This window comes from uncultured Stenotrophomonas sp. (assembly GCF_963519125.1).
Taxonomy (GTDB): domain Bacteria; phylum Pseudomonadota; class Gammaproteobacteria; order Xanthomonadales; family Xanthomonadaceae; genus Stenotrophomonas.
Genome location: NZ_CAUQLJ010000004.1, coordinates 1 through 224,302 on the forward strand (window position 1 = coordinate 1; position 224,302 = coordinate 224,302).

The 224,302-nt window shown below is 66.5% G+C and carries 211 protein-coding genes, 1 tRNA gene and 2 riboswitches (1 of these 214 cut by a window edge); of the genes, 99 read left to right on the forward strand and 113 right to left on the reverse strand.

Going from position 1 to position 224,302, the window contains the following annotated elements; all coding sequences use genetic code 11:
- Positions 1–229: 229 nt before the first annotated feature.
- Positions 230–1,441 (reverse strand): tyrosine--tRNA ligase, encoded by a 1,212-nt coding sequence (gene tyrS, locus RYM47_RS04150; protein WP_315386294.1) that lies wholly within the window; start codon positions 1,439–1,441, stop codon positions 230–232.
- A 167-nt stretch (positions 1,442–1,608) separates the two neighbouring features.
- Here tyrS and RYM47_RS04155 point away from each other — a divergent pair, with 167 nt between their 5' ends.
- The gene (locus RYM47_RS04155; RefSeq protein WP_315386296.1) at positions 1,609–3,072 is read left to right on the forward strand and encodes a peptidoglycan DD-metalloendopeptidase family protein; all 1,464 of its coding nucleotides are present in this window, start codon (positions 1,609–1,611) and stop codon (positions 3,070–3,072) included.
- Between the two features lie 96 nt (positions 3,073–3,168).
- Positions 3,169–4,293, forward strand: a complete 1,125-nt coding sequence (locus RYM47_RS04160) for an anhydro-N-acetylmuramic acid kinase (RefSeq protein WP_315386297.1) — start codon at positions 3,169–3,171, stop codon at positions 4,291–4,293.
- Positions 4,294–4,405: 112 nt separating this feature from the next.
- On the opposite strand, the gene RYM47_RS04165 is transcribed toward RYM47_RS04160, so the two are convergent.
- The 3 genes from RYM47_RS04165 to RYM47_RS04175 all read right to left on the reverse strand — a co-directional run bounded on the left by RYM47_RS04165 (position 4,406) and on the right by RYM47_RS04175 (position 6,828).
- The gene (locus RYM47_RS04165) at positions 4,406–4,633 is read right to left on the reverse strand and encodes a hypothetical protein (protein WP_095362623.1); all 228 of its coding nucleotides are present in this window, start codon (positions 4,631–4,633) and stop codon (positions 4,406–4,408) included.
- 102 nt (positions 4,634–4,735) lie between these two features.
- Positions 4,736–6,031, reverse strand: coding sequence for an MFS transporter (locus RYM47_RS04170; protein WP_315386300.1), 1,296 nt, complete (start codon positions 6,029–6,031; stop codon positions 4,736–4,738).
- The gene (locus RYM47_RS04175; RefSeq protein ID WP_315386301.1) at positions 6,028–6,828 is read right to left on the reverse strand and encodes an exodeoxyribonuclease III; all 801 of its coding nucleotides are present in this window, start codon (positions 6,826–6,828) and stop codon (positions 6,028–6,030) included. Before RYM47_RS04175 ends, RYM47_RS04170 begins: the two co-directional genes overlap by 4 nt.
- A 165-nt stretch (positions 6,829–6,993) precedes the next feature.
- Between RYM47_RS04175 and pyrE the strand changes: the two genes are divergently transcribed.
- The 8 genes from pyrE to RYM47_RS04215 all read left to right on the forward strand — a co-directional run bounded on the left by pyrE (position 6,994) and on the right by RYM47_RS04215 (position 16,470).
- A complete protein-coding gene (gene pyrE, locus RYM47_RS04180) occupies positions 6,994–7,653 on the forward strand; it encodes an orotate phosphoribosyltransferase (protein ID WP_315386303.1) in 660 nt (219 codons plus the stop codon).
- 15 nt (positions 7,654–7,668) lie between these two features.
- Positions 7,669–8,337: a hypothetical protein gene (locus RYM47_RS04185; protein WP_315386304.1), complete on the forward strand. Its 669-nt coding sequence runs from the start codon at positions 7,669–7,671 to the stop codon at positions 8,335–8,337.
- 192 nt (positions 8,338–8,529) lie between these two features.
- Entirely contained in the window at positions 8,530–8,622 is a 93-nt protein-coding gene (locus RYM47_RS04190) for a potassium-transporting ATPase subunit F (protein ID WP_084739105.1), read from the forward strand.
- Between the two features lie 12 nt (positions 8,623–8,634).
- Positions 8,635–10,347: a potassium-transporting ATPase subunit KdpA gene (gene kdpA, locus RYM47_RS04195; protein ID WP_315386306.1), complete on the forward strand. Its 1,713-nt coding sequence runs from the start codon at positions 8,635–8,637 to the stop codon at positions 10,345–10,347.
- A gap of 11 nt (positions 10,348–10,358) precedes the next feature.
- The gene (kdpB, locus tag RYM47_RS04200; protein ID WP_315386308.1) at positions 10,359–12,410 is read left to right on the forward strand and encodes a potassium-transporting ATPase subunit KdpB; all 2,052 of its coding nucleotides are present in this window, start codon (positions 10,359–10,361) and stop codon (positions 12,408–12,410) included.
- Positions 12,407–13,072 carry a potassium-transporting ATPase subunit KdpC gene (gene kdpC, locus RYM47_RS04205; RefSeq protein WP_315386310.1) on the forward strand — a complete coding sequence of 222 codons (666 nt, stop codon included), beginning with the start codon at positions 12,407–12,409 and terminating at the stop codon, positions 13,070–13,072. The genes kdpB and kdpC overlap by 4 nt, the downstream gene beginning before the upstream one ends.
- Positions 13,073–13,109: 37 nt before the next feature.
- Entirely contained in the window at positions 13,110–15,770 is a 2,661-nt protein-coding gene (locus tag RYM47_RS04210) for a sensor histidine kinase KdpD (protein WP_315386312.1), read from the forward strand.
- Positions 15,751–16,470 carry a response regulator transcription factor gene (locus tag RYM47_RS04215; RefSeq protein WP_315386313.1) on the forward strand — a complete coding sequence of 240 codons (720 nt, stop codon included), beginning with the start codon at positions 15,751–15,753 and terminating at the stop codon, positions 16,468–16,470. Before RYM47_RS04210 ends, RYM47_RS04215 begins: the two co-directional genes overlap by 20 nt.
- A gap of 219 nt (positions 16,471–16,689) precedes the next feature.
- Here RYM47_RS04215 and RYM47_RS04220 read toward each other — a convergent pair whose 3' ends face one another.
- The 3 genes from RYM47_RS04220 to coaBC are packed head-to-tail and all read right to left on the reverse strand — an operon-like array spanning position 16,690 to position 20,771.
- Complete coding sequence (locus RYM47_RS04220) at positions 16,690–19,032, reverse strand: phosphomannomutase/phosphoglucomutase (RefSeq protein ID WP_315386315.1); 2,343 nt, start codon at positions 19,030–19,032, stop codon at positions 16,690–16,692.
- A 15-nt stretch (positions 19,033–19,047) separates the two neighbouring features.
- Positions 19,048–19,521 (reverse strand): dUTP diphosphatase, encoded by a 474-nt coding sequence (dut, locus tag RYM47_RS04225; RefSeq protein ID WP_311183590.1) that lies wholly within the window; start codon positions 19,519–19,521, stop codon positions 19,048–19,050.
- A complete protein-coding gene (coaBC, locus tag RYM47_RS04230; RefSeq protein ID WP_315386317.1) occupies positions 19,518–20,771 on the reverse strand; it encodes a bifunctional phosphopantothenoylcysteine decarboxylase/phosphopantothenate--cysteine ligase CoaBC in 1,254 nt (417 codons plus the stop codon). Before coaBC ends, dut begins: the two co-directional genes overlap by 4 nt.
- A 289-nt stretch (positions 20,772–21,060) precedes the next feature.
- On the opposite strand from coaBC, the gene RYM47_RS04235 reads away from it, so the two are divergent.
- The 8 genes from RYM47_RS04235 to RYM47_RS04270 all read left to right on the forward strand — a co-directional run bounded on the left by RYM47_RS04235 (position 21,061) and on the right by RYM47_RS04270 (position 29,180).
- On the forward strand, positions 21,061–21,951 hold the full coding sequence (locus RYM47_RS04235; RefSeq protein WP_315386318.1) for an aspartyl protease family protein: 891 nt from the start codon (positions 21,061–21,063) through the stop codon (positions 21,949–21,951).
- Between the two features lie 173 nt (positions 21,952–22,124).
- Positions 22,125–22,526: a hypothetical protein gene (locus tag RYM47_RS04240; protein WP_315386320.1), complete on the forward strand. Its 402-nt coding sequence runs from the start codon at positions 22,125–22,127 to the stop codon at positions 22,524–22,526.
- Positions 22,527–22,821: 295 nt separating this feature from the next.
- A complete protein-coding gene (locus RYM47_RS04245; protein WP_315386321.1) occupies positions 22,822–24,246 on the forward strand; it encodes a hypothetical protein in 1,425 nt (474 codons plus the stop codon).
- An 82-nt stretch (positions 24,247–24,328) separates the two neighbouring features.
- Positions 24,329–25,123, forward strand: coding sequence for a hypothetical protein (locus RYM47_RS04250; protein WP_315386322.1), 795 nt, complete (start codon positions 24,329–24,331; stop codon positions 25,121–25,123).
- 195 nt (positions 25,124–25,318) lie between these two features.
- On the forward strand, positions 25,319–26,017 hold the full coding sequence (gene radC / locus RYM47_RS04255) for a DNA repair protein RadC (RefSeq protein ID WP_315386323.1): 699 nt from the start codon (positions 25,319–25,321) through the stop codon (positions 26,015–26,017).
- Between the two features lie 149 nt (positions 26,018–26,166).
- Entirely contained in the window at positions 26,167–27,855 is a 1,689-nt protein-coding gene (gene argS / locus RYM47_RS04260; protein ID WP_315386324.1) for an arginine--tRNA ligase, read from the forward strand.
- 18 nt (positions 27,856–27,873) lie between these two features.
- Positions 27,874–28,737, forward strand: coding sequence for an SPOR domain-containing protein (locus RYM47_RS04265; RefSeq protein ID WP_315386325.1), 864 nt, complete (start codon positions 27,874–27,876; stop codon positions 28,735–28,737).
- Between the two features lie 83 nt (positions 28,738–28,820).
- Positions 28,821–29,180 (forward strand): VOC family protein, encoded by a 360-nt coding sequence (locus RYM47_RS04270; protein WP_315386326.1) that lies wholly within the window; start codon positions 28,821–28,823, stop codon positions 29,178–29,180.
- 39 nt (positions 29,181–29,219) lie between these two features.
- Here RYM47_RS04270 and RYM47_RS04275 read toward each other — a convergent pair whose 3' ends face one another.
- Entirely contained in the window at positions 29,220–29,969 is a 750-nt protein-coding gene (locus tag RYM47_RS04275; protein WP_315386327.1) for an SDR family NAD(P)-dependent oxidoreductase, read from the reverse strand.
- Between the two features lie 70 nt (positions 29,970–30,039).
- The gene (locus tag RYM47_RS04280) at positions 30,040–30,543 is read right to left on the reverse strand and encodes a hypothetical protein (RefSeq protein WP_315386328.1); all 504 of its coding nucleotides are present in this window, start codon (positions 30,541–30,543) and stop codon (positions 30,040–30,042) included.
- A 159-nt stretch (positions 30,544–30,702) separates the two neighbouring features.
- Here RYM47_RS04280 and RYM47_RS04285 point away from each other — a divergent pair, with 159 nt between their 5' ends.
- A complete protein-coding gene (locus tag RYM47_RS04285) occupies positions 30,703–31,173 on the forward strand; it encodes a DUF1456 family protein (RefSeq protein WP_315386329.1) in 471 nt (156 codons plus the stop codon).
- Between the two features lies 1 nt (position 31,174).
- Here RYM47_RS04285 and RYM47_RS04290 read toward each other — a convergent pair whose 3' ends face one another.
- Positions 31,175–31,840, reverse strand: a complete 666-nt coding sequence (locus RYM47_RS04290; protein ID WP_315386513.1) for a TorF family putative porin — start codon at positions 31,838–31,840, stop codon at positions 31,175–31,177.
- Between the two features lie 215 nt (positions 31,841–32,055).
- On the opposite strand from RYM47_RS04290, the gene RYM47_RS04295 reads away from it, so the two are divergent.
- Complete coding sequence (locus tag RYM47_RS04295) at positions 32,056–32,445, forward strand: DUF6165 family protein (RefSeq protein WP_315386330.1); 390 nt, start codon at positions 32,056–32,058, stop codon at positions 32,443–32,445.
- Here RYM47_RS04295 and RYM47_RS04300 read toward each other — a convergent pair whose 3' ends face one another.
- Positions 32,446–33,189, reverse strand: a complete 744-nt coding sequence (locus RYM47_RS04300) for a FadR/GntR family transcriptional regulator (RefSeq protein WP_315386331.1) — start codon at positions 33,187–33,189, stop codon at positions 32,446–32,448. It abuts the gene before it with no gap.
- A gap of 43 nt (positions 33,190–33,232) precedes the next feature.
- Positions 33,233–36,118 (reverse strand): TonB-dependent receptor, encoded by a 2,886-nt coding sequence (locus tag RYM47_RS04305; protein ID WP_315386332.1) that lies wholly within the window; start codon positions 36,116–36,118, stop codon positions 33,233–33,235.
- 454 nt (positions 36,119–36,572) lie between these two features.
- Between RYM47_RS04305 and RYM47_RS04310 the strand changes: the two genes are divergently transcribed.
- From RYM47_RS04310 to RYM47_RS04335, 6 genes are read left to right on the forward strand one after another with little or no spacing between them, the layout of a single operon-like run.
- Positions 36,573–38,690 carry a polysaccharide lyase 6 family protein gene (locus RYM47_RS04310; protein WP_315386333.1) on the forward strand — a complete coding sequence of 706 codons (2,118 nt, stop codon included), beginning with the start codon at positions 36,573–36,575 and terminating at the stop codon, positions 38,688–38,690.
- Positions 38,687–40,924, forward strand: a complete 2,238-nt coding sequence (locus RYM47_RS04315) for an oligoalginate lyase (RefSeq protein WP_315386334.1) — start codon at positions 38,687–38,689, stop codon at positions 40,922–40,924. Before RYM47_RS04310 ends, RYM47_RS04315 begins: the two co-directional genes overlap by 4 nt.
- Positions 40,921–42,210: an MFS transporter gene (locus RYM47_RS04320; protein WP_315386335.1), complete on the forward strand. Its 1,290-nt coding sequence runs from the start codon at positions 40,921–40,923 to the stop codon at positions 42,208–42,210. The genes RYM47_RS04315 and RYM47_RS04320 overlap by 4 nt, the downstream gene beginning before the upstream one ends.
- A gap of 39 nt (positions 42,211–42,249) precedes the next feature.
- Positions 42,250–43,005 (forward strand): glucose 1-dehydrogenase, encoded by a 756-nt coding sequence (locus RYM47_RS04325; protein WP_315386336.1) that lies wholly within the window; start codon positions 42,250–42,252, stop codon positions 43,003–43,005.
- A gap of 29 nt (positions 43,006–43,034) precedes the next feature.
- Entirely contained in the window at positions 43,035–44,216 is a 1,182-nt protein-coding gene (locus tag RYM47_RS04330) for a GDSL-type esterase/lipase family protein (protein WP_315386337.1), read from the forward strand.
- Entirely contained in the window at positions 44,213–45,316 is a 1,104-nt protein-coding gene (locus RYM47_RS04335) for a sugar kinase (RefSeq protein ID WP_315386338.1), read from the forward strand. The genes RYM47_RS04330 and RYM47_RS04335 overlap by 4 nt, the downstream gene beginning before the upstream one ends.
- 10 nt (positions 45,317–45,326) lie before the next feature.
- Here RYM47_RS04335 and RYM47_RS04340 read toward each other — a convergent pair whose 3' ends face one another.
- Positions 45,327–45,752 carry an NUDIX domain-containing protein gene (locus tag RYM47_RS04340; RefSeq protein ID WP_315386339.1) on the reverse strand — a complete coding sequence of 142 codons (426 nt, stop codon included), beginning with the start codon at positions 45,750–45,752 and terminating at the stop codon, positions 45,327–45,329.
- 118 nt (positions 45,753–45,870) lie between these two features.
- Complete coding sequence (locus RYM47_RS04345; protein ID WP_070208575.1) at positions 45,871–46,443, reverse strand: Ax21 family protein; 573 nt, start codon at positions 46,441–46,443, stop codon at positions 45,871–45,873.
- Positions 46,444–47,104: 661 nt separating this feature from the next.
- On the opposite strand from RYM47_RS04345, the gene RYM47_RS04350 reads away from it, so the two are divergent.
- Entirely contained in the window at positions 47,105–47,470 is a 366-nt protein-coding gene (locus tag RYM47_RS04350) for a DUF1428 domain-containing protein (RefSeq protein ID WP_315386340.1), read from the forward strand.
- A gap of 45 nt (positions 47,471–47,515) precedes the next feature.
- On the opposite strand, the gene RYM47_RS04355 is transcribed toward RYM47_RS04350, so the two are convergent.
- Both RYM47_RS04355 and RYM47_RS04360 read right to left on the reverse strand, forming a co-directional pair.
- Positions 47,516–48,202 carry a hypothetical protein gene (locus RYM47_RS04355; protein ID WP_315386341.1) on the reverse strand — a complete coding sequence of 229 codons (687 nt, stop codon included), beginning with the start codon at positions 48,200–48,202 and terminating at the stop codon, positions 47,516–47,518.
- Positions 48,203–48,328: 126 nt separating this feature from the next.
- Entirely contained in the window at positions 48,329–49,264 is a 936-nt protein-coding gene (locus RYM47_RS04360) for a histone (RefSeq protein ID WP_315386342.1), read from the reverse strand.
- Positions 49,265–49,855: 591 nt separating this feature from the next.
- Between RYM47_RS04360 and RYM47_RS04365 the strand changes: the two genes are divergently transcribed.
- The 9 genes from RYM47_RS04365 (at position 49,856) to RYM47_RS04405 (ending at position 57,945) form a co-directional block, all read left to right on the forward strand.
- The gene (locus RYM47_RS04365; protein WP_315386343.1) at positions 49,856–51,283 is read left to right on the forward strand and encodes a Do family serine endopeptidase; all 1,428 of its coding nucleotides are present in this window, start codon (positions 49,856–49,858) and stop codon (positions 51,281–51,283) included.
- 137 nt (positions 51,284–51,420) lie between these two features.
- Positions 51,421–51,786: a hypothetical protein gene (locus RYM47_RS04370; RefSeq protein WP_315386344.1), complete on the forward strand. Its 366-nt coding sequence runs from the start codon at positions 51,421–51,423 to the stop codon at positions 51,784–51,786.
- A 6-nt stretch (positions 51,787–51,792) separates the two neighbouring features.
- The gene (locus RYM47_RS04375; protein WP_312326953.1) at positions 51,793–52,299 is read left to right on the forward strand and encodes a phage holin family protein; all 507 of its coding nucleotides are present in this window, start codon (positions 51,793–51,795) and stop codon (positions 52,297–52,299) included.
- Positions 52,296–52,769, forward strand: a complete 474-nt coding sequence (locus RYM47_RS04380; RefSeq protein WP_315386345.1) for a protein sip-5 — start codon at positions 52,296–52,298, stop codon at positions 52,767–52,769. The genes RYM47_RS04375 and RYM47_RS04380 overlap by 4 nt, the downstream gene beginning before the upstream one ends.
- A gap of 110 nt (positions 52,770–52,879) precedes the next feature.
- The gene (locus tag RYM47_RS04385) at positions 52,880–53,989 is read left to right on the forward strand and encodes an AI-2E family transporter (protein WP_315386346.1); all 1,110 of its coding nucleotides are present in this window, start codon (positions 52,880–52,882) and stop codon (positions 53,987–53,989) included.
- 51 nt (positions 53,990–54,040) lie between these two features.
- A complete protein-coding gene (locus RYM47_RS04390; RefSeq protein WP_315386347.1) occupies positions 54,041–54,778 on the forward strand; it encodes an HAD family hydrolase in 738 nt (245 codons plus the stop codon).
- Entirely contained in the window at positions 54,775–56,142 is a 1,368-nt protein-coding gene (locus tag RYM47_RS04395; RefSeq protein WP_315386348.1) for a leucyl aminopeptidase family protein, read from the forward strand. Before RYM47_RS04390 ends, RYM47_RS04395 begins: the two co-directional genes overlap by 4 nt.
- A gap of 142 nt (positions 56,143–56,284) precedes the next feature.
- Positions 56,285–57,391: a catalase family peroxidase gene (locus RYM47_RS04400; protein WP_315386349.1), complete on the forward strand. Its 1,107-nt coding sequence runs from the start codon at positions 56,285–56,287 to the stop codon at positions 57,389–57,391.
- Positions 57,388–57,945, forward strand: coding sequence for a cytochrome b/b6 domain-containing protein (locus RYM47_RS04405; RefSeq protein ID WP_315386350.1), 558 nt, complete (start codon positions 57,388–57,390; stop codon positions 57,943–57,945). The genes RYM47_RS04400 and RYM47_RS04405 overlap by 4 nt, the downstream gene beginning before the upstream one ends.
- 22 nt (positions 57,946–57,967) lie before the next feature.
- Here RYM47_RS04405 and RYM47_RS04410 read toward each other — a convergent pair whose 3' ends face one another.
- Together RYM47_RS04410 and RYM47_RS04415 are read right to left on the reverse strand one after the other, a co-directional pair.
- Positions 57,968–58,570, reverse strand: a complete 603-nt coding sequence (locus RYM47_RS04410; RefSeq protein WP_315386351.1) for a response regulator transcription factor — start codon at positions 58,568–58,570, stop codon at positions 57,968–57,970.
- Entirely contained in the window at positions 58,567–59,871 is a 1,305-nt protein-coding gene (locus tag RYM47_RS04415; protein WP_315386352.1) for a sensor histidine kinase, read from the reverse strand. The genes RYM47_RS04410 and RYM47_RS04415 overlap by 4 nt, the downstream gene beginning before the upstream one ends.
- A gap of 184 nt (positions 59,872–60,055) precedes the next feature.
- On the opposite strand from RYM47_RS04415, the gene RYM47_RS04420 reads away from it, so the two are divergent.
- The 4 genes from RYM47_RS04420 to RYM47_RS04435 all read left to right on the forward strand — a co-directional run bounded on the left by RYM47_RS04420 (position 60,056) and on the right by RYM47_RS04435 (position 64,622).
- Entirely contained in the window at positions 60,056–61,303 is a 1,248-nt protein-coding gene (locus tag RYM47_RS04420; RefSeq protein WP_315386353.1) for an efflux RND transporter periplasmic adaptor subunit, read from the forward strand.
- A 121-nt stretch (positions 61,304–61,424) separates the two neighbouring features.
- Positions 61,425–62,114, forward strand: coding sequence for an ABC transporter ATP-binding protein (locus tag RYM47_RS04425; protein WP_315386354.1), 690 nt, complete (start codon positions 61,425–61,427; stop codon positions 62,112–62,114).
- 14 nt (positions 62,115–62,128) lie between these two features.
- A complete protein-coding gene (locus RYM47_RS04430) occupies positions 62,129–63,286 on the forward strand; it encodes an ABC transporter permease (RefSeq protein ID WP_197616236.1) in 1,158 nt (385 codons plus the stop codon).
- Positions 63,287–63,299: 13 nt separating this feature from the next.
- Complete coding sequence (locus RYM47_RS04435; protein WP_315386355.1) at positions 63,300–64,622, forward strand: ABC transporter permease; 1,323 nt, start codon at positions 63,300–63,302, stop codon at positions 64,620–64,622.
- Between the two features lie 42 nt (positions 64,623–64,664).
- Here RYM47_RS04435 and RYM47_RS04440 read toward each other — a convergent pair whose 3' ends face one another.
- From RYM47_RS04440 to yedA, 3 genes are all read right to left on the reverse strand, one after another.
- Entirely contained in the window at positions 64,665–65,519 is an 855-nt protein-coding gene (locus tag RYM47_RS04440; protein WP_315386356.1) for a hypothetical protein, read from the reverse strand.
- Positions 65,520–65,732: 213 nt separating this feature from the next.
- Positions 65,733–66,638 (reverse strand): EamA family transporter RarD, encoded by a 906-nt coding sequence (gene rarD, locus RYM47_RS04445; RefSeq protein WP_315386357.1) that lies wholly within the window; start codon positions 66,636–66,638, stop codon positions 65,733–65,735.
- A 5-nt stretch (positions 66,639–66,643) separates the two neighbouring features.
- Complete coding sequence (yedA, locus tag RYM47_RS04450; RefSeq protein WP_315386358.1) at positions 66,644–67,546, reverse strand: drug/metabolite exporter YedA; 903 nt, start codon at positions 67,544–67,546, stop codon at positions 66,644–66,646.
- 181 nt (positions 67,547–67,727) lie between these two features.
- Between yedA and RYM47_RS04455 the strand changes: the two genes are divergently transcribed.
- Positions 67,728–69,062 carry an MFS transporter gene (locus tag RYM47_RS04455; protein ID WP_315386359.1) on the forward strand — a complete coding sequence of 445 codons (1,335 nt, stop codon included), beginning with the start codon at positions 67,728–67,730 and terminating at the stop codon, positions 69,060–69,062.
- A gap of 63 nt (positions 69,063–69,125) precedes the next feature.
- Here RYM47_RS04455 and RYM47_RS04460 read toward each other — a convergent pair whose 3' ends face one another.
- The 4 genes from RYM47_RS04460 to RYM47_RS04475 all read right to left on the reverse strand — a co-directional run bounded on the left by RYM47_RS04460 (position 69,126) and on the right by RYM47_RS04475 (position 73,510).
- Positions 69,126–70,778, reverse strand: a complete 1,653-nt coding sequence (locus RYM47_RS04460) for a M28 family metallopeptidase (RefSeq protein WP_315386514.1) — start codon at positions 70,776–70,778, stop codon at positions 69,126–69,128.
- 98 nt (positions 70,779–70,876) lie between these two features.
- Positions 70,877–71,809, reverse strand: a complete 933-nt coding sequence (locus tag RYM47_RS04465) for an MBL fold metallo-hydrolase (protein WP_315386360.1) — start codon at positions 71,807–71,809, stop codon at positions 70,877–70,879.
- Between the two features lie 37 nt (positions 71,810–71,846).
- Complete coding sequence (locus tag RYM47_RS04470; protein WP_315386361.1) at positions 71,847–72,185, reverse strand: hypothetical protein; 339 nt, start codon at positions 72,183–72,185, stop codon at positions 71,847–71,849.
- A gap of 26 nt (positions 72,186–72,211) precedes the next feature.
- Positions 72,212–73,510 (reverse strand): tryptophan--tRNA ligase, encoded by a 1,299-nt coding sequence (locus RYM47_RS04475; protein ID WP_315386362.1) that lies wholly within the window; start codon positions 73,508–73,510, stop codon positions 72,212–72,214.
- 109 nt (positions 73,511–73,619) lie between these two features.
- Here RYM47_RS04475 and RYM47_RS04480 point away from each other — a divergent pair, with 109 nt between their 5' ends.
- On the forward strand, positions 73,620–74,444 hold the full coding sequence (locus RYM47_RS04480; protein ID WP_315386363.1) for a hypothetical protein: 825 nt from the start codon (positions 73,620–73,622) through the stop codon (positions 74,442–74,444).
- A gap of 96 nt (positions 74,445–74,540) precedes the next feature.
- Here RYM47_RS04480 and RYM47_RS04485 read toward each other — a convergent pair whose 3' ends face one another.
- The 3 genes from RYM47_RS04485 to rocF all read right to left on the reverse strand — a co-directional run bounded on the left by RYM47_RS04485 (position 74,541) and on the right by rocF (position 76,228).
- A complete protein-coding gene (locus RYM47_RS04485) occupies positions 74,541–74,762 on the reverse strand; it encodes a CsbD family protein (protein ID WP_070208476.1) in 222 nt (73 codons plus the stop codon).
- 205 nt (positions 74,763–74,967) lie between these two features.
- Positions 74,968–75,105 carry an entericidin A/B family lipoprotein gene (locus RYM47_RS04490; protein WP_068848583.1) on the reverse strand — a complete coding sequence of 46 codons (138 nt, stop codon included), beginning with the start codon at positions 75,103–75,105 and terminating at the stop codon, positions 74,968–74,970.
- Between the two features lie 199 nt (positions 75,106–75,304).
- On the reverse strand, positions 75,305–76,228 hold the full coding sequence (gene rocF / locus RYM47_RS04495) for an arginase (protein WP_315386364.1): 924 nt from the start codon (positions 76,226–76,228) through the stop codon (positions 75,305–75,307).
- A gap of 309 nt (positions 76,229–76,537) precedes the next feature.
- Between rocF and RYM47_RS04500 the strand changes: the two genes are divergently transcribed.
- From RYM47_RS04500 to RYM47_RS04515, 4 genes are all read left to right on the forward strand, one after another.
- A complete protein-coding gene (locus RYM47_RS04500; protein WP_315386365.1) occupies positions 76,538–76,990 on the forward strand; it encodes a roadblock/LC7 domain-containing protein in 453 nt (150 codons plus the stop codon).
- 76 nt (positions 76,991–77,066) lie between these two features.
- Positions 77,067–77,426 carry a hypothetical protein gene (locus RYM47_RS04505; protein ID WP_070208473.1) on the forward strand — a complete coding sequence of 120 codons (360 nt, stop codon included), beginning with the start codon at positions 77,067–77,069 and terminating at the stop codon, positions 77,424–77,426.
- A 55-nt stretch (positions 77,427–77,481) separates the two neighbouring features.
- Positions 77,482–78,432 (forward strand): hypothetical protein, encoded by a 951-nt coding sequence (locus tag RYM47_RS04510; RefSeq protein WP_315386366.1) that lies wholly within the window; start codon positions 77,482–77,484, stop codon positions 78,430–78,432.
- Positions 78,429–78,968, forward strand: a complete 540-nt coding sequence (locus RYM47_RS04515) for an ATP/GTP-binding protein (RefSeq protein WP_312326995.1) — start codon at positions 78,429–78,431, stop codon at positions 78,966–78,968. Before RYM47_RS04510 ends, RYM47_RS04515 begins: the two co-directional genes overlap by 4 nt.
- On the opposite strand, the gene RYM47_RS04520 is transcribed toward RYM47_RS04515, so the two are convergent.
- The 4 genes from RYM47_RS04520 to birA form a co-directional block, all read right to left on the reverse strand.
- Positions 78,969–79,044 (reverse strand) — tRNA-Thr (locus RYM47_RS04520).
- Between the two features lie 39 nt (positions 79,045–79,083).
- Positions 79,084–79,905 carry an SPOR domain-containing protein gene (locus tag RYM47_RS04525; protein ID WP_315386367.1) on the reverse strand — a complete coding sequence of 274 codons (822 nt, stop codon included), beginning with the start codon at positions 79,903–79,905 and terminating at the stop codon, positions 79,084–79,086.
- A 9-nt stretch (positions 79,906–79,914) separates the two neighbouring features.
- Positions 79,915–80,652, reverse strand: coding sequence for a type III pantothenate kinase (locus RYM47_RS04530; protein ID WP_315386368.1), 738 nt, complete (start codon positions 80,650–80,652; stop codon positions 79,915–79,917).
- Positions 80,649–81,614 carry a bifunctional biotin--[acetyl-CoA-carboxylase] ligase/biotin operon repressor BirA gene (birA, locus tag RYM47_RS04535; RefSeq protein ID WP_315386369.1) on the reverse strand — a complete coding sequence of 322 codons (966 nt, stop codon included), beginning with the start codon at positions 81,612–81,614 and terminating at the stop codon, positions 80,649–80,651. Before birA ends, RYM47_RS04530 begins: the two co-directional genes overlap by 4 nt.
- Before the next feature lie 136 nt (positions 81,615–81,750).
- Here birA and RYM47_RS04540 point away from each other — a divergent pair, with 136 nt between their 5' ends.
- Both RYM47_RS04540 and RYM47_RS04545 read left to right on the forward strand, forming a co-directional pair.
- On the forward strand, positions 81,751–82,023 hold the full coding sequence (locus RYM47_RS04540; RefSeq protein ID WP_315386370.1) for a hypothetical protein: 273 nt from the start codon (positions 81,751–81,753) through the stop codon (positions 82,021–82,023).
- Positions 81,990–82,772 carry a zinc-dependent peptidase gene (locus RYM47_RS04545; protein ID WP_315386371.1) on the forward strand — a complete coding sequence of 261 codons (783 nt, stop codon included), beginning with the start codon at positions 81,990–81,992 and terminating at the stop codon, positions 82,770–82,772. The genes RYM47_RS04540 and RYM47_RS04545 overlap by 34 nt, the downstream gene beginning before the upstream one ends.
- Positions 82,773–82,780: 8 nt before the next feature.
- On the opposite strand, the gene RYM47_RS04550 is transcribed toward RYM47_RS04545, so the two are convergent.
- The 4 genes from RYM47_RS04550 to dusA all read right to left on the reverse strand — a co-directional run bounded on the left by RYM47_RS04550 (position 82,781) and on the right by dusA (position 86,559).
- Entirely contained in the window at positions 82,781–84,205 is a 1,425-nt protein-coding gene (locus tag RYM47_RS04550) for a sensor histidine kinase (RefSeq protein WP_070208480.1), read from the reverse strand.
- Between the two features lie 23 nt (positions 84,206–84,228).
- A complete protein-coding gene (locus RYM47_RS04555) occupies positions 84,229–84,915 on the reverse strand; it encodes a response regulator transcription factor (protein WP_102947051.1) in 687 nt (228 codons plus the stop codon).
- Positions 84,916–84,987: 72 nt separating this feature from the next.
- Positions 84,988–85,356: a hypothetical protein gene (locus RYM47_RS04560; protein ID WP_315386372.1), complete on the reverse strand. Its 369-nt coding sequence runs from the start codon at positions 85,354–85,356 to the stop codon at positions 84,988–84,990.
- Positions 85,357–85,545: 189 nt separating this feature from the next.
- Positions 85,546–86,559, reverse strand: coding sequence for a tRNA dihydrouridine(20/20a) synthase DusA (dusA, locus tag RYM47_RS04565; protein WP_315386373.1), 1,014 nt, complete (start codon positions 86,557–86,559; stop codon positions 85,546–85,548).
- A gap of 218 nt (positions 86,560–86,777) precedes the next feature.
- Between dusA and RYM47_RS04570 the strand changes: the two genes are divergently transcribed.
- Entirely contained in the window at positions 86,778–87,734 is a 957-nt protein-coding gene (locus RYM47_RS04570) for a cation transporter (RefSeq protein WP_315386374.1), read from the forward strand.
- 778 nt (positions 87,735–88,512) lie between these two features.
- Here RYM47_RS04570 and RYM47_RS04575 read toward each other — a convergent pair.
- The 4 genes from RYM47_RS04575 to RYM47_RS04590 all read right to left on the reverse strand — a co-directional run bounded on the left by RYM47_RS04575 (position 88,513) and on the right by RYM47_RS04590 (position 91,769).
- Positions 88,513–89,574 carry a hypothetical protein gene (locus RYM47_RS04575; RefSeq protein ID WP_315386375.1) on the reverse strand — a complete coding sequence of 354 codons (1,062 nt, stop codon included), beginning with the start codon at positions 89,572–89,574 and terminating at the stop codon, positions 88,513–88,515.
- 2 nt (positions 89,575–89,576) lie between these two features.
- The gene (locus RYM47_RS04580) at positions 89,577–90,101 is read right to left on the reverse strand and encodes an ImmA/IrrE family metallo-endopeptidase (RefSeq protein WP_315386376.1); all 525 of its coding nucleotides are present in this window, start codon (positions 90,099–90,101) and stop codon (positions 89,577–89,579) included.
- A gap of 25 nt (positions 90,102–90,126) precedes the next feature.
- Positions 90,127–90,720: a hypothetical protein gene (locus RYM47_RS04585; protein ID WP_315386377.1), complete on the reverse strand. Its 594-nt coding sequence runs from the start codon at positions 90,718–90,720 to the stop codon at positions 90,127–90,129.
- Between the two features lie 215 nt (positions 90,721–90,935).
- Positions 90,936–91,769 (reverse strand): AraC family transcriptional regulator, encoded by an 834-nt coding sequence (locus tag RYM47_RS04590; RefSeq protein ID WP_315386378.1) that lies wholly within the window; start codon positions 91,767–91,769, stop codon positions 90,936–90,938.
- A gap of 110 nt (positions 91,770–91,879) precedes the next feature.
- Here RYM47_RS04590 and RYM47_RS04595 point away from each other — a divergent pair, with 110 nt between their 5' ends.
- On the forward strand, positions 91,880–92,305 hold the full coding sequence (locus tag RYM47_RS04595; RefSeq protein ID WP_102947057.1) for an organic hydroperoxide resistance protein: 426 nt from the start codon (positions 91,880–91,882) through the stop codon (positions 92,303–92,305).
- Between the two features lie 92 nt (positions 92,306–92,397).
- Here the strand turns inward: RYM47_RS04595 and mmsB are convergent, their stop codons facing one another.
- From mmsB to RYM47_RS04620, 5 genes are read right to left on the reverse strand one after another with little or no spacing between them, the layout of a single operon-like run.
- Positions 92,398–93,288, reverse strand: a complete 891-nt coding sequence (mmsB, locus tag RYM47_RS04600; protein WP_315386379.1) for a 3-hydroxyisobutyrate dehydrogenase — start codon at positions 93,286–93,288, stop codon at positions 92,398–92,400.
- Positions 93,285–94,460 (reverse strand): enoyl-CoA hydratase/isomerase family protein, encoded by a 1,176-nt coding sequence (locus RYM47_RS04605; RefSeq protein ID WP_315386380.1) that lies wholly within the window; start codon positions 94,458–94,460, stop codon positions 93,285–93,287. The genes mmsB and RYM47_RS04605 overlap by 4 nt, the downstream gene beginning before the upstream one ends.
- Positions 94,457–95,254 (reverse strand): enoyl-CoA hydratase, encoded by a 798-nt coding sequence (locus RYM47_RS04610; protein WP_054170730.1) that lies wholly within the window; start codon positions 95,252–95,254, stop codon positions 94,457–94,459. Before RYM47_RS04610 ends, RYM47_RS04605 begins: the two co-directional genes overlap by 4 nt.
- Complete coding sequence (locus RYM47_RS04615) at positions 95,251–96,417, reverse strand: acyl-CoA dehydrogenase family protein (protein ID WP_315386381.1); 1,167 nt, start codon at positions 96,415–96,417, stop codon at positions 95,251–95,253. Before RYM47_RS04615 ends, RYM47_RS04610 begins: the two co-directional genes overlap by 4 nt.
- Positions 96,418–96,431: 14 nt before the next feature.
- Positions 96,432–97,937 (reverse strand): CoA-acylating methylmalonate-semialdehyde dehydrogenase, encoded by a 1,506-nt coding sequence (locus tag RYM47_RS04620; RefSeq protein ID WP_315386382.1) that lies wholly within the window; start codon positions 97,935–97,937, stop codon positions 96,432–96,434.
- Positions 97,938–98,023: 86 nt separating this feature from the next.
- Between RYM47_RS04620 and RYM47_RS04625 the strand changes: the two genes are divergently transcribed.
- Complete coding sequence (locus tag RYM47_RS04625; protein ID WP_315386383.1) at positions 98,024–99,421, forward strand: short-chain fatty acyl-CoA regulator family protein; 1,398 nt, start codon at positions 98,024–98,026, stop codon at positions 99,419–99,421.
- Positions 99,422–99,445: 24 nt separating this feature from the next.
- On the opposite strand, the gene RYM47_RS04630 is transcribed toward RYM47_RS04625, so the two are convergent.
- From RYM47_RS04630 to RYM47_RS04685, 12 genes are all read right to left on the reverse strand, one after another.
- On the reverse strand, positions 99,446–101,329 hold the full coding sequence (locus RYM47_RS04630; protein ID WP_315386384.1) for a patatin-like phospholipase family protein: 1,884 nt from the start codon (positions 101,327–101,329) through the stop codon (positions 99,446–99,448).
- A 75-nt stretch (positions 101,330–101,404) separates the two neighbouring features.
- The gene (locus RYM47_RS04635) at positions 101,405–101,953 is read right to left on the reverse strand and encodes a lipocalin family protein (RefSeq protein WP_315386385.1); all 549 of its coding nucleotides are present in this window, start codon (positions 101,951–101,953) and stop codon (positions 101,405–101,407) included.
- 19 nt (positions 101,954–101,972) lie between these two features.
- Entirely contained in the window at positions 101,973–103,046 is a 1,074-nt protein-coding gene (locus RYM47_RS04640; protein ID WP_315386386.1) for a cyclopropane-fatty-acyl-phospholipid synthase family protein, read from the reverse strand.
- On the reverse strand, positions 103,043–103,816 hold the full coding sequence (locus tag RYM47_RS04645; RefSeq protein WP_315386387.1) for a DUF1295 domain-containing protein: 774 nt from the start codon (positions 103,814–103,816) through the stop codon (positions 103,043–103,045). The genes RYM47_RS04640 and RYM47_RS04645 overlap by 4 nt, the downstream gene beginning before the upstream one ends.
- Positions 103,813–104,367 (reverse strand): DUF2878 domain-containing protein, encoded by a 555-nt coding sequence (locus tag RYM47_RS04650; protein WP_315386388.1) that lies wholly within the window; start codon positions 104,365–104,367, stop codon positions 103,813–103,815. Before RYM47_RS04650 ends, RYM47_RS04645 begins: the two co-directional genes overlap by 4 nt.
- Position 104,368: 1 nt before the next feature.
- Complete coding sequence (locus RYM47_RS04655; protein WP_315386389.1) at positions 104,369–105,625, reverse strand: cyclopropane-fatty-acyl-phospholipid synthase family protein; 1,257 nt, start codon at positions 105,623–105,625, stop codon at positions 104,369–104,371.
- On the reverse strand, positions 105,622–106,389 hold the full coding sequence (locus RYM47_RS04660) for a DUF1365 domain-containing protein (protein ID WP_315386390.1): 768 nt from the start codon (positions 106,387–106,389) through the stop codon (positions 105,622–105,624). Before RYM47_RS04660 ends, RYM47_RS04655 begins: the two co-directional genes overlap by 4 nt.
- Entirely contained in the window at positions 106,386–107,666 is a 1,281-nt protein-coding gene (locus RYM47_RS04665) for an FAD-dependent oxidoreductase (RefSeq protein WP_315386391.1), read from the reverse strand. Before RYM47_RS04665 ends, RYM47_RS04660 begins: the two co-directional genes overlap by 4 nt.
- Position 107,667: 1 nt before the next feature.
- Positions 107,668–108,567 (reverse strand): acyl-CoA desaturase, encoded by a 900-nt coding sequence (locus RYM47_RS04670; RefSeq protein ID WP_315386515.1) that lies wholly within the window; start codon positions 108,565–108,567, stop codon positions 107,668–107,670.
- 152 nt (positions 108,568–108,719) lie between these two features.
- Entirely contained in the window at positions 108,720–109,493 is a 774-nt protein-coding gene (locus tag RYM47_RS04675) for an anti-sigma factor (protein WP_315386392.1), read from the reverse strand.
- Entirely contained in the window at positions 109,490–110,059 is a 570-nt protein-coding gene (locus tag RYM47_RS04680; protein WP_315386393.1) for a sigma-70 family RNA polymerase sigma factor, read from the reverse strand. The genes RYM47_RS04675 and RYM47_RS04680 overlap by 4 nt, the downstream gene beginning before the upstream one ends.
- A gap of 70 nt (positions 110,060–110,129) precedes the next feature.
- On the reverse strand, positions 110,130–110,909 hold the full coding sequence (locus RYM47_RS04685) for a hypothetical protein (RefSeq protein WP_315386394.1): 780 nt from the start codon (positions 110,907–110,909) through the stop codon (positions 110,130–110,132).
- Positions 110,910–111,100: 191 nt separating this feature from the next.
- Here RYM47_RS04685 and pnuC (RYM47_RS04690) point away from each other — a divergent pair, with 191 nt between their 5' ends.
- The 7 genes from pnuC (RYM47_RS04690) to RYM47_RS04720 all read left to right on the forward strand — a co-directional run bounded on the left by pnuC (RYM47_RS04690) (position 111,101) and on the right by RYM47_RS04720 (position 119,732).
- Entirely contained in the window at positions 111,101–111,694 is a 594-nt protein-coding gene (gene pnuC, locus RYM47_RS04690) for a nicotinamide riboside transporter PnuC (RefSeq protein ID WP_315386395.1), read from the forward strand.
- A complete protein-coding gene (locus tag RYM47_RS04695; protein ID WP_315386396.1) occupies positions 111,687–112,748 on the forward strand; it encodes an AAA family ATPase in 1,062 nt (353 codons plus the stop codon). Before pnuC (RYM47_RS04690) ends, RYM47_RS04695 begins: the two co-directional genes overlap by 8 nt.
- A gap of 91 nt (positions 112,749–112,839) precedes the next feature.
- On the forward strand, positions 112,840–113,895 hold the full coding sequence (locus tag RYM47_RS04700; protein WP_315386516.1) for a bifunctional nicotinamide-nucleotide adenylyltransferase/Nudix hydroxylase: 1,056 nt from the start codon (positions 112,840–112,842) through the stop codon (positions 113,893–113,895).
- Positions 113,896–113,960: 65 nt separating this feature from the next.
- Entirely contained in the window at positions 113,961–115,385 is a 1,425-nt protein-coding gene (locus RYM47_RS04705) for a nicotinate phosphoribosyltransferase (protein ID WP_315386397.1), read from the forward strand.
- A gap of 33 nt (positions 115,386–115,418) precedes the next feature.
- Positions 115,419–115,652: riboswitch (cobalamin riboswitch) on the forward strand.
- A gap of 210 nt (positions 115,653–115,862) precedes the next feature.
- Positions 115,863–118,160, forward strand: coding sequence for a 5-methyltetrahydropteroyltriglutamate--homocysteine S-methyltransferase (metE, locus tag RYM47_RS04710; RefSeq protein ID WP_315386398.1), 2,298 nt, complete (start codon positions 115,863–115,865; stop codon positions 118,158–118,160).
- A 62-nt stretch (positions 118,161–118,222) separates the two neighbouring features.
- Positions 118,223–118,849 (forward strand): nicotinamidase, encoded by a 627-nt coding sequence (locus tag RYM47_RS04715; RefSeq protein WP_315386399.1) that lies wholly within the window; start codon positions 118,223–118,225, stop codon positions 118,847–118,849.
- 559 nt (positions 118,850–119,408) lie between these two features.
- Positions 119,409–119,732: a hypothetical protein gene (locus RYM47_RS04720; protein WP_315386400.1), complete on the forward strand. Its 324-nt coding sequence runs from the start codon at positions 119,409–119,411 to the stop codon at positions 119,730–119,732.
- Positions 119,733–119,786: 54 nt separating this feature from the next.
- On the opposite strand, the gene RYM47_RS04725 is transcribed toward RYM47_RS04720, so the two are convergent.
- From RYM47_RS04725 to RYM47_RS04765, 9 genes are all read right to left on the reverse strand, one after another.
- Positions 119,787–120,422 carry a LysE family transporter gene (locus RYM47_RS04725; protein WP_315386401.1) on the reverse strand — a complete coding sequence of 212 codons (636 nt, stop codon included), beginning with the start codon at positions 120,420–120,422 and terminating at the stop codon, positions 119,787–119,789.
- 187 nt (positions 120,423–120,609) lie between these two features.
- On the reverse strand, positions 120,610–121,461 hold the full coding sequence (gene purU, locus RYM47_RS04730; protein ID WP_315386402.1) for a formyltetrahydrofolate deformylase: 852 nt from the start codon (positions 121,459–121,461) through the stop codon (positions 120,610–120,612).
- A 110-nt stretch (positions 121,462–121,571) separates the two neighbouring features.
- Entirely contained in the window at positions 121,572–122,678 is a 1,107-nt protein-coding gene (locus RYM47_RS04735) for an NADH:flavin oxidoreductase/NADH oxidase (RefSeq protein WP_315386403.1), read from the reverse strand.
- A 96-nt stretch (positions 122,679–122,774) separates the two neighbouring features.
- A complete protein-coding gene (locus tag RYM47_RS04740) occupies positions 122,775–123,590 on the reverse strand; it encodes an NAD-dependent protein deacetylase (RefSeq protein WP_315386404.1) in 816 nt (271 codons plus the stop codon).
- Between the two features lie 48 nt (positions 123,591–123,638).
- A complete protein-coding gene (locus tag RYM47_RS04745) occupies positions 123,639–124,052 on the reverse strand; it encodes an acyl-CoA thioesterase (RefSeq protein ID WP_315386405.1) in 414 nt (137 codons plus the stop codon).
- 118 nt (positions 124,053–124,170) lie between these two features.
- Positions 124,171–125,190: a ribonucleotide-diphosphate reductase subunit beta gene (locus RYM47_RS04750; RefSeq protein WP_315386406.1), complete on the reverse strand. Its 1,020-nt coding sequence runs from the start codon at positions 125,188–125,190 to the stop codon at positions 124,171–124,173.
- A 145-nt stretch (positions 125,191–125,335) separates the two neighbouring features.
- Positions 125,336–127,738 (reverse strand): ribonucleoside-diphosphate reductase subunit alpha, encoded by a 2,403-nt coding sequence (locus RYM47_RS04755; protein ID WP_315386407.1) that lies wholly within the window; start codon positions 127,736–127,738, stop codon positions 125,336–125,338.
- Positions 127,739–128,234: 496 nt separating this feature from the next.
- On the reverse strand, positions 128,235–129,335 hold the full coding sequence (zapE, locus tag RYM47_RS04760) for a cell division protein ZapE (protein WP_315386408.1): 1,101 nt from the start codon (positions 129,333–129,335) through the stop codon (positions 128,235–128,237).
- Positions 129,332–130,006: a CocE/NonD family hydrolase gene (locus RYM47_RS04765; protein ID WP_315386409.1), complete on the reverse strand. Its 675-nt coding sequence runs from the start codon at positions 130,004–130,006 to the stop codon at positions 129,332–129,334. Before RYM47_RS04765 ends, zapE begins: the two co-directional genes overlap by 4 nt.
- Before the next feature lie 55 nt (positions 130,007–130,061).
- Here RYM47_RS04765 and RYM47_RS04770 point away from each other — a divergent pair, with 55 nt between their 5' ends.
- Positions 130,062–130,919 (forward strand): EamA/RhaT family transporter, encoded by an 858-nt coding sequence (locus RYM47_RS04770; RefSeq protein ID WP_315386410.1) that lies wholly within the window; start codon positions 130,062–130,064, stop codon positions 130,917–130,919.
- Positions 130,920–130,961: 42 nt separating this feature from the next.
- On the opposite strand, the gene RYM47_RS04775 is transcribed toward RYM47_RS04770, so the two are convergent.
- From RYM47_RS04775 to RYM47_RS04785, 3 genes are all read right to left on the reverse strand, one after another.
- On the reverse strand, positions 130,962–132,410 hold the full coding sequence (locus RYM47_RS04775; protein ID WP_315386517.1) for an ExeM/NucH family extracellular endonuclease: 1,449 nt from the start codon (positions 132,408–132,410) through the stop codon (positions 130,962–130,964).
- 219 nt (positions 132,411–132,629) lie between these two features.
- Positions 132,630–133,148 carry a c-type cytochrome gene (locus RYM47_RS04780; protein WP_315386411.1) on the reverse strand — a complete coding sequence of 173 codons (519 nt, stop codon included), beginning with the start codon at positions 133,146–133,148 and terminating at the stop codon, positions 132,630–132,632.
- A gap of 105 nt (positions 133,149–133,253) precedes the next feature.
- Positions 133,254–133,859, reverse strand: a complete 606-nt coding sequence (locus RYM47_RS04785; RefSeq protein WP_315386412.1) for a TetR/AcrR family transcriptional regulator — start codon at positions 133,857–133,859, stop codon at positions 133,254–133,256.
- A 101-nt stretch (positions 133,860–133,960) separates the two neighbouring features.
- Here RYM47_RS04785 and RYM47_RS04790 point away from each other — a divergent pair, with 101 nt between their 5' ends.
- The 3 genes from RYM47_RS04790 to RYM47_RS04800 are packed head-to-tail and all read left to right on the forward strand — an operon-like array spanning position 133,961 to position 138,769.
- The gene (locus RYM47_RS04790; RefSeq protein ID WP_315386413.1) at positions 133,961–135,124 is read left to right on the forward strand and encodes an isovaleryl-CoA dehydrogenase; all 1,164 of its coding nucleotides are present in this window, start codon (positions 133,961–133,963) and stop codon (positions 135,122–135,124) included.
- Between the two features lie 10 nt (positions 135,125–135,134).
- The gene (locus RYM47_RS04795; RefSeq protein ID WP_315386414.1) at positions 135,135–136,745 is read left to right on the forward strand and encodes a carboxyl transferase domain-containing protein; all 1,611 of its coding nucleotides are present in this window, start codon (positions 135,135–135,137) and stop codon (positions 136,743–136,745) included.
- Between the two features lie 41 nt (positions 136,746–136,786).
- Positions 136,787–138,769 carry an acetyl/propionyl/methylcrotonyl-CoA carboxylase subunit alpha gene (locus RYM47_RS04800; RefSeq protein WP_315386415.1) on the forward strand — a complete coding sequence of 661 codons (1,983 nt, stop codon included), beginning with the start codon at positions 136,787–136,789 and terminating at the stop codon, positions 138,767–138,769.
- Between the two features lie 64 nt (positions 138,770–138,833).
- On the opposite strand, the gene RYM47_RS04805 is transcribed toward RYM47_RS04800, so the two are convergent.
- Together RYM47_RS04805 and RYM47_RS04810 are read right to left on the reverse strand one after the other, a co-directional pair.
- Positions 138,834–140,678, reverse strand: coding sequence for a putative peptide modification system cyclase (locus tag RYM47_RS04805; RefSeq protein ID WP_315386416.1), 1,845 nt, complete (start codon positions 140,676–140,678; stop codon positions 138,834–138,836).
- On the reverse strand, positions 140,678–141,841 hold the full coding sequence (locus RYM47_RS04810) for a putative peptide maturation dehydrogenase (protein WP_315386417.1): 1,164 nt from the start codon (positions 141,839–141,841) through the stop codon (positions 140,678–140,680). Before RYM47_RS04810 ends, RYM47_RS04805 begins: the two co-directional genes overlap by 1 nt.
- A 162-nt stretch (positions 141,842–142,003) precedes the next feature.
- On the opposite strand from RYM47_RS04810, the gene RYM47_RS04815 reads away from it, so the two are divergent.
- The gene (locus RYM47_RS04815; protein WP_315386418.1) at positions 142,004–142,306 is read left to right on the forward strand and encodes an NHLP-related RiPP peptide; all 303 of its coding nucleotides are present in this window, start codon (positions 142,004–142,006) and stop codon (positions 142,304–142,306) included.
- Between the two features lie 6 nt (positions 142,307–142,312).
- On the opposite strand, the gene RYM47_RS04820 is transcribed toward RYM47_RS04815, so the two are convergent.
- From RYM47_RS04820 to aceB, 4 genes are all read right to left on the reverse strand, one after another.
- The gene (locus RYM47_RS04820) at positions 142,313–144,808 is read right to left on the reverse strand and encodes a putative peptide modification system cyclase (protein ID WP_315386419.1); all 2,496 of its coding nucleotides are present in this window, start codon (positions 144,806–144,808) and stop codon (positions 142,313–142,315) included.
- Positions 144,809–144,820: 12 nt separating this feature from the next.
- Positions 144,821–145,864, reverse strand: coding sequence for a GGDEF domain-containing protein (locus tag RYM47_RS04825; RefSeq protein WP_315386420.1), 1,044 nt, complete (start codon positions 145,862–145,864; stop codon positions 144,821–144,823).
- Between the two features lie 259 nt (positions 145,865–146,123).
- A complete protein-coding gene (aceA, locus tag RYM47_RS04830) occupies positions 146,124–147,407 on the reverse strand; it encodes an isocitrate lyase (RefSeq protein ID WP_102947165.1) in 1,284 nt (427 codons plus the stop codon).
- A gap of 75 nt (positions 147,408–147,482) precedes the next feature.
- Positions 147,483–149,120 carry a malate synthase A gene (aceB, locus tag RYM47_RS04835; RefSeq protein ID WP_315386421.1) on the reverse strand — a complete coding sequence of 546 codons (1,638 nt, stop codon included), beginning with the start codon at positions 149,118–149,120 and terminating at the stop codon, positions 147,483–147,485.
- 110 nt (positions 149,121–149,230) lie between these two features.
- On the opposite strand from aceB, the gene RYM47_RS04840 reads away from it, so the two are divergent.
- On the forward strand, positions 149,231–150,199 hold the full coding sequence (locus RYM47_RS04840) for a LysR substrate-binding domain-containing protein (protein ID WP_315386422.1): 969 nt from the start codon (positions 149,231–149,233) through the stop codon (positions 150,197–150,199).
- A gap of 9 nt (positions 150,200–150,208) precedes the next feature.
- Entirely contained in the window at positions 150,209–151,114 is a 906-nt protein-coding gene (locus RYM47_RS04845) for a LysR substrate-binding domain-containing protein (RefSeq protein ID WP_070208700.1), read from the forward strand.
- Here the strand turns inward: RYM47_RS04845 and RYM47_RS04850 are convergent.
- Positions 151,104–152,375, reverse strand: coding sequence for an MFS transporter (locus RYM47_RS04850; protein WP_315386423.1), 1,272 nt, complete (start codon positions 152,373–152,375; stop codon positions 151,104–151,106). The genes RYM47_RS04845 and RYM47_RS04850 overlap by 11 nt on opposite strands.
- 178 nt (positions 152,376–152,553) lie before the next feature.
- Positions 152,554–153,183 (reverse strand): signal peptidase I, encoded by a 630-nt coding sequence (gene lepB, locus RYM47_RS04855; RefSeq protein ID WP_315386424.1) that lies wholly within the window; start codon positions 153,181–153,183, stop codon positions 152,554–152,556.
- A 169-nt stretch (positions 153,184–153,352) separates the two neighbouring features.
- Between lepB and RYM47_RS04860 the strand changes: the two genes are divergently transcribed.
- Positions 153,353–153,757: a hypothetical protein gene (locus RYM47_RS04860; RefSeq protein WP_315386425.1), complete on the forward strand. Its 405-nt coding sequence runs from the start codon at positions 153,353–153,355 to the stop codon at positions 153,755–153,757.
- Positions 153,758–153,760: 3 nt separating this feature from the next.
- Positions 153,761–154,204, forward strand: a complete 444-nt coding sequence (locus tag RYM47_RS04865; protein ID WP_315386426.1) for a 3-dehydroquinate dehydratase — start codon at positions 153,761–153,763, stop codon at positions 154,202–154,204.
- Between the two features lie 376 nt (positions 154,205–154,580).
- Here RYM47_RS04865 and dcp read toward each other — a convergent pair whose 3' ends face one another.
- From dcp to arfB, 3 genes are all read right to left on the reverse strand, one after another.
- Positions 154,581–156,737: a peptidyl-dipeptidase Dcp gene (gene dcp, locus RYM47_RS04870; protein WP_315386427.1), complete on the reverse strand. Its 2,157-nt coding sequence runs from the start codon at positions 156,735–156,737 to the stop codon at positions 154,581–154,583.
- A 100-nt stretch (positions 156,738–156,837) separates the two neighbouring features.
- Entirely contained in the window at positions 156,838–157,440 is a 603-nt protein-coding gene (locus tag RYM47_RS04875) for a lysophospholipid acyltransferase family protein (protein ID WP_315386428.1), read from the reverse strand.
- Positions 157,441–157,444: 4 nt separating this feature from the next.
- Positions 157,445–157,876: an alternative ribosome rescue aminoacyl-tRNA hydrolase ArfB gene (gene arfB, locus RYM47_RS04880; protein ID WP_315386429.1), complete on the reverse strand. Its 432-nt coding sequence runs from the start codon at positions 157,874–157,876 to the stop codon at positions 157,445–157,447.
- A gap of 200 nt (positions 157,877–158,076) precedes the next feature.
- Here arfB and RYM47_RS04885 point away from each other — a divergent pair, with 200 nt between their 5' ends.
- On the forward strand, positions 158,077–158,604 hold the full coding sequence (locus RYM47_RS04885; protein WP_315386430.1) for a DUF2059 domain-containing protein: 528 nt from the start codon (positions 158,077–158,079) through the stop codon (positions 158,602–158,604).
- Here RYM47_RS04885 and RYM47_RS04890 read toward each other — a convergent pair.
- From RYM47_RS04890 to oleC, 6 genes are all read right to left on the reverse strand, one after another.
- Entirely contained in the window at positions 158,590–159,315 is a 726-nt protein-coding gene (locus RYM47_RS04890; protein ID WP_315386431.1) for a pseudouridine synthase, read from the reverse strand. The two genes, RYM47_RS04885 and RYM47_RS04890, sit on opposite strands and share 15 nt — an antisense overlap.
- Positions 159,312–160,970 carry a ubiquinone biosynthesis regulatory protein kinase UbiB gene (gene ubiB, locus RYM47_RS04895; RefSeq protein WP_315386432.1) on the reverse strand — a complete coding sequence of 553 codons (1,659 nt, stop codon included), beginning with the start codon at positions 160,968–160,970 and terminating at the stop codon, positions 159,312–159,314. Before ubiB ends, RYM47_RS04890 begins: the two co-directional genes overlap by 4 nt.
- On the reverse strand, positions 160,967–161,608 hold the full coding sequence (locus tag RYM47_RS04900; protein ID WP_315386433.1) for an SCP2 sterol-binding domain-containing protein: 642 nt from the start codon (positions 161,606–161,608) through the stop codon (positions 160,967–160,969). Before RYM47_RS04900 ends, ubiB begins: the two co-directional genes overlap by 4 nt.
- 140 nt (positions 161,609–161,748) lie before the next feature.
- Positions 161,749–161,904: a DUF1328 domain-containing protein gene (locus RYM47_RS04905; RefSeq protein ID WP_070208703.1), complete on the reverse strand. Its 156-nt coding sequence runs from the start codon at positions 161,902–161,904 to the stop codon at positions 161,749–161,751.
- Between the two features lie 61 nt (positions 161,905–161,965).
- Positions 161,966–162,976, reverse strand: a complete 1,011-nt coding sequence (gene oleD, locus RYM47_RS04910) for a 2-alkyl-3-oxoalkanoate reductase (protein ID WP_315386434.1) — start codon at positions 162,974–162,976, stop codon at positions 161,966–161,968.
- Positions 162,973–164,628: an olefin beta-lactone synthetase gene (gene oleC, locus RYM47_RS04915; RefSeq protein WP_315386435.1), complete on the reverse strand. Its 1,656-nt coding sequence runs from the start codon at positions 164,626–164,628 to the stop codon at positions 162,973–162,975. Before oleC ends, oleD begins: the two co-directional genes overlap by 4 nt.
- Before the next feature lie 102 nt (positions 164,629–164,730).
- On the opposite strand from oleC, the gene RYM47_RS04920 reads away from it, so the two are divergent.
- Positions 164,731–165,099, forward strand: coding sequence for a YkgJ family cysteine cluster protein (locus RYM47_RS04920; protein WP_315386436.1), 369 nt, complete (start codon positions 164,731–164,733; stop codon positions 165,097–165,099).
- A gap of 45 nt (positions 165,100–165,144) precedes the next feature.
- On the opposite strand, the gene RYM47_RS04925 is transcribed toward RYM47_RS04920, so the two are convergent.
- The 4 genes from RYM47_RS04925 to RYM47_RS04940 form a co-directional block, all read right to left on the reverse strand.
- Positions 165,145–166,035, reverse strand: coding sequence for an alpha/beta fold hydrolase (locus tag RYM47_RS04925; RefSeq protein ID WP_315386437.1), 891 nt, complete (start codon positions 166,033–166,035; stop codon positions 165,145–165,147).
- 61 nt (positions 166,036–166,096) lie between these two features.
- On the reverse strand, positions 166,097–167,113 hold the full coding sequence (locus tag RYM47_RS04930) for a 3-oxoacyl-ACP synthase III (protein ID WP_315386438.1): 1,017 nt from the start codon (positions 167,111–167,113) through the stop codon (positions 166,097–166,099).
- Positions 167,114–167,227: 114 nt separating this feature from the next.
- Positions 167,228–167,545 (reverse strand): DUF4156 domain-containing protein, encoded by a 318-nt coding sequence (locus RYM47_RS04935; RefSeq protein WP_315386439.1) that lies wholly within the window; start codon positions 167,543–167,545, stop codon positions 167,228–167,230.
- 95 nt (positions 167,546–167,640) lie between these two features.
- Complete coding sequence (locus RYM47_RS04940; protein ID WP_315386440.1) at positions 167,641–170,484, reverse strand: pitrilysin family protein; 2,844 nt, start codon at positions 170,482–170,484, stop codon at positions 167,641–167,643.
- 407 nt (positions 170,485–170,891) lie between these two features.
- Here RYM47_RS04940 and RYM47_RS04945 point away from each other — a divergent pair, with 407 nt between their 5' ends.
- Positions 170,892–171,362, forward strand: coding sequence for a hypothetical protein (locus tag RYM47_RS04945; RefSeq protein WP_315386441.1), 471 nt, complete (start codon positions 170,892–170,894; stop codon positions 171,360–171,362).
- A gap of 28 nt (positions 171,363–171,390) precedes the next feature.
- Positions 171,391–171,870, forward strand: a complete 480-nt coding sequence (trmL, locus tag RYM47_RS04950; protein WP_315386442.1) for a tRNA (uridine(34)/cytosine(34)/5-carboxymethylaminomethyluridine(34)-2'-O)-methyltransferase TrmL — start codon at positions 171,391–171,393, stop codon at positions 171,868–171,870.
- A 4-nt stretch (positions 171,871–171,874) separates the two neighbouring features.
- On the opposite strand, the gene RYM47_RS04955 is transcribed toward trmL, so the two are convergent.
- A complete protein-coding gene (locus tag RYM47_RS04955) occupies positions 171,875–173,038 on the reverse strand; it encodes an acyl-CoA dehydrogenase family protein (protein ID WP_102947198.1) in 1,164 nt (387 codons plus the stop codon).
- Positions 173,039–173,159: 121 nt separating this feature from the next.
- Here RYM47_RS04955 and RYM47_RS04960 point away from each other — a divergent pair, with 121 nt between their 5' ends.
- The 3 genes from RYM47_RS04960 to RYM47_RS04970 all read left to right on the forward strand — a co-directional run bounded on the left by RYM47_RS04960 (position 173,160) and on the right by RYM47_RS04970 (position 175,889).
- On the forward strand, positions 173,160–173,654 hold the full coding sequence (locus tag RYM47_RS04960) for an N-acetyltransferase (RefSeq protein ID WP_315386518.1): 495 nt from the start codon (positions 173,160–173,162) through the stop codon (positions 173,652–173,654).
- A gap of 167 nt (positions 173,655–173,821) precedes the next feature.
- Positions 173,822–175,498: an electron transfer flavoprotein-ubiquinone oxidoreductase gene (locus RYM47_RS04965; protein ID WP_315386443.1), complete on the forward strand. Its 1,677-nt coding sequence runs from the start codon at positions 173,822–173,824 to the stop codon at positions 175,496–175,498.
- Positions 175,499–175,505: 7 nt separating this feature from the next.
- Positions 175,506–175,889 (forward strand): c-type cytochrome, encoded by a 384-nt coding sequence (locus tag RYM47_RS04970; RefSeq protein ID WP_315386444.1) that lies wholly within the window; start codon positions 175,506–175,508, stop codon positions 175,887–175,889.
- Between the two features lie 29 nt (positions 175,890–175,918).
- On the opposite strand, the gene RYM47_RS04975 is transcribed toward RYM47_RS04970, so the two are convergent.
- A complete protein-coding gene (locus tag RYM47_RS04975) occupies positions 175,919–176,947 on the reverse strand; it encodes a response regulator (RefSeq protein WP_315386445.1) in 1,029 nt (342 codons plus the stop codon).
- A gap of 2 nt (positions 176,948–176,949) precedes the next feature.
- Positions 176,950–179,493: a transporter substrate-binding domain-containing protein gene (locus RYM47_RS04980; RefSeq protein ID WP_315386446.1), complete on the reverse strand. Its 2,544-nt coding sequence runs from the start codon at positions 179,491–179,493 to the stop codon at positions 176,950–176,952.
- A 78-nt stretch (positions 179,494–179,571) separates the two neighbouring features.
- Here RYM47_RS04980 and RYM47_RS04985 point away from each other — a divergent pair, with 78 nt between their 5' ends.
- The 6 genes from RYM47_RS04985 to RYM47_RS05010 all read left to right on the forward strand — a co-directional run bounded on the left by RYM47_RS04985 (position 179,572) and on the right by RYM47_RS05010 (position 185,189).
- On the forward strand, positions 179,572–180,210 hold the full coding sequence (locus RYM47_RS04985; RefSeq protein WP_315386447.1) for a response regulator transcription factor: 639 nt from the start codon (positions 179,572–179,574) through the stop codon (positions 180,208–180,210).
- Between the two features lie 18 nt (positions 180,211–180,228).
- Positions 180,229–181,362, forward strand: coding sequence for a phosphotransferase (locus RYM47_RS04990; RefSeq protein WP_315386448.1), 1,134 nt, complete (start codon positions 180,229–180,231; stop codon positions 181,360–181,362).
- A gap of 41 nt (positions 181,363–181,403) precedes the next feature.
- Positions 181,404–181,499, forward strand: a riboswitch (TPP riboswitch).
- 67 nt (positions 181,500–181,566) lie between these two features.
- Positions 181,567–183,717 (forward strand): TonB-dependent siderophore receptor, encoded by a 2,151-nt coding sequence (locus RYM47_RS04995; RefSeq protein ID WP_315386449.1) that lies wholly within the window; start codon positions 181,567–181,569, stop codon positions 183,715–183,717.
- A complete protein-coding gene (gene pnuC, locus RYM47_RS05000; RefSeq protein WP_315386450.1) occupies positions 183,714–184,298 on the forward strand; it encodes a nicotinamide riboside transporter PnuC in 585 nt (194 codons plus the stop codon). The genes RYM47_RS04995 and pnuC (RYM47_RS05000) overlap by 4 nt, the downstream gene beginning before the upstream one ends.
- A 10-nt stretch (positions 184,299–184,308) precedes the next feature.
- A complete protein-coding gene (locus tag RYM47_RS05005; protein ID WP_315386451.1) occupies positions 184,309–184,782 on the forward strand; it encodes an AraC family transcriptional regulator in 474 nt (157 codons plus the stop codon).
- On the forward strand, positions 184,779–185,189 hold the full coding sequence (locus RYM47_RS05010; protein ID WP_315386452.1) for a VOC family protein: 411 nt from the start codon (positions 184,779–184,781) through the stop codon (positions 185,187–185,189). Before RYM47_RS05005 ends, RYM47_RS05010 begins: the two co-directional genes overlap by 4 nt.
- 298 nt (positions 185,190–185,487) lie before the next feature.
- Here RYM47_RS05010 and RYM47_RS05015 read toward each other — a convergent pair whose 3' ends face one another.
- From RYM47_RS05015 to RYM47_RS05025, 3 genes are read right to left on the reverse strand one after another with little or no spacing between them, the layout of a single operon-like run.
- Complete coding sequence (locus RYM47_RS05015) at positions 185,488–188,553, reverse strand: efflux RND transporter permease subunit (RefSeq protein ID WP_315386453.1); 3,066 nt, start codon at positions 188,551–188,553, stop codon at positions 185,488–185,490.
- Positions 188,550–189,647 carry an efflux RND transporter periplasmic adaptor subunit gene (locus RYM47_RS05020; protein ID WP_315386454.1) on the reverse strand — a complete coding sequence of 366 codons (1,098 nt, stop codon included), beginning with the start codon at positions 189,645–189,647 and terminating at the stop codon, positions 188,550–188,552. Before RYM47_RS05020 ends, RYM47_RS05015 begins: the two co-directional genes overlap by 4 nt.
- Before the next feature lie 42 nt (positions 189,648–189,689).
- Positions 189,690–190,322, reverse strand: a complete 633-nt coding sequence (locus RYM47_RS05025) for a TetR/AcrR family transcriptional regulator C-terminal domain-containing protein (protein ID WP_315386455.1) — start codon at positions 190,320–190,322, stop codon at positions 189,690–189,692.
- A gap of 186 nt (positions 190,323–190,508) precedes the next feature.
- Between RYM47_RS05025 and RYM47_RS05030 the strand changes: the two genes are divergently transcribed.
- The 4 genes from RYM47_RS05030 to RYM47_RS05045 all read left to right on the forward strand — a co-directional run bounded on the left by RYM47_RS05030 (position 190,509) and on the right by RYM47_RS05045 (position 194,793).
- Entirely contained in the window at positions 190,509–190,949 is a 441-nt protein-coding gene (locus tag RYM47_RS05030; RefSeq protein ID WP_315386456.1) for a hypothetical protein, read from the forward strand.
- A gap of 448 nt (positions 190,950–191,397) precedes the next feature.
- The gene (locus RYM47_RS05035) at positions 191,398–191,619 is read left to right on the forward strand and encodes a hypothetical protein (protein WP_315386457.1); all 222 of its coding nucleotides are present in this window, start codon (positions 191,398–191,400) and stop codon (positions 191,617–191,619) included.
- A 124-nt stretch (positions 191,620–191,743) separates the two neighbouring features.
- Positions 191,744–192,940 (forward strand): GAF domain-containing sensor histidine kinase, encoded by a 1,197-nt coding sequence (locus RYM47_RS05040; protein ID WP_315386458.1) that lies wholly within the window; start codon positions 191,744–191,746, stop codon positions 192,938–192,940.
- Positions 192,941–193,083: 143 nt separating this feature from the next.
- The gene (locus tag RYM47_RS05045) at positions 193,084–194,793 is read left to right on the forward strand and encodes an ATP-binding protein (protein ID WP_315386459.1); all 1,710 of its coding nucleotides are present in this window, start codon (positions 193,084–193,086) and stop codon (positions 194,791–194,793) included.
- Positions 194,794–194,885: 92 nt separating this feature from the next.
- Here RYM47_RS05045 and RYM47_RS05050 read toward each other — a convergent pair whose 3' ends face one another.
- Positions 194,886–195,632, reverse strand: a complete 747-nt coding sequence (locus RYM47_RS05050; protein ID WP_315386460.1) for a carbonic anhydrase family protein — start codon at positions 195,630–195,632, stop codon at positions 194,886–194,888.
- Positions 195,633–195,798: 166 nt separating this feature from the next.
- On the reverse strand, positions 195,799–198,456 hold the full coding sequence (locus RYM47_RS05055; RefSeq protein WP_315386461.1) for an autotransporter outer membrane beta-barrel domain-containing protein: 2,658 nt from the start codon (positions 198,454–198,456) through the stop codon (positions 195,799–195,801).
- A gap of 201 nt (positions 198,457–198,657) precedes the next feature.
- Between RYM47_RS05055 and RYM47_RS05060 the strand changes: the two genes are divergently transcribed.
- Complete coding sequence (locus RYM47_RS05060; RefSeq protein ID WP_315386462.1) at positions 198,658–199,632, forward strand: polysaccharide deacetylase family protein; 975 nt, start codon at positions 198,658–198,660, stop codon at positions 199,630–199,632.
- 87 nt (positions 199,633–199,719) lie between these two features.
- Here RYM47_RS05060 and RYM47_RS05065 read toward each other — a convergent pair whose 3' ends face one another.
- The 4 genes from RYM47_RS05065 to RYM47_RS05080 all read right to left on the reverse strand — a co-directional run bounded on the left by RYM47_RS05065 (position 199,720) and on the right by RYM47_RS05080 (position 202,467).
- Positions 199,720–200,190 carry a nuclear transport factor 2 family protein gene (locus RYM47_RS05065; RefSeq protein ID WP_315386463.1) on the reverse strand — a complete coding sequence of 157 codons (471 nt, stop codon included), beginning with the start codon at positions 200,188–200,190 and terminating at the stop codon, positions 199,720–199,722.
- Positions 200,191–200,201: 11 nt separating this feature from the next.
- The gene (locus RYM47_RS05070) at positions 200,202–201,197 is read right to left on the reverse strand and encodes a saccharopine dehydrogenase NADP-binding domain-containing protein (RefSeq protein ID WP_315386519.1); all 996 of its coding nucleotides are present in this window, start codon (positions 201,195–201,197) and stop codon (positions 200,202–200,204) included.
- 102 nt (positions 201,198–201,299) lie between these two features.
- The gene (locus tag RYM47_RS05075; RefSeq protein WP_315386464.1) at positions 201,300–201,704 is read right to left on the reverse strand and encodes a VOC family protein; all 405 of its coding nucleotides are present in this window, start codon (positions 201,702–201,704) and stop codon (positions 201,300–201,302) included.
- A 19-nt stretch (positions 201,705–201,723) separates the two neighbouring features.
- Positions 201,724–202,467: an SDR family oxidoreductase gene (locus RYM47_RS05080; RefSeq protein WP_315386465.1), complete on the reverse strand. Its 744-nt coding sequence runs from the start codon at positions 202,465–202,467 to the stop codon at positions 201,724–201,726.
- Positions 202,468–202,604: 137 nt separating this feature from the next.
- Between RYM47_RS05080 and RYM47_RS05085 the strand changes: the two genes are divergently transcribed.
- Positions 202,605–203,501, forward strand: a complete 897-nt coding sequence (locus tag RYM47_RS05085) for an AraC family transcriptional regulator (protein WP_315386466.1) — start codon at positions 202,605–202,607, stop codon at positions 203,499–203,501.
- Between the two features lie 134 nt (positions 203,502–203,635).
- Here RYM47_RS05085 and RYM47_RS05090 read toward each other — a convergent pair whose 3' ends face one another.
- On the reverse strand, positions 203,636–203,908 hold the full coding sequence (locus RYM47_RS05090; RefSeq protein WP_315386467.1) for a hypothetical protein: 273 nt from the start codon (positions 203,906–203,908) through the stop codon (positions 203,636–203,638).
- 199 nt (positions 203,909–204,107) lie between these two features.
- Here RYM47_RS05090 and RYM47_RS05095 point away from each other — a divergent pair, with 199 nt between their 5' ends.
- The 4 genes from RYM47_RS05095 (at position 204,108) to RYM47_RS05110 (ending at position 207,398) form a co-directional block, all read left to right on the forward strand.
- Positions 204,108–204,908, forward strand: a complete 801-nt coding sequence (locus RYM47_RS05095; RefSeq protein WP_315386468.1) for a tetratricopeptide repeat protein — start codon at positions 204,108–204,110, stop codon at positions 204,906–204,908.
- Between the two features lie 10 nt (positions 204,909–204,918).
- A complete protein-coding gene (locus tag RYM47_RS05100; RefSeq protein ID WP_315386469.1) occupies positions 204,919–205,353 on the forward strand; it encodes a hypothetical protein in 435 nt (144 codons plus the stop codon).
- Positions 205,354–205,479: 126 nt separating this feature from the next.
- On the forward strand, positions 205,480–206,337 hold the full coding sequence (locus RYM47_RS05105; RefSeq protein WP_315386470.1) for an OST-HTH/LOTUS domain-containing protein: 858 nt from the start codon (positions 205,480–205,482) through the stop codon (positions 206,335–206,337).
- 116 nt (positions 206,338–206,453) lie between these two features.
- Positions 206,454–207,398: a polysaccharide deacetylase family protein gene (locus tag RYM47_RS05110; protein ID WP_315386471.1), complete on the forward strand. Its 945-nt coding sequence runs from the start codon at positions 206,454–206,456 to the stop codon at positions 207,396–207,398.
- 85 nt (positions 207,399–207,483) lie between these two features.
- Here the strand turns inward: RYM47_RS05110 and RYM47_RS05115 are convergent, their stop codons facing one another.
- From RYM47_RS05115 to RYM47_RS05130, 4 genes are all read right to left on the reverse strand, one after another.
- A complete protein-coding gene (locus tag RYM47_RS05115) occupies positions 207,484–207,909 on the reverse strand; it encodes a hypothetical protein (protein WP_315386472.1) in 426 nt (141 codons plus the stop codon).
- Between the two features lie 258 nt (positions 207,910–208,167).
- Positions 208,168–208,647 (reverse strand): hypothetical protein, encoded by a 480-nt coding sequence (locus tag RYM47_RS05120; RefSeq protein ID WP_315386473.1) that lies wholly within the window; start codon positions 208,645–208,647, stop codon positions 208,168–208,170.
- A 214-nt stretch (positions 208,648–208,861) separates the two neighbouring features.
- A complete protein-coding gene (locus RYM47_RS05125) occupies positions 208,862–209,236 on the reverse strand; it encodes a hypothetical protein (RefSeq protein WP_315386474.1) in 375 nt (124 codons plus the stop codon).
- Positions 209,237–209,290: 54 nt separating this feature from the next.
- A complete protein-coding gene (locus RYM47_RS05130; RefSeq protein WP_315386475.1) occupies positions 209,291–209,773 on the reverse strand; it encodes a hypothetical protein in 483 nt (160 codons plus the stop codon).
- A 1,046-nt stretch (positions 209,774–210,819) separates the two neighbouring features.
- Here RYM47_RS05130 and RYM47_RS05135 point away from each other — a divergent pair.
- Positions 210,820–213,903 (forward strand): two-component regulator propeller domain-containing protein, encoded by a 3,084-nt coding sequence (locus RYM47_RS05135; protein WP_315386476.1) that lies wholly within the window; start codon positions 210,820–210,822, stop codon positions 213,901–213,903.
- A gap of 9 nt (positions 213,904–213,912) precedes the next feature.
- On the opposite strand, the gene RYM47_RS05140 is transcribed toward RYM47_RS05135, so the two are convergent.
- Positions 213,913–214,656: a hypothetical protein gene (locus RYM47_RS05140; protein WP_315386477.1), complete on the reverse strand. Its 744-nt coding sequence runs from the start codon at positions 214,654–214,656 to the stop codon at positions 213,913–213,915.
- A 13-nt stretch (positions 214,657–214,669) separates the two neighbouring features.
- Complete coding sequence (locus tag RYM47_RS05145; protein WP_315386478.1) at positions 214,670–215,311, reverse strand: isochorismatase family cysteine hydrolase; 642 nt, start codon at positions 215,309–215,311, stop codon at positions 214,670–214,672.
- A 163-nt stretch (positions 215,312–215,474) separates the two neighbouring features.
- Between RYM47_RS05145 and RYM47_RS05150 the strand changes: the two genes are divergently transcribed.
- A complete protein-coding gene (locus RYM47_RS05150) occupies positions 215,475–216,098 on the forward strand; it encodes a response regulator transcription factor (RefSeq protein ID WP_315386479.1) in 624 nt (207 codons plus the stop codon).
- Positions 216,099–216,108: 10 nt separating this feature from the next.
- On the opposite strand, the gene RYM47_RS05155 is transcribed toward RYM47_RS05150, so the two are convergent.
- On the reverse strand, positions 216,109–216,642 hold the full coding sequence (locus RYM47_RS05155) for a hypothetical protein (protein ID WP_315386480.1): 534 nt from the start codon (positions 216,640–216,642) through the stop codon (positions 216,109–216,111).
- Between the two features lie 222 nt (positions 216,643–216,864).
- On the opposite strand from RYM47_RS05155, the gene RYM47_RS05160 reads away from it, so the two are divergent.
- Positions 216,865–217,689: an alpha/beta hydrolase gene (locus tag RYM47_RS05160; RefSeq protein WP_315386481.1), complete on the forward strand. Its 825-nt coding sequence runs from the start codon at positions 216,865–216,867 to the stop codon at positions 217,687–217,689.
- Between the two features lie 31 nt (positions 217,690–217,720).
- Positions 217,721–218,641: a lysophospholipase gene (locus RYM47_RS05165; protein ID WP_315386482.1), complete on the forward strand. Its 921-nt coding sequence runs from the start codon at positions 217,721–217,723 to the stop codon at positions 218,639–218,641.
- Between the two features lie 27 nt (positions 218,642–218,668).
- Here the strand turns inward: RYM47_RS05165 and RYM47_RS05170 are convergent, their stop codons facing one another.
- Entirely contained in the window at positions 218,669–219,583 is a 915-nt protein-coding gene (locus tag RYM47_RS05170; RefSeq protein WP_315386483.1) for a LysR family transcriptional regulator, read from the reverse strand.
- Positions 219,584–219,687: 104 nt separating this feature from the next.
- Here RYM47_RS05170 and RYM47_RS05175 point away from each other — a divergent pair, with 104 nt between their 5' ends.
- Complete coding sequence (locus RYM47_RS05175; protein ID WP_315386484.1) at positions 219,688–220,437, forward strand: SDR family oxidoreductase; 750 nt, start codon at positions 219,688–219,690, stop codon at positions 220,435–220,437.
- A 25-nt stretch (positions 220,438–220,462) separates the two neighbouring features.
- Positions 220,463–221,392, forward strand: a complete 930-nt coding sequence (locus RYM47_RS05180; RefSeq protein WP_315386485.1) for an alpha/beta hydrolase — start codon at positions 220,463–220,465, stop codon at positions 221,390–221,392.
- Positions 221,393–221,398: 6 nt separating this feature from the next.
- Here the strand turns inward: RYM47_RS05180 and RYM47_RS05185 are convergent, their stop codons facing one another.
- Positions 221,399–222,274 carry an AraC family transcriptional regulator gene (locus tag RYM47_RS05185; RefSeq protein WP_315386520.1) on the reverse strand — a complete coding sequence of 292 codons (876 nt, stop codon included), beginning with the start codon at positions 222,272–222,274 and terminating at the stop codon, positions 221,399–221,401.
- Between the two features lie 92 nt (positions 222,275–222,366).
- Between RYM47_RS05185 and RYM47_RS05190 the strand changes: the two genes are divergently transcribed.
- The 3 genes from RYM47_RS05190 to RYM47_RS05200 all read left to right on the forward strand — a co-directional run bounded on the left by RYM47_RS05190 (position 222,367) and on the right by RYM47_RS05200 (position 223,233).
- Positions 222,367–222,747 (forward strand): carboxymuconolactone decarboxylase family protein, encoded by a 381-nt coding sequence (locus tag RYM47_RS05190; protein WP_315386486.1) that lies wholly within the window; start codon positions 222,367–222,369, stop codon positions 222,745–222,747.
- A gap of 15 nt (positions 222,748–222,762) precedes the next feature.
- The gene (locus RYM47_RS05195) at positions 222,763–222,903 is read left to right on the forward strand and encodes a hypothetical protein (protein ID WP_315386487.1); all 141 of its coding nucleotides are present in this window, start codon (positions 222,763–222,765) and stop codon (positions 222,901–222,903) included.
- A gap of 78 nt (positions 222,904–222,981) precedes the next feature.
- Positions 222,982–223,233, forward strand: coding sequence for a hypothetical protein (locus tag RYM47_RS05200; RefSeq protein ID WP_315386488.1), 252 nt, complete (start codon positions 222,982–222,984; stop codon positions 223,231–223,233).
- A 28-nt stretch (positions 223,234–223,261) separates the two neighbouring features.
- Here RYM47_RS05200 and RYM47_RS05205 read toward each other — a convergent pair whose 3' ends face one another.
- Positions 223,262–224,302, reverse strand: partial view of an arylsulfatase gene (locus RYM47_RS05205; RefSeq protein WP_315386489.1) — the 3' portion only. It continues 462 nt past the right edge of the window; the window shows 1,041 of its 1,503 coding nt (coding positions 463–1,503); its start codon lies beyond the right edge, outside the window — the gene reads right to left on this strand; its stop codon occupies positions 223,262–223,264.

Sequence of the window (224,302 nt, forward strand, 5' to 3'; positions counted from 1 at the left end):
AGCGAGCCGCCTATTATGTCAGGCTTTTCGTTTCCGTCAACACCTTCTTTCGAAGAAGTTGGCGTCCTGTTCCTTCGCGGTTGCCGCCTTGCGGTGGCCCCTGCGTCGGGGGAGGGAAAGTATGTCCCCAACCGACCCATTTGTGAAGGGGGTCAGCGACTTTTTTTCACGGAACTGTGCATTCATTCATGCCAGTCCCGCGCCCGGAGGCGCGGAACCCTTGTGGCGCTTAGGCGACCACCAACAGCACGCGCGCAAAGTTGCGCTTGCCCACCTGCAACAGGCCTTCGAAACCGGGCACGAACACCTGCTGGGCATCGCCCACGACCTCGCCGTCCACCTTCACCGCACCTTCCTTGAGCTTGCGCGACGCCTCGGAATTGCTGGGGGTGAGCCCCGCAGCGGTCAGCAACGCACCAATACGCAGGCCTTCGGCGGGAATGGCTACTTCCTGCAGCGGCAACAGGGTCACGTCGCCCTGCCCGGTCACGGCGGCGTTCCAGCCGGCGATGGCAAGTTCGGCGGCGTCGGCGTCATGGAAGCGGGTGGTCAGCTCACGGGCCAGGCGCAGCTTGACCTCACGCGGGTTGAGGCTGCCGGCGGCAACCTGTTCGCGCAGGCTCACGGCCTCCTGCTGGCTGATATCAAAGGACAGCAGCTCGATCCAGCGCCACATCAGGTCGTCGCCGATCTTCATGGTCTTGGTCACCATGTCGATGGCCGGCTCGCTGATGCCGATGTAGTTGTTGAGCGACTTGGACATCTTGGCCACGCCGTCCAGGCCTTCCAGCAGCGGCATGGTCAGCACGATCTGCGGCTTCTGGCCGTAGTGCTCCTGCAGGCCACGGCCCATCAGCAGGTTGAACTTCTGGTCGGTGCCGCCGAGTTCGACGTCCGCTTCCAGTGCCACCGAGTCGTAGCCCTGGACCAGCGGGTACAGGAACTCATGCAGCGCAATGGACTGCTGGGCGGCGTAACGCTTGGCGAAGTCGTCGCGCTCGAGCATGCGCGCCACGGTGTGCTGGCCGGCCAGGCGGATCATGTCCGCCGCGCCCATCTTGCCGAACCACTCCGAGTTGAAGCGGACTTCGGTACGGCTGCGGTCCAGCACCTTGAATACCTGCTCTTCATAGGTACGGGCGTTGGCCAGCACGTCCTCGCGGCTGAGCGGCTTGCGGGTGAGGCTCTTGCCGGACGGGTCGCCGATCATGCCGGTGAAGTCGCCGATCAGGAAAATGACCTGGTGGCCGAGGTCCTGGAACTGGCGCATCTTGTTCAGCAGCACCGTATGGCCCAGGTGCAGGTCGGGCGCGGTGGGGTCGAAGCCGGCCTTGATCCGCAGCGGACGGCCTTCCTGCAGGCGCGCACGCAGATCCTCAAGCTTGAGGATCTCGTCGGCACCGCGGCCGATCAGGGCAAGGGCTTCTTCAATCGAGGACACGTGACTACTCCCGGCAACGCCGATTCTTGTGTGGGGTGTTAAAGCAAAGTTAACCCGATTGGCTTCACAAAAGCCAATGGGCACAAGGGTTTGACGCGGTTTTCTCAGGTGTCTATGGTAACCGGCGATCAGGCCCGCGCTCCCGGGCTGCCAGGAAAAAACCGCCGATGCACAATTCCGAACAAGGGCGCGCACGCAAGCAGCGCTTCCAGGAACGCCTCCACGTCCTGCACGACAACGCCCTGCATCGGAAGCTCAGGCAACATCTTCCCGCCGCCTTCAATGAGCGCTGGACCCGCCGCCATTGGATGCATGCCAGCCTGTTCGCGACCATCGGCGCGCTGGTGGCAACGATCGTCCCAGGCTTCTCGCACACCATCGACGCCCCCTTTGCCGACAGCCATACCAGCCTGGCACTGCCGTTGCCACCGCTGACCATGGCCCGCCAGCAGCAGGTGCCCGGTGACAGCTGGCAGGTGCTGCGCGTGCAGCGCGGCCAGACCCTGAGCGACCTGTTCGACAAGGCTGGCATCCCGGCCACCACCCTGCACCGGGTACTGGACCACCCGGGCGCGCGTGAGGCGCTGACCAAGCTGCGCCCGGGTGCCGAGATCGCCTTCGACATGCCGCTGTCCGGTGACCTGCGCAGCATCCGCTTCGACCGCGATGCCGACAACCGGGTGGAACTGAGCCTGACCGGCGACGACATCAAGGAGAAGGTGACCCAGCGCGAGACCTCCACGCGCACCGTGGTCACCAGCGGCGAGATCACCAGTTCGCTGTATGCCGCGGCCCGCCGCGCCGGGCTGTCGCCGTCAGCGATCGCGACGATGACCGACGACATCTTCAAGTACGACATCGACTTCTCGAAGGACCTGCAGCCGGGCGACCGCTTCAGCGTGGTGATGGATGAAACCTGGCGCGAAGGCGAGAAGGTGGACACCAGCAAGATCCTGGCGGCAACCTTCACCACCGGTGGCAAGACCTATTCCGGTTTCCGCTTCGACCGCAACGGCAAGTCCGAGTACTACGACATCAACGGCCGTTCGCTGAAGAAGAGCTTCATCCGCATGCCGATTCCCTTCGCACGCTTGAGCTCGACCTTTGGCGCGCGCAAGCACCCGGTGCTGGGCAAGATGCGCATGCACAAGGGCGTGGACTACGCCGCGCGCACCGGCACCCCGATCATGGCCGCCGGCGATGCCCGCGTGCAGTTCGCCGGCGTGCAGCGCGGCTACGGCAACGTCGTGATCCTGGACCACGGCCGTGGCCACACCACCCTGTACGGGCACATGTCGCGCTTCGGCAAGATCAAGACCGGCCAGCGCGTGGGCCAGGGCACGGTGATCGGCTACGTCGGCTCGACCGGACTGGCCACCGGCCCGCACCTGCACTACGAATTCCGCGTCAATGGCGTGCACCGCAACCCGCTGTCGGTGACGATGCCGCCGCCGGAGCCGCTGCAGGGCAGCGAGCTGGTCGCCTTCCGTGCGCAGACCGCGCCGGCTCTGGTACGCATCCAGGGCATGGAGAAGCTGATCTACGCCGACGCCAGCCCGGCGCCGAAGGCCGACAAGGCTGCCACCACCACGGCCAGCACTGCCAAGCCGGCCAAGGGCAGCCGCGGCTGATCGCCTGCCGGGACAGCGCGCGCAGCTGCTGCGCGCGCATTGACGGCGGCAACGGGTTGCGCGGAAGCTGCACGCACCCTGTTGAACCGCCTGGCCATGACCGCACCTGATTCCACTACCCCGCTCTACCTGGGCCTGATGTCCGGCACCAGCGCCGATGGCATCGATGCCGCGCTGGTGCAGTTTCCTGCCGAAGGCGGCTGCCGATTCGTACAGGGCCTGACCCATGCCTGGGACCCGGCCCTCCGCGCCGAGCTGGTGGCGCTGGGCGAAGGCGGTGAGCTGGGCTCGCTGGATACGCTGGGGCGCATCGATGCGCAGATCGGGATTGCGTTTGCCGCAGCGGCCAATCGTCTGCTGCAGGACGCCGCACTCGACCCGACCCACGTACGGGCGATCGGTTCGCATGGACAGACCGTGCGGCACCGGCCACTGGCCGACCCGGCCTTTACCTGCCAGCTGGGCGATGCGAACCGGATTGCCGAGCTGACCGGGATCACCACGGTGGCCGACTTCCGTCGCCGGGATGTCGCCGCTGGCGGGCATGGCGCGCCGCTGATGCCGGCCTTCCACCTTGCCATGCTGGGCACCGCCAATGAAGATCGTGCGGTGTTGAACCTGGGCGGGATCGCCAACCTCACCCTGATTCCGCGCGAGGGAACCCCTCGCGGGTTCGATACCGGGCCGGCCAACGCGCTGATGGATGCTTGGTGCGAGCGGCATCGCGGCGCGCCGTTCGATGCGGACGGGGCGTTCGCGGCCAGCGGGCGGGTCGATGAGGAGGTGCTGGCGCAGTGGCGCTCCGAGCCGTGGTTCGCGCTGCCGCCGCCGAAGAGCACCGGGCGCGAGCAGTTCCACCTGGCGTGGGCCGAGGCGGCGCTGGAAGGGCGCGGGCTGGCGCCGGCCGATGTGCAGGCCACCCTGCTGGAATTGACGGCGGCCACGGTCGCCGATGCGCTGCTGGCGCACCTGCCGGAGGCGAAGCGCGTGCTGGTGTGTGGTGGCGGAGTGCGCAATCCGCAGCTGCTGCGGCGGCTCAGCGCGCGGTTGCCGGGGGTGGTGGTGGAGTCCAGCGCCGAGCACGGGTTGGACCCGGATTACCTGGAGGCGATGGGGTTTGCTTGGTTGGCGCACCGGACCTTGGAGGGGCTGCCGGGGAATCTGCCGAGTGTTACCGGGGCGCGTGGGCCGCGGATTTTGGGGGCCACTCACCTGGCGTGAGGCGGGTGAAGCGTGGGTTTCGATCCGGGGTCATGCCGTAATCGCATGTGGGGAGTGCGTCGGCGGTCGACTGGGGTGCGACCCTACCGAAGCAGCATGCGCAGCGGGGGAGTCAGAAGGCTTTGACGTCTGGGAGCGCCTGCAATGCCGCGATGGCGTCGGCCAGGGCGTTTACTTCGGGGTCGTGGAAGCCGCTGCGGACTTCGAGTTCGCTGGCGAACAGGCCCTGTTCGAGCAGCACCACGCAGGTGTGCTCGCGGGTCCAGCCGCGCGCGACGGCAACCCGGCGGATGCGCTCGTTGAGCAGCGGATCCAGGTCGCGCAGCACTAAATCAGCCATGTGTTTTCCCCTGTTGGCAACGCACCGCCCCCACGGCACCACGTGGTCGATCATGGCCCACGCGGCGGCGCGGGGCAACCACGGGCCCCGGCGCAGCCCAGGTCAGGCGCTGCTGCGGTCGCGGATGCGCGGCCACAGCCAGACCAGCAACAGCAGCGTCGGCAGCACCGTGGCCGAGCTGAGGATGAAGAAGGTGCTGTAGGAGGTGGCCTCCACGATGTAGCCGGAGGCGCCGCCCACGAACTTGCCGGGCAGGTTGGCCAGCGAGACCAGCAGCGCGTACTGGGTGGCGGTGAAATTGCGGTCGGTAAGCGAGGACATGAAGGCCACCAGCACCGTGCCCGCAAAGCCCTGGAACAGGTTGTCCGCGCTCAGTGCCGCGTAGAACGCCCACAGCTGCCCGGGGTTGTGCGCCATCAGCAGGAACGCCAGGTTGGACAATGCGACGCCGAGCGCGGCCACCAGCAACATGCGGCGGAAGCCGAACGCCGCCACGGCGATACCGCCGACAAAGGCGCCGCCGATGCCCATCCAGACACCGAACAGCTTGGACACCGTGGCGATGTCCGCCTTGGTGAAGCCGGAGTCCAGGTAGAACGGGCCGGCCATCACGCCGATGACCTGGTCGGGGAACTTGTACAGCCCGACGAAGGCGAGCAGCACCAAGGCCAGCACCACGCCGTTGGTGGTGAAGAAGCTGGCGATGGGCTGCCAGAACGCGCCGAAGAAATCGATGCGGCGCTGTATCCGCACTTCCGGCTGGGCCGGCTCGCGGCAGAACAGGGTGGTGGCGATCGGCAGCGCCATCAGCGAGGCCATGGCCAGGTAGGCCACGATCCAGCCTTCGAACTGGGCCAGGTACAGCGCGCCGGCGCCGGCCAGGATCAAGCCGACGCGGTAGCCCAGCGTGTAGGTGGCGGCGAGCGCGGCCTGGGCACTTTCCGGGGCGATTTCGATGCGGTAGGCGTCGACCACCGAATCCTGGGTGGCGCCCGCGAAGGAGGCCGCCAGTACCCACAGGACCAGCGGGGTCACGCCGAGTTCGGGACGCACGAACGCCAGCGCGAACAGGCCGCCGGTGACGCCGACCTGCGAAGCCAGCAACCAGGAGCGGCGACGACCAAGGAAGCCGATCAGCGGGAAAGCGTAGCGGTCGATCAGCGGCGCCCAGACGAACTTCAGCAGGTAGAAGAAGCTGGCCAGGCTGATCAGCCCGATGCTGCCCAGGTCCAGGCCGACGTCACGCAGACGGGTGGACAGGGTCTGCGAGGCGATCAGCAGGAACGGCAGGCCGCTGCCGAAGCCCAGGAACGCCATGGTCAGCGCCGACGGCGTGCCGAACGCGCGCTTGATGCCGGCCCAGCCCTTGTAGGACACCGGCGCCGCCGCTTCACTCATGGGGTGTAGTCCACCGTGAACGGCGCATGGTCGGAGAAGCGCTCGTCGCGGTAGATCGAGCAGCCGCGCAGGCGGTCACGCAGGCCGGGGCTGACGAACTGGTAGTCGATCCGCCAGCCCACGTTGTTGGCCCGGGCCGCGCCGCGGTTGCTCCACCAGGTGTAGTCCTCGCCGGTGGGGTGCAGCAGGCGGTAGGCGTCGGTCCAGCCCTGGCCGGCGCCGACGTCCAGCGCCTGGCCGGCGTCCACGCACTGGCCGTTGAGCCAGTCGCGCTCGGGCGGCAGGCAGCCGGAGTTCTTCTGGTTGGACTTCCAGTTCTTGATGTCCAGCGCCGAGCGCACGATGTTCCAGTCCCCGCACAGCACGTAGTCGCGGCCGCTGGCCAGCCATTCGGCCAGGATCGGGCGCAGCCATTCCATCACTTCGTACTTGAAGCCCTGGCGCAGGTCGCCCGAGCTGCCCGAGGGGATATAGAAGGAGACCACGCTGAGGTTGCCGTAGCGGGCCTCGATGTAGCGGCCTTCGTCGTCGAACGGGGCCCAGCCCAGCGAGGTGATGACCTGGTCGGGGTCACGCTTGCTGTAGATGGCCACGCCGCTGTAGCCCTTCTTGGTGATTGCGTCACGGTAGAAGCAGTGGTGGCCGTCCGGACGGAACATCGGGTCGGTCAGCTGGTCTTCCTGCGCCTTGGTCTCCTGGATGCACAGCACGTCGGCGTCCTGGGCACGGAACCACTCGAGAAAGCCCTTGGTGGCGGCGGAACGGATGCCATTGGCGTTGAAACTGATGATGCGCATGCTGACCCGGATACAAGAGCGGTAACCGACAAAGCATACCGGGTTGCCCGGCCCATCGGCTGGCCGGATCCGGCCATGGCAGGGGCCTGCCGCAAGGGGTCACGAGCCTGAATTGGCGGGGATGCATTAGCATCTGCGCTCCAAGAGAATTGAATAGAGCTTCAGATGAGCGACCACCGTTACCGTTTCCTGCAGCTGGCGCTGACCGCCGATGCGCTGCGTTTTGGCCAGTTCACCCTCAAGTCGGGCCGCCTGAGCCCGTACTTCTTCAATGCCGGCCGTTTCGATTCCGGCGCGAAGATGGCCCAGCTGGCCGCCTGCTACGCCGATGCGGTGGAAGCCACCGGCCTGAAGTTCGACGTGGTGTTCGGCCCGGCCTACAAGGGCATTCCGCTGGCCACCGCCACCGCCTGCGAGTTCGCCCAGCGCGGCCGCGACCTGCCGCTGAGCTTCAACCGCAAGGAAGCCAAGGCGCACGGCGAAGGCGGCAACCTGATCGGCGCGGACATGAATGGCAAGCGCGTGCTGATCGTGGACGACGTGATCACCGCCGGCACCGCCATCCGTGAGGCACTGGGCATCATCCAGCAGGCCGGTGGCACCCCGGCCGGCATCGTGGTAGCGCTGGACCGCCAGGAGATCGCCTCGGAGGACGACCGCCGGTCGGCGGCCCAGGCCGTGGCCGAAGAAGCCGGTACTCCGGTGGTGGCCGTGGCCACGCTGGGTGACCTGCTTGATTTTGCCTCCGGAAATCCGGAACTTGTCGGGTACCGGCAGCCGCTGGAGGACTATCGGTCCCGCTACGGCAGCCGTCCTACGCGTTGAGAGCAGGGGGCTCCCATGTCCAGGATTGCCACGTTCACCATGATCGGCCTGCTGCTGGCCGCGCCTGTGCTCAGCGCACAGGCGCAGACCAAGCGCAGCAGCACCGATGCCAAGGCCAAGAAGCTGTACTGCTGGAACAAGGGCAGTGAGCGGATCTGCAGCGATGCCCTGCCGCAGGACGCGGTGAACAGCGCGCGCGAGGAGTTCAGCGTCAGCAGCGGCCTGCGCAAGGGCGGCGTGGAGCGCACGCTGACCGAGGAAGAGCGTGCCGATGCCGCCGTTGCTGCCGCGCAGGCCCAGCTGGACCAGGCGGCGGAAGACACCCGCAAGCGCACCGAGCAGGCGATGCTTTCGACCTACCAGGACGAAGCCGACCTGCGCCGCGTGTTCGTGGAGCGCACCGGGATCCTGGACAACAACGTAAACACCGCCAACTACAACGTGGCCAGCCTGCGTGACGCGCTGGTGACATTGCTGGGCAGCGCGGGCGACCGCGAGCTGGCCGGCCAGCCGGTGCTGCCCAAGCAGGCCGAGGACATCCGCCTGCGCCATGCCGAACTGGTGACCCAGAGGCGCATGCAGGCCTCGTATCTGGACCAGCGCAGGGCGCTGGATGCGGAGATCGAGGAAACCCTGCAGCGGTATCGGTTGTTGAAGGGTGTGGAGACCGACCCGCGCGGGTAGGGTTGAACGAGCCGGGCAGAGCCCGGCTCTACTTTTTACGGCCTTTTTACGCTCATTCACGACCTTGGGCGTGGAGCGTTTACGCGGTCGAAGAACACCATGACGGCCTGACGTGGAGTGGTTCCACCTGGACGTCCCATGAGCCTGACCCTGCCTGTTGTTGCTGCCGCCGCCGCCGCGGCGAGCCCTACCCTGCCTGCCTGGCTTTCGCTGGTGTGCGGAGTGCTGGTGCTCGTTGCCGCCGCCTACCTGCTGTACGTCGTGCTTGCGCCCGAAAAGTTCTGACCGGAGCCGACCATGACCGAGATCCTGTTGATCCTGCTGGCCAGCATCGTGCTGGCCTTTCCGCTTGGGCTGTACCTGGCCCGGGTGATGCGCGGTGGGCCGATGCGCGGCGACGCGCTGTTCGCCTGGATTGAGAAGCCGCTGTACCGCGTGCTGGGTGTGAACCCGGTGCGCGGCATGTCCTGGCGCGGCTACGTGGGCGCGTTCCTGCTCAGCAACCTGGTGATTGCCGTGCTGGTGCAGGCGGTGTTCATGACCCAGGCCTGGCTGCCGTTCAACCCCGACCAGATCCCCAACATGCGCTGGGACACGGCGCTGCACACGATGGTGTCGTTCCTGACCAACACCAACCAGCAGCACTACTCCGGCCAGGCGCAGCTGTCGTACTTCTCGCAGATGACCGCCATCACCGGCCTGCAGGTGGTGACGCCGATGATGGGGCTGGCGCTGGTGGTGGCCACGCTGCGTGCGCTGTTCGGTGCCGCACCGGACGGCGAGCCCGCCGACCCTGCCCTGCCGGCCGACCGCCGCATCGACGTCGGCAACTACTACGCCGACGTGGTGCGTTCGTGCGTGCGCTTCATGCTGCCGCTGTGCCTGCTGTGGGCGGTGCTGCTGACCAGTCAGGGCGTGCCCTCCACGCTGGCCGGCGGCCCCACGGCCACCCCGATCGATGCACCCGCCGGCATGGACAGCCAGAAGCTGCCCCTGGGTCCGGTCGCCGCGATGGTCGCGGCCAAGCAGCTGGGCACCAATGGCGGTGGCTGGTACGGCCCCAACAGCAGCATGCCGCTGGAGAACCCCACGCCGCTGTCGAACGCGTTGGAACTGATCGGCATCCTGCTGATCCCGATCGCGGTGGTGTTCATGCTCGGCGCCTTCACCGGGCGCAAGCGGCTGGCCGGGCTGGTGTTCGGCTGCATGCTGGCGATGTCGAGCGTGTCGGTGGCGGCCACGGTGTGGCTGGAAGGCCATTCGGCCACCGCTGCCAGCCCTCTGCTGATGGAAGGCAAGGAGGTGCGATTCGGTGCTGATGGCACCGGGCTGTGGGCGGCGATCACCACCCAGGTGTCCAACGGTTCGGTCAACGGCATGCACGATTCGCTCAGCCCGCTGGCCGGTGCGGTGCCGATGGTGAACATGTTGATCAACGCGATCTGGGGCGGCATTGGCTGCGGCCTGCAGCAGTTCATCGTGTACCTGCTGCTGGGCGTGTTCCTGGCCGGGCTGATGACCGGGCGTACCCCGGAACTGCTGGGCCGCAAGCTGGAAACCCCGCAGGTGCGCCTGCTCGCGCTGCTGGTGCTGCTGCAGCCCATCACCATCCTGGCGTTCACCGCGATCACGCTGGCCATTCCCTCGATCACCGGCACCTCCAACCCCGCCTTCCACGGCGTCAGCCAGGTGTTCTACGAGTACGTGTCGGCATTCGCCAACAACGGCTCGGGCTTTGAAGGGCTGGGCGATGCGACGCCGTGGTGGAACCTGAGCTGCACCCTGGTGCTGCTGCTGGGTCGCTACCCGGTGCTGGTGATTCCGCTGATCGTCTGCGCCCAGCTGGCGGCCAAACGGCGTGCGCCGGAATCGGCCGGCACGCTGCAGATTGAAACCCCGACCTTCGCGCTGACCCTGATCGCGCTGATCGTCATCCTGACCGTATTGCAGTTCATGCCGGCGCTGGTGCTGGGCCCGGTTGCCGACCACCTGTCGCTGACGCTGCACTGAGACGCGAGACCATGAGTACCTATCCCGTGAATGCAACTTCCTCCCGCCGCCCGCGCCTGCTGGATGCAGCGGGCCTGCGCCGGGCACTGCGCGATGCGGTGGTCAAGCTTTCGCCGCGCCACCTGCTGCACAGCCCGGTGATGGCGGTGGTGATGGTGGGCACGCTGGTCAGCCTGCTGGTCACGCTCACCGGCAATGCACCGCTGGGCTTCGGCCTGGCGGTAACCGCGATCCTGCTGCTGACCGTTCTGTTCGGCAATTTCGCCGAAGCGGTGGCTGAAGCACGTGGCCGTGGCCAGGCCGCGTCGCTTCGCCGGGCGCGCCAGGACCTGAGCGCGCGCCGCCTCGCAGCCGCGCACGCCGGCGCCAGTGAAACCCAGGTACCCGCCGCCGAGCTGCGCCCGGGCGACCACGTGATCGTCAGTGCCGGCGAGCTGGTGCCGGCCGACGGCGAGATCGTGCAGGGCCTGGCCACCATCAACGAAGCGGCGGTGACCGGCGAATCGGCACCCGTGCTGCGCGAAGCCGGTACCGACCGCAGCGGCGTGATCGGCGGCACCAAGGTGCTGTCCGACCAGATCATCGTGAAGATCACCGCCGAGCCGGGGCACAGCTTCCTGGACCGCATGATCGCGCTGGTGGAAGGCGCCAACCGGCAGAAGACGCCGAACGAAGTGGCGCTGACCCTGCTGCTGGCGGCGATGACGCTGACGTTCCTGGTGGTGGTGGCCACGTTGCCGGCGATCGGTGCGTTCGTCGGAGTGAAGGTCGATCCGCTGCTGCTGATCGCATTGCTGGTGTGCCTCATTCCGACCACCATCGGCGGGTTGCTGCCGGCGATTGGCATCGCCGGCATGAACCGTGCGCTGGCCGCCAACATCCTGGCCAAGTCCGGCAAGGCGGTGGAAGTGGCCGGCGACGTGGACGTGCTGCTGCTCGACAAGACCGGCACCATCACCCACGGCGACCGCCAGGCCAGCCACTTCCATGCGCTGGCCGGGATCGAAGCGACCCAGCTGCGCGAAGCAGCGCTGCTGTCCTCGCTGGCCGACCCAACCCCGGAAGGCAAGTCGATCGTGCGCTTGGCGCGCGAGCAGGGGTGCACCACTTCCGAACCCGACCGCGCGGAGTACCTGGCCTTCAGCGCGCAGACCCGCATGTCCGGCGTGGACCTGGACGGCGGCCGCCGCATCCGCAAGGGCGCCGCCGATGCGATCACCGCATACGTGCGCGAACTGGGCGGCAACGTGCCGGCCGAGCTGGCCGGGCGGGTGGAACAGGTGGCGCGCAACGGCGCCACCCCGCTGGTGGTGTGCGAAGGCCGCCATGTGCTGGGCGTGATCGAGCTGAGCGACGTGGTCAAGCACGGCATGCGCGAGAAATTCGCGCAGCTGCGCGCGATGGGCATCCGCACGGTGATGATCACCGGCGACAACCCGCTCACTGCCGCGGCGATTGCGGCCGAAGCGGGCGTGGATGACTACATCGCCGAGGCGCGCCCGGAAGACAAGCTGGCCCGGATCCGCGCAGAGCAGGCCGGTGGACGGCTGGTGGCGATGGTCGGCGACGGCACCAACGATGCGCCCGCGCTGGCCCAGGCGGACATCGGCCTGGCGATGAACTCGGGCACCCAGGCGGCCAAGGAAGCCGGCAACATGGTGGACCTGGATTCGGACCCGACCAAGCTGCTGGCGGTGGTGGAAGTGGGCAAGCAGCAGCTGATCACGCGCGGTGCGCTGACCACGTTCTCGCTGGCCAACGACGTCTCCAAATACTTCGCGATCCTGCCGGCGTTGTTTGCGGCCACGTTGCCGGCGATGGCCACCTTGAACGTGATGCAGCTGTCCAGCCCGCGCAATGCGGTGCTGGCGGCGCTGATCTTCAACGCGCTGGTGATTCCAGCCCTGATTCCGCTGGCGCTGCGCGGCGTGCGCTTCCGTCCGGCCACGGCCACCGCGCTGCTGCGCCGGAACATGCTGGTGTATGGGCTGGGCGGCGTGCTGCTGCCGTTCGCAGCCATCAAGTTGATCGACCTCCTCCTCTTCTCGGTATTCGGCGCATGAACCGCTCTGCTGCTGCTTCGCTTTCCCGTCCGGCGCGCACCCGCGCCGCCCTTCCGGTGTCCCTGCAGCACCAGGGCGCGCTGCGCCCGGCCCTTGGGCTGGGCGTGGCCAGCCTGCTGGTGCTGGGCCTGGCGTACGCGCTGGGCACCACGGCGGTCAGCCGCACCCTGTTCCCCGCGCAGGCCGATGGCAGCCTCCTGGTTGTCGACGGACAGGTGCGCGGTTCGCGGTGGGTCGCGCAGCCGTTCGCCGGGGACGGTTACTTCCAGACCCGGCCGTCGGCGGCCGGCTACGACCCGATGGCGGCGGCGGGCAGCAATCTGGCGCGCAGCAACCCTGCCCTTCAGGAGCGCGTGCGGGAGGCGACGGCGGCCGTCGCGCAGCGCGAAGGCGTGCCGGCCAATGCGGTGCCCGGCGACCTGGTGACCCAGTCCGGTGCGGGTATGGATCCGGAGATTTCGCCGGCGGCGGCTGCGCTGCAGGTGGCGCGGGTGGCGCGTGCGAGGGGGATGGATGCCGCGCAGGTGGAAGGGCTGGTGGCGGCGCATACGGAGGGGCTGCAGTGGGGCGTGTTCGGGCAGCCTCGGGTGAATGTGATGGCGTTGAACGTGGCGTTGGACCGCGCCAACAGCAGCCGGGCAGCGCCTGGCGCTACGGAGTGATGTGCGGTTGGCGTGGAACGGCGCACACTCCGTACCCATGACTGATTCCCGTACCCGACAGGCCGATGCACTGGTGGAGAGCCTGCAGCGCGAGGCCGGTGGCAAGCTCACCGTGTTCCTGGGCGCCGCGCCCGGCGTGGGCAAGACCTACAGCATGCTCGGCCGCGCGCACGAGCAGCTGCGCCGGGGCGTGGACGTGGTGGTCGGGCTGGTGGAAACCCACGGCCGCGCGGACACCGCCGCGCTGCTGGACGGCCTGCCGCAGGTGCCGCTGCTGCAGCGCGCGTACCAGCAGCATGCGCTGCAGGAGATGGACCTGGACGCGGTGCTGGCGCGCCACCCGGCGCTGGTGCTGGTGGACGAACTGGCCCACCGCAATGTGCCGGGCAGCCGCCACGAGCGGCGCTGGCAGGACGTGATGGAACTGCTGGACGCCGGCATCGACGTCTGGACCACGATCAACATCCAGCACCTGGAAAGCCTCAACGACGTGGTGATGCGCATCACCGGGGTGCGGGTCAGCGAGACCGTGCCCGACGCGGTGCTGGACCGGCTGCACGATATCGTGCTGGTCGACCTGCCGCCGCGCGAGCTCATCGAGCGCCTGCAACAGGGCAAGGTGTACGTACCCGAGCAGGCCGCGCAGGCACTGCAGGCGTTCTTCTCGCCGGGCAACCTGACCGCACTGCGCGAGCTGGCGATGCAGGAAGCGGCCGACCGGGTGGACAACAGCCTGCGCGAAACCCGCGCCGCGCGTGGCGAAGGCAACCTGCCGCTGCGCCGGCGGGTGCTGGTGGCGATCGATGGCGGTGGCCAGAGCGAGTACCTGGTGCGGGTGGGCCGGCGCATCGCCGAGCGCCGCGATGCACCGTGGACGGTGGTGACCGTGCAGCGACGCCGCGAGGACGAAGGTACCCGCCGCGAGATCGACGCAGCATTCGCACTGGCGCGGCGGCTCGGCGGCGAGGCCGAGCTGCTGCACGGTCCGAGCATCGCCGACGCCCTGCTCGACCATGCCGCACACAACAGTGTGTCCACGCTGGTGCTGGGCCGTACCCGCGAGCGGCCGTTCGCGCGCATGCTCAACCGCACGCTTACGCAACAGCTGATCCAGCGCGGCGCGCATTACGAGATCACCATCATCGGTACCCCGCAGGCGCGCGCGCATGCGCGTCGGCACGGTCTTTCGATGCCGACCCTGAGTACCGGCCGCGATACGCTGCTTGCCCTGACCGCCACCGCACTGGCCTGCCTGGTGGCGCTGGTGGCGGAGCGCTGGGTGGGGCTGTATGACCTCTCCATGGTGTTCATCGTGGCGGTGGTGGTGGTGGCCGCGCGCAGCCGCACCAGCGCGGCAGTGATGGCGGCGGCGCTGTGCTTCCTGGCCTACAACTTCTTCTTCATCTCGCCGCGTTTTACCTTCGCGATCAGCGCGCGCCAGGGTGTGATCACCGTGTTCCTGTTCCTGGTGGCGGCACTGGTGGCCGGACGGCTGGCCTCGCGCCTGCGCATGCAGGTGGTGGCGCTGCGCGCGGCCAACCGCCATGCCAACGCACGCCAGGTGCTGGGTGGGCAACTGACCCGCGCGGCCAGCAACGAACAGGTGGCGCAGGCCGGACGCGAGGCGCTGGAGCAGGCGCTGGATGCACCGGCGTGGCTGCGTATCGGCGCAGACACCAGCACCAGCGGCAGCGCCGCGCCGGGCGATACCGACCTGGCCGCGGCCGACTGGGCGCAGCGCCACGGCCAGCCCAGCGGGCGCTTCACCGACACCCTGGCCGGTGCCGAATGGTGGTTCCTGCCGTTGCTCGACGGCGACGACCGGACCATCGGCGTGGTCGGCATCCGCTTCCCGCGCAGTGCGCCGCGCCTGACCCCGGAACAGCGCCAGCTGGCCGAGGCGATGGTGGACGACATCGCGCAGGCGGCGCTGCGCACGCGGCTGGTGGCCGACCTGGAAAAGGCGCACGTGAGCAACGAGACCGAGCGGCTGCGTTCGGCGCTGCTGTCGTCGGTGTCGCACGACCTGCGCTCGCCGCTGGCGGCGATGATCGGTTCGGCCGACAGCCTTTCGAGCTACGCCGATGCGATGGATGCCAAGGACCGGCGTGCGCTGCTGGACACGATCCTGGTGGAAGGCGAGCGGCTGGACCGCTACATCCAGAACCTGCTGGACATGACCCGGCTGGGCCACGAAGGACTGAAGATCAACCGCGACTGGATCGGGGTGGACGAGCTGGTGGGCTCGGCCGCACGCCGGCTGCAACGCTACCAGCCGGACGTGCGCCTGCAGCTGGACATTCCTGGCACGCTGGCGCCGATCTGGGTGCACCCGGCGCTGGTGGAGCAGGCGGTGTTCAACGTGATGGAGAACGCCGCCAAGTTCTCCCCGCCCGGCGCGGCAGTGGAGGTGCAGGCACGCTTGGTGGACGGCGAGCTGCGCATCGACGTGCTGGACGCCGGCCCGGGCATTCCCGATGACGAGCGCGCGCGCATCTTCGACATGTTCTACAGCGTGGAGCGCGGCGACCGCGGCCGCCATGGCACCGGGCTGGGGCTGACCATCACCCAGGGCATGATCGGCGCGCACGGCGGCAGCGTGCAGGCGCTGCCGGGCCGCGACGGACGCGGTACCCTGATCCGCATCACGCTCCCGCTGCTGCAACCGCACCCTGCCGATGACCACGACGAATCCTGACGCCTCCCACGGCGTGCCCCCGGCGCGCGTGCTGGTGATCGACGACGAAGCGCAGATCCGCCGTTTCCTGGAGATCAGCCTGCGCGCGCAGGGCTACCGCGTGCTGCAGGCGGCCACCGGGCAGGACGGGCTGGAGCAGCTGGTGGCCGAAGGCGCGGACCTGGTGATCCTGGATATCGGCCTGCCGGACATGGAAGGCCACCAGGTGCTGGCCGAGCTGCGCCAGTGGAGCCAGGTGCCGGTGATCATGCTGACCGTGCGTGCCAGCGAAACCGAGAAGGTGCTCGCGCTGGACAACGGCGCCAACGACTACGTGACCAAGCCGTTCGGCACCCAGGAACTGATGGCGCGGGTGCGTGCGCTGCTGCGCACGCGCACGGTGTCGGCCGACGGGGTGTTGCCGCAGTTCGACGACGGCCACCTGCATATCGACCTGGTCCGCCGCGAGGTGCACCTGGACGGCGCGCCGGTGGCGCTGACCCGCAAGGAGTACGCGTTGTTGTCGCTGCTGCTGCGCAACGCCGGCCGGGTGGTGACCCAGCCGCAGATCCTGGCCGAGATCTGGGGGCCGACCCACCAGCACGACACGCATTACCTGCGGATACTGGTGGGCAAGCTGCGCCACAAGCTGGGCGATTCCGCGCTGGATTCGAAGTATCTGTTTACGGAACCGGGCGTGGGTCTGCGGTTCAAGGGGTAATGCCTGACCGGGCGTGAACCGGTAGGGTCGGATCCCGATCGACCGCCGATATTGGTGATCGGCGCGGTAACGACGCGCACCCGACCGAAGCGCTTTTTTGGCCGAGGGTCATGCCAAGATCGAACGTTGCATCGTCCACGGCGGTCGATTGGGATGCGACCCTACCGGCCCGCGCCCAAGATGATCGGACGCCCCCGATCCGGGCGTCCGTCCGTTTGCTCAGAACCCCAGCTCAACCCCAGGCAACAACGGCTGCAGCTGCTCGCGGAACAGCGCCTTGATGCGCTCCAGCGCAGCTTCGTCATTCCCTTCGAAACGCAGCACCAGCACCGGAGTAGTGTTGGAGGCGCGCAGCAGGCCCCAGCCGTCCGGGAAGTCCGCACGCAGGCCATCGATAGTGGACAGACGCGCGCCGAAGAACGGTGAGTCGTCCGCCTGTGCGGCGGAGACGAACAGCGACACCAGTGCATGCGGGGTGCCGTTCTCCACCGGTACCTTCAATTCCGGGGTGGACACGCTGTCGGGCAGTTCATCCAGCACTTCCGACGGGGTCTCGTCGCGCTGGGCCAGGATTTCCAGCAGGCGCGAGGCGGCGTACAGACCGTCGTCGAAGCCGAACCAGCGTTCCTTGAAGAAGAAGTGGCCGCTCATCTCACCGGCCAGTTCGGCGTCGGTCTCGCGCATCTTCGCCTTGATCAGCGAGTGCCCGGTCTTCCACATCATCGGGCTGCCGCCATTGCGCAGCACGTAGTCGGAGAGCTTGCCGCTGCACTTCACGTCGTAGATGACCAGCGCGCCGGGATTACGCTGCAGCACGTCGGCGGCGAACAGCATCAACAGGCGGTCGGCGTAGATGATCCTGCCTTCCTTGGTCACCACGCCCAGGCGGTCGCCATCGCCGTCAAAGGCCAGGCCGATGTCCGCGTCGAAACGCTTCACGGTCTGGATCAGGTCTTCCAGGTTGTCCGGATCGCTCGGGTCGGGGTGATGGTTGGGGAAGGTACCGTCCACGTCGCAGTACAGCGGAATGACCTCGGCACCGATCGCCTCCAGCAGCGGCTGCGCCAGTTCACCGGCCACGCCGTTGCCGGCGTCGGCCACCACCTTGATCGGGCGGTCCAGCTGCACGTCGTCGGCGATGCGCTGGATGTAGTCGGCGTTGACGTCGCGCTGCTGCAGGCTGCCCGGCGTGGCGGCCACGTGCAGCTGGCCATCGCGGATGCGCTGGTACAGCTCGGTGATGGCATCACCGGAGAGGGTTTCGCCACCGACCACGATCTTGAAGCCGTTGTAGTCCGGCGGGTTGTGGCTGCCGGTCACCGCCACGCAGCTGCCCGCGCGCAGGTGATAGCTGGCGAAGTACACCACCGGGGTCGGCGCCAAGCCGATGTCGGTGACGTCGCAGCCGGCGCGGCGCAGGCCTTCGATCAGGCTGGCGCTGAGTTCCGGACCGGACAGGCGGCCGTCGCGGCCCACCACGATGTCGCGCAGCCCCTGCACCTGCAGCACCGAGCCGATGGCCTGGCCGATCAGCACCGCGACCTGCGGGGTCAGCTCGCGGCCGATCACGCCGCGGATGTCATAGGCGCGGAAGATGCCTTCGGCCACTTCGTTGCCCGGACCGCTGGGCAGCGGCGGCGGTGCACCGGTCGCACTGGCGGCAGGTGTCGCTTCCAGCACGGGGTCGAGTTCCAGGCTCTCGCGCAGGGTCGGGCCGTGTTCGCCTTCGGCCACCTCGGTGCGACGGCGCGGCAGCTTCACCTTGCCCTTGCCGAACTGCAGCATGCCGGCAATGGCCAAGAGCAGTGCAGCGACGATCAACGACGGGATCGCGCCCAGGCCCAGCGGGCCCGGCTCGATGTCCGGTACCGCTGCCGACAGACGCAGGCCGGTCTTGCCGATCGGCCGGGCCAGGCCTTCGGCGCCCTGCGACAGCGAGGTGTCGCCCTGTTCAATGATGTTGTGCCCGCCCTGGCGCAGGGCCAGGTAGCCGGCCGACGGCACCCGTACCTTGTCGAAGGTGTCGGTCAGGCGCAGCAGCGGCTGACGCACATAGATGACGGCAGGGCCCTGGGTGCCCAGCTGCACCGGCACGGCCAGGCCCAGGCGCTGGCCACCGGCGTCGCGCACCACGCGCGCGGTGACGGTGTCGCCGGCAATGGCCGCTTCGATCAGCGCCAGGCGCGCATAGCCGAAGGTCTTCGGGTCGGCATAGGCCTGGTCGAGGTCGGTGGTGAACACCTCCACTTCTTCGGTGCCCGGCCAGCCTTCCCGCACGGCCAGCGCGGTGGCGTCGGCATCGCCGGCGGCCAGCGCGGTGCTGACCCGCGCGCTCTTGACCAGGGTCCGCAGCTGCGTGGTCTGGCCGTTGAGCGCGTTCTGCACCCCCTGCACGATCTCGTCGCGGGACTGCTCCAGGGCGTGCCCTGTCGAGGCCTGTCGCCATTGGCGCACCCCGCTCCAGGCAAACCACACCGCCATCAGGACCAGAAGCCCCACCAGGATCAGCCCGTTACGCTTGCTTGTCAGTCGCGGCTGTCCTTCCGCCGTTGCCTTGCTCATCGGTGTTACCCCCTGTCAGCGCACCCCGGTATGGCCGAATCCACCCGTTCCCCTGGCGCTGTCGGTGAAAGTATCCACTACCTGCAGGTCCACGCGTGCAATCGGCAGCACGACCAACTGTGCAATACGGTCACCGGGCTGCAGCGTGAAGGCCTCGCGGCCGCGGTTCCAGGCGCTGATCAGCAGCGGGCCCTGGTAGTCGGCATCGATCAGGCCGGTGCCGTTGCCCAGCACGATGCCGTGCCGGTGCCCGAGCCCGGAGCGCGGCAACACCACCGCGCACAGGTTCGGGTCTTCGATATGGATGGCGATTCCGCTGGGAATCAGCGCGGTGTCCCCCGGCTGCAGGGTCAGTTCGGTTTCCAGCGCGGCGCGCAGGTCGAGGCCGGCGCTGGCTTCGGTGGCGTAGGCCGGCATGGGCCAGGTGTCGCCGAAGCGTGGATCGAGCAGCTTCACCTGCAGCGGCTGCAGGGACGGGGCTTGGGTCATGCGTGCAACCTCTGGGCAATCAGGGACAACAGTTGTTCGGCCAGCAACGCCTTGGTGGTGCCGGGGAAGACCTGCTCCCCGCCCTGCCAGTACGCCGTAGCAGCATTCTCGTCGCTTTCGAAGCCGCCGTTTGTGATGCCCACCTGATTGGCGATCACCAGGTCCAGCCGCTTGTCGACCAGCTTGCCGCGCGCGTACTTCTCCACGTCGTGGGTTTCAGCGGCAAACCCGACCACCAGCTTGAGCGCGTTGGTCTGCGCCGCCACCTCGGCCAGGATGTCGGCGGTGCGGACGAGTTCGAGCGTCAACGTCTGCGTACCTGCCGTCTTCTTCAGCTTCTGGGGTGCGATCTGGCGCGGGGTGTAGTCCGACACCGCGGCCGCCCCTATATAGATGTCTGCCGGCAGCGCGTCGAGCACGGCGCTGCGCATCTGCGCGGCCGAGCGTACGTCCACCCGCTGCACGCCAGCCGGGGTGGCCAGGTGCACCGGACCGCTGACCAGCACCACCTGGGCGCCCTGGCGCACGGCGGCTGCGGCGAGCGCAAAGCCCATCTTGCCGCTGCTGCGGTTGCCCACGTAGCGGACCGGGTCCAGGTCTTCATAGGTGGGACCGGCGCTGATCACCACGCGCAGACCCTTCAGTTCCTGGGCGACCTCGGGGGCGGCCGGGTCCTGCAGGCTGGCCAGCGCCGCCACGATGGCGTGCGGCTCGGTCAGCCGGCCGGGACCGGATTCGCCTTCGGCCAGCGGGCCGTCTTCCGGGCCGATCACCTGCGCGCCGCGCTCGCGCAGCAGGCTGATGTTGGCCTGGGTGGCCGGGTGCAGCCACATGCGGTGGTTCATGGCCGGGCACACGGTGAGCGGCGCGGTGGTGGCCAGGCACAGGGTGGTGACGAGGTCGTCGGCGTGGCCGTTGGCCAGGCGCGCCAGCAGATCCGCGGTGGCCGGAGCCACCACGATGCGGTCGGCCCAGCGGGCCAGCTCGATATGGCCCATGGCCTGCTCGGCGGCACTGTCCCACAGGGTGGTGCGGGTCGGCTGTCCGGACAGGGCCTGGAAGCTGAGCGGGGTCACGAACTGCTGGGCGCCGGCGGTCATCGCCACCTGCACCTGGGCCCCGGCGTCGCGCAGGCGTCGCACCAACTCCAGCGACTTGTAGGCCGCGATGCCGCCACCCACGCACAACAACAGCTTCTGGCCTGCCAGCGGGCGCGCCTGCGCCGGGGAAGCCTGGGGGGAGTCAGCCACCTGCGGAATTCCTGTCTATCTGAGGCGGGTAGCTTACCCGATGCTCTGTTGCGGCCCTGATGCGCCAGGGGCATGAGAACGGTGTTTTTTGTCATGAGCGCGCGGGGCGATGGCGTCGTGGAACTGCGCTGAAGTCGCCGGGGAGGGCCGGGATCTCGGGTTGTTCACTCCACATGGCCGGGGTCTGGTCGGTCGGATCGGGGGGTTCGTCGCAGACGGGATGCGGTTCGCACGGCACCGGCCGCAGGATGACGCTGACCGGAATCGTCCATCCCGCAAGGAACGCGCCATGCACCCAGCCCTGCCCAAGCTGCTTTCGATCCTTCTTTTCTTCCCCATCGCTGCAGCAATCGCCTCGCCCGCGACAACCGGGGACGATGCCTGCGGGCTCGCCCATCAGCCCGTTGCCGACGCCTTGGTGCAGATACCCTTCGAAAGCATCGACGGACGCATCTACGTGCAGGCACGGGTCAACGGCCAAGGCCCGTACCGGTTCGCGGTAGACACCGGCGCCAGCGGCATCGGCCGGGCGGACATGCGGCTGGTCGCCACGCTCAGCCTGCCGCTGCATGGGAAAACGACCACGTCGGACGGTGTGACCAAGGCCGGCGTGGACACCGTGCGGATCGATGCGCTGGAACTTGGCGGCGTGGTGCACCGGGACGTGGAAGTGATCGCCCGCGACTACAACGCACGCAATGCGCCCGAGGCCGCGTTCGATGGAATCCTCGCCCGCGACTTTTTTGCCGACGGACTACTGCGGACCGACTACCCGAACCGGACCTTGGCGTTCACTCGAGCGCTGAAGCTGGACCCGGCTGCCGCCAATGCCCTTGCCTATACACGTGCCTTCCGCATTCCGGTATCGGTAGGCACGCACACCTTCGTTGCCCAGCTCGACACCGGCGCCAACGTCGGCTTCGTGCTGCCACAGTCCGTTTACGAACAGGTTTCGGAGCAGCCGTTGGGCGAGGCGGTCCGTTCGCAGCTGACCAACGGCCAGCTGGAGAGCTGGCGCGGGACGGTGCAGCACCCGATCCAGGTGGGACAAACAAGCCATGCCGAGGCGGAAGTCCGTGTATCGCCGAAGTATCCGGAAGTGCTGGTGGGCGCGCGTGCGCTGCAGAACGCGGTGGCGTTGATCGACCAGAGAAGCCAAGTAGTGGCCGTGTGCCGGTGAGCGAAAGGTGCAGTTGTCGCTGATCGCGCGCTAGGCGACGCCAGTTCCGACACCTCTGTTTCCGGAGCAATAGATTTTTCCAATACTGCGACGGCTGTCCAGCGTCTGCCTGCAAACCGCTCGTAGACTTCGCCGCCGACCGATGAGCGGTCCTTCTGAGTCAGGCGTCGATGATGAAGACAATCAAAACACATTGGCTTGCTTACACGATCCTTGTTGGGCTGATTCCGGTCCTCTCGAGGTTCCTGATCTGGGCGGTGACAAAGGAGGGCAGCATCGAGCCCTTCTCTCCACAGGACTTCATCGCATTCGGACTGGTACTACATATCTCCAGCATCAACGAGATTGAGCGCTACATCCTCGCAGATGAGTCCTGGAAAACCATCCAGCACGCCGTTGCTGCGTTCTTCATTACCCTCTACGGCGCGCTCTTCTGCCTGACACTGATCGGTGGAGATGTGGTCGATCAACGGTCTATCATGATCTGCGTTGGCGTCGTGGCGCTGGGCTCGCTTTTCATCAGCTACTGCTTGTTCAACCGCATTTCAGAGCTCCAATCGATCCATGCGAAATGACGGATATTCGCCTGATCCCTCATCGATGAATCTTAGATGGACCTATTCATGAGCAGAAAGACCCTTTCAGTAGTGACAAGCGTATTGCTTGGCTTCGCCTTTGCGGCGCTTGCAACTGCGCTTGGCGCTTCCACCTCTCTATCCTTGTCGATATTCGTAGGATGCCTGTCTGGCGGTATAACAGTCGCCTACATGAAGACCTGACAGGGCCGCGGCCCGATCGGTTGACAACTTGTCCAGTGCCAGCCCCGCCACGATTGCTAACATTGGCCCACGTAATCAAGGACCGATGCCCGTGGCCACCTCGTCTTCGCCTGTTGTTCTGGATGCCTTCCCTACCTGCGAGGACGCCTTCGCTGAGATCGAGCGGCTCGTTCGCTCGGGCGTTCACCCCGACCGTATCCGGCTGCGCCACAACGAACGGGCGCTTTACTGGGTCTGCAACAACAGCATGCTGCACGGCGACGGCCCGGATAACGCCACGGTTGCGCGGCGCCTCGATGCGCATGTGGAACTGGTCTCCCTGCTACTGGAACACGGCGCAGACCCGAACAAGGCCGCCAGCCGCGGCGCCACCCCGCTTTCCACCACCTGCCGCGATTTCATCTTCGGCCCGACCGCACAGGCACTGGAGAAACTGCGCCTGTTGCTGGCCGCCGGTGCGAACCCGCGCCTGACCAAGGACTCCCCGATCTGCACCGCCATCGGCCTGCGCGAGATGCGCGGCGAGGTGTCCAACAGCGCATTCGAGCCGGACGCGGATCCGGCAGAAATGGAGCTCATCTTCCAGGCCGTCGACGCACTGCTGCAGGCCGGCGCCAGCATTGAAGCCATGGACCACCGGCAGATGTATACGCCGGTGCTGATGGCCGCCTACATGGGAAGTGCGCCCCTGCTACGCTTCCTTGCCGAGCGCGGCGCCAACGTGCATGTGGTCAATCCGGCCGGCTCCAACTCCCTGATGTACGCGGCCGGCGATGTGGACGGGCTCAAGGCCAGTCGTGGCGGCTTTTCCACCACCTGGCACCGGATGGGTGATCCGGTGGCTGCCAGCCGTCTGCTCCTCGAATGGGGCGTAGATCCCTCAGCTGCCAACGAGCGCGGCCGCACGCCACTGGCACTGGCCCTGAACGCAGGCAATGAAGACGTGGCGATGGTCCTGGCTGAGGCGCTCTCCGCGCAGGGCAAACTCCTGAAAGCCGACGTCCGCCGTTTCAAGGGAACGGCGTTCGAGGAACAGGCAGCCGCATTGGGCACGTCCGGACGCACCAGCAAGCCGCCGAAGAAGCAGCCCAAGCCCGACGGCGCCGCCCAGGCCGCTTCGTGGGCCCGCGCCCGCCAGGAGTTGAACCATCCGACAGCCTGGCAGCGACCGGCCTGGTTCTGCGAATACAACAAGGCGTTGTTCGAGTACCTGGCCAGCGACCCGCATCCGTCCATCCCCTCGCAGGGTCTCTATGCCGACTACACCGACGCACTGCGCACACTTCGCCTGTCGAAGACGAAGGACTGGATCAGCCGCAGCGGCGTGGTGACGGTGCAGCCGGATGTGTTGAACTGGCAATCCTTGCGGATCAGCTATTCGCAGCTGGATGGCGATGATCTGGCGTGCCGCGAAGAGATCTTCATGTCGATGTCCCAGGAACAGCAGCCGAGCAAGGAGGCGGTGGCGGACGTGGTGGGGCAGATGAGTGCGCGTTACTTCAAGTTTCCGGGCTGACCAGCCGCTGCTTGTCCCGGTCTCCGACTGGCCCTAGGATTCGACTGCCTGCAAGGGAGCAGGCGAATGACCTGGGACGGAGATGAGTCGCAAGCGCAGTGGTCGCCCTTGGCAGATCGGTGTCATTCTGCTGATCGCCGGCATCGCGAAGATCTTCAACGCACCTCGATCGGTCGACCATGTCGAGCATATCGATGTGCACTTCATCTCGGCAGCGCCTCAGTCAGGCGAAGAGCATTTCTCGATCCTGCCGGATGGTGAAGGTTTCGCCATGCGGCAGACGTACCCTGATAAAGGCACGCCAAGCGCAGTCAAGCCGTTTGCGAAGCACGAGATTCGGCAACTGGTGGAGGCACTGGAGGATGGTTCGGGTAGCCAGCTCATCGTTTCCGACGCCATCTACAGCCGGGTCGACCCCTACGAGCTCCGCAAAGCGATGGTCTCGCGCCCTGCCGGCTCACCGTGCAGTTCCGAGCAGTGGCAGGCCGGAGCAGCGGCTGAACTGGATCGGTCGGCCGCAGGCAGGACACTCTATCGGATGACGGCCTACGGCGTAGACCCAGCCCGCCCAAGCCCATGGCTCGAAGTCCAGCTGCATGAAACGGGAAAGCCCACCCAGGTCTGGTGGTCCGTATCTCCAAAGCCGCTGATGCAACCTTGGACCACCGGTATGGCTGCAGGCATCGTCGATCCTCGCCTACGCACTATCGCGGCTCCGCGTTGGTCGTTGGGCGCCAGCGACGCGCTGCGCACGATGCTGCCGGAGGGCAGTCTGACCGCACGTCAGCTGGGCTTGGGCAGCGCGTTCGATGATGTGCGGCAGCAGATCACCGAGAATGTGTCGGCCCGTTGCAGCAGTACCCGCCTTTCAACCTGACCCAATGAAAAGCCATTTCGTCGGTGCGATGCACGCGGCGGTTCTGCTCGTCCGCAACGGGATCGTCTGGTCCCCGCACTACCAGATGAAGCCGTGGGTGATCTTCGACTGACCGACCGGGCCGCGCTTGTCTCACCTGCTGGAATGGCAATTTCCCATGGCTGGCTGCCTGTCGGCGAAAGAATAATTTCTGCCATGGCAATCAAAGACTGGCCCGAGGACGACCGACCTCGCGAGAAGCTGCTGACGCGCGGTCCGCGCGCACTGTCTGAATCCGAACTGCTCGCGCTTTTCATCGGTAGCGGCAGCGGCGGGATGGATGCAGTGCAGAGCGCCCGGCGGCTGCTGGACGAACATGGTCCGTTGCGCAGACTGCTGGACCTGGATGCGGCTACGTTGATGAAGCTGCCGACCATGGGTCCCGCCCGAGCCTGCAAACTGGTCGCCGCACTTGAACTTGCCAGTCGCCACGTCATGTCCGACCTGGAGCGGGGCGACAGCTTCTGCGACCCGGACTCGGCCGCGCGCTTCTTCAAGTTGCGGCTGCGCCCGCGCCCGCAGGAGGTGTTCGCGGCGCTGTTCCTGGATACCCGGAACCGGACTCTGGCCTACGAAGAACTTTTCACCGGCACCGTGGACGAGGCGGCGGTCTACCCGCGCGAGGTGGTTCGCCGGGCCCTGCTGCACAACGCAGCGGCGGTGATCGTCAGCCATAACCACCCGTCCGGGCGGGCTGAACCCTCGGCGGCCGACCGTCAGATCACCCACCAGCTGTACCAGGCCCTGGCACTGGTGGGCATGCGGCTGGTGGACCATATCGTGGTGGGGGATGGCCCGGCGGTTTCCATGGCCCAGCGGGGGTGGCTGCGGGCGGGGCCGGCGCCACTGAGCTGAACGGCCCGGTCAGCCCCCTGCTCCAATACCGCCGGCAAACCCGCCCCCCCCCGGCCGTCCCGACCCCCGCTCTGCCCCGGTTCAATGGATCGGGGCGGCTTCTAGGCTAAAATTACCGATTCCGCCGCTCCAGTCCCAAAGCAGGCCTTGTGAAAAATCTCCTCCGCGCCCTGATCAGCCAGGGCATTGAAGCCTTGCGCGCCAACGGCACCTTGCCGGCCGATACCCTGACCCCGGAATTCGTGGTGGAACGCCCGAAGACCCGCGAGCACGGTGATTTCGCCACCAATGCCGCGATGCTGCTGGCCAAGCCGGCGCGCAGCAACCCGCGCGCCCTGGCCCAGGCGCTGCTCGATGCGCTGCCCAAGAGCGACGACGTGCTGCGCGTTGAAATCGCCGGCCCAGGCTTCATCAATTTCCACCTGGCCCCGAGCGCGTACCAGCGCGAAGCGACCAGCGTGCTGAAGGAAGGGGCCGAATACGGCCACAACCTCAGCGGCAACGGCCGCACCGTGGGCGTGGAATACGTGTCGGCCAACCCGACCGGTCCGCTGCATGTCGGCCATGGCCGCGCGGCGGCGATCGGCGACAGCCTGGCGCGCCTGCTGGAAGTAAACGGCTGGAACGCCAAGCGCGAGTTCTACTACAACGACGCCGGCGTGCAGATCGAGAACCTGGCCCTGTCCACCCAGGCGCGCGCGAAGGGCATCAAGCCCGACGAAGTGGGCTGGCCGGAAGCCGGCTACCGCGGCGACTACATCGAAGACGTCGCCAAGGCCTACCTGGCCGGCGCCACGGTGGAGCTGGAAGGCCATTCGGTGGTGGGCGAGCGCGACCCGGACAACCTGGACGCGATCCGCCGCTTCGCGGTGGCCTACCTGCGCAACGAGCAGAACCAGGACCTGGCCGCGTTCGGGGTGGATTTCGACATCTACTTCCTGGAAAGCTCGCTGTACAAGGACGGCAAGGTCGAAGAGACCGTGGCCCAGCTCAATGCGGCCGGCCATACCTATGAGGAAGGCGGCGCGCTGTGGCTGCGCTCGACCGACTTCGGTGACGACAAGGACCGCGTGATGCGCAAGTCCGATGGCACCTACACCTACTTCCTGCCGGACGTGGCCTACCACCTGAGCAAGTGGCAGCGCGGCTATGAGCGCGCGATCACCGAGCTGGGCGCGGACCACCACGGCTCACTGGCGCGCGTGCGTGCCGGCCTGCAGGCGCTGGACGTGGGCATTCCCAAGGGCTGGCCCGAGTACGTGCTGCACCAGATGGTGACGGTGATGCGCGGCGGCGAGGAAGTGAAGCTTTCCAAGCGTGCCGGCAGCTACCTGACCCTGCGCGACCTGATCGAAGAAGCAGGCCGCGACGCGACCCGCTGGTTCCTGATCGCGCGCAAGCCCGATTCGCAGCTGACCTTCGATATCGACCTGGCCCGCCAGCAGAGCAATGACAACCCGGTGTTCTACGTGCAGTATGCGCACGCCCGGGTCTGCAGCCTGCTGCGCCAGGCGCAGGAGAAGAAGCTGTCGTACACCCCGGCCGAAGGCCTGACCGGCTTGGCGTCGCTGACCGACGAACCGTCGCTGTGGCTGATGGTGGAAATGTCGCGCTTCCCGGAAGTGGTGGAAGCGGCCGGCATTGCACTGGAACCGCACCTGGTGGCGCAGTACCTGCGTGAATTGGCGCACGCCTTCCACACGTGGTATCACGGCACCCAGGTGCTGGTGGCTGACGACGCCGAGCGCAATGCCAAGCTCACGCTGGCCTGCGCGGCGCGCCAGGTGCTGGCCAATGGTCTGAACATCCTGGGCGTTTCCGCCCCGGAAAAAATGTAAGTAGTGGAGAAGCAGTAAATGGCAGCACGACGCGGCAAGACGCAGGCTCGACGCAACACCAGCCAAGGCACGCCCGGATGGGTATGGCTGGTGGCGGGCGTGGCGATTGCGGCCGTGGTGTTCCTGGCGGCACCGAACCTGTTCAAGAACGATGGCGACGGCTTCCTGCGGGTAGGCCCGCAGCCGGACCCGAACGCGCAGCCGGCCCCGGTCAGCGACGCCGACACCGACGTGGGCGCCGAGCTGCCCAAACCCGGTGCGGCCAAGCCTGCCGAACCGGCCAAGCCGGCGGCGACGCAGTACGACTTCTACACCCTGCTGCCCGGCAAGGAAGTGGAAATGTCCGACGCGGAGCTGGCCGCCAGCGCGCGCGCGGAAGACCAGCGCAAGGCCAAGGCTGAAGCGCAGCGCGCGCAGGCTGCGCTGGAAGGTCGCCCGGTTCCGGCGGCCGCTGCGGCAACCACTACTGCGGCCGCAACTGCATCCACCACCACCGCAGCACCGGCCCCGTTGCCGGCGCCGGTGGCCGAGCGCCCGGCTGCTGCTGCGGCGCCGAAGCCGGTTGCAGAGGCAGCGGCGCCCAAGCCGGAAGCGACGACCACGGCTGCAGCCACACCGGCAGCAGCAGCCGCCCAACCGGCGGCCAGCAACGTGCGTTACATCCTGCAGGCCGGTGCCTTTGGTGCGTCGGGTGATGCCGAAGCCACCAAGGCGAAGCTGGCGATGATCGGCCTGGCTGCACGTGTCGAATCTGCCCAGATCAACGGCAAGACGGTCTATCGCGTGCGCATGGGCCCGTATGGCAGTGCCGGCGAACTGGCCGAAGCGAAGCAGAAGCTGGACGGTACTGGTTTGCAGGCGATGGCGATCAAGGCGCAGTAACCTTGAACCACACGAAAAAGCCCCGCACTGCGGGGCTTTTTCTTTTGCGGCTATGCTGGCGCTCCACGTCATGGAGCGCGCACATGGGTACCTCGGAAGGCAACGACCGCCGCATCGACAACATCGAATTCAACGTGGGCGACATTGCCCGCAGCAAGGCGTTCTACGGCACGGTGTTTGGCTGGACCTTCACCGACTACGGCCCGGGCTATACCGAGTTCAACGACGGGCGGTTGCGCGGCGGATTCACCACCGATGGGCCGGTACGCAGCGGTGGGCCGCTGGTGATCCTGTATGCGGATGACCTGGAGGCGACCCAGGCGCGGGTGGAGGCGGCCGGCGCGAAGATTTCCACGCCGGCGTTCGATTTCCCGGGTGGGCGGCGCTTCCATTTCCTCGACCCGGATGGATACGAGTTGGCGGTGTGGAGCGCGGTCGGGTGAGCGAGGTGCCGGGCAGAGCCCGGCACTACGCCACGAAGGCTAGTCGCGCGCGACCTGGAAGCCGGCGAAGGACTGGCTGACCGGCATCACTTCGAGACGGTTGATGTTGAGGTGGGCCGGCAGATTGGCCACCCAGAGGATCTGCTCGGCGATGTCGTCGGCGGTCATCGGGTTGGCGCCGGTGTAGAGCGTGTCCGAGGCGGCCTGGTTGCCGTGGGTGCGGACCAGGGTGAATTCGGTTTCCGCCATGCCCGGTTCGATGGTGGTCACGCGGACGCCGGTGCCATGCAGGTCCGAGCGCAGGCCCAGCGAGAACTGGCTGACGAAGGCCTTGGTACCGCCGTAAGCGTTGCCGCCCGGGTACGGGTACACGCCGGCGACCGAGCTGATGTTGATGATCGCGCCCTTGCGCGCCACCAGTTGCGGCAGCAGGCGGTGGGTGAGCGTGACCAGGGCGGTGACGTTGGTGTCGATCATGGTGCGCCAGTCGTCCAGCGACGCGCTCTGTGCCGGGGCGGTGCCCTGGGCCAGGCCGGCGTTGTTGACCAGCAGGTCGATGTCGGCGAAACCGGCCGGCAGCGCAGCCAGGGCCGCTTCCATCGCGGCGGTGTCGCGGACGTCGAACACGGCGGCGTGCACACGCTCGGGGCCGTAGGCGTCGACCAGCGGCTGCAGCCGTTCGGCGCGGCGCCCGGTGGCAATGACCCGCCAGCCGGCCTGGGCGAAACGATGGACGGCGGCGGCGCCAAAGCCGGACGTGGCGCCAGTGATCAGAGCGGTACGGGTCATCGCGGGTCTCCGTGGGATTCCCGCCTATTTTCGCACCCTGCGCGCCGCCGTGTTGGCGCGCCGTGGCGGATCAGCGGATCCGGAACACGCGGGCCTTGGGCAGGTCTTCGTCGACCTGCAGGAACCAGCGTCCGGCGATGCCTGGCACCACCACGATGGCGGGGTTGGAACGGCTGGCCTTGAGCTTCATTTCACCCTTGAGCACCTGCCACTGCTGGCCGTTGTCCAGGGTGAACACGGTGCCCGGCTGCCAGCCGTCGACCTGGCCGGTCACGTTGGCATGGATGGGTCCGTCGTCCAAGCCGGGGAACATCGGGGCCGGGGTGGGCGCGCCAGGCTGCGGCGCCGACGCAGCCGCCGGGGCCATCGGGGCGGCCGCTACCGGGGCCGGGGCACGGGCTTCGGCCTCACGCAGCAGGCGGTTCAGGGTCTGCAGCTGGGCGGGGGTGAGCCCCACGTCAGCCAGCTGCTGCGGGTCCACGCGCTGTTCGATCGCCACATACGGGGCCTGCGCCGAGGCCGTCGCGGCCAGCCAGACCATGCCCACACCCGCCAGAACCTGCCACCTGCGCATTGCCTGCTCCACTGCCTGATCATGCTTGAGGAGCGCACTGTGCTTCACTTTCATGGCAGTCAGATGACAGCGGGCGACCCTGCTTCAGGGCCGGGCCGCTCCGGCGGGGTAAAATGGCCGCCAGCCACGCAGCCGCGGTGGCGGTATTGGACGTCCCCCATGATCAACAATGATGTACTGCGCAGCATCCGTTACATGCTCGATCTCAGCGACGGCAGGATTGCCGAGATCTGTGCCCTGGCCGACCCGGCCTTCGTGGTCGACAAGGCCAATGTGCCCGGGTGGCTGCGCAAGGAAGACGAGGAAGGCTTCGTGGCCTGCGACGACCGCACGCTGGCGCACTTCCTGGACGGGCTGATCGTGCTGAACCGCGGCCGTGACGAAAGCCAGCCGCTGCGCCCGGTAGAAAAGCGCATCACCAACAACCTGGTGCTGAAGAAGCTGCGCGTGGCCTTCGAATTGAAGGACGTGGACATGCACGCGATCTTCGAGAGCGCGGGCTTCCCGGTGTCGAAGCCGGAGTTGTCGGCGTTGTTCCGGCAGCCGGACCACAAGAACTTCCGTGCCTGTGGTGACCAGCTGCTCCGCAATTTCCTGAAGGGCCTGACCCTGCGCGTTCGCGGCGGTTGATTCAGAAGGAAGTCTGCACCGCGAACTCCACGCGCGAGCCGGCGTTGCTGCCGAACAGGCGTTTGGCGGCACCGTCGGTGTCATGCGCGGTGAGGCGCAGTTCCCACGGGCCGTGCACGGTCCAGATGGCGCTCACCTGGCCATGCAGGTAGTCGTCTGCGTAGGCGCTGTCGAGCCAGTACTGGCCCACCGCGCCTTCCAGGCGCCACGCATCATTCAGCGGCAATCGCGCACCCAGCTGGGCGTAGGTCCCGGTGCGGCCACTCGCCAGTGCATCGTCTGACACGCCCACGCTGACCCAATAGCGTTCTTTCCAGGTCAGGGTGCTGTTGAGCTCGGTCCAGTCCAGGTCCACGTCGGTGGACGGGTACAGGTAGTGGGTGAGATTCACGTCCAGCGCCCAGTCCGGCGCCAGTTCGCCGCTCCACCCGGCCACGAGGTCGAACTCGCTGCGCGCGCCGGCGTCCGGTTCGAACGATACGCCCGAACCCCACACCGAGGCGTACCAGCCCGATTCGCTGGCCAGCTTGATGCCGGCCTGCACTGCCGGGTCTTCCAGTGTCTGCGAACTGCCGCGCCACACGTAATCCGAGGTCAGCGTGGCGTTGCCGCTCACGCCGGCCAACGCCGAACCACTCAGGGCCAGGCCCACCACCAGCACACCCATGCGGCGCAGCGCGCGCCTTGAATCCAGTATTGCCACCACGTGTGTAACTCCAGAAACGGCCTCGCCGTTGAAGCGCACAGTGTGGTGAGGGGCGGCGTAAAGGCGCCATGCGGCGCGCCACGGGCGCGCGCAAATTCGTCGTAAAAGCTGCCTACCAGGCCTTCAGGCCGGCCGCGCTATCATGGCGGCCCTGACTGACCTGCAGCGAGAATGGCGTGGACGCGATCCTGACCCCGGTATCGATTGGCGAGCTGATCGACAAGATCACCATCCTGGAAATCAAGGCCGAGCGCATCACCGATGCGGGGAAGGCGGCCAACGTGCGCACCGAGCTCGACGGCCTGCTGCCGCTGTGGCAGGAGCAGGTCAGCGCGCAGCCCGGCCTGGCCGCGCTGAAGACGCAGTTGAAGGAGATCAACGAGCGCATGTGGGTGATCCAGGACCAGCTGCGCGACAAGGAAGCGGCGCAGGTGTTCGACGATCAGTTCATCCAGCTGGCGCGTGGCGTGTATGGCACCAATGGCGAGCGGGTGAAGGTCAAGAACGAGATCAACCGGATTGCGGGGTCGCATCTGGTGGAAGAAAAGCAGTATCAGGGCGAGTGATCACCGCGCAGTAGCCGCCAGGAACCGCTCACGGTCCTGCTGGGTGCGCCGGCGGATCTCCGCCAGCGCTTCATTCTCCGTCGCTTCCAGCATCGATTCGAACAGGCGCTGGAAGTGGTCCCGCATCGCCGCCCGCGCCGCACCCGGGTCGCGCCGGCGCAGGCCATCGAGGATGGCGGTGTGCTCGTCGTTGCGGGTGTCGTTGTCGTTGTGGCACACGTTGGCGTACACCTGGCGCACCCGCGGCAGTTCGTTGCGCATCCGCCAGATCAGCTGCACGCAGTGCTCCACCACCGGATTGCCGGCAATCCGCGCGATGGCCAGGTGGAACTGGCGGTCGGCCTCGCTGGCCGCCGCCTCGCCCGAGGCCGGGTCGGTCATCGCCGCAATCAGCCCTTCCAGCAGCTCCACCTCATCGTCGGTGATGCGGCTGGCCGCCATCGCCGCCGCCTCGGCTTCGATCACCGCCCGGGCGGCGGTGAGGTCGAAGGCCGAGACGTCCGGCAGCGCGCCCGGGACCGCCGACGGGCGTGCCTTCACATACACGCCCGAGCCGGTCTTGATGGTGATCAGGCCCTGCGCCTCCAGTGCGATCTCCGCCTCGCGCACGGTCACCCGGCTGACGCCCAGCCGTTCGGCCAGGTCGCGTTCGCCGGGCAGGCGCGAGCCGGGCGGGAATTCGCCCTTCTCGATCAGCGCGACGATTTCGGCGGCAATGGACTGGTAGAGGCGGGGTTCGGACATATCAGGGCCTGGCAGTACGGTGGCTGGGAACCGGCACGCGCGCTCAGAAGCGGTAGCGCACCCCGAGATAATACCGCCGCCCGTAGGTGGTGTACTCCCGGAAGCTGCCCAGGATGGGCATATCCGACACCCGCGGCTCGTCGGTGAGGTTGCTGGCCGACAACGATACCGACAGGTGCTTGTTCACCTTGTAGGTGGCGCGGAAGTCCAGCGAGCCATTGTCGCGGACGTAGCGGTTCTGGGCCGGGTCGCCGACGAATTGCTGGTAGTAGTCGGAGCGGTACTTGTAGATCGCCTGCAGGTCCAGCTTGCCCAGGCCCCAGTACACCTGCGCCGAGGCCACGTGCTTGGACAGGCCGAAGATGTTGGCCGGCTCCACGATGCCCGGGGTGACGATGCCGGTGGCCGGGTCGGTGGACTCGCCCAGGCGCAGGTCTTCGGTCTTGAAGTTGGAATGGGCGTAGTTGTAGCTGGCCTTCACGCCCAGCCCGGAGAAGATGCCCGGCAGGTAGGAGAAGGCGTGCGAGCCGGTCAGCTCGAAGCCGATCAGGTCGCTTTTCTGATCGCTGGTGGCCAGCTGCTCCACCGGCACGGTGACGTTCTCGCCGTCGATCTCGAAGCTTTCACCCACCACCACCGGTACCGAGCCGCCATTGAACTGCTTGTAGTAGATGGCGGTGGAGAGCATCGAGTCGGCGTTGGCGTACCACTCCAGGGAGACGTCGGCGTTCCACGACATCAGCGGGGTGGCGCGCGGGTTGCCGGTCGCGGTGATGCTGCGCAGGGCGTCGGCCACGCTGCCGAATTCGGTGTCGACCTCGTCCAGGTTGAAGCTGCGGCCATAGCCCAGTGCGGCCAGGTCCGGGCGCGACATCGCGCGATAGGCGGCCACGCGCAGCAGCAGGTCCGGGCGCAGTTCGAAGGCCGCGTTGAAGCTGGGCAGCCATTCGTTGTTGCTGGCCTTGAGCACCTGCTGGGTGAAGTCGCCGGTGGGCCGCAGGGTCACGGTGCCGTCGGGGTTGTTGGTCACGTCCAGCCCGCTGCGCAGGCCCATCGAACGCACGTCGGTATGCACCCAGCGTACGCCGATGTTGCCGGTGACCGGCAGCCCGAACCATTCGCTGCTGTACTCGCCCATCAGGTAGACGCTGGTCTTCTCGGTGACATCGTTGTTGGCCGGGTCGCGCAGGTCGGCACTGAGCCCGGTGTCGTCGGCGCCGGTGAAGGCCTTGAACAAGCAACGGCTGTCGAAGCTGGCCCACTGGTCGATGGTGTTGCCGCTGGCGTTGGCCAGGAAGTCGTCCTGCGGGAAGTCCTGGCGACAGGCGCGGTTGGCGGCGCGGATCGCAGCGACATTGGTGGTGGTGACATCCACCGTGTCGGTGAAGTCGGTGTAGGTCGCCTCCGAGCGGCGCAGGCCGCCCTTCAATGCGGTGAAGAATCCGCTTTCCGGCGTAAACGCGGCATCGAAGCGACCGGCACGAATGGTGTGTTCGCGGTCCTGCTGGCGGCGGCGGACCAGCGCCGAGTCGGTGAAGTTGTCCGGGTTGTTCACGTCGAATGCCGGATCCAGGTAGATGCTGGGCACGTCACCGCTGTAGTCGTAGGTGTAGTCGACGTAGCGGGTGTTCTTGATGCCGGCCACCGGATTGCCGTTGACGTCGGTACGCCCTGCACGCAGGCGGGTGGAGCGTTCGATCTGCGAACGCTGGGTGTTCGAATAGGACAGGTCGCCGGACAGCATCCATGCCGGGCTGGGCCGCACGATCAGGTTCAGGCCGCCGCCGGTGTATTCCTCGTTGCGCTCCAGGAAATTGCCGGTGGAGTCGATGGTGCTGCTGCCGGTGTGGCTGATCAGCGCACCGTCTTCGTTGACCACGCGGTTGTTGATGTTGCGCATCATCGAGGACAGCGACAGGTCTGAACGGTCTTCGGTGTAGTCGCGCTTGGAGTGCTGGTAGTCCAGGTTCACTTCCACCGCGTCGTTGGGCCGCCACTGCAGCGCGCCGAACTGCGAGTCGCGCTTGTCGTGTTCGATGAACTGGCGGTAGATGCGGCTGCTGGGCGCCAGGTAGTAAGGCACGCCGTTGGCCACGTCGTTGCCGTTGACCTGGCTGCAGTTTCGGGTGGCACCCACCACTTCGCGGCCGTCGCAGGCCACCCAGGTGGAACTGCTGGAGAACATTTCTTCCGGGTTGCTGCCTTCCAGCGCCTGCAGGCCAAGCGATACGCCGAGCTTGCCGCCGTTGTCGAACTCGAACTGGTCGATGTAGCTGGCGGTGCCACGCCAACCCACGCCGTCGCCGTCCTTGAGGCGGTCGTCGTATTCCTGCCAGGTGCCGCGCCCGTCGAGCTGGATGGTCTGCTTGCCGTATTCGAGCGGTTTGACGGTTTCCATGTTGACCGTACCGGCCACGCCGCCTTCGACGAAGTCGGCGCGCTGGGTCTTGTAGATCGCCACGGTGTTGATTAGTTCGGACGGGAACTGGTTGAAGTTCACCGAGCGGTCGCCGCTGCCGTTGGTGGCTTCGCGACCATTGAAGGTGGACGAACCCAGGAACGGGCCCAGGCCACGGATCGAGATTTCCGATGCACCGCCCTTTTCGCGGTGGGTGGAGGCGCCGGTGATGGTTTCGATGGCTTCGCCGATCGACAGCGCCGGCAGGTCGCCGATGTCTTCGGCCGACAGCACGTCGGAGACCACGGTCTCCTCGCGCTTCTTGTCGATCGAGGTCTGGATGGTGCCGCGGGTACCGGTGACCTGGACCTGGTCCAGGGTGGTGGCCTGCGCCGGCGCGGTGGCCGGGGTGGCGTCCTGTGCATGGGCCAGCGGCACGGCCGCGGTTGCGCAAAGGGCATAGAACAGTGCGCTGTGCAGCGCGGTGTGGCGAAGGCCTCGCGGTGAGGCCGTACGGCGGTCATGCAACATCGTGATCTCCCTCCCAGGATGGATCGTCCGACTACACGGATTCCGTCCGAAGATTCACGGTTGAAAGACCAATGTCAATGAATTGGTACTAAAGTCTACCCCGGCGATGCTCCTAGACCAGTTTGGCCGGACTTTATGTGCGGATGCAGCAGGGATATGCGCAAACCGCAGACCAGATGCTCCGAAAGTGGTATGCGATTGTGGTTGACTCGTGCGCTGGGGGAGCTGGTAGGATCAAGTTCGCGTTGGCGTCGATGGTGATCTGGGAGGGTTTCCTGTGACACGGCAAGATGGTTGTTCTGGTTGGGCCGTGAAAGGCCTGCTCCGGTTGGGGTCATGCGTTAATGGGGCGATCAGCCGTACGGGCGGTCGTCTGGGAACCGACCCTGCCAAACCCCTGCTTCTCTTTTTACTGGGGACGGTGCCGGGCGTTGCGTGGTCTGCGGAGTACCTGGTGCGTGACGCGGCTACCTATGCTGCCGCCTCGAAGTCGCTCAAGCCGGGCGATACGGTGGTGTTGGCGGATGGGGTGTGGCGGGATTTGGATCTGCTGCTCACCGGCACCGGCAAAATTGGTCAACCAATTCGATTGACGGCGCAGACACCCGGGAAGGTGATCCTGAGCGGGCAGTCGCAGCTGCGGTTGGCCGGGGCCTATCTGGAAGTCTCCAACCTGGTGTTCCGCGACGGCTGGGCGCCCGGCGGCGAGGTGGTGAGCTTCCGGCGGTCGTCCAAGGAGTGGGCCGAGCACAGCCGGGTCACCGGGATCGTCATCGACGGCTTCAACAAGCCCGACCGTGCCCAGTCCGATAACTGGGTGGCGATGTACGGCAAGTACAACCGCTTCGACCACAACCAGCTGGTGGGCAAGACCAATGCCGGCACCACGCTTGTGGTGGTGCGCAATACCACCAGCGGGTTGGACAACCGGCATCGCATCGACCACAACTGGTTCGGGCCGCGCCCCAACCTGGGCAGCAATGGCGGCGAGACGATTCGCGTCGGCACCAGCCACGATTCGCAGTCGGCCTCGAACACGGTGGTGGAGAACAACTGGTTCGAGCACTGCGACGGCGAGGTGGAGATCGTCTCCAACAAGTCCGGCGGCAATCTCTACCGTGGCAACGTGTTCAAGGAATCGCGCGGCTCGATGGTGCTGCGCCACGGCCACGGCAACGTGGTGGAGCGCAATGTGTTCCTCGGCAACGGCAAGCCGCACACCGGCGGGGTGCGCGTGATCAACCGCGACCAGATCATCCGCGACAACTACTTCGAAGGCGTAGCCGGCGATGGCTTCGCCTCGGCCCTGGCGGTGATGGCGGGCACCCGCGACGCCCAATTGAACCGCTACGAGCAGGTCGACAACGCGCGGATCAGCCACAACAGCTTCGTGCAGGTCCGCTATCTATTCCTGGGCGCCGGGCTGGATGAGGAACGCAACGCGATGCCGGTGCGCAGCGCGATCAGCGACAACCTGTTCGTGGGGACGGACGCTGGCGACGTGCTACGCAGCCAGGGCGACCTGTCGGGCGTCGGCTTCACCGGTAATGTGCAGAGCCCTGCCGCGTCGCCTGGTTTCCCGGGTGGCGTGGAAGGCCGCCCCCTCACCCTGCAGCGCGCGGCCAATGGCCTGCTGTATCCGCCGGCCGGTACCGAGGTGGGCGCTCCGCGCGACCTGTCGCCGATCCCGCGCGAGCAGGTAGGCGTGGACTGGTACCCCAAGCAGGTGCAGAACACCGCGCTGGACAGCGGCCGCGAGCACCGCGTTGCACCGGGGGAGGACACACTGGTAAACGCCGTGGCCGCCAGCGCCGCCGGCGATCGCCTGCAGCTGCAGGCGGGCGATTACCGCATCAACCAGGTACTGGCCATCGACCACCCGCTCAGCGTGGTCGGCCCGACCAAGGGCAGCGCCACGCTGCGCTTCTCGCGCCCTTCCCTGTTCGAGATCCGTGCCGGCGGCTCGCTGCGGCTGGCCGGGCTGGAGATCGACGGCAGCCTGGCGCCGGACGCGGCCGGCAATGCGGTGATCCGCGTGCCGCCAGGCAGCCAGGCCTTCGACTACACGCTGGAGATCGCTGACAGCCGCATCCAGGGGCTGACCAGCAACAAGGCATTCGATGTGATCAACACCGGCAAGGGCACCCTGGCCGATTCGATCCGCCTGAAGCACGTCACCGTCAGCGACGTCAGCGGCAGCGTGATTGCCGCGGCCGCCGAGACCGACGATCTGGGTACCTACAACGCCGAAACCGTGGAGATCGCCGACTCGGTATTCCAGCGCATCGGTGGCCCGCTGGTGAACCTGTACCGGGGCGGCACCGACGAAAGCACCTTCGGCCCCAGCTTCCAGCTGCACGGCGGCCGCCTGGAACAGGTCGGCAACGCAGGCGACACCAGCCTGCGCCTGCACGGCGTGCAACAGGCCAGCCTGCGGGACACCACCTGGCTGCGCAGCGGCCGGGTGCGCTTCACCCATCAGGTGGGCGAGCCGCACCTGCATGTCCAGGGCAACACCTTCACCGCCACGGCGGCGTTGCAGTCCGATACCTCCGCGGAGACCGTCCCATGACCCGTTCCACGCCCCTGATGCTGCTGCTGGCGGCCACTTTCAGCGCTGCTGCGCTGCCCGCCGCGCATGCCCAAGCGCCGAACGCGGCCACGCGTGGCACCGAGGCCGGCACCGCGCCGGTGCTGGTGACGCCCACGCAGTGGGAACAGATGCGCCGCGACGCGGCCAGCTATCCGGTATTCGCCAGGGAACAGGCGCGCGCCGAAAAGCTGGTGCGCGCGATGATGAAGGCCGGCATCGACGTGCCCGTCCCCAAGGACAAGGGCGGCGGCTACACCCACGAACAGCACAAGCGCAATTACCAGGCGATCCAGGCGGCTGGCGCGCTGTACCGGCTGACCGGCGACAAGGCGTATGCCACCTTCGCCCGCGACCTGCTGCTGGGCTACGCCAAGCTCTACCCCGGGCTCGGTGCGCACCCGCAGGGACGCGGACAGATCCCGGGACGGCTGTTCTGGCAGACCCTCAATGATTCGGTCTGGCTGGTCAACGCGATACAGGGCTACGACGCGATCCGCGACAGCCTCAGCGCCGAAGACCGCCGCACCATCGACGACAACGTGTTCCGCGCGATGGCGGACTTCCTCGCCGGTACGCCGGAGAACTTCGACAAGATCCACAACCACGCCACCTGGGCGGTGGCCGCCACCGGCATGACCGGTTACGTACTGCGCGACCCGGTGCTGGTGGAAAAGGCGCTGATGGGCAGCAAGCGCGATGGCAGCGCCGGCTTCCTCAAGCAGGTGGACCAGCTGTTCTCGCCGGACGGCTATTACGAGGAGGGCCCCTACTACCAGCGCTACGCGTTGGCGCCGTTCATCCTGTTCGCCAACGCGGTGCAGCGCAACGAGCCGCAGCGCGGGATCTTCAAGCGTCGCGACGGCGTGCTGCTGAAAGCCGTGGACGCGCTGGTACAGAGCAGCTACGACGGCTACTTCATTCCGATCAACGACGCGATACTGGACAAGGGCCTGGACACCGAAGAGCTGGTGGCGGGCATCGACATCGCCTACGCCAACACCGGCGATGCGCGGCTGCTCTCGGTGGCCAAGGCGCAGAAGCGCGTGCTGCTCTCGCCCGAAGGGCTGCAGGTGGCCCAGGCGCTGGCCGACGGCAAGGCCAGGCCCTTTGCGTTCGTCCCCACCCTGCTGCGCGACGGTCCCGATGGCAGCGAAGGCGCGCTGGCGATCCTTCGCATGGGCGGTGAAGACGGCCAGGCCCTGGTGATGAAGAACACCAAGCAGGGCATGGGCCACGGCCACTTCGACAAGCTCAACTGGCTGTTCTACGACAACGGGCAGCGCGTAGTCACCGACTACGGCGCCGCTCGCTTCCTCAACATCGAATCCAAGGCCGGCGGCATCTACCTGCCGGAGAACACCAGTTGGGCGCGGCAAACCCTGGCGCACAATACGCTGGTGGTGAACGAGCAGAGCCACTTCGGTGGCGACTGGAAGAAAGGCCAGCCGCTGGCCCCGACCCCGCTGCTGTTCGAGGTGACCGACACCACCCAGATCGTCTCCGCGCGCATGCAGGGCGCCTATGACGGGGTGACCTTCACCCGCACCCAGGCGTTGCTCTCGCACCCGTCGCTGGGCCAGCCGGTGGTGCTGGACCTGCTGCGCGTGGACGGCAACACGCCGGCGCGCTACGACCTGCCGCTGCACTTCAACGGCCACATCATGGACGTGGGCTTCAAGGCGCAGTCCGCCGTGGCCAACCGCCCGGTGCTGGGCAAGGCCAACGGTTACCAGCATGTGTGGGTGGATGCCTCCAGCGAGCCGGGCACCGACGCACGCAGCCTGACCTGGCTGCTGGACGGGCGCTTCTATACGTACCGCTTCGCCAGCACTTCGCCGTCGCGCGCGTTGATCGGCGAAAGCGGAGCGAATGATCCGCAGTTCAACCTGCGCCGCGAACCGCTGCTGCTGCAGCGTGTGGACGGCCAGGCCAGCACCACCTTCTACGGCGTGCTGGAACCGCACGGCCAATACGACGGCACTGCCGAAACGGTACGCGGCGCCAACAGCCGCATCGACCGGCTGGCGCACTACCGCGGCAAGGACGCCAGCGTGCTGGTGCTGGACCTGGCCGGTGGCCAGCGGCTGGCGCTGGGCATTGCCGATGACCCGTCGAAGGGCGGCAGCCATGCTGTGAGCGCAGACGGCCAGCACTGGAACTGGAGCGGCGGCTGGAAGCGCTTCGATACCGCCACCGGCAAGGACGGCAAATGAACGTGTCCACCCGCACCCGCAGCTATGTACGCTGGTTGATCGTGGCGTTGATCGCCATTGCCACGGTGATCAACTACATCGACCGCAACGCGCTGGCGGTGATGTGGCCGGAGATCTCCAAGGACGTCGGTGCGACCAAGGAAGACTACGCGCTGCTGGTCACCGTGTTCATGCTGTTCTACGCGGCCGGCCAGTTCGTGTTCGGCCGGTTGTTCGACATCATCGGCACCCGGCTGGGCTTTGCGCTGTCGATTGCGGTGTGGTCGATCTCGATCGCGCTGCACTCGGTGACCCATTCGATCCTGTCCTTCAGCATCGTGCGCGCCATGCTCGGCATCAGTGAGGCCGGTGCCTGGCCGGGCGCGGTGAAGGCCAATGCCGAGTGGTTCCCGGCACGCGAACGTGCGCTGGCGCAGGGCGTGTTCAATGCCGGCGCCTCGATAGGCGCGATTGTGTCCGCGCCGCTGATCGCGGTGCTGTTCCTGTGGCTGGGCTGGCGCGGCACCTTCATCCTGATCGGTGCGATCGGCTTCGTCTGGCTGCTGCCGTGGCTGATCATCTACCGCGCCGGGCCGGACAAGCATCCGTGGGTGAGCGCGGCCGAGCGCGCGTTGATCCTGGATGCACCGGCCGAACAACCTGCGGTGCCCAAGGCCGAATACGTGCCGAACGTGCGCCAGCTGCTGGGCCACCGGCAGACCTGGGGCATCCTGATCTCGCGCTTCTTCCTCGACCCGATCTGGTGGCTGTTCGTGTCCTGGCTGCCGATCTACCTGGCCGACACCTTCGGTTTCGACATCAAACAGATCGGCATCTTCGCCTGGGTGCCCTACGTGGGCGCGATGATCGGCAGCCTCGGCGGCGGCTGGTTGTCGGGCCGCCTGATCGGCGCCGGCTGGAGCGTGGACCGCGCGCGCAAATGGGTGATCACCCTCGGCGGCTTGATCATGGCCCCGGCCCTGCTCGGCGCGGTGATGGCCACCGACCCGATGTGGGCGGTGATCACCATTGCCTTCGTGCTGTTCGGCTTCCAGATCGCCATCGGCAACATCCAGACCCTGCCCGGCGACATCTTCAACGGCAAGTCGGTCGGCTCGCTGGCCGGGCTGGGCGGCATGGCCGCCGTGGCCGGCACGCTGATCACCACCTGGCTGGTGCCGGTGATGACCCGTGAGTCCTACGCACCGATTTTCATCCTGGTGGCGGCACTGGTACCCGCTTCCCTGCTCGCCCTGTGGCTGGTGACCGGACGCGTCGAAAAGGTCGACGCACCGTCGTCGCGCTGACCTTCCTCTTTTTTCCCCCTCGCATCACTGGAGTAGCAAATGAATCAGTTCAAGGACAAGGTGGCGATCGTCACCGGCGGCGGCCGCGACATCGGCCGTGAGATTTCGATCAAGCTGGCCGCGGCCGGCGCCAAGGTGTGCATCAACTACGCCAACGACGAAGCGGCCGCACAGGAGACCCTGCAGCAGGTACAGGCGGCCGGTGGCACCGCGTTCGTGCACCGCGCCGACGTGACCGATGCGCAGGCCGTGGCCGGCATGGTCGCCGCCACTCAGGCCGCATACGGCCCGCAGATCGACGTGCTGGTGAACGTGGCCGGTGGCATGGTGCAGCGCCGTCCGCTGGCCGAGATCGACCCGGCGTTCTTCCACAAGGTGATGGACCTCAACATGAGCTCGGTCTACCTGACCACCCACGCGGTGGTGCCGCACATGCGCGAAGGCGGTGCGATCGTGAACTTTGCCTCGCAGGCCGGCCGCGACGGCGGTGGCCCGGGCGCCTCGATCTATGCAACCGCCAAGGCCGCGGTGATGACCTTTACCCGGGCCATGGCCAAGGAACTGGGCCCGCGCGGGATCCGCGTCAATGCGCTGTGCTGCGGCATGATCGCCACCCGCTTCCACGACGAATTCACCAAGCCGGAAGTGCGCACCGCGGTGGCCGGCAACACTCCGCTGCGCCGCCAGGGCCGCCCGCAGGAAGCGGCCGACACGGCGGTGTACCTGGCCTCGGACGCGGCCGGCTTCATCACCGGTGCGAACGTCGACGTCAACGGCGGCACCTACTTCTCTTGATTCATTCCTGACCGCCTGGGAGGGCTGCCATGCTGCGCTGGACCACTGCACTGTCACTTGCACTTGCCACCAGCGCCGCGGCGCTGCCCACCCAGGCCCAGGTCTGGGTTCCGGCCTGGACCGCTTCGCCGGCCCCCGACCGCCAGGACGGCACCCCGGAGGCGCCGGTGCAGTTCGCCAACCAGACGGTGCGCCAGGACATGCGCCTGGCCAGTTCCGCCACGGCACTGCGCTTCCGCATCAGCAACGAGCTGGGCGCGGCGCCGCTGCATATCGGCGGGGCCAGCGCGCAGCGCACCGGCACGGCGACCCCGTCAAAATTGGTGACGTTCAATGGCCGCAGCGAAGTGGTGGTTCCGGTCGGCGCCGCCCTGCTCAGCGACCCGGTGCCGATGACGGTGCCGGCCCTGGCCGATGTTTCGCTGACCGTGTATTTCCCCGATGCCACCCAGCCGGCGGTTCGCCGCACCGCGCTGCGCATTGCCGATGGCCGCCAGGCCGAGGTAGGCGACAAGGTGAAGCTGGCCTACCGCCAGAACGTGGTGTCGGCCGTGCTGGCCGAGCGCAGCAGCGTGCCGGTGGTGGTGGTGGCACTGGGCGATTCGATCACCGAAGGGGCCACCGCAACCCGGGGCAGCAATGGCGACTGGCCGGCGCTGCTGGCCGCCCGCCTGCAGCAGGCCTGTCCGGACCAGGTGGTACTGGTCAACGCCGGCATCAGCGGCAACAAGGTGATGGACCATGGCCGCAGCCACAGCGCGCTGGCCCGGCTGGACCGGGACGTGATTGCGCAGCCGCACGTGAGCCGGGTGATCCTGTTCGAGGGCATCAACGATATCCGCCACGACGGTGGCACCCCGCCGGTCGCCGGCCGCAACGCCGACGACATGGTGCTGGGCTACCGCCAGGTCGCCGCGCGCCTGCACGACAACGGTATCCAGGCGATCGCCGCAACCATTACCCCGTTCGGCGGCTCGGACCGCTACGAGCCGGTCTCGGCCGGCACCCGCACCACGCTCAACACCTGGATGCGCAGCGGCCGCAGTGGCTTCGACGCGCTGATCGACTTCGACCAGATCCTGCGCGACCCGGCCAAGCCGGAGTTCCTGCCCGAGGCGATCACCCGCGATTTCCTGCACCCCAACGACGAAGGTTACCGGCGCATGGCCGAGGGTGTGGAGTTGGCCCTGCTCGGCTGCAAGGCACGATGAGCATGCAGCAGTTCCAGCTGGCGGCGCATGCCCATCCGCGCTGGCAGGCGATGGCACTCGGCGAGGTGATGCTGCGCTTCGATCCCGGCGAAGGGCGGGTGCGCAACGCGCGGCAGTTCCAGGTGTGGGAAGGCGGTGGCGAGTACAACGTGGCACGCGGGTTGAGCAGCACCTTCGGCCACACCAGCGCGGTGCTGACCGCGCTGCCGCGCAATGAGCTGGGCCTGCTGGCCCAGCAGTTGATCCAGGCTGGCGGCGTAGATACCAGTCAGATCGTCTGGCGCGAGTACGACGGCATTGGCCGCAACACGCGCATGGGCTTGAACTTCACCGAGCGCGGCTTCGGCGTACGCGCGCCGCTGGGCGTGAGCGACCGCGCGTACTCGGCCGCTTCGCAGCTGCAGCCACAGGAACTGGACTGGGAGGTGCTGTTCGGCCAGCACGGTGTGCGCTGGCTGCATACCGGCGGGATCTTCGCTGCCCTGTCCGAACACAGCGCGCAGACCGCCATAGCCGCCGTGCGCGCCGCGCGCCGGCATGGGGTGGCGGTGTCCTACGACCTCAACTACCGCGCCAGTCTGTGGAACAGCCACCCGGACCCGGATGCGGCGCGCCATGCCAACTGCGCGATCGCCGCCGAGTGCGACCTGCTGGTGGGCGACGAGTATTCGTTCGCGGCCTGCCTGGGCATGGACCTGGCCGACCTCGGGAAGCGCGCCACGCCGATGGACGTCGGGCCGGCCGACGCGGCCGCGCAGCGCGCGTTGCAGCGCTTCCCCAATCTGCAGGCGGTGGCGTTCACGCTGCGCGACGCGAGCAACGCGGCACGCAATGGCTGGGCCGGCGCGCTACGCAACCGTGAGGCGCTATACCTCTCCGCCGTGCGCGACGTGGACCTGCTCGACCGCGTGGGCGGCGGCGACGCATTCGTGGCCGGAGTGGTGCATGCGCTGCTGGAGGGTCTGGGTGAGCAGGCGGCCGTGGAGCTGGGCGCCGCGCATGGGGCGCTGGCGATGTCCACACCGGGCGATACCGCCTGCGCCAGCCGCGAGGAAGTGGAAGCCGTGGCGCGCGGCGAGGGCGCAGCGGCGCGGCGTTGAGAAACGCAGGTCAGCGCAGCGCTGAGAGCTGCGCCAGTCCTGCCGTAGCCGACCGCGTCAGCGGGGCGGGCAACGCATCGGGCTGGAACCAGTCCAGCGCGAGGATGGCCTCCGGCTCCAGGTGCAGGGCCTGCGCGTCGGCCGGTGCACGCACCAGGTAGACCGGGGCGACCCAGTGCTGGCCGAGCGTGGGCTCGAAATGGTCGACGACGCACAGCAGCCGTTCGACGCTGACCTGCAGGCCGGTTTCTTCCAGCACCTCGCGCACCATTGCGTCTTCGACCTTCTCCATCCAGTCGACCTTGCCGCCGGGCAGGCCCCAGTGACCCTGTTCGGGCTGACGCCCGCGCTGGACCAGCAGGATCGCGCCGTCGGCGCGCTGGATGACGGCACCGCAGCCGACACGGGGTTGCTGCGACGGGATGGACTCAGACATGGAGATCTCCGGAAGTCACCGCATTATCGCCCCAGCGCGCGCATAAAAAAGGCCCGGCAATCTGCCGGGCCCCTGCCGCTACGCCGGTACCGCGCGTAGCGAAGCGATCAGACGCCGCTTACCAGCTGAAGCGCGGGCCGACCGACCATTCCTTGTCACCGTGGCGATCCATCTTGATGTCGCCGTTGATGCCCCAGTTCTGGTTCAACTTGACCTGACCACCCAGGCGACCGTAGAAGGCGCCATCCGGGTTGATGCCGTGCTTCTTGCTGTAATCCTCGTAGCCGGCCATTGCATAGACTTCGGCGTGCTGGCCGAACGCGGTACGGATACCGGCTTCAGCGCTGTAGCCGTTGAAGTCCAGGCCTTCCTTCGGGTCGAACTTGTTGTAGGCAACGCGGCCCACGAAATCGGTGCTGGCAGCGATGGCCTGGTTGTAGCCCACGCCGACGCGCCACTGGTCGACCTTGAAGTCGCCGATGTCGGTCTTCTGCTGGTTGAACTCACCAAACGCATGGAAGTTCGGGTGGAACGCGTACGAACCCTTTACACCCCAACCGTCAGCCTTGCCACCGTCGGCATCGGTCTTGACGTAATCGCCTTCGGCGTAATTGTAGGAAAGGCCTTCAGCAGCGGAAGCGCCGAACGGCAGAGCGGCGGCCAGCGCCAGGGCAATCAGGGAAGTCTTCATGGGGGTACACCTTTTCTTGTTCGTTCGTGCAGTGGCGCAAGCGGCTTCTGCATCGGGAATGTAAATTCTCCGTTATTCGACACAACGCGCCCTGAAGTACGCCGCTTTCAACACCGTGGATTTTGGGCAACGGTTCAGTTGCGCTCTGGCATACGCGCGCGCTGCATTTTTCAGGTGTTTTGTGCGTGCACGCGCATGCATGAACGGCGCGTGGACATCGCGCTGGAAGAGGATTGACGCGAGGAGAAAGGGAAATCTGGTCACGACGATACCCTTGCGGGGCGTCGCGCGTTGGGGAAGCCGCTCTTGGGGAGTAGTCGGCTAACGCGCCCATTTTCCGTAGTGCACCGGCTGACGCAGCTGGGGCGTCACACCGCAGGTCTCTTGGGGAGCGTCCTGCCCGGCCGTTGAATAGTGGGCTGAATCGGCGCCTATTAACATCAGAATGTTCCCCACTGATGTTAGGGATTTTCTGACCCTTTCCGGCGGAAATGGGTCGATTCCGTCATGCAACTGCTTGATTCTTCGTGATGACACCGCGTGCACACGTGGTCGTCACCGAATCTGACGGCGCCAGGGCGCATTGTCGATTTCCCGCACTCCCCCGCGTCGTACCCATTGAAGGTGCCCATTCCGGCGCACCGGTTACCGGAGGCTGCAGATGTCCTATATCGACGGTTTCGTACTGGCCGTACCCACCGCCAATAAAGAGAAGTTCATCAAACACGCCAATGAAGGCGATTCGGTGTTCATCGAGTTTGGCGCCACCCGCGTCGTGGAATGCTGGGGCGACGATGTCACCCACGGCAAGCAGACCGACTTCTTCCGCGCCGTGGAAGCCAAGGACGATGAGACCATCGTGTTCTCCTGGATCGAATGGCCGGACAAGGCCACGCGCGATGCCGGCATGGAAAAGATGATGAAAGACCCGCGCATGGATCCGGCCAACAATCCGATGCCGTTCGACGGCAAGCGGATGATCTATGCCGGCTTCGTGCCGATCGTGGAATTGAACGGCAAGAAGTAACGCGCCGCCACGCAGCGACGACGACGCACGCAGCCACCGCCCCGGTCAGCGGGTGTGGCTGCTGTCGTCGTCCAGGCGGTGGGCCGCGCCCATGCCCATGCCCGCGCCACCACCGCCCATTCCACCCCCTCCACCGCCGCCACCTCCTCTTCCGCCGGCACGGTCGTCGCCGCCGGCCTTGCCGCGCGCACCACCCGGCGCGGGCCGGGCGGGTCCCTGGCTTGGAATGGTCACGCTTGTGGGAATCGGCGCGAGGTCCAGGGCTTCGCGGATGAAGTCGCGCAGTGAGACCACCAGTTCGGCGGTCGGCACGGCGCGGCCTTGGGCCAGTTCATTGGCGGCATGCGCGGCCAGGCGAACCTGCTCGTCGGTACCGAGCAGCACGATGTCGGAGAGGGCCGCCTCAACGGCATCGCGGATGCGGCGGGCGCGGTCGCTGCCGGCACTGACCGGCAGGTCCAGGCCTTCGTCGCTGTCTGCTTCCAGTTGGCGCAGGTCGCGGAGGTGGCGCGGGTCCACGTGCAAGGCGCCGGTGAATGACCCACCCAGGGTTTTATAGGCGGCAATGAGGGTCCGCAGCCGCTCGTTGATCTGGCGGTTCTCGCGCTCGCGGCGCTGCTGCAGGGTCTGCATGAATACCAGGCGGATACCCACGCCCATGAGCGTAATGACAGCCAGCCCGACGAGTGTCGAGAGCATGGCCTGCCAGGAGCTGAAATCCAGGTTGCGCATGGTGTGCAGACTCCCTGTCGTACCGGCGGGAAAGCCTCTGCGTTTTACCGGACACCGCGTCGCCGCGGCGTGTTGGCGCTGGAGCTCACGGCGCCTGCCCGAAGGCAGGCGCCGTGCTTGACGCTGTTACTTGCGGGCGACGCGCTTGGCCGGAGCCTTGCGGGCCACGGTCTTGGCGGCGCGCTTGGCCGGAGCGGCCTTGCGGGCGACCGACTTGCGGGCCACGGCAGTCTCCTTGCCAACGGCCTTCTTGGTGGCAGCCGACTTGCGGGCTACGGCCTTCTTGGCGGTGGCAACCTTCTTGCCGACGGTCTTCTTGGTAGCAGCCGACTTGCGGGCGACAGCCTTCTTGGCGGTGGCGACCTTCTTGCCGACGGTCTTGCGGGCGGTGGCGGTCTTCTTGCCCACGACCTTCTTGGCGGTGGCCGACTTCTTGGCAACAGCCTTCTTGGCGGTGGCGACCTTCTTGCCGACGACCTTCTTGGCGGCAACGGTCTTCTTGCCAGCGACCTTGCGGGCGGTGGCCGACTTCTTGGCGACAGTCTTCTTCGCGGTGGCGACCTTCTTGCCCGCGACCTTCTTGGCGGCGGCAGTCTTCTTGGTCACGGCCTTCTTGGCAGCGGCGGTTTTCTTGGTCACGGCCTTCTTGGCGGTGGCGACCTTCTTGCCGGCAACCTTCTTGGCGGCCTTGGTGGTCTTGGTCACAGCCTTTTCGGCGGCGGCCTTCTTCTTGGCGACCTTCTTGGTCAGCGCGGCCGCTTCGGCCTTGGCGTTGGACTTGGCCGCTTCCAGCTTCTTCTTGGCGCTGGCCAGGGTCTTGCCCACCGACTTGGCGGCCTTGTCAGCCTTCTTGGCGACAGTCTTCTCGGCCTTCTTGACGGCCTTCTTGACCTTGGCAACCTGGGTGGTGGCGGCCTTGCGGGCGCGCTTGGCGGTCTTCTTCACCGAGGCCACCACTTCTTCAGCGGTGTGGGCGATGGTTTCGCCAACGTTCTCGGCCGTCTCTTTTACGCTGTCGACGCCCTGCGACAGGGTCGCGGTCACACCATTTCCGTTGCTCATGTTGCCCTCCTGAGGGGCCTGGTCAGTGATTTCGCTGGCGATGCTATACCGGAGTTGTCCGTCGTGGAACGGTCTTGTCGCAGGTTTTGAGTCGCGGGTGTGGTGGGGAGGTGGGTGGTTGGGAACGCAGGTCGACAGGCAGTTTTCTGAAAAGTGCTTTAAAACAGCGGTGCGGTTGGTACGCGGATGCGTGGCGGCGGTTGCGTTCGGGTGCGGTGACGCGGTGGCGCGTGCGGCGCGATTGGTCGTTGTGTGCGATCGGTTTGTTGCCAATTTTTCTGCAAGTGCGCGGTTTTGAAGGTGCGTCGACGTTTGGTGGTAGAGCGTTTTTCGGTTTGGGGTCCATGCGTTAAAGCGCCGATCGGTGTTATCGGCGGTCGTTTGGGAACCGACCCTACCGATGCGCGCCGCCGCCGGCCGCGCGTTCGAAGCGGACGCGTGCAGGGCGACGGCGATCAGCGCATTCGCCAGCGCACCGTCGGTTGGTCGGGCCGCCACCACGAAACCGCTCACCCCAGTTTCAGGCGTGCCGAGACAGACTCATTCAGCTTGAATTACCGTATACCCGTCCCCCGCACCTACCGGACTCCCATGCGACCGCTTCCGACCCTGCTTACGCTTGCGCTTGCTGCCGCTTTCGGTGGCTTCGTCGCCTCCGCAATCAATGCCAACCTGGACAACCGTGCCGAGGCGGCGCCAGCGGCGCTGGCGATTCCGGCCACGGCCGCGCTGCCGGCTTCGGTCGCGGGCCAGCCGGTGCCGTCGCTGGCGCCCATGCTGGAACGGGTGATGCCGGCGGTGGTCAGCGTCAACACCAAGCAGGTGGTGCGGGTGCGCAACCCGTACTTCAACGACCCGTTCTTCCGCCGCCTGTTCCCCGAGGTGCCGCAGGAGCGGATCAACGAGTCGCTGGGCTCGGGGGTGATCATCGACGCGGCCGAAGGCCTGGTGCTGACCAACCACCACGTGATCGACAACGCCGACGACGTGCAGGTAACCCTGTCCGACGGGCGCACGGTCAAGGCCGAGTTCCTGGGTTCGGACCGCGACACCGACGTGGCGCTGATCCGCATTCCGGCCGACAAGCTCACCGCGCTGCCGCTGGGCGACAGCGCGCAGCTGCGCGTGGGCGACTTCGTGGTGGCGATCGGCAACCCGTTCGGTTTCAGCCAGACGGTGACCTCGGGCATCGTCTCGGCGGTGGGCCGTACCGGCATCCGCGGGCTGGGCTACCAGAACTTCATCCAGACCGACGCCTCGATCAACCCGGGCAACTCCGGCGGCGCGCTGGTCAACCTGCAGGGCCAGCTGGTCGGTATCAACACCGCCAGCTTCAACCCGCAGGGCAGCATGGCCGGCAACATCGGGCTGGGCCTGGCCATTCCCACCAACCTGGCGCGCGACGTGGTGGACCAGCTGGTCAAGCACGGCGTGGTGGTGCGCGGCACGCTCGGGATCGAGGCGCAGAACCTGACCCAGGCGCTGGCGCAGAACCTGGGCCTGAGCGAAGCGCGCGGCGCGCTGGTCACCCGCGTGCTGGCCGGATCGGGCGCGGCGGCAGCCGGACTGAAGCCGGGCGACGTCGTGGTGTCGGCCAACGGCCAGCGGGTCGACAGCGCGGTTGCGCTGCACAACGTGGAAGGCCTGCAGCCGGTCGGCAGCGCGTTGAACCTGGACGTTCGCCGCGACGGCAAGCCGCTGCAGCTCAAGGCGACGCTGAAGGAACAGGCGCGGGCGGTGGCCGGCGAAAGCCTGGACCCGCGCTTGGCCGGCGCCACGTTTGTCGACCTGCCCGAGACGCTGCGCCAGGCCGGCGACGGCGGCGTCATGGTCAGCGAGGTCAAGCGCGGCAGCCGCGCAGCCAACTCAGGGTTGGCCGCGGGCGACGTGATCATCCAGTCCAGCGTGGGCGAGTTCGCCGACCTGGCCAGCTGGCGCGCCAACTTCCAGAAGCCACCGCAGCAGCTGGTGCTGCGTATCGTGCGCGGCAACGCACGCGGCGACCTGGTGATGCGCTGAACCGCTCAGCCAGCCTTCGCGTGCGGATCACGCCAGCTGACACCCTCTACACCCGCTCGGTGCTATTACCTTGTGTTCGTTGCCGACGGGTTCATCCGCGGTCACCTTCCCCATCGATTACCTAACGGAGAGTCACGATGAGCCCCACCAACACCGAAAACCTCAAGGAACACCTGGGCGAAGCCGGTTCGCACCTGAAGTCGGCCGCCACCGCTGCCGGCGGTGCGATCAAGGGCGCCACCGGCGCTGCCGGTGATGAGCTGCGCATCGGCCGTGCCAACGTCAAGGCCGAGCTGTCCGACACCGCGCTTTCCGGGCTGGCCGCTGCTGAATTCGGCGGCGCCGCTGCCAAGGAGCAGGTCGACGCGCTGATGGACAAGGGCAAGGACCTGGTCGACAGCGCTGCCGAGCTGATCCGCGAGCGCCCGCTGGCTTCGTTCGGCGTGGCCTTCGCCGCCGGCTGGATCATCGCCAAGCTGGCCCGCAGCGGCGGCGACAAGTAAGTCGGCGTGAGCGATCAAGCACAGTCGACGCCCGACGGTGGAGCAACGCCTCCACCGGACGGCGATACGGGCGCGCGCGCCGCGCCGCGCCTGGATGAAAGCATCCGCGAGGTCGGCCAGGCCGGCCGAGCCACGGTCGATTCGGCAAAGCACACGCTGCGTTCGCTGCGGCGGCTGGCTTCGTTCGAGTTCGCCCTGGCCCGCAGTGCATTCGGCCGCGCCCTGGCGTGGAGCGGGGTGGCGATCGTATTCGGCGCCTCGGCCTGGTTGCTGCTGGCCGGCACGCTGATCGCACTGATGCAGCGCTGGGGCCTGTCCTGGTTCCATTCGCTGCTGATCACCTCGCTCGTCAGCCTGGCCATGACCGGCTATGCGATCTGGCGGGTGTCGTTCTTCTTCCGCCACACCGGCATGCATGCCACCCGGCGGCAGCTGGCGCGGCTGGGCCTGTTCGACGAGCCCACCGACGAGGATGCCGAAGGGCAGCCCGAACCGACGGAGCGTTCGCCATGAAGTTCGAAGCGTTGCGTCACCGGGTCAAACGCGCGGAAAAAGTCGTGTCGGTCCGGGTCGACGAAACCCAGTGCAGCTGGTTCACCCTCAGCCAGGCCTGGCGCGAAGGCTGGACCCCGCTGCGCATCATCAGCGTGGGCCTGGCCGGTGGCTTCCTGGCCGGCAAGCTGGAACCGGGCGGCGCCCGCTTCCATGGTGCGCGCTGGCTGCAGATGATCGGATCGGTGTCCAATCTGCTGGCCAGTGCACAGGCCGCGGTGGCCTCGATGCAGGCCAGCGACGCGGCTGAGACTGCCGAGCAGGCGGCCGACAAGGTCGACGAGGCCGTAGACCCCACCCCGGTCGCACCGGTGCGGACGCCGCAGGCGACGGTTGCGCCCGTGGCGACGCCGCGCGCGCAGGTCACCGCCACGCAGGAGGCGGCGCAGCCGCTGCCGGCGGAAGCGGCGACCGACTTGTCCGAACGTTAGTCGTTGTCATCGCCCTGCCAACGGCAGGGCGCGGGCACACCCATCGTTTTACACACGCCGTACCCCCGGGCGTGCCCAATAATGCGTGACCTACCCAGCGTGCGACCTGCATGAGCGTTCCTGTGACCTCCCCTGCTGCCGACCTCGACGTCGTCGCACCTCCGCCCCCGCCGCACGCACCGCGTCCACGTGGCCCGATGTCGCTGGTGATACTGGCCTTCCTCGCCGTCTGTTTCACCTTGTGGGCCGCGCAGGACATCATCCTGCCGATCCTGCTGGCGATGTTCTTCGCGCTGGTCGGCAACCCGATCCTGCGGTTGCTGGGCCGGATGTGGGTCCCACGTTTTCTCGCTGCGGTGCTGGTGATCGGGGTCGGGCTGAGCGGCGCTGCGGCCTTGGGCGTGCAGCTGGTCGGCCCGGCCATGGACTGGGCGCAGGAAGCGCCGCAGCAGCTGCGCAAGGTGGCGCGCCAGGTGCAGAACCTGACCAAGCCGGTGCAGCAGGCCAACCAGGCGGCGGAGAACTTCGCGCGCGTGGCAGGCGGCGAAAGCAGCCGGCGGGTGCAGGTGGTGCGCACCCAGCTCGACGATCCCTACAAGGTACTGACCCGGGCGCCGCGCCTTGCCGCCTCGGTGCTGGCGGTGGTGCTGCTGACCCTGTTCTTCATGATCTACGGGCAGAACCTGCAGAAACACGCCATCGCGCTGTTCCCCAGCCGCCAGCAGCAGCGGTTCACCGCCGACATCCTGCGTTCGATCGAGCGGGAAGTGTCGCGCTATGTGCTGACCATCACCGTGATCAATGCCCTGGTCGGGCTGATTTTCTCCGGGGTACTGCTGCTGCTCGGGATCAGCGTGCAGGAGGCCCTGCTGTGGGGCACCGTAGCGGCGCTGCTGAATTTCGCGCCGTACGTGGGGCCGTTCATCGGGGTCACCCTGATGCTGCTGATGGGCTTCGTGGAGTTCAGCGACCCGCTCCAGGCGCTGCTGCCGGCGGCCTGTTACCTCGCCCTGCACACCATCGAGGGCCAGGTGGTGACCCCGATCGTGCTGGGCCGGCGGATGGCGATCTCGCCGCTGATCCTGATCCTGGCGCTGATGGTGTTCGGCTGGCTGTGGGGCATGATCGGGCTGCTGCTGTCGGTGCCGCTGCTGGTCTGCATCAAGCTGGTGCTGGCGCGGCTGGAAGGCACTCAAGGCTGGGCCAAGCTGTTGGAATAACGGGTAGAGCCACGCCCTGCGTGGCTGCGCCCACAGGGGTAGAATGGCCGGGTGAATTTTCCAGTCCTAGCCATCACCCTCGACCTCGACGACACCCTGTGGCCGTTCGCCCCCATCGGCGCCCGCATCGATCAGGTGTTGTACGAGTGGATGCTCCAGCACAGCCCCGCCACCGCCACGATGTACCCGGTGGCGGCGATGCGCGAACTGCGTGAGCGCTCCTTCCGCGACAACCCGCACCTGCACTACGACCTCAGCGCGCTGCGCCGGTTGACCCTGCAGGAGGCACTGGAGAAGAGCGGAGCCGACCTGGCCCTGCTGGAACCGGCCTACGAGGCGTTCTATGCCGCCCGCAACCAGGTGGAGTGCTACCCGGACGCGATCGAGGCGCTGACCCGTATCGCCGCCCGCGTGCCGGTCGCCGCACTCAGCAACGGCAACGCCGACCTGGCCCGGATCGGGCTGGACCACCACTTCGCCTTCCAGCTCGGCTCGCGCGAACACGGCGCGGCCAAGCCGGCCGCCAGCATCTTCCACGCCGCCTGCGAACGCCTGGGCGTGGCCCCGGCCCACGTGCTGCACGTGGGCGACCACGTGGACATGGACGTGGTCGGCGCAATGCAGGCCGGCCTGCGCGGCTGCTGGATCAACCGCGTTGAACACACCTGGCACCATCCTTCGCTGCAGCCCGACCTGCAGTTCGACACCCTGACCGGGCTGGCCGACTGGCTCGATGCGAACGCATCGGCACAGGACGCCCGGCCACGAACGGAGCACGACCCCGCATGACCCAGATCACCGGTTTCACCACCGATTCCACCAATGCCCTGCCGCTGCACGTCATGGATCGCGAGCAGTTCGCGGCATGGCGCGCGCAGCAGGCGCCGGCGCTGGTTGCCTGGCTGGACGCGCAGCACTTCAACGGCAGCGGCTGCAGCGTGGTGCTGCTGCCGGGCGAGCACGGCCTGGCCGGTGCGATCATCGGCGTGGGCGACAGCGGCGATGCCTATGCCTACGCGCATGCCCCGTTCGCCCTGCCCGAAGGCACCGTGTGGCAGCTGGCCGATGCCCTGCCGGCGCCGATTGAAACGCTGCTGCACCTGGGCTGGGGCCTGGGCAGCTACCGCTTCGCGCGCTACCGCAAGCCCAACCGCGCCCCGGCGCAGCTGCTGGCCACGCCCGCTGCCGAAGTGCGCGATGTGATCACCGCCAGCCTGCGCGTGCGCGACTGGGTCAACACGCCCACCGAAGACATGGGCCCGCAGCAGCTGGAAGACGCCGCCCGTGAACTGGCCGCGGCGCATGGCGGGCAGGTGGAAGTGATCACCGGCGACGCACTGCTGGAGCAGAACTTCCCGGCCATCCACGCGGTGGGCCGCGCCTCGCACCGCGCGCCGCGCCTGATCGCGCTGCGCTGGGGCCAGGCCGGTCGCCCGCACGTGGCGCTGGTCGGCAAGGGCGTGTGCTTCGATACCGGCGGGCTGGACATCAAGCCGGCCGACGGCATGCGCAACATGAAGAAGGACATGGGCGGCGCCGCGCACGCGCTGGCCCTGGCCGGGCTGATCATGGCGCAGGAGCTGCCGGTGCAGCTGACCCTGCTGATTGCCGCGGTGGAAAATGCGATCGGGCCGGAAGCGTTCCGCCCGGGCGAAGTGATCGCCACCCGCAAGGGCCTGAGCATCGAGATCGACAATACCGACGCCGAAGGTCGGCTGGTGCTGTGCGACGCGCTGACCTACGCCAGCGAGCAGAAGCCGGAGATCGTGCTGGACTTCGCCACGCTCACCGGCGCGGCGCGCATTGCGCTGGGCCCGGACCTGCCGGCGCTGTTCAGCAACAACGACACGCTGGCCCAGCAGTGGCTGCAGGCCGGTGAAACCACGCGCGACCCGGTGTGGCGCATGCCGTTGTGGCGCCCGTACCTGCGTTACCTGCACAGCGGCATTGCCGACCTGGCCAACGCCGGTTCGCGCATGGCCGGTTCGGTCACTGCGGCGCTGTACCTGGAGCGCTTCATTGCCGAAGGCCAGGTCTGGGCGCATCTGGATGTGTACGCCTGGAACGATGGTGAACGACCGGGCCGTCCGGCCGGTGGCGAGGCGCTGGCGCTGCGCTCGGCGTGGACGATGTTGAAAGGCCGGTATCTGTAAGCGCCGGTCCTGGCACAGGTGAAAACCCAGATCCCCGCCTCGGCGGGGATCTGCCGTTAAAGGTTGTCGAAAATGTGAATACCACCCTGTCGGGGGTTCTGCGACCATGCGCTCGACCCACCTTGAAGGCAGGTAACGGCCCATGTCGCTCTTTCGATACACCCGCGCCGGCCGGGAGCCGGACGCCCCGCGTCCACCGCATTCGCCGCTGTTGTGGATCGGACTGATCGCGCTGATTGCAGGGGCGGTGGTGTTGGCCTTCGCCTGGCTGGCCGGCTGGATCGGGCGCGACCGCGTTACCGCGCAGACCTTTACCGACACCATTGAAGCGACTGGCGCCAAGCACGCCGGATTCCGCCGCGCGCACAGCAAGGGCGTGTGCGTAAGCGGCAGCTTCCAGGGCACGCCGGAGGGTGCCGCGCTGAGTTCGGCTCGGGTGTTCCGCCAGCAGCAGGTGCCAGTGCTGGGCCGCCTCTCGATTGGCGGCGGCGACCCGCATGGCGCCGATGCCAGCGCGCGGGTGCGCAGCATGGCGCTGCAGCTGGTAACCGACGACGGCCAGGAATGGCGCACGGCGATGAACAGCTTCCCGTTCTTTGCGGTACCCACCACCGAAGCGTTTCTGGAGCAGACCCGCGCCGGGATTCCCGATCCGGCAACCGGCAAACCGGACCCGGCCAGGCAGGCGGCCATTGCCGCGAAGTACCCTTCGGCGCGTGCGTTCGGGGCGTGGGCGAAGTCCGCGCCGTGGTCCACCAGCTGGGCCAACACCGACTACAACGGGGTGAACAGTTTCCGCTTCACCGCCGCCAACGGTACCGAACAGGCAGTGCGCTGGAGCATGGTGCCGCAAGCTGCGTTCGAGACGATGAGCCCCGAGCAGCGCGCGCAGGCGAGCGTGGATTACCTGGCTGACGAGTTCGCGCAGCGGCTGGCGCAGGGACCGGTGCGTTGGGACATGTGGATCACGTTGGCCGAACCGGGCGATGCGATCAACGACCCCTCCATCCCATGGCCGGACACCCGCCGCCGGGTCAAGGCTGGCACGCTCAGCCTGACCGCGATGCAGCCGCAGGCCGGAGGCGCCTGCAACAACGTGAATTTCGATCCGCTGATCCTGCCGAGCGGGATGGCCGGCACCGATGATCCGATCCTGGCCGCGCGTTCGGCGGTGTATTCCGAATCGTTCAATCGCCGCGAACGGGAAACCGCGAGTGGTGCGGCGCCGGCTTCCGGAGCACGTCGATGAAGACCTCCAACGGGCATTTCAACCTGACCGCACGCGTGCTGCACTGGCTGATGGCGGTGCTGATCCTGACCATGCTGTTCGTGGGGGTGACCATGGTCGCCTCGCTGCACTGGCGACCGATGCTGGTGGACCTGCACCGGCCGCTGGGGATCGCGATCCTGCTGCTGGCGCTGGTGCGGCTGGTGAACCGGCTGCGGCATCGGCCGCCGCCGCTGCCGGCGGACCTACCGGCGTGGCAGGTGTTCGCCGCGCATGCGTCGCACTGGGTGTTGTACGGGTTGATGCTGGCGATGCCGCTGGTGGGTTGGGCGATGTTGTCGGCCGGTGGCTACCCCATCCAGATGTGGAAGGGCGTGCTGCTGCCGCCGATCCTGCCGCACGACGTGGCGCTGTATGCGGCGTTGCGCGGCGCGCATAGTGTGCTGGCGTATGTGTTGTTCGCCACGGTGGTGCTGCATTTGAGTGCGGCGCTGTTCCACCTGTGGGTGCGGCGGGATGGCGTGTTCCAGGCGATGGCGAGGGGCAGCGACAGCAGGAAATCCACCGGGCGATGACCGGTAGGCGCATCGTGCAGGGTTACAACCAGCCCTTCTGCCGCGCCAGGCGATATGCCTCAATGCGGTTCGCCACGCCCAGCTTGCCGATGCATTCGGACAGGTAATTGCGCACCGTGCCGTGCGACAGGCCCAGCTGGGTGGCGATCTCGCTCGCCGAGCGGCCGTCGCCGGACAGCCGCAGCACCTGGCGTTCGCGGTCGTTGAGCGGGTCGGCCTGCGACCACGCGTCCAGCGCCAGCTGCGGGTCGATGGCGCGGCCGCCGTGCTGCACCTGGCGCAGCGCGTCGGCCAGCTTTTCGGCCGGCGCGTCCTTCAACAGATAACCGCACACGCCGGCATCCAGCGCGCGACGCAGGAATCCCGAGCGCGCGAAGGTGGTCACGATCACCACCTTGATCGGCAGGCCGTGGCGCGAAATGCGCTGCGCCAGTTCCAGCCCGGACAGCCCCGGCATCTCGATGTCGGTCACCAGGATGTCCGGCTTCAACTGCTGCAGCATGCGCCACGCCGCTTCACCGTCGGCGGCGGCGCCCAGCACTTCAATGTCCGGCTCCAGCCCGAGCAGCGCGGACAGCGCGCCGCGCACCATGGCCTGGTCTTCGGCAAGAACGATGCGGATCATGGAACCACCGTGCTGGCAGCTGTGCTGATCGACGGTGCCGCCGACAGCGATGGCTCGGCCTGCACCCGCGGCCCTTCGACCGGCGCCGGATCGGTGCTCGCCTTCTGGGAATCGGCTGCAGGCACCGCGCGCGTCGCCGCCGGCAGCGGTACCTGCACCGCCACCGTGGTGCCCTGCCCGCGCACCGACGTCACCAGCAAGGTGCCGCGCAACGCCGCCACCCGCTCACGCATGCCGGTCAGCCCATTGCCATCCACCTGCACGCCGCCCTGCCCGTCATCGCGAACCTGCATGGACAGCATGCGCCCGTCCTGCTCGAACGCCACCCAGGCCTGGTGCGCCTGCGCGTGGCGCACGATGTTGGTGGCTGCTTCGCGCAGCACCAGCGCCAACCCGCGTTCGATCTCCACGGGCATCGGCGGCGGCGACGGGTAGTCCAGGTGCACGTGCTGGCACTCCAGCAGCAGCCGCGCTGCCGCCAGTTCAGCAGCAAGGTCGCTGGCGCGGATCCCGGTGACCGCGCTGCGCACTTCGGCCAGCGCCTGCCGCGCGATGGCTTCGGCCTCGGTCACCTCGGCGCGGGCACGCTCCGGGTCGCGGTCGAACAGCTTGCGCGACAGCTCCAGCTTCAAGGTGATCAGCGACAGGGTATGCCCCAGCAGGTCGTGCAGGTCGCGTCCGATGCGTTCGCGCTCTGCGGTGGCGGCCAGCCTGCGTACCTCGTCCTGGGAGAGCTGCAGGGCGGCTTCCCGGTCCTTGTTGGTGCTTTCCACGTTGATGATGATGCCGATGATCATCGCCATGGCCGGAATCCACACCACCAGCTGCCAGTGGTAGCCCACCCACAGCGCGATGCCGACGAACAGGGCGTTGAGTGCCACCAGCTGGGCCAGGTAGCGCCACGCGCTGCCGCTGCGGCACACGCGCAGGGTGACGCAGCCGAAGATGAAGTAGCTGATGCCCGACGGGTACCACGGCAGCAGCGCCAGGCCCATCGCCACCATCGCCAGCGCAAAGCGCGGCGCGTACCGGCGCGGTGCCAGCAGCTGGCGGCCGTACAGTGCCAGGAACACCGGGTAGGTCAGCACGGTCAGCCACACCCACGTGGCGGTAAAGCCGCCGCCGAAGATCGGGGTCAGGAACACCCAGCCGGTCCACAGCAGGTGCACCGCGTCGGACCAGGCCGGTTTGCCGCTGCGCAGGTTGTCGGCCACGGCCGAGTCCGGTGCGGGTCGCAAACGCGAGGAGAGCCAGCTGGGCAGCACGGGAATGTCCTGGGCAAAGGGATCGGGAGCGATCATGGCATCCAGCTTCGCGTGTCGCCATCGGCCCGGCCAGTACCGCTGATCACCTCAAGCATGTGACAGCTGTCACTGCCCGCTGCCCTTGCCCGGCGGGCATCCTGTGCCCCACCCGGCACCCCGCCGGTTTGCCCGTAACGATGGTTGCGGTCACACTCGGCCCGATTCCACGTCCAGACTCACGATGAACGCATCCGCTGAACTGCTCAAGGAACTCCGCATCGACCGCAACAATGCCTCGGCGCCGCCGCCGTCGGGTTCGCCCCGCCGTGGCCTGTGGATCGGACTGGCCGTCGTCGCGCTGCTGGTGCTGGGCGGTATCGCCTGGTTCCTGTTCGGCCGCGAACGCCCGATCGAGGTCAGCACCGTACCGGTGGTGGCGATCCAGCAGGGCACTGCCAGCAGCTCGGTACTCGACGCCAGCGGCTACGTGGTGGCCCGGCGCATGGCCACGGTCTCGGCCAAGATCACCGGCAAGGTCCGCGAGGTGATGATCGAAGAAGGCATGCGGGTGGAAGAAGGCCAGGTCATGGCCACCCTCGACCCGATCGACGCCAACGCCCAACGCAGCCTCTCGGCCTCGCAGCTGGAAGCCGCGCGCAGCCAGCTGGCCGGGTTGAAGGCGCAGGTGGCGCAGGCCGACGCCGAAGCCGGACGCCTGCAGAAGCTGGTCGGCCAGCAACTGGTTTCGCGCTCGCAGTACGACCTCGCCATGGCCCAGCGCGACAGCCTGCGTGCCCAGCTCAAGACCGCCGAACGCAACACCCGCGTGGCCGGTGACGCGCTGGCCATCGCCGACCTCGGTGTGGACAACAACATCGTGCGCGCGCCGTTTTCCGGCGTGGTCACCGCCAAGGCCGCGCAGCCGGGCGAGATCGTCTCGCCGCTGTCGGCCGGTGGCGGCTTCACCCGCACCGGCATCGGCACCATCGTCGACATGGACTCGCTTGAGATCGAAGTTGAAGTGGGCGAGGCCTTCATCGGCCGCGTGCAGCCGAAGATGCCGGTGAAAGCCACCCTCAACGCCTACCCGGAATGGAAGATCCCGGCCGAGGTGATCGCCATCATTCCCACCGCCGACCGCGGCAAGGCCACGGTCAAGGTGCGCATCGCCTTGAAGGTGAAAGACCCGCGCATCGTGCCGGAAATGGGCGTGCGGGTGAGCTTCCTGGAAGCGGCCGCGCCGGCCCAGGCGGCGGCCCCCAAGGGCGTGCGCGTACCGGCCTCGGCGCTGGTCGAGCGCGACCAGAAGACCGTGGCCTTCGTGGTCGGCGACGACAAGCGCGTGCAGCAGGTGCCGGTCACGGTAGGCGTGGCCCTCAACAACGACCGCCAGGTCACCGCCGGCCTGAGCGCCGGCGAGCAGGTGGTCAACAACCCACCCCCGGAACTGCGCGACGGCAGTGCCGTAGTGGAAAAGCAACCGCAATAAGCAGGGCGGTGCCGCGACCCGGTCGCGAGCCGAGCTAGTGCGATTCCCGTGCCGTCCCGGCGCGCGCGTGGGCGGCTGCCCGCGATCTTTTTCCTTTTCATCGATTTACGGAGAACCACCCATGTCCACCCTGGTTTCGCTCCGCAACATCACCAAGACCTACCAGCGCGGCCCTGAGAAGGTGCAGGTCCTGCATGGCATCGACCTGGATATCCAGAAGGGCGACTTCGTCGCGCTGATGGGCCCCTCCGGCTCGGGCAAGACCACCCTGCTCAACCTGATCGGCGGGCTGGACACACCCAGCGGCGGCGAGATCGAGATCGAAGGCGAGCGCATCGACCGCATGTCCGGCGGCCAGCTGTCTACCTGGCGCAGCCACCATGTCGGCTTCGTGTTCCAGTTCTACAACCTGATGCCGATGCTCACCGCGCAGAAGAACGTCGAACTGCCGCTGCTGCTGACCCACCTGGGTGCGGCGCAGCGCAAGCGCAATGCCGAAATCGCGCTGACCCTGGTCGGCCTGGCCGACCGCCGCAGCCACCGCCCCAACGAGCTTTCGGGCGGCCAGCAGCAGCGCGTGGCGATCGCCCGCGCGATCGTCTCCGACCCGACCTTCCTGATCTGCGACGAACCGACCGGCGACCTCGACCGCCAGTCCGCCGAGGAGATCCTCGGCCTGCTGCAGCAGCTCAACCGCGAACACGGCAAGACCATCATCATGGTCACCCATGACCCGAAGGCTGCCGAGTACGCCACCCACACGGTGCACCTGGACAAGGGCGAGCTGGCCGACGCGCCGCTGGCCCACTGACGGAGGCCACAGCGATGAAATACTTCTCGTTGGTGTGGGCGCAGCTGTTCCGCAGCCGCACGCGCACCCTGCTGACCCTGCTGTCGGTGGTGGCCGCATTCCTGCTGTTCGGCATGCTCGACTCGGTGCGCGTGGCGTTCTCGTCCGGCGGCAGCGTGGAAGGCGCCAACCGCCTGGTGGTGGCCTCGCGGCTGTCGATCACCCAGTCACTGCCGATCCGCCTTGAAACCCAGATCCGCCAGGTGGCCGGTGTGCGCGACGTGGCCTATGGCATGTGGTTCGGCGGCATCTACCAGGACCCGAAGAACTTCTTCCCGAACTTCTCGGTGTCGCCCAACTACTTCGATGTCTACCGCGAACTGCAGATCGACCCGGCGCAGCTGGAAGACTGGAAGCAGACCCGCACCGGCGCCATCGTAGGCGAAACCCTGGCCAAACAGTTCGGCTGGAAGATCGGTGACACCATCCCGCTGCAGGCCACGATCTTCCCGCGCGGCGGCAGCAACGACTGGCCGCTGGAACTGAAGGGCATCTACCGTTCCAAGGACCGTGCTCTGGCGGCCAACGAAGAACGCCAGTTGATGATGAACTGGAAGTACTTCGACGAATCCAACGACTACATCAAGAACCAGGTGAGCTGGTACACGGTGACGCTGGACAACCCTGACCAGTCCTCACGAGTGGCGCAGGCGATCGATGCGATCTCGGCCAACTCCGACCACGAGACCAAGACCCAGACCGAATCGGCGTTCCAGCAGGCCTTCGTCAAGCAGTTCGCAGACATCGGCATGATCGTCACCTCGATCATGGGCGCGGTGTTCTTCACCCTGCTGCTGTTGACCGGCAACACCATGGCCCAGGCAGTGCGCGAGCGCGTGCCGGAACTGGCCACGCTGAAGACACTGGGCTTCAAGGACAGCACCGTGCTGACCCTGGTGATGGTGGAGTCGGTGCTGCTGATCGGCCTGGGCGGCCTGATCGGCATGGGCCTGGCCGCGCTGATCCTGCCGGCGATCGGCCCGAAGAGCATGGGCATGCTGCCGCCGCACGTACCGACGCCGACCTGGCTGATGGGGCTGGGCCTGATCGTGGTGATCGGCATCATCGTCGGCCTGCTGCCGGCGCTGCGTGCCAAGCGCCTGAAGATCGTCGACGCACTGGCCGGCCGCTGAGGAGGACACCGACATGTTCAAGAGCAAACTCAAGAAGTGGTCCGGCAACGCGCTCACGGTGCTGCTGCTGGTGATCGGGCTGGTACTGTGGATCAGCCTGCCGTGGGTTGGTGTGCTGGCCGTCGCAGTGCTGGTGGCGCTGTGGCTGCTGCTGACCCGCGGCGGACGGTTGGCACTGGCCGCCACCCGCATCGGCGTGGCCAGCCTGCCGCAGCGCTGGGGCGCGTCCTCGGTGGTGGTGGTGGGCATTGCCGGCGTGGTCGGGGTGCTGGTGGCGATGCTGGCGATGGGCCAGGGCTTCCAGGCCACCCTCAACAGCACCGGCGATGAGAGCACCGCGATCGTGCTGCGCGGCGGTTCGCAGGCGGAAACCAACTCGGTGATCACCCGCGACCAGGTGCCGCTGCTGTCCACGGTGCCGGGCGTGGCCAAGGACGCGCAGGGCAAGCCGATGATCTCCCCGGAGCTGTCGCAGGTGGTGAACCTGGTCTCCAAGGGCGACGGCACCGACGTCAACGCGCAGTTCCGTGGTGTCGGCGAGATGGCCTGGGCGGTGCACGACAAGGTCAAGATCACCGAAGGCCGACGCTTCAATCCCGGCCTGCGCGAGATCGTGGTCGGCAAGGGTGCGCAGGGTCAGTTCCGTGGGCTGGAGGTGGGCAAGTCGCTCACCCTGGGCAACCAGCAGTGGGAGGTGGTCGGGGTGTTCAACTCCGGTGACGCGCACGATTCGGAGCTGTGGACGGACGCCGAAACCCTGGCCAACACCTACCAGCGCAGCGCCTGGCAGTCGATCACGGTGCGTACCGACGGTGAAGCGGGCTTCAAGCAGTTCAAGGCCGGCGTTGCGGCCGACCCGCGCCTGAAGCTGGACGTGGAAACCACCAAGGCGTACTACGCCAAGCAGGGCGGTGGCCTGAACACGCTGATCAAGGTGCTGGGCACGGTAATCGGCGCGATCATGGCGGTGGGTGCGGTGTTCGGTGCGCTCAACACCATGTACGCGGCGGTCGCCACCCGTGCGCGTGAGATTGCCACGATGCGCGCCATCGGCTTCCGCGGCGTGCCGGTGGTCACCGCGATCATGCTGGAGACCATGCTGCTGGCGCTGATCGGTGGCCTGTTGGGCGGCCTGGTGGCCTGGGCCATCTTCAACGGCTACAGCGTCTCCACCATCGGCAGCAACTTCAGCCAGGTGGTGTTCCAGTTCAAGGTCTCACCCGAGCTGCTGTGGAGCGGCTTGAAGTGGGCGCTGGGGATCGGGCTGGTGGGCGGGCTGTTCCCGGCGCTGCGCGCGGCGCGGTTGCCGATTACTACGGCGTTGCGGGAAACCTGACGCACGGAACAACCGTGCCCCTGTCGGGGCACGGTTGGCTGCTCATTCGGCAAAGCACTGGATCTTGCCAGTGTTGCGCGCGCACACGTACGACACTTCGGGCGTGCCGAATAGCGGCGTCCCGCTCACCTGCACCCCGGCCCATTCCGCCCGCTGCAGGAAGTAGGGCATCAGCTCTCGCCGATAGACGTTCCTCCGCGTAGACCCGTCGGGCCACAGGAAATCATCCGCCTTTTCCTGGATCCACAAATTCCAATCCGCCGAGCGCAGGTATTCCCATCGGCGGGTGTCGTAGTCGAAGTAGAACTCGACGTAGCCGAGCACGGAAGTAAGAATGTTCAGGCGCGCAATCAATGGCGACGAGCCGTGAGACTGCGACTCGAAACGCAGGATGCGGCCATGTTCGGTGTCGGCCCTGAGAAAGTCGAACCGGAATGATCGCTCCAGCATGCGCCTGACGGTTTCCCGCGCCTCCATGCGCTGCGGGTGGAGGTCGCCGACATGGTGCCCCCACAGGATAGTGTCGCTCTGCACCTGTTCCTTCATTACATGCGGCGACCCCGGCGGCTGCAGGGACACCGTGCTCCACTCATCGACGAATTCACCTCGCGTCGCCTTGTACATTTTCATGAACGTGTTGTACTGCGATCGAATCCAGGGCGCCGGCACGAAGTGCGTTGCCACCAACCGGCCCCCTTCGTTGGTGACATGGAACCCCTGGATGTTGGTCTGGCTTGCAGCCTGGTAGACATAGTGCGAGCCGACACCGAGCGAGCGGGCCTTCGCGTACATCTCATCATCCGTGCACATGTAGCACGGGTGTGCAACAGGGTCTTCGACTGACGCTACTGCCGGATACGGCAGCGCGACCAGCAGCAACCACCACAACTTCTTCATCATCTGCTCCCTGATTGCCCGCACACGCGGGTACAGGCAGTTCAGCAGCGGGAGGAAGGGGTGCATATCGGAATGAGGCGAAACCCGACGCTTCGGATGCATCATCCGGAATCATGCACACGGTAGAGCCATCAGATTTTGAACGCGTCATGTGATGTCGCTTCCGGCGACAGTTCGAAAGCGGTCAATTACGGTGGAAACGTTAGTGCAGGATCATCCCCGGACCGGCGCCCGCGAGCGGTACACGCTGTCGGAGACGAACAGCAACAGCCCCAGCCAGATCGCAGCAAAACCAATCGCCTTGGCGCTGTCGAATGGTTCACGGAAGAAGAACACGCCCAGCAGCAGGCCCAGGCTGGGGGCGATGTACTGCAGGATGCCGACCAGCGAGAGCGGAATGCGCTTCACGCCATAGGCAAAGCCGATCAGCGGCAGGGCAGTGACGGCGCCGCCCAGGATCAGCAGCAGGTCGTTGCGCCAGCCCCAGCCGCCGAAGAAGCCGCCGCCGTGGCCGGCTTCGCTCCACAGGGCAAAGCCGATGGCCGGCAGGAACAGGTACAGGCTTTCGATGCCGAGCCCGGCGACCGGGTCCACCGAGATCATCTTGCGCAACAGGCCATACAGGCCGAACGAGCAGGCCAGCCCCAGCGCGATCCACGGCGGGGTGCCGGCATCGATGGTCAGCCAGGCCACGCCGAGTGCGGCGCAGGCCACGGCCAGCCACTGCAGGCCGCGCAGGCGCTCTTTCAGCACCACCACGCCGAGCACGACGCTGACCAGCGGGTTGATGAAGTAGCCCAGGCTGGTTTCGATCACGTGCCCGGCGTTGATCGCCCAGATGTACAGGCCCCAGTTGAAGGCGATGGCCAGGCTGCTCAGCGCCAGCGTCGGCAGCGCGCGCGGCTGCGCGGCGATCTGCTTCCACCAGCCGGTGCCGTTGCTGATCAGCAACCAGGCCACCACCAGCACGGTGCTCCAGATGATGCGGTGGGCAATGATCTGCTGCGAAGGCACCGCCTTGAGCAGGTGCCAGTACACCGGCACCAACCCCCACAGGGTAAAGGTGAAGGCAGTAATCGCCAGGCCACGGCGCTGTTCCTGCAGGAGCGTCCTTTCCACTGCGCTCACTTGCGGCGGGTCCGGGCGAGGGTCAGCACCAGCACGCCGGCCAGGATCACGCCCATGGCCAGCAGGTCGCGCGGGCCGAAGTGCTCATGGCCGATCAGCGCACCCAGCAGCACCGCGATCACCGGATTGACGTAGGCGTAGCTGGCAGCCAGCGCCGGGCGCACGTTCTGCAGCAGCCACACGTAGGCGGTGAAGGCCACGATGGAGCCGAACATGCACAGGTAGGCCACTGCCAGCAGCCCATTCATGCTGGGCCACGTGGTGGGGCGCTCGCCGGTGGCCAGGCCGAGGGCGACCAGCATCACGCCGCCGCACAGCATCTGTCCGGCGGCGGTCATGAACGGGCTGGGCAGGTCCAGGCCGCGCGCCCAGACCGAGCCGAATGCCCAGCCGATCGGGGCGATCAGCAGCAGGATCAGGCCCTGCGGTGAGGCGGTGAGGCTGCTGCCCGCATTCAGCCAGACCACGCCGAGGAAACCGATGGCGATGCCCAGCCACTCGCCGCGGGTCGCGTGCTGGCCGCGCATGGCACCGAACAGGGCCATCCACAGCGGTACCGACGCCACCGCAGTGGCAGCCAGGCCGGAGGAGACGGTGCGCTCGGCCAGCACCACCATGCCGTTGCCCAGCACCAGCATGGTCAGGCCCATGATCACCAGGTTGCGCCACTGCCTGCGGGTTGGCGCGGGCAGGCCGCGCCAGCGCAGCACGGCGTACATCAGGCTGCCCGCCACGATGAAACGCGCTCCGGAGACTGTCGTCAACGGCAGCGCGCCGCCCTCCAGGGCGAAGCGGATGCCCAGGTAGGTGGACCCCCAGACCACGTACACCAGCAGCAGGGCCAGGACGACCAGGCCGCTGCGGGGAGCGGCCTGCGGGGGTGCGGGGGTGGCGGCCATACGGGACCAGCGGGCGGGGGGAGAGGGGATTCTAGGCCTTTGCTGCAGGCGCGGCATGCCTTCTGGTGGCACGCTGTCGTGCCCGGACTAGTTACATGGTGCAATGCCCACCGGTCATGCACGTGGGGTAAGGTAAAAACTGCCTAGAACCACCGCTCCATCGTGAGGACCGTTTTCCAGCATGAGCATCTCCCCTACCCTTTCCGCGCCCGCCGATGACAAGGCCGCGCTGAAACGTTCGATCTCCAACACCCTGAAGGGCTCGGCCGGCAATCTGGTCGAGTGGTACGACGTCTACGTCTACTCGGTGTTCGCGGTCTACTTCGAATCCCAGTTCTTCTCGGCCGCCGACAAGAACTCCACCATCTATGTGTGGGCGATCTTCGCCGCCACCTTCCTGATGCGCCCGATCGGCGCCTGGTACTTCGGCCGCTTCGCCGACCGCTACGGCCGCCGACTGGCGCTGACCGTGTCGGTGACCATGATGGCCGCCTGTTCGTTCCTGATCGCGCTGACCCCCACCGCCGCCACCATTGGTGGCTGGGCTGCGTTGATCCTGCTGTTCGCGCGCCTGCTGCAGGGCTTCGCCACCGGTGGCGAGTACGGCACCAGCGCCACCTACATGTCCGAGGCGGCCATCCCGGGCCGTCGCGGCTTCCTGTCCTCGTTCCACTACGTCACCCTGGTCGGTGGCCATGTGCTGGCCCAGCTGACCCTGTTCACCATGCTGCTGTTCTGGGACAAGCCGGAAATCTCGGCCTGGGGCTGGCGCATCGCGTTCGGCATTGGTGGCCTGGCCGCCATCGTGGTGTTCTGGCTGCGTCGCACGATGGACGAGTCGCTGACCGAAGACTCCATCGAAGCCGCGCGCGAAGGCCGCGCCAAGGCGTCGGGCTCGATGTACGAGCTGTTCGTGCACCAGTGGCGTCCGCTGCTGCTGTGCTTCCTGATCACCGCCGGCGGCACCGTGGCCTTCTACACCTACTCGGTGAACGGCCCGAAGATGATCCAGACCGCGTTTGCCGGTACCGACGTGATGACCGGGACGCTGATCAACCTGGGCGTGCTGACCTTCCTGATGGTGCTGCAGCCGATTGGCGGCTGGCTGTCGGACATCGTGGGTCGCAAGAGCCTGCTGGTGTTCTTCGGCGTGGGCGGCGTGCTGTACAGCTGGTACCTGATCACCCAGCTGCCGAACCAGCACGACCCGCTGTGGGCGTTCCTGACCCTGGCCCTTGGCTTCGTGATCCTGACCGGCTATACCTCGATCAACGCGGTGGTGAAGGCCGAGCTGTTCCCGACCCACGTGCGTGCGCTGGGCGTGGGCTTCGGCTACGCGATGGCCAACTCACTGTTCGGTGGTACCGCGCCGCTGCTGTACCAGGGCGCGCTGAAGACCGACCGGGTGGGCGACTTCGCCATCTACGTCACGGCGATCATCGCGGTGTCGCTGGTGGTGTATGTGTTCTTCCTGAAGAACAAGGGGCCGAACTATCTGGATGGCACCAAGAAATAAATCCGGATCGGACTCATGAAAAAAGCCGGGGCATGCCCCGGCTTTTTTTTGTTTCGCGTTCCGTTACCGGCGGGCGGCTTCGGATTGTTCGCGGGTCTTGCGGAACTCCGAGCCCTCTTCCCAGTGTGGCCAGCGGCGGCTGTTGGCCAGCTCGGCGCCCAGGTCGTAGACCAGCAGGGTGTCGGCGGCGTGCCCGGCCGGATCCCAGCTGGGGGTCCAGGCGTCGCAGGCCTGGTGGTAGCAGTCGGCGAAGTACTTCTCGCGCAGTGCCTTGCCGGCATCGACGCCACCGTCCAGCTTGTCCAGGCCCGGGCCGATGGTGATCGCCGGCACGCCCAGGCGGGCGAAGGCGAAGTGGTCGGCGCGGTAGAAGAAGCCGGCTTCGAGGTTCGGATCCGGGCTGTAGCTGCGGCCACGGGCCTTGGCCACGCGCTCCAGGTCGCCTTCCAGCGAGACCCGACCCTTGCCCCACGAGGCGATGTCTCGCGTGGCGCCGTCCGGGCTGAACATCTCGATGTTGATCACTGCGGCGGTCTTGTCCAGCGGCGCCAGCGGGTGCGCGGCGTAGTAATTGGCGCCCAGCAGGCCCTTCTCTTCGGCGGTCAGCGCCACGAAGTACAGCGTGCGCTGCGGCTGCGGGCCGGCTGCGAACACGCGGCCCAGCTCCAGCACGGTGGCTACGCCGGTGGCGTTGTCGATCGCGCCGCGGCGGATCCGGTCGCCCTTGGCGTCGGGCTGGCCGATACCGAACGCGTCCCAGTGCGCGGAGAAGATCACGGTCTCGTCGGCGTGCGCGCCGCCCGGCAGTTTGGCCACCACGTTGCGGGTGACCACCTGCTCGCGCTTGAGCTTGAACTGCGCCGACAGCGCGGCGTCGCCCAGTACCACCGGCTGGAAGCCCGGAGTCATGGCCTTGCGCTTCTCGGCTTCGAAATCCAGCCCGGCGTCGCGGAACACCTGCTCGGCCACCGAGCGCTGCATCCAGCCACGCACCGGCACGTGCAGGGCCAGCGCCTGCTCCGGGGTGCGCTCGATGTCGAACAGCGGCGAGGTGCCGGAGCTCTTCACGGTGGCCCAGCCGTACGCCGCCGGGGCAGTTTCATGCACGATCAGCACGCCCTGCGCGCCACGCCGCGCCGCTTCCTCGAACTTGTAGGTCCAGCGGCCGTAGTAGGTAACCGCCTTGCCGTCGAAAGCACCGGGGCGCTCGGCCTCGAAATCGGCGTCGTTGATCAGCATCACCGCGATCTTGCCGTGCAGGTCCACGCCCTTGTAGTCATCCCACTGGCGCTCGGGCGCGTCGATGCCGTAGCCGACGAACACCAGCGGTGCATCTTTGATGTCCACCGACGCCTGCGGGCGCAGGCTCTGCAGGGTCACGTCCACGCCGTTTTCCAGCGTGCGGGCGGCGCCCTTCTGGCGCAGCTGCGCGCGTACCGGGCCATCGACCGAGGCGCGCACCATCGGCACCGGCTGCACCCAGCTGCCGTCCGGGCCACCCGGCTGCAGGCCGGATTTGCGGAACTCCTCGATCAGGTACTGCACGGTGCGCTCTTCGCCGGCCGACGCCGGGGCGCGCCCTTCGAATTCGTCCGAGGCCAGGATCCGCACGTGCCGCGACAGCGCTTCCGGGTCGATGCCGCCGCCCGGCAGGTCATTGGCCGCGTGGGCCAGCCCGCCGACGAACAGACAGGACGACAACAGCAGCATGCGCATCGGATTCACGGCAGACACCAGAAAAAAGAACGGAATGCCAAAGTGTAACGTGACACTTCAGTTACCGTGCACACCCTCTGCTCACCGCATGGACACGCTCAGCGCCGGTCGCGGTCCAGCCAACAGGCCAGGCCCTGTGCGTTGAGCTCGATATCCATTGCCAGCACCTGCGCCACGGCCGTGTCATCGAGCGGGCACCCGTGCGCCTGCGCGCGCTCCTGGTACAGCGCGGTGAGCGCGGCGACTAGGCAACGATGGCGGTCGGGGCGTTCGTCGCACTGGCGCCCGATCTCCACCATCGCATCGATCTGCTCGAGCAGGTCGGCGGCCAGCGCGGGAATTCCCTCCACGCGGCCGTAGTGGGTGAGGTACACCGCCTGCGGCTGCAACGCGAGCAGCCGTGCAATCGACTGCTTGAGCGGTTCGGGGTCGAACTGTACCGGCGAGGAAGTGGGGACGATGAAAGCGCCGCGCGCGCTGTCCAGCCCGCGGTAGGACAGGCCGAAGGTGTCGCCGGTGAACAGGCTGCGGCTGCGTTCGTCCCATACGCACAGGTGGTGGCGCGCATGCCCGGGCGTGTCCAGGCACAGCAGGTTGCGTCCGGCCAGGTCGACGCGGTGGCCGTCCTCGGCGATCACGATGCGCGCTGCCGGTACAGGCAGCACCGGGCCATAGCTGCGCGCGATTTCCTCGGCGCCGTAGACTTCGGTGGCGCCGGCGACCAAGCGGGTGGGATCGATCATGTGCGGTGCGCCACGTGGGTGCACCACCAGCGTGGCGTTGGGCAGCTGCTGCATGAGCAGGCCGGCGCCGCCGGCATGGTCCAGGTGCACGTGGGTAAGCACCAGCCAGTCCACCTGCTCGGGGGCGCAGCCCGCACGTACCAGCGCGGCGAGCATGGCCGGTACGGCCAGGCCGGTACCGCAGTCGATGAACGCGGCGCGGCCGTGTTCGACGATCAGGTACGCGGCGTCGAAGTCGTTGCGCTGGAACGCGGTGTCGATGGTGAAGATGCTGGGGTCCACGTACATCGGCTCATCCCTGGCAGAAACGGTATGCCTGCCCAGTCTAGGGCGAACCTGCGGGCGGTTTCGATGCGGCTTTGGTAGCACGCTGGGCCAGCCAGCCACCGCGCAGCAGCAGCGCGGCCACCATCACCGCCAGGAACGCACCGTAGGCGTACAGCACCGCCAGCACCTGGCGCCAGATCGGGCCGGCGTCGCTCTGCACCACGCCGATATGGTGGCCCCAGAGCATGGCCAGGATGCTGAGCACGAAAGCCAGCACCAACGCGGCACCGTCGAACAGGCGCCGCGCGGTGTCGCGCGGCTGGCGGGGGAACATCCAGTACAACGTGCCCAGCAGGATGAACCAGGGCAGGAACAACACCAACGACAACCAGGCCATCGTGCTCTCCTTGAAGAGTTACCGCATCAGGCTGCCTGCTCGCGCAACTCCTTCAGCGCGGCCAGCACCCTGTCCACTTCCGCTTCCAGCTTGAACAGCTCGCTCTGCAGCTGGTCGCCCTGCTCGGCCTGCTTCAGCACGCCGATCAGCTGGCCGGCGTCGCGCGGGGAATCGAAGGCTTCGCTCTGGATCAGCAGGGTGCCGTCGCCGGCCTGCAGCTTGAAGTAGAAGCGGCCGTCCTTTTCGCGGTACTGCTTGAACAGCGGCGGCGCAGCGCGCGCCACGCCGCCGTCTTCGGCGGCGATGCTGCCGGCGCTGGAGAGGTCGCGCAGGCCCACGGCGTGGCGCAGTTCCTTCAGCAGCGGAATGGCGTACTGCTCGCGCAGCTGCTGGCCGCGACGGCGCAGCAGCGCTTCGATCTTTTCCGGCTCGGCCATCAGCGCGTCGTAGCGCTCACGCAGCGGCGTCAGCTCGGCATCGATACGCTCGAACAGCTGCTGCTTGGCGTCGCCCCAGCTGATGCCGTCAGCGAAGGCCTGTGCGAACGCCGCGGTCTGCGCCGGGCTGGCGAAGGCCTGGTACATCTGGAACAGCGCCGAGCCTTCGGTGCTCTTGGCCTCGCCGGGCGCGCGCGAGTCGGTCAGGATGGAGAACACCAGCTTCTTCAGTTCCGCGCGCGGGGCGAACAGCGGAATGGTGTTGTGGTAGCTCTTGCTCATCTTGCGTCCGTCCAGGCCGGCCAGGGTGGCCACCTGCTCGTCGATCACCACGTCCGGCAAAGGGAAATACTCCTTGCCGTACACGTGGTTGAAGCGCTGTGCGAAGTCGCGCGCCATTTCGATGTGCTGGATCTGGTCGCGACCCACCGGCACCTTGTTCGCCTTGAAGATCAGGATGTCGGCGGCCATCAGCACCGGATACATGAACAGACCGGCGCTGATGCCGGCGTCCTCATCCAGCTGTTCCTCGCGGTTCTTGTCCACCGCCGCCTTGTAGGCGTGGGCACGGTTGAGGATGCCCTTGCTGGCGATGGCGGTCAGGAACCACATCAGTTCGGTGGTTTCGGGGATGTCGCTCTGCCGGTAGAACCAGACCTTGTCCGGGTCCAGCCCGCACGCCAGCCAGCTGGCGGCGATCTCCAGGGTCGAGCGCTGGGTCCGCTCCGGCTCCTGCGCCTTGATCAGGCTGTGCAGGTCGGCCAGGAAGAAGAAGCTCTCGATGTCCGAAGCGGCGCTGGCGGCAATGGCCGGGCGGATGGCCCCGACATAGTTGCCCAGGTGGGGGGTGCCGGAGGGGGTGATACCGGTAAGAACGCGGGTGGTCATGTGGGAATCATTACAGGCAGTTGAACGCCCCCAGTTTACCTGCCCGCGCGCAACCCCGTTGGCCGGCCCGGCGCGTTGAAGGTCATACCCAACCGCGAAGGCCACTGCCATGAAACGCCTGACCCTGCCCCTGCTTGCCGTGCTGGCCCTGTGTGGCTTCAAACCCGCCGTTCCGCCCCGTGCCGACGCCGGCCCGGTCACCCTGAGCCTGGTCGATCGCGACCAGCAGCGCGAACTGCCCACCTGGCAGCACCGCGGCCAGCGCTGGGTAGCCGGCAGCCAGGGCACCCCGTATGCGGTGCGCCTGCGCAACAACAGCCCGGAGCGGGTGCTGGTAGTGCTGTCGGTGGACGGCCTCAATGTCATCAACGGCCAAGTGGCCTCGCCCGACCAGACCGGCTACGTGCTGGAGCCGTGGCAGAGCGCGGACATCACCGGCTGGCGCAAGTCGCAGCGCGAGGTGGCGCAGTTCGTGTTCACCGACCCCGGCAACAGCTACGCCGACCGCACCGGTCGCCCGGACAACATCGGCGTGATCGGCATTGCGGTGTTCAATGAAGCGCAGCGCTGGATACCGCCCACCCCGCGTGCGCCGCCGGTAGCGCGCGAGAAAAGCCGCGTGCAGGCGCAGGCATCGGCCGAGGCTGCCGCCGACAGCGCCATGCCGTCTGCGCGGGCCAGTGGTTCGGTGGCCGCTGCCCCCGCGCCCGCGTTGGGCACCGGCCACGGCCAGCGCGAAGCGTCGTATTCGGGCAGCACCACCTTCGAGCGCGCCAGCCGCCTGCCGGCGCAGCGCGTGGACCTGCGCTATGACAGCGAGCGCAACCTGGTGGCACGGGGTGTCATTCCGGCCCGCTACCGCGGCGGCGAGCGCGGCCCGCAGGCATTTCCGGATGGTTTCGTGCCGGACCCGCCCGCATACGGCTGGCGCTGAGCCGGACAGATACCCGCAAAAAAACGGGCCGCGATGCGGCCGTTCCGGTTTCATACCCTCGTCGCGGTGCTGTACCGCGCTGGCCCGCACTGCGGGTCAGTGGAAATCCGGGTAATCCTTGCGCATGGAGGCTTCGAAGTCCTTGACCTCGCTTTCGGCGCGATCGCGCGCCCAGCCATAGCGCTCCTGCAGGCGGCCCGCCAGGTATTCGGCATTGCCTTCGGCCACCTTGAAATCGTCGTCGGTCAGGTCGCCCCACTTTGCCTGCGCCTTACCCTTCAGCTGCGTCCACTTGCCGGAAATGATGTCTTTGTTCATGGGTTCGCGTCCTGTAGTGCAACGGCAATGTCGCCGCAGGAACAGGATGCAATAACGCGTGTTTTCAGGCGGTCAAGCGCGGATGAAACGCACGCTCACTTCATTGAATGGCTGAAACAGGACGGATTGCGAACAAAAAAATGGCCGGGAAATTCCCGGCCATTCTTCGGTGCATGCCAGCGCAGGGCCGGCGTGCATCGCTGGATCAGTTGCCCTTGGCAGCGTCTTCAACCGACTGCCCGGCCTTCTGCACATCCTTGCCGGCACCGGCAACGGTGTTGCAGCCCGACAGCATGGCCAGCGAAACCATCGACAACAGCATCAGTGCAATAACACGCTTCATAGGGTTCTCCTGATTAGTTCAACGTCACTACCGAATTCCGGCCCCACCTGCCTCTGCCAGATCGCGGTGACATCGCCGCCGGTTCGAGTACGTCCCGGCACGGCCGCCGCGTGATGTGCAATCTGGGGTCTGGCGCGTGCAATCGATGTGAACGCGGGCGCGGGCCGTTCAGCCACGCGCCGGAAACCGCGCTGAAGGCTCAGTCGCGCATCAGGGTGGACTTACCGAACAGGCTTTCCACCAGGTCCACCGCCAGCACGCCGGTAGCGTTGTGGTCGTCCAGCACGGGATTGAGTTCGACAATGTCCAGCGAACCCATGCGCCCGGTGTCTGCAATCATTTCCATCACCAGCTGCGCCTCGCGGTAGTTCACCCCGCCCGGCACCGTGGTGCCCACGCCCGGGGCGATGCTGGGGTCGAGGAAATCCACGTCGAAGCTCACATGCAGGTGGGTGTTCTCGTCCACGCCTTCCAGTGCCGCTTCCACCGCACGCTTCATGCCGACTTCGTCGATGTAGCGCATGTCGTAGACGTCGACCTTGTGCTGCTTGATCAGGCGCTTCTCTTCCTGGTCCACCGAGCGGATGCCGATCTGGCGCACCTGCTGCGGGGAGATCGCCGGGGCGTCGCCGCCCAGCCGGGTCAGCGCGTCCGGGCCCAAGCCGCACAGGCAGGCCACCGGCATGCCGTGCACATTGCCCGACGGCGTGACCTCGCTGGTATTGAAGTCCGAATGCGCATCCAGCCACAGCACGCGCAGGTTGCGACCCTGTTCGCGGCACCAGCGGGCGACAGCGGTGATCGAGCCGATGCCCAGGCAGTGGTCGCCGCCGAGCATGATCGGCAGCCGGCCGGCCTGCAGTTCGGCGTAGGTGGCGTCCATCAGCACGCGGTTCCACTCCACCACTTCGTCCAGATGGCGGTAGCCCTCGACGGGCGAGGTCCACGGATTGCGCGGGCCCACCAGGTCGCCGCAGTCGCGCACGTCCACGCCACGCGCCTCCAGCGCCTCGACCAGGCCGGCGATGCGCAGGGCTTCCGGGCCCATGCTGGCGCCCCGGTGGCCGGCGCCGATATCGGTCGGCACGCCGATCAGGGACACCGCAGGTTGACGCTTGCTCATGCTGACTCCACGCACACGGAAAATCCCATCAGTCTAGTGATCCTGCCCTCAACACACTCGCGGCGACGCAGCAGTACCAGCCACACCGGTGACCAGGGAGGGCGCTCGCTGACCGCCCTCGTCGCTTCCCGACCCGGCTGGAAAGCCTTATGTGTCAATGGTTTGACAGATAAGCAAGAAGACGTCGGTTCATCTTACGTTACCCATTCTGGCGAAATTTACGTGCTACATTTCACACTTCTTCGCAGTACTGATTGACTAATCCGCAATGGGTTGGTCCGTGTTTCGTTTTGTCTCAGGGGGCAGTACGTGCAGCGCAGCAGCATCCACCAGATCGTCCGCAATGCCAGTGGCGAGAGCCAGTCGGCCCGGCAGTTGTATGACGTTGCCGCCATCGAACAGGTGTTCCAGCAGTCGCGCGAACGCGAGCGCGGCCTGAGCCTGCTGATGCTGTCCACCGCCGATGGCCGCGCCGTGGCCGAGGATTCCACGCTGGGCGTGGACGGTCGCCGCCTGGCGGCGATGGCCAATTCGTTCCTGACCCTGGGCGAGACGGTGTCGCGCGAGCTGGCCCTGAGCGATGCCGACTACGCCACCATCTGCACCAAGCTGGGCAACGTGGTGCTGATCCGCATTGCCTCCGACAAGCCACTGACCCTGACCGCCGTGGCCAGCCACGAGGTCAACATGGCAGTGCTGCTGTTCCATGCGCGCGAGTGCGCGAACCGCCTGGATGCCGTGCTGCGCGACCGCGCGGCGTGAGCCCTTCCGATTTCGTTGTGCCCTTCCGGCAGGCCTTGGCCTGCCCCTCCCACTGCCTGAAGTAAAAAGGATTTACGTGCCCAATCTCAATCTGGAAAAGCTCAATTCGCTCGCCGGCTTCGTCGGCGCCGCACTGGTCGACGGCGACAGCGGCATGGCCCTGGCCATGGTCGGCGGCGGCAACATCAACCTGGAACTGGCCGCCGCCGGCAACACCGAAGTGGTGCGTGCCAAGCGCCGCGTGGCCGAATCGCTGGGCCTGTCGGACACGCTGGAAGACCTGCTGATCACACTGACCACGCAGTACCACCTGATCCGTCCGCTGGAAAGCAACCCGCTGCTGTTCCTGTACGTGGTGATGGATCGCAGCAAGGCCAACCTGGCCATGTCGCGCCACGAACTGAAGGCCTTCGAAAAGACCCTGGACTTCAGCTGATCGACGCTGCAACGGCCGCGCTGCGGCCGTTGCATCCGTTCCGCGCCCCACCCCCATGAATACCCCCACCCGTTCCTTCCGCATTGCCGCCGTCGGGCTGGACGTGCTGCACCAGACCCGCCTGAAGCTGGCCAGTTCGATGCTGCTCGCCGAGCGCATGGAGGTGGTGCTGCAGCCGTGGTCCGGCGACAGCTGCGATCTGCTGGTGATCGGCCTTGACCATGCCGATTCGGCGCGCGCGCTCAGCGAAGCGCACGCGGCGAACGTCCCGGTGCTCTCCATCGCACGCCGCTTTGCCGACCCGGCGCCCGGCCGGCTGCCGCACGGTGCCACCGTGCGCGCCATCAACGAACAGCTTTCCAGCCTGCTGCTGGCCGCGCCCAGTGTGGAGCGTCCGGTGCAGGGTGTGCCGTTGCTGCTGCAACTGGCGGCTTCCGGCGGGGCGGCATTGCACCTGCTGCAACGCGGCGGCATCACCGTGCTGGTGGATACCGCAACGCGCAGCATTGCGCTGGCGCCTTCCACCACGCTGTCGGACGTAGTCACGCAGCTGGACGACGTGGCATGGTCGGCCAGCCCCCTCGACGCCGACACCTTCCAGCATCAGTACGCCTACCGGTTGCCGCAGCGCCATTCGTTCGAAGCGCTGTACTTCTGCATCGCGCGGCACCGTCCCGAGCTGCTGCCGCAGGTGGCCGAGCACACGCCGCTCAAGCTGCGCCAATGGCCTGACCTCAACCCTGAGGATGTGCCCAGCACCTGGCTGCTCGCCATCGCCTGCCTGCACGCACGTCCCTGGCAGGCCAACGCGCTCGCCGCCGCTTGCCAGATCCCGCGCCACACGGTGCAATCCCTCTTCTGCGCTGCTGTTGCCAGTGGCCTCGCACTGAACCAGGAGCCTGCCGTGACCCCTCCTCCCCGCCGCCGTGATGCTGGCGATTCGCGCTTCTTCTCGTGGGTGGCGCGCCGCTTCGGGCTGAACCTGTTCCAGGGGAATTCGGCATGAGCCTTCCCGCCAACAAGCTGGTGTTCGTCGGCAGCATGGGTGCCGGCAAGACCACGGCGGTGCGCGCCATCTCCGACGTGGAGCCGGTCAGCACTGAAATGCCGATGAGCGAAGACGCCATGGGCGACAAGGTGGAAACCACGGTCGCACTCGACTACAGCTCGATCGAACTGGACGACGGCGAACTGCTGCACGTGTACGGCGTACCCGGCCAGCGCTACCTGGACTTCATGTGGCCGATGGTCTGCGAAGGCGCGCTCGGCGTGATCGTGCTGGTCAGCGCCGGTCATCCCGACCCGGTGGCTTCCACGGTGGAGCTGCTGCAGGAGTTCTCGCGCATCGCGCCGGACGCCAGCCTGGCGGTGGGCGTGACCCGCACCGACGAACACCCCGCCCTGCTCATTCCCGAATTCCGCAATGCACTGTTCGACGCCGGGCACCGGCTGCCGGTCATGCGCGTAGACGCGCGCTCGGCCACGCAGGTGACGTTCCTGGTGAAGTCACTGCTGTCGTATCGGTACGCGGAAACGAATTGATGGTGCCGACACCCGGATTCGAACTGGGGACCTACCGCTTACAAGGCGGTTGCTCTACCAACTGAGCTATGCCGGCAAAGGCATCGCGGCGGCGTGGCCGGCGCGGAGGGCGATTCTAGCGCAAGCCTGCGCATTCCAGCGAGCGTTGCTGGGCGGCGCCGCTGCGCTGACGCGCGGCGCTGGGGGTGGCCTGGTCGGCCAGGGCCGCGTCGACCCACCATTGCGCGCTGCCTTCGCTGCCGCCCACCAGACGGGCGCTGAAGCCGGCCGCGCTCAGGGCGGCGAGGCGGCGTTCGGCGCCTTCACGGTTGCGGTACTGGCCCAGCGCGATGGCGTTGGCGTCTTCGCCCTGGGCCATGATGTAGTAATCGCTGATACCGGCGGCGGCGATGCGCTTGACCGTGGCCTGCGCCTCTTCGCGGCTGGCGGCGGCCGGCATCATCACCCGGTAGGTGCTGCTGGCGCCGGGCTTGGCCGTCTCACGCAGGCGGGAGCGCTGGACCAGGGCGCCGGCCTTGGACTGGGCAGCCATGGCGGTGTCGCGATCGGCAAACGGGCCGAGGCTGATGCATTGGAGCGGGCCGGGGGCGGGCGCCGGGGCCGACGGTGCAGGCGCGGTTGCGGGCGCAGCCGGGGCGGTCGTGGGAGCAGACGCCACGGCGGCAGTTTGTGCCGCAGCGGGCGCGGGTGCGGGCGATGCAGGCGGCCGGGCAGAGCCCGGCGCTACTTCGGGGGTAGTGTCAGCCAGGGGCGCGCCTGCGGCGACCGGCGTCGTTGCCGGTGCGGGCGCCTTCGGCGTGTCGAGCAGCTGCAGCTGGGCCACGCCGGTGGGCGGGGTGGCAGGCGGCGCTGGCGCGGGATCGCCGCGCAGCATCCACCACAGCGCGACGCCTACGTTGAGGATGGCCAGTACGACGATCAGGGCACGGGTAAGCATTTGGCGATCCTACCGCGCCGCCGGCGGCTGATGCACCGCCCAGCGCGCGAGACCATCCAGCACCAGCGCCGGTTGGAACTGCGCGTCGCCCAGCAACGGCAGCAACGCCGGTGCGCCGCCGCCATGCACCAGCAGCGTCGGCAGCACGCCCAGCGTGGTAGCCGCCTGCATGCGGCTGCGTTCGATCAGCGCCACGGCGGCGCCATCGCAGCCCGACGCCAGCGCATCGGCCGTGTCGTTGGCGAATTCGCTGTAGACGCCGCCCTGTGCAGGCAGCTGCACCGCACGCGCATGCAGCGCTTCGCGCATGGTGGTGGGCGAGGCCGCGATGCGCCCGCCATGGTGCTGGCCGTCGGCGTCGAGCAGGTCGATGGTGAGCGCGGTGCCGACCCCGGCCACCAACACGGCCTGGCCGCGTTCGGCCGCGGCGATCAGCGCCAGGTACCGATCGACGCCGAACTTCGCAGGATCCGCGTAGGCGATGCGTACGCCGGCGCAACTGGCCTCGGTGCGCGCTACCAGTACTTGCCTGAAGCGTGCGCGCAGCACCTCGAGCATGCTGGCCGTGAGCGACGCGGCGGCCACGCTGGCCACATGTGCAGTGTCGCCGCTGGGCAGCAGCGCCAGCGCATCGGCAGGCATCGCTTCGGCCCCGTGCGGCCACGCCTGCACGTCGCCGGCGCGGTTGCCCTGCAACGGTGCGAACTTGAACCGCGAATTCCCCAGGTCGAACAACCAGTCGCTCATTGCGCCCTCACGCTGACTTCCCCTGCATGGAACACCCGTTCGTTGCCGTCGATGCGCACCCGCAACGCGCCATCGTCGGCCAGCCCCAGTGCCTGTCCTTCATGCAGCACGCCGCCGTCGTCCACCCGCACCTTGCGTCCGGCGAGACTGTCCAGCGCAGCGTAACGCGGCAGGAACGGCGCAAGGCCGTCGCGCTCGAATGCATCCAGCGCCGGCAACAGTGCGGTCAGCAGCCACGCCACGACGTCATTGCGGCTCACCTCGTCGCCGAGCAACGTGGCCAGGTCGGTCCACGGCTGGGTGATTTCCGCTGCGAACGCGGCCGGCATCCGCACATTGATGCCCAGCCCGATCACCGCGCGTGCCGGACCGGCGAATTCGCCACCGCCCTCCACCAGCAGGCCCCCGAGCTTGTGGCCGTCGACCACGATGTCGTTGGGCCACTTCAGGCCCACGTTGGCCACGCCGTGCGCGCGCAGCGCCTCGGCCACCGCCACGCCGGCGACCAGGCTCAGGCCGCCCAGCCGCGACAGGCCGCCAGCAAAACCGCGCAGCACCGATAGATACACATGGGCTGCCAGCGGCGAGGCCCACGCCCGCCCGCGACGGCCGCGGCCGCCGGTCTGGCGCTCGGCCAGCAGCACCCGCGCGCCGCGCTCGGGCGCGCTGCACCGCAACAATTCTGTGTTGGTCGACCCAACCGTCCAGGACACGTCCAGGCTTTCCAAAGCGCCCTGCTGCGCGGGGCCCAGCGTATTCAGGATGGCGGCCGCGTCCAGCAGGTCCAGCCGCTGCTGCAGCTGGTAGCCGTCGCCAGCACGCCCATCCACTTCGATGCCGGCCGCTCTAAGTCCTTGAATCCGCTTCCAAATGGCAGCGCGGGTCTGACCCAGCTCGCGCGCCAGCGCGTCGCCGGACAGTCGCCCGGCGCCCAGTTTGGCCAGCAGTTGGCGGTCGTCCACGGCAGCTTCCATCGGTTGATGGGGAAAAGTATGCGGGAAAGCGACCGGACGCGCTTTTCCGGGGGCTTCCAATCGAGGCCGTGAATCGGGCTAGAATCGAAGATTGACCGTTTCAGCCCCTTCACGGAATTTGACGATGCGCCACGCCCATTGCCTGATCCTGCTGTTGGCTCCCCTTGCCGCGCACGCGTCCGATGCGCTGGCCAGCTCGGGCCGGGGCGGTTGCGTGTATTCGGCAGCGGAAAGCGAGCGTCCGGCCCCGGCTTCGGCACCCGCAACTCCGGCGCCGGCCACGGTCAAACCCAGCGCGGCCGCACCGATCAGCACCGGCGGTGGCGGCGACGATGACGTGCTGCCGCGCCTGCGTGCACCGAAATGGCACAGCTTCCTGCCGGGCATGTTCCGCTGATCCAGTCGTTGTTGCGCTGGCTGCGGTCTTCACCGCGTCCGATTCCCGAAACGTCCTGGCAGCGCACCTGCCAGCGCAGCGCGTGGCTGCGAGGCTTGCCGCCTGATCGCCAGCAGCGCCTGCGCGAACTGGCCGCCGCGTTCCTGCACGACAAGACCATAACGCCCATCGGCGGGCTGCACCTGGGCGATGACGATGCAGTGCTGATCGCCGCCCTGTGCTGTCTGCCGTTGCTGGAACTGGGCGAAGTGGGGCTGCGCGGCTGGTCGCAGGTGCTGGTCTACCCCGAAGGCTTCATCGTGCCGCAGAGCGAGATGGACGAAGACGGGGTGCTGCACGAATGGGAGGAAGAGGCGATCGGCCAGGTCTCGCACAACGGGCCGCTGCTGCTGTCCTGGCACGACGTGCAGGCCGAGCTGAAGCACCCGCATGAAGGCGCCTGCGTGGTGGTGCATGAAATGGCCCATCGGATCGATGTGCTGGACGGCGTGCTCGATGGCACCCCGCCGTTGCCGCGCGAATGGCAGAAGCAGTGGGCGGCCGATTTCCAGCAGGCATTCGATGCGCTGTGCGCGCAGGTGGATGACGGGCAGGAGACGGTGATCGATCCGTATGCGGCCGAAGCGCCCGATGAGTTCTTCACGGTGGCGACCGAGTACCACTTTTCCGCGCCGGACCTGCTGGAGCAGGAAATGCCGGTGGTGGCTGCGCATCTGCGCAGGTTCTACGGGGCGCCGCCTTCCTTCTGAGCCCCTGATCAGGGGCCGGGCGGCAGCTTCACTTCAAACCGCGCGCCACCCAGCTCGGGCGAACGCTTCACCTGCAGTTCGCCGCGATAGTCCTTGATCAGGTCCTGCACGATCGACAGGCCGATGCCGTGGCCCTGCACGCGTTCGTCGCCGCGCACGCCACGCTGCAGCACCTTGGCGATGTCTTCCGGCGCGATGCCCGGGCCGTCGTCATCCACCGAGAGCAGCAACCCGGCGCGGCGCACGCCACGCTCGGTAAGCGGCTTGGCGGTAAGCAGCACGCGACGGTTGGCCCACTTGAAGGCGTTCTCCAGCAGGTTGCCCAGCAGTTCCTGCAGATCACCCGGCTCACCGTGGAAGCGCGCCGCCTCGTCGATGTCGAACTCGCACAGCACGCCCTTGGAGGCGTACACCTTCTCCAGCCCACGCACGATTTCCTCGGCGTTGGATTCGATCGGCAGCGGCGCCGAGAACAGCTTGTGGCCGGACGAGGCCGCGCGCGCCAACTGGTAGCCCACCAGGTTGTTCATGCGCCGCAGCTGCACGTCGAACTCTTCGCGCAGGTCCTGGTCCTGGGCACCGCTGTCCAGCTGCGTGCGCAGCACCGCCAGCGGGGTTTTCAGGCTGTGCGCCAGGTCGGCCAGGGTGTTGCGCTGGCGCTCAAGGTTCTCGCGCTCACTCTCGATGAAGGCATTGATGCTGTCGGTGAGCGGTTCCAGCTCGCGCGGGTGGCGTTCGCTCATGCGCTCGGTTTCGCCGCGCTGGACCTTGGTCAACTCGGTGATCACGCGTCGCATCGGGCGCAGGCTCCACTGCAGGATCACCGTCTGCAGCAGCAGCAGGATCAGGCCGGCGCCGCCCATCCAGAACCACACACGGCCACGGAACACGCGCAGCTGCGCACCGAGCGCGCGCGAGTCTTCCATCACGTAGATGGTGTACGGGAATTCAGTGGCAGGGTCGGCGTCGGCATCCCACACCAGTCCCAGGCCGTAGCGGTACACCGAGCCCTGGCTGCCGTCGATCTGGATCATCGGCAGTGGGCCTTCGAATACTTCCTGGCGCGGGGCCAGCAGCCCACCGCCCACGGTGGGCAGCATCGGACCTTCGGCGGACATCGAGTTGCCCTTGCCGTCCGGCATCACCACCTGCAGGTACAGCCCGCTGCCGGGCACGTCGAAGCGTGGATCCGGCGGCTGCTCGCGGATATACAGCGAGCGGTCGCGGGTGAAGTCGATGCCGGCCGCATACGCGGTGGCGTAGTTCTTCAACCGCTCGCGCAGGTTCGCGCGCGCGGTGTCGGCGAATGCCGCGTCCAGCGCGTAGCCGGCGATCGCCAGGAAGGCGATCAGGCTCACACTGGCGGCCAGCAGCTGGCGCGCCTGAAGGGAGCGCGGCCGCCAGCGTTTAAAGAACCACAGACGGCCTGACATCATCCCGTCACCGCACTAGCGGCTCAGCCCTCGTGATTGCGCGGAATCGCGAAACGGTAGCCGCGACCACGCACGGTTTCGATCGGCTTGAGCTCGCCGTCCGGGTCCAGCTTCTTGCGCAGGCGGCCGATGAACACCTCCAGCACGTTCGAGTCGCGGTCGAAATCCTGCTGGTAGATGTGTTCGGTGAGGTCGGCCTTGGAGACCAGTTCACCGGCATGCATCATCAGGTATTCGAGCACCTTGTACTCGTAGCTGGTGAGGTCCACGTTGCTGCCTGCAACGCTGACGGTCTGCGCGGCAAGATCCAGCGCGACCGGACCGCATTCGAGGGTGGGCTTGCTCCAGCCGGCAGCGCGGCGCAGCAGCGCGTTGACGCGTGCCAGCAGCTCTTCGACGTGGAACGGCTTGACGAGGTAATCGTCGGCGCCCTGCTTGAGCCCTTCGACCTTGTCCTGCCAGCTCGAGCGGGCGGTAAGGATCAGCACCGGGAACTTCTTGCCCTCGTCGCGCAGCGCCTTGATCAGTTCCATGCCCGACATCTTGGGCAGGCCCAGATCGATGATGCCTACGTCGAACGGCACTTCGCGGCCCATGTACAGACCTTCCTCACCGTCCTGTGCGGCATCGACGGCAAAGCCTTCGCGCTTGAGCCGGGCTGCAAGGGTTTCCCGCAGCGGGGCTTCGTCTTCGACCAGAAGGATACGCATGAACTCTCCCTAGTGTCCTGGGTGTGGCCTGGGGCCAGTGGCTAACAGATGACTGCGGACAACTATCCCCGTTCAGGGGTTATCGCCGCGTAGTGATGACATATCCGAACGCGGCGTGCGGGGCTGTGAACGCGGCTGGGCAGGGTCGTCCATGTAGCGGACCCGGCCCCGGTCATCCATGTATTTCACCCGGTTGATGTCCCGCCCATCGAAGGGCACCCGCTCGGCGCCCAGGATGTGACCGCCGGTGGTGCGCTGGACCCGACGCACCGCGTCGGACAGGGACCGCTCCTGCGGGGCACCACGAGACGCCCGTACCATCTCGCCGCGGGCCGGATCCGGCTGCGGGGCCTGCGCGCCCGCGCTGCCAATGGCAGCAACGGCACAGGTCGCCAGCACGGCGGCAACGGCAATTCGGCGGTGGCGGGTCACGGAGAACATCGGGTCTGATCCTAGCGGAGCGCGTCAAAACGTTCAAAAGTTGTGAATCGGCAACCGTCGGCCTGGGCCGGCGCTTTACGAATCTTTTGCAAATTCTTGGTTTTACGCAGTGAATCCGGTCTGAACTTTTCCGACCCCCGCCTCGCTTCGTTCATCTAAGTGAACCTTGCCGGGTCTTGCTGTGCGGTGTCAAGCCGCGACGCGTTCGGCCTGGTCGCGGGTGATGGTGAGCGCCTGCTCGATCAGGGCCCAATCGGCGCCCGGGCGGTGTGCGCCCTCGCTGAGCACCTGGCGGAATGCGCGGCCGCCCGGCTGCCCATGGAACAGGCCCAGCAGGTGGCGGGTGATGTGCTTGAGGGCCATGCCGCGCTCGAGCTGGGCCTCGATGTAGGGGCGCATGGCGCGCAGCAGCGCCTCGCGCGGCTGCAGGGCGGTGCCGGTCTGCGCCGCCTCCAGCTGATGCAGCACGTAGGGGTCGTGGTAGGCCGCGCGGCCCAGCATCACGCCGTCCAGCGCCGGCAGCTGGGCCTGGGAGGCTTCCACCGTGGCCAGGCCGCCATTGAGCACGATCTGCAGGTTCGGGCGGTCGGCCTTGAGCCGGTGTGCCCAGTCGTAACGCAGCGGCGGCACTTCGCGGTTTTCCTTCGGAGACAGGCCCTTCAGCCACGCGTTGCGGGCGTGCACGATGAACATCGCGCTACCGGCGTTGGCGGACTGATCGACGAAGTTCACGAAGGTTTCGTAGTCGTTGTCTTCATCCACGCCCAAGCGGCATTTCACCGTGACCGGGATATTGACCGCCTGGACCATGGCCGCCACGCACTCGGCGACCAAGGCGGGTTCGCGCATCAGGCAGGCACCGAAACGGCCGGCCTGGACCCGGTCGGAGGGACAGCCACAGTTGAGATTGACCTCGTCGTAGCCCCAGTCCTGTGCGATTTCCGCCGCCTGCGCAAGCAAGGCCGGGGCGCTGCCGCCGAGCTGCAGCGCGAGCGGGTGCTCGCTGCCGTCGTAGCCGAGCAGGCGCTCGCGGTCGCCGTGGATCACGGCGTTGGCGTGGACCATTTCCGTGTACAGACGCGCGCCCGGGGCCAGGATCCGGTGGAACACGCGGCAATGGCGGTCCGTCCAATCCATCATTGGAGCAACGGATAGGCGCAGGGAAGCGGCGTAGCGGTCTGCGGGGGCGGCAGGCAGGGTCATGGGCGTTTGATCGGGTGGGATCGCTGGGTTTGCCAGCGCGATCAATAGTTTACACCGGAGGCCTGAACCGGGCCGGGAATGGCGCGGAAGACCCCAGAAGCAGCGACCGTCGAACTCAGCGTTGGAGTGTCCAGTCAAAGACGGGCAATCTACTGGCCAAGGCCGCCCTCTTCGTCCATGGTCGCTGCGGCTCCTGCCGGGACGCTTTCGATTTCACCATGCGCTTTCTGCACCCCTCCACATTCGACAGCAGCACGGAACAGGGCGTACTTCGCCTGTCGATCGCGGCCTCATTCGGCGTTGCAGCCATCGCCGTGGCCTTTGGCCTTTACGCCAACTCGTCGCTGATCATCTTTGACGGCATCTATGGCCTGATCGATGTGGTGATGACCTGGCTGTCGTTGCTGGTGGTGCGGCTTATCAGCATGTCCACCAACGTGGATGCGCTGCAGTCGCGCTTGAACCAGCGTTTCACCATGGGCTTCTGGCACCTGGAACCCATCGTGCTTGGGGTGAGCGGCACGCTGATGATCGGTGCGGCGCTGTATGCGGCGGTCAATGCAGTGGATGCGCTGATGTCCGGAGGCCGCGAGATCGCGCTGGGGCCGGCCATTGTGTTTGCGGTGATCTCGATCATCGTCGAGAGTGGCTTGGCATTGTTCGTACGACGCGCCAATCGCTCGATCGGATCGGAGTTCATTGCGCTGGACGCGAAGAACTGGGTGGTCGCCGCAAGCATGTCGGCGGCGTACCTGGTGGCATTCGGCGGCGGCTGGCTGCTGCGCGGCACCGAGTGGGCGTGGCTGGTTCCTTACATCGATCCGGCCATCCTGCTCGTGGTCTGCCTGTTTGTAGTAGTGGCACCGTTGGGCACGGTGCGGCAGGCGCTGTCGGACATCCTGCTGATTACCCCGGTCGATCTGCAGGCGCATGTGGATGAGGTGGCTCGCAGTATCGTCGCCAAGTACGGTTTCATTGAGCACCGCAGCTACGTGGCCAAGGTTGGGCGCGGCGACCAGATCGAACTTTTCTTTGTTGTGCCGGCGAACGATCCACCGCGACAACTGGTCGAATGGGACCAGCTGCGCGATGAGATTGGCGAGGCGCTTGGCGAGGAGTCGACTGATCGCTGGCTGACGATCATGTTCACTACCGATCGAGAGTGGACCATTTAGTACATTGATCACGGATAGGCCGAAACCAGATCATAGAGTCACCTAAAGCGAGGATGATGAAGGACCGTGACGCGATGACCACCCACAATGGGACACCCGACTTAGACGGGGCAACTCAAGTACCATTTGAGCATGCGACCAAGCAACCTCGGAAACGGGTGACCCTTCGCGGACGGCGACCATGACATATGCGCGCGACGAAGCAGTGCGGCTGGTTGAGTGGGCTCTCAAAAACTTACACGGTGAAGAGACCATCTGCCTGGAACTCCCCTTCTTAAACGCAAGGAGAAAGGCGGACCTCGCAGTCCTTTCCAATCAACGCCTTTCCGCAATAGAAATAAAGGGCGCACGCGACAACATTCAGAAGCTGCCCATGCAGATAAAGGACTACCAAGACATGTTTCTTGACGTCAGCGTAGCAGTCGCGCCGAAGCACCTCGCGCGAACTCGCGAGCTAGTTCCGAGAGCCGTAGGGATTATTCTCCTGGGTAAATCGAGCGTTGAACTTGTTAGGAAACCTGTCCGAAAGACACGGCTTTCAGCAGCCGCAGCCGTCCGATGGCTAAACAAGGGCGACCTCGCCTCACTTATGGGCAGTTCAAAGGCCAGATCGATGTCGATCGAGGAGTTGCGCACCATTGCCTCAGAAACGCACTCTTCTCGGTCTCTCTCGGAACTGGCCTTATACGCAGCAGCGTTACGAAATCAAACGAGATACGCAGCGTTCCAACTAGAGCGTGGCGCAAACATAAATCTAGATGACGTGCAAATGCTATCGCTACAGCAGCGCATCAGACGCTAACCTCAACGCCTGCCGAGTGATGTGGTAGTTAACTCTGGCCGCAATCCAAAAAGCGGGACTTCTGCCGGGCGGATTTCCGCTCGCGGCCTCATTTATACAATCATCAGCCCAGCAGCGAAGCTTGACATATCTGTTATTTTGAACTGCGAGTCGCGCTGCAAGTCCGTATCCGCCCGCTTCGCGGCGATACCGGTGATAGTAGCCGTCAAAACTCAACGGCACATCAATCCGCGGTACCCAGTTGGTGACTACACCATCGAAGTCGTGAGGGTGGATCAAACCATAGTCGCCGTGAAGTACAGTTGCTGAGCCCAGTCCGATTGCTTTGACTGCTTGCGACACCAAAACTTCTTCCAGCCTAAATTCACCATAAGCATCGCCGCCACCGAAGGCCGGCAGCATTACGCTACTGGGAAAACTACTCGCAAGTGTCACTGCGACGTCGACCTTGCCAGCAAAGTGGCTGAAGACCTCATGACAGCGAGCCGCAGAATGATCGGCATCTCGCTGAGGTACGAATCCATCGTCCGCAATCAGAATGACCGCCCCTCCTCTGCTCGCCGCTGGCAAGAGGGTCTGCGATAGTTCGAGCGCGTATGCGTAATCGGTTGGCACTCTCAGCGCGATGGCCGAGGAGTGTGTCCAAAGGTCGTTGATTTGGGATACGACCTCATCACGATCAAACGGATCGCTCAGGTGAACAACTGGTATGCACGAGCGCGGGAGATTTCGAACGAACTCCCTCCAGTTCTTGAATGCTCCGGTCGGATCAAGAAGAGATTCTGTCTCTGCGTTCCCCTGAGATTCAAGCGAAGTCACATCTGCGATAAATGGTCGCCCGTCAAGCATGGACACCAAACGATCAACTGTTTTGGAAATCGCACCTTCCGGGTTAGTCTTAGTACGTCTTGATTTTGTAAGCTCGAAAACGGGAAGCAGCAAATCCTTGATTTCGCCCTCAAGATTCTCGTAGCCCTTGAGCTCAGAGTCTCTAGTCCTCAAAGCCGGAACATAGACACGTCCTTGCATCTCGACCATTTTCAAGCCACCTTATATCCAATGTTCATTAGACGATACTTCATTGCAAGCCCGGAAACTTGGTAGCGGGCAGCCAACTCATTGACGTTTGTCATGCCTCCACGAACGTCCCCAACCAAACTTTCCTTTGGCATCAGTAGTTGCGCAGCAAACGTATCGGCCTCTCTCTCCATGCTGTTCCGCTCCATTGAACGGCGCGTAAAAATCAGATCACGAAAGTTCTCTTGCTGACCACGATGCAGTACAAAATGCGCGATCTCATGCGCCACTGTGAACCTTTGACGCACGCCGCTATGTAGGGAATTGACACCCACGTACCAAGTATCACCGCGACGCTCCAGGTAACCGGACATTTCGTCCGCCATTTGCTCATACTGAATCTTGAGCCCTAGCGCCGCTGCGGCTCGGTTAACGTCCATAGGCACTCCGGACAGACCTGCCCTCTCAAGCACAGCTCGCGTGGACTCGATATCCGAAATCAAGTCGACAATTGGCGTGGGCTCAGGCCTCTTCTTTACGACTGCCATCTATACACCTTCGTAATCCATAACTTCATTTAGCAACGGGCTTTTTTCGAGCCCTCTTTTGCGCTGCATGCGGCTTCGGTTTTGACACATCTTGATTAGGATTGGTCACAACCATGGAAATTGGGACTGAAAACTCCTCCAACTTTGCATTGACCTCTTCCATCCTCAGGCCGACCACTTCGGATACAACTTCTTCGAGGCGGCGTTTAAAACTGTCGTGACCACCTAGGATTGATTTGGCGGCTTCGAGCGCCGTCTCTTCAGCCTGAGCCTTTGTAACGACCTTTATAGTCCAAAAAGCAAGGCCGGCAATAAGAGCAAGAACGCCTAGAAGAATGCTGATGACTACTTCATAAAACCCCGTGAGTGTATCCAGCTCTCTGCCGAAGTCGACGGCATCGCTTTTCGGCTGGATAGACGTTGCATCTTGAGCTCTCAGTTGCCTCTGCTCTTCTGCAACTGCTCGCTCCCACCTCTGGAGTTGCGATCTCTCGAGATAGTGATATATCGGCTTGGAACACCCGACCAGCAAAAGCAGCATGGTCACGATTACCGTTAACAATTTCACGTTCCTGTACCAAGCGTTCTTATCTGAGCTTTCCTGTTTACCTGCTTCCATGCGGTTCTCGCCAAGTACGTTAGGGTTACCGGATCTCACAACTCGAGACGGGTCCGCACATTTGGCCAATGGTGCGCTGACCGATGTCCGAAACCTCAGACGGTAGAAATCACTGGCCACTGTTTCATCCCAGCAAATAGTACAATTTGGACGTCCCAGGGCTGCGCCGCCTTGGGTTTGGGAGGAACAGTACCACCGGATCGGGTTAGCTGCATTTATGTACCTTGGGCGCCGCCCCGCTTCCACAGCCTCGGCGACTGCCCCGTCTGCGACTTGAACGCGCGCGACAGCGCCGCCTCACTTCCATAGCCCACATCAATCGCAATCCGCTTGAGCGGTTGGCCCTTACGCAGCGCCTGTTGCACCAGCCTTGTGCGCCAGCCCTGCAGGTAGTGACCTGGGGTGCTGCCGATGGTGTCGCGGAAGCTGTCGGCGAAGGCGCTGCGCGACATGCCGGCGCGTTGGGCGAGCAGTTCGAGGGTCCAGTCCTGGGCGGGCTCCTCATGCATGGCGACGAGCGCGTGGCGCAGGCGTGGGTGGGCCATGCCGGCGAGCAGGCCTACGCGGAGTTGGCCGCTTTCCATCAGCGCGCGCAGGATCTGGATCAGCACGACTTCGAACAAGCGGTCGAGCAATGCCTGGCGGCCGCAGCGCTGGGCGAAGGCTTCGTCGAACAGGACCGAGAGGATCGGCTGGCCGCCGTAGAGTTCCTCCAGCGGCAGGCAGATCACCGGCGGCAGTGCGGCGGCCACCGGGCTGTTGCCGCCGCCTTCGAACTGCAGGTGGGCACAGGCAAAGTCGGCACCGGCGTCAGGGTCGGTGACGAAGCGGTGCGCCATGGGCCGTGGGTAGACCAGCACGCTGGGCTGGGTAATCTCGAGCACGCTGCCGTCGGGGTGCTCGACCCGCACGTGGCCGTTGCGGATCAGGTGCAGCTGTCCACGCTCGCCTTCGGCCGGCAGGTCGGTGATGCCGCACAGGGCGCCGGCGTGGAAGACCTCGGCGTTGACCGCGAACCGGCCGAGCAGGGATTGCAGGCGATCGACCATTTCGGACTCCAGATCAAGTTTTCTGGACCTTATGTTGCCACACGTCCGCCCGGGAGGCGCAAAGTACACCTCACCAACCGGTCCATCCCGTTCACAGCCAGGAGATTCCCATGTCGATTGAAAAGGTTCTTTACACCGCGCACGCCACCGCCACCGGCGGCCGCGAAGGCCACGCCACCTCGTCGGACAAGGTGCTGGACGTGCAGCTGTCCACCCCGCGCGAGCTGGGCGGCGCTGGCGGCCCGGGCACCAATCCGGAACAGCTGTTTGCTGCTGGTTACTCGGCCTGCTTCCTGGGCGCGCTGAAGTTCGTGGCGGGTCAGGCAAAGGTTGCGCTGCCGGCTGAGACCAGCATTACCGGCAATGTGGGTATCGGTCAGATTCCGACCGGCTTTGGCATTGAAGTGGAACTGCAGATCAGCGTGCCGGGCCTGGAGCGTGCACAGGTCGAGGAGCTGGTGCAGAAGGCGCACATCGTGTGCCCGTATTCGAACGCTACCCGCGGCAACATCGATGTGACGTTGACCATCGTCTAAAAAAAATGGGCGGGTGCCTGGCTTGATCGCTTGGCATCCGCCCATCCCACCGCGGTGGATCCCGTTTCAGGGATGCATTTGCATTGTTCCAGTTATTTTTCCGGCGTCACCAGCTGCACGACGCTGGAGAAGTCGAGCTTGCCGCGGCCTGCCTGGTGGTTCATCGAGTACAGGTTGCGGGCGAGTTCGCCCAGCGGGATCGAGGCACCTACGCTCATCGCCGCTTCCACCGCCAGGCCCATGTCCTTGAGCATGAGGTCGCTGCCGAAGCCGCCGCTGTAGCCGCGCGATGCCGGCGCGTTTTCCAGTACGCCCGGCCACGGGTTGCACACTTCGGTGGCCCAGCTGCGGGCGGTGCTGACCGCCATCATCTGCGACAGCACCTTGGGGTCCAGGCCATGCGCCACGCCGAGCGCGATGGATTCGCCGGTGACCGCCATGATCACGCCCAGCGCCATGTTGTTGCACAGCTTGGCGACCTGGCCGGCGCCGCTGGCACCCACGTGGAAGATGTTCTTGCCCATCGCCTGCAGCAGCGGGCGGGCGCGTTCCAGCGCGTCGGTTTCACCGCCGACGATGAAGGTGAGCGTGCCGGCCTGGGCGCCGGCGGTGCCGCCGGAGACCGGGGCGTCGAGCATCTGCAGGCCGCGTGCGGCGGCCGCTTCAGAGACCTTGCGCGCGGTGGCCGGGGCAATGGTGCTGCAGTCGATCACCAGCGCGCCACCCGGGATGTCGGCCAGCAGGCCGTCGTCGCCCAGGTACACGCCTTCGACGTGGCGGCTGGCCGGCAGCATCGAGATGACGACTTCGGCGTCGGTCAGGGTGTCCAGCGCGGAGCTGGCGGCGGTCGCGCCTGCGTCGACGGCGGCCTGCACGGCGGCCGGCACCAGGTCGAACACGCGCACGGCGTGACCGGCCTTGGCCAGGTTCGCGGCCATCGGGCCGCCCATGTTGCCCAACCCGATGAATGCAATACGGCTCATGCAAGGCTCCTTTCAGGAACGGTGGCGCCCAGGTCGGCCAGCGGATGCGCGGCCTCGCTCCAGGGCGAAACGAAGAAGGTCTGTGCCCACTGCGGGGTGGCGTCGGCCAGGGTGGCCGGCTGCCAGCGCGGGGTGCGGTCCTTGTCGATCAGCAGCGCGCGGATGCCTTCGGCGAAATCGCCGTGGGCGGCGCAGTGCAGCGCGGTGATGTACTCCAGCCGATAGACGCTGGCCAGGTCCTGGCCGGCGCTGCGACGCTGCAGCTCGAAGGCCAGCCGCGCCGAGCCGGGCGCACCGGCGGCGAGGGTCTTCTGTGCCGCCTGCAGCCAGGCATCATCGGTCTGCAGCGAGCTGATGCGGTTGATGATCGCGGGCAGGTCATCGCCCTCGCACAGCGCATCGACCTGCGCCGCATGGGCCAGCAGTGGGCCGGTGGCTGCATCGCTGGCGTGCGACTGCAACAGATGGCTGAGACGTTCGTGGTTGTGTGCGGCATCGCTGGACCAAGCCACCTGCAACAGCGCGTCGAACACCGCGCTGCGGCGTTCTTCGGCCACGTGCACATCGGCCAGGCCGGCATAGATGGCATCGCCCGGATTGAGCAGTGCGCCGGTCAGGGCCAGGAACAGGCCGCCCTTGCCCGGCACCCGCGGCAGCAGCCAGCTGCCACCGACATCGGGGAACAGGCCGACGGTGATTTCCGGGAAGGCCAGCTTGGAACGCTCGCTGACCACGCGGTGGCTGGCACCGGACATCAGGCCGATGCCGCCGCCCATCACGATGCCATGGCCCCAGCACAGGATCGGCTTGGCGTAGGTGTGGATCAGGTAATCGACGCGGTACTCGACGTCAAAGAATTCAGCGGCGTAGTCGTTTTCGCGGATATCGCTGCGGCCTTCTTCGCGGAAGGCGACCATGGCCTTGTACAGGCTGTGCAGGTCGCCGCCGGCGCAGAACGCCTTCTCACCGGCACCCTGCAGCACCACCATGGCGATGCCGTCGTCGTCGACCCAGGCATTGAGCTGCTTCAGCAGCAGGTGCGCCATCGGAAGCGAGAATCCGTTGAGCGTACGCGGCGCGTTGAGCGTGGCGATGCCGATGCGCGCGCCGTTGCCGGCCACGCGCTCTTCGAACAGCACCGGTGCGTCGTCGGCAGCGGTGTCGGTGCTCATGCGTTCTTCCACTGCGCGGCGCGCTTTTCCAGGAAGGCGGTTACGCCCTCGACCTGGTCAGCGGTGTCGAACAGATCGACGAAGGCCTCGCGCTCGGCCACCAGCGCCGAGGCGTGGGTGCCGGTGCGGGTGGACTGCACCAGGGTCTTGCAGGCGGCGATGCTGGTCGGGCTCTGCTTGCCGGCCTTCTTCGCCCATTCCAGCGCCAGTGCCTTGGCTTCGCCCTTGCCGACCTTTTCTTCGGCCAGGCCAATGCGCAGTGCGGTGTCGGCGTTGATGCGCTCGCCCAGCAGGATCATGCGCTTGGCCCAGCCCTCGCCGACCAGGCGCGGCAGGTTCTGGGTGCCGCCGGCGCACGGCAGCAGGCCGACGGTGGCCTCCGGCAGCGCGACCTGGGCATGGTCTTCGATGATGCGTAGGTCGCAGGCCAGCGCACATTCCAGGCCGCCACCCATCGCATAGCCGTTGATCGCGGCGATGGACACGCCACGGAAACCGGACAGCGCTTCGAAGGCTTCACCGAAGCGGCGCGCGGCTTCACGTGCAGCGGCCTTGTCACCGGAGGCGAACTGGTTGAGGTCGGCACCGGCGGAGAAGAACTTCTCGCCGTCACCGGTGATCACCAGCGCGTAGATGTCGCGGTCTGCGTTGAGCGCGCCGACCAGATCGCGCAGCGCCGACAGGCTGTGCACGGTCCAGGTATGCGCCGGCGGGTTGTGCAGGGTGACCACGGCGATGTGGCCATCCACCTCGACCTTCAGACCCACGTGCTCCTGGGTACGCCAATCCTTCATCGCAGTTCCTCTTCGGTGTTGAGCAGGTGACGGGCAACGATCACCCGCATGATCTCGTTGGTGCCTTCCAGGATCTGGTGCACGCGGCAGTCACGCAGCAGACGCTCGATCGGGTACTCGCGGATGTAGCCGTAGCCACCGTGGATCTGCAGCGCTTCGTTGCAGACGTTGAAACCGGCATCTGTGGCGAAGCGCTTGGCCATCGCGCACCACACGTTGGCATCACTGGCACCGGCATCGAGCTTGCGCGCAGCGGTGTGCACCATCTGCCGTGCAGCCACCAGCTGGGTGACCATGTCGGCCAGCTTGAACTGCAGCGCCTGGAATTCGGCCAGCGCCTTGCCGAACTGGCGGCGCTCGCCCATGTAGCGGCGCGCAGCATCCAGTGCCCCCTGTGCGGCACCCAGCGAGCAGGCAGCGATGTTGATGCGGCCGCCATCGAGCCCCTTCATCGCCAGCTTGAAGCCGCCGCCTTCCTCTCCCAGAAGGTGGCTGACCGGCACGCGGACGTTCTCGAAGGTGATGCCACGGGTGGGCTGGCTGTTCCAGCCCATCTTTTCTTCCTTGCGGCCGAAGCTGATGCCCGGCAGGTCGGCCGGCACTGCAATGGCGCTGACGCCACCTGCACCGGCACCGCCGGTACGCGCCATCACCACCAGCAGTTCGGTGGCACCGGCGCCGGAGATGAAGGCCTTGGAGCCGTTCAGCACGTAGTGATCGCCGTCGCGCACGGCGGTGGTCTTCAGCGAGGCCGCATCGGAGCCTGCACCCGGCTCGGTCAGGCAGTACGAGGCCAGCTTGTTGCCCGAAGACAGGTCGGTGCCCCACGCATCGCGGAGTGCCGGCTGGCCCCACTTGGAGACCATCCACGAGGCCATGTTGTGGATGCTGATGTAGGCCGCGGTCGACGGATCGACGTTGGCGAGCTCCTCGATGACGACGGCGGCGTCCAGTCGGCTCAGGCCGCTACCACCCACTTCCGGGTCCATGTACAGACCGCAGAAGCCCAGTTCACCGGCCTTGGCGATCGCCTCGCGCGGAAAGATGCCCTCCGCATCCCATCGCGCGGCGTGCGGCGCCAGTTCGGCCTGTGCGAAGTCGCGCGCAGCCTCGCGGTACGCCTGCTGTGCTTCTTCCAGTTCCGTCGTCATCGAGTGGCTCATGGCTGCTCCTGCCGTTACTTCAGGCTGATCGTGGTGTTGACGCCGTGGCTCAGCGTTTCATCATCGAACCAGCGTGCGGTGACCGTCTTGGTCTGGGTGTAGAACAGCACCACCTGCTTGCCGTACGGGCCCAGATCGCCCAGCTTGGACGCGCGCGAACCGGTGAACGAGAACAGCGGCACCGGCACCGGGATCGGCACGTTGATGCCGACCTGGCCGACGTCGATGTCTTCCTGGAACTTGCGTGCAGCCGCGCCGGACTGGGTGAACAGCGCGGTGCCGTTGCCGTTCGGGTTGCTGTTGACCATCGCGATGGCGTCTTCCAGCGTTTCCGCTTCGAGGATGACCAGCACCGGCCCGAAGATTTCTTCCTGGTAGATGCGCATGTCGGTGGTGACACCGGCAAAGATGGTCGGGCCGACGAAGTTGCCCTTCTCGAAGCCATCGACCTGCGGCTTGCGGCCATCGAGCACCAGCTGCGCGCCCTGCTCCACGCCCGAGGCGATCAGGCCTTCCACGCGCTCGCGGGCGCTGCAGGAAATGACCGGGCCGACATCGGTGCCGGACACGGTGCCGCCGCTGACCTTCAGGGTCTTGGCCTTGGTCACCAGGTCCTGCACCCAGTTGCGTGCGTCACCGACCAGCACCAGGGTGGAGGCGGCCATGCAGCGCTGGCCAGCGGCACCGAAGGCGGCGCCGACCATCGCGTTGAGGGTCTGTTCCTTGTTGGCGTCCGGCAGCACCACGGCGTGGTTCTTGGCGCCCATCATGCACTGCACGCGCTTGCCGGCCAGCGAGGCACGGTTGTAGACGTGGGTGCCGACACGGGTGGAACCGACGAACGACACGGCCTTGATGTCCGGGTGGTCGCAGATCGCGTTGACCACTTCCTCGCCACCGTGGACGACGTTCAGCACGCCCTTCGGAATGCCGGCTTCCAGCGCCAGTTCGACCAGGCGCATGGTGACCATCGGGTCCTGCTCGGACGGCTTGAGGATGAAGGTGTTGCCGGTGGCGATGGCCATCGGGAACATCCACAGCGGGATCATCGCCGGGAAGTTGAACGGGGTGATGCCGGCGCACACGCCCAGCGGCTGCAGCAGGGTGTAGGTGTCCACACCGTTGGCCACGTTGTTGGCCAGTTCGCCGAGCTGCAGGTTGCCGATGGCGGCAGCATGTTCGACCACTTCCAGGCCGCGGAACACGTCGCCTTCGGCGTCGGGCACGGTCTTGCCCTGCTCGGCGCTGAGGATGTGGGCCAGTTCGCCCATGTGCTCGCGGATCAGCTGCTGGTACTTCAGGAAGATGCGCGCGCGGGTGCCGATCGGGGTCTTGCGCCAGGTCTTGAAGGCTTCCTTGGCCGAAGCCACGGCGGCGTCCACTTCGCTCATGGTGGCGAACGGAACCTGGGCCAGGACGTCCTGGGTGGCCGGATTGACCACGTTCTGCCAGTGCGAGCTGGCCGATTCGATGAACTGGCCATCGATCAACATGCGGATACGGGGCGCTGCAACAGTCATGGCAATACCGGCGGGGTGCGAAAGGTGATTGGCATTATTCACATACGGTCACTCGCTTTCCGGGCTGTCTGCGCTTAATCTGGCCAATGCCCGCTACGATTTCTGTTAATTCTGTGAATAGCCAGCTCCCCCCACGCCAGATCGGCCTGCGCCTGCTGCGGCTGCGCGAGCAGCGCGGCTACAGCCAGGCGGAGCTCGCCCGGGCGCTCGGGCTGTCTGCGAGCTACCTGAACCAGATCGAGCGGAACAAGCGCCCGCTGACGCCGGCGGTGCAGCACAAGCTGCGCGAGGTGTTGGGCGACGTTACCGACCTGTTCGACGTGGATGAGCCCGGTGCGCTGCAGGAAGCGCTGGGCCAGACCCTGCGCGACCTGGGCCTGGACGAGGTGAGCAGCACCGACCTGCGCGCCATGGCCGGCAACCTGCCGCAGATCAGCCGCGCCCTGCTCGACCTGCATCGGCGCCATCTGCTGCTGCGCGAACACGCCGCCGCGCTGGAGTTCCAGCTGGGCGACCCGGCGGCCGGGCAGGCGCTGCCCGCCGGCGACCAGGTGCGCGACTTCTTCAACCGCATGCACAACCACATTCCCGAACTGGACGACCTGGCCGAGCAGCTGTTCAGCGAATGGGGGCTGGTGGCCGGGCATGTGGCGCCGCGGCTGCGCCAGCTGCTGGCCGACCGCCACGGCGTGCTGGTGGAAGTGGGGCCGCTGCAGGCCGGGCGCGAGAAGCGGGTGTACGACGGTGGCAGCCGCACGCTATGGCTGCCGGACTACCTGGAGGCGGGGCAGCAGGCGTTCCAGATGGCAGCCGAATTGGCGCTGCTGGGATACGGGGCGCAGATCGATGCAGTGATCGCCCGGGCCGGCTTCCGCGAACCTGAGCAGATTGCGCAGGCGCGCATCGGCATGTCGAACTATTTTGCCGGCGCGCTGGTAATGCCGTATGCGCAGTTCCTGCGCGCGGCCGAGCACAGTGCGTACGACATCGATGCACTGGCGCATCGGTTCGGGGTGGGCTTTGAAGCGGTGTGCCACCGGCTGAGCACGCTGGCGCGGCGCAGCGCGCCGGGGCTGCCGTTCTTCTTCATCCGCGTGGACCGCGCCGGCAATGTTTCAAAGCGGCATTCGGCGACGGACTTCCACTTCTCGCAGGTGGGCGGTTCGTGCCCGCTGTGGATCGTGTATGAGGCGTTCAACCAGCCGGGCCGTGTGTTGACCCAAACCGCCCGCATGCCGGATGGGCGCAGGCATTTCTGGCTGGCGCGGCAGGTGAGCAGCGGGCCGGTGGGGCATGGGCAGCCGCGCAAGACGTTTGCGGTGGCGTTGGGTTGCGACCTGCAGCATGCGGAGCGGTTGATCTACTCGCGCGGGCTGGATATCCAGAGCCCTGGCAATTCGGTGTCGATCGGTCCCGGTTGCCGGGTATGCCCGCGCGAGGATTGCATGCAGCGTGCCTTTGCACAGTTGCCGGGACGGGCGTAGCGCGCGTGGCCAACCGCGTTGCGGTCAGTAGCTTGGCGTGACCTTCATCTGCGGCAACGGCCTTGGGGCGCCATCGGTCAGATTCGGCCCCAGGTCTTCCCACGCCTGCCCCTGGTCCACCATCAACCGCCACAACTGCTGCGAGGCACGTCGCTTCTCTTCGGAACCGAAGCGGTAGGACGGCGGATTCGGTTTACCGCGCGACACCGATTCGTAGGCGTCCCCCCACGCGTCTACCCGCTGGCTGGGATCGTCGGTGCGCGCCACCTCCAGCGTGTAACGCTGATAGGCGGAGGCAAGGTTCCGCCACCGGATCCAGTAGTGGTTGGCGAAGGAAAAATCGCAGAAGCGCTCACCGGCCACGCTGCCTTTCGCGGCAATCCGGCTCAGCACCTCCTGCGGCATGTCCAGGTTCATGCCGCCCTCGTCGCCCTGCAGCGACACGTGCACGATGCGGTCGCGATACCCCGGCGCCCTCGCCTGCAGCACGTCGCGCCAGTTCTGCATGGTGGAGACGATGGAGAACAGGAAGCCGGACATTTCCGCGGCTGCCAGCGGCCGTGCGATGGACTGGTAGCTGCGCTGCCACCCATGGCGGTTTTCAGTGGGCAGGAAGACCGCCGCATTGATCGCATCCGGTGAACCCGGCGCTGCGCGCAGCGGCTCGGCCGCGTGCGGATACACCAGGTTGATGCCGAAGGTCGGCCAGCGCGGCAGCGCCGCGTCGAACAGGTGGATGGGGAAGTTGCTGCTGATGCCACCGTCCGAGAACCAGCACACGCGGAACGCGGTGATCAACGGTCCGGTGGAGTGCCCGCCGCTGGTCAGGCCTTCGGTGCTGTCGGCCACGGTACGGGTGCCATGCGACGGCACAGGATCGGCCGCCGCTTCGCAGGGGCGTTCACGCCGGGCCGGTTCGTGCAGCGGCACCGCGCTGATCAGCAGCGGGAAGCTCAGGCTCATGCGCGTCGCCACCAGCACCGGCAGCTGCTCGCCTTCGGGCAGGCGGTAGTAGTCCACGCCTTCCACCCGCTGCGGCGCGCCGGCACGGGCCAGCAGCCACGCCACCACACTGGCCGGGAACAGCTGCTCGAACTGCTCACGGCAGAACCAGAACTGCGAGCCACTGAACGGCAGCGTGCGCGGCTCGGTGTGGGAGACGCAGGTGGTGATCATCTGCAGGCTGATCGCATGCGCCCCGCCCAGCTCGCCCGGGTAGCGCGGCGCGGCGTGCAGGTCGGCGAACGTCAGTGGCTCGTCCAGCGGCTTGCCCGACAGCGCCTGCAGGTGTGTGTGCAGCCAGTCGGTCAACGCAGGAGTGCTGGACCCGGACTGGGTGGTCCCCGAACACAGCCCGAGCAGGTTGCGCCGCGCCACCCGTGCAATGCGCAGCGCCGACGCCAACACCCCGGCTCCATACGCACACAGCAGCGAAGGCAGCAGCGTGGCCCACATGCCCTCCACCCCGGCCGCCAACCAACCGATCCCCAGCAGCCCTACCAGCGCAGCCAGCAGTTCCAACGGCGCGATGGCGAACACCGCTGCGAGCAGGCACAGGATCTTGCGCGGCAGCCCGGCCTTGCCGGTGAGCATCACCAGCAGCCGGTAAGCGGTGCGGGCCCCGTAGGCGGGCTGGAACAGGCTGTAGATGAAGCCGCGCCGCGACAGCTGGGTGGAAACGTCTGCCAGCCCGGGGAAACCGGCCTGCGGGCCCAACGCCTCACCCGCCCGGCAGCGCCGGTCACCCAGTGCGGCGGCGGCCGCCACCGCTGCGGCGATCGCACCGGCCGAGGTGCCGCCGATGTTCTTGAAGCGGTATTCGCGGGCCAGCGACAGCACCGCATTGGGATACACGATGCCGCTGGTGATACCGCCCTTCATGACCAGATCGCAGTACTTGTCCGCCACGTCGCCGTCCTCCGCCGCTCGCCAGGGGACCAGTATCCCCCAGCCCCCTCTCAGGGCCTGAGAACGGCGCCGCAGTTATTGCTTTGGCGGGGCGGTGGCGGCTGACTGCGGCACCCGGCGTACCTGCGAGAGGTCGTAGCCCAGCGCGGCAATGCGGGCCATGGCCTTCTGGTAGTCCTGCTCGGACATCTGCGGGCTGCGCGACATCAGCCACACGTAGTCGCGCTTGCTACGTCCCACAATCGTCTGCTGGTAGTCGTCGTCCAGATAGACGATCACGTACTCGGCCTTGATCGGCCACACGAACTGCATGCCCCACTCCGCGCCATTGGTGCCCTCCTTGACGGTGCCGATCGGGTGCATCTGCTTCACCGGCGCCTGGAAGCTGCCCTTGCGGAAGCTGAAAGTGGTCTGGATGCGGCCGTCAGGACGCAGCGCATAGGACTCCACCGCGTCGAACGCTTCGCGCTCGGGGCGGCTGGGGATATGCGCGATCACGTACCAGTCGCCCATGAAGCGCGGCACGTCCACGTGCGCCACTGGCGGAATGGGGCGGGTGTTGCCACCGCAGCCACTGAGCAGCATGCCGGCGGTGAACAGGGGAAGCAGGGAGCGTAGTGACATGGCGTTCTCCTCGTAGGGCTCAGGCGCGGTCGAACAGGTAGTGGGCGACCATCCATTGCTGTCCCTGCTGGTAGCCGAACAGTTCGGCGCAGGCCATCCAGAACATGCGCCAGCGCTGGAACCACAGCGCGGCGGCAGCATCGCCGTAGCCGGCGCGCAGCACCGCCATCACCGCGTCGCGGTTCTGGTCCTGGCGCTCAAGCCAGTGGTTGGCGGTGCGCTCGTAGTGGGTGCCATCGACCAGCCAGCGCTGCTGCAGGCGCAGGTGCTGCTGGAAGTGCAGCAGGGTGTCGGCCGCCGGCATCAGGCCGCCGGTGAAGAAGTGGCGCCCCATCCAGTTGTCGTCGCCTTCGGTTTCGAACGGGTACATCAGGGTGCGGTGGACGAAGATGTGCACGAACAGCTTGCCGTCCGGGCGCAGCCACTGCTGGATGCGTTGCATCAGCCGTGCGTAGTTGCGCATGTGCTCGAACATCTCGATCGACACGCAACGGTCGAAGCTGCCCGGGTCCAGCACCAGCTGGTTCACGTCGCGGGTCAGCACGGTGACGTTCTTCAGTCCGCGCGCGCGGCACTGCGCCATGATGTATTCGCGCTGGCTGTTGGAGTTGGACACGGCGGTGATGCGCGCGCCGGGCAGGCGCTCAGCCATCCACAGTGTCAGCGAGCCCCAGCCGCAGCCCAGTTCCAGGATGTCCTGGCCGTCGGCGAGCTGGGCGCGTTCGCCGTACAGCGACAACATCGCTTCTTCCGCCTGGTCCAGGGTTTCGCGGCCGGTGGGGTAGTAGCAACTGCTGTACTTGAGGCGGGCGCCCAGACAGTCCTGGAAGAACGCGGCCGGAACCTCGTAATGCTGGCGGTTGGCAGCGTCTACGTGCAATGCCACCGGGCTGCGTGACAAGCCGACGATGCGTTCGGAAAAGCGTTGCGCTTGCGCCTCCACGCTACCCGCGCTTTCCTCGCGCAGGCGCGCTTCGCACTGGCGGCGAATGCCCAGCCGCAGCAATGCGTCCGGCAGCAGGCCACGCTCGGCCAGGCCGGTCAGCCCGGGTGCGTAGTCCGGCAGCGGCAGTGATTCACGGGCGACATTCACGGGTTGGACTCCTTGGGAAACCAGGGGAACAGCATCGGGGTGCTGCGCTGATAGGCGCGGTAATCCTCGCCACGGCTGCGCAGCGCCTGCGCCTCGGTGAACGGAATGCCGCTCACCCAGCGCAGGAACACGTACATCACCAGCGGCCCGGACCAGGCCAGCCACCACAGCGGCGAATGCACCGCCAGCAGCACGTAGGTGAACCAGTGCAGCCACTCGAAGAAGTAGTTGGGGTGGCGCGAATACCGCCACAGACCGTCACGGCAGGTCTTGCCCTTGTTGGCCGGGTTGGCCCGGAAGCGCGCCAGCTGGCGGTCGGCAAGCGATTCGCCGCCGACGCTGATCAGCCACATCGCGACTGCCGCGATGATCCAGCCCAGGGGAAGCGCCGCGCTTTGCGACACGGCCACGAACGGCAGCGCGAACAGGACGATCAGCAGCGCCTGGAACTGGAAGAAGCCGAAGATCTTGCCCTGGTGTCCGTGCCAGTGCTTACGCAGGTGCTGGTAACGGCCGTCCTCGTCTTCGCTGCGCACGCGCGCCCACAGGTGCAGGGCCAAGCGGGATCCCCACAGCCCGCCCAGCACGGCCAATGCGATGCGTGGTGCCGGTGCGCCTTCGCCCAGCAGTGCAAGCAGCAGTGCCGACGCGCCTACGCCCTTGGCCCAGAGCACGTCGACCACGCCGATGTTCTGGTGACGGCGCTGCCACCACCAGCCCCAGCTCATGATGACGGCGGCATACAGCCAGACCCAAAGGAGGTTGATCATGCGTGTGCTCCGTTGCTGTTGCCGGTGACGGGTGACGCGGTGCGCTGCCAGTGCCGCGCGCAGACCGCCAGCAGCGGCAGTGCCACTGCCCAGCCTGCCGCGAGCAGCGCCACGCCGTGCCACGACGGCGCGGGGAAACTCACGGATGACCAGCCGCGGGCCGCTGACAGATACGCCAGCGGTGCCAGCAGGCCCAGTACGGCTGCCAGCCATACGCGGCGCTGCAGAACCTGCAGCGAAACGGTAAGGGTCATGGCGAACGCGGCCCACAGTGCCAGGATCCATACCGGCGCCACGGCTGCGGCGGGCCATGCCGCGGCATACACCACCCGCCCCGAGGCGCCGGCAATGCCGTCAACGACCAGCCCACAGAGCACCGCCATCAGCAGCACCTTCAGATCGACCCCGGGCCGCGCCGACATCGCCAGCTGGCTGGCTATGTAAGCGACTGCGGCCAACAGTGCCGGCCAACGCAGCCCGTGCCCGGCGCCGATCACCGCGCACAGCCAGACCAGCTGGTTGCCGATGACGTTGGCCCAGAAGTTGCGCATGTCAGTGCGTTCCCGGGATGTCGGCCGGACGGTAGCCGGGGCGGGCGAACAGCAGCTGCGAGACGCCGATGGAGCGCTCCAGGAAGCCGCCTTCGCAGTACGCCAGGTAGAACTCCCACAGGCGGATGAAACGCTCGTCGAACCCCTGTGCGCGCACCGCCGGCAGCTGCGACAGGAACCGGCGACGCCATGCACGCAGGGTGAGCGCGTAGGACTGGCCGAAGTCGTGCTGGCCGATCAACTGCAGGTCGCTGCTGCGGGTTTTGGCGGTCATCATCGCCTGCAGCGAAGGAATGAAGCTGCCGGGAAACACGAAGCGCTTGATGTAGTCCACGCTGCCCAGCGCCTGCTGGTAGCGATGGTCTTCGATGGTGATGGCCTGCAGCAGGGCCAGCCCTTCGGGCTTCAGCAGGCGGCCGAGCGTGGCGAAGTAGGTGTCCAGGTACTGCGCGCCGATCGCTTCGATCATCTCGATGGAGACCAGCTTGTCGTACTGGCCGTCCAGGTCGCGGTAGTCCTTCAGCAGCACGGCCACCTTGTCCTGCAGTCCCGCCCTGGCCACCCGCTCGGTGGCCAGGGCGTACTGCTCCCTGGAGATGGTGGTGGTGGTGACGTGGCAACCATGGTGAAGGGCGGCATACACCGCGAATCCGCCCCACCCAGTGCCGATTTCGATCACGCGGTCGCCGGGCTTGAGCTGCAGCTGTTCGCAGATGCGGGCCAGCTTGCGTCGCGAGGCGGCTTCGAGCGTGTCGCCGGGTTCGGAATACAGCGCCGAGGAATACATCAGGTCACTGGAGAGGAACAGCGAGAAGAACGCGTTGCCCAGGTCGTAATGCGCGGCGATGTTGCGGCGGCTGCCTTCGCGGGTGTTGCGACGCAGATGGTTCCAGCCCTGCAGCAGCCAGCCACCGAACCGCGCCGGGCCCCGCTCCATCCCATCCAGCAGCGCGCGATTGCCCACCAGCAGCTGCACCAGCGCGACCAGGTTGTCGCAGCGCCAGTGCCCGGCGATGTACGCCTCGCCCGCGCCCACGCTGCCCTGCGCCGCCACTGCGCGGTAGAACGCCGGGTTGTCCACCCATACGGTGACCTGCAGCGGAGCCTCGACATCACCCAGGGAGACATCGCCGAGCGCGTCGCGCAGGTGCAGCCGCCCGCCCTGCAGGGGTGCCAGCTGCGCGAGCAGGCGACGGCGCAGGAAGGCTTCCAGTGCGCTGGGCTGGGGCAGCGCCAGCGGTTGGGTCATGTCGTTCATGGGGTCTTTCCAGCAATGGAAGGATGGTCGTGTACCGGGTTGCGCTTGAGCCACAGGCGCAGCGCCTGCCAGTGGATGGCAGCCACCACCTGCACGGTCATCAGCGGGTAGCGCAGCAGCACGCGGGCCAGGCCGGGGCCGTCGAGCGGATGGCGCTGCAGCGCCAGGTCGGCGTCGAACTGGCGCTCGCCGTCGCGCCACACCTGCATGTGCACGTGCAGGTCGGTGCCGGGGGCGGTGAAGCGCCAGCGGTATTCGCAGTCCATCTGCATGAATGGGGAGACGTGGAAGCGCTTGTCGAAGGTCCAGGCCAGCGCGCGGCCGTGTACGTCGGCCTTGCTCACCGGCAACACGTAGGCGTGGCGCTCCTTCCACGGCGTGTTGGTGATCTCGGCCACGATGCAGTCCAGCGTGCTGCCGTCGGTGTCATAGCAGTAATAGAAACTGACCGGGTTGAATACGTGACCGCCGTAGCGAAGGTGGGTCAGCAGCCGGATCGGTCCGGCCGGTGCGCGGCCCAGTGCATCGGTGATCCGCGCACGCACCGCGTCAGCCAGCGGCTGTTCGGGATTTCCAAGGTAGTCACTGCGGCGGAACTCGGCCAGGTTGCGGCGCCCGACCGACCAGAACCAGCGGTGCTTGAACACCTCATCGATCTCATCCAGGTCCAGCAGCAGCTGCGCCACCGGGTAGTCGAATGCATGCGCCTGCGGCGCATGCCGACGGTGCTGCATGCGACCACGGTAGAGGGCGCTGGCACTCATGCGGGCAGGCCCTGCGACAACGGCCAATAGGCTTCGGCATCGAGCAGGTGCAGCGCGTCCGCCACCCGGCACGCGCTGCGGATGCCGTCTTCGTGAAAGCCCCAGCCCCAGTACGCACCGGCGAACCAGGTACGACGACGCCCCTGCACTTCAGACCAGCGCGCCTGTGCACGCACCATTTCATGGTCGTGTACCGGATGTGAGTAGTGCAGGGTGCGCAGGATCTTGTCCGGCGCGATCGCGGCGGTGCGGTTGAGCGTGACCACCAGCGGGCTGGGGGTGTCGATGCCCTGCAGGTCGTTCATGTAGTAGCTGACCGAACACGGCGCCATCGGATCGCGCGGCACGTGCGCATTCCAGGCCGCCCAGGCCTTGCGGTTGCGCGGCAGCAGGCTGGCGTCGGTATGCAGCACTACTTCGTTGGGCTGGTAGCGAATCGCGCCGAGCACGCTGCGCTCGATGGGGTCGGCGTCGGACAACAGCGCCAGCGCCTGGTCGCTGTGGCAGGCCAGCACCACCTGGTCGAAGCCTTCCAGGCCCTCTGCGGTGAGCACGCGCACGCCGTGTTCGTGCCGTTCTATCCCCAGCACCCGCGATTCCAGTCGCTCACGTACCCGCCAGCGCCGACGCATCGCGTCCACGTAACGCGCCGAACCACCCGTGACCACCCGCCATTCCGGCCGTCCGCTCATCTGGAGCATCTGGTGGTTGGCCATGAACTGCACCAGATAGCGCGCCGGGAAGTGCGCCAGGCTCGCGATCGGTGCGGACCACAGGGCCGAGGCCATCGGCAGCAGGTGTTCCTGGATGAAGGCGCCGCCATAGCGGCCTGCGTCGAGGAACTCGCCCAGCGAAGGCCCTTCGGCGCCACTGTGCAGCAGCTTCGGCGCCTCGCGGTAGAAGCGGCGCAGGTCGCGCAGCATGCCCCAGAAGCGCAGTGAGGCCAGGTTGCGCCGCTGGCAGAACAGGGTGTCCAGCGAGGTGGCGTTGTACTCCACGCCGCTACGCTCGCTGTGCACCGAAAAGCTCATCGTGGTGGGTTGTGAAGCCACGCCCAGGTCGTCGAACAGCGCGGTCAGCAGCGGGTAGTTCTGCGGGTTGAACACGATGAAGCCCGTATCCACCGACTGCAGGCGCCCATCCACCTGCACCAGATGGGTGTGGGTGTGACCACCGAGGTAATCGTTTGCTTCGAACAGCGTTACTTCATGGCGCCGGCCCAGCCACCATGCGCTGGCCAACCCGGCGATGCCCGATCCGATCACTGCGATGCGCATGTCAGTGCTCCGCCTTGGCCAGCACGCAGGCCGGCACGGGTTTCAGGTCGCGCACCAGGCGCAGCGCGGCCATTGCGCGCAACCCGTACCAGGTGATGTCCACTTCCCACCAGTAGAAGCCCTGCCGAGCCGTGCCCGGGAAAAAGTGGTGGTTGTTGTGCCAGCCTTCGCCGAAGGTCAGCAGGGCCAGCCACAGGTTGTTGCGACTGTCGTCGCCGGTGGCGAAGCGCCGGCGCCCGAAGCGGTGCGCCAGCGAGTTGATCGTCACCGTGGCGTGGAACAGCACCACCGTGGAAATGAAGAAGCCCCAGACCAGCATCTGGCCGCCGCTGGTGCCCAGCCCCGGCGCTACCCGCTCCAGCAGCGCGCCCAGCCCGAACAGGGCGGCGGCCAGTGCCACCGGTACCAGCGTGTCGAAGCGGTCCAGCCAGCGCAGTTCCGGGTAGCGCACCAGATCAGGAATGCGCGCCCAGTCGGTGCGGAAGCCTTCAGCAGTGAGGAACCACCCCATGTGGCTCCACCAGAAGCCGTGCACGGTCGGGGAATGCGGGTCGGCCGCGGTTTCGGTATGGCGGTGATGGTTGCGGTGATGAGCGGCCCACCACAGCGGGCCGCGCTGCACGCTGGAGGCGCCGATCACCGCGAACACGAACTGCACCCCGCGCGAGGTGCGGAAGGTGCGATGGGCGAAGTAGCGGTGGTAGAACGCGGTGATCGCGAACATGCGCACGGCATACAGCGCCAGCGCCACGCCCACCGCGACCCAGGACACCCCCACCCAGATCACCGCGAGGCACGCCAGGTGCATGGCCACGAACGGGATCGCACGCAGCCAGTCCACGCGATTGCCGCCAGTGCCCGCCACCGGTTGCTCCGCGCCGGTATCGAACCAGCGCAGCACGGTGGCCCAGCGGCCGCGCGGGGCGCGGGCGGGTGTGTCGGGGGTGGAACGGGACTGCATGTCGCGCGTCTCCTGACTGGTTCATCAGGAGATACGCAGGCCCGCCGCGTTTGGATGCACCCCTTCCGAAATTAAATCCGGAAGGGTGTGGCTTACAGGTTGGCGATGTCGCCCTTGGCGATGATCGGGCCGGTCGGAATGCCCTGCGGCGCGCCGCCTGCCGGTTCCAGGGTGATGGCCAGCATCGAGCCGTTCACCAGCACATCACGCAGCGCCTCGGGCACCGCCACGGTGTGGGCGCGGTTGATCGAGACCAGGCCCAGCGAGCGCGGCGTGCCGCCGGCCGGGATCAGCCACAGCTCCGGCGCACGCCCTGCAGCATCGGCGGGCGCGGGCACCGGCACCATCAACACCTTGCCCTGGGCCTTGTCGACCGAGGCCAGCCAGCCAGGCGTGCCGTCGTCGTGCAGCAGCGGGGTGACCGGCTTGGTCGCCTGCTCCGGCTCGGCCGGGGTCGGTGCCGGGGTGACGGCCACCGGGGTAACCGGTGCGGGCGGCTGCAGCGGCTGGCGGTTGAACACTGCCACCAGCGCCAGGGCTGCGGCCAGGGCGGTCATGCCCTGCCAGAACCCGGTGCGCTGCCAGAGCTTGGGGGCCACCACTGCTGCCGGCCACCCGAGCGCGGTGCGGATGCGCGGCCATACATGCGCCGGCACTGCTTCGCTGCCGAACGCGTCCAGCAGCGGCGCCAGCCGGCTCTGCCACTGTTCGACCAGGCGGGCGAACCCCGGGTCCTGGGCGATGCGCTGTTCCAGCTGGCGGCGCTCGGCGGCGTCCTGCACGCCCAGCACATACTCGCCCGCCAGGATGTCGGCGCTGGGCGGCTGTTCGTCGTCGAATTCGTCGTGAAGGTCGCGGATGTTCATCGTTCCAGGCACACCCGCAGTTGGCCAAGGCCGCGCCGGATCCAGCTCTTGACCGAGCCCAGCGGCGAACCGATGCGGCGGGCCAGCTCTTCATAGCTGGAGCCGTCCAGGAACGCCGCGCGGATCAGCGCGCGGCGCTTGCTCTCAAGCGTTTCAAGGCACTGCGCCAGGCGCGCGCGGTCCGAAGACTGCTCGGCCGCCTGCGGTGGCTGGGCATCGCCATCGGGCAGGTCCTCGATCACCGAGAGGTCGTCCATCGCGCGCGGCGGTGCGGCGCGCAGGCGGTCGATTGCTCGATGGCGGGCGGTCATGGAAAGCCAGGTCATGGCCGAGGCCTTGGCAGGATCGAACTGCCCTGCCTTGTTCCAGACCGAGGTGAAGACTTCCTGCAGCACGTCTTCGGCGTCGTTGCGGTCGCGCAGCAGCTGCAGGCAGATCGCGAACAGGCGGCCGGACGCGAGCTGGTAGACCTGCTCGAACGCCTGGCGGTCACCACGGGCCACCTGGACCAGCAGCCCGTTGAGGCGTGCGGCTGCGGCGGTATCGGAAGCGTCCAACTCAGGCATCGAAAACTCGGTGTCGGCAGGGAGCGTGCCTGCATGGTCGTTGCTCTTTTGACTGGCTGCAAGAGGGTATTCAGCTGTCGCATGTCTTCACCAGATCCTGCCCCCTGGCCGTGGCAAGCTCGGCCGCAGTGGCGGCGGCAGGCGCACTGGGGAACTCCACGCGGACCTGCGGATAGCGGCCCTTGGCGTCGCGGACGTTGCCGGTGCCGGTGAACTGCAGAAGGCGTTGGTCGGCGTTGGCGTAGACCAAGGTGACCGCGGGTACTGCAAAGCCGAACCAGGCGTCCAGTTTCATCTGTAGTTGCTGGGCGGGCTGGCCCTGCCAGGTGGTTGCGCCGGTGCGCTGCAGTTTCAGCGGCACCAGGCGCTGGCGGCTTGGCAGCACGAACTGGAACGCGACTGGCTTGCCCTCACGCAGGGCGGCCCAGTGGCCGCGTACGGCTGCGTCGAAACCGGCGTCGACCACGGCATCGGGTGGGACCGTCAGCGTGCGGCTGACAGGCACGGCTGTCGCCGAGCTACGCAGGTACACCGTGCGCGCCGCGCCGCTGCCACGCACCCCTTCCTGATAACCGTCACGCCCATCTTCCAGGCTGAAGTCCGGCGTCTGCGCGCTCCCCTGAGGGGTCATCCATTTGCGCGCGAACGGCCGCCCATCGGCACAGCGGTACAGCACCAGACGCGACTGCGCGGAGGGCGGGCCCTGCAGCCAGTGGGTTTCGCGGTAGAGCAGCGTGTTCCCTTCGGCCGCGAACGCGCGCCCTTCCTGGCGCTGGATGGCTTCGGCACCGGCGAACAGCGGACACGGCAGCAGAAGCAGCCCGGCAGGAACTGTGAATGAGCGGCGCATGCCCGTTTCCAGAGGGAGGTCGTGGAGAGATACGGGGGAAGAGGCGCGGCGGATGCAGTGGCCGGGTAGACTCTCCCGGCCCCCCGCGACCCAAGAGACCTGATGCTGCCGTTCAACGTGTTCCAGTACCGTTCGCGGGCACCAATCAGTTTGACTGCGTACGACGCTCTGGACCTTCTGGGAGCCTTGGCGTGACCACGGCCTTGGAGATCGCCGCCAACGTTACCGTGGCCGCGTCCATCCTGCTTGCCGGCCGCAACAGCGTCCACACCTGGTGGACGGGCATCATCGGCTGCAGCCTCTTTGCCTTGGTGTTCTACGAAGCCCGGCTGTACGCGGACGTGGTGCTGCAGGGTGTGTTCGTGGTCACAAGCGTGATCGGCTGGTGGCAGTGGCTGCGCGGCGATCATGGGCATGCCCTGCCCATTACCAACGTGCGCCTGCCGACGCTCGCCTGGATACTGCCGGCAGCGGTGCTGGCAAGCATCGGCTACGGGTGGCTGCTGCACACCTGGACCGATGCCTACGCGCCGTTCCTGGATTCAGCGATCCTCGTGCTCAGCGTTGTCGCGCAGCTGTTGATGATGCGCCGCAAGCTGCACTCGTGGTGGTTCTGGTTGATGGTCAACAGCGTGGCCGTGCCGCTGTATGCCACCCGCGGACTGCACCTGACCGCACTGCTCTACGTGGTGTTCTGGATCAACGCAGTGGTGTCACTGCGACACTGGCGGCGGTTGATGCGCGAACAGTCAGCGCCGGCTGAAGGGAACGACGCGCATGGCTGAACGCTTCGGCGCGGGATTGGTGGTTGGCAAGTTCAGCCCGTTGCATCGTGGCCACCAGGCACTGATCGACCATGCCGTGGCACGCTGCGAGCGTGTGCTGGTGCTGAGCTGGAGTGAGCCGGAATTCGACGGCTGCCACGCCGCACAGCGTGATGCGTGGCTGCACGCGCTGTACCCAACTCTTGAGCGGCTGGTACTGGACGATGCACGGCTGGCCGCCGAGTGTCTGCAGCGCAACCTGCCGGTGCGCCAACTGCCCACGAACCTGGACGATGACGCGGCACAGCGCGCGTTCGTGGCGTGGGTGTGCATCGACCTATGGGGCCTGCGGGTGGATGCGGTGTTCACCAGCGAGTCTTACGGCGACGGCTTTGCTGCGGCCCTGCAGGAGACGTTCAGTGCCGAGACCGGCGAGCACTGGCCTGTGGCGCACGTGTGCCTGGACCTGACGCGCTCCCTCATTCCTATTTCGGGCACCGCACTTCGGCGCGATCCGCACGCGTTGCGCGGATTTCTCGATCCACGTGTGTACGCGGGCTTCGTCGGCAGGATTGGCCTTCTGGGTGGAGAATCCACTGGCAAGAGCACGCTTGCCGCTGCATTGGCCGCGCATCTGCAGACCCAGTGGGTACCGGAGTTCGGGCGCGAGCATTGGGAGGCATGCCAGGGAGCGCTGGGTTACGACGACCTCCTGCACATCGCCGACGTACAGGTAGCCCGCGAAGACGCGATGGCCTGCCATGCCAACCGCTGGCTTGTGTGCGACACCACCCCGCTGACCACACTCCTCTACTGCGAGGACATGTTCGGCCGCGCCGAGCCGGCACTGCACGCCCATGCGCAGCGACACTACGACATGCTGTTCCTTTGCGCGGCTGATTTCCCGTTCGTGCAGGACGGCACCCGCCGCGACGAAAGCTTCAGGCTGGCGCAGCAACGTGCCTACGTGGCGGCGCTGTCGGCACGGGGAATGCCGTTCACCCTCCTGGCGGGTTCGGTTGAAGCGCGCGTGTCGCGGGTAGTCCAGGCGCTGGATGAACTCAACGGCCCGTGACCACGAACGCGGGCTTGACGGCCTGAACAGGAGGCGTAGCATCTGTAGCAAGCCAAGGGACAGACCCGCGGCAGCCACAACGACATGAGGGATTCTCATGGAATACGACTACCTCGTCTTCATTGGGCGTTTCGAGCCCTTCCACAACGGCCATGCCGCCGTTGCCCGCCTGGCCCTGAGCCGGGCCCGCAAGCTGATCTTCCTGGTCGGTTCTGCCGATACCCCCCGCAGCCTCCGCAATCCCTGGACCGTGGCCGAGCGCGCCGTGATGATCCAGGCCGCCCTTGAGGGCGACGCCGCACGGCTGATCATCCGTCCGCTTCGCGATCACCTGTATAACGAGGCGCACTGGATTGCCGGCGTACAGCGGGCCGTGGCCGACGCGCTGCGTGCCGATGGTGCGACGGCGGATGCCAAGGTCGGGCTGGTGGGCATGGACAAGGATGCCTCGAGCTACTACCTGCGCGAGTTCCCGCAATGGCCGCTGGTGGATGTGCAGCACACCGAGACGCTGTCGGCCACGGAGCTGCGCCGCTACCTGTTCGAGTCCGGTGACCTGGACTTCCACGGCGCACTGCTGATGTTGCGCGGCAACGTCCCTGCACCGGTGTACGAAATGCTGGAAGCGTTCCGGAAGAGCGCTCCGGCGTACGGCCAGCTGGTAGCCGAGTACCGTTTCATCGAGCAGTACCGGGCCGCCTGGAAGGATGCGCCTTATGCGCCCACCTTTGTCACTACCGATGCGGTGGTCGTGCACTCCGGCCACGTTCTGCTGGTGCGTCGTCGCTCGGAGCCAGGCAAGGGGCTCTGGGCCTTGCCGGGCGGCTTCGTCGGCCAGCAACAGACGTTGCTCGACAGCTGCCTGCGTGAGCTGCGCGAAGAGACCCGCCTCAAGATCCCGCTGCCGGTGCTGAAGGGTTCATTGAAGGGCCAACAGGTCTTCGACCATCCCGATCGCAGCCAGCGCGGCCGCACCATCACCCACGCCTTCCACTTCGAGTTTGCCGCCGGGGAACTGCCGCCCGTACGCGGTGGCGATGACGCCGACAAGGCACGCTGGATCCCGGTAAGCGAGGCGCTGGACATGGGCCCGCAGCTGTACGAAGACCACCTGCACATCCTGGAGTTCTTCCTGGGCCGGGGCTGAACCCGACCCGTTCCATCGCCAGCGGATAGACCGCAGGCGCCACCCGACGCGAAGGAGCTTCCGTCATGCATTACCTCGATAATCTTCTCCTGAATACCGACAGCTACAAGGCCAGTCATTGGCTGCAGTATCCGCCGGGAACCGATGCCACCTTCTTCTACGTGGAATCGCGGGGCGGCCTTTACGACCGCACCGTCTTCTTCGGCCTGCAGGCGATTCTGAAGCAGTACCTGTCCAAGCCGATCACCCATGCCGAGGTCGACGCGGCGCGCGACCTCTTCCTCGCCCATGGACTCCCTTTCAACGAGGAAGGCTGGCGCTACATCGTCGACCAGCACCACGGTCTCATGCCGATCCGCATCCGGGCCGTACCCGAAGGCACCGTGGTTCCGGTGCACAACGCCTTGATGACGATCGAATCCACGGACCCGCAGGCGTTCTGGGTGCCGTCGTACCTGGAAACGATGCTGCTTCGCATCTGGTACCCCGTCACGGTGGCAACCACCAGCTGGCATGCCAAGCAGACCATCCGCCGCTTCCTGGACCTTACCAGTGACGATCCGGAGAGCCAGTTGCCATTCAAACTGCACGATTTCGGCAGCCGTGGGGTTTCGAGTGTCGAATCCGCCGCCATTGGTGGTGCAGCGCACCTGGTGAACTTCCAGGGTACCGACACCGTATCGGCCCTGCTGTTCGCCAAGGCGTTCTATCACGATCCCATGGCGGGGTATTCCATCCCCGCCGCCGAGCACAGCACGATTACCAGCTGGGGCCGCGAGAATGAGGTGGAGGCATACCGAAACATGCTGTCGAAGTTCGCCAAGCCGGGGGCTCTTGTCGCAGTGGTATCGGACAGCTATGACATCTACCACGCCATCCGCCAGCACTGGGGCAGCACCCTGCGCCAGCAGGTGATCGATTCGGGGGCCATGGTGGTCATCCGCCCGGACTCGGGCGATCCGGTTACCGTCGTCCTGCAGTGCCTGGAACTGCTGGATGAGGCGTTCGGGCACACGACGAGCGCAAAGGGCTACAAGGTGCTGAACCATGTGCGGGTGATCCAGGGCGACGGTGTGAACCCGGACAGTATCCGCGCCATTCTTGAGCACATCACCGCTGCCGGTTACGCGGCCGACAATGTTGCCTTCGGCATGGGCGGTGCGCTGCTGCAGCGGCTGGACCGCGACACACAGAAGTTCGCACTGAAGTGCTCGGCTGCCCGGGTGGACGGTCGCTGGATCGACGTCTACAAGGACCCGGTGACCGATAGCGGCAAGCAGAGCAAGCGTGGCCGCCTGCGTCTGCTGCGCCACCGCGAGTACGGGCAGTTCCGCACGGTATCGGTGCCGGCCGAGGCGGGCGCGACGGAAGACGTCAGCCTGCCACTCGGCTTCGAGGACGCGATGGTCACGGTCTGGGAGAACGGCCGTCTGATCCAGGATGACAACCTCACTGCGATCCGCCATCGGGCCGATGTCACGCGGCTCTAGACGCCAGACCTTGACCCCATCCCCCAATCGGCCTACCTTGTGCTCGCCGAAGGTATCCATCTCTTCATGCAGATGAAGGGATGGGTTTAAACGGGAATCCGGTGACGGTGCCTTGCGCACCCATTCCGGAGCTGCCCCGCAGCGGTGAATGGAAACGACACCTGCCAACAGCACTGGGCTTTACGGCCTGGGAAGCGGCAGGGAGTAGGTGGGCGTTCGCGCCCGTGTCCATCAGCCCGAATACCGGCCCCGGCCGGAGGACACGACCGTCCTCTGATTCGACCTGGAACGTCCGCGGGGAGGTTGCCGGGGCCTGACGCCTTGCATAGTGCAGGGCCCTGCCCCCGTGCGTCCGCTTCGTGGCATCCGGTTCGCCCGCGGGGGCGAAGGTCGCTGGCGGGGCGGGCACGGCAGCAATGGCGTGCGGGCCGCGCAGTTCCTTCGTTCCTCAATGCCTACGCAATGAGGATACGTTTCATGACCACTGTTACCAATCTGGGCTTCCCCCGCATCGGCGCCAAACGCGAGCTCAAGCGCGCGCTGGAAGCGTTCTGGTCGGGCCAAAGCAGCACTGCTTCACTGTTGGACACCGCCGCCGGCCTGCGGGCCACGCACTGGCAACTGCAGCGCGAAGCCGGGGTGGATGTGCCACCCAGCAACGACTTCAGCCTTTACGACCAGGTGCTGGATGCCGCGTTCCTGTTCGACGCCATTCCCGCCCGCTACCGCGCGCTGGCCGACGCCGACCCGCTCACCGGGTACTTCGCGATGGCGCGCGGCCTGCAGCGCGATGGCGTGGACCTGCACGCGCTGGAAATGACCAAGTGGTTCGATACCAACTATCACTACCTGGTCCCTGAGCTGCAGGCCGGCCAGGGCTTCGCGCTGCGGGGCGACAAGCCTCTGGCCGAGTACCGCCAGGCCAAGGCGCTGGGCATCGAAACCCGCCCCGTGCTGATTGGCCCGGTGACCTTCCTGCTGCTGTCCAAGACCGTGGATGGCAGCCCGGCGCTGGAACTGCTGGACGCGCTGCTGCCGGTGTATGTGGAGCTGCTGGGCCAGCTGCACGCGGCCGGTGCGCAGTGGGTGCAGCTGGACGAGCCCGCACTGGTGCAGGATCTCAGTGCTGAAGCGCGCGCCGCGTTCACCCACGCCTATGCGGTGCTGGCCGAAGCCAAGCGCCCCAAGGTGCTGGTTGCCACCTACTTTGGTGCGCTGGACGACAACCTGAAACTGGCCGCCTCGCTACCGGTGGATGGCCTGCACGTGGACCTGGTGCGTGCACCCGAACAGCTGGACGTGGTGATCAAGGCGCTGCCGGTCGGGCGCGTGCTCTCGGCCGGGCTGGTCAATGGCCGCAACATCTGGCGCACCCACCTGGACAACGCGCTGGTGCTCGCGCGCTACGCGCATGGGCAGCTGGGCAGTGACTGCCTGTGGCTGGCGCCGTCGTGTTCGCTGCTGCACACCCCCGTGGATCTGGACCACGAGAAGAAGCTCGACGACGAACTGCGTGGCTGGCTGGCGTTCTCGAAGCAGAAGCTCGGCGAACTGCGCGTGCTGGCCGACGCCATCGACGCCCCGGCGCGCGCCGAGGCCGCGCTGACGTTGTCGCGCGAGCGCATTGATTCGCGCCGGCGCTCGCCGCGCGTGCACAACCCCGCGGTAGGCGCACGACTTTCCGCACTGACTGCGGCAGATGCGCAACGCCACAGCCGCTATCCGCAGCGCCATCTGGCGCAGGCGGCTGCACTCAAGCTGCCGCGCTACCCCACCACCACGATTGGCTCATTCCCGCAGACGCTTGAAGTGCGGGAGGCGCGGGCACGCAACAAGTCCGGCACGCTTTCCGATGCAGACTACGATGCCTTCCTCGCAAGCCAGACCGAGCACTGTGTGCGCATCCAGGAACAGATCGGCTTGGACGTGCTGGTGCATGGCGAGTTCGAGCGCAACGACATGGTGGAGTATTTCGGCGAGCAGCTGGAAGGCTTCGCGTTCACCAAGAATGGCTGGGTGCAGAGCTATGGCTCGCGCTGCGTGAAGCCGCCGGTGATCTATGGCGACGTGAGCCGCCCGCAGCCGATGACGGTGCGCTGGTCGCAATACGCGCAGTCCCTGACCGACCGCCCGATGAAGGGCATGCTGACCGGTCCGGTGACGGTGCTGCAGTGGTCGTTCGTGCGCGACGACCAGGCGCGTGCTGATACGTGCCGACAGATCGCGCTGGCACTTCGCGATGAGGTGCTGGACCTGGAAGCGGCTGGTATCGGCGTGATCCAGATCGACGAACCGGCGATCCGCGAAGGCCTGCCGCTGCGGCGCGCGCAGTGGCGCGAGTACCTGGACTGGGCGGTGGAAGCGTTCCGGATCAGTGCCAGTGGCGTGCGTGATGCGACCCAGATCCACACCCACATGTGCTACTCCGAGTTCAACGACATCATCCTCTCGGTGGCGGCGATGGACGCCGATGTGATCTCCATCGAAACCTCGCGCTCGCGCATGGAGCTGCTGGATGCGTTCGTGAAGTTCCAGTATCCCAACGAGATCGGGCCGGGCGTGTACGACATCCATTCCCCGCGCGTGCCGGACAAGGAAGAAATGCTGTCGCTGCTGCGCAAGGCCGCCGAGGTGCTGCGGCCGGAGCAGATCTGGGTGAATCCGGACTGCGGGTTGAAGACCCGTGGCTGGAAGGAAACCCGGGCTGCGCTGGAAGCGCTGGTGGCTGCCGCGCGGCAGTTGCGGGATGAGACGGCGGACGCGAACGCGGCCTGACGCGGAGTCCGGTTCAGGGGTGTCCGCTACACTGGGACACCCCACCCCGCATGACGCCTGACATGAGCCAATTCCCCGCTGACGTTGCCCTGGTCGTGATCGATCTGCAGCCCGACTTCATGCCAGGCGGCGCGTTGCCCTGCGTGGACGGCGACGAGATCGTGCCGGGCATTGCCGCGGTGCTGGCCCAGCGCCAGTACCGCACGGTGGTGGCAACGCAGGACTGGCACCCGGCGGATCACGCCTCGTATGCCAGCCAGCAACCGGGCCAGCTGCCGTTCGAAACCATTCTGCTGCACGCGCAGCCGCAGACGCTGTGGCCGGACCATTGCGTGCAGGGCACGCCGGGCGCGGTGCTGCATCCGGGAGTGGACTGGACCCCTGCAGACCTGATCCTGCGCAAGGGCATGCGGCGCGAGGTGGACTCGTACAGCGCGTTCCGCGAGAACCATGGGCCAGACGGTAATCGCCCGCCCACTGGTTTGGCCGGGTGGCTGCACGAGCGCGGCATCCGCGAGGTGCATGTGTGTGGGTTGGCTCGCGACTATTGCGTGCTGTGGAGTGCACAGGATGCGGTGAAGTCCGGGTTCCGGGTGAAGTTTCTGTGGGACCTGACCCGGCCGGTGACCGATGCCAATGACGGGATGGTGCGTGAGGCGCTGGCCAAGGCGAAGATTGCGATTGCCTGACTGGCACGTGTGACCCAGCGAGGCGTGGGACACGCATGGCGTGTCGCTACGCGTCGTGCGCGTGACGCGGCGGCATGCATCGCGCGCGTGGTCCGGCGACGCGCGGCGCATGCATCCCGCGTAGTGACACGCCACGCGTGTCATCGCGGTGCCGGACCGAAGCAAGCGCACTGTCGGCCGTTAACGACACTATCCGATACGCACTCATCAGAATTCTTCAGAAATCCAATGGGCGTTGAACCGTTGATTCTGCGAACTGTGTATCGCTAGAAGCGCATCTCCACCCAAGATCTGGCTCACTTGCGACGCACCATAGACCCAGCGAATCGATACCTCGCTATCCTTAGGAAATGCCAACTTCTCTGTCATTGAGCAGCTGTGCATCGTGTGGTCTCGGGCTTGATATCCCCTAGCTAAACCACTGCAAATGCGAAGTTCTGCGTCGGGAGGGTGGCGAATACAACACCTCCTGGGAATAAGTCACGCCGATGGTTTAGCGGATATCAACCTCCCGACTCCCTCGTCGCCGACGAGGGGGCACTTCCGATGGAGTAGCCGCATGAGCCGTTCAACGATGGATCCAACCACCGATCCCACTCAACAAGTAGGCATCGGCTGGTATCAGCCCAAGAGCATTCGTGTTTCCGCCCTGCAGCACCCGGCGGGCAACATCCTGCCACCAGGACTCTTCATTCCCCGCTTGCAGCTGTGCGGGGTCTGGCTCGAACGACTGGGCCTGAAGACCGGCCACCGCGTAATGGTGGAAACCTCTCCCGGCCGCGTAACTCTCATCCTGGATGAAACACCAGTACCGCTCCCCTACCGCTATCGCAAGCACGAGCCAAAGAAGAAGCGCTCACGCAAAGCGGATCAGGAACGGTAGAGCCGGGCCCTGCCCGGCTGGCCCCACGTAGCGCCGGGCTCTGCCCGGCCGCTTCTACGCCATGAACACCAACCGCAGCGCGAATCCGATCAGCAGCACGCCCATCACCCGCTCGAACCAGTGGCTGGTACTCAGGAACTTCTGCCGCACGGCTGCGGTTGAGAATGCGACGCTGACCAGCACAAACCAAGCGGCGTTGACCAGGCACATCCATGCGCCGTAGAGCAGCTGAATGGGCAATGGCGTCTGCGCGCTGACGATCGTGGTGAACACCGCGAGGAAGAACAAGGTTGCCTTGGGGTTCGTCGCATTGGTCATGAAGCCGATGACGAATGCCTGCCTTGGGCTTTGCGCTGCCTCGGGCTTTCCGTCGGTGACAGCAGCACCCGCACTGCCCGGTTTGCTGGCGAGGAACTTCACGCCCAGGTAGAAGATGTACGCGGCGCCGAGCCATTTGGCTGCGGTCATCAGCCATGGCGTTGTGTGCAACAGGGCGCCTACGCCGATCAGGGTGTAGATCACGTGGACCGAGATGCCCGCACCGATGCCGAGGGAGGTGTAGATACCGGCCTTGCGGCCGAAGCGGACGCTTTGGCGGACGGCTACGGCGAAGTCCGGGCCGGGGGCTACTACGGCGAGGAAGTGGATGACGGCGAGGCTTAGGAATTCTGCCCAGTAGGGTGCGAGCACGAGGTGGTCCGTTTGGTCCGGGTGGGCCTGTTGTTGCTGGGAGCCGGCCGGCGGCCGGCACTACCGGGGGATTCTCGGTGAATTTTGGGTGGTGTGTGTTGTCGCGTGACGTTCGGACATCGTGAGGGCCGGCCAACGGCCGGCGCTACCGGATGGCGGTTCTCAGGACAGTGTCGGATCAGGCTGTTTAGCGGAATACGACGGTGCGGTGGCCGTTGAGGATGATGCGGTGCTCTACGTGGCGGCGTACGGCGCGAGCGAGCACCTGCGATTCGGTGTCGCTGCCCAGGCGCACCAGATCGCGTGGGGTCATGGCGTGATCGACCCGCGCGACGTCCTGCTCGATGATCGGGCCTTCGTCGAGATCCGAGGTGACGTAATGTGCCGTCGCGCCGATGATCTTGACCCCGCGTGCGTGCGCCTGGTGATACGGCTGGGCGCCTTTGAAGCTGGGCAGGAAGCTGTGGTGGATGTTGATGGCACGGCCGGCCAGCGCTTGGCACAGCTGCGGTGACAGGATCTGCATATAGCGGGCGAGGACCACCAAGTCGATCTGCTCGCGCTCGACCAGGTCGATGATCTGCTGTTCCTGCACGGCACGGTTGTCGGCATTGACCGGCAGGTGGTGGAACGGGATGCCATAGGAGCCTGCCAGGGCGCCGAAGTCTTCGTGGTTGGAGGCGACGGCAGCGATGTCTACGTGCAGCTGGCGGCTGTGCGCGCGGAACAGCAGGTCATTGAGGCAATGTCCCTGCTTGCTCACCAGCACCAGCAGGCGGGCACGGCGGCGGGCGTCGTGCAGTTGCCAGTCCATGTTGAAGTCAGAGGCCAGGCCTGCCATCCGGTTCTGGATGGTTTCGATGGGCTGGCCGGGATCGCGGTCGAAATGCACGCGCAGGAAGAATCGGCCGCTCTCGTCATCACCGAACTGCTGCGCATCGAGGATGTTGCAGCCCTGCTCAAACAGCAGGCCGGAGACGCGGTAGACGATCCCGGTACGGTCCGGGCATGAGAGGGTGAGGATGGAATCGGGGCGCATGGGTCGAGTCTAGTGGACCTGCGCCGCAAGGAGCAGCGTTGCTGTCAGTTGAAACCTTCCTGCGTGCGCGCGGGCAACGCCCGACCAACGGTCGGGCGCTACCGAGTCAGTTACGCAGCAGGCGCATTGAACACGCCGCGTGCTTCGCGCGGTTCGCAGCGCAGGTACTGCGGCGCGGGGGTGATGGAGTCACCCAGCGCAGCGGCGGCGTGCCACGGCCAGCGCGGTTCGTAAAGGATGCCGCGGGCCAGCGCGACGGCGTCGGCGTGGTTGTGGCGCAGGATCGACTCGGCCTGGGCCGGGTCGGTGATCAGGCCCACGGCGATCACCGGCATGCGCACCTTGGCCTTGAGGGCCGCAGCGAAAGGCACCTGGTAGCCCGGCTCCAGCGTGATCTTCTGGCGCGGGTCGAGCCCGCCGCTGGAGACATGCAGGAACTGGCAGCCGCGCATGTCCAGGATCTGCGCAAGGGTGCTGCTCTGTTCGATATCCCAACCGCCGGCCACCCAGTCGCTGGCGGAGATGCGCACGCCGACGCTGATACGGTCGGAGACGGCTTCGCGCACGGCGTCGAACACGCGTACCAGCAGCCGCATGCGGTTTTCGAGCGAGCCGCCGTACTCGTCCTGGCGCTGGTTGCTGAGCGGCGACAGGAACTGGTGCAGCAGGTAGCCGTGCGCGGCGTGCAGTTCGATCAGGTCCAGACCAGCGCGTTCGGCGCGGCGGGCGGCGGTGACGAAGGCTTCGACAACGGCATCGATGCCGGCGGTGTCCAGTTCGGTGGGCGCGGGGTCGGCCTTGTTGAAGGGCAGCGCCGAGGGTGCGACCGGGGTCCAGCCGTTCGGGTCGGAGGCCGGGATCTGGCCGCCGCCGTCCCACGGACGTGCCGAGGAGGCTTTGCGGCCGGCGTGGGCGAGCTGCACGCCCAGCGGCATCGGCGACCATTGCTTCACCGAGGCGATCACCGAGGTGAGGGCGGCTTCGGTGGCGTCATCCCACAGGCCGAGGTCGGCCCAGCTGATGCGGCCTTCGGGCAGGACGGCGGTGGCTTCGAGGATCAGCAGGCCGGCGCCGGACTGGGCGAGCTGGCCGAGGTGCTGGCGGTGCCAGTCGTTGGCCAGGCCGTCGGTGCAGGAGTACTGGCACATCGGGGCGATGACGATGCGGTTGGACAGTTGGAGCGGTCCGAAGGATACAGGGGAGAAGAGCTGGCTCACGGGCGGGCGACTCGGGGGAGATCAAAACAGGTGGGTATTGCACCGCGAAGTGGGGATGCGGGCAACCGTATGTGTGGAACGGTGAGGCTAGCGGCCCTACGCGGTCGCTGGCAGCAGGAACGACAACGCAGGCGCGCAGGGTTGCTCTACCTTGAGAGTCAGCAGGTCGTCTGCGCGGGTGCGGCCGAGGTTTAGGGCGGCTACTGGCAGGCCGGCCTTGGCGGCGGCCTGGACGAAGCGGAAGCCGGAATAGACCATCAGCGAGGAGCCGACTACGAGTACGGCGTCGGCGTTCTGCAGGTGGGCGTGCACGGCGTCTACCCGCGCGCGTGGGACGTTTTCGCCGAAGAACACGACGTCGGGCTTGAGGATGCCGCCGCAGTGTGGGCAGGCCGGGACGTTGAATGCGCTGAAATCCACGTTTTCCAGATCGGCGTCGCCGTCCGGCGCGATACCCGCCTCCAGCGTGTCCCAGCCGGGATTGGCGGCCAGCAGGGTGTGCTGGAAATCCACACGGCTGCTGCGGGTTTCGCAGCCCATGCAGCGCACCTGGTCGAGGCGGCCGTGCAGGTCGATCACCGCTTCGCTGCCGGCGCGCTGGTGCAGGCAGTCCACGTTCTGGGTGAGCAGTACTTCCACCTGCCCGCGCGCTTCCAAGGCGGCCAGGGCGGCGTGGGTGCCGTTCGGCTGGGCCTGGCCGAAGCGCGGCCAGCCAATCAGGCTGCGTGCCCAGTACCGCTGGCGGGTCGGCTCGCCGCCCATGAAGTCCTGGTAGTTCACCGGCGGGGTGCGCTTCCACTGGCCGTCGGCGTCGCGGTAGTCGGGAATGCCGGAGTCGGTGCTGCAGCCGGCGCCGGTCAGGACGAACAGGCGACGCGCGCTATGGATGAAGTCGGCCAGGGGCGTGGGCATGCCAGCTAGATGGGGGCGATTGCAGGCTTCGCAATCGCCCTGGCCTGTTCAGGGTCCGGCGATGTCGGCCGGCAGGGCGGGCACGGCGGTGGGGTGGTGGTTTTCGTCCAGCGCGATCATCACGAAGTGGCCGCGCGTGCACAGCTTGCGCTCGCCGGTGTGCAGGTCTTCGGCGATCAGCTCCACTTCCACCTTCATCGAGCTGCGGCCCACTTCCACGATGCGGCCCACGGTTTCCACCATCTGGCCGACGCTGATCGGCAGCTTGAAATCGACCTGGTCGGAGCGGGCGGTAACCACGGTGCGGCGCGAGTAGCGCGCGGCGGCCAGGAAGGCGGCCTTATCCATCCAGGCCAGGGCCTGGCCACCGAACAGGGTGCCCATGTGGTTGGTGTGGTTGGGGAAGACGATCTCGGCCATGCGCACTTCAATGGGCGGGACGATGTCGGCGGTGGCGGTCATGGGGGCGGCCGTGTGAAGGGGTGTCGCGCGGATGATACGGCAGCGGCGGTGAGGCGGTGGCGTACTACGAAAAAACCCCGGCAGCGCCGGGGTCTTTCGGGACACGATCTGGATGGACTCAGAAGTTCATGTCGAAGGCGACTTCGCCCTGCACGCCCACCTGGTAGGCCGAGGGGCGGCGTTCGAAGAAGTTGGTCAGTTCCTGCACGTCCTGCAGTTCCATGAACGGCAGCGGGTTGCGCACGTTGTACTTCTTTTCCATGCCCAGCTTGGCGAAATGCTGGTCGGCGCAGTGCTGCAGGTACTGGCGCATGTCGCGGGTGGAAATGCCAGCCACGCCACCGGACAGCACGTCCTCGGCGAACTGCACTTCGCACTCGATCGCTTCGGCCAGCATGTCGTAGACCTGCTGCTTCATTTCATCGTCGAACAGGTCCGGTTCTTCTTCGCGAACAACACGCACCGACTCGAACGCGAACTCCATGTGCGCGCTCTCGTCGCGGAACACCCAGTTGGTGCCCGAGGCCAGGCCCGGCAGCAGGCCGCGCGAACGGAAGTAGTACACGTAGGCGAACGCTGCGAAGAAGAACAGGCCTTCGATGCAGGCAGCGAAGCAGATCTGGTTGAGCAGGAACTGGCGGCGCTCGGCACGGGTCTCGATGCGCTTCAGGTCCTGGATCGAGTCGATCCACTTGAAGCAGAAATCGGCCTTCTTCTTGATCGAGTCGATGTTCTCCACCGCGGCGAAGGCTTTGACGCGCTCCTCCGGGTCCGGCAGGTAGTTGTCGAGCAGGGTCAGGTAGAACTGCACGTGCAGCGCTTCTTCATACAGCTGGCGCGACAGGTACATGCGCGCTTCCGGCGCATTGAGGTGCTGGTACAGGTTCAGCACCAGGTTGTTGGACACGATCGAGTCGCCGGTGGCGAAGAACGCGACCAGTCGGTGGATCAGGTGGCGCTCACCCGGCGACATCTTGCTGTGCAGGTCGGTGATGTCGATCTGGAAGTTGATCTCTTCCACCGTCCAGGTGTTCTTGATCGCATTCCGGTACATGTCATAGAACTGCGGGTAGCGCATCGGGCGCAGGGTCAGTTCAAAACCGGGATCGAGCAGCATCTGCTTGGGCTTGTCGGCCATGGGTGTTTCCTTGAATTCTCGGGTCAAAACGCCGGGCGTGGCCCGGCGCTACCTTGGTGTTTCCGTGCTGCAGCCGAGCATGGCTCGGCTCTACAGGTGCGAGGTGTTCGAGTGCCGACCAAGGGTCGGCACCCACCGCGCGGTGTTACTGGCAGGCCTCGCAGGCTTCCGGGTTTTCCAGCGAGCAGGCGATGGCTTCGTCCGGGCTGAACACCTTGGCCGGGGCCGCGCTGCTCACCGTGGTCTTGGCGATCTTGGTGGCCGGGCGCGAGCGCAGGTAGTAGGTGGTCTTGATGCCCTGCTTCCAGGCGTACATGTACATGGAGGACATCGCGCCGATGTTCGGGCTTTCCATGAACAGGTTGAGCGAGGCCGACTGGTCGATGAAGGCGCCACGCTCGGCGGCCATGTCGATCAGCGAACGCATCGGCAGTTCCCACGCGGTGCGGTAGACCTCGCGCAGCGTTTCCGGAATCTGCGCCACGCCGGCGATGGAACCTTCGGCCAGCTTGATGGCATCGCGCATGTCGGCGGTCCACAGGCCCAGCTTCTTCAGCTCGTTCACCAGGTAGCGGTTGACCTGCAGGAAGTCACCGGACAGGGTCTCGCGCTTGAACAGGTTGGACACCTGCGGCTCGACGCACTCGTAGCAGCCGGCGATCGAGGCGATGGTCGCGGTCGGGGCGATCGCGATCATCAGCGAGTTGCGCAGGCCGTGTTCCTTGATGCGCTCACGCAGGGCATCCCAGCGCGCGGTGTCTTCCGGCACCACGTTCCAGGCGTCGAACTGCAGTTCGCCGCTGGCGGCACGGGTGTCGTTGAACGACGGGTGCTTGCCGCGTTCCTGGGCCAGCTCGCAGGAGGTTTCCAGCGCGTGGAAGTAGATCGCTTCGGCGATCTTCTTCGACAGGGCGCGGGCTTCGGCGCTGTCGAACGGCAGGCGCTTGCGGAAGAACACGTCCTGCAGGCCCATGCAGCCCAGGCCGACCGGACGCCAGCGCAGGTTGGCGCGGCGCGCGGTTTCGATCGGGTAGAAGTTCAGGTCGATGACGCGGTCGAGCTGGCGCACGGCCAGGCGCACGGTCTCGGCCAGCTTCTCGAAGTCGAACTCGTTGTGCTCGTCGAAGTGGTTGCCCAGGTTGATCGAACCCAGGTTGCACACTGCGGTTTCATCGTTGGAAGTGACTTCCAGGATTTCCGTGCACAGGTTGGACAGGTGGATCACGTTGCCCGGACGCAGGGTCTGGTTGCTGGCGCGGTTGCACTTGTCCTTGAAGGTCATCCAGCCGTTGCCGGTCTCGGCCAGCGTACGCATCATGCGGGCGTACAGCTTGCGCGCGGAGATGGTGCGGTTGGCCTTGCCCTGCGCTTCGGCCTGCAGGTAGGCGGCTTCGAAGGCTTCGCCGAACAGATCGGTGAACTCCGGCACGACGCGCGGATCGAACAGCGACCATTCCTGGTCGGCTTCGACGCGCTTCATGAACAGATCCGGCACCCAGTTGGCCAGGTTCAGGTTGTGCGCACGGCGGGCTTCGTCACCGGTGTTGTCACGCAGTTCGAGGAAGTCCTCGACGTCGGCGTGCCAGGTTTCCAGGTACACGCAGGCCGCGCCCTTGCGCTTGCCGCCCTGGTTCACCGCGGCCACGGACGAATCCATGGTCTTCAGCCACGGCACGATGCCGTTGGAGTGGCCGTTGGTCGACTTGATCAGCGAACCCCGCGAACGCACGCGGGTGTAGCTGACGCCGATGCCGCCGGAGAACTTCGACAGCTGGGCGATGTCGCCGTACTTGGAATAGATCGACTCCAGCGAGTCCTGCGGCGAGTCCAGCAGGAAGCACGAGGACAGCTGCTCGTGGGTGGTGCCGGAGTTGAACAGGGTCGGGCTGGACGGCAGGTAGTCCAGGTTGCCCATGCGCTTGTACAGCGCCAGGGTCTCGGACACGTCCTCGCTCAGCGCGCTGGCGATGCGCAGGAAGAACTGCTGCGGGGTCTCGATCACCTTGCGGGTGTGCGGGTGACGCAGCAGGTAGCGGTCGTACAGGGTACGCAGGCCGAAGTAGTCGAAGTTCAGGTCCAGGCCGATGTCGATGGCATCGTTGAGCTTGCGTGCGTTGGTCTGCACGAAGTTCAGCAGGCGGTCGTTGATCAGGCCCACTTCGTGGCCACGGCCGATCGACTGCGAGAAGGCGTGGATTTCCTGGCCGGACACTTCCTTGGCGATGTAGTTGGCCAGCAGGCGCGCAGCCAGGCGGCCGTACTCGGGCTCTTCACCGATCAGCAGGGCGGCGGTGCGGATGGACAGCTCGTCCAGCTCCTGGGTGGTGGCACCGTTGTACAGGCCGGAAATGGTACGGGTAGCCACGCGCATCGGGTCGACCGCATGCAGGCCTTCCGCCGAACGCTGCACCGCGCGCACGATCTTGTTCAGATCCACCAGCTCGGTCGTGCCGTTGCGCTTGGTGACGCTCATCGCCGTATTGGTCGGCGGCGAAGTCAGCAGGAATTCGCTTTCCTGAGTGGTGGCTGCGCTGGTTTCGGTGCTCACGGCGTTTTCCTCTTGGCGTGATTTGGGGTGGCACAGGGGCTGCTGCTGGGAAAGCAACGGACCCGTGCGCACAGGTCTTCAGGGTGGCACGAGGGCGTCTCAGGAGGCGCGACTGCAGCTCCCCTGGCGACGCCGGTCATCCCTCCCCCCGGAGATGGTTGCGACTGGCTCGTCGGTGGCCCGCCCTAGTGGTCAGCGGCAGGTCCAGCCACAAGATAGTGGGGGTGCGGGGGTGCGTCAACGCCAAATGTAGGGAATCTGGTCAATCCCTTGTGGCGCAAGGATTGGCCGATAAGGGCGTCCGACGAACGGTCCCGACCTGTGGAAATGGAGTGCGCAGTCAAGCGTCAGGGGCGACTTTTTGGTGTGACGACGGGGTTTAAAAAACGGAACGATGGCGTCACGGGGGCGTAACAATTTCGCGCGAACCGGAGACCGCGCAGCCGGGCAGACCCCGGCTCTACCGACGAGAGACGCCGGGGAATATCCGACCGCGTTACGCGCGGTGCGGGGTGCCCAGGTATTCGGCGCTCTGCATTTCGATCAGGCGCGAGGCGGTGCGCTCGAAGGCGCCCTGCAGGCGGGTGCCGGTGTACAGGGCGACCGGGGCGTCGGTGGCGGTACAGACCAGGTTGACGTGGCGGTCGTACAGCTCGTCGATCAGGTTCACGAATCGCCGGGCGGCGTCTTCATTCACGCGGTCGAAGTGCGGGATATCGCCGAGCAGCAGGGTGTTGAACTCGCGGGCGATCTCGATGTAGTCCGAGGGGCCGCGCGGGCCTTCGCACAGGGCTTTGAAGTCGAACCAGACGATGCTCTTGCCGCGTGCACGGACCGGGATCTTGCGCGCCTCGATCTCGATGTTGCCGGGCTTGGGCGGCTGCCCGCCGCTCAGGGCGGCCCAGCGGCTGGCCAGCCAGGCGTCGCTTTCAGCATCGCGCGGCGCCTGGTACACCGGCGAGTGGGTCAGCGCGCGCATCCGGTAGTCTTCGGTGCCTTCGGCGTACAGCTCCACGCAGTAGGTCTGCAGCAGGCTGATCGCGGGCAGGAAGCTGTCGCGCTGCAGGCCATTCAGGTACAGGTTCTCCACCGCCGTATTAGACGTGGTGACCAGGGTGACGCCTTCGGCGAACATGCGTTCGAGCAGGCGCGCCAGCAGCATGGCGTCGCCGATGTCGGTGACGAAGAATTCGTCCAGCACCAGCACGCGCAGCTTGGTCCGCCATTCCTGGGCGATCCTGGCCAGCGGGTCGCTCTGTCCCTGGTGCTCGCGCAGGCGCTCATGGATGCCGCGCATGAAGCGATGGAAATGGGTGCGGTACTTCTGTTCGATCGGCAGGCCGTCATAGAACAGGTCGACCAGGAAGGTCTTGCCGCGCCCCACCCCGCCCCAGAAATACAGGCCCTTGACCGGCTCGGGCTTCTTCCAGAAGGCGGAAAGGCGGTCCAGCCAGCCGTCCTGGGCGCTGTCGAGCAGGGCCAGGTGGATGCGGTCCAGCTCGGCCAGTGCGGCGTGCTGGGCGGGGTCGTTCTGCCATTCGCCCTTGGCCACGCCGTCGGCGTAGCGCTGGGAGGGGGTCATCTGGGTGTCGCTCATGCGCTGGCGCTGTCCGCAGTGGGCAGCCAGTGCTTGACGCCGTGGGTGATGGCGCCGCGCAGGTCGATCAGCTTGCGATGGAAGAAGTGGCTGGTTTCAGGCATCCGCACCAGTTCGTGCGGGGCCTGCAGGCTGTCCAGCCAGTTGTAGACGGCCTGCGGGTCGACGATTTCATCCTCTTCGCCCTGGATGACCAGCCAGCGGGTCGGCGGCTGCACGCCGTCGAAGTCCCAGCGACCGGCCGGCGGGGCGATCGAGACCAGCACGTCGGGCTGCAGTTCGGCGGCGGCGCGCAGCGAAACGAAGGCGCCGAAGCTGAAACCGGCCAGCCACAGGGTGGCGTCCGGGCGCTGTTCGCGCACCCAGGCGGCGACGGCCTTGAGGTCGTCCTGCTCGCCATTGCCGTGGTCGAAGCTGCCGGCCGAGCCGCCAACGCTGCGGAAGTTGAAGCGCACCGTGGTGACGCCCAGCTCGCGCAGGGTGGTGCCGACCATGGTCACCACCTTGTTGTGCAGGCTGCCGCCTTCGGTGGAGAGCGGGTGGCAGATGATCGCCACGACGGGCTGGGCGGGCACATCGGCCTTGGGCAGATCGACGGCCACGTCCAGCGCGCCGACCGGACCGGCCAGCTGCAGGGTGCCGCTTTCAGTGGGGAAAGTGGGATTGTGCATGGCGTCATAATACCGCTCCCCTGCGGCCTTCACCGCCGCGCCTGCCTGGAACCCCATGTTCTATCTGCTTTTCAGCGTGGTCTGCAGCGTGTTGGTCTCGGTGCTGCTGAAGCTGGCCGCCCGGCGCGGCCTGGATGTGGCGCAGATGGTGACCTGGAATTACCTGGTGGCCGCCGGGCTTACGGCCGTGGTGCTGCAGCCGCCGCTGCAGGCGCTGCAGAGCACGCATGCGCCGTGGCCGGCGCTGCTGGTGCTTGCGGTGGTGCTGCCGTCGCTGTTCCTGGTGCTGGGCCGCGCGGTGGCGGTGGCCGGGATCGTGCGCACCGATGTGGCGCAGCGGTTGTCGCTGTTGCTGTCGCTGTTGGCTGCTTTTTTGTTCTTCGGGCAGACCGCGACCCCGCTCAAGCTGCTCGGGCTGGGTCTGGGGCTGGTGGCGATGGTGGGCATCAGCCTGCGTCCGCGCGGGCCGGCGGTGACCGGTGAGGCGGGCAGCTGGCGCTGGCTGCTGGCGGTGTGGGTCGGTTTTGCGGTGGTGGATGTGCTGTTGAAGCAGGTGGCGCTGTCGGGCACGCCTTCGATGGCGGCTTTGCTGGCCTGTTTCAGCATTGCGTTCGTGCTCATGCTGGCGGTGCAGCTGTGGCGGCATGTTAGTAGCCGCAGCCGGTTGAACCTGCGCAATGCCGGGGCCGGTGCGCTGCTGGGGCTGCTCAACGGCGGCAACATTCTTTTTTATGTGCACGCGCACCAGGCGTTGCCGGACAGCCCGGCCACGGTGTTTGCCGGGATGAACATCGGCGTGGTGGTGCTGGGGGCGCTGGTGGGGGTGTTCGCGTTCGGCGAGCCGACCACGCGGTGGAACCGCGCGGGGTTGGCGTTGGCCATCGTGGCGATCGGGTTTATTGCGTGGGGGTGATGGGCGCAGCCACGCAGGGCGTGGCTCTACCGCCCTACCCGATTACCGGTCGAAACCGAGGATCAACGGGTCGTGGTCCGAACTGCGCCACGGGCCGGCTTCGTTGCGGCCCTGGTAACCCACGTCGTCGGCTTCGTCGGCATTGATATGCCACTCGGCGGCGCCGCGCAGGCGCTTGGCCATGCCCGGGCTGAGCAGGGCGTGGTCGAGGCGGCCGGTCATGCCGCTGTAGACGTAGCTGTAGGGGCGTTCGACCTTGGCCACGGCAAAGGCGTCGCGCCAGCCGGCGTCATGCAGGGTGCGGATCGGCGCTTCCATCGCGTAGGCGTTGAAGTCGCCGAGCAGGATGGCGTCTGACGTACCGGCGCCGGTGGGGTCGGTGCCCAGCCACTGGTTGAGCAGGCGCGCCGATTCCACGCGGGTTTCGTTCCAGCAGCCCTGCCCGTCCTTCTGGTCGGCGTCGGCGCCGCTGGCTTCGGTGCAGCCCTTGGACTTGAAGTGGTTGGCCACCACCACGAACGGCGCGCCCTTGCCGGCGCGGAACGCCTGCGCCAGTGGCACGCGGCTGTGCGGGCCGAACGGGGCGGTTTCGAGTACGGCCGGGGCACCGACCGGGGTCACCCTCGAGCTGCGGTAGATGATGCCGACCCGGATCGGGTTGTCGCCCGGGCCCTTGCCGGCGTCGATGTAGCGCCAGTCAGCGCCTTTGCCGCGGTTGGCGTTGAGCGCGGCGACCAGTTCGGCGATGGCCGACTGCGGGCCGTAGCCGTCGTTCTCCAGTTCCATCAGCGCGGCCACGTCGGCGCCGAGCGCGTTGACGGTAGCGACCAGCTTGGCGGTCTGCGCCTGGTGTTCGGCCGGGGTACGGGCGCCGCGCAGGGTGGGATAACCGCCGCCCTGGCCGTCGCCGTTGAAGAAGTTTTCCAGGTTGAACGCGGCCACCTTGAGTGCGCCGGGCACCACGGGTGCGGTGTCCGGGCGGGCCAGCGCGGGCAGCTGCAGCGGGGTGGTCACCTGCAGGCGCGGAATGCCCTTGTCGTCCACGTGGACGATGCCTTCCACGTTGCGCAGCACGGTACCGGTGCGCAGGGTGGCGTTGGGCGGCAGGTAGGCGACCGGGCCGGGGTCGCGCGCGGTGCTGCCGTCATCGAGCAGCAGACGGCGGCGCTGGTTGTCGGCGATCACCTTGGCGTGGGCGTCGGTGCCGGGCGCGGCCACTTCGCTGGGCTGCCAGAGGCGGCCGTCGAAGGACACGGTGAGTTCGCCGAAGCGGGTGAGGCCGTCGGTGCCGGCCAGGGTCAGCGGCGCGGCGATGCGCACGCGCTGGCCGTCGAGCGCGCGCCAGTCGGCGGGGGCGGCGGTGAGGGTGACGGTGGCGGAAGCAGGAGCCGCCGCCGGCGATGCAGTCGGATGTGCCTGTGGCTGGGCCTGGGCGAACGCGGTGGCGGGCAGCAGCAGCGACAGGGCAAGAGCAAGGGAGCGACGGCGCATCGGCGGGGTGGTCATGGGGTGCGGGTGCACAGACTAACGCCGAATTGTGGCGGGAAGCAGGCACGGGTGGGGATTGGGCGGGTTGGGCAAAGCCGCCTGGGTCAGGTTTCCGTGGGACACGCATGGCGTGTCGCTACGCGGACAGCGGCCGAACCTGGTAGTGACACGCCATGCGTGTCATCGCGGTCCCGAACGCGGGGAATCACCCCGCCCCACCCGTTATTTCAAATTCGCCAGCATCCAATCCACGGTCGCGTGGATCTGCTCTTCCGTCAGCGCCGGGTTGCCACCCTTCGGCGGCATGATGCCGCCGTCAGGGCCGGTGTAGCCCTCGATCGCATGCTTATAGAGCGTGTCCTTGCCCTGGCCCAGGCGACCATCCCAGTGCGCGTGATCCAGGGTCGGTGCCTGGCCTACGCCGGTGGTGTGGCAGGCGGTGCACAGGTTGTCGAAGATTACCTTGCCATCGGTGGTGCCGCCATAGGCGACCTGCGAAGCGGCCTTGGCCAGTGCTGCGGCCTTGGCGGCAGCCTGGTCGGCCACACCGGTGGCGCCGGCATACACCGCGCCGGCCGGGGCAATGCGCAGTTCGGTGCGCTTGACGGCCTGGGGCGAGATCTCAGGGGGAACACGGGTGTGCAGGTATGCAGCGAAGACGATCAGTCCAAGCGTCAGGACCATCAGGAAAGCAATCAGCATCGAAAAGCGTTTCAGGAACTCGAGGTCGTAATTCCGCACTCTCTTTCACCCCTGGCTGGCAGTCGTTGGACTACGGCTTGTCCGCCGAGTATGACCAGCGTCGGCGGCGCTCTGCAAGCCGCCGCCAGGTGATGCATTGCAGCATCAACCGCCCGCGGCGCGCAGGCAGAAAACGCAGATCGATTCCACCAGTGCGGTCTGGTCGCCATGACCGTCGCGGCTGGGCGCGGTCGGGCCCACCAGCGCTTCGGTAAACGCCCCGACGATGCAGGCCGCGGCCACCTCGGTGTCCTGCGCGGGGAAGCTGCCGGCAGCCACGCCGTCGTCCACGATGCGGCGGAAAACGTCACCGAACAGGCGGCGGCAGCGGATGCGCTCGGCTTCCACCTCCGGGTCCACCGGCTCGGCGATGAAGGCGTAGGCCAAGCCGGGACCGGCCAGCGCGCGGCGCACGAACGCGGTGATCGCCCGGCGCAGGCGCTCCGGGGCGGGCAGCGGTTCGGCGGCAATGCCTTCGAAGATGCGCAGCTCGTGCTCGACCGCGTCGGTCAGCACCTCTACGAACAGTTCGGCCTTGGACGGGAAGTGCCGGTAGATCAACCCGGTGGAGACCCCGGCCTCGGCCGCCACGGCGGTCACCGGGGCGTTGCGGTAGCCGCCGGCGGCGACCAGGCGACGGGTCGCCAGCAGGATCCGCTCACGGGCCCCGGCCAGGCGTTCTTCCATCAGTGCGGAGCGTTTATAGGCCATTTGCTGATTCTATGTTCAATTTTTGAATTTGTATTCACTTTTAGCGCCGGGAGGACTAGGCTGGAACCTTACCGTCCCCTTCTGCCGCTCGGAGCTGCCTCATGCACGTCCCCACCATGAACTTCGACCTCGGCGAAGAAATCGACCTGCTGCGCCAGAGCGTGGCCCATTTTGCCTCGGCCGAGATCGCGCCGCTGGCGGCCAAGGCTGACGAAGAGAATCTGTTCCCGCATGCGCTGTGGCGCAAGCTGGGCGAGCAGGGCCTGCTCGGGCTGACCGTGGAAGAAGAATACGGCGGCAGCGGCATGGGCTACCTTGCCCACGTGGTGGCGATGGAAGAGATCTCGCGCGCCTCCGGCGCCATCGGCCTGTCCTACGGCGCGCACTCCAACCTGTGCGTGAACCAGCTGCGCAAGAACGGCAACGAAGAACAGAAACAGCGCTTCCTGCCGGGGCTGTGCAACGGCAGCCTGGTCGGCGCGCTGGCGATGAGCGAGCCGGGTGCCGGTTCGGACGTGGTGTCGATGAAACTGCGCGCCGACAAGCGTGGTGACCGCTACGTGCTCAACGGCAACAAGATGTGGATCACCAACGGCCCGGATGCCGACGTGCTGGTGGTCTATGCAAAGACCGACATGGACGCCGGCGCCAAGGGCATTACCGCGTTCCTGGTCGAGAAGGGCATGAAGGGCTTCTCCACCGCGCAGAAGCTGGACAAGCTGGGCATGCGTTCGTCGCCCACCTGCGAGCTGGTGTTCCAGGACTGCGAAGTACCGGAAGAAAACGTGCTGGGCCAGATCGGTGGCGGCGTGCGCGTGCTGATGTCCGGCCTGGACTACGAGCGCGTGGTGCTGTCCGGCGGCCCGCTGGGCCTGATGGCCGCGGCGATGGACGTGGTGATGCCGTACGTGCATGAGCGCCACCAGTTCGGCGAGGCGATCGGCAGCTTCCAGCTGATCCAGGGCAAGATCGCCGACATGTACGTGGGCCTGGGCGCCTGCCGTGCGTATGTCTATGCCGTGGCGCGCGCCTGCGACCAGGGCCGCACCACCCGCCAGGACGCGGCCGGTGCCATCCTGTACGCCGCCGAGAAGGCGACCTGGCTGACCGGCCAGGCGATCCAGATCCTCGGCGGCAACGGCTACATCAACGAATACCCGACCGGCCGTTTGTGGCGCGACGCCAAGCTGTATGAAATCGGCGCCGGCACCTCGGAGATCCGCCGCATGCTGATCGGCCGCGAACTGTTCCAGCGCACCCTGTAAGGCCACCGCGATGACCGTCCTGAACAGCCAGCTGCAACCGGGCAGCGAAACGTTTGAAAGCAACCGCGCGGCCATGCAGGCCGTGGTTGACGACCTGCATGCCACGCTTTCCCGCACCACACTGGGCGGAAGCGAGGCGGCACGCGCCAAGCACACCGCACGCGGCAAGCTGCTGGTGCGCGACCGCATCGACGCCCTGCTCGACCCCGGCAGTGCCTTCCTGGAAATCGCACCGCTGGCCGCGCATGGCATGTACGAAGACGCCGTGCCTGCCGCCGGCGTGGTGGCCGGCATCGGCCGCGTGAGCGGCGTGGAATGCGTGATCGTGGCCAACGATGCCACGGTCAAGGGCGGCACCTACTACCCGATGACGGTGAAGAAGCACCTGCGCGCGCAGGAGATCGCCGAGCAGAACCACCTGCCGTGCATCTACCTGGTCGATTCCGGCGGCGCCTTCCTGCCGCTGCAGGACGAAGTCTTCCCCGACCGCGATCATTTCGGCCGCATCTTCTACAACCAGGCCAACCTGTCCGCGCAGGGCATTCCGCAGATCGCCTGCGTGATGGGCAGCTGCACCGCCGGTGGCGCCTACGTGCCGGCGATGAGCGACGAGACGGTGATCGTGCGCGAACAGGGCACGATCTTCCTCGGCGGCCCGCCGCTGGTGAAGGCCGCGACCGGTGAAGTGGTCACGGCCGAAGAACTGGGCGGTGCCGACGTGCACACGCGCATTTCCGGCGTGGCCGACCACATGGCCGACAACGACCTGCAGGCACTGGCACGGGTACGCGCGATCATCGCCCAGCTCAACTGGCGCAAGCCGGAGCCGGCGATGGCGGTACAGCCTTCCGAGGAACCACTACTGCCGGCGCACGAGCTGTACGGCGTGATCCCCGCCGATACGCGCAAGCCCTACGACGTGCGCGAAGTAATCGCACGCCTGGTCGATGGCTCGCGTTTCGATGAGTTCAAGCCGCGCTACGGCGCAACGCTGGTCACCGGCTTTGCCCATCTGAACGGCTACCCGATCGGCATCATCGCCAACAACGGCATCCTGTTCTCCGAGTCGGCACTGAAAGGCGCGCACTTCATCGAGCTGTGCATCCAGCGCAACATCCCGCTGGTGTTCCTGCAGAACATCACCGGCTTCATGGTCGGCCGCAAGTACGAACAGGGTGGCATCGCCAAGGACGGTGCCAAGCTGGTGATGGCGGTGGCCTGCGCCAAGGTGCCCAAGTTCACCGTGGTGATCGGTGGCTCGTTCGGGGCCGGCAACTACGGTATGTGCGGCCGCGCGTACTCGCCGAACTTCCTGTGGATGTGGCCCAACGCGCGCATCGGCGTGATGGGTGGCGAACAGGCCGCCAGCGTGCTGGCCACGGTCAAGCGCGATGGCATCGAAGCCAAGGGCGGCCAGTGGCCGGCAGCGGAGGAGGATGCGTTCAAGGCACCGATCCGCGAGCAGTTCGAGCAGCAGGGCCACCCGTACTACGCCAGCGCGCGCCTGTGGGACGACGGCGTGATCGATCCGGCCGACACCCGCCGCGTACTGGCCCTGGCGCTGTCGGCCAGCCTCAACGCCGCCCCGCAGCAGACGCGCTTCGGCGTGTTCCGCATGTAACCCATGCCATGACCGAGCACGCTCCCATGAAGCCCGTTGCCATGTTCACCAAAGTCCTGATCGCCAATCGCGGCGAAATCGCCTGCCGCGTCATCGCCACCTGCCGCCGCCTCGGCATCGCCACCGTGGCGGTGTACTCCGATGCCGACCGCAACGCGCGTCACGTCCGGCTGGCCGACGAAGCCATCCACATCGGCCCGGCCGCCGCACGTGAGAGTTACCTGCGCGGCGATGCCCTGCTCGACGCCGCACGCGCGACCGGCGCGCAGGCCATCCACCCCGGCTACGGCTTCCTCTCCGAGAATGCCGACTTCGCCGATGCCTGCGCCGCCGCCGGCATCACCTTCATCGGGCCGCCGGCCAGCGCCATCCGCGCGATGGGCGACAAGAGCGCGGCCAAGGCATTGATGGCGAAAGCCGGCGTGCCGCTGACTCCGGGCTACCACGGCGACCAGCAGGAACCGTCCTTCCTGCGCGAACAGGCCGACGCCATCGGTTACCCGGTGCTGATCAAGGCCAGCGCCGGTGGCGGTGGCAAGGGCATGCGCAAGGTCGAGCGCAGCGAGGACTTCGTCGATGCGCTGGCCAGCTGCCAGCGCGAGGCGGCCTCGGCGTTCGGCAATGACCACGTGCTGGTCGAGAAGTATGTCGAGCGCCCGCGCCATATCGAGATCCAGGTGTTCGGCGATTCCCACGGTGATGCGGTGTACCTGTTCGAGCGCGACTGCTCGGTGCAGCGCCGCCACCAGAAGGTGCTGGAAGAAGCGCCCGCACCGGGCATGACTCCCGAGCGCCGCGCCGCGATGGGCAAGGCCGCAGTGGATGCCGCGCGTGCGGTGAACTATGTAGGCGCAGGCACGGTGGAATTCATTGCCGGGCCGGGTGGTGACTTCTACTTCATGGAAATGAACACCCGCCTGCAGGTGGAGCACCCGGTCACCGAGTGCATCACCGGTACCGACCTGGTGGAATGGCAGCTGCGCGTGGCCAGTGGTTTGCCGCTGCCGCTGCAGCAGGAACAGCTGCAGATCCGCGGGCATGCGCTGGAAGCCCGGTTGTATGCCGAGGATGCGGACAAGGGTTTCCTGCCCTCCACCGGCACGCTGCGTCACCTCCGCCTGCCCGCCGGCAACGCGCACGTGCGCGTTGACGCCGGTGTGGAACAGGGCGATGCGATCACGCCGTTCTACGACCCGATGATCGCCAAGCTGATCGTGTGGGACGTGGACCGCAACGCGGCATTGCGCCGCATGCAGCAGGCATTGGCCGAGTGCGAAGTGGTCGGTGTGACCACCAATGCAGCGTTCCTGCGTCGGCTGGTGATGACCGATTCGTTCGCGAACGCGAAGCTGGATACCGCGCTGATCGAGCGCGAACAGGCGGCACTGACGTTGGTGGACGGCGATACCGATGCTTCGCGGTGGGCGCTGGCGGCGGTAGCTGCGGTGGCCACGGATGCGCCGGCCAGTACCGATGCGCGCGACCCGCATTCGCCGTGGCAGGCCAGTGATGGCTGGCGGCTTGGGCAGCGTGCGGCGCGGCGGGTGACATTGGAGCATCGCGGCAGCCAGCGTGTGGTGGCGGTGGAAGGCGGGAATGACGCGTGGTCGTTGCGCGTGGATGGCGTTGAAGTGCAGGCGCAGGGGCGCGTGGGTCACGGGCAGTTGGCACTGCAGGTGGGCGATACCTTGCACCGCGCGCGGATCGTGCGCGATGGCGGCGAGCTGTACCTGTTCGGCGCTGACGGCGTGCAGCGTTTCACCCTGCATGATCCGGTCAGCGAAGCCGACCAGACCGTCGCCGATGCGGGCAGCCTGGTCGCGCCGATGCCGGGTCGGATCGTGGCGACGCTGCTGGCACCGGGCACGCAGGTGGTGCGTGGTACGCCGCTGCTGGTGCTGGAAGCGATGAAGATGGAGCACACGCTGCAGGCACCGGCGGATGGCACGGTGCAGGGGTATCGGGTCAAAGCCGGCGACCAGGTGGGAGATGGTGCGGTGTTGGTGGATTTCGAAGCCACGTAACCGCCAGGGCGTGGCTCTACCGGCGGGAGTTATCTCCGCAACGTCGCGCCCCATGCGGACGTTGTTACCGCAACGTCGCGTCCGACACCGTGTCGTGCACGTTCAAAGCCTGCATCAACTGGGTGTTGGCGATTTCCGCGATCGCCCTGCCCCGGTTTTCGAACAGCCATTCGTTCTGCTTGTGGAACTCGGGCACGTCGCCGAGCTGGCGATAGGCTTCGCGCAGCGCCACGCGCGCCTGTACCGGCTCGGTGCCGTCCATCAACGGCTGCAGCAGGGCCACGCCCTGGGCCGGTGCGCCGTGCCCGACCTTCTGCATGGCCAGCACCACGGTGCGCCATTTGCCGATCATCGGGTTCTTCTGTTTCAACAGCAGCGGGTCGTACTCGGCCAGCAGGCGGTCGGCCAGCGCGTGGTCGCCCTGGCGCTGCGCCAGATACACCAGCGAAAGCAGGCGCAGCGTGCGGTCCGGCAGACTGGGGTGGGTACTGGCCGCCAGCAGCGGGCGCAGTTGCGTGGCGATGCCGACCAGCGTTTCCGCACTGCCCTGCTGGCACGCGGTGTCCACCACCGCGCGCATCAGCTCCGCATGCACGCGGAAGTCGGCCGACTCGGTCGGTGTCGGCTCGGAGGCCAGCGCCTCGCTCATGCCGGTGCAGTCGTCCTGGTCGGCCGCCAACAACACCCGCACCCGCACGTTCATCATCGCCTGCAGTTCGTCGCGCGGCTTGCTCAGCTGGGCCAGCAGGTCCTGCGCTTCCTTGTAGCGGCGCATCGCGATCAGCACGTCGGCACGGGGATCGCTGGCCGCTCGGCCGGTGAGCTGCTCGGACAGCTTGAAGCTGCGCAGCGCCTCGTCGTAGCGGTTGGTGCCGAGCTGGATCCAGCCCAGGTGGGCGATGGGGTAGGCACGCATCGGATCCTGCGGCACGGCGGCGGCGCGCGCGTAGGGTTCGGCATCATCGAAGCGGTTGTCGGTGAGCAGGTACCACGAGGTATTGGACAGACCGGCGAAGGAATCGGGATAGACATCGGCGAGCACGCGCCAATCGTCCAGTGGCCAGGAGTCGGCGCTGAGTTCGTTGCTCCAGGCCTTCAGGTACAGGCGTTCGCGGTGCGGCAGGCGCTGGTTGACGGCCAGCGCGCGGGCCAGGTGCGGCTGCGCTTCGGCGCGCTGCTCCAACCGCACCAGCAGCTTGGCCAGGCCGATATGGGCCATGGCGAAGTCCGGGTCGGCGTCGATGGCCGCTTCGTACAGCTTGGCCGACTCGGAAAAGCGGCGCCGGCCCAGTGCGTTCTCGGCCAGCGCGAACGACTTGAGCGCCTGCAGGTTGGCGGTGGAGGCCTGCGGCAACGGCACCGACTGCTGCACCGACGCCACCGACTCGCCGAGGCCGGCACGCAGCTGACCGACCACGTCGTCCACCGCGGCCATCACGTCGGTCGAGGTGTCGGCCTTGGCGCGGTAGCTGCGCACCACCGCGCGACTGGCCGGGTCGAGCAGGTCCACGCTAACCAGGTACTTCCCGCCCGACTGGCGGATGGAGGGTGCGAGCACCATGCGTGCGCCTTCGCGCGCGGCCACGTCGACGGCCAGCTCGCGGTCCAAGCCGCGCCCGGAGGGCACCCGCAGCAGGGCGCGCGATTCAGTGACCTTGCTGCTGGAGAGCACGTTGACGTAGCGCGACTGCTCCAGGCTCATCAGCAACGCGCGTTGCAACGAGGCGTCGAACAGCGACTCGCCGGTGGCATTGTCGACATCGGCCAGCACCACCCAGTCACGCTCGGCGAAAGCGATGGCCGGCTCCGGGCGCAGCAGCACCCAGGCAGCGAATCCCAGCAGGGCGACCAGTGCGACGACCGCTGCCGCGCGCCGCCAAGCGCGGAGTACATGGAGCTGGGCCGACATCAAACGCCCACCTTCCAGACGCGGCCGCCTGGATCCATCTCCGAGGTCTCCATCTGCGCCGAGCGCCAGCCTACACCGCATACTGCGACCGGACCGTCAGCCATGGGCTCCAGCCCAAGGAGATTCTCCACCTCGCTCTCGTTGATGGCGGCGGTAACGAAGGCCCCCAGCCCGTTGGCTGTCGCCTCGGTGTAAATAGCCTGCGAAATGTGCCCGGCGTCCAGCGTTATCGCGCGATAGGCTTTGACGTGGTTCTGGTACTTCCAGAAGTTGCGCTCAAAGCGGCAGACCAGGATCACCAGGACGTGCGCATCGGCGAACCAGCGCTGGCCCGCCAGCAGGCGAAGGACGAAGGACGGGAGAGCGTCAGGCTGTGAAGGTGTCCTGGCCAATTCATGCGCTACGGGATGGTAGTGGTACAGGCCCGGCTCAAGCCCGTCCACAGACTGGGCGACCACATACGCCTCGACAGGATGCAGGCCTCCCGCAGAAGGGACGTTTTTCTTCAGGAAACGCGCGCCAGGCTCCGGCTCCACGTGCGACCTCGCCATCAACACATGCTCGAGCGTGCCCGCGAGAAGTGCCAAGGGCAGCGGTCTGGTGGTGTCGAAGTTCCTGCACGTGGTTCGGGCGGCGAGCAGGTCGTCAAGCTGCGAAGCTTCCCGTCGCGGCAGGGCAACCGCGCCCGCAGCGCGTGGCAGCGTCTCTGCGGGAGGTGCGCCCAGACGCCGGATCAGGTCGTGGGCCGTGACGAGTTGGTTGTGCTCCATTTCCGCAACGCTGTCCACCCCGGCCCAACGGGAAAGCCGGTGGAACAGGGCGCCCAGCGGCCACCAGTGCGAGGCACGCAGTAGGGCGTCGGCGGCAGCGTGGTGCGCATGCTCCGGCAGGTCGCTCAGCAGGACCCCGCTCGCCGCAAGTCTCCTGATCCGATCACTGTCCGCAGGCACCTCCAACAGGTCCTGCCAGCGCTCTGCGCTACAGGACAGCAACAGGGTTGCCTCTTCCGCGGTCAGGAAGACCGGCTCGTCGAGATGGGCGGCCAACGCCACCACGGTCTGCCGATAGTGCAGGCCTTTGCCACCGGCAAGAATGTCCTCAAGACGGAACTCGGCCTGCTCGCGCGGCTCCACGAACAGCATCTGGCAACGGCGAAACTTCATCGCAAAGGTCTATGATCCACCCGGGTTCCCGCCAATATAGCCGCACCGGCTGGGGGGCCGGAACCCGTCACTGGCTGGCCACGATGTTCCATCCACCGGGACTCAATGTATCGCCGCGGCCGCCGATAACGTCCTGATTTCCTCCAACTGCAGGCCCTTCAGATGACTTCGACGAATACCCCGCTCCCGGAAGATACCGTGCAGCAGCTTCTTGACCTGCTGAGCAAGGATGATGCATTCCGTAAAGAGTTTGCCGCCAACCCCTCGAAAGCGTTGGAGACCCTTGGGGTCGATCCGGAGGCAACCGTGCTTTGCTGCGATCCGGTCGCCAGCCTTGCTTCGAAAGAAGAGTTCGGGGAAATGCGCGAAAAACTGGCCCGACAGCTGCAGGTGAACGGGCCGTTCCGCGTTGTGTTCTGTTTCGAGGCTGGCGGCCCCGCCAAGTCGCTGGACGATGACGCCTGATGAAGGCTAGGGAGCAGCGGCACCTTGCGTGCCGCTGCTTCTCAACCGCGCTGCATCGTCCAGATTGAGCGACTGCAGTACATACATGCTTACCTCTTCGGCGTAGGCGCGGCCCCGCTGTTTCTCCAGCCAGTCCCGCTGGTTCGCCTGGCCACCGGCGTCATCAAGCGCCGCGTACGCATCCTGAAGTACAACGTGGACCTGATACAGCTCACTGCCGTTGACCAACGGGTCCAACGACGCCAGCGCCCGCTTGGGCTGCCCATCGTCGACCTCGATAGCGGCCTGTACCAGCGTCCATAACTGATGCACCCGGGGCTCGTCTTCCTTCTGCACCAGCGCCTTCAATGCATCTGCGCGGGCCTTCACTGTTCCTGCATGGCCCGCGCGCACAGTGTGGTACGCAGTCGCCAGCACGAACATCGCCGTTTCCCGCCGCGCCGCCGGATCCTGTTGCTCCGCCTTTCTCAGCCATGCGTCCAGTATGGCCGCGTAGGAGGCCCTGGGGGCCGGATTCCCGCTCAGCCTGCGCTGGTGCAGCGCCAGCACGTCAAGCGCGCGGCAGACGTCGGACACGCCCCCGCAATCTGCCTGGGCACGTTCGATCAGGGCGCTTGCCTCAATCAGCTTGCGCTGGTCCACCAGTGCACTTGCGCGCTCGATCTGCTCACCTACGTCGCGCAACGGCCTGCGCGCAAAAGTCGCTTCCGACGCCTCATAGTCCCGCGCCACCGCCAGGCTCAGCGCCAACCAGACGTCGCTTGCGCCGCGGTCGAGTGCGGAGGCCTCCTTGAACATCTGCTGTGCCTGTTCCACTTCCCCCAATGCAAGGTGGATGCGGCCTATGAAGTTCTGCGCAAGGGCGCGTTGGGAATACTGGGCCAGCAGAAGTGGGCGCGAAGCGGCCAGCGCGGCCTCGTATTTCCCCGCTATGTAGAGAGCGCTTGCGTAATTCATGTGCCCGGCCTGGTCGTCCGGATAGAGCTCCGTCATCATCCGCCACTGTTCAGCGATGGCAGGAAGCGCTGCGCCACCCAACTGGGTGCCCCAACCCTGCAGATAGAGCTGTTCGCGCGGCGTAAGCCGATCACGAAGCGCGTAGGCGCGGTCGTAAAGACGGCGCGCCTCCTCCAGGTTTCCCTGCGCGTCCCGGATGCGCATCATGCCGAGATAGGCGAACGCGAAGTCCGGGTCGACAGTAGCGGCCTGGTTGAAGAACAGAAGGGCACTGTCGTAGTCCTGGCTCGAAATCGCCGCCAACCCCTTTGCGTAGGCATGTAGGGCGTCGATGCTGGAAGTCGCTACTTTGGGTAGCGGTGCCGAGTCGCGCGAAATGCTCTGCATTGCTTCGCCGAGGTCTTCGCGCAACGCCGCGACGACCTGATCGGCAGATGTCAGCACAGACTCCAATCCACGTCCATCTGCCGAGTGCGAGTAGACGGTGTTGCTGGTGGCGGGGTCGATGACTTCCACGATCACCCGCAACTTGCCGTTGACCTCCAGGACCGAAGGCATGACCACGGCACGAGCACCGTCTCGCATGGCAACCTCGATCGCGGTTCGCCGGTCCAGCAGGGACTCCGCGGGTTGGCGCATCAACGTCAGTGTTTCGCGGACCTTGATGTCGCTGAGCACGTTGACGTGGCGGGATTGCCCCAGGCTGATCCGGAATGCCTGATCCAGGCTGTCGTCCAGCAAGGGCTCGCCGGTCAGGTTGCGTACTTCCCCGACGACCACCCAGTCCCGTTCTGCAAATGCAATGGCAGGCGCCGGTCGCAGCAGCAACCAGCCTCCCACGACCACGCTGGCGACCAGCAACGCTTCGGCCGCCAGGGCCGCAGGTTGGCGCCACAGCGGAATATCGCGGCGGGCCTTGCCCGATCCGCGCGGCATGCGGAGTGGCGCAGAGCCGATCTCCCCCACTTCGTAGACTTCCTGCGTCGTGGGTATTCCTTTGAAGCGCCAGCGTCCGTGTGACTTCCAGACCAGACGCTCAGCGCGCTCGCCCAAACTGGAGGTCGCGCGATGCGTCAGAGATTCCGCAACGGCTGAAAGCAGGATTTGCCCCGGCCGTGCCAGCATCATCAAGCGCGCGGCCATCGGCTTTGCCAGACCCTCGACCTCGACTGACTTTGCTCCGGCCTTCACCGCTTCGGCGCTGTTTTCCCAAGTGAGTACTTCGCCCACATGCAATCCGGCACGGGCGCGCAGCTCAAGCTTCTGGTCTTGGCCCAACGTGCGCAGTTCGCGCTGATAGTCCAAGGCAAACCCCAGTCCATCAATGGCGCGCTCGAACAGCAGGAACAGCCCATCGGAGCGATCGATCTGCTGGCCACGCCACTGCTGCTGCAGGCCCAGCACGAGCCGGTCATGCTGCTGGAACAGCTCAGCGGCCGCGCTGTCACCAATGCGTTCAACCAGCACCAGCGAATCGCACAGATCAGTGAACAGCAGCGCGCGCAGCTGGGGGGACTGGGTCGACGTTCCGTTGTCGCCGTTCATGGCTGCATGCGCTCAGGTCAAGGACGTCGCGGAACGCGACCAATGAAGTCGATTGCCGCCCAGGCGCTTGGCCTGGTACAGCGCGTTGTCGGCACGGGCGTACCAGTCGCTCCAGTCGCCAAGCGGGTCGATCAGGCAGACCCCGATGCTCACCGGGCAGACGTGCGGCTGCAGGTTGGCGCGACCCATCAGGCCGTGCACCGCGCCCAGGATGAATTCGGCAGCGTGCTGCAGGCTGTCGGCGTCGGCCACGCGCAGCAGCAGGCAGAACTCGTCGCCGCCGAGCCGGCAGGCGCGGTCCTGTTCATTGGCCACCGAGCGCAGGATGTTGGCAATGCTCTGCAGGACGCGGTCGCCGGCCTGGTGGCCGTGCTCGTCGTTGACCTGCTTGAAGTGGTCGCAGTCGATCAGCAGCAGGCCCTGCGGGGCGTCGCCTTCGTGGCTGCGGCATTCCTGCAGGTACAGCGCCAGCCCGCGGCGGTTGTGCAGGCCGGTGAGTTCGTCGGTACGCACCAGCTCACGGGTGTGGGTGAGCTGGTGGGTGGTGACATACAGATTGTCGAGCGCGGTTTCGAGGTCGTGGTTGCGCCGGCGCAGCTGGCGGATCAGGACCTGTTCGTTGCTGACCACGCGCATGATGGTGCGGCGCAGGAAGTAGGCGACCAGGCCCGGATCGCGGTCGACCAGGCGCTGGAAATCGGCATTGTCCAGTTCGAGCACCAGCGCGTCGGTGGTGGCGCGGGCGTCGGCGCTGCGCGGGTGGTCGCCGATCAGCAGGCCGAGTTCGCCGAAGAATTCGTGCGGGCCCAGCGTTTTAACCACCAGGTCTTCGCCGAAATCGAGCTCGATGCCACCGGTGACGATGACGTACATGGTGCTGCCGGACTGGTTGCGCAGGAACAGGTGTTCGCCGGCGCGCAGCGGGCGGTGCCGGCCGAACTCGGCGAACAGGGCGAATTCGCCGGCGCTGAGAACGGCATGCACGATGTCAGCCATCGCGGTCTGCGCGATGCCTGGTTCCCGTTCGCACACGTTCGTGGCCAGCTTGCCGCTCATACCGTACACCCGCTTCCTAGCGTTCCCCGGTGAGCGATGGAGGATAGCACCCCTTAAAAGTGTGCGCCTCATCGCAGTTTTAAGCCCGGGCGCCCGTAATCCCTCCCGACGCACCGACCCCTCCCCCCAACGCGGCAACCGGTTCAAACCGGCCATCCTCTGCCGCATGGCGTCTTCTGCGGACCGTAGCATCTGGCGGTTGCAGATAAAAGCGGGGCCGCCCCTACAGGGGGCGGCCTTGTGGGGATGGTTCCGGGCGTCAAGCCGCCCGGAATTGTTCTTCTTCGGTGGAGCCGGTCAGGGCGGTGGTGGAGGACTGGCCCTGCTGGATGGCCTGGGTGACCGCATCGAAGTACCCGGTGCCGACCTCGCGCTGGTGCTTCACGGCGGTGAAGCCACGGTCGGCGGCGGCGAATTCGGCCTCCTGCAGCTCGACGAAGGCGCTCATCTGGCGGCGGGCGTAGCCGTGGGCCAGGTTGAACATGGAGTAGTTCAGGGCGTGGAAGCCGGCCAGGGTGATGAACTGGAACTTGTAGCCGTAGCTGGCGATCTCCTTCTGGAACTTCGCGATGGTGGCGTCGTCCAGGTTCTTCTTCCAGTTGAAGCTGGGCGAGCAGTTGTAGGCCAGCAGCTTGCCCGGGTACTTCGCGTGGATGGCTTCGGCAAACTTGCGGGCGAACTCCAGGTCCGGCTTACCGGTTTCGCACCAGACCAGGTCGGCGTAGGGGGCGTAGGCCAGGCCGCGGCTGATCGCCTGGTCCAGTCCGTTGCGGGTGCGGTAGAAGCCTTCCGGGGTGCGCTCGCCGCTGGCGAAGGGCTGGTCGTTGGGGTCGATGTCGCTGGTCAGCAGGTCGGCGGCTTCGGCGTCGGTGCGCGCCACCAGCAGGGTCGGCACGCCCAGCACGTCGGCGGCCAGGCGCGCGGCGTTTAACTTTTCGATGGCCTCGCGGGTGGGCACCAGCACCTTGCCGCCCATGTGGCCGCACTTCTTCACCGAGGCCAGCTGGTCTTCGAAGTGCACGCCGGCCGCGCCCGCTTCGATCATCGCCTTCATCAGTTCGAAGGCGTTGAGCACGCCGCCGAAGCCGGCTTCGGCGTCGGCCACGATCGGCTGCAGGAAGTCGATCTCGTCCTTGCCTTCGGCGTGGTGCAGCTGGTCGGCGCGCAGCAGGGTGTTGTTGATGCGCTTGACCACCGCCGGCACCGAGTCGGCCGGGTACAGCGACTGGTCGGGGTACATCTGGCCGGCCAGGTTGGCGTCGGCGGCGACCTGCCAGCCGGACAGGTAGATGGCGTTGAGGCCGGCCTTGACCTGCTGCATGGCCTGGTTGCCGGTCAGGGCGCCGAGTGCGTTGACGAAGTCCTTTTCATGCAGGTACTTCCACAGCTTCTCCGCGCCCAGCCGGGCCAGCGAATGCTCCACGTGCACGGTGCCGCGCAGGCGCACCACGTCGGCGGCGCTGTAGTTGCGCTGGATCCCGGCCCAGCGCGGGTCGGTGTTCCATTCGTGCTGGATCTGTTCGGCGGTCGGCAGCTTGGTCATGGTGTTCTCCGGATGGGTCGGCGGCGGGGGTAGAGCCGGGCCCTGCCCGGCTGCATGTGTCAGATCGTTCGCGGATCAGGCCAGGCGGTCGTAGGCCGGCAGGGTCAAAAAATCGGTCAACTCGTCACGGCGGCTCAGCTCGGCCAGCAGACCGATCGCCTCGTCAATCCGCGCCCCACCCGGCAGCGCGCTGCTGTCGCCCAGCTTTGCCGGCAGCGCGGCCAGGGTGGCGTCCAGCAGCGGCAGGTCGATGGCGGTGCCGTCGTCCAGGTGCTGGCCGGGCACGTGCAGCCACTGCCACAGCTGGCTGCGGCTGATCTCGGCGGTGGCCGCGTCTTCCATCAGGTGATGGATCGGCACGCAGCCGTTGCCGTCCAGCCAGGCGGCCAGGTAGCGCACGCACACTTCCACGTTCCCTTCGAAACCGGCGCAGGTGATGGTGCCGGTGGGTGCGGCGATCAACTCATCGCGGCCAACCCGCACGTCCCGGCGCAGCACCGCGTGCTGGTTCGGGCCGGGCATGTGCGCGTCGAAGATCGCCTGCGCCACCGGAATCAGCGCCGGGTGCGCCACCCAGGTGCCGTCATGGCCGGCGGTCACTTCGCGCAGCTTGTCGGCACGCACCCGCGCCATGGCCTGTTCATTGGCGGCGGCGTCATGGTTGATCGGAATCTGCGCGGCCATGCCGCCCATCGCATGTGCGCCACGGCGGTGGCAGGTCTGGATCAGCAGTTCCGAATAGGCCTTCAGGAACGGCTGGGTCATGGTCACCTGGCCACGCTCCGGCAGCACCTTGTCGGCGTGCTTACGGAAGGTCTTGATGTACGAAAAGATGTAGTCCCAGCGACCGCAGTTCAGGCCGACGATGCGGTCGCGCAGCGCGTGCAGGATCTCGTCCATCTCGAACGCCGCCGGCAGCGTTTCGATCAGCACGGTGACCTTGATCTGCCCGTGCGGCAGGCCGAGCATGCCTTCGATGTGCGACAGCGCGGTCTCCCACAGCGCGGCCTCTTCCATCGACTGAAGCTTGGGCAGGTAGAAGTACGGGCCGCGCTGGCGGCACATCAGGGTGCGCGCGTTGTGGAAGGCGAACACCGCCGCGTCGAACAGGCCGCCGGCCAGCGGCTGGCCGTCGATGCGCACGTGCTTCTCGTCCAGGTGCCAGCCGCGCGGGCGCACGATCAGCACCGCCTGCTCGGCCAGCGGGCGCAGTGCGTACTGCTTGCCCGGCTTGCCGTCCACGCTCGGCCCGGTATGGGTCAGGTCGCCGCGCACTGCGCCGATCAGCGCCTGCTGCCCGGCCAGCAGGTTGCGCCAGGCCGGGGCGGTGGAATCCTCGAAGTCGGCCATGAACACCTTGGCGCCCGAGTTCAGCGCGTTGATGACCATCTTCGGGTCGGTCGGGCCGGTGATCTCGACGCGGCGGTCCTGCAGCGCGGCCGGCAGCGGCGCGACGGTCCAATCGCCGCTACGGATCGCGAGGGTGTCTTCACGGAAGTCCGGCAGGCCGCCCTGGTCGAAGAACGCCTGGCGCTCGCGGCGGGCCTGCAGCCGTGCCTGCCGGCCCGGTTCCACCGCACGGTGCAGCGACACCAGCAGGGCCAGCAGCGGCGCCGGCAGCACGGTGTCCTGGCCGGCCACGCGGGTCGCCAGGGCGATGCCGGGGGTGGCCTTGCTGGCAGGGGTGGGAACAGCGGAAGCGACGGCGGACATGGGGCAACTCCAGCGGTGGGGGAACGCCTCCACGGTGCCGCCCGGGCCGAGTATTTGGCAAAACAGTTTTTGCAATGCTCTACATAATTTGTGCTAATACTTGTAACGCCATGACCACGCGCCCCTCGCCAAGTCCGCGTTTTTCCTACAAATCCGACCGGTTGAAGCCGCTGCGCGCGTTCTGCCAGACGGTGCGCCTGGGCTCGGTCTCACGGGCGGCTGAGGCATTGTTCGTCAGCCAGCCGGCCATCAGCCTGCAGTTGCAGGCGCTGGAACGGGAGCTGGGGGTGCCGTTGTTCGAGCGCAGCGGGCGGCGCCTGGTGCCCAGCCGCGAGGGCCAGCTGCTGTATGAAATGGCGCAGCCGCTGGTGGAAAACCTGGACGGGCTGGAGGCGCGCTTCCGCGACAAGGTGCGCGGGCTGGACGCGGGCGAGCTGAACATCGCCGCCAACAGCTCGACCATCCTGTACCTGCTGCCGAAGATCGTCGAACGCTTCCGCCTGCATCATCCGGACGTGCGCCTGACCCTGCACAACGCGATCAGCGCCGACGGCACCGACCTGCTGCGCAGCGACGCAGCCGACCTGGCGGTGGGCTCGATGACCGAGGTGCCGTCCGACCTGAGCTACGCCCCGGCCTACCGCTTCGAGCAGGTGCTGATCGCCCCGCCCGACCATCCGCTGGCCACCGCGCCGGAGCTGACCCTGCAGGCGATCTCCGCCTACCCGCTGGTGCTGCCGCCCAAGCGCCAGATCACCTACCGGTTGGTCGACCAGGTATTCCAGCGCCAACGCGTGCCGTACACGGTGGCGCTGGAGGTGGGCGGCTGGGAGGTGATCAAGCAGTACGTGGCAATGGGCATGGGCATTTCCATCGTGCCGGCGCTGTGCCTCAACGACGCCGACCGCGACCGGCTGGTGACGCGTTCGATGAGCGCGTGGTTCCCCGAGCGCAGCTACGGGGTGATCGTGCGCCGGGGGCGCTTCCTGTCGCCGCAGGCGCGCGCCTTCATCGAGCTGATCCAGCCGGACCTGTTCAGTCCGCGCAGCTATGATGAAAGCGGTCATTCCGAACGCTGACGCGCTGCCATGTCGATCGAACTGCGCCACCTGCGCTATTTCCTGGCGGTGGCCGACACCCTGCACTTCGGCCGCGCCGCCGAACGCCTGGGCATGTCCCAGCCGCCGCTGAGCCAGCAGATCCGCCAGCTGGAAACACTGCTGGGCGCGCGGTTGTTCCTGCGCAGCAACCGGCGGGTGGAACTCACCGAGGCCGGACGGGTGCTGCAGGCGCAGGCCACCGAGGCATTGGCGCGGGTCGACCAGGCGATCGAACTGACCCAGCGCGCGCAGCGCGGCGAAACCGGCGAACTGCGGATCGGCCTGACCCGGGCGACGCCGCTGTCCACGCAGATCCCGCGCGCGATTTTTGCCTACCGCCAGCAGTTCCCGCAGGTGCAGTTGAAGCTGCGCGAGATGAATACGCTGCAGCAGATCGATGCGCTGGTGGCGAACGAATTGGATGTTGGATTGATCCGCAAGCGGGCGCTGCCGGCGCCACTGACCTCGCGCAAATTGTTCAGCGATCCGCTGGCGCTGGTGGTGCATGACCAGCACCCGTTGCTGCGTGGGTTGCCTGAAGGCGCGCCGCTGGCGCTGCGGCAGTTCGCGCATGAGCCGTTCGTGGGGTTCCTGCGCGAAGTGGGTGCGGGCATCCATGACCACTTCATCGCGCTGTGCCGCAATGCCGGGTTCACTCCGCGCATCATCCAGGAAGCCGGTGAAGCGTCGACGCTGATCAGCCTGGCCGCTTCGGGGCTGGGTGTTACGGTGCTGCCGGCGTCGTGCAGCCACATCCATGTGGAAGGGGCGCGTTTCGTACCGTTGAGCGACCGCGCGGCGAGTTCGGAAGTGCATGTGGCCTACCGGCGCGGCAGCCCGTCACCGCTGATCACCCACTTCACCAAACTGCTGCAGGGCGGGCTCAGCGACTGACGGCAAGCGCGGCCTGCATCGGCTGCGCGCGACGGCCAAGCCGCCACGCGATGGTCGCGCCGATCACGGTGAGCACGGCGGTGAACGCGCACACGCCCCACCAGTCCCAGCGGGTGTAGAACACGCCGCCGGCGGCACCGGCCAGGCTGGAGCCCAGGTAGTAAGCGAACAGGTACAGCGCCGAGGCTTCGGCGCGCATCACACCTGCACGGCTGCCGACCCAACTGCTGGCCACCGAGTGCCCGCCGAAGAAGCCGAAGGTGACCAGCGCGATGCCCACCGCCATGCAGCCCAGCCACGGCAGCGCGAGCATGACGATGCCGAGTGCGATGAGTGCGTAGCAGATGCCGAGCACGCGGCCACGGCCATGCCTGGTGGCCTGCTGGCCCATCCAGGCCGAGCTGAAGGTGCCGACCAGGTACACGCTGAAGATCAGGCCGACCACGGTCTGGCTGAGCTGGTACGGCGGTGCGAGCAGGTGGTAGCCGAGGTAGTTGTAGAGGGTGACGAACACGCCCATCAGCACGAACGCGGTGGCAAACAGCGAAGGCAGGCCGGGGTCGGCGAACAGCTGGCGCCAGCGCGTGGGCAGTTCGCGCAGGCCGCCGCGACGGCTCTGGAAGTGCCGCGAGGGTGGCAGCTGCACCCACAGCAGCACGGTGCTGAGCACCGCGATCAGCGAAACCGCGCCGATGCCCCAGCGCCAGCCCCAGTGGTCGGCGACGATGCCGGCGATCAGGCGCCCGCTCATGCCGCCGACGGCATTGCCGCCGATGTACAGGCCCATGGCCAGCCCGAGCGCGCGCGGGTCCATTTCTTCGACCAGGTAGGTCATGGCCACGGCCGGCACACCGCTGAGGGTCAGGCCGAGCAGGGCGCGCAGCACCAGCAGCGTGCTCCAGTCGTCGACCATCGCGCTGGCGGCGGAGAGCACGGTGGAGGCGAGCAGCGCGGCGATCATCAGGCCGCGGCGGCCGACGCGGTCGGAGATCAACCCGGCCACCAGCATCGATACCGCGAGCAGGCCGGTGCTGAGGGAGAGCGCCATGGCGCTGTTGGCGGCGGAGACGCCGAAGTGGCGGCTGAACTCAGGCAGCAGCGGCTGCACGGTGTAGAGCAGGCCGAAGGTGGAGAACCCGGCCAGGAACAGGGCGACCGCCGTGCGGCGGAAGGCCGGGGTGCCCTGCTCGATGTGCTGGGAGGGCGTGGGCGGGTGGGTGGAGGGGCTGCGTTCGGGCAGCGCTGCGGTGTCGCCGTTCATTGCGTTCTGGCCCGTGGGGGCGGGCCGGTGCGTAAGAGTCAGCGCTCAGGATAGGCCGAGGTTATCGGTCGATCGATAACCTGAGCGGTCTTGATTGAGACGTTTGGGATATCGAACGGCGATCCGGCCGGGGGTAGAGCCGGGCCCTGCCCGGCTGCGCGCGATGCCCGGTCGACCGTTACAACGCCTGCCAGGTAAACCCTTCCCCACGCCGGTAATACACGCGCGCCGCTTTGCCATACAGCGAACTGGCGTCCACCAGCCCGAAATACCGCCCATCCGCACTGTTCCCGCGATGGTCGCCCAGCATCAACACCTTCCCCGCCGGCACGGTCAGGCCGGCGATATCCGGGCCCCCACCCTGCCCCAGGTCCAGCTGCGCCAGCGTGCGCCCGAAGTCTTCCACTTCATCGGTACCCGCCTGCGCGAGCGGCTGCCCGTTGATGCTCAGGTGGCCCTCGTGCAGGTCCACCCGATCCCCGCCGACGGCGGCAATCCGCTTGATAAGGCGGGTGCCGTCCTGCGGCGAATCGAATACCGCCACTTCCCCGCGCTGCGGTACGCCGGTGTGCAGCAGTTCCACGTTGGTGAACGGCAGGCGCAGCCCGTACGCACGCATGTCCACCACCACGCGGTCGCCGGGCATCAGGGTGTGCTGCATGGAGCCGCTGGGCACCTGGTAGTGGTTGGCCAGGCTGTCGCGTGCGGCAGCGAGCAGGCCGAGCATGACCAGCAGCGGCAGCGCTTCCTTCTTCAGCCAGTGCAGGACCCCTTTGGGGGCATCAACGGCGGGGGCGACCTGGGACATGGGGCAATCCTTGCGGCGAGAGAAAGATGTGACCCGGAGTGTGGACCCAAGTTCCCTGCAAAAGCTACGCAGGCTTTACGCAGGGACGGCCGCCGGCGCATGGCTGCTTTATGGCCGGGGCGCGCATCGTGGCCACACCGCGCCTCCGGGCGCTTTGTAGAGATGTTCCATGACCATCCTGTTGATCCGGCAGCCTTCGCCAGACCCGCTGCCGGTGCCAGACCAGCTGGCCGGGCATCCTGTGCAGTGCCAGCACTGTGCCACCCTGCCCGCGCTGGTGGCATGCCTGCGCGAGGCAACGCACAGCGCACCGGCGTGGGTGCTGATCGAGACTGCTTCGGCCGAACCGGCGCAGTGGGTGGCGCACGGGCAGGCGCTGCGCGCCGCACTGGATGCGCTGCCGACGCCGTACATCGAGATGGCGGCCAACGATGACGATGGTCTGGACGCGCACCTGCACCCGCAGCATGCGCCAGCGGCCACGGTGGTGTGCAGCAGTGGGCGCGCGGATGCGTGCCGGTTGTCGCTGGCGATTGCCGAGCGCCGGTTGTTGTCTGCAGCCGGGAGGGCGTGAGCCGTGTCGATTTTCATCATTCGCGGGCCGGAAGCGGCCGGGCAGTTGATCCGTACCGCGCAGCCGTTGCCGGCGCCGCTGCTGAAGGCGCTGGTGCATCGTGCGATCGATGCGGGTACCACGGTGGCGATCCGTGCCTGTGGTTCGGAACAGGAACTGCTGGATGCATTGCGCGTGGCCGACCACAGCCGTGGCGAAGTGACGCTGCTGGATCCCGGCGCGTGCGTGGGCAGCCTGCGGTTGCAGAAGCTGCTGCCGCACCTGCACAACGTGTATGTGGAAGTGCATGACGATGACAGCGCGACGCCAGAAGCGTGCCTGCCGGAGCATGTAGGCCAGCGCATCGGCGTGGCGCACGGGTATTGCGCGCAAAGTTACATGCATGCGCTGGAGATCGCGCTGGATCACCTGGGGTGTAGTGAGGTGGGGTGCAGGGTAGGTACGTGATGCCGGCCGCTGCGCGCGGCAGTAACCACCGCGTGGGACCCGCATTGGTAGGGTCGGTTCCCGAACGACCGCCGATGACGGTGATCGGGCCTGGGACGCATGACCGCGAACGGAGAGGCGCCTTCGTTCGCGGTCCATGCGTTACAGAACGTTGAACGTCTGCGTGCGGTCGTTTGGGAACCGACCCTACCTGCGAATGCCCCGTGGGCACCATGATTGCGAACGGTGATTTCATGCGAGGACACCCCAACGCCCCGACGCACGATGGCGAACGCGCACATCCTCCACACGCAAGAACGGCAGGGTTTCCCCTGCCGTTCGTGTACTACCGGTTCCGTACCGACCAAGATCGGTACCTACCGTGATCGCTACGCGATCACTTCAACCCGCGGTTCACCAGCAGCGGTTCCACCGACGGGTCCTTGCCGCGGAATTCGCGGTACAGGTCGGCCAGCTCCACGCTGTTGCCGCGCGAGAGGATCTTGTCGCGGAATACCTGGCCGTTTTCAGCGGTCAGGCCACCGTGTTCCTTGAACCACTCGAACGAGTCGTGGTCCAGCACTTCGGCCCAGAAGTAAGCGTAGTAACCGGCCGAGTAGCCGCCGCCCCAGATGTGGTCGAAGTAGGTGGTGCGGTAACGCGGCGGCACCTGCGGCAGGTCGACCTTGAACTTCTTCAGCGCAGCCGCTTCAAACGGCGCCACGTCCTGCAGCTTGGCGTCGGCCGGCTGGGTGTGCCAGGCCAGGTCGAGCAGTGCGGCAGACAGGTACTCGGTGGTCGCGTAGCCCTGGTTGAAGGTGCGGGCCTTCAGGATCTTGTCCACCAGCGCCTGCGGCATCGGCTCGCCGGTCTTGTAGTTCTTGGCGTAGTTGGCGAACACCTTCGGGTCCAGCGCCCAGTGCTCGTTGAACTGCGACGGGAACTCGACGAAATCACGCGAGGTGGCGGTGCCGGCAATCGACGGGTACTTCACGTTCGAGAACATGCCGTGCAGCGCATGGCCGAACTCATGGAACATGGTGGTGACGTCGTCGAAGCTGATCAGCGCAGGCTGGCCGGCGGCCGGCTTGGTGAAGTTGCAGACGTTGTAGACCACCGGCTTGGCACCGGTCAGGCCATCCTGTTCGACGAACACGTCCATCCAGGCGCCACCGGACTTGCTGTCACGCTTGAAGTAGTCGGTGTAGAACAGCGCCAGCGAGGTGCCGTCCTTGTCGAACACTTCGTACACCTTCATGTCCGGGTTGTAGGTCGGAATGTCGGTACGCGGCTTGAAGGTGATGCCGTACAGCTGGGTGGCGGCATAGAAGACGCCGTTCTGCAGCACGTTGTCGAGCTCGAAGTACGGCTTGATCTGCGACTCGTCCAGGTCGTACTGCGCCTTGCGCACCTGTTCGGCGTAGAAGTCCCAATCGGACGCGGCCAGCTGGAAGCCACCCTTCTGCGCGTCGATCACCTTCTGCATCTCGGCTATTTCACCGCGCGCCTTGTTGGTGGCGGCCGGCACCGTGTCGGTGAGCAGCTTCGTCGCCGCCGCCGGGGTCTTGGCCATCTGGTCGGCCAGGCTGTAGGCGGCGTAGTTCTCGAAGCCAAGCAGCTTGGCCTTCTGCGCACGCAGCTGGGCCAGGCGCTGCACGGTTTCGCGGGTGTCGTTGGCGTCGCCACGCTCCGCGCGGGTTTCCGAAGCCTTCAGCACCGCTGCGCGCTGGTCGCGGTCGGTCAGCGAGGCCAGCACCGGCTGCTGGGTGGTGTTCTGCAGCGGCAGCAGGAACTTGCCTTCCAGGTTGCGCGCCTTGGCGTCGGCGGCGGCGGTGTTGATCTCCTCTTCGCTCAGGCCGGCCAGCTTGGCCTTGTCGTCCACCACCACCGCAGCGGCGGCAGTAGCGGCCACCAGGCGGGTGTGGAACTTGGTGGCCAGCGTGGTCTCTTCCACGTTGAGCTTGCGCAGGCTGGCCTTGTCGGCGTCATTGAGCTGCGCGCCGGCACGCACGAATTCCTGGTAATCACGCTCGACCAGGCGCTTCTGCACCGGGTCCAGGCCCAGCGAATCGCGCTGGTCGTAGATGCTCTTGATGCGCGCGAACAGCTTCGGGTCCAGGCTGATTTCGTCCTGGTGCTCGGCCAGCTTGGGCGCGACTTCTTCCTGGATCTTCTGGCGCGCGTCGTTGGTGTCGGCCTGGACGATGCCGAAGAACACGCGCGAGACGCGGGTGAGGGTCTCGCCGCTGCGCTCAAGCGCTTCGATGGTGTTGTCGAACGTGGCCGGCTCGCTGTTGTCGGCGATCTTGCGCACTTCGGCCAGGTGCTGCTTCATGCCTTCGTTGAAGGCCGGCAGGTAGTCGCTGTCCTTGATGCGGTCGAACGGCGGGGCCTGGAACGGCAGCGTGCTGGCGCTCAACAGGGGGTTGGTGGAGGCGTCGGCCGGCTGCTGCGCGGCGGGGGTCTGGGTGTCGGACACGGGGGTGGACTCCTTGCCGGAACAGACCGCCAGCGCAAGGCTGATGGCGGCGGCCAAGATAACGGTACGCGACATGAAACGGGCTCCTGGAATGAGGTGAAGCGGCCTGTAACCGCAGCCGATCACCCTACTCCCATTGCCTGCGCCCGGCATGTGCCGGACGTGGCGCCTTCCTTCACACGGTACCGCGGTTCTTGCCCTTCCAGGGCTCGTAGTAGGCGCGGATGGCGGCCATGTCGGCCACGTCGTCACCGGTGGAATAGAACAACGGGCCGATGCCGATGGTCTTTTCCGGGTAATGGAAATAGCAGGCCAGCACCGGCACGTCGGCCATGCGGGCGATCTTCAGGAACCCGGCCTTCCAGTGGGTGACCGCCTTGCGGGTGCCTTCCGGGGTGATCGCGTACCAGAGCTTGTCCGAGTTGCGCAGCAGGCTGACCGCCTGCTCCACCGTACCCTGCGGCGAGCTGCGGTCCAGCGGAATCACGCCCAGGGTGTGCAGCAGCGGCGACAGCGGCCACCAGAACAGCGAGGCCTTGCCCAGCACCTTCACCTGCATGCCCAGCGCGATCTTGGCCGCCATGCCCCAGAAGCCGTCCCAGTTGGACGAGTGCGGGGCGACGATGAAGACCAGCTTGGGCACGTTGGGGAAGGTACCGGTGACCTTCCAGCCACCCAGGCGCAGCGTGCAGCGCGCCAGCCAGCGCAGGAAACGGTTCGGTTTGACCTGCGGCATCTGCGGGGGCACGGCCGGCAGCAGCGGACTACGGTTGTTCAAGCAATCACTCCCAATTGCGTGTGGTGCGGCCGCGCTTGATCTGGGCGCGGCCTTTCTTTTCATCCAGCCGGCGCATCTTGGCGCCATAGGTGGGCTTGGTCGCCACGCGCGCCTTGGGCACGCTGAGGCTGGCCTGGATGAAGGCGGCCAGGCGTTCGCGCGCGTCCTCGCGGTTACGGTCCTGGGTACGGAAACGCTGCGCGTCGATGACCAGCACGCCTTCGCCGGTCATGCGCCGGTCGCGCCGCGCCAGCAGGCGGGCACGCAACGGTTCGGGCAGGGAGGGCGAGCCGGCCACGTCGAACCGCAGCTCGACGGCGGTGGAGACCTTGTTCACGTTCTGCCCGCCGGCGCCGCTGGCGCGCACGAACCGCTCGACGAGTTCCGTGTCCGGAATCGCCAACTGCGCGTTGATGGTGACAGGCCCATTTCCCATGGGGCGCATTGTAAAGGCAGGACCCGCACCTTAGGTGACCGCAATGTGCACCAATGCCGTCGAAACGGGGGCCAAAAGTCACGTATGGGCCGGAACCGTCGGCTCGCGGACCCGTCGCCCCGGCGATGCTGCCGTGCGCCACGACGGCTTGACGGTGGCGCAGGTATGCTCGGGCTTCCATGCACCGCAGGACGCACTTCATGATTTCGACCCTGACCCGCCTCGGCCTGACCCTTGCCTTGGGCCTGGCGGCCATTGCCCCGGCGCTGGCGGCACCGCCGTCGGATGCGGACATCAACCGCCTGCTGGCCGCCTCGCGCGCGCAGAACATGCTCGACTCGATGGTGCCGCGGATGGAGGAGATGCAGCGCCAGCAGTTCCTGCAGATTGCGCAACAGCGCAAGCTGGACGACGCCCAGAAGGTGCAGCTGCAGCGGATTGAACAGCGCAGCAAGGAGACCATCCGCCAGGCGCTGTCGTGGCAGCAGCTGCGGCCGATGTATGTGGACCTCTACAAGAAGACCTTCAGCAAGGAAGACGTGCTGGCCATGGCCGAGTTCTACGAGAGCTCGGCCGGGCAGAGCCTGCTCGACAAGACCCCGGCGCTGATGCAGAACGCGATGGTGGCGATCCAGGACCGGATGCAGCCATTGTTTGTGGACCTGCAGAAGGACCTGGAGGCGATCGTGAATGAAGCGCCGGCGCAGCCGGCATCACCAGCCAAATAAATCCATCGCCTTGCGGAACTCCCCTTCCGTCGGCGCGCTGACATCCATCGGCGTGCCGTCCGGGTGCGGGAAGCGCAGGCGTTCGGCGTGCAGCAGCATGCGGTGGATGCCCTGCATGCGGAAACTGCGGTTGTGGCGGCCGTCGCCGTGGCTGGTGTCGCCGATCAGGTGATGCGAGAGGTGCTTCAGATGCCGGCGGATCTGGCGGAAACGCCCGGTCTGCGGCTGGCAGCGCAGCAGCGCGTAACGCGAGGTCTCGAATTCGCCCACCGGTACCGGAATCTCACCCACCGCCACCCGCTGGAAATGGGTGATGGCCTGCTTCTTCACCGGCTTGCCGGGGCCGCCGTCCAGGTCGTGGTCGACGGTGAACGTTTCTTCGGCCGGCCAGCCACGGCAGATCGCCAGATAGTCCTTGATGACGTCGCCGCCCATCAGCGACTTGCCCAGCACGCTGGCGCTTTCGCGGTCGAAGGCCAGCAGCAGGCAACCGCTGGTGGCCCGGTCCAGCCGGTGCACCAGGAAGATCGGCTTGCCCAGCTGTTCGCGCAGGCGGTCGGCGAGGAAATCATCTTCGCCACGCGCCAGCTTGCTGTCGTGGACCATCAGGCCCGCAGGTTTGTTGACCACCGCCAGGCGGTCGTCCACATGCAGCAGCTGCAACGGCGGCAGCGCGACCGGCGCTTCGGCCGGCGCGTCGACGTCACTCATCGCCGCCACCACGCTGCGCCCAGCGAGAACAACCCGGCCACACCACTCACCCAGCTCAGCATCGGCACGTCACCGACGTACCAGCCACCGGGCTGCATGCCGTACAGCACCGCCGCGACGATCAGCAGGCCGACACCGGCGATGGCCGCCACCGCGCGCTTCTGCAGTTTCTGCAGGTTGACGTTGAGCGCTTCCAGGTCGCGCGAGCGCATCGACAATTCATGCCCGCCTTCCACCTGCTGCCGCAGCCAGGCATGCACCAGGCGCGGCATGTCCGGCGCGTGGGTCATGATTTCCGGCAGGCGCTTGCGCATCTCCTTCAGCACCCGGCGCGGGCTGTAGCGTTCGCGCAGGATGCGTTCCAGCACCGGCCGCGCCACCGCCCAGATGTCCAGTTCCGGATCCAGCTGGCGACCCACGCCTTCGATGTTGAGCAGGGTCTTCTGCAGCAGGATCAGCTGCGGCTGCAGGGTCAGCTCATAACGCTGCGCCACGCGGAACAGCTTGATCAGCACTTCGGCCAGCGAGATCTGCGACAGCGGGCGGGTAAAGTACGGTTCGCACACCGAACGCGCGGCCGCTTCGAGCTCGTCGATGCGCACGTTGTTCGGCATCCAGCCGGCTTCAACGTGGAGCTCGGCCATGCGCCGGTAGTCCTTGTTGAAGATGGCCATGAAGTTTTCGGCCAGGTAGTACTGATCTTCTTCGGACAGCTGGCCCATGATGCCGAAATCCAGCGCGATGAAGCGCGGGTTGTCGCGGCGCATCGGATCGGTGTCGACCCAGATGTTGCCGGCGTGCGCGTCGGCATGGAAGAAGTTGTCGCGGAACACCTGCGTGTAGAACACGCGCACGCCCTTGGCGGCCAGTGCCTTGCGGTCGATGCCGGCCTTGTCCAATGCGGCGATGTCGTCCGAGGGAATGCCCCACACCCGCTCCAGGGTGAGCGCACGCTCGGCGGTGTGGCTCCAGATAACCTCGGGCACGTACAGGTCGTCCGAGTCCACCCAGTTGCGGCGCAGGACGCTGGCATTGGCGCCCTCGCGCTGCAGGTCGAGCTCGGCCGCAAGCGTGTTTTCGACTTCGGCCACCACTTCGCGCGGACGGATCTTGTCGGCGCGCGGGTGCGCGCGCTCGACCAGCGCGGCGGCGGATTTCAGCAGCGCGATGTCGGCGTCGATCTGCTTCTCGATGTCCGGGCGCAGCACCTTGACCACCACCTGGCGGCCATCGGCCAGGGTGGCGGCGTGGACCTGGGCGATCGAGGCCGAGGCCAGCGGCTGCAGGTCGAACGTGGCGAACGCCTCGGCCACCGGCCGGCCCAGCGCCTGTTCGACAATGCGCTGCGCGGTGGCGCCGTCGAACGGCTTGACCCGGTCCTGCAGCAGGGTGAGTTCGTTGGCGATGTCGGCCGGGATGAGGTCGCGGCGGGTGGAGAGGATCTGCCCGAACTTGACGAAGATCGGGCCCAGGTCCTGCAGCGCCAGGCGCAGGCGCGCGCCCCGCGACTGCGCGGCGATGTCGGCCGAGGCGCGCGGCACGAACGGCTTGGCAATGCGCAGCCAGCCTTCCAGCGGGGTGCCATCCAGCAGATCGTCCAGGCGGTAGCGCAGGATCACGCGACCAATCCGGCTTGCCCGGAACACCGCCTTCATGCGCGCACCTGGGCCAGGCGCTGCACACGGGCAGCCATGCGTTCCACGTCGTCGCGCATCACGTCCACATCGTCATGGAAGGCATCCAGTTCGGCTCGGGGTACCACGTCGCGCGACTCCTCGGTGACAAATTCGGCGGCACTGTGCGCCAGGTCGGACGCGCCACGGCGCGCATGCTGCAGGGCCGAGCGCAGCGCATTCGCTACCTGCACGCCCAGGATTTCGCCAAATACTTTTACGAACGGCAGCTGCCAGTCCGGGTCGAAGCGGGTGGCCAGCTGCTGCAGCCGGCGCGCCAGTTCGGCATCGCCGGAGACCTTGACCCGCCCGGCCGGCGCGTCACCGCCACGGCGTGCGTTGGCCAGGAATGGCAGCTGCGCCAGCACTCCCCCCAGCGTGCTGCGCACGGCCAGGTCCGGTTCGGCCTGCGGGTCGACCGGGCCCACGGTGAGACGCTCGCCGTCTACGCCGATCCGCATCGCCAGCGCGGGCGACTCCAGGGTCAGCGCGATGTGGCGGCCATCCAGTGCGACCAGCGCGCGGCGGGTGTCGGGGTCCAGCGCCAGGGTGCGGTTGAGCGCGAGCTGCAGCGCATTGCCGGCCAGGGGCTTGAGGGAGGAGAGCAAAGAGCGGGGCATACGCACATTCTACAGGGACCGGGTCGGTCGTCCGCCCAAACAAAAAGGGCCTGGCGCCCTTGGAAGCGCCAGACCCTCAGCGGTTCGCGCTGGAACCTACGGGCCCGGAGAGAGGGGGGCCCGCAGGATCCGGCGCGCTACTAACCTCGCTTGCGGAACATCGAGATGATCGCCAGGATCAGGAAGACAACGAACAGGATCCAGGCAATGTTGCTGGCGGCACCAGCAATGCCGGAGAAACCGAGCACTGCCGCAATAAGGGCGATGACAAAGAAAATTACGGCGTAGTGCAGCATGTCGATCCTCGCGTCGGGCGTGCCGGATTGGCGTGCTGCCATCTTCACCAAGCTTCGGTGTTCAGGAAGTGATGGGAATCTGGATATGCGATGAAGCCTTCAGCCTCGTGAGACCCTCGTCAATGCTGACCTGCGGCACGTAGCCGAAGTCGCGCCGCGCCGGCTCCATGCTGTACCAGTGCGGGGTGCACAGCTGCTCGGCCAGGAAGCGGGTCATCGGCGGCTCGCCCTTCAGGCGCAGCAGCGGCCACAACCGTTCGGCCACCGCACCGATGCGGTAGGCGGTCTTGAAGCTGATCGACTTCTCCACGCCCGGTGCGCCCACCGCGGCGAGCAGCTTGTTGAGCAGCTCGCGCATCGGCAGCGGCTCGCCGTTGGAAATGAAGTACGCCTTTCCCGCGCAGGCGGCGCCCGGGGCGAGGTGTTCGAAGGCGAGGAAGTGCGCCAGCGCGGCGTTGTCGATGTAGGTAGTGTCCACCAGGTTGGTGCCGTCGCCGACGAAGCGCAGGCGCCCGGCGCGCGCGCGTTCGGCCAGGCGCGGCACCAGCTGCTGGTCGCCGGGGCCCCAGATCAGGCGGGGACGCAGCGCGACCGTGGCGAGGGTTGCATCGTTGGCGGCCAGTACGTGCTGTTCGGCGATGGTCTTGGTGGCCGCGTAGGGGGCCTGGAAGTCTTCGCCGTAGGGCACTTCATCGGCACCCAGGCCTTCGACCGGGTGGGTGGCGCGGTGGGTGACGCTGGGCGTGGAGGTATACACCAGCGTGCGCACGCCATGCGTGCGGCAGGCGGCGATCACGTTGTCGGTGCCGACCACGTTGGCCAGGTGGTAGCTCTCGTAGCTGCCCCACGCGCCGGCCTTGGCGCCGTTGTGGAATACCGCGTCGACCCCGGCCACCGCATGCCGCACGGCGTCGGCGTCGGCGAGGTCGCCGCGGATCTGGCCCACGCCCAGCGCGGCCAGCGGCGGGTAGTCGCCACGGTTGAAGCTGAGCACTTCGTGGCCGCGCTCGACCAGGCCACGGCACAGCGCCTGGCCAAGGAAACCACCACCGCCGGTGACGAGGATCTTCATGCGTGTTGTTCCATTCGGGTTGCGGCCCAGACCGCGAGTTTCTCGCGGCCGATCTTGGCATTGTGGCGGATGTCGACCGGGAAGCCCGGGTGCAACAGGAAGCGTTCGATGCGCACGGTGCCCGGATGCGCGGCCGCTTCGTCGCGCAGGCGCTGCTGCAGGGCGGGCGAGTCGGCGGTGCCCGGCTGCAGTTCATAGCAGAGCACCGGCAGCTGCGCACCGGTGGCGCCGATCCCGACCAGCGCGGTGCGGGCGATGCCGTCCAGCGCGTTGAACACCGGTTCCACCTGTTCGGTGTACAGCGGGCCATGCGCGGTTTCCAGGCGCTGGGTCTTGCGCCCGCAGAACCACAGGCGGCCGTCGCAATCGAAGTAGCCGACGTCGCCCATGCGGTGCACCACGCGGGTGCTGCCATCGGCCAGGGTTTCAGTGATCTTGGCTGCGGCGGTGGCCTGCGGGCGGTTGAAGTAGCTGTCGGTGGCGGTCGGGCCGGCCACGGTGATTTCGCCGACCACGCCGGTGGCCACTTCGCGCACCTGGGTCCACGCCGGCAGCGGCGCATCGTCGATGGCGATGATGCGCACTTCATTGGGCGGCACTACCCGGCCGACGCAGGTGCCGGCGCCGGCTTCGGTGGCCTGGCGCGTGCTTTCCAGCGCGCGGCCTTCGATCACCGCCACCGGCAGGCACTCGGTGGCGCCGTAGGGGGTCCAGAACTGGGCGTCTTCCGGCAGCAGCTTGCGGATCCGTGCCACCACATCCGGCGGCACCGGCGCGCCGGCCGAGGTCACCCGGCGTACGCCGTGCAGCGGCTGGCCATGGTCGGCCAGCACCCGCATCAGCGCCGGCGAGCCGAACAGCTGGGTCACCCCGAAGCGTTTGATCGCGTCATGCAGCTTGCGCGGGTCGGCCTTGGCCGGGCGCGTTGGGTCCATGTCGGGAATGACCGAGGTGAGGCCCAGCGCCGGGTCGAACAGGGCGAACGGTGGGAAGGTGGGCAGGTCGATGCCGCCCGGTTCCATGCCGAACGCCGAGCGCAGCAGCTCGACCTGGCCGACGAAGTGGCGGTGCCGGTAGACCACGCCCTTGGGCACGCCGGTCGAGCCGCTGGTGAACAGCAGCGCGGCCACGTCCTCGCCGTCGGTGGCGGCCATCGGCTGCGGGTTACGCGCGCCCTCGGCTTCGAGCTGGGCCAGGGTGGTGCCGCCCCAGCCCCAGCGGCGACCGACCGTGACCAAGCGCTTGGCGCCCGGGCACCAGCGCAGGACCAGCCGCGCCACGTGGGCCAGGCCAATGCCGATGAAGGCTTCAGGCTGGGCTTCGTCCAGGCACTGCTTCAGCGCGCGCTTGTCGATGCCCGGGTCGACCAGCACCGGCACGGCGCCGTTCTTGAACAGCGCGAACATCAGCAGGAAGAACTCCGGCGAGGGCCGCACCATCACCACCGCACGCACCCCGCGGCCGATCCCGTAGGCGGCCAGGCCGGCGGCCATGGCGTCGCTGCGGGCGTCCAGGGTGCGGTAATCCAGGGTCACGTCGTAGCGCGCCATGCCGTCCGGGCCGGGTTTGCCGGGGCAGCGGATGGCGATCTGGTCGGGGCGTTCACGGGCCAGTTCGGGCAGGCGCGCGGCGATGTTGGTCGGGCTGTTCATCCGTTCATTGTCGCCGCTGCAGAAATTTCTTGCGCGGCGGCCCGTAGCGTGGAAAATTCGCGCCCTTCCCCCCAGCACGCAGCCGCCCAAGGCCGGCACCCCATGTCCCATCCCTGCATGACCTGTGGCGCCTGCTGTACCCAGTACCGCGTGGCCTTCCATTGGATGGAATCGGACGAGGTCACCCCGGGCGGCGTGCCGCACCAGCTCACCGAACCGCTCGATCCCCACCGCCTGTGCATGCGCGGCACCCTGTCCAAGCCGGTGCGCTGCGTGGCGCTGGACGCGGAGATCGGGGTGTATTCACGCTGCAGCATCCACCCCAACCGGCCCAGCGTGTGCCGCGAGGTGGACGCATCGTGGGAGTACGGCAAGGCCAGCCCGCAGTGCGACAAGGCGCGGGCGATCCATGGGCTGCCGGCGCTGAGCCTGGAAAGCTGGGCGTGGCGCGACACCCCGGACGCAGCCTGACCCGGTAGCGCCGGGCCCTGCCCGGCTGCCCGCAACCCGTCCGCGTTACAGCGGGTTCGCGTCCAGGAAGGCCCGGATCTCCGGCACCAGCACTTCGTGCTTGTCTTCCAGGACGTAGTGCCCGGCGTCCTCGAACGCGTGCACCTGCGCCTGCGGCAGCGCGGCCTGGAAGCCCTCCAGGAAATGGTGGTCGAACACGAAGTCGCGCAGGCCCCAGCCGATGAAGGCCGGGCGGTCGGCGAACGAGGGCAGCGCCTTGCCGGCGCGCTCCAGCAGCGACCAGGCCTTGTCGGCCGGGCTCAGCGGAATGTCCTGCATGAAGCGGATGGTGCTGATCCGGTTGGCGTAGCTGTTGTACGGCGACACATAGGCGCGGCGCACGTCCGCCGGCATCTTCCGCTCCACGCCCAGCCACGAGGCGCCGGACGAGAACGCATTGAAGCTGCGGATGATCCACTCGCCAATCTTCCAGTGGCGGCCCAGCGCGATCTGCCACGGCATCTGCTTGGCCGCCGGCATCGGGAAGGCGGCGGTGTTGAGCACCACCAGGCGCTTCACCTGGGCGTGGTGCGACAGTGCCCAGCCGAAACCGATCATGCCGCCCCAGTCGTGCACGGCCAGGGTCACCGGACCGGTGATGCCCAGGTGCGCCAGCAGTGCATCCAGGTCGTCCACGCGCGACTGCAGGGTGTATTCGTAGTGCGCGTCATCCGGCTTGTCCGACAGGCCCATGCCGATGTGGTCGGGCACGATGCAGCGGTAACGGTCCGACAACCCGGCAACCAGCGTGCGCCAGTAATAGCTCCACGACGGATTGCCGTGGACCATCACCACCACCTCGCCGTCGCGCGGACCTTCGTCGAGATAGCTCATCGACAGACCGGGGCGGACCTCGAAACGCTGCGGATGGGCGGGGTAACCGGGAAGCTTGGACATCGGATGGCACCTGTAAAAAGGGCCGGTAAGACCGGCCCTTGGAATCAACGCAGTGGACCGCTTACCAGACCACTTCGGCCATGGAGCAGTTCAGGCCGGAGCCGATGCCCAGAAGCGCGATGCGGTCGCCCTTCTTCAGCTTGCCCAGCTGCTTGAGCTTGCTCAGCACGATCGGCACCGAGGCCGGGCCGATGTTGCCGTGCTCGCCGAAGATGGTCATGACCTTCTTCGGGTCGATGCCGAAGTTCTTGATGAACGCGGCCGTGTGCGGCTGGCTGACCTGGTGGATCACGAACTGGTCCAGCTCTTCCACGGCCCAGCCGAGTGCAATCTTGGCGGCGCTGAAGGTCTTCTGCGCCAGCTTGATGCCTTCGATCAGCAGCAGGCGGGTATCGGTGACCATGCGGTCCAGGTTGCCCAGGCACAGCTGGTTCCACTCGGTGGCCGAGCGGGTCACGCCACCGCGGTAGCGCGGCGCGTCCGGCACCAGTTCGGTGCGGGCCATGACCATGGCGGCGGCGCCACAACCCAGGGTCAGGGCGGCCATCTCGTTGCGGAAGTCGTCAGCGGTCACGCCCGGCTGGGCCATGCGCTCGAGGGTCTTCTCGTACACCAGGTTGGCGGTTTCGCCATCGACGATCAGGGCGTAGTCGATCTCGCCGCGTTCCAGCATGCGGGCGGCGATGTCCATGCCGTTGATGAAGGCCAGGCAGGCATTGGCGACGTCGAAGGTCATGCACTCGTCGCCTACGCCCAGGTTGCCCGAGACGATGGAGGCGGTGGACGGCTCCAGGTAGTCGCGGCTGACCGAGGTGTTGACCAGCAGGCCGATCTTGTCGGCGCCGATGCCGGCGTCTTCCAGCGCCTTGCGGGCGGCCAGGGTCGCGGCGTCGGAGGCGAGCATGTCCGCGTCCCAGAGGCGACGGGCATGGATGCCGGCGATATCGCCGAGCACGTCGGTACGGATACCCAGGCGGTCCAGCGTCGGCTGCAGGCGTTCGTTGATTTCCTTCGACGTCAGCGTGTGCGGCGCGTCGATGTGCGCCAGGCCGGCGATCGATACATTCTTGAAGAGCATCAGTTAGCGCCAAGGCTCAGGCAAAGGGGGCGCTATTGTAAGCCCCCCGGGCCTTCACCGCACCTTTACGAATTCACGTTCAGGCGTATGGTGTCGCAATTGAACGTGACCGGTTCAGCGCGGCGGGCACTGGAAGGCCTTGAAACGCTGGCTGCCGTCGGCCGGCAGGCCCGAGGCCTGGACCGCATTGGCCGACGCGCTGGGGGCCTCATTGCGGGCCAGGGTTTCCAGTTCTTCCTGCACGCGCAGCGGGTTGCGGTTGTAGAAGCCCACCTTGCTCTTCACGGTGACCACCACCTCGCCCTTGTCGATGCAGCCGGTCGGCACCGGCCCGGCCGGCAGCACCCGCACCGACTTGCCCACCGGTTCGATCGGCACCCAGGTGCAGGCGGAGGTGGCGAGGATTGCGGCGGAAAGAAGCAGAAGGCGCATGGCGGGGACGCTCGGATAGGTCATGCAGGGATTCTGCCTGAATGGAATGAATGGCGGGTGGACGGGCGCCGGCCGACGGCCGGCGCCCGTGCCGGTTACTTCACCGGCTTCCCATCCGCATCAATGACCATCACCTCGCCCAGGTTCAGCGCGCGCACCGGGGCTTCGGTCTGCTTCAGGTCGCCCACCACCACCCAGGTCATCGTCTTCGGGTCCAGGGTGGCCGCGGCCTGCTGCACCTGGGCCGGGGTCATCGCCTCGATCTCGGCCTTGCGCTTGAACACGTAATCATCCGGGCGCTGGTAACGGACGATGCCGCTGATGGTCCCCATCACCGCGCTGGCGGTTTCATACGCGCCCGGCAGGCTCAGGTTCTGGATGTTGCGGATGCGGGTGACTTCGGCCGGGGTGATCGCTTCGGCACCGGAGGCGAAGTCGGCGATCTCCTTCTGCATTTCCTTCATCGCATCGGCGGTCTTGTCGATCTGCACCGGCGCCATGCCCATCCACGGGCGCTGGCCCAGGGTGCTGCTGGCCATGGTGCGGGCGCCGTAGGACCAGTGCTTCTCCTCGCGCAGGTTCATGTTCAGGCGCGAGGTGAAGTCGCCGCCGAGCACGCCGTTGGCGATGTCGAAGCGGGTGGCGCCCGGGTCCATGGTGGAGGGCACCACCTGGCCGGCGTACAGGTTGGCCTGCACGGCACCGGGCTGGTCGATCAGGTACACGCGGGCCTTGGCCGGGCGGGCCACATCCACCAGCGGCTTGAGCTGCGGGGCCGGGCCGGTGCTCTTCCAGTTGCCGAACTGGCGCTCCAGCAGCGGCACGATTTCCTTCAGGGTGGTGTCGCCCACCACGATCAGGGTGCCCTGTTCCGGACGCAGCGCGTCCCGGTGGAAGGCGACCAGGTCTTCGCGGGTCAGCGACTGGATGTCCGCTTCATTGCCGCTGCCGGTGAACGGAATGGCATACGGGTGGCCGGCGCCGTACAGCAGCGGCGGCAGCACGCGCATGGCGGCGGCGCTGGGGTTGACCTTCTCCTGCTGGATGCCGGCGATCCAGGTCGCCTTGACCCGGTCGATCTCGCTCTGGTCGAAGCGCGGCTGGCGCAGCATGTCGGCATACAGGGCCAGCGACGGCGCCAGGTTTTCCTTCAGCGCCGAGAGGTAGACGCTGGCGCTGTCCAGCGACGCCGAGGCGCCCATGTTGGCACCCAGGGCATCGGCCGCGTCGGCGAACGGCAGCGCGCCGAGCTTGCCGGCGCCTTCGCCCATCAGGTCCATGGTGAAGTTGGCGGTGCCGGACTTGCGGCCCTGGTCGGCGGTGAAGCCACCGGGGAACTCATAGCTGAACTGCACCACCGGGATGTCGTGGCGTTCGGCCAGGATCACCTGGGTGCCGTTCTTCAGCGTGGCGCGGTGCAGCTGCGGGAACTTCAGTTCGGGGAAGGTCCTGGTCTGCGGCACGCCGGTGCTGCGGTCGACCTGGCTGGCCGTACTGGTGAACTTCGGGTCCACGGCCGGCACGGTGAACGGCTTCGGGGTCGCCGAGGGCAGCTCCGGCAGCGCCACGCGCGCGCCCGGTTCCACCACCAGGGTGTGGTCGCCCACGCCCAGCCACTTGGCACCGGCGGCACGCACGTCTGCCGCGCTGGCGGCGTCGATGGTGGCCAGCGAGCGGCGGAAGCAGCCCGGGTCGCCTTCGAACACGGTGCATTCGGCCAGCGCGTCGGCCTTGCCGCCGAACCCGCCGATGCGCTCGATGCCACGGATGAAGCCGGCGCGGAATGCGGTCTTGCCGCGGCTCAGTTCATCGGCGGTGGGGCCGTCGGCCACCAGGCGGCGCACTTCCTCATCGATGACCGCTTCGACCTTGGCCGGGTCCACGCCCTGCTTCACCGTGGCCATGATCACGAAGTTGGAGCCCAGCTGCGAGGTGTAGGCACCGGCGCTGATGTTGTCCACCAGCTTGTCCTGGTGCAGCAGGCGCTGGTCCAGGCGCGAGGACTTGGCACCGCCCAGTACCTGCGCGAACAGCTGCAGCTGGTCGATGTCGGAGGTACCGGTCTGGGCAACGTTCCACACGCGGTAGATCCGGGCCTGCGGGACCTTGTCGGTCATGGTCTCGCGGGTGGATTTTTCGCGCTTGGCCACGTTGACCTTGGGCTGCGCCATGCTCGGGCCGGCCGGGATGTCGCCGAAGTAGCGCGCGACCTTTTCCTTCGCGGTGGCCACGTCGATGTCGCCGGCCAGCACCAGCACCGCGTTGTTCGGGCCGTACCAGGTGCGGAACCAGTTCTTGACGTCTTCCAGCGAGGCCGCGTTGAGGTCGTTCATCGAGCCGATCACGCCGTGGTGGTACGGGTGGCCTTCGGGGTACATCGAACGGCTGAGCTTGTCCCACACCTGGCCATACGGCTGGTTCTCGCCCTGGCGCTTTTCGTTCTGGACCACGCCGCGCTGTTCATCGAGCGCCGCCTGGTCGATCGCGCCGAGCAGGTGGCCCATGCGGTCGGACTCCATCCACAGCGCCATGTCCAGCGCGGTGGTGGGCACGTTCTCGAAGTAGTTGGTGCGGTCGGTGTTGGTGGTGCCGTTCTGGCCGGTCACGCCGACCTGCTTGAACGGTTCGAAGTATTCGCCGTTGTGGTTTTCGCTGCCCTGGAACATCAGGTGTTCGAACAGGTGCGCAAAGCCGGTGCGGCCGGCCGGTTCGTCCTTGCTGCCCACGTGGTACCAGATGTTCACCGCCACGATCGGCGCCTTGCGGTCGGTGTGCACCACCACGCGCAGGCCATTGGGCAGGGTGAACTCCTCGAACGGAATGTCGACCTTGGCGACCTGGGCCGGCTTGGCCATCAACGGTGCCGGGGCAAGGCTGCCCAGTGCGGCGGAAAGCGCAACAGCCAGCAGTGCGGCACGCGGTCGAAGTTGGACGGTCATTCCGGGTCCTTGGTCATGAAAGTGAAGGGGGGATGCTAGCCCGGGACGACCGGTTGGGGCATCCGCCAACAGTCATTGCCCTTGTAGGGGAACTTTCCGCGCCATCGGGGTACCTCGACGGCGGCGCGAGCGGCTGCCTGAACCGTTGTCCGGACAGGTTCCAGGGGTGGGATCGGACAGGTGTCCGGACAGCGGACACTTTTGACAACCCATAAACCCGTTTGAAATCAACAACTAAAAGTTGGCACGGAGCATGCATTGGTCTACATGCGGAAAGGAAGCGATCAAACGGAACATGACTGATCGCTGAACAAAACACGGAATCTTGAAATTGTTCTTGCATCCCCAGATTCGGTGTACTACCTTACTACCACACCACTGCTCACCAACACTAAACAGGCCCCGTCATGAACACCAAGACCATCGCAATCGCCATCGCCCTCGCTGCCGGCTCCGCGTTTGTTTCGAACGTGCATGCCGCTTCCGCCATCACCACCCTGCAGACCGTCCAGGTCCGTCCCTCCGCCGACCAGCTGGCCCAGGCCGAAGTCGAGCGCACCAGCAGCATCCCGACCCTGGCGCTGGTGGAAGTGCGTCCGACCGCCGGGCAGATCGCCGAATACCGCGCCGAGCTGGCCGACAGCCGCCGCGTCACCACCCTGGCCGCCGTTGAGGTCCGCCCGACCGCCGAACAGCGCGAAGCGCTGGCCGCCGAGCAGGCCGACCGCAGCACCGACTACATGGGTGCCCTGGCATCGGCCGCCGGCGTACTGGCCCGCGACGTGATCATCAACCTGCCGGCCCTGCAGGTGCGTCCGTCGCCGAACGACCTGCAGGCCTTCGCGGTTGAAACCGCCTCGGTGCTGGTCCGTCCGTAAGAGGGGATTGGCGGCGTAAAATGCAGGAATGACCGCCACCCCGACGTTCCATGTTGTGTTGTTCCAGCCGGAAATTCCCCCGAATACCGGCAATGTGATCCGGCTCTGCGCCAACACCGGCGCGCGACTGCACCTGATCGAGCCGCTCGGTTTCGACCTGAGCGACAAGCAGCTCAAGCGCGCCGGCCTGGATTACCACGAATACGCAAGACTGCAGGTGCATCCGAACCTGGACACCTTCCTGCAGGAGATCGCGCCCAAGCGCCTGTTCGCCCTGAGCACCCGCGGCAGCGTGCGTTACGACACCCAGCAGTTCGAAGACGGCGACGCCTTCCTGTTCGGCCCGGAAACCCGCGGCCTGCCGCAGGACGTGCTGGATGCGCTGCCCGATGGGCGGCGGTTGCGGTTGCCGATGCAGCCGGACAACCGCAGTTTGAACCTGTCCAACACCGTGGCGGTGGTCATGTTTGAAGCCTGGCGCCAGAACGGGTTCGTTGGCGGCGCGTAAGCGCCTAGAACGCGTTGATACCCGTAAGCTCGCGTCCGATCACGAGCTGGTGCACGGTCTCGGTGCCTTCATAGGTGATCACCGACTCCAGGTTCAACGCATGCCGGATCGCCACGTGCTCGGTGGTGATGCCCGCCCCGCCCAGCAGATCACGGCACTCCCGCGCGATGTCGATCGCCATGCGGCAGTTGTTCCACTTGGCCAGGCTGACCTGCTGCGGCTGCAGCTGCCCCGCATCCTTCAACCGCCCCAGCTGCAACGACAGCAGCTGCGCGGTGGTGATGCGGCGGGCCATGTCGGCCAGCTTGATCTGCGCGCTCTGCGTGGCCGCCACCGGGCGCCCGAACAGCACGCGCTCCTTGGTGTAGCCCAGCGCCTCGTCCAGGCAGGCCACCGCCGCGCCGATCGGCCCCCAGCTGATCCCGTAACGGGCCTGGTTGAGGCAGCCCAGCGGCCCCTTCAATCCCTGCACGTTCGGCAGCCGGTTGCGCTCGGGCACGCGCACGTTGTCGAAGAACAGCGCCCCGGTCAGCGACGCGCGCAGGCTCATCTTGTGCTTGATCTCCTGGGTGGTGAAGCCGGGCATGCCCTTCTCCAGCACGAAGCCCTGGATGCCGTCTTCGGTATGCGCCCAGACAATGGCGATGTCGGCCACCGGGCCGCTGGTGATCCACATCTTGCTGCCGTTGATCAGCCAGTCGCCGCCGTCCTTCACCGCACGCGTCTTCATCGCGGCCGGGTCCGAGCCGCCATGCGCCTCGGTCAGGCCGAAGCAGCCGATCACCCGGCCGGCGGCCATGTCCGGCAGCCAGCGCAGGCGCTGTTCTTCGCTGCCGTAGGCGAAGATGGGGTACATGCACAGCGAGCTCTGCACCGAGACAAAGCTGCGCAGGCCCGAGTCGCCGCGTTCCAGTTCCTGGCAGATCAAGCCGTAGCTCACCGCGTTCAAGCCGCCACCGCCGTACTGCTCGGGCAGGCTGGAGCCGAGCAGGCCCAGCGACGCGATCTCCGGGATCAATTCATCCGGGAACCGGCCCTGGTCGAAGGCGTCGCCGATGATCGGCAGCACTTTTTCGTCGGTGAAGCGCGCCACGCTGGCCTGCACGGCACGTTCCTCTTCGCTGAGCAGCGAGCGGACATCGAACAGATCGTATGGATTGAGGGCCATGGGTGGCGGCATCGCAGGCGGCAACAGGGCCCTTATTGTGCTGCCTGCCCGCGCGCGCAGCCAAGGCACGCCGCAGCACGCGCCTACACTGGTGGCCGGTCACCGCACAGAAGGCCTGCCCATGCAGATCCGCAACGAGCGTCCCGGCGACGCCGACGCCATCCACGCCCTCACCCGCAATGCGTTCGAGCACGCCCCGCACAGCAGCCACACCGAACAGCACATCGTCGATGCGCTGCGCAATGCCGGCGCGCTGGCGGTGTCGCTGGTGGCGGAAGACGCAGGCGGCATCGTCGGGCACGTGGCGGTTTCGCCGGTACAGCTGAGTGATGGCAGTGAAGGCTGGTATGGGCTGGGGCCGATCTCGGTGGCGCCGGAGAGGCAGGGGCAGAGGGTGGGCAGTGCGTTGATGCGGGCGGCAATGGATGCGCTTGAGGCGATGGGCGCGGCCGGGTGTGTGCTGCTCGGCGATCCCGCGTATTACGGGCGGTTCGGGTTCGAGGCTGTGCCGCGCCTGCGTCCGGCCGGGATACCTGCGGAGTATTTCCAGGCGCGCTTGTTGCGCGGGGAATGGCCGGACGCCGAGGTCGCGTACCACAAGGCCTTCGAAAATTGATGCACTGCACCATCACACGTGAACGTCGGCGATCTAGGCGGAAACGGCTCGTACCGGTACCCTGATGCCTTGATCCAGCAGTTGCGCAGTGACCTGTCGCGCGCGATTCCCAGGCAACCGCCGCCGGCTTTGGCCGGGACGGCACTACCCACGAGTTACGCATCACCATGAGCGAAGAGACCACTGCCCTGCCCCCGCGTGAAGCCATGGAGTTCGACGTGGTTGTCGTCGGGGCCGGCCCGGCCGGCCTGGCCACCGCGATCCGCCTGCGCCAGCGCGCCATCGAAGCCGGGCGCGAGCTGTCGGTGTGCGTGCTGGAAAAGGGTTCCGAACCCGGCGCCCACATCCTGTCCGGGGCGATCATGGACACCCGCGCGCTGACCGAACTGTTCCCGGACTGGGCCGAACGCGGCGCGCCTCTGAAGCAGAAGGTCACCCGCGACGAGTTCCTGTTCCTGTCCGAAGACGGCGCGCGCAGCACCCCGCATGCGCTGCTGCCGGAGTGCTTCCACAACGAAGGCAACTACATCATCAGCCTGGGCGAGGTCACCCGCTGGCTGGCGCAGCAGGCCGAAGCGCTGGAAGTGGCCATTTTCCCCGGCTTTGCCGCCGCCGAAGTGCTGTACGACGAGAACGGCGCGGTGATGGGCGTGGCCACCGGCGACATGGGCATCCGCAAGGACGGCTCGCACGGCCCCAATTTCGAACGCGGCATGGAACTGCATGCCAAGTACACGGTCTTCGCCGAAGGCTCGCGCGGCCACCTCGGCCGCCAGCTGATCGCCCGCTTCCAGCTGGATGCCGGCAAGGACCCGCAGGCGTACGGCATCGGCATCAAGGAGCTGTGGCAGATCGACCCCGCCAAGCATGAGCCTGGCCTGGTGGTGCACACCGCCGGCTGGCCGCTGGACAGCGACACCTACGGCGGCTCGTTCCTGTACCACGCCGACGGCGGCAAGGTTGCAGTGGGCTTTGTGGTCGGCTTGGACTACCGCAACCCGTGGATGAGCCCGTTCGAGGAATTCCAGCGCTTCAAGACGCACCCGTCGATCCGCAAGCATCTGGAAGGCGGCAAGCGTATCGGCTACGGCGCGCGTGCGATCACCGCCGGTGGCCTGCTGTCGCTGCCCAAGACCGTGTTCCCGGGCGGCGCGCTGGTCGGCTGCGAAGCCGGTTATCTCAACGCCAGCCGGATCAAGGGCAGCCACGCCGCGATCAAGACCGGCATGCTGGCCGCCGACGCCGCGTTCGACGCACTGGCAGCCGACCGCCAGCGCGACGAACTCAGCGCCTACCCGGCCGCGTTCGAAGGCAGCTGGTTGAACGATGAGCTGAAGCAGTCGAAGAACTTCAAGCAGTGGTTCAAGAAGGGCCGCAACGTCGCCACCCTGATGACCGGCATCGAACAGTGGCTGCTGCCCAAGCTGGGCATCCGCAACCCGCCGTGGACCCTGCGCCACAGCACGCCGGACCACGCCTGCCTGGAGCCGGCGTCGCAGCACACGAAGATCGCCTACCCCAAGCCGGACAACGTGCTCACCTTCGACCGGCTGAGCTCGGTGTTCCTGAGCAGCACCAACCACGAAGAAGACCAGCCGTCGCACCTCACGCTGAAAGACGCCAGCGTGCCGGTGCGGATCAACCTGTCCGAATACGCCGGCCCGGAAGCGCGTTACTGCCCGGCCGGGGTGTATGAATTCGTTGGTGGCGAGGGCCAGGAACAGCTGCAGATCAACGCGCAGAACTGCGTGCACTGCAAGACCTGCGACATCAAGGACCCGACCCAGAACATCGTGTGGGTCACCCCGCAGGGCGGCGGTGGTCCGAACTATTCGGGGATGTAACGCGGCGATGCGGTTGCTGCAGGTCGGTCTGTTCGGGTGCTGCCTGCTGCTGGGCGCGTGCGCGCGCACGCCAGCCACGCCCGAACAGCGCCACCAGCAGGAACTGCAGCGCGCGTTCGCAATCTGCGGTGGCTGCCACACGGTCAATGCCGGTGGCGTGCACCGGTTCGGGCCGAACCTGCATGGGGTGGTCGGGCGCCGCGCTGGCAGCGTGGGCAATTACCCGTATTCGCCGGCGATGCAGAAGGCCGACCTGGTCTGGACCGAGGAAACCCTGGACGCGTTCCTGCGCTCGCCGGCGGCGGTGGTGCCCGGATCGCGGATGGTGAATTCCACGGTGGATCCCGAGCGGCGGCGGCAGGTAATCGAGTATCTGATGCAGCAGCGGTAACCAGGCATTGCGTGGGACACGCATGCGTATCAAAGACTATCCAGATACTCCTGCAACGCCCGCTCAAACGCATCAATCTCGCCGGCGCTCGCCGCAATCCCCTGCCCAGGAATCTGCTGCATCAGCGCGCGTGCCTGCTCGGCCAGCGCTTCGGCACCCAGCGTGCCAAGCCCGCCCACGATGCGGTGCAGGACTTCCACCGCCGTGTTGATGTCCTGCTGCGCGCGCGCTTCCCGACCGCGCTGCAGGTCGTCCACGGTGGCTTCGCGCATGCTGTCGATCAGCACCGTCGCCACATGCTCGGAGCCGAACCGGCGCACGATCGCCGCGCGCGTGGGCGGCGCTGCCGGTACCGCCGCCGGTGGCAGCTCCTGTTCCCTGTCGGCATCGCCCTCGTCGGAGGGCAACCAGCGGCGCAGTGCCTGGCGCAGGGTGGCCAGCGCCACCGGCTTGGCCAGCAGGTCGTCCATGCCCGCTTCGCGGCAGCGCTGCACATCTTCCACCAGCGCACTGGCGGTCAGTGCCAGCACCGGCATGCGCTGGCCACTGCCGCGTTCGCGCTCGCGGATGTGCCGGGTGAGCGTGTAACCGTCCATCACCGGCATCCGGCAATCGGTGATCACCAGGTCGAAGTGTGCGTCGTCCAGCATGGCCAGCGCCGCTTCGCCATCCACCGCCAGTTCGTGCTGCAGGCCCAGCTGCTGCAGCCGCCATCGCATCAGCGCCTGGTTGGTGGGATGGTCTTCCACCACCAGCACGCGCCGCCGCGCCTGGCCGGCCGGCAGCGGCTCCACGTCGCCGCCGGGGCGCTGTTCATTGCGCACCCCGCCTTCGCCCGGCACCAGCGGCAGGCTCACCACCACGTCCACGCGCGTGCCCTTGCCGGGCTCGCTCTGCATCTCCAGCTTTCCGCGCATCAGCCCCACCAGCCGCTGGCAGATGCTCAGGCCCAGCCCGGTGCCGCCGTAGTGACGGGTAATGGCCACGTCGGCCTGCGCGAACGGCTTGAACAGGCGTTCGCGCTGTTCCGCTGAGATGCCGATGCCGGTGTCGGTCACGGTCAGGCGCAGGTTTGTGCAATGTCGTCGGCGCGGTCCACCGACAGCGCGATGCTGACCGACCCCTCATTGGTGAACTTGATGGCGTTGCTGAGCAGGTTGAACACGATCTGGCGCAGGCGCATGCCGTCGGCCAGATGCTGGGGCCCCACCGCCGGGTCAACCTCCAGGCTCAACGCCAGACCCTTGCTGGATGCCTGTGGCGACAGCAGCTGCTGGACGTTGTCGAGCAGGTTGCGCAGCGCCACCGGCTGCGGTTCCAGCGGCAGCGCGCCGGCCTCGATGCGCGAATAGTCGAGGATGTCGTCGAGGATCTGGCGCAGCATCTGCGCCGAGTCTTCGATCACGCTGATGATGCGCCGCTGTTCGCCGTCCAGCCCGGTGTGCGAGAGCGCCTCCACCATGCCCAGCACCCCGCTCATCGGCGTGCGGATCTCGTGGCTCATGGTGGCCAGGAAGTTCGACTTGGCGGCCGTGGCGCGTTCGGCAGCGGACTTGGCCGCGGCCAGTGCATCGGCCTGCGCGCGCGCTTCGGTCACATCCACCCAGTAGCCGCTCCACAGCACCGCACCGTCGGCGGCCGCGTACGGCAGCGCGCGCGTGCGCACCCAGCGCACCACCCCGTGCGGACTGGTGCGGAACTCCAGGTCCAGCGCGGAGAAATCGCGCGCGGCCTCGGTCAGCGCCGCGTGCACCGCCTCGCGGTCGCGCGGGTCGATCTTGTCGGCCAGGCGGGTTTCATCGGCAATCACCTCCTGCGTACTGACCCCGAACATCGACTGCAGGTCGCCGGTGATGTAAGGGAAGGTGACCCGGCCATCGCTGTCGCGGCGGGCCTGGTAGACGATCGCCGGCAGGTTGTCGGTCACTTCCACCAGCCGCTGTTCCAGCCGCCGTCGCATGCTCACTTCGCGGCGCAACCGCCAGTAGCCCCAGCCGTGCACGATGATGCCGGTGAGCAGCACCAGCGACAGCGGCACCGCCCAGCGCGCCACCGAACGCCAGTCCAGCCCGGTGCGGTATTCGGCCAGCAGCCAGTCGCCACGGATCGCCGCGTGTTCGCGCGGGGTAATGTTCGCCAGCACCCGGTCGAAGGTGGTGGCCAGCGCCGCGTACTGGCGTTTCACCGCGAGCGAGAGCTGGTCGCTGAAGCCGGCAGGGGCAGCCACGTGCAGCTTGGCCGGGTACACCTCGCGCACCACACGGTCGACCATGGCCAGGTTGCCCACGTAGGCGTCGGCGTCGCCACTGGCCAATCGCGACAACGCCTGGTCCACGCTGCGCGCCGGCACGATCCGCGCACGGGGCGCGTACTGCAGGATGTAGCCGCGCAACCGCTCGGGGTCGGACAGCAGGATGCTGCGTCCGTCCAGGTCGCCCAGGCCGAGCACCGAACGGCTGTCGTTGGGGGTGACGATGACGTTGGGCACGCTGATGAAGGGCTGGCTGAACACCCAGTCATCCCCCAGGTAATGCGCGTCATTGGGCATGCCCATCACCACGTCCACCTCGCCCCGACGCATCTGTTCGCGCACTTCGAACCAGTCGTGTGCAGGCACCCGGTTCAACTGCGCGCCGACCATGCGCAGCTGCCGCAGGTAGTCCCCGGCCACGCCGCTCGGCTCGCCGGCCGCGTCGATGAATGACAACGGCGCGCCACTCGGCGCATAGCCCATGCGCAACGGCGTGGCCAGCACGCGGCGTTCGGCCTCGCCGAGGATCAGGCGCGACTGCGACGACCACTGCAGCGGTGGCAGCCAGCGCTTGTACAGGGCCTCGCGCTGGGCGACGGTGACCGTGGACAGGGCGCTGTCCAGCGCTTCGGCCAGTGGCTGGCGCGCATTGGGCACTCCGAAGTGCAGCCGCTCGGGCGGCAGGTCGCTGGGCCGCAGCAGGGCAATTCCGTCGAGCCCTTCCTGCCGGATCAGGGTATTGGCCACGTGCGCATTGCCGATGTACACGTCGGCATCGCCCTTGGCCACCATGGAAAGCGCCGCCCGGGTGTTGGCCGCAGTCACCTGGCGGGCAGCCGGGAAGCGGGCGCGGACCTGGCCGCTGGTCAGGAACTCCTGCTCTGTCACTACCCGTAGACCGGCCAGGTCGGGGTCGGTCGAAGTGCGGGTATCGCCCACCCGGCCGACCAGGGCCAGCGGGGCGTCGGCATAGGACCCCGTGTAAACCATGCAGCGGGTCCGGTCGGGGGTCAGGGTGATGTTCATCACCACGTCGACCTCGCCCCGGCATGCCGCATCCAGCACATCTGCCCAGTCGCGGTACACCCGCACCTTCACCTGCACGCCGAGCTGCCGGGTCAGCAGCATCAGGTAGTCATAGCCAAGCCCGTCGGGTCGGCCGTTCTGCATCATTTCGAATGGTGGCCATCCGCTGTTGTACAGGCCCAAAAGGATGGTAGGGTTCCGTTCGATCCAGTCGGCCTGGCGCGGTGAGAGCGAGGGGGCCGGTGCAGGCGCCGCGACGGCGACCGCACCGCCCAGCGCCCAACACAGCCCCAGCACGGCCAGCCAGCGGACAACCGAGGTACGCATGCTGTCTGTTCTCCCAGGAGTGATCCGCCCACGCGACGTGCCCCGATGGGGCCGCTGCCTTCAAGGCAATACTAGTCCATGACCTTGCGCATAATCATCGCTGACGACCACCAGGTGGTTCGGCTCGGCGCCAGATCGGTAATCGAATCCAGCGGCGTGGGCACCGTCGTCGCCGAAGCCGCCACCGTGGAAGAACTCTTTGCCGCACTGGCCGGGCACGAGTGCGACCTGCTGATCACCGACTACTCGATGCCGACCTCCGACAAGGCTGACGGAATAGGCATGATCGAAAAAATCCGGCGCCTCTATCCGGACCTGCGCGTGCTGCAGATGAGCGTGACCGAGAACATTGCCATCCTGCGCATGGTCGCCCAGAGCGGCGTACTGGGCCTGTTCGACAAAGGCTCGCTGGTGGACGAACTGCCGCTGGCGATCCAGGCCGTTTCGCGCGGCCAGCCGTACGTCAGCCGCAAGCTCCGCGAAGTGATCGACCGGGTCGGCACCCAGGCCATCGGCGACGATCGCACCCGGGTGTTGTCGCCGCGCGAAGTGGAAGTGCTGCGCCTGCTGAGCAGTGGCCTCACCGTCAAGGCGATCGCGCAGAAACTGCACAAGAGCATGAGCACCATCAGCCGCCAGAAAGGCGATGCCATGCTCAAGCTCGGCCTGCGCAGCGATGCGGAACTGTTCGACTTCATGCGTGACAACAAGCTCTAGGCCATTTTTCATCGCGTGATGCACGACCACCACCATGTTCAGGGCCTGGACAACGACCAGGTAGCCGCCGACTGGCCCGCGATCAGCGACGCCGAACTGGCGTGGCTGCGCAGCCATTACCCCGCGCTGGAAAGCGCCTGCGAGGTGATCTGGCACAGCCCGCGGCCATTTTCCGCCGCGGCGCTGCTGCAGTGTGGCGCGCGACGCTGTTTCATCAAACGCCACCACGCCAGCGTGCGCACGGCCGCACAGCTGGGCGAAGAACACCGCTTCATCGCACACCTGGCCGCTGCCGGGCTGCCGGTGGTGCAGGTACTGCACACGCGTGACGGCGCCAGCGCGCTCGAACGCGACAGCTGGACCTACGAACTGCATGCGCAGGGCGAAGGCCATGACCTGTACCGCGACATCCCCTCGTGGACGCCTCCGCACGAACCCGCGCATGCGCATGCAGCGGGCGCCATGCTCGCCCGCCTGCACCTGGCCGCCAGCGACTACCACGCACCCCAGCGCAGTACCCACCTGCTGGTCGCGCGCGATGACCTGATCCGCGCGCGCGATCCGCTGGCGTTGCTGCGAAGCGAACTGCCGGCGCGACCGGGGTTGGCCGCGTATCTTTCGCAGCAGTCATGGGAACGCGACCTGCAGCGCGCCGTGCTGCCGTGGCACGCGGCACTGGGCGAGCGCCTGCAGGCCCAGCCGGTGCTGTGGGGCCACAACGACTGGCACGTCTCCAACCTGCTCTGGCACGGCCAGGGTTCGGAAGCGACGGTCGCCACCGTGTTCGACTTCGGGCTGGCCTCACCGGCCAGCGCGCTGTTCGACCTGGCCACCGCGATCGAGCGCAATGCCGTGGCCTGGCTGGACGCCGGCGGCGCCGGCCCGGTCGCCCACGCGGACATCGCCCTGGCGCTGCTGGCCGGCTACCGGCAGGTGCGACCGTTGTCCGCCGCCCAGGTGCACCTGCTGGCCGACCTGCTGCCGCTGGTGCATTTCGACTTCGCACTGTCGGAAGTCGAGTATTTCCAAGGGGTTACCCGCTCCCCGGGCAATGCCGACGTGGCCTACCACACCTTCCTGCTCGGCCATGCCGACTGGTTCTCCAGCGACGCCGGGTGGGCCCTGCTGGACACCCTGCACACCGCCGCCTGAGCCAGCGGGCTCGCCACGGCGGCCGATTGGTGTGAAAATGACCACTGAAGCGGGGGTGCCTGGATCTGCCAGGCTGAGAGAGTCCCTTGGAACCTGATCCGGTTTGCACCGGCGTAGGGAGCTTTGAGCAGCAGGCGCACCCCCGTTCCGGGCCGGTGCGCGCGCGTGCCTTCGCTTCGTCTCCTCTGGCTGATGACGAATCGAATGAACCGCTGCTACCGCCTCACGCTGCTGACCGCCGCCCTCTGCGCCGCCCTGCCCCTGCACGCCGCCGAACGGTCGCCCACCGACCTGGCCGGCGTGCGCGTGCAGGCCAACAAACCGGCCGCGACCACCGCGCCGAGCAGCAGCTTCGGCAGCGCCGACTGGAAGAACACCCCGGCCTCGGTCAACGTGCTCGACCGCGCGCTGCTCGACCAGCTGCAGGTGCGCACGCTGTCCGAAGTGGCGCGGCACGACGCCTCGCTGGGCGACAGCTACGCGCCGGTGGGGTACTACCAGAACATCGCCATCCGCGGTTTCGCGCTGGACCCGGCCACCGGCTACCGCTTCAACGGGCTGTCCATCGCCGGCGAACAGCGCCTGGCGCTGGAGAACGTGCAGCAGGTGGAAATCCTCAAGGGCGAGGCCGGCCTGGCCGCCGGCGTGATGGCGCCGGGCGGCATCATCAACTACGTGGGCAAGCGCCCCGCTGAGGTGCGCAACGTCACCCTCGCGACCGATCAGGAAGGCTCGCGCTATGTCGCCGCCGACGTGGGCACCTGGATCACCCCGCAGTTCGGCGTGCGCGTAAACGCGGCCTGGGACGACACCGCCTCCTACATCGACCACGCCGACGGCCGCCGCAACTTCTATTCGGTGGCGGCCGATTGGCTGATCGGCGAAAAGGGCAAACTGGAACTGGACGCCAACTACCAGACCAGCGCACAACGCTCGGCCAGCGGCTACCAGCTGCTCGGTGGCAGCGTGCTGCCGCGCGGCGTGGACCGCAGCCGCATGCTGGGCCACCAGCCGTGGCAGCAGCCGGTCGGCATCGCCAGCACCAACATCACCGCACTGCACACCTACGACTTCAGCCCGGACTGGCAGTCGCGCGTATCGGTCGGCCACAGCCGTTCGGTGATCGACGACAACGTCGCCTTCGCCTACGGCTGCTACTACGCCGCAGGGTGTGCCGACGGCAGCGTGCCTGGCAATTACTTCGCCCCCAATGGCGACTACGACATCTACGATTACCGCAGCCCCGACGACACCCGCGTCAACGACGAAGCCCGTGGCGAACTGCGCGGCCGCTTCGCCACCGGCTCGGTGCGGCATGAACTCTCGTTCGGGCTGAGCGCGTTCCACCGCACCGTGGACAAGCGCCAGAACGTCAACGAATACGTGGGCACCGCCAACATCGCCGACGCGCAGGTGCCGGTGTTCGACCCCTCGCCGCTGCAGCCGGGCCCGTCCGCGCGGCGACTGGACAGCTGGCAGCGCGCGGTGTTCGCACTGGACCGCATGCACTTCGGCGACAACTGGCAGTGGCTGGCCGGTGGCCGTTACGTGCGCCTGGACGAGCGTGCCTACGACAAGCGCGGCGTTCCGGAGCGTCACAGCCGCATGTCGCAGTTCCTGCCGCAGACCGCGCTGATCTGGCAGGCCAGCGAGCGCATCAACGTGTACGCGAGCTACGTGGAAGGCCTTTCGCTGGGCCAGGAAGCGCCGTTCTGGACCAGCAACGGCAGCACCTTCCTGCCGGCGATGCAGTCGCGCCAGCGCGAAGTCGGCATCAAGTACGCCGCAGCCGATGGCCTGATGCTGGGCGCAGCGGTGTTCCGCATCACCCAGCCATTCCAGTACGCCAAGCCGGACGACAGCGATGCGGGCTTCACCTTCGTGCAGGAAGGCACCCAGGCCCACACCGGGCTGGAGCTGACCGCCAACGGCCAGGTCACCGAACGGATGACCGTGAATGCCAGCGCCAGCCTGCTGCAGGCGCGCGCGCGCGATGCCGGCACCGCGTATTTCGACGGCCAGCAGCTGGTCAACGTGCCCAAGGTGCGCACCGCCGTGCACGTGGACTACGCCCTGCCCTTCGTTGATGGGTTGGCGGTAACTGGCGGCTGGCGTTACGCCTCCTCGAATGCCGCCACCGTGGACGGCAGCGTGAAGGCACCTTCCTATTCCGTATTCGACGCGGGCGTACGCTTCCAGCATCAGCTGCGCGAGCACCCGGTGACCTGGAGCCTGTCGGTGGACAACCTGTTCGATCGCTTCTACTGGCGCGACACTGGCAGCACCGCCGGTGACTACTACCTGTTCCCCGGTGCACCGCGCCAGGCGCGCCTGTCGGTCACGTTCGGGCTATGAGCGCGGCCGTGCTCGAATGGTCGGCGGTGGTGGCCAGCCTGCTCGGCGTCTGGCTGATGGCCGGGCGGCGCATGCTGGCCTGGCCGGTGGGGCTGGTTGCGGTGGGGCTGTACGCCACGGTGTTCATCGAAGCGCGGCTGTATTCGGACAGCCTGCTGCAGGTCGCCTTCGGTGGGTTCCTGCTGTACGGCTGGCTGAGCTGGCACCGGCATGCCGAACAGGACGGCGCGATCGTGATCGTGCCGTTGCCGCGCCAGCAGCTGCTGCGTGACCTGGGGGTGGGCGTGCTGTTCGGCATCGCGCTCGGCTTTGCCATGCACACCTGGACCGACGCCGCGCTGCCCTGGCTGGACGCCATGCTGGCCGCGCTGAGCCTGGTCGCGCAGTGGTGGCAGGCACGTCGCCACGTGGCCACCTGGTGGCTGTGGATCGTGGTGGATGTGGTGTACGTGGGCATGTACCTGGTCAAGTCGCTGGACGTCACCGCCGGCCTGTACCTGGTGTTCATCGGCCTGGCCGTGATGGGCCTGCGCGCGTGGACCGCCGCCAGCCATGAAGGTGCGGAACTGAAACCGCGCTAGCCTTGGCGGCATGAACCCGACCCCCGAACTGCTGCGCCGGCTGCTCCGGGCCAAGGACCACATGGACCGCGCCCCGCATGAGGCGTGGCCGGTGGCGCGGCTGGCGCAGGTCAGCGCGGTATCCGAGGCCTATTTCGCGCGGCAGTTCCGGCAGGCGTTCGGGCTGCCGCCGCACCGCTACCTGCTCACCCGGCGCATCGAACGCGCGGTGGCGCTGTGCCGCGACACCGACCTGCCGATCACCGAGATCGCGCTGCAGACCGGCTGGAGCAGCCTGGGCACCTTTGGCCGGATCTTCCGCGACATCACCGGGCAGAGCCCTGGCGAGCTGCGTGCCAGCCTGCTGCCGGGTACTGCCGCGCCGGCGCCGGAGTGCATCGCCCGCGCCGCCAGCCGGCCGGACCTCAATACCTCAGTTTTGGAGAAGCGGTCGGGCGGCGGGGGGCGTAAAAAGGGCCTACCCACAACACCGGAGGTTCCATGAAGCAGGGCATTGAAGTGGTCGGCCTGTATGTACGCGACCAGGAAGAAGCGCTGGCGTTCTACGTAGGCAAGCTGGGTTTCAGCGTGCACACCGACGCCGGAAATGGCGACTACCGCTGGCTGACCGTGCAGCACCCGGACCAGCCGGGGTTCCAGCTGGGTCTGTTCCGCCCGGGCCCGCCGGTGCATGACGCGGCTACGGCGCAGGCGTTGAATGCCTTGGTTGCCAAGGGTGCGATGCCGCCGCTGGTGCTTACTGTTGACGACTGCCAGGCCACGTATGAGCGCTGGTCGGCGGCCGGGGTGGAGTTCAACCAGGAGCCGACCGAGCGTTACGGGACGGTGGATGCGGGGTTCCGGGATCCGTCCGGTAATGGGTGGAAGTTGATCCAGCGCGCGGCGCGGTGAGATCCAGGATGTCGGCGGTGCCGACGACGCGCGCAACGGTTACCGTCACCGGCGGTAGGGTCGCATCCGATCGACCGCACGCGGGTTGCCCGCGTGCGGTGGGGCATGACCTCTGCCGGAGACGGCTTTTGTTCCGCCGATGGTCATGCGTTACAGAACGTCGCACCGCTATCGGCGGTCGTTTGGGAACCGACCCTACCGCGGCGTCGCGCGTGCCGTGGACGGTCGGCGGTGCGTGGCGCGCCGTGCACCATGCACCGCGCACCGGCGCCGCGTCTCGCGCCACGCCGACCGCGGGTTACGCGGTCTTGTGCGTGGACTTGTGGCGGAACTTCTTCGACATCCATTCGCCCAGGTCATCCATCACGGTAAACGCGGCCGGGATCACGATCAGGCTGAGCAGGGTGGAGGTGATCAGGCCGCCGATCACCGCAATCGCCATCGGGGCGCGGAAGCTGGAGTCGCCGGCGAAGCCCAGCGCGATGGGCATCATGCCCGCGCCCATGGCGAGCGTGGTCATGATGATCGGCTGGGCACGCTTGCGGCACGCGTCAATCAGTGCGTCGTGCTGGCTCATACCCTGCTCGTCCTCCGCCATCACCGCGTAGTCCACCAGCAGGATGGAGTTCTTGGTGGCGATGCCGATCAGCATCAGCAACCCGATCAACGCCGGCAGCGAAAGCATGTTCTGGGTGATCAGCAGCGCACCGAACGCACCACCCGCACACAGCGGCACCGCCGCCAGGATGGTCACCGGCATCAGGGCATGGTTGAACAGCAGCAACAGCACCATGTAGATGCAGATCAACCCCGCAGCCATCGCCAGCATGAAACCGATGAACAACTCCACGAACACTTCGGCGTCGCCAGTGTTGAGGAAGGTCACGCCCGGTGGCAACTGCTTCACGCTGGGCAGCGCCTGCACTTCGGTCATCACATCGCCCAGCGGGCGACCGTTGAGCTCGGCGGTGAGGGTCACGTTGCGCTGGCGCTGGTAGCGCGAGATCTGCGACGGGCCACTGCCCTGGCGGATCTCGGCCACGGCCGCAAGCGGCACCGGGCCATCGCGGCCGGGCACGCGCAGCTGGCCGATCAGCGCCGGGTTGGCCAGGTCGGCTTCGGCAAAGCCCACGCGGATCGGCACCTGACGGTCTGGCAGGTTGAGCTTGGCCAGGCGCTGTTCGTAGTCGCCGGCCGTGGCGATGCGCGCCGCTTCGGCAATGTCCTGCGTCGCCACGCCCAGGTCCGCTGCACGCGCCGCGTTCGGCACGATCTGCAGTTCCGGGCGCAGCAGCGAGGCGGTAGAGGTCACGCTGCCCAGGCCCTGGATGCCGCGCAGGTCGCGCTCCAGTGCGGTGGAGGCCTCCTGCAGGCGCTGCGGGTCATCGCCGGACAGCACCAGCTGCAGCAGGTTGCCCGGTTCGGAGCTCACATAGCTCACGCGCACGCCGGGCAGGTTGGCCAGCCGCGCGCGCGCGTCGCGTTCCAGCGCGCGCTGGTCGCGGTCGCGGTCATCGGCCACGCCCCAGTCGAGGATCAGCGTGGCCTTGCGCGGTTCGCCCACGCCGGTGGCGCTGGGGTCGCCCAGGTCGAGTACGGCGCCCACGGCGGTATAGACCTGCTTCAACTCCGGCATGTCCTTGAGCAGCGCGCGCGCACGCTCGGCCACGTCCACGGTTTCCTGCAGGCGGGTGCCCGGCGGCAGTTCCAGGTTGAGGTTGCTGCGGCCCAGGTCCGACTGCGGAATGAAGGTGGCCGGGATCAGCGGCACCAGCGCCAGCGAGGCCACGAACAGGCCGGTAGCGAGCCACAACGTGCGGCCCCGGTAGCGCAGCGCCCTGTCTACCCAGCCGAGATACCAGGTCATCAACTTCGACTCGGGCTTCTCTTCGCCATGCGGCTTGAGCAGGTACGCCGCCATCATCGGGGTAAGCAGGCGCGCCACCAGCAGTGAGAACAGCACGGCCGTAGCCGCGGTCCAGCCGAACTCGCGGAAGAACTTGCCGGCGATGCCGGGCATGAATGCCACCGGCACGAACACTGCCGCCAGGGTCAGCGAGGTGGCGATCACCGCGTTGCCGATCTCACCGGCCGCCTCACGTGCGGCTTCCAGCGGCGGCTTGCCCATGCGCAGGTGGCGCACGATGTTTTCGATTTCCACGATGGCATCGTCGACCAGGATGCCGACCACCACCGACAACGCCAGCAGCGTGATGATGTTCAGCGTAAAGCCGAAGAAGTACATCACCGCGAACGTGGGAATGATCGACAGCGGCAACGCCAGCGCGGACACCCAGGTCGCGCGCCAGTCGCGCAGGAACAGCCACACCACCAGCAGCGCCAGCAATGCGCCCTCCCACAGCATCGTCATCGACGAGTCGTAGGAGCGGTGGGTTTCATCGATGGCGGTGGTGACCAGCCGGAAGTCGATGCCCGGGTGCTCGGCCTTGATCTTGTCCAGCGCGGCATGCACGCCGGCTTCCACCTTCACTTCACTGGAGCCGCGCGTGCGCGACATCGAGAACGCCACGACCTTTTCGCCGTCCAGCAGCGCCGCTTCGGTCGGGTCGGCGGCGGCGTCGGTGATCGTGGCCAGCGTGGACAGGCGCACCGCGCGGCCATCCGGCAGTGCAATGGAGTAGTCGCGCAGCTGCTGCGCATCACCGACCGTTCCCAGCGTGCGGATGGTCTGCTGCGCGCCTTCGATCTCGGCCTTGCCACCGGCACGCTCGACCTGGATGCGCGCCAGCTGCTGCGAGACATCGCCAGCGGTAATACCCATCGCGATCAACGCGTTCGGGTCGAGGTCCACGCGCACCTGGCGCTGCACGCCACCGACCCGGGTAACCCGCGCCACGCCCGGCACGCCGTACATCGCGCGCGAGATGTCGCGGTCGACGAACCAGCTGGCTTCGTCGGGGGTCATGTGGGGCGCGACCAGCGCATAGGTCATCAGCGAGCCGCCGATGTCCACCTTTGAGATCACCGGTTCCTGGATGTCCTGCGGCAGGTCGGTGCGGATGCGGGTGACCGCGTCGCGCGTGTCATCCAGCGCGGTGGCAAGATCCGCTTCCAGCTGGAATTCGATGGTGGTGGTGCTGACGCCTTCGCTGACCGAGGAGATCACGCGCTTGACGTTGTTCACCGTGGCGACCGAGTCCTCCACCTTGCGGGTGACTTCCGCTTCCAGCTGGCTGGGCGAAGCGCCCGGCTGGGTCACGGTGACCGTGGTCATCGGGAAGGCGATGTCCGGGAAGCGCGCCACCGGCAGCTGGTAGAAACCCCACAGGCCGGCCACGCACAACACGAAGAAGATCAGCAGCGCAGGCAACGGGCGCTTGATCGCCCAGGCGGAGATATTCATTTGGCGCTGGCCTTCGCGTCAGCCACCACGCGCACGCGGTCGCCCTCGCCGAGGAAGCCGGCGCCTTCCACCACCACGCGGTCGCCCGCCTTGAGCCCTTCCAGGATCGCGGTGCGGCCCTGCACGGCCTGGCCGGTGCGCACGCGCAGGCGCGCGGCCTGCTGCTTGTCGTTCACCGTGAACACGTAGCTGTGGCCATCGCGCTGCACGATGGCGGCGGTCGGCACGGTCAGCGCCGGACCTTCGCCGATGACGATACGGCCTTCCACGTACACGCCCGGCTTGAGCGTGCCCGGCTCGGGCAGGTCGGCGAAGATCGTCCCGGTGCGGGTCTGTGCGTCCACGCCCGGGGTGACCGCACGGATGCGGCCGGTGACCACGGCGTCCGCGTAGGGCAGCTCCACCGTGTTGCCCACGGCCACGCCGGTGAGCTGGTCTTCGGGCAGCTCGGCGCGCCATTCCAGGCGACCGTCGCGGATCAGGCGCAGCAGTTCGGTACCGGCCTGGACCACCTGGCCGGGCTGCACCAGGCGCTTGGAGATCAGTCCATCGGCCGGCGCACGCAGGTCGGCGAAGTCGCGGCGCAGCTGCGCCGCGTCACGCGAAGCGCGGGCGGTGGCGGTCTGCGCTTCGGCATTGATGCGGTTGGCGCGCAGCTCATCCAGGCTGCTTTCGCTGATCAGCTTCTGCGCCGCCAGCTTCTCGCTGCGCTGGTAGTTCAGGCGCGCCAGTTCCTGGGCCGCCTGCGCCTGCTTGAGCGAGGCATCGGCCTGTGCCAGTTCGCTGTCCAAGGTGCGGTGGTCCAGCTGCAGCAGGACCTGGCCCTTCTTCACCCATTGGCCCACGTCCACCGGCAGCGCGGTCACGCGCTGGCCGCTGATTTCCACGCCCAGCTGCATTTCCTCGTAGGCGGAGACCGGGCCGGAGACCAGCACCGTGCGCGCCATGGTCTGCTGCTGCACAGCGGCCAGGGATACCGGCAGGGCAGAGCTGGCAGCGGCGTCGGCGGCGGCCTTGTCGTCTTTGTTGCCGCAGGCGGCGAGCAACGCGGCCACCAGCAGGAGGGAAGTGCAGCGGAAAAGAGAGGCGCGCATCAGTGAGCTTCCGTGTCGGAACTGCGTTACTAGGGAAAAATGTCAGGCGGCGCGGGCCAGGCGCTGTTCGATGCCGTCCAGCAGCAGGCCCAGGCCCTGTTCGAAGCGCGTGTCGAAGTCGACCTCGCTCCAGACCTCGCGCGCGCTCCAGCAATGCGGGAAGCGCGCCTCGGCCAGCGCCATGAAGGACTCGCCGAGCGCCTCCATGCTGCCGTCGCCCGGCCACGACTGTTCTTCGATGACAAAGCCCATCGTGTAGTACACCAGGTCCATCGGCGCGGTCGCGGCCAGCCGGACCGAAGCCCCGGCACCGACCAGCGCGGCAATGCTGGCTTCGCCCACCCGCAGCACGTTCTCGGTGGCCAGGAACGTGCCGGCGTAGACCCGAGCGCCATCGCGGCGGGCCTTGAACGCGGTGCGGAACTCGCGCGCGATCTGCAGCAGGGTCTGCCGCCAGGGCTGGCCCTCGGGAATGTCCCGGGCCACGTCCACGATCATCGCGTCGGCCATGGCATCCACCAGCGCCTGCTTGCTCTTGAAGTGCCAGTACAGCGACGGCGCCCGGATACCGAGGGTGCAGGCCACCTTGCGCAGGGTCACGCCCTCCATGCCAGCTTCGTCGAGAAGCTTGAAGGCGGCCGCGACGATGTTGTCCCGGGCGATGGGTTGGCGCACTGGGGGGGATACCTAACGTTGTTAGGGGGCGAATCTAACAGTGTTAGGTTGGGGGATGCAACCGGGGCAGCGGTTCCAAACCGGGGCACGCTTGTGTTGACGCCGGTCCGCCGCGCAAGGCACGCTCGCTTCCACCTGAATGGAACAGGTTTGCAAGGACGCGCGCATGGAAAGGTACCTGCCCTCATGAAACGGCCAGCTCCCGAAGTCCTCGGAATCGCTCTCGCCCTGGCTGTCACCGGGTGCGGCTACGGCACCGAGACAGGTACCGGCCTGCTCACCGAATTCGAGTACCTCGGCTGCGCAGGCGACTGGAACGAGGACAGATACGAACCAGAGGTTACGTCCAGCGGCACCCGCGACGCCGCCACCTTCCTGGTCCGAAATCCCGGCAGCTGCGGCTACGACCAGGGCAGCAACGGCAAGGCCCACGTGGACGGCAACACGCTGGAGCTGGACTACACCCTGAGCAGCAGCGGCGGCGACATGGCCGCCTGCATCTGCGAATACCGCGCGCGGTTTCTGGTGTCAGGCGTGCCTGCAGATGTAACGAAAGTGAGCGTCAACGGCGACGAAGCCAGGCTGAAGGGTGAACTGCCAAGGACAACCGACGCGCTACGCCGGTAGAGTCGGTCGACAGACGACTGCCGATACATGTGATCGATGCTGGGACGCATGACCCCAACTGGGCTGGCACTGTTCGAGCAACCTACTTCTTCGAACTACCAGAGCTGGACAGACGATCTTCCGCACGCTTTTGCTTAAGCGCATCCAACGTTCTCTTCGCAAAGTCGCGCAAGGATTTCTGCTCGGACTCGGTCAGCATTCGAGCGCCGGATGAGGTACCTGGCTTCTGATTCGGTGAACCGTTCTAATCCAAAACCGAGAACCTGCCGCCACCAATTCATGTCTTCGTTGCAGGTTCATGCGTTCGCCGCGCCGCTCATTGTTATCGGCGGTCGTCTGTCGACCGACCCTACCGATGCCCGGGCGTACCCCGCACCCTCGAACGCCAGATCCACCACACCATGGTGGAAGCGGACCGGCTACCCATCTGCCCGAACGGGAGCCTGATGTGAACCTCGAAGGCATCCTGTGCGCGGTGAACCGGCGCGTTGCGATCAAGGTGGAGCTGAGCCCGGTAGTGCTCTATCAGTTCCGCCTCGCCGCGTGGCGTTTGAACCAGAACCCATCCCTGCTGCTGCGGCAGATGATCAGCAGCTACATCTCGATGGCCGACGATCCCAAGTCGATAGACCTCTGCGTGGCATGCGGTTCGTGCGGGAGCGCCGGATAACCTGGCAGCCCGGCCCCGCTGCGGCGGGGTCGGTCACCCAGACGACAGTTGGCAGGGACTGGATGGAACCCGACCTTCACACGCGTTCCATGGGATGATGCGCCACCGCCTTGACCCCTGACGCATGCAGACCCTGACCGACCCCGATCTACTGAACGACATCGCTGAGATTGGTCGAATCCAGGCAGTGCCGCGAATCCTCGAAACCGTTGCCCACATCACCGGCTCGCGATTCACCGCCATTGCCCGTGTGACCGAGACCACCTGGACGGCGTGCGCCACCTTCGACACGTTGGGGTTCGGGCTCGTTCCCGGCGGCCAGCTGGTGCTCGAGACGACCATCTGCGATGAGATCAGGCAGTCGGCGACGTCGGTCGTGTTTGCGCATGCGAGCCAGCACCCGCTGTATGCCACGCATCACACGCCACGGATCTACGGTCTGGAGAGCTACGCGTCCGTTCCCATCCATCGGCCCGACGGCAGCTTTTTCGGCACCCTGTGCGCCATCGACTCGGCCCCGGCCGACTTCGACGTGGCCCACATTCAACGCTCGATGGAGCTGCTTGCCGAGCTGGTCGGAAACTACCTCGACAAGGAAGATCGCCTGCAGGAAGCAGAGACAGCGCTCTCCGATGCGCAGCGCGTCGCCGACCTGCGCGATCAGTTCATTGCCGTGCTGGGGCACGACCTGCGCAGCCCGCTGCAGGCGATCAGCATCGCAGCGGATACGCTGGAGCTTGACTCGAATTCCGAACGCCAGCAGCGCATGCTTTCGCATATCGCCTCTGGCGTAACCCGAATGGATGGGTTGATCAACGATGTGCTTGATTTCGCCCGGGGTCGGCTGGGTGGCGGGATTCCCATTTCGCTGCAGGCCACCAATGCGCTGGAAGCTGACCTGCGACGGGTGGTAGAGGAGGTCGCGATTGCCACTGGTCGTCAGGACATCAGTGTTCAGATGCAGATTGAAGGCGGCGTGGTATGCGACCCGATCCGGCTGGCACAGCTCCTGGCCAACCTGCTGACCAATGCAGCCGAGCACGGCGAACGCTCAACGCCGGTCACGCTGAACGTTCACTCCGGCGCCGAGCGGCTTGTGCTGGATGTACACAACGCGGGACACATTCCATCGAGCAGGTTGGACGCCATCTTCAGCCCGTTCTCGCGCGAGAAGGGGGAGCGCCCGCGTCCCGGTCTCGGGCTGGGCATCTACATCGCGGCGGAGATCGCGCGGTCTCACGGCGGGACGTTGGACGTGGCGTCCAGCGAGAGCCTGGGAACGATGTTCACATTCCAGATGCCCAGGGCAGAACTGGTCTAGCGGAGTCGGTTGAGCGGACTGTGGGACTGCAGCAATAGCAACATGCAGCGAAGCACGGTCCCCGTCACGCAATCTCCACCTGTTCCGCTTACCCTGTGAGGACGCGATCAACAGGCTTTCACATGCGGCATTGCGATTTACCGGTGTCCTCACCCGACTCCCAGGCCTATCGTCTTCTGCAGGACAGTGACTGGGTCCATGCAGGTTTGGCCGAGGCGGCGCCGCCCGAGCTTCGTACCGTACTGACGATGATGCTGGACTGTCCCGAGCCCCTCTGGATCTCGTGGGGTCCGGACAACCTGTTCTACTTCAACGATGCCTTCGTGCCCTGGATGGGCAACAAGCTGTCCGGCGCGATGGGCACCCCGGTCAGGATCGTCTGGCACGACGTATGGGACGAACTGGGCGGGGCCATCGCCGACGCCATGGCCGGTACCCACCGCAGCTTCCGCAACCTGCGCGTCTTCATGGACCGTGACGGCACCCGCCGCGAGACCTTCTGGACCTTCTCATACTCGCCCATCCGCGTCGCCGATGGCAGCGTGGGCGGCATCCTGTGCGTGGTCAGCGACCAGACCGAGTTCGTCTCCGAGCGCAACGAGCATTCGCGGCAGGTGGAGGCCATCAGCGAGGAAGCGCGGCAGGCCCATGCCGAACTGGTCAGGGCGCGCGAGCAGCTGCGCCAGTCGCAGAAGCTGGAGGCGATCGGCCAGTTGACCGGAGGGGTGGCGCACGATTTCAACAACCTGCTGCAGGTCATCAGCGGCTCGGTGGACATGCTTCGCCATGGGATACCGCGCGACGAGCGGCAGCGAGGGCACATCGAGGCCATCGGTGCGGCGGCCGACCGCGCGACCAGCCTGGTGTCGCACCTGCTTTCATTCTCGCGCAGGCAGACGCTTTCACCGGAAGTGTTCGACCTCGGCAAGGGCGTGCAGGGGTTGGGCGATATCATCCGCACCCTGCTGGGCGGCCGGGTCGGGCTGGAGCTGGATCTTCCGGACGAACCACTGCATGTCCTGCTGGACAAGACACAGCTGGACACGGCGCTGATCAACCTCGCGGTGAATGCGCGCGACGCCATCCCGCAGCACGGCACCATCCGCATCTGCGTGCGCAGGGTCGAGGCGATGCCTTCGGTGCGGTTCGCCGCGCCGTTGAAAGGCGCTTTCGCTGCGGTGTCGGTCAGCGACGACGGGTGTGGCATCGAAGAGGGAGTGATGAGCCAGGTCTTCGATCCCTTTTTCACCACCAAAGGCGTGGGCCAAGGGACCGGGCTGGGCCTGAGCCAGGTATTCGGCTTCGTCAAGCAGTCGGAAGGCGAGGTGGATGTGACCAGCACCGTGGGCGAAGGCAGCACGTTCGTGCTTTACCTGCCGCTGACGAACCAGGAGATCGCTTCCGACGGCGCTTCGGGAACGCAATCGCTACAGGACGCCCGGGGATTGAACGTGCTGGTCGTGGAGGACAACGTGGACGTTGCCGAGTTCGCGGTGTCCGCACTGCGGGAACTGGGATGTGGTGTGTGCCTGGCGCGCAACGGGGACGATGCGCTGGCTGAGCTGGAACGGAACCATGCGCGCTACCACGTGGTGTTCTCCGATGTGGTGATGCCGGGCATCAGCGGTCTGGAGCTGGCCAAGACACTGCGCGCGCTTTACCCCGATCTGCATGTGGTGCTGACCAGCGGCTACAGCGAGCTGCTGGCGCGTGAGACCGACCATGGCTTCGCGCTGCTGCGGAAGCCTTATACGCTGGGGGATCTGGCTGCGGCTATCAGGCCGCCGGCGGCAGCGACGCGCTTGGCCGTGAAGGGTGACCCGGCCGACGAGGTGTGGCGGACCCTGTCCTGATCATGACCTACGGACCGGACCTGGCGAACACCACTGGCGGAGACCGGCCGTAACAGCCGGTCTCTCAGCGGGCAGCGGTCTTAGAGTCCGGGCTAGTCCAGGAGCTCGACCCGGCCACCCGCCAAATGGTAGAGACCGCCTACGAGCTTGATGGAACCGCGTTCCTCCAGTGCCGAGAGCGTGCGACTGGATTGACGAATATCGTTGATCGTCATCCGAACATTCGTCCGCGCCACTTCATCCACGAACGCTGCGTTTCGGCTCGTCCTTTCGCCTTCGTAACGCGTCGCCGCGACCGCAGGCTCGATCTTCTGCAGGAGGCCCGTAAGATTCTCGAGCTCGGCGCCATCGATGGCGCCCTTGACGGCTCCGCAAGCGGTGTGGCCCAGTACAAGCACCACCTTGGCTCCCGCCAGCTCACACGCGAACTCCATGCTTCCGAGCATGTCTTCGTTGATGATGTTCCCTGCGACGCGCGCGTTGAAGACTTCGCCGATACCCGCATCAAGAATGATCTCTGCGGGCGCACGTGAATCAATGCAACTCAGGATCATCGCGGCGGGATACTGACCTGCCGCGGTGGCCTTCTTCTGCTCCAGGTATTGGTGACCCTTGGGCTTGCCGAGCCGGAACCGCTCATTGCCCTTCATCAACAGATCGACAATCTGATCTGGCGTCAGGCTGTCGCGGGTCTGCCGTGTCAAACTGATCGCACCGAGAGAGAGAGCACTTGATGCGCCAGAAAATGCAACGCCACCCAGCGCTGCAAGGCTCAATCCGGTCTTCAAAAACAGGCGACGGCCGGCGTCGCCATTGGAACTGCAATTGCAAGCAGACATGAAAGTCCTCCATCGATGGTATTCAGTGCATTTCCGGGATTCCTGTCCCACGCGTCCGTCCTTCAACTTCTACAGCGCCGCTGGCACCTGCATCAGCCCGCCGCCATCCAGCCCGCACTCATCCAGGAGGACGAGCTGGCCGTAGTGATTCACTACAATGCGAAGCCTAGAAGCGCAGGCGCACGCCAACGTTGGCGTTGTAGGGCACCTCAACCTGCTTTCCGTTGACGTACGTCACCTCAGCGAACGCATCAAGCTTCCCGCTCAAGCGCGCTGTCATGCCGGCGCCGACCCTGGCCTTTGTGCCCGACATGTTGTTGGTGAACACCGCGCCATCGTTGATCGTTACGATGTTGTCGTCCTCGAACTCGTGGCCAACCGCCAATCGCAGGTACGGGCTGATCTGCATGTCGTTCTTCAGCGCGATACGACGTCCATACGTCGCGCCGACTTCGCCTTGCAGCGACGCAGCAGACCCTTGGCGTGCCTTCAGACCATTGGACAGCGAGTAGGTTGTCCCGGCGGCCTCGAACGTGGACAGCATCGCGTACGGCTCCACGAACCATGTCCCCTTTTCAATACGTCGGCCCAGTTCGACCGACAGCGCACGGCCGGAAGTCCGCAAGTCACCGAACACGGCGCTGCCATCCTGGCTGCGGACATCGTTCTCACCCTTGAATCGGTACGCCTTCAGCACCGCATCTACGTAATAGCCTTGCGGGTTGAGGTACGTGGCGTAAGCGCCTGCCGAATAGCTGTCGATGCTGCCACCGCCGCTGCTCGCATGATCCAGGTCCGATTGGGTGTAGGAGCCCAGCACGCCCAGATGCCAGCGCGCATCACCGCTCTCGATGACGCGGTCGCCGCCGACAACGACGCCATCCATGCGTTGACGGTAGTTCACCGTCGCGTTATCCACGTCATAGCGGCTGCTCACATACTTGCCCCAGACGCCATCGCGGGCGTCTGCACCGCGCAGTTCTCCCATTCTGGTTTTCAAGGTGGACAGCTCAGCGTCCCACACGCTGGGAAGCGCATTTGCCATCGAAACCACGGCCTTTGCACTGTTGGACAGTTCCGGCTTGGGCGTAGGGACGGGTTCGGGCTGCGGCTCAGGCAGCATTTCCGGCTCCGTCGGGATCTCGGGTTCCGGCTCCGGTGTCGTTTCGGGCTCCGGCTCCGGAGTGACCTCGGGTGCCGGCTCCGGCGTGACCTCGGGCTCCGGCTCCGGCACGACCTCCGCCGACATCACCGAGAGGACCCAGTCGTCGCCGCCTTCCTGCACCAGGTGGTACTTATAGGCGCCCAGGTCGACCGCACCATTGACCAGGGCGAAGCTGTCCGCCGAGCTGCCTGCGGCATGGATAAGATGGTAGCCGTCGCTGGCTGCGCCCTGCAGGTCGTGGCCACTGTCCTGCACCTGCACGCTGAAATTGCCCTCTACGCGATCGGTGACGGACAGGAAGTCGCCATCCATTCCAGCCACGCGCATTGCAAACGTGCCCGAGCCGGTGAGGCTGCGCACTTCAAGCGTTCCGTAGCCGTTGGTGTCGATCGCGTTGTTGAATTGGACACGCCCGTCGTTATGCAGACTGTCGAGGGCAAAGAGGCGGTGCTGCGGATCAGAACCGATCTCCGCTGTGAGCGTGCTGTTGGCGTCCTGCAGGCGCAGGGCTTCAACCTGCGCACCTGCCAGCATAGTCACCCGTCCATCGCCACTGACCGTGGTTGAACCGGCTGCGAATGCTCCATTGTCGAAACGGGCCTGTCCACCTGACATTACGGTGGCATCGACCACCGTGCCGTCCTCGCTCACGTCGAGCATGCCGCCGGCAAGTACCACCGAGCTGTTTGCCAGACCTCCTGCCTTGACGTGCTGGAGTCCACCATTCTGCAGTGTGGTACCCGTTGCAGATGCATTGGTAGAGACCACTTCCAATGCATCAATGCCATCAACGAACGTGTTGAGCGTTTGGCCGGCCCGACGCGCTTCCAAAGTACCGCCAGCCTCAACGACGCTGTCGCTAGCAACCGAGCCCTGGTCTTCCACGCGCAGCAGGCCGTCGGCAGCCACGACGGTAGCTTCGGTCATTCCGCCTGTGTACACCCACTGCATCCCACCCGCACCGGCGCTCGCACCGTGTGAAGTGCTCCCACCTTGAACGTACTCAATGCCACCGGCGTTGATGATGGTGCCCCAACTCTGAGCATCGTTAGCGACGATCTGATACCCACCGTCATTGACGGTGCTGTCGAACGCTTGCCCGCCGTACCGGACGTCCGAGAAGCCACCGGAGTTGATGATGGTTCCCTGACTTCGACTACCGCTCTCGACGAACTGCCTTCCACCGGCGTTGATGGTGGTTCCCTCACTTCGACCACCATCTTCGAGTATCTGCACGCCACCGCTGTTGACGGTGCTGGCGTATGTGATGCCCGGAATCCCTGGTGGATTGTGGGACACGAAGATGGGAACTCCGCTGACCACCTGCAAACCGCCGCTGTTGATTGTGCTGCCCTTGGCAATGGAGTTCACAAACATCTGACCACCGTTCTCGACGGTGGTGTCGACGAACGTCGACCATGTGTAGTTGATTTCCCCATCATCTTCGAGCGGACACTGAATACCGCAGGACCCCACCGCAAACACTTGAGCATTGTTAGTTATGGTGAGTCGAGTGTGGGTACCTGAGGGATACAGGCTGAACGCGTTAGGCCTGGTGACACCATCGCTGGTGTCGTTCCCGGGGACTTCGTAGTAGCCGGCGTGGGCCTGACTCGAGGTCAGCATCGCCATTGCCAGAATGGATCTTTTCATCTTCATGGGGGTTCGCAACCTGAGCGCGTATCGACGCGAGAACAGTCGGGCTGGCGCCCGTCGGGTTTGAACTCTAGGACGTAGCCTCCACGAGGCACATAAGAGGAGTCCTAGGCATTCCGCCCCCTTCAGCGAGGGTTGGGCACCTGATGCACGGGCTGAGCTACTCGACGCTATACTCCCCGAACATGACTATGGGGGTAGTGCGTGCGTAATGGTTTGATTCGATGTGGTGCCTTCGCGCTTCTTGCCATCGCTGGCCTGGGTTACGCTGCAGAGCCCAATCGCCGCATCGCGCTCACCATCGATGATCTCCCCTGGCAGCGGCTCGGTGAACGCGCCGAGGCGGAGCTCGACGCCCAGCACGCCCGCCTGGTCGCCGCCCTCAAGCAGACCGCCGTGCCTGTTACGGGCTTCGTCAACGAAAGCAAGCTCGAGATCGATGGACAGGTGCAGCCGGCACGCATGCAGATGCTTCGCGACTGGCTCACCGCCGGCTTCGAGCTGGGCAATCACACCTACAGCCACGTCTCCATGCACGCGGTACCGCTGGACGTGTACGAGCAGGACATCCTCCGCGGCGAAGTCATCCTGCGTCCGCTGCTCGCCGAGAACGGGCAGACGCTTCGCTGGTTCCGTCACCCGTACCTGCAGGCCGGCAGATCCCCGGAGGCGCGCGCCGAGCTGGCCGAGTTCCTGAAGCAGCACAACTATCGCATCGCCCCGGTCACCATCGACAACGCTGAGTGGATCTGGGCGTTTGCGTATGACCAGGTGCGCGATACCGAAACCGATCCGGTGGCGCGCGAGGCGCGCCTGCGCCAGCTGCGCCGTGGCTATGTTCCCTACATGCTCAGGAAGCTGGACTACTACGAGCAGCGCTCCCAGGAACTGCTGGGCAGGCTGCCCGCACAGGTATGGCTGATGCACGCCAATGCGCTCAATGCAGACAGCATTGAAGAGCTGATCGCCGCCACGCGGCGACGCGGGTATCGGTTCATCACGCTTGAAACTGCGATGGAAGATCCGGCCTACCTGCGCCCCGAGGGGTACAACGGCGGCGCGGGAATCACCTGGATCCAGCGCTGGGCCATGGCGGACAAGATGCCCAAGGCGTTCTATCAGGGCGAGCCGATGGTGCCTGGCTGGGTGATGCAGCTTGCGGGGCAGGAGTCGGAGTAAGGATCACCCGCATGGAGTGGTCCACCTTCAGCCTCCTTCACGGCGTCCGCGTCCGGCCAGAAGCGGACTATTGAACGCCCAATTCGCTCAGATTCCCTCAAGCACGCTGGGATCACCCGTCCTCCAGACGTTGTCTACAATCACATGCTTGATTTCCCACCCCGCGTTACGGCGGGCCAACACAACGTCATAGCGGTTCTTCATCAGGTAGTGGCGTGCTGCGTCGACGCTCGATACGTGCTGCGCTTCAACCAACACATCCACCCTCGCCGTATCGCCGTCCACCACCACCCTCGGGTTGCTGAACGAGTGGGAGGTATCGAGCCCGCTGAGTGACGTGGACAGCGCCTCGACGATGGTTTTCCGCCCCTGCAGCACCGGGTACTCGAAGCCGGCCTTTGCGCCGGCGGGGCGGAAATCGGAGATGGCGTCCTCTGTAAAGGCCGACGAGAGCAGCGCACGGTCGCGCAGGTCGATCCCCGCGGCGAAGCGGTAAAGCGTATCGACCACGGCCAGTGTGTCGTGAAGGGAGTCGGGGCTATTGACGTGCAGTGACATCGGTTGATTCCTTAGCGGGGAGTGGGGGTTGCTGGGTCAATGAAGGTCATACGGGTGTCGGCAATGGTCTCCGCAAAGCCGCTGCCGAATACACCTACAGGCGTCTGGAATCCTGGGCGCGCCTCTCCTGCCAGCACACGGCGAGCGGCCACGACCGCGGCCAGGGGCGTGAAAATGTAGCCGTTCACGGTATCCAGCACCGCACGAGTCATGGCACCGTCTACGCCGACCACCTCTACTGCTGCCTGGTACCGGTTGTCGGCGCGCTCCTGCGCGGTGGGCCCATCCGGCAGTGCATCGATGCCGCCTTCGGGGAAAGCACTGCCCGATACGTGTACGTAGGTTTCGATATCGCCAACCCCGGTCTGCTTGGCGATGGTGATCAGGTCAGGCAGTGTCACCGGGAAGCAGCTCAACGGGCCCGTGCCGAAATCGAGGTCGCGTAGCGCGTCCGGCGCATGCTCCGTGAGCACATCATCCTTTCGCATCAGGCACTGGGCCGTTACGTGTTGGCTGGCACTAAGCGCCGATCCGCGCGACATCGAACCCGCTACATGCAGGGCGATACGGATGGAAACCGGTGACCGCACACGTTCAACGGCACGCGCGGCCAAGCTGCCAAGCATCGCCACGCTGCCGCCGCTACCCGGCATCAACATCACCCCGGCCTCGGTTGCGCTCAGGTCATGGCGCTCAGCCAGCTGGTAGCTGTCCAGCTCGGCGGCAATATCCAGATAGTGGACGGCCGCACGCAGGCAGGCCTCCATCAGCGCACCCGCGGTGTGCGCGAACGGACCAGCGCAGTTGAGCAGCACAGTGATGTCCCGCAGCCCGTTGTCCACATCGCCAGCGTCATCCAGCGCGAACACGCGGTACTCCACGCCAAGGCGCTTGGCCAGGGCCTGCAGCGGAGCTTCGTCGCGCCCCGCCACCACCAGCTTCAGCCCAGCTTCTTTCGCGTTCGCTGCAGCCATGCGCCCGGTGTAGCCGGATGCGCCGTAGATCATCAATGTTTTCATGGCGTGTTCCTCGCCGCCCTATTCAAGTTCGGCGTCAATGCGGGAGATAAGACCACCACCGTGGCTTGCACGGGGTGCGACGCGGCGGCCTCATTCATGCCCGTGCTGCCAGCTCTTGTAGACGAACTCCAGGCTGTAGCCATCCGGATCGCGCACCTGCGCGGCGTAGTAGCGGGGGTCGTAATGCAGCTGGGGGCCGGGGGGATGGATTTCGGTTGCACCAGCGGCCATGGCGGCGGCGTGGGCGGCATCCACCATTGCGGTGGAGTCGGCCACAAAGCCGACATGCACAGCCTGTGCTGCCGCCACGCCCTGCCGCAGCCAGAAGAACACCCGCCCCCTCGCACCGAAGCCCTTCAAGTCCGGGTGGCCAGGGGGACCTTCGCGGCCATCGTAGTCGAGCCGGTTGACGATCCCCAGCGGCGCCAAGGCCGCGGTGTAGAAGTCGATCGACCGCGTGGTGTCTGTGACTGTCAGAAAGATGTGGTCCAGCATGTCGGTCTCCCGTTGAGGTTCAGATGGAGTAGCCGCCGGCCACTTCGAGTGTCTGCGCATTCACCCAGCCGTACGCATCGCCCAGAAGCCCCGCTACGACGCGGCCGACGTCGTCCGGCTCCCCCACCCTGCCCAATGCAGTCTGTGAGGCCAGCAGTGCTTCGAACTCATCATTGAGTCCGCCACCGAGCTCGGTACGGATCGCGCCCGGTGCTACTGCATTGACGCGGATGCGCCTGTCGCCGAATTCCTTGGCCATGTAGCGGGTGAGCACGTCCAGCCCGCCCTTGAACGCAGCGTATGGCGCCACACCTGCGGTCGCCACACGCGCGGTAGCGCTGGTGATGTTGACGATGCTGGCACCCGTGGCCAGCAATGGCAGCAACGCCTGGGTGAGGAAGAACGGCCCCTTGAGGTGCACGTTGTACAGCCTGTCGAACTGGTCCTCGGTTACGGTTTCGATGGGATTGAACAGCCCGAAGCCTGCGTTGTTGACCAGCCCGGCGAGCGTGTTGGCGCCCCAGGTATCCTGCAGCGTCCCAGCCAGCTGCTTGGCAAATGCCGCGAACCCGTCGCACCTGCCCACGTCCAGCTGCAGTGCAACCGCGCTGCCGCCTTGTTCCTGGATGCGCGCCACCACCTGCTGGGCAGCCTCCGCTTGGGCGTTGTAGGTGAGGATGACACCCATGCCTTGCTCCGCGCAGTTGTGGGCGATGCTGGCTCCGATGCCACGGCTGCCGCCGGTGATGAGTACGTGCTTCATGCTGGAATCCTGTGCGGTGAGGGTGGATGCACAGGCTAGGACGGTGCGCCTGGGGACGCCGTCCAGATCCTCCCTGTTTCCTGCCTATTCCTGCTTTCCGCCTTGTCAGGTCGATTCCGGGGGTGTCCAATGCCTGCATGGACAACGCACTGGAAGAGCTGCGCCGCTTGGCGGCGAAGGCGGAGAACCGCCGTACCGACACCGGGATTCCGCGCGTGGCCATGGTGCAGGGCGAGATTCCCGAGCATGCGCTGGCCGCCGTGTACGAGCCGATGATCAACCTGATCCTGCAGGGCAGCAAGTCGATGACGGTGGGCGAGAAGACCCTCCACTACGACCCGGCAACCTACTTCATCATGTCGGTCGACCTGCCGGCGGTGGGCGCGGTGCATCCCGCCCAAACGGGCGAGCCCTACCTGGCAGTGAGCCTCACGCTGGATGCCGGCATCCTCTCCCAACTGCTCTGCGACACTACTGACGAGGCCAGCGGACGCGGCGTGTCGTCGTCACAGACCGAGGCGTTCAATGTCGCAGCGGTAACCCCCGAGCTCATGGACGCCTGGGTGCGGATGCTACGCCTGATGGAGCGCCCCGACGAGATACCTGCGCTGGCCCCGGCCTACGAGCGCGAAATCCTGTACCGCGTGCTGCAGGGACCGCACGGTTGCATGCTGCGGCAGCTGGCCACGCCGGATTCGGCCCTCGCGCGAATCAGCAGCGCCATTCAGCGCATACGCAGCGACTATGCCAAACCGCTGCGCATCGCCGCCTTGGCCGAACAGGTGGCAATGAGCGAGTCGGCCTTCCATCGTCACTTCAAGTCCGCCACCGCACTGAGTCCGCTGCAGTACCAGAAGCAGCTGCGCTTGCTGCAGGCACGCCAGATTCTGGCGACGCGAGGAACAAGCGTTACCGCAGCCGCACTCGATGTCGGCTATGAGAGTCCCACGCAGTTCACCCGCGAGTACGCGCGTGCGTTTGGCCTGCCACCTTCGCAGGATGCGGCACGCATGATCGCCAGCCGGCGTGGGTAAGAAGCACTATCAGGTGTCTGCTTGCACGTTTGGCTCTGGCAACCTTACTGAGCATGCAGCGATGGGATCCGCTGACGGCCAGAAGCCCTCATGATGCCGGTGACCCCGTCTGCAACACCGTTTCCGACCCCGAGTCAGGTTCGATGAAGACCAACGAGCCAACCGACGACGCTGGCCGCAACACCGCCCCAAACAAATCCCTGGGCCATCTGAGATCCGCCGAAGTACGCAAGTCCACCACCGATACCTGCACCGACCAACGCGAACTGCGCATACCGGCGCTTCCGCGCTTGCAGCGCTTCACTCGCGGCCTGCCTGGCACGGAGTTCTTCACTCCTTGCCTGTTGCCTACGAAAATGTGGCTCCAGGATGGCGTCAGCCACTGCGTCGACTTGGGACTTCTTCACTTGGGAGCACTCCTTGTGCGACCTGATGAACGGACTGCTTGATCGGTTAATGCCGCTGCACTGCGTGTTTGAATCTTAGCTGGTTTCGGGCCGTGGCTTCCTCCCCGAGACGCAGGGCTCGGACCTGTATTGACCGGCGGCAGGGGCAGGCCGCACGCTAGGGACCTCCGCCGGGGGGCGGGTACCAGGGGCAACGGGCATGGAAGTGAAGCGCAGTTTCGCGGTGGGCGACGTGCTGGTCTCGCGCCGTGAGGATGGCGACTGGATGGCGGTAAAAGTTCTGGCCGTGGATTCCTGGCCGGACGAGAGCGACACCCTGCAGTGTCTTGTTTTCCGGCCCATTTCCCATACCCCCACAGTGGAGTCATTCCGCTCGGCGGACGACCCGGGCTACCACGGACCCATCAGCGCGGCCGGGTTCGCCGAGGGCTGGGAAATCCTGTGCACCTCGCCCATCGAGGAAGACGATCTGGCCGGCTTCACCCAGTACCTGAAAATGACCGACTTCGGACGGTATCTGGAGGTGACAGGGCAGAGCGTGGAAACGGTTGTAGCACAGGCGAATGCGTACTACCGGGCCGCGTCAGCGCTGGACGACGAAGGCAAGAAGCTGGAGGCGATTGACACCTATAGCCAAGCCATCGACCTGTTGCCGATGCTCTTCGAGGCCATCGACAACCGTGCGCTTCTGCATTGGGAATTTGGCGATTACGCCACTGCATTGATGGGCTTCGAGGACTCGCTGCGGGTCAACCCGGATGGGAATACTGCGTTCTTCTCTCGCGGGGAGTGTTTGTTGAGGTTGGGCAGATTGGAAGAAGCTCACCTGGTGTTTGAGGAGGGGATGCAGCGGTTCCCCGAGCATCGGGATGTGTACGTTCGCTACCTGGCTGAGACGCTGGAGGAGAAGCGGAAGCGCGAAGGCAGAATTGCTGTGGACGCCCAGGCATCGGACGACTCCAAAGACAGGCGCCGCCCGTGGTGGAAGCCTTGGGGCTGAAGGTCGTCCGATGAAAGCCCATGACATCGAAAGGTACGCGTACATGTGGGACGGCAGCCAGCCCGGTTGGACGATGCTCCGAATCGAAGAGCACCATGTGCATCTGGCGCTTCTGTTTGCTCCAAGTGGTCCCACCGTGCGCGAAGTCGCGGAAGTTCGTAGCCTTGTCCCCGCGCTCTCCGAGCTCCCTGCGGCACAGTGCCATGCTGCGCTGAAGGGGCAGGCGCGTGTTCCAGTGGGCCGCTTTGATTGCCTTGAGGCTGAGAAGATCGTTGAGACCTTCACAGAGAGGGGTCTCTGGATTGAGATGACATCCGAGGATGCCTCTGGATATCTCCCCAGGAATGAACTCACCGGAGAGGTGCTGATCATCGAGGATAACGACTTGGCCCAAGCTGTATCGGTCAGGGCCATTGCGGAGGGAGTCCGGATCAATCATGTCTAGGGCTCGCCTTGAAGATCTGGAAGGCTTCCAAGAGCCGGGCGTTCATATGTCGCCTAAGCCGCCATATGGTTCGCTTGAGGCTTGCGCAGGTGACAAGGTACTTTAATCCTTCAATCATGGCCGCCGATGAGCGCTCCCGATCAAACCCTCATTGCTGTCCCTCAACGGGAAGTCCAGCTGCTTCTGGGGAAGTGCGTTCTGCGTTTGCAGCAGTACGAAATTCTTCTGAAGTCCGTAATGGCGTCGAGTGCTTTCTCGGGCACACCGGATACGATCCAACGCACCATGGAACTTCGGAAGGCTGAGGCTGGCGGAAAGACACTCGGCATCCTTACCCGCCGTCTGTTTGGGGAATACATTCGGAAGGATGGAAGTAACTTTCCCAATGAAACGTCGGACAAGGACAGCGAACCTTTTTTTTTCAGTTTCCGGTCTTGTCTCCATCTGCCAGAAGAAAGCCATGTAGCGCTGGAGGAGGATACAAGTGCGCTGGTGGCGCTGCGGAACAGACTTGTACATCACTTCATCGAGCTGCATGACATCTCGACTGTCGATGGATGCTTGCTCGCCCAGGAAGCACTTCATCGCTCATACGCAGACATAGACCGACAATTCGAACAATTGCGTACCCTCGCCGACCACCTGAACGAGGCGCGGAGAGCGGCAGCCGAGTTGATGCAGTCACCCGAGGTCGCGGAAATGATGATCAACGGAATCCTGCCTGATGGGCAGGTCCATTGGCCAGGAGCCGGAATTGTCTACGCACTCAGGCGAGCTTGCCGGGAGCTGTCGGTCGAGGGCTGGGCGAATTTGGAGGCCGCGGCACATTGGGTGGCCGAGCGTGAGCCGGAGCAGACTCCGAAAAAGTACGGGTGCTCCACGTGGCGCCAAGCCGTTCACGAGTCTGGTCAGTTTGAGCTGCGCCGCTTCACTCACAACGGAAAGTCTGGAAGGTGGTTCAGAGAGCGAGCCAGCGTGCCGTAGAGTATCCCTCGCCTGCCTGGCTGCGGTGACACTTAGCTCGCGGTCCCCGACGCCATACTCCGCGTTCATCGTGATGGGGGCAGATCGTGCGTAGTGGATTCCTTCGAAGTGGCGCCTTGGCGCTCCTTTACATTGCAGGCTTCGCCCACGCCGCCGAGCCTGACCGCCGCATTGCGCTCACCATCGATGATCTCCCTTGGCAGCGGCTCGGTGAGCGCGCCGAGCCGGAGCTTGATGCCCAGCACGCTCGATTGATCGCGGCCCTCAAGCAGACCTGCGTGCCCGTCACGGGCTTTGTCAATGAAGGCAGGCTGGAGGTCAACGGACAGGTGCAGCCTGCACGGGTGCAGATGCTCCACGACTGGCTGGACTCCGGCTTCGAGCTGGGCAACCACACCTACAGCCATGTCTCCATGCATGCGGTGCCGCTGCAGGAGTGCGAGCAGGACGTCCTGCGTGGCGAAGTCATCCTGCGACCGCTGCTCGCCGAGCACGGGCAGACGCTGCGCTGGTTCCGGCATCCGTACCTGCAGGCGGGGCGCTCGCCGGAGGCGCGCGTCGAGCTGGCCGCGTTCCTGCAGCAGCACAACTATCGCATCGCGCCGGTTACCGTGGACAACGCGGAGTGGATCTGGGCGTTCGCGTATGACCAGGTGCGCGATACCGAGACGGACCCGGCAGCGCGTGAAGCGCGACTGCGCCAGCTGCGCCGTGGCTACGTCCCCTACATGCTCAACAAGCAGGACTACTACGAGCAGCGCTCCCAGCAGCTGCTGGGCAGGTTGCCTGCGCAGATATGGCTGATGCATGCCAACGCGCTCAATGCGCATACGGTTGAAGAACTGGTCGCCGCCACGCGCCGACGAGGGTACCGCTTCATCACCCTTGAGACTGCGATGGAGGATCCGGCTTACCTGCGTCCCGAGGGTTACAACGGGGGTGCGGGGATCAGTTGGGTACAGCGATGGGCGATGGCTGAGAACATGCCCAAGACGTTCTACCAAGGAGAGCCTGTGGTGCCTGGCTGGGTTATGAAGCTTGCTGGGCAGGAGTCGGAGTAAGGGATACTCGGCATCGAACACCTCGCTGTCGAGCCTCCTTCTTGGCGTCCGCATTCGGCCATAAGCTGACATACGGCGCAACCGGCTAGCGGCGGCTCAACGGCGTCTTCGACCAGATCGGGAAATACTGCTCGCAATTCCAAGCCTTCACGAACCAACAGGCGCGGACGGCCACGTAGGTTTCCGGGCTGGAACACAGGCCACCCGCGGTGCACTTGCCCGAAAGGAACACAGACCCGCCTGGGGCAAGCTTTGTGCTGTGGACCATAAATCCCATTCCTGCCAGCACTTCCGGGAAAAGCTCCGGGTCTGGCCGGCGAATGGCGTCTAGATTGAGATACGGATTAAGATACAGCACCGGCCGCGTCGTCTCGTTGCGAAGTTCCAGCACGTAGTCCCCCGTAGCACGGTCGTAGGAGCGAACAGAAAGGATGACGCCCTCGGAGACCGGCGGCAACGTAGTACAGCCTGCCAGCAGACATACCGCCATCAAGGATAGATACCCTTTCATGGCACTCATCCGCCCAAGGGGAGACCGCTTGGAACGGCTCCCGGATGCACCAGATTCGCTGCGATCACGCATGCCTGACATCCCGACCGGTGGCCGTTATGGGTCTGAAGCGGATGTTAGCACCCGCTTAAGCGCACATCCCAAGTGTCTGCTTCCGGCCAGGAGCGGTCATTCCATGGTGAGCCTTAGCGTCCCTACTATTGGGCGGCGCATGATCGGGAAGGGCCCGTCGAGAGGTCGCTTTGCGCCCTGCAGATCTCAGCCGCCTGGCCAGCCTTTGAGGTGCCCCAGCTTCCAACGCCAGGAGGCGTAAGCCAGAAACGCAAAGCAAACCGCCATGGAGCTTGGGCTGAACGCTTCGGTGGTCCCGTTCTTCATGACATAGCTGACAATGAATGCTGCGAAGAAGAAAACGCAGATCCGTCGGCGCAGCAAAAGCGCAATGCCGCCCAGCAATAAAGACGATGATACGAACGCGGCGAATGCAAGCTGCGAGGTGGGAAGTGCATCGGCGTAACGGGAACCCACTTGCGCGATGAGGAACAGAAGCATCGCGAAAAACTGCAGCGAACAGAATGTGGCGATCAGCGCCGAGATGACAGTATGTGCTGTGTCCTTCCACCGCCTTGGGCTCTTGGGGACATGTGCATTCGACGACTCATAGGGGTTTTCCACAGGTCCATCCTTGGCGATTTCTTGAGCGGGAGGATGATACCCCGCCGCGATGAGCGGAACCATCTCAGCGGCAGTAGAGGGAGCTCGTGATGGCTTCCTCGTCGGGGCTACCCTTCGCGCCGACTCTTCGCGGCTTTGCAGAGATCCATGGGACTCCACGAATCGCCCCCTAATCGGAAGCCTGGAACACACGCGTCCAACCCCTCTCGCCCCACGCTGTCAAACACGTGACTTTCTTGCACATCCAAGCATCCCTGCAGACTTTCCCGCAATGGCACTAGAGCATCTTGATGGATTCCACGTAGATCACATCCTCCGAGCAGCCAAACCCTTCGATCTTTCGATCCTTTATGTCGAACCGCATCATTTCGTCCATTCGGGGCCGGAACTGAAGTGAGCCTTTAATCAACACGCGCTTCGTGTCCCAGCGCTGGCTGTTCTTCAGAACGCTGGCAGGAAGTGCAAGGTCATAGCACTTGCCGTCATCCAGTGTGACGTAGCCCAGGCCATGGCCACCGGAGAAGATCTCCACCACGCCCTCGACTTTCACCTGCGTTTCCACCGCATCGCCGACGGGCTCCGCGGCGGCGCGCTGGCAGCCTGCGGCTGCAGCGCCGAGTACCGCTCCAACCATCAGCGTCCGCACGAACATGTAGCCCCCTTCGCGATTGCGGCGCCGCCGCTTGGATCTCAGGTGAGGTAACAACTACCGTAGCAGGCCTGCGTCCCTGGCAAACGCAAGCACCTTCTTAACAACAACATCGCGATCCTTGAACTCTCCCGCTCTCGAACGCCAGCGAACGGATGTGTCGCCAAGCGAGAACTCGATGACGTGCCTCTTGATTCCACGCAGCCAAAGGAATCCCGCACCCGCTGCCAGCATCAGGGCACCAATCGGCACCCTGGTTCCCGCTGCCATGGGCGCGAACATGACTGTCAAGAATGCTGCGATGCAAAGGACACCAAGGATCGCAGGTACCAAAGCATATGTAGCTTTGTAGGTGATGGCTTGGATCTTTGCCATGGGGATGATTTCCAGCGCGTACGGCTGCATGGCGAGCTCTTTACGCCGAACGAATCTGATCTGCCCAGTCCACACGGTGGCAACTTGACCCGTTTGCCTTGCGTAATCGGAATCGTGAATCAGTGTTGCCACGAAATCGCCCTGCGCATTTTGTTCCGTTGCCATTGTTTCCCCTGAATTTCTCACGCCAAAGTCGAGCCTGCTCGGCTTAAAATACGGCGGGACCCGGCGCCGTGGCTCCGCGTCCCATTGAACTTACCCTTCACTGGTTGGCCGGCTTTGTTGAACCGGCATGCTCAACTCTCTTCGTTCTGGGAAAATTTCGCTGCGACCGCCTCCGTGACATCCTTGAATACCTCGCCATCTGTTGGCTCCCACCTGATCCAGTTACCAGTCGCAGTGGCTTGGGTCTCAAAAGCATTGCCGTTGAGTCTGTACCGGGTGCTTTCGTCGTGGGAGAGGTACGAGGTCCGGCCATCGGCGGTCCATCTCACTCGCGTTTGATGGAATCTACTTCCATCTACGGTCCAGTCGAATGTCATCAACATTCGAAAGCGGCCTTTCGACGCCTGGGTCACAGTCACGCCGCGTCCGTCAGCGGACAACAGAAGGTAGTTGTTTCCATCCGGTGTTCGATTTATGTAGGTGCCTCCCAGGTCTTCGACTGAATCCGATCCCGCTGAAGAGTGGCCCGTGCAGCCTGCCAGTAGCAGGATGCAGACTACTGCGGCTCTTGGCAATTTCATGGTGATTCCTTTCGGATTTGACTGCTTCGCAGCTGGATATCTTGATCCGGCGCGCCCCTTCAGTACCGGCCGATCTTAGACGCGCCGCGGACGGCCAACAAGCAGGCGGATGTGCAGCAAGGGGTGGCCGATGGTTGTCATCGGTACCAGGGCGTCTAGTGTTCCATTTCGTTGAGCACGGCTCCGGCCAGGGTCATGCGTCAGCCGCGCCGATGATTGTTATCTGCGGTCGTTTGGGAATCGACCCTACCCTGGCCTGGCCGTGCAGCCATGCGTCCACGTAGCCTTGCGTCCGTGCGTCCGTGCGTCAACCTCTCTGCGGCGCCTGGCAGTTGGGCATTGGTGCGGCCTTGCTACCTTCGGGTGCCGTCTCGCCTTTTCCCCCATGCCATACTCCGCCGATCCCGCACCACCCACCCCACTGGTTCCGCCACCATGCCCTGGCTTCCGGTTCGTCCTGCTCCCGTGCACGTTGCGAACCGGCCCCTGCGCGGCGCCGTTCGGGTCCTGCTTTGCCTGGCACTGGCACTAAGCGCTCTCCCAGCCCTGGCCCTCTCCCCAGACCGCGCCCTCTCCCAGCTCCGCCACGACCGCTGGACCGCTGAGGACGGCGCACCCGCCCAGATCTTCTCCATCGCCCAGACCCCCGATGGCCTGCTCTGGATCGGCTCCCGCCAGGGCCTGTTCCGCTTCGACGGCGTGCGCTTCGAGCGCATCACCCAGGCCGGGGGCAAACCGCTGATCGACGACGACGTGCTCAGCCTGTTGGCCGAGCCCGATGGCTCGGTCTGGGCGGGCTACTTCAGCGGCGGCATGAGCCGGCTCGGTGGCTCCAAACCCGACCAGTACGAATACCAGCGCGACGATGTGCCGCTCGGCTCGGTGATGGCCTTCGCGCGCGATGCGGACAAACGACTCTGGGCGATCACGCCGGCTGCGCTGGTGTGGCTGGACCCGGACAGCGATACCTGGAAGACCGGGGAGGCGATGGGCTTTGATCCGGCGTGGCAGCCGGAACGGATGTACGCCGACCGCGATGGCGGGCTGTGGATCGGATACACGCACAAGGACAGCTTCGGCATCGCCTACCTGGCGCCGCATGCGGCGCGCTTTGCGCCCTACCCCAAGGCAGTGCAGATTCCCTACTTCGACCAGGCCCCCGACGGCACGTTGTGGGCGGTGGACTATTGGGGCGCGCGGCCACTGGCGCACGCCGAGCGGGACCCGCGCCACGAACGGGCCACACTGAGCTGGCTGGACCCTGGGTTCAAGGGCGGCGGCGTGCGCTTCGACCGCGATGGCGGCATGTGGCTCAGCACCGAAGGTGGCATCGGGCGGGTGCGTAACCCCCAGGCACTGCGTGCGCCCGGCGGCGGGATGACGTTGCCCAAGCCGGAGTACTTCGGGCCTGCGCAGGGGCTGACGTCGGAAGTGGTGTGGACGCTGTTCGAGGACCGCGAAGGCAACGTCTGGGCCGGCACGGCCAATGGCCTGGACCGCTTTCGCGACAACGCGCTGGCGGCCGTTGCATTGCCGCGCCGCGACCAGTCGTTCGTGATGGCGCCGGGCGACGGCGGCCGCATGCTGGTGGGCAATGCGGACCGCGGGCCGATGTGGGTGACGCCGGACCCTGATGCGGCCGGTGGTGGCCAGGTGCAGGAGCTGGGCGGCCCGGCGATGGAGAAGGTGAGCGCGCTGCATCGCGATGCCAACGGCACGCTGTGGATGGGCAGCGCGACAGGCTCCATATCGAAGGTGACCGGCACCGGCCTGGAACGCGTGCCGCTGCCACCCGAACTGGCCGGCGACAGCGTGGTGACCATGATCGCCAGCGACCGCGCCGGTGGGCTGTGGGTGAGCCGCCTGCACGGCGGCCTGCTTCGCCTGTTCAATGGTCGCTGGGAAGCGCAGAACGAAAAGTACGGCATGCAGGCGGGTTCTACGCCGCGTGCTCTCGCCGAAGATTCGCAGGGGCGGATCTGGAGCGATGCCGGGCAGACCATCCGCGTGTTCGAACACGGCCGCAAGCACGACTACAACCAGGGCGGACCGGAGATCGGCCGCATCTCCGCATTGCAGAGCTACGGCGACACGCTGTGGGTAGGTGGCGCACGCGGCGTTTCGATGCGTGCCAACGAGAACTTCCACCGGCTGCTCGGGCGCGATGGCGAGACCTTCGAGAAGACCAACGGCATCGTGCTGCTGCCCGATGGCGAACTGTGGCTGGGCGGCCGCAACGGTTTGACCCGCGTACCGGCTGCGGAAGTGCAGCAGTGGCGCAGGGATCCTTCGCATGCGGTAGCCTTCGAACGCTTCGGCGTACTTGATGGGTTGCGCGGGAGCTCGGAACAGAGCGGAAGCCTGCCTTCGATCATGGCCGATGCGCAGGGCCGAATCTGGTTCGCCACCAACCGGGCCGTGCACTGGATCGACCCGCGCCACATCGCGCGCAATCCTTCCGCGGCGCCGTTGGCGCCCACGTTGCTGGGCGTGCAGGTGGACGATCGCGCGGTGCCACTCTCGCCGTACCTGCGTCTGCCCGCCGGCAGCCGCGACCTGCGCGTGGACTACACCGCACCGGCCCTTCGCGTGCCGGAGCGGGTGCGCTTCCGCTACCGGCTGGATGGGGTGGACGACGACTGGCGCGACGCCGGTACCCGCCGCCAGGCGTTGTACAGCCGATTGGCGCCAGGCAGCTACCGGTTCCGGGTGATCGCCAGCGACGACACCGGGGCGTGGTCGAAGCAGGAAGCCTCGTTCAACGTGACCGTGCTGCCGGCGTTCTGGCAAACCCTGTGGTTCGCACTGGCGATGCTGGCGCTGTGCACCGTGCTGGTGTGGCTGTTCGTGCGCTGGCGGGTGGCAGTAGCGCGACAGCGGGTGCAGCGCGTGTACCGCGCGCGGGTGGGCGAGCGCGAGCGCATTGCCCGCGATCTGCACGACACCCTGCTGCAGTCGGTGCAGGCGCTTATGATGCGCATTGAATCCTCACGGCGGCGCTTGGCCTCGGGCGACGCGGCAGCGGCCGAAGCTGGGCTGGCGCGTGCCTTGGAGGAAGCCGAGTCCGGCCTGGTGGAGGGGCGCGACCGCATCCGCGAGCTGCGCCGCGACGAGGCCAGCTTCGACGACCTGGAGGCCGCAGTGAACGCCTTGCCGGCGCTGCTGGAACTCCCGCAGCAGGTGGAATTCAAGCTGGAAGTGCACGGCCGACCACGCCTCTGGCGCCAGCCGGAGCTGGGCGAGGTGTACCGGATCGTGCGCGAGGCGTTCGCCAATGCCAACCGGCACGCCAACGCATCGCACATCACCGTGCGCATCACTTACGCGCTGCTGCACACCACGGTAGAGATCGAAGACGACGGCTGCGGCATCCAGGAGGACGTGATGGCTCGCGGCAGCAGCGAGGGCCACTGGGGCCTGCCCGGCATGCGCGAGCGCGCCGCGCTGTGTGGCGGCACGCTCTCGGTGCAGGCGCTGCCCGAACGCGGCACGCGGGTACAGCTGCGCCTGCCGCGCTGGCGGGTGACGCGCAGCCAGGCGGCGTCCTGACCTAGCGCCCTACCGGTTGGGCTTGCCCGGCAGGCTCAAGTTGCCGGAGGCCACCTTGAACACGTCGGCCACGCACAGCAGCGGCGCGTGCACGCTGGCGTTTACGCGCAACCCGGCGGTCACGCCATCGAAGCTGCTCTTCTCGACCACGCCGATATCGTCGAACGGCACCCGCACCTCCACCGCGTCGGCATTCAGCGTGGGGCTCCAGCCGGGGCTGTCCAGGAGGATCGGGAAGCCCGGCCAGGTTTTGGGCAGGCGGGGTTTGGTGCCCTCGGGGATGTCCACCACGGCCAGGGCGCCCTTGCCGCAGGCTTCGTTCGGCTGCAGCACCACCCAATGGCTGTGCCAGAGGTTGCCATCGTTGTCGAGCCGGCCATCACCGTTTTCGTCGTACAGGGGCGTGTCGTCGAAATCGGGATGGGACGTCACCGCCATCGCAAGGATCCCTGCGCCCTTTTCGAAGCCCACCTCGTACGGATCGATCGTGGTCGGCCACACGTAGGAGAACACGTCGCTGCCGGCGAGCTTGCCGGTGGCGGCAGGCTGGGTCCTGCCTGCCTTGCCCGAAACGGCCATGTGGAAGATGGCCACGTTCTTCTCCGTGCTCAACTTGGCGTGCACGATGTCGAAGTCGGCCACCACGGCCGATGCGGGTGCAGCGGCGATGCCACCGCTGTGCGGACTGGCTTCGTGTGCGGCGGTGGCAGCACTGCTGCCCAGCAGCGCAAGGGCGGAAACAAGATGCTTCATCTTTCTATCCTTTTCATGGATCGGCACTGAAGGGAATACGCGCCAGCAGCTCGCGGGTGGTCACGATGGCGTGGGCATAGGTGGGCCCGTTGATCTCGTGCGCGGCATGCATGGCAGCGTGGCTGAAGGCGGCGGTGGCATCGCGCACGAGGGTGACGTGGTAGCCCAGCTCGCTGGCGAAGCGCGCGGTGGTTTCGATGCAGGTGTTGGCGATCAACCCGACCACGATCACGTGGCTCACGCGATGCTGTTTGAGAAGCAGGTCAAGGTCGGTATTGGCGAAGCCGCTACCGCCCCAGTGTTCTTTGACCAGGATGTCCGTGGACGCCGGTGCATGGTCGGGATGCCACTCGCCGCCCCAGCTGCCCACCGCGAAGACCTGCGCCTGCGACGCGCCCTGCTGATACGGCGTAGCGTGGTCCCAGCGGTCCAGGTCGCCCGGCGTGGCACGGTGGTGCGGCACGATGAACAGCGGCCAGCGCGCGCAGCGCACGGCGTCGCGGATGCGGCGCAGGTTGGCGTGCAGGTCCACCGCGGTTGCCACCTCCGCCACCGCCGGCCAGAGCTTGCCGCCCTCCGCCAGAAAGTCGTTGTAGGGGTCCACGAGCAGCAGGGCGGTGTGCCTGCTGGGATAGTCAGGTGTGCTGGCGCTCATGATGCGGCGGCTCCCGTTCCGAGGGACGATCCTTCAACGCCAGCGTCGCCCACGCTAAGACGGCTGTCATGGCGTGTTCCGGCCATGTGCGCGCCCCCCATTCGGGGGCGCTTGCGTTGCGCGCGGGAACGATGCACGGTTCACATCTGACCGGGGCCAGCCCATGACCATCCGCATCCTGACCGTCGACGACCACCCCCTCATCCGCCAAGGCATAGCGTCCATGCTGGAGGTCGAACCGGACCTGGAGCTGGTCGGCGAGGCTGCCGATGCTTTGGGCGGCCTGGAACAGTTCCGGCGACTGCTGCCGGACATCGCGCTGGTCGACCTGCAGATGCCCGGCTTGGGCGGCATCGAGCTCGCCCGTCGGCTGCGCGAGGAGTACCCGCATGCCCGCGTGGTGATCCTCACCACCTACCGTGGCGACGCCAATGCCCGGGATGCGCTGGCGGCCGGTGCCTGCGGCTACATGCTCAAGAGTTCGCTGCGCGGCGAGCTGATCGAGGGCCTGCGTCGGGTGGCACAAGGCAAGCGCTGCCTGTCGGCCGAAATCTCCGAAGACATTGCCCAGCATGTGGGCGAAGAGTCCCTGACCGGTCGCGAGCTGTCCATTCTTTCAGCGCTGGCGCAAGGCTGGGAGAACAAGCGCATCGCCAATGGACTGGGCATTTCGGCGGAGACGGTGAAGTCCCACCTGGCCCGGATCTTCGAGAAGATCGGTGCGCGCAATCGCACCGAAGCGATCAACATCGCACTGCGTCGAGGACTGGTGCGGCTCGAAGAGTGAGCACGCCGCACTAGCGTTTCAACATCGGCAGCGGTTTGAGCGGATGGCGCAGGCCGTGCTTCAGTGAGAACTGCACCAGACGCAGGTGGAAGCCGAGGCGTGGGAAGCGCTGCACGATGCGGGTGAAGTCATCCGGGTGCAGGTCGAAACGCAGCACGCCCAGCGACACATCGATCCAGTCGGCCCGGCGAAAGGCTTCGATACGCGGGTCCTGGTCACGGGGAACGCGCGAGATGCGGTGGTGTTCGCGGATCATCGCCAGCACCAGCGGCACCCGCTCGGGCTGCGCCCGCTCCATCAGGTAATCGCGCGCCAGCGCTTCGGAGGGCTCCAGGTAGTCGAAGGTGCCTGCCGTCCAGATGCCCAGGTCGTGGAAGGCCACCGCCACCGACAGGATGTACAGGTCTTCCAGCGAGCCTGGCTGCATGCACCAGTGGAAGTTGGCCACGCGGTAGGTGTGGTTGCGGTAGGGGTGGAAGTCGCGCCCCAGCACCCCTGCGTGCGCTTCGAGGATCTCGTCCAGCACCGCCAGTCGGTCGAGCATGGGAGTCTCCGGTGCCCGGCGCCGGAGGCCTGCACGACGCAAGGATAGCGCGGCGCGTGACGCCTGGCCGCCGCTTCCCGGGTTATCCGTAACTCCCCCATGTGGGGCACCGCTGCCGCTGCCCCCGGATGGGGGACAACCCGCGCGCCCGAACGACAGATGCTGGCCCCGTGCCTGCATGTGAGTCTGCGCAGACTGCCCACTCCCCCGCCGAGACACGCCATGAGCCTGTTCACCACCCAAGACGGCACCTCCCTCTACTACAAGGACTGGGGCACTGGGCCCGTGGTGTCCTTCAGCCATGGCTGGCCGCTCAACGCAGACGCCTGGGAAGCGCAGATGTTCTTCCTGGCCAGCAACGGCTATCGCTGCATCGCGCACGACCGGCGTGGCCATGGCCGCTCCAGCCAGCCGTGGCACGGCAACGACATGGACACCTACGCCGACGATCTGGCCCAGCTGTTCGAGCACCTGGACGTGCGCGACGTGACCATGGTCGGCCACTCCACCGGCGGCGGCGAAGTGGCCCGTTACATAGGCCGGCACGGCACCGCGCGCGTGGCCAGGGCGGTGCTGATGGGCGCGGTGCCGCCGATCATGCTGAAGACCGCCGATAACCCGGAAGGCCTGCCCATCGAGGTGTTCGACGGCTTCCGCGCGGCCTATCTTGCCGACCGTGCGCAGTTCTTCCTGGACGTGGCCACCGGCCCGTTCTTCGGCTTCAACCGGCCCGGCGCGAAGGTGTCGGAGGGGCTGATCCGCTCGTGGTGGAACCAGGGCATGCAGTCCGGCCACAAGAACGCGTACGACTGCATCAAGGCGTTTTCGGAAACCGACTTCACCGACGACCTGGGCCGGTTCGACGTGCCCACGCTGATCATCCACGGCGACGACGACCAGATCGTACCGATCAAGGCTGCTGCGTTGCGCTCTGCGAAGCTGATCAAGGGCGCGCAGCTGAAGATCTACCCGGGCGGCGGCCACAGCCTGGGCGACACCGCGAAAGACCAGCTCAACCAGGACCTGCTGGCGTTCCTGCAGAGCTGAACCGACTCCCCCCACGTTTCGAGGATCTGCCATGAACACTGTTCCCCCTGCAGCCCTGCATGCGGTGCCGTCCGAGCCGCGTGGTTCCGCGCCGTCGCGCACCGAGGAGTTCATCAGCGGTGGCGAGCGCCAGCTGTTCATCCGCAGCTGGCGGCCCAGTGGGCCGGTGCGCGCGGTGCTGGCGATCGTGCCCGGCTTCAATTCGCACAGCGGGCATTACCAGTGGGCGGCCGCGCAGTTCACCGCGATGGGGCTGGCGGTGTATGCGGTGGACCTGCGCGGGCGCGGCAAGTCGACGGGCCCGCGCTTCCATGTGGAGCACTTCGACGACTACCTGGCCGACGTGCAGTCGCTGCTGGACGTGGCGCGCTCGCGCGAACCGGGGCTACCGGTGTTCCTGCTCGGGCACAGCGCGGGCGGCGTGATCGCTTCGGCGTACACGTTGGCGCACCAGGACGAGCTGGCCGGATTGATCTGCGAAAGCTACGCGTTCCAGGTGCCCGCACCGGACGCGGTGCTGTCGCTGGTGCGCTGGTTGAGCGGCCCATTCCCGACCCTGCGCGTGCTGAAGCTGCCGAACAAGGAATTCTCACGCATCCCCGAGGTCGTGAGTGCGCTCAATGCCGACCCGCTGATCGCCAACGAGAAGCAGACCGCGTTGACCGTGGCGCAGATGCTCGTCGGCATCGACCGGCTGAAGCGCGGCTTCCCTACCCTGCGCCTGCCGGTCCTGATCGCGCATGGCACCGCCGACAAGGTCACCGTGCCGGCCGGCAGCCAGGTGTTCGAAGACAACGCGGGGTCGGCCGACAAGACCCTGCTGATGTACAAGGACCACGCGCACGACCTGCTGAACGATGTCGGCCGCGAAGGCGTGGTGCGTGATTTCAAGCAGTGGATAGAGCGGCACCTGCCGGCCGGTGCCGTGGTTGAAGAAGAGCGCAGCGCATGAACGTCGCATGCGCGGGGCAACGCCGTGTCAGCTGATCTCGATGCCCTTCACCAACCGTGCCGCAAGCCGTTCCTGCTTCAACTGCGCCAGCCACCAATCCAGCGCCTTGCCCTGGTGGTCACCGCGCCAGCCGACGTACAGCAGGTTCGGTTCACGCGGGTTGGCCATGCGCTTTTCGACCAGCTCGCCACGCGCGAGCAGGCCGGCGACGCGTTCGCGCGGCAGCCAGCCCACGCCCAGCCCGGCGCACTGCGCGCGGACCTTGGCCTGCATGCTGGGCACCGCCAGTGACGGCTGGCCGCCCAGCAGACCGTAGCTGCGCACGTCGATCCTGCGCGAGGTGTCGGCCACGACCACGGCGCGATGCTGCAGCAGGCTGGCCGCATCGATCGGCTCTTCGGCCTTGGCCAGTGGGTGATGCGGCGCCACTGCGAACACCCACTCCATCACCCCAAGCTCGAACCAGCGCAGGCCGGGAATCACCGGCGGCTCGTTGGTGGCCCCCACCACCAGATCGGCACGGCCGTCGCGCAGCGCGTCCCAGGTGCCGGTGAGCACTTCGTGGGTGATGCGCAGGGTGACCCCCACGTTGAGCGCGTCGAAGGCCTGGATCACCGGCAGCAGGGTGTCGAACTCCAGGATCTCGTCGGTGACGATCCACAGCCGGTCTTCCCAGCCACCGGCTACCTGCTTGACCCGGCGGGTGACGCGGGAGACGTCCAGCATCAGCCGCGCCGCTTCCTGGGCCAGCAGCTGGCCGGCTGGGGTGAGCTGTAGGCGGTAGCGGCGGCGGTCGAACAACAGCGCATCGAAGCGCGCCTCCAGCTGCCGGGCGGCGTGCGAGACCGTGGAAGGCGCCTTGCCGAGCCGGGCGGCCGCGCGCGAGAGGCTGCCGGTCTCGCGGATGGCGTCGAGCAGGGCCAGTTCGTCGGCAGACAACATGTTCGATCCTTTCGAACGAGTTCGTCGCGATTGTGGCACGGAAACAGGGAAACGCCCGCGCAGTATGGGCTCACGGCACAACGCCACCATCGAAGGAGATCAGCATGAACCGTTTCAACAACAAGACCGTCCTCGTCACCGGCGGCAGCAGCGGTATCGGCCTGGCCGCCGCCCACGCCTTCATCGCCGAGGGCGCCCGGGTGGTCATTACCGGCCGTGATGCGGCCGCATTGGAACAGGCTCGGGCCGCGCTCGGCGCCAACGCCATCGCGGTTGTGAACGACGCCGGCGACCTGGCCGCCGCGCGTGCCCTGGCCGCCACCCTGGCCGAGCAGCAGGTGCGGCTGGACGCGGTGTTCCTCAACGCCGGTGCGGCCAAGTTCGCCGCCTATCCGGACGTGGACGAAGCGCTGTGGGACCTGACCTTCAACACCAACATCAAGGGCCCGTACTTCCAACTGCAGGCGCTGCTGCCGCTGCTCAACAGCGGCGCGTCGGTGCTCATCAACGGCTCGATCAACGCACGCATCGGCATGCCCAACAGCTCGGTATATGCGGCGAGCAAGGCGGCGGTGATTTCGCTCGCCAAAACCCTGTCTGCCGAGCTGCTCCCGCGCGGCGTACGGGTCAACGTGCTCAGCCCGGGCCCGGTGTCCACGCCGATCTACGGAAAGCTGGGCCTGGACAAGGCGACGCTGGACGCCACCGCCGCGCAGATCCAGAGCCAGATTCCGCTGGGCCGCTTCGGCACGCCGGAAGAGATCGCGGCCACCGTGCTGCATCTGTCCTCGCCTGAGTCGGCCTACATCGTCGGCACCGAAATCATCGCCGACGGCGGCATGAGCCAGCTGTAACCCTGTCCATTCCCCGGAGACTGTCATGAACCTGCTTTCCCGTTCGTTCCGCCGCGCCGCCGGTGCCCTGCTGGTGCTGCTGGCCGTACAGGGCACTGCACACGCCGCTGGCGCCGGCACCATCCAGAGCCACAACGCCGAGGTCAACGGCGTCACCCTGCACTACCTGCAGGCCGGGAAGGGCGACACCTCGCCGGTGGTGCTGCTGCACGGCTACGCCGAAACCAGCCACATGTGGCGACCGTTGATGCCGCAGCTGGCCGGCAACCATGTGGTGATCGCGCCGGACCTGCGTGGCGCCGGCCAGTCGTCCAAGCCGGACAGCGGCTACGACAAGAAAACGCTGGCGCAGGACATCCACGCGCTGGTGAAGTCGCTGGGCTACCCGAAGGTGAAGATCGTGGGCCACGACATCGGGCTGATGGTGGCCTACGCGTACGCGGCGCAGTATCCGGATGAAGTGGACAGCATCGTGCTGATGGACGCGTTCCTGCCCGGCGTGGGCGACTGGACCCATGTGTGGCTGCTGCGCGATCTGTGGCACTTCCACTTCTACGGCGAGACACCGCTGAAGCTGGTGGATGGGCGCGAGCGTACGTACTTCGAGCACTTCTGGAATGACTTCGCGGCCGACCGCAATCATTCGGTGCCGGAGGCGGATCGCCAGTTCTATGCCAGCGAGTACGCACGCCCGGGTGGCATGCGTGCCGGGTTCGAGTACTTCAAGGCGTTCGAGCAGGATGCCAAGGACTTCGCGGGCTTCGCAAGAACGCCGCTGCACATGCCCATGCTGGTGCTGTCCGGCGAGAAAGCTGGCGGACAGTTCCTGATCGACCAGGCCAAGCTGGTGGATACCAACGTGGAAGGCGTGCTGGTGAAGGGCTCCGGCCATTGGCTGATGGAAGAAGCGCCGGAGCAGACCATGCCCGCGCTGGTGGCGTTCCTCAACAAGTAACGCGCGTCACTCCACCTCGCCGCGCGTGTTCAACCACTCGCGCGGTGAGGCGCCGTTACGGCGGCGGAATGCGCGCGAGAAAGTGGGCGCATCCGCGAACCCAAGCTCCAGCGCGACCTGCTTCACTGGACGCCCTGCACGCAGCAGTGAAGTAGCGACGTTGAGTTTCCAGTCCAGCGAGTACGCCGCCGGTGTGGTGCCGGTGGCGTTCTTGAATGCGGCCGCGAACGCGCTGCGCGACATGCCGGCCAGTGTGGCCATGCGTTCCAGCGTCCAGTCCGCATCGGGTGCGGCGTGCACCGCCATCAAGGCCTTGGCCAGGCGCGGGTCGGACAGGCCCCGCATCATGCCGGGCGAGACGTGCGCCTGCTCGGGGTGGTCGATGATCCAGCGCAGTACCTGGATCAGCACCACTTCGAACAGGCGGTTGGCGAGCAGGCGCGAACCGCAACGGGTGCGGTCGGATTCGGCGAACAGCAGGTCCAGCGTGGCCTGCAATCCGTCGATGGCCTGCAGTGGCAGCAGGATCACATCGGGCAGCGACTGCACGATCGGGTTGCGCAGGCCGCCATCGAAGTCGAGCGTGGCGCAGGTGAAGTCCGAGCCGTCCACCGGGGGGTTGATGAACTCGTGGTGCACCGCGCGCGGGAATAGCAGCAGGGTGGGTTCGCACAGGTGCGTACGTGCGAGCTGCTTGCCGTCTCGGTACAGCAGGTCCATTTCGCCCCGACGCAGCACGTGCAGGAAGCCGCGCCCCGGCTGGGCGTCGAATGTCTGGTGGCCGCACAGCGGGCCGGCGTGGAACAGGGTGGCGTCGACCCGGAAGCGCTCCAGCACCGGGCTCAGCCGGTCGATGGAGCTGCTGGACGAATTGACATCTATCAGCGACATACAGACACCAAACGTCCCGATTTGGTTCCTATTATGCCCATCAACCGGCCACTTCGCGCCGGCATCCAGAAGGAATCCAAGCCATGTCCCGTATCCCCCTTGTTACCCCCCAGGACACCACCGGTGAACGCCAGGCCCTGCTCGGCCAGATCCACGGCGCCTTCGGTGCCACCCCGAACATGTTCCGCGCCGTGGCCAATTCCACCGCCGCGCTGAAGAGCATGTGGGGTTCGTTCGGCGCCCTCGGCGGCGGCGTCATTCCGGCCGCGATGGGCGAAAAGATCGCCGTGGCCATCGCCAACCGCAACGCCTGCGAGTACTGCCTGGCCGCGCACACCGCACTGGGCCGCAAGGCCGGCGCCAGCAGCCAGGAAATGAGTGCCGCGCAGGGCGGTGAGTCCGACGACCCGAAGACGGCGGCTGCACTGCACTTCGCGCTGCGCGTCGTGGAAGGACGCGGCTAGATCGACGACAGCGACGTGGCGCAGCTGCGCAGCGTGGGCTTCAACGACGAGGAGATCGTGGAGATCCTGGCGCACGTGGCGTTGAACCTGTTCACCAACTACGTCAACGTGGCGTTCGCGGTGCCGGTGGACTTCCCGGGCGTGAAGTTGCGTTGAAGCGAGTGCGGCGGGCTGGCCGGAGTTTCCGGCCAGTCGACCGCAGTGCAATTCCGTTCACATGAGGAGAGTGCGGCAATGAACTCCACCTACGTTCCCATCGACTGCGAGTTCCACGACGTGCTCGAGGCGACCGCCACTACCGGCCGTCGCGTGGCGATCGTGTATCTGGAGGAATCCGGCCTTCCGCAGACCGTGCAGGCGCGCATCACGGACCTGCAGGCCCGCAACGGCGAGGAATACATGCTGCTGGACGATGGCACCCGGGTTCGGTTGGATGCCATCGTCAGTGTGGATGGCGAGGTGCCGCCAGCCAGTTGCGGGCTATAGCTAGCTGCGGCCTCAGCCCATGCGGTAGCTAGTTGGTCCTCATCGTTTCCAGCTCTTTGAGCCGCTTCATCGCGTCCTGCTGCTGCAGCAGGGAGTAGTTGATGCCGCTCGGGTTCAAGGAGCTGCCGGTCTGGTACGGGTAGTCGGCGAAGTCATGGAAGAAGGCTTTGATCTGTGCCTGGATCGGCACCAGCAGCCACATCTGCTGGCCAATGAACTGCATGGCACCGCCACCCTCTTCGATGCCGCGCTCATACGGGTCCATGCGCAGGTTCGTGATGGACGCCCACGAGGTGACTTCGCGCCGTGCCGTTGCAATGTTGCCGTGGCTCGCGACGGCGAAGCTCACTTTCCAGTCGGCGTAGCGAACCGCATTGAGGTTGCCGCCCTGGTCGAAGTAGTAGAGCGCCTGGCGCGGGCCGGCGTCCGCCGTTCCTTTGAAGTACGGCGTGAAGTCGTAGCCGTCCAGATGCACCTTGAAGGTCTTGTCGCCCGCCTTGAAGCCCTTCTTCATCTTGCCCGCAACATCGTCGATGCCGGCGGCAGCACACAGGGTGGGGAACCAATCGATCAGCGAGATGATGTCGTTGTACGCGGTGCCCGGCTCGATCACGCCCGGCCAGCGCACCATCATCGGAATGCGCATGCCGCCTTCCCAGGTGGTTCCCTTCTCGCCGCGGAACGGGGTCATGGCGCCATCCGGCCAGAGCGCCAGCTCCGCGCCGTTATCGGTGGTGTACAGCACGATGGTGTCATCGGCCACGCCCAGCTCGTCGAGCAGGTCCAGCAACTGACCCACGTGTCCGTCATGCTCGACCATGCCATCCGCGTGGAGACCCTTGCCGGTCTTGCCGTCGGACTCCGGCTTCAGGTGGGTGAACACGTGCATGCGCGTGGTGTTGAACCAGACGAAGAACGGATCCTTTGCCTTTACGCTGTTCTTGATGAAGGACTGCGCGGCATCCAGGAACTCTTCGTCCACGGTCGGCATGCGCGCCTTGTTCAACGGCCCGGTATCTTCGATCTTGCCGCCTGCTTTCGAATGGATCACGCCGCGGGGGCCGAACTT

What these genes read in the sequence shown, in the direction of transcription:
- RYM47_RS04155 (WP_315386296.1), top strand. Translation starts at nt 1,609, where the DNA reads ATGCACAATTCCGAACAAGGGCGCGCACGCAAGCAGCGCTTCCAGGAA.
- RYM47_RS04160 (WP_315386297.1), top strand. Translation starts at nt 3,169, where the DNA reads ATGACCGCACCTGATTCCACTACCCCGCTCTACCTGGGCCTGATGTCC.
- RYM47_RS04165 (WP_095362623.1), bottom strand. Translation starts at nt 4,633, where the DNA reads ATGGCTGATTTAGTGCTGCGCGACCTGGATCCGCTGCTCAACGAGCGC.
- RYM47_RS04170 (WP_315386300.1), bottom strand. Translation starts at nt 6,031, where the DNA reads ATGAGTGAAGCGGCGGCGCCGGTGTCCTACAAGGGCTGGGCCGGCATC.
- RYM47_RS04175 (WP_315386301.1), bottom strand. Translation starts at nt 6,828, where the DNA reads ATGCGCATCATCAGTTTCAACGCCAATGGCATCCGTTCCGCCGCCACC.
- pyrE (WP_315386303.1), top strand. Translation starts at nt 6,994, where the DNA reads ATGAGCGACCACCGTTACCGTTTCCTGCAGCTGGCGCTGACCGCCGAT.
- RYM47_RS04185 (WP_315386304.1), top strand. Translation starts at nt 7,669, where the DNA reads ATGTCCAGGATTGCCACGTTCACCATGATCGGCCTGCTGCTGGCCGCG.
- kdpA (WP_315386306.1), top strand. Translation starts at nt 8,635, where the DNA reads ATGACCGAGATCCTGTTGATCCTGCTGGCCAGCATCGTGCTGGCCTTT.
- kdpB (WP_315386308.1), top strand. Translation starts at nt 10,359, where the DNA reads ATGAGTACCTATCCCGTGAATGCAACTTCCTCCCGCCGCCCGCGCCTG.
- kdpC (WP_315386310.1), top strand. Translation starts at nt 12,407, where the DNA reads ATGAACCGCTCTGCTGCTGCTTCGCTTTCCCGTCCGGCGCGCACCCGC.
- RYM47_RS04210 (WP_315386312.1), top strand. Translation starts at nt 13,110, where the DNA reads ATGACTGATTCCCGTACCCGACAGGCCGATGCACTGGTGGAGAGCCTG.
- RYM47_RS04215 (WP_315386313.1), top strand. Translation starts at nt 15,751, where the DNA reads ATGACCACGACGAATCCTGACGCCTCCCACGGCGTGCCCCCGGCGCGC.
- RYM47_RS04220 (WP_315386315.1), bottom strand. Translation starts at nt 19,032, where the DNA reads ATGAGCAAGGCAACGGCGGAAGGACAGCCGCGACTGACAAGCAAGCGT.
- dut (WP_311183590.1), bottom strand. Translation starts at nt 19,521, where the DNA reads ATGACCCAAGCCCCGTCCCTGCAGCCGCTGCAGGTGAAGCTGCTCGAT.
- RYM47_RS04235 (WP_315386318.1), top strand. Translation starts at nt 21,061, where the DNA reads ATGCACCCAGCCCTGCCCAAGCTGCTTTCGATCCTTCTTTTCTTCCCC.
- RYM47_RS04240 (WP_315386320.1), top strand. Translation starts at nt 22,125, where the DNA reads ATGAAGACAATCAAAACACATTGGCTTGCTTACACGATCCTTGTTGGG.
- RYM47_RS04250 (WP_315386322.1), top strand. Translation starts at nt 24,329, where the DNA reads ATGAGTCGCAAGCGCAGTGGTCGCCCTTGGCAGATCGGTGTCATTCTG.
- radC (WP_315386323.1), top strand. Translation starts at nt 25,319, where the DNA reads ATGGCAATCAAAGACTGGCCCGAGGACGACCGACCTCGCGAGAAGCTG.
- RYM47_RS04265 (WP_315386325.1), top strand. Translation starts at nt 27,874, where the DNA reads ATGGCAGCACGACGCGGCAAGACGCAGGCTCGACGCAACACCAGCCAA.
- RYM47_RS04270 (WP_315386326.1), top strand. Translation starts at nt 28,821, where the DNA reads ATGGGTACCTCGGAAGGCAACGACCGCCGCATCGACAACATCGAATTC.
- RYM47_RS04275 (WP_315386327.1), bottom strand. Translation starts at nt 29,969, where the DNA reads ATGACCCGTACCGCTCTGATCACTGGCGCCACGTCCGGCTTTGGCGCC.
- RYM47_RS04280 (WP_315386328.1), bottom strand. Translation starts at nt 30,543, where the DNA reads ATGCGCAGGTGGCAGGTTCTGGCGGGTGTGGGCATGGTCTGGCTGGCC.
- RYM47_RS04285 (WP_315386329.1), top strand. Translation starts at nt 30,703, where the DNA reads ATGATCAACAATGATGTACTGCGCAGCATCCGTTACATGCTCGATCTC.
- RYM47_RS04290 (WP_315386513.1), bottom strand. Translation starts at nt 31,840, where the DNA reads ATGGGTGTGCTGGTGGTGGGCCTGGCCCTGAGTGGTTCGGCGTTGGCC.
- RYM47_RS04300 (WP_315386331.1), bottom strand. Translation starts at nt 33,189, where the DNA reads ATGTCCGAACCCCGCCTCTACCAGTCCATTGCCGCCGAAATCGTCGCG.
- RYM47_RS04305 (WP_315386332.1), bottom strand. Translation starts at nt 36,118, where the DNA reads ATGTTGCATGACCGCCGTACGGCCTCACCGCGAGGCCTTCGCCACACC.
- RYM47_RS04315 (WP_315386334.1), top strand. Translation starts at nt 38,687, where the DNA reads ATGACCCGTTCCACGCCCCTGATGCTGCTGCTGGCGGCCACTTTCAGC.
- RYM47_RS04320 (WP_315386335.1), top strand. Translation starts at nt 40,921, where the DNA reads ATGAACGTGTCCACCCGCACCCGCAGCTATGTACGCTGGTTGATCGTG.
- RYM47_RS04325 (WP_315386336.1), top strand. Translation starts at nt 42,250, where the DNA reads ATGAATCAGTTCAAGGACAAGGTGGCGATCGTCACCGGCGGCGGCCGC.
- RYM47_RS04330 (WP_315386337.1), top strand. Translation starts at nt 43,035, where the DNA reads ATGCTGCGCTGGACCACTGCACTGTCACTTGCACTTGCCACCAGCGCC.
- RYM47_RS04335 (WP_315386338.1), top strand. Translation starts at nt 44,213, where the DNA reads ATGAGCATGCAGCAGTTCCAGCTGGCGGCGCATGCCCATCCGCGCTGG.
- RYM47_RS04340 (WP_315386339.1), bottom strand. Translation starts at nt 45,752, where the DNA reads ATGTCTGAGTCCATCCCGTCGCAGCAACCCCGTGTCGGCTGCGGTGCC.
- RYM47_RS04345 (WP_070208575.1), bottom strand. Translation starts at nt 46,443, where the DNA reads ATGAAGACTTCCCTGATTGCCCTGGCGCTGGCCGCCGCTCTGCCGTTC.
- RYM47_RS04350 (WP_315386340.1), top strand. Translation starts at nt 47,105, where the DNA reads ATGTCCTATATCGACGGTTTCGTACTGGCCGTACCCACCGCCAATAAA.
- RYM47_RS04355 (WP_315386341.1), bottom strand. Translation starts at nt 48,202, where the DNA reads ATGCGCAACCTGGATTTCAGCTCCTGGCAGGCCATGCTCTCGACACTC.
- RYM47_RS04360 (WP_315386342.1), bottom strand. Translation starts at nt 49,264, where the DNA reads ATGAGCAACGGAAATGGTGTGACCGCGACCCTGTCGCAGGGCGTCGAC.
- RYM47_RS04365 (WP_315386343.1), top strand. Translation starts at nt 49,856, where the DNA reads ATGCGACCGCTTCCGACCCTGCTTACGCTTGCGCTTGCTGCCGCTTTC.
- RYM47_RS04370 (WP_315386344.1), top strand. Translation starts at nt 51,421, where the DNA reads ATGAGCCCCACCAACACCGAAAACCTCAAGGAACACCTGGGCGAAGCC.
- RYM47_RS04380 (WP_315386345.1), top strand. Translation starts at nt 52,296, where the DNA reads ATGAAGTTCGAAGCGTTGCGTCACCGGGTCAAACGCGCGGAAAAAGTC.
- RYM47_RS04385 (WP_315386346.1), top strand. Translation starts at nt 52,880, where the DNA reads ATGAGCGTTCCTGTGACCTCCCCTGCTGCCGACCTCGACGTCGTCGCA.
- RYM47_RS04395 (WP_315386348.1), top strand. Translation starts at nt 54,775, where the DNA reads ATGACCCAGATCACCGGTTTCACCACCGATTCCACCAATGCCCTGCCG.
- RYM47_RS04400 (WP_315386349.1), top strand. Translation starts at nt 56,285, where the DNA reads ATGTCGCTCTTTCGATACACCCGCGCCGGCCGGGAGCCGGACGCCCCG.
- RYM47_RS04405 (WP_315386350.1), top strand. Translation starts at nt 57,388, where the DNA reads ATGAAGACCTCCAACGGGCATTTCAACCTGACCGCACGCGTGCTGCAC.
- RYM47_RS04410 (WP_315386351.1), bottom strand. Translation starts at nt 58,570, where the DNA reads ATGATCCGCATCGTTCTTGCCGAAGACCAGGCCATGGTGCGCGGCGCG.
- RYM47_RS04415 (WP_315386352.1), bottom strand. Translation starts at nt 59,871, where the DNA reads ATGATCGCTCCCGATCCCTTTGCCCAGGACATTCCCGTGCTGCCCAGC.
- RYM47_RS04420 (WP_315386353.1), top strand. Translation starts at nt 60,056, where the DNA reads ATGAACGCATCCGCTGAACTGCTCAAGGAACTCCGCATCGACCGCAAC.
- RYM47_RS04425 (WP_315386354.1), top strand. Translation starts at nt 61,425, where the DNA reads ATGTCCACCCTGGTTTCGCTCCGCAACATCACCAAGACCTACCAGCGC.
- RYM47_RS04430 (WP_197616236.1), top strand. Translation starts at nt 62,129, where the DNA reads ATGAAATACTTCTCGTTGGTGTGGGCGCAGCTGTTCCGCAGCCGCACG.
- RYM47_RS04435 (WP_315386355.1), top strand. Translation starts at nt 63,300, where the DNA reads ATGTTCAAGAGCAAACTCAAGAAGTGGTCCGGCAACGCGCTCACGGTG.
- RYM47_RS04440 (WP_315386356.1), bottom strand. Translation starts at nt 65,519, where the DNA reads ATGAAGAAGTTGTGGTGGTTGCTGCTGGTCGCGCTGCCGTATCCGGCA.
- yedA (WP_315386358.1), bottom strand. Translation starts at nt 67,546, where the DNA reads ATGGCCGCCACCCCCGCACCCCCGCAGGCCGCTCCCCGCAGCGGCCTG.
- RYM47_RS04455 (WP_315386359.1), top strand. Translation starts at nt 67,728, where the DNA reads ATGAGCATCTCCCCTACCCTTTCCGCGCCCGCCGATGACAAGGCCGCG.
- RYM47_RS04460 (WP_315386514.1), bottom strand. Translation starts at nt 70,778, where the DNA reads ATGCGCATGCTGCTGTTGTCGTCCTGTCTGTTCGTCGGCGGGCTGGCC.
- RYM47_RS04465 (WP_315386360.1), bottom strand. Translation starts at nt 71,809, where the DNA reads ATGTACGTGGACCCCAGCATCTTCACCATCGACACCGCGTTCCAGCGC.
- RYM47_RS04470 (WP_315386361.1), bottom strand. Translation starts at nt 72,185, where the DNA reads ATGGCCTGGTTGTCGTTGGTGTTGTTCCTGCCCTGGTTCATCCTGCTG.
- RYM47_RS04475 (WP_315386362.1), bottom strand. Translation starts at nt 73,510, where the DNA reads ATGACCACCCGCGTTCTTACCGGTATCACCCCCTCCGGCACCCCCCAC.
- RYM47_RS04480 (WP_315386363.1), top strand. Translation starts at nt 73,620, where the DNA reads ATGAAACGCCTGACCCTGCCCCTGCTTGCCGTGCTGGCCCTGTGTGGC.
- RYM47_RS04485 (WP_070208476.1), bottom strand. Translation starts at nt 74,762, where the DNA reads ATGAACAAAGACATCATTTCCGGCAAGTGGACGCAGCTGAAGGGTAAG.
- RYM47_RS04490 (WP_068848583.1), bottom strand. Translation starts at nt 75,105, where the DNA reads ATGAAGCGTGTTATTGCACTGATGCTGTTGTCGATGGTTTCGCTGGCC.
- rocF (WP_315386364.1), bottom strand. Translation starts at nt 76,228, where the DNA reads ATGAGCAAGCGTCAACCTGCGGTGTCCCTGATCGGCGTGCCGACCGAT.
- RYM47_RS04510 (WP_315386366.1), top strand. Translation starts at nt 77,482, where the DNA reads ATGAATACCCCCACCCGTTCCTTCCGCATTGCCGCCGTCGGGCTGGAC.
- RYM47_RS04515 (WP_312326995.1), top strand. Translation starts at nt 78,429, where the DNA reads ATGAGCCTTCCCGCCAACAAGCTGGTGTTCGTCGGCAGCATGGGTGCC.
- RYM47_RS04525 (WP_315386367.1), bottom strand. Translation starts at nt 79,905, where the DNA reads ATGCTTACCCGTGCCCTGATCGTCGTACTGGCCATCCTCAACGTAGGC.
- RYM47_RS04530 (WP_315386368.1), bottom strand. Translation starts at nt 80,652, where the DNA reads ATGAGCGACTGGTTGTTCGACCTGGGGAATTCGCGGTTCAAGTTCGCA.
- RYM47_RS04540 (WP_315386370.1), top strand. Translation starts at nt 81,751, where the DNA reads ATGCGCCACGCCCATTGCCTGATCCTGCTGTTGGCTCCCCTTGCCGCG.
- RYM47_RS04545 (WP_315386371.1), top strand. Translation starts at nt 81,990, where the DNA reads ATGGCACAGCTTCCTGCCGGGCATGTTCCGCTGATCCAGTCGTTGTTG.
- RYM47_RS04550 (WP_070208480.1), bottom strand. Translation starts at nt 84,205, where the DNA reads ATGTCAGGCCGTCTGTGGTTCTTTAAACGCTGGCGGCCGCGCTCCCTT.
- RYM47_RS04555 (WP_102947051.1), bottom strand. Translation starts at nt 84,915, where the DNA reads ATGCGTATCCTTCTGGTCGAAGACGAAGCCCCGCTGCGGGAAACCCTT.
- RYM47_RS04560 (WP_315386372.1), bottom strand. Translation starts at nt 85,356, where the DNA reads ATGTTCTCCGTGACCCGCCACCGCCGAATTGCCGTTGCCGCCGTGCTG.
- dusA (WP_315386373.1), bottom strand. Translation starts at nt 86,559, where the DNA reads ATGACCCTGCCTGCCGCCCCCGCAGACCGCTACGCCGCTTCCCTGCGC.
- RYM47_RS04570 (WP_315386374.1), top strand. Translation starts at nt 86,778, where the DNA reads ATGCGCTTTCTGCACCCCTCCACATTCGACAGCAGCACGGAACAGGGC.
- RYM47_RS04575 (WP_315386375.1), bottom strand. Translation starts at nt 89,574, where the DNA reads ATGGTCGAGATGCAAGGACGTGTCTATGTTCCGGCTTTGAGGACTAGA.
- RYM47_RS04580 (WP_315386376.1), bottom strand. Translation starts at nt 90,101, where the DNA reads ATGGCAGTCGTAAAGAAGAGGCCTGAGCCCACGCCAATTGTCGACTTG.
- RYM47_RS04585 (WP_315386377.1), bottom strand. Translation starts at nt 90,720, where the DNA reads ATGGAAGCAGGTAAACAGGAAAGCTCAGATAAGAACGCTTGGTACAGG.
- RYM47_RS04590 (WP_315386378.1), bottom strand. Translation starts at nt 91,769, where the DNA reads ATGGTCGATCGCCTGCAATCCCTGCTCGGCCGGTTCGCGGTCAACGCC.
- RYM47_RS04595 (WP_102947057.1), top strand. Translation starts at nt 91,880, where the DNA reads ATGTCGATTGAAAAGGTTCTTTACACCGCGCACGCCACCGCCACCGGC.
- mmsB (WP_315386379.1), bottom strand. Translation starts at nt 93,288, where the DNA reads ATGAGCCGTATTGCATTCATCGGGTTGGGCAACATGGGCGGCCCGATG.
- RYM47_RS04605 (WP_315386380.1), bottom strand. Translation starts at nt 94,460, where the DNA reads ATGAGCACCGACACCGCTGCCGACGACGCACCGGTGCTGTTCGAAGAG.
- RYM47_RS04610 (WP_054170730.1), bottom strand. Translation starts at nt 95,254, where the DNA reads ATGAAGGATTGGCGTACCCAGGAGCACGTGGGTCTGAAGGTCGAGGTG.
- RYM47_RS04615 (WP_315386381.1), bottom strand. Translation starts at nt 96,417, where the DNA reads ATGAGCCACTCGATGACGACGGAACTGGAAGAAGCACAGCAGGCGTAC.
- RYM47_RS04620 (WP_315386382.1), bottom strand. Translation starts at nt 97,937, where the DNA reads ATGACTGTTGCAGCGCCCCGTATCCGCATGTTGATCGATGGCCAGTTC.
- RYM47_RS04625 (WP_315386383.1), top strand. Translation starts at nt 98,024, where the DNA reads ATGCCCGCTACGATTTCTGTTAATTCTGTGAATAGCCAGCTCCCCCCA.
- RYM47_RS04635 (WP_315386385.1), bottom strand. Translation starts at nt 101,953, where the DNA reads ATGTCACTACGCTCCCTGCTTCCCCTGTTCACCGCCGGCATGCTGCTC.
- RYM47_RS04645 (WP_315386387.1), bottom strand. Translation starts at nt 103,816, where the DNA reads ATGATCAACCTCCTTTGGGTCTGGCTGTATGCCGCCGTCATCATGAGC.
- RYM47_RS04650 (WP_315386388.1), bottom strand. Translation starts at nt 104,367, where the DNA reads ATGCGCAACTTCTGGGCCAACGTCATCGGCAACCAGCTGGTCTGGCTG.
- RYM47_RS04655 (WP_315386389.1), bottom strand. Translation starts at nt 105,625, where the DNA reads ATGAACGACATGACCCAACCGCTGGCGCTGCCCCAGCCCAGCGCACTG.
- RYM47_RS04660 (WP_315386390.1), bottom strand. Translation starts at nt 106,389, where the DNA reads ATGAGTGCCAGCGCCCTCTACCGTGGTCGCATGCAGCACCGTCGGCAT.
- RYM47_RS04665 (WP_315386391.1), bottom strand. Translation starts at nt 107,666, where the DNA reads ATGCGCATCGCAGTGATCGGATCGGGCATCGCCGGGTTGGCCAGCGCA.
- RYM47_RS04675 (WP_315386392.1), bottom strand. Translation starts at nt 109,493, where the DNA reads ATGAACATCCGCGACCTTCACGACGAATTCGACGACGAACAGCCGCCC.
- RYM47_RS04680 (WP_315386393.1), bottom strand. Translation starts at nt 110,059, where the DNA reads ATGCCTGAGTTGGACGCTTCCGATACCGCCGCAGCCGCACGCCTCAAC.
- RYM47_RS04685 (WP_315386394.1), bottom strand. Translation starts at nt 110,909, where the DNA reads ATGCGCCGCTCATTCACAGTTCCTGCCGGGCTGCTTCTGCTGCCGTGT.
- RYM47_RS04695 (WP_315386396.1), top strand. Translation starts at nt 111,687, where the DNA reads ATGGCTGAACGCTTCGGCGCGGGATTGGTGGTTGGCAAGTTCAGCCCG.
- RYM47_RS04705 (WP_315386397.1), top strand. Translation starts at nt 113,961, where the DNA reads ATGCATTACCTCGATAATCTTCTCCTGAATACCGACAGCTACAAGGCC.
- metE (WP_315386398.1), top strand. Translation starts at nt 115,863, where the DNA reads ATGACCACTGTTACCAATCTGGGCTTCCCCCGCATCGGCGCCAAACGC.
- RYM47_RS04715 (WP_315386399.1), top strand. Translation starts at nt 118,223, where the DNA reads ATGAGCCAATTCCCCGCTGACGTTGCCCTGGTCGTGATCGATCTGCAG.
- RYM47_RS04720 (WP_315386400.1), top strand. Translation starts at nt 119,409, where the DNA reads ATGAGCCGTTCAACGATGGATCCAACCACCGATCCCACTCAACAAGTA.
- purU (WP_315386402.1), bottom strand. Translation starts at nt 121,461, where the DNA reads ATGCGCCCCGATTCCATCCTCACCCTCTCATGCCCGGACCGTACCGGG.
- RYM47_RS04740 (WP_315386404.1), bottom strand. Translation starts at nt 123,590, where the DNA reads ATGCCCACGCCCCTGGCCGACTTCATCCATAGCGCGCGTCGCCTGTTC.
- RYM47_RS04745 (WP_315386405.1), bottom strand. Translation starts at nt 124,052, where the DNA reads ATGACCGCCACCGCCGACATCGTCCCGCCCATTGAAGTGCGCATGGCC.
- RYM47_RS04750 (WP_315386406.1), bottom strand. Translation starts at nt 125,190, where the DNA reads ATGGCCGACAAGCCCAAGCAGATGCTGCTCGATCCCGGTTTTGAACTG.
- zapE (WP_315386408.1), bottom strand. Translation starts at nt 129,335, where the DNA reads ATGAGCGACACCCAGATGACCCCCTCCCAGCGCTACGCCGACGGCGTG.
- RYM47_RS04765 (WP_315386409.1), bottom strand. Translation starts at nt 130,006, where the DNA reads ATGCACAATCCCACTTTCCCCACTGAAAGCGGCACCCTGCAGCTGGCC.
- RYM47_RS04770 (WP_315386410.1), top strand. Translation starts at nt 130,062, where the DNA reads ATGTTCTATCTGCTTTTCAGCGTGGTCTGCAGCGTGTTGGTCTCGGTG.
- RYM47_RS04775 (WP_315386517.1), bottom strand. Translation starts at nt 132,410, where the DNA reads ATGCGCCGTCGCTCCCTTGCTCTTGCCCTGTCGCTGCTGCTGCCCGCC.
- RYM47_RS04785 (WP_315386412.1), bottom strand. Translation starts at nt 133,859, where the DNA reads ATGGCCTATAAACGCTCCGCACTGATGGAAGAACGCCTGGCCGGGGCC.
- RYM47_RS04790 (WP_315386413.1), top strand. Translation starts at nt 133,961, where the DNA reads ATGCACGTCCCCACCATGAACTTCGACCTCGGCGAAGAAATCGACCTG.
- RYM47_RS04795 (WP_315386414.1), top strand. Translation starts at nt 135,135, where the DNA reads ATGACCGTCCTGAACAGCCAGCTGCAACCGGGCAGCGAAACGTTTGAA.
- RYM47_RS04800 (WP_315386415.1), top strand. Translation starts at nt 136,787, where the DNA reads ATGTTCACCAAAGTCCTGATCGCCAATCGCGGCGAAATCGCCTGCCGC.
- RYM47_RS04805 (WP_315386416.1), bottom strand. Translation starts at nt 140,678, where the DNA reads ATGTCGGCCCAGCTCCATGTACTCCGCGCTTGGCGGCGCGCGGCAGCG.
- RYM47_RS04810 (WP_315386417.1), bottom strand. Translation starts at nt 141,841, where the DNA reads ATGAAGTTTCGCCGTTGCCAGATGCTGTTCGTGGAGCCGCGCGAGCAG.
- RYM47_RS04815 (WP_315386418.1), top strand. Translation starts at nt 142,004, where the DNA reads ATGACTTCGACGAATACCCCGCTCCCGGAAGATACCGTGCAGCAGCTT.
- RYM47_RS04820 (WP_315386419.1), bottom strand. Translation starts at nt 144,808, where the DNA reads ATGAACGGCGACAACGGAACGTCGACCCAGTCCCCCCAGCTGCGCGCG.
- RYM47_RS04825 (WP_315386420.1), bottom strand. Translation starts at nt 145,864, where the DNA reads ATGAGCGGCAAGCTGGCCACGAACGTGTGCGAACGGGAACCAGGCATC.
- aceA (WP_102947165.1), bottom strand. Translation starts at nt 147,407, where the DNA reads ATGACCAAGCTGCCGACCGCCGAACAGATCCAGCACGAATGGAACACC.
- aceB (WP_315386421.1), bottom strand. Translation starts at nt 149,120, where the DNA reads ATGTCCGCCGTCGCTTCCGCTGTTCCCACCCCTGCCAGCAAGGCCACC.
- RYM47_RS04840 (WP_315386422.1), top strand. Translation starts at nt 149,231, where the DNA reads ATGACCACGCGCCCCTCGCCAAGTCCGCGTTTTTCCTACAAATCCGAC.
- RYM47_RS04845 (WP_070208700.1), top strand. Translation starts at nt 150,209, where the DNA reads ATGTCGATCGAACTGCGCCACCTGCGCTATTTCCTGGCGGTGGCCGAC.
- RYM47_RS04850 (WP_315386423.1), bottom strand. Translation starts at nt 152,375, where the DNA reads ATGAACGGCGACACCGCAGCGCTGCCCGAACGCAGCCCCTCCACCCAC.
- lepB (WP_315386424.1), bottom strand. Translation starts at nt 153,183, where the DNA reads ATGTCCCAGGTCGCCCCCGCCGTTGATGCCCCCAAAGGGGTCCTGCAC.
- RYM47_RS04860 (WP_315386425.1), top strand. Translation starts at nt 153,353, where the DNA reads ATGACCATCCTGTTGATCCGGCAGCCTTCGCCAGACCCGCTGCCGGTG.
- dcp (WP_315386427.1), bottom strand. Translation starts at nt 156,737, where the DNA reads ATGTCGCGTACCGTTATCTTGGCCGCCGCCATCAGCCTTGCGCTGGCG.
- arfB (WP_315386429.1), bottom strand. Translation starts at nt 157,876, where the DNA reads ATGGGAAATGGGCCTGTCACCATCAACGCGCAGTTGGCGATTCCGGAC.
- RYM47_RS04885 (WP_315386430.1), top strand. Translation starts at nt 158,077, where the DNA reads ATGATTTCGACCCTGACCCGCCTCGGCCTGACCCTTGCCTTGGGCCTG.
- RYM47_RS04890 (WP_315386431.1), bottom strand. Translation starts at nt 159,315, where the DNA reads ATGAGTGACGTCGACGCGCCGGCCGAAGCGCCGGTCGCGCTGCCGCCG.
- ubiB (WP_315386432.1), bottom strand. Translation starts at nt 160,970, where the DNA reads ATGAAGGCGGTGTTCCGGGCAAGCCGGATTGGTCGCGTGATCCTGCGC.
- RYM47_RS04900 (WP_315386433.1), bottom strand. Translation starts at nt 161,608, where the DNA reads ATGCCCCGCTCTTTGCTCTCCTCCCTCAAGCCCCTGGCCGGCAATGCG.
- RYM47_RS04905 (WP_070208703.1), bottom strand. Translation starts at nt 161,904, where the DNA reads ATGCTGCACTACGCCGTAATTTTCTTTGTCATCGCCCTTATTGCGGCA.
- oleD (WP_315386434.1), bottom strand. Translation starts at nt 162,976, where the DNA reads ATGAAGATCCTCGTCACCGGCGGTGGTGGTTTCCTTGGCCAGGCGCTG.
- oleC (WP_315386435.1), bottom strand. Translation starts at nt 164,628, where the DNA reads ATGAACAGCCCGACCAACATCGCCGCGCGCCTGCCCGAACTGGCCCGT.
- RYM47_RS04920 (WP_315386436.1), top strand. Translation starts at nt 164,731, where the DNA reads ATGTCCCATCCCTGCATGACCTGTGGCGCCTGCTGTACCCAGTACCGC.
- RYM47_RS04925 (WP_315386437.1), bottom strand. Translation starts at nt 166,035, where the DNA reads ATGTCCAAGCTTCCCGGTTACCCCGCCCATCCGCAGCGTTTCGAGGTC.
- RYM47_RS04930 (WP_315386438.1), bottom strand. Translation starts at nt 167,113, where the DNA reads ATGCTCTTCAAGAATGTATCGATCGCCGGCCTGGCGCACATCGACGCG.
- RYM47_RS04935 (WP_315386439.1), bottom strand. Translation starts at nt 167,545, where the DNA reads ATGCGCCTTCTGCTTCTTTCCGCCGCAATCCTCGCCACCTCCGCCTGC.
- RYM47_RS04940 (WP_315386440.1), bottom strand. Translation starts at nt 170,484, where the DNA reads ATGACCGTCCAACTTCGACCGCGTGCCGCACTGCTGGCTGTTGCGCTT.
- RYM47_RS04945 (WP_315386441.1), top strand. Translation starts at nt 170,892, where the DNA reads ATGAACACCAAGACCATCGCAATCGCCATCGCCCTCGCTGCCGGCTCC.
- trmL (WP_315386442.1), top strand. Translation starts at nt 171,391, where the DNA reads ATGACCGCCACCCCGACGTTCCATGTTGTGTTGTTCCAGCCGGAAATT.
- RYM47_RS04955 (WP_102947198.1), bottom strand. Translation starts at nt 173,038, where the DNA reads ATGGCCCTCAATCCATACGATCTGTTCGATGTCCGCTCGCTGCTCAGC.
- RYM47_RS04960 (WP_315386518.1), top strand. Translation starts at nt 173,160, where the DNA reads ATGCAGATCCGCAACGAGCGTCCCGGCGACGCCGACGCCATCCACGCC.
- RYM47_RS04965 (WP_315386443.1), top strand. Translation starts at nt 173,822, where the DNA reads ATGAGCGAAGAGACCACTGCCCTGCCCCCGCGTGAAGCCATGGAGTTC.
- RYM47_RS04970 (WP_315386444.1), top strand. Translation starts at nt 175,506, where the DNA reads ATGCGGTTGCTGCAGGTCGGTCTGTTCGGGTGCTGCCTGCTGCTGGGC.
- RYM47_RS04980 (WP_315386446.1), bottom strand. Translation starts at nt 179,493, where the DNA reads ATGCGTACCTCGGTTGTCCGCTGGCTGGCCGTGCTGGGGCTGTGTTGG.
- RYM47_RS04985 (WP_315386447.1), top strand. Translation starts at nt 179,572, where the DNA reads ATGACCTTGCGCATAATCATCGCTGACGACCACCAGGTGGTTCGGCTC.
- RYM47_RS04990 (WP_315386448.1), top strand. Translation starts at nt 180,229, where the DNA reads ATGCACGACCACCACCATGTTCAGGGCCTGGACAACGACCAGGTAGCC.
- RYM47_RS04995 (WP_315386449.1), top strand. Translation starts at nt 181,567, where the DNA reads ATGAACCGCTGCTACCGCCTCACGCTGCTGACCGCCGCCCTCTGCGCC.
- pnuC (WP_315386450.1), top strand. Translation starts at nt 183,714, where the DNA reads ATGAGCGCGGCCGTGCTCGAATGGTCGGCGGTGGTGGCCAGCCTGCTC.
- RYM47_RS05005 (WP_315386451.1), top strand. Translation starts at nt 184,309, where the DNA reads ATGAACCCGACCCCCGAACTGCTGCGCCGGCTGCTCCGGGCCAAGGAC.
- RYM47_RS05010 (WP_315386452.1), top strand. Translation starts at nt 184,779, where the DNA reads ATGAAGCAGGGCATTGAAGTGGTCGGCCTGTATGTACGCGACCAGGAA.
- RYM47_RS05015 (WP_315386453.1), bottom strand. Translation starts at nt 188,553, where the DNA reads ATGAATATCTCCGCCTGGGCGATCAAGCGCCCGTTGCCTGCGCTGCTG.
- RYM47_RS05020 (WP_315386454.1), bottom strand. Translation starts at nt 189,647, where the DNA reads ATGCGCGCCTCTCTTTTCCGCTGCACTTCCCTCCTGCTGGTGGCCGCG.
- RYM47_RS05030 (WP_315386456.1), top strand. Translation starts at nt 190,509, where the DNA reads ATGAAACGGCCAGCTCCCGAAGTCCTCGGAATCGCTCTCGCCCTGGCT.
- RYM47_RS05040 (WP_315386458.1), top strand. Translation starts at nt 191,744, where the DNA reads ATGCAGACCCTGACCGACCCCGATCTACTGAACGACATCGCTGAGATT.
- RYM47_RS05050 (WP_315386460.1), bottom strand. Translation starts at nt 195,632, where the DNA reads ATGTCTGCTTGCAATTGCAGTTCCAATGGCGACGCCGGCCGTCGCCTG.
- RYM47_RS05055 (WP_315386461.1), bottom strand. Translation starts at nt 198,456, where the DNA reads ATGAAGATGAAAAGATCCATTCTGGCAATGGCGATGCTGACCTCGAGT.
- RYM47_RS05065 (WP_315386463.1), bottom strand. Translation starts at nt 200,190, where the DNA reads ATGTCACTGCACGTCAATAGCCCCGACTCCCTTCACGACACACTGGCC.
- RYM47_RS05070 (WP_315386519.1), bottom strand. Translation starts at nt 201,197, where the DNA reads ATGATCTACGGCGCATCCGGCTACACCGGGCGCATGGCTGCAGCGAAC.
- RYM47_RS05075 (WP_315386464.1), bottom strand. Translation starts at nt 201,704, where the DNA reads ATGCTGGACCACATCTTTCTGACAGTCACAGACACCACGCGGTCGATC.
- RYM47_RS05080 (WP_315386465.1), bottom strand. Translation starts at nt 202,467, where the DNA reads ATGAAGCACGTACTCATCACCGGCGGCAGCCGTGGCATCGGAGCCAGC.
- RYM47_RS05085 (WP_315386466.1), top strand. Translation starts at nt 202,605, where the DNA reads ATGGACAACGCACTGGAAGAGCTGCGCCGCTTGGCGGCGAAGGCGGAG.
- RYM47_RS05095 (WP_315386468.1), top strand. Translation starts at nt 204,108, where the DNA reads ATGGAAGTGAAGCGCAGTTTCGCGGTGGGCGACGTGCTGGTCTCGCGC.
- RYM47_RS05100 (WP_315386469.1), top strand. Translation starts at nt 204,919, where the DNA reads ATGAAAGCCCATGACATCGAAAGGTACGCGTACATGTGGGACGGCAGC.
- RYM47_RS05105 (WP_315386470.1), top strand. Translation starts at nt 205,480, where the DNA reads ATGAGCGCTCCCGATCAAACCCTCATTGCTGTCCCTCAACGGGAAGTC.
- RYM47_RS05115 (WP_315386472.1), bottom strand. Translation starts at nt 207,909, where the DNA reads ATGAAAGGGTATCTATCCTTGATGGCGGTATGTCTGCTGGCAGGCTGT.
- RYM47_RS05120 (WP_315386473.1), bottom strand. Translation starts at nt 208,647, where the DNA reads ATGGTTCCGCTCATCGCGGCGGGGTATCATCCTCCCGCTCAAGAAATC.
- RYM47_RS05125 (WP_315386474.1), bottom strand. Translation starts at nt 209,236, where the DNA reads ATGTTCGTGCGGACGCTGATGGTTGGAGCGGTACTCGGCGCTGCAGCC.
- RYM47_RS05130 (WP_315386475.1), bottom strand. Translation starts at nt 209,773, where the DNA reads ATGGCAACGGAACAAAATGCGCAGGGCGATTTCGTGGCAACACTGATT.
- RYM47_RS05140 (WP_315386477.1), bottom strand. Translation starts at nt 214,656, where the DNA reads ATGAAGCATCTTGTTTCCGCCCTTGCGCTGCTGGGCAGCAGTGCTGCC.
- RYM47_RS05145 (WP_315386478.1), bottom strand. Translation starts at nt 215,311, where the DNA reads ATGAGCGCCAGCACACCTGACTATCCCAGCAGGCACACCGCCCTGCTG.
- RYM47_RS05150 (WP_315386479.1), top strand. Translation starts at nt 215,475, where the DNA reads ATGACCATCCGCATCCTGACCGTCGACGACCACCCCCTCATCCGCCAA.
- RYM47_RS05155 (WP_315386480.1), bottom strand. Translation starts at nt 216,642, where the DNA reads ATGCTCGACCGACTGGCGGTGCTGGACGAGATCCTCGAAGCGCACGCA.
- RYM47_RS05160 (WP_315386481.1), top strand. Translation starts at nt 216,865, where the DNA reads ATGAGCCTGTTCACCACCCAAGACGGCACCTCCCTCTACTACAAGGAC.
- RYM47_RS05165 (WP_315386482.1), top strand. Translation starts at nt 217,721, where the DNA reads ATGAACACTGTTCCCCCTGCAGCCCTGCATGCGGTGCCGTCCGAGCCG.
- RYM47_RS05170 (WP_315386483.1), bottom strand. Translation starts at nt 219,583, where the DNA reads ATGTTGTCTGCCGACGAACTGGCCCTGCTCGACGCCATCCGCGAGACC.
- RYM47_RS05175 (WP_315386484.1), top strand. Translation starts at nt 219,688, where the DNA reads ATGAACCGTTTCAACAACAAGACCGTCCTCGTCACCGGCGGCAGCAGC.
- RYM47_RS05180 (WP_315386485.1), top strand. Translation starts at nt 220,463, where the DNA reads ATGAACCTGCTTTCCCGTTCGTTCCGCCGCGCCGCCGGTGCCCTGCTG.
- RYM47_RS05190 (WP_315386486.1), top strand. Translation starts at nt 222,367, where the DNA reads ATGTCCCGTATCCCCCTTGTTACCCCCCAGGACACCACCGGTGAACGC.
- RYM47_RS05200 (WP_315386488.1), top strand. Translation starts at nt 222,982, where the DNA reads ATGAACTCCACCTACGTTCCCATCGACTGCGAGTTCCACGACGTGCTC.